The organism is Pseudomonas sp. NFR09 (assembly GCF_900111535.1).
GTDB classification, from domain to species: Bacteria; Pseudomonadota; Gammaproteobacteria; order Pseudomonadales; family Pseudomonadaceae; genus Aquipseudomonas; species Aquipseudomonas extremorientalis.
On record NZ_FOIH01000004.1, the window covers coordinates 1 to 230,686 of the forward strand.

Annotated in this window: 184 protein-coding genes, 2 tRNA genes, 3 pseudogenes and 1 riboswitch (1 of these 190 cut by a window edge); of the genes and pseudogenes, 85 read left to right on the plus strand and 104 right to left on the minus strand. The window is 61.7% G+C overall.

What is annotated here, in order from left to right:
• Window positions 1-5,967: NEL-type E3 ubiquitin ligase domain-containing protein (locus tag BMX59_RS10465; RefSeq protein ID WP_093121263.1), on the plus strand; the 5,967-nt coding region annotated here is incomplete at its 5' end.
• A gap of 23 nt (window positions 5,968-5,990) precedes the next feature.
• Here the strand turns inward: BMX59_RS10465 and BMX59_RS10470 are convergent.
• The gene (locus BMX59_RS10470; RefSeq protein WP_092246658.1) at window positions 5,991-6,917 is read right to left on the minus strand and encodes a DnaJ C-terminal domain-containing protein; all 927 of its coding nucleotides are present in this window, start codon (window positions 6,915-6,917) and stop codon (window positions 5,991-5,993) included.
• Between the two features lie 238 nt (window positions 6,918-7,155).
• Here BMX59_RS10470 and BMX59_RS10475 point away from each other — a divergent pair, with 238 nt between their 5' ends.
• The gene (locus tag BMX59_RS10475; protein ID WP_093121264.1) at window positions 7,156-8,424 is read left to right on the plus strand and encodes an Hsp70 family protein; all 1,269 of its coding nucleotides are present in this window, start codon (window positions 7,156-7,158) and stop codon (window positions 8,422-8,424) included.
• A gap of 124 nt (window positions 8,425-8,548) precedes the next feature.
• Here the strand turns inward: BMX59_RS10475 and BMX59_RS10480 are convergent, their stop codons facing one another.
• The 3 genes from BMX59_RS10480 to BMX59_RS10490 all read right to left on the minus strand — a co-directional run bounded on the left by BMX59_RS10480 (window position 8,549) and on the right by BMX59_RS10490 (window position 10,929).
• On the minus strand, window positions 8,549-9,562 hold the full coding sequence (locus BMX59_RS10480; protein ID WP_027607720.1) for an AI-2E family transporter: 1,014 nt from the start codon (window positions 9,560-9,562) through the stop codon (window positions 8,549-8,551).
• A gap of 207 nt (window positions 9,563-9,769) precedes the next feature.
• The gene (locus BMX59_RS10485; protein WP_003171425.1) at window positions 9,770-10,069 is read right to left on the minus strand and encodes a PsiF family protein; all 300 of its coding nucleotides are present in this window, start codon (window positions 10,067-10,069) and stop codon (window positions 9,770-9,772) included.
• 71 nt (window positions 10,070-10,140) lie between these two features.
• On the minus strand, window positions 10,141-10,929 hold the full coding sequence (locus BMX59_RS10490) for an AraC family transcriptional regulator (RefSeq protein WP_093121927.1): 789 nt from the start codon (window positions 10,927-10,929) through the stop codon (window positions 10,141-10,143).
• Window positions 10,930-11,026: 97 nt separating this feature from the next.
• On the opposite strand from BMX59_RS10490, the gene BMX59_RS10495 reads away from it, so the two are divergent.
• Window positions 11,027-11,896, plus strand: coding sequence for a DMT family transporter (locus tag BMX59_RS10495; RefSeq protein ID WP_071491640.1), 870 nt, complete (start codon window positions 11,027-11,029; stop codon window positions 11,894-11,896).
• Here BMX59_RS10495 and BMX59_RS10500 read toward each other — a convergent pair.
• Window positions 11,893-12,783 (minus strand): esterase/lipase family protein, encoded by an 891-nt coding sequence (locus BMX59_RS10500; RefSeq protein ID WP_071491641.1) that lies wholly within the window; start codon window positions 12,781-12,783, stop codon window positions 11,893-11,895. The two genes, BMX59_RS10495 and BMX59_RS10500, sit on opposite strands and share 4 nt — an antisense overlap.
• Before the next feature lie 171 nt (window positions 12,784-12,954).
• Here BMX59_RS10500 and BMX59_RS10505 point away from each other — a divergent pair, with 171 nt between their 5' ends.
• Window positions 12,955-13,485, plus strand: coding sequence for a ferritin-like domain-containing protein (locus BMX59_RS10505; protein ID WP_028615542.1), 531 nt, complete (start codon window positions 12,955-12,957; stop codon window positions 13,483-13,485).
• 118 nt (window positions 13,486-13,603) lie between these two features.
• Here the strand turns inward: BMX59_RS10505 and BMX59_RS10510 are convergent, their stop codons facing one another.
• Complete coding sequence (locus BMX59_RS10510) at window positions 13,604-15,673, minus strand: AsmA family protein (RefSeq protein ID WP_093121265.1); 2,070 nt, start codon at window positions 15,671-15,673, stop codon at window positions 13,604-13,606.
• 358 nt (window positions 15,674-16,031) lie between these two features.
• Between BMX59_RS10510 and BMX59_RS10515 the strand changes: the two genes are divergently transcribed.
• The gene (locus tag BMX59_RS10515) at window positions 16,032-16,484 is read left to right on the plus strand and encodes a hypothetical protein (RefSeq protein WP_071491643.1); all 453 of its coding nucleotides are present in this window, start codon (window positions 16,032-16,034) and stop codon (window positions 16,482-16,484) included.
• 151 nt (window positions 16,485-16,635) lie between these two features.
• Window positions 16,636-17,268, plus strand: a complete 633-nt coding sequence (locus BMX59_RS10520; protein WP_058423535.1) for a TetR family transcriptional regulator — start codon at window positions 16,636-16,638, stop codon at window positions 17,266-17,268.
• A gap of 5 nt (window positions 17,269-17,273) precedes the next feature.
• On the opposite strand, the gene BMX59_RS10525 is transcribed toward BMX59_RS10520, so the two are convergent.
• Window positions 17,274-17,771 (minus strand): C40 family peptidase, encoded by a 498-nt coding sequence (locus tag BMX59_RS10525; RefSeq protein WP_093121266.1) that lies wholly within the window; start codon window positions 17,769-17,771, stop codon window positions 17,274-17,276.
• A 276-nt stretch (window positions 17,772-18,047) separates the two neighbouring features.
• On the opposite strand from BMX59_RS10525, the gene ureE reads away from it, so the two are divergent.
• From ureE to BMX59_RS10550, 5 genes are all read left to right on the plus strand, one after another.
• Window positions 18,048-18,548 carry an urease accessory protein UreE gene (ureE, locus tag BMX59_RS10530; RefSeq protein ID WP_093121267.1) on the plus strand — a complete coding sequence of 167 codons (501 nt, stop codon included), beginning with the start codon at window positions 18,048-18,050 and terminating at the stop codon, window positions 18,546-18,548.
• Window positions 18,545-19,219 (plus strand): urease accessory protein UreF, encoded by a 675-nt coding sequence (locus BMX59_RS10535; RefSeq protein ID WP_093121268.1) that lies wholly within the window; start codon window positions 18,545-18,547, stop codon window positions 19,217-19,219. Before ureE ends, BMX59_RS10535 begins: the two co-directional genes overlap by 4 nt.
• Before the next feature lie 12 nt (window positions 19,220-19,231).
• Complete coding sequence (ureG, locus tag BMX59_RS10540; RefSeq protein ID WP_071491647.1) at window positions 19,232-19,846, plus strand: urease accessory protein UreG; 615 nt, start codon at window positions 19,232-19,234, stop codon at window positions 19,844-19,846.
• 22 nt (window positions 19,847-19,868) lie between these two features.
• Window positions 19,869-20,441, plus strand: a complete 573-nt coding sequence (locus BMX59_RS10545; RefSeq protein ID WP_093121269.1) for a HupE/UreJ family protein — start codon at window positions 19,869-19,871, stop codon at window positions 20,439-20,441.
• Between the two features lie 147 nt (window positions 20,442-20,588).
• Window positions 20,589-21,707 (plus strand): AGE family epimerase/isomerase, encoded by a 1,119-nt coding sequence (locus BMX59_RS10550; RefSeq protein ID WP_093121270.1) that lies wholly within the window; start codon window positions 20,589-20,591, stop codon window positions 21,705-21,707.
• On the opposite strand, the gene BMX59_RS10555 is transcribed toward BMX59_RS10550, so the two are convergent.
• From BMX59_RS10555 to BMX59_RS10595, 9 genes are all read right to left on the minus strand, one after another.
• Entirely contained in the window at window positions 21,679-22,584 is a 906-nt protein-coding gene (locus BMX59_RS10555; protein ID WP_071491650.1) for a cation diffusion facilitator family transporter, read from the minus strand. The genes BMX59_RS10550 and BMX59_RS10555 overlap by 29 nt on opposite strands.
• A gap of 212 nt (window positions 22,585-22,796) precedes the next feature.
• Window positions 22,797-23,561, minus strand: a complete 765-nt coding sequence (locus tag BMX59_RS10560; RefSeq protein ID WP_058423435.1) for an SDR family oxidoreductase — start codon at window positions 23,559-23,561, stop codon at window positions 22,797-22,799.
• Window positions 23,562-24,363: 802 nt separating this feature from the next.
• Entirely contained in the window at window positions 24,364-25,080 is a 717-nt protein-coding gene (locus BMX59_RS10565) for an ABC transporter ATP-binding protein (RefSeq protein ID WP_071491651.1), read from the minus strand.
• Window positions 25,077-25,952 carry an ABC transporter ATP-binding protein gene (locus BMX59_RS10570; protein ID WP_071491652.1) on the minus strand — a complete coding sequence of 292 codons (876 nt, stop codon included), beginning with the start codon at window positions 25,950-25,952 and terminating at the stop codon, window positions 25,077-25,079. Before BMX59_RS10570 ends, BMX59_RS10565 begins: the two co-directional genes overlap by 4 nt.
• Window positions 25,949-27,226 (minus strand): high-affinity branched-chain amino acid ABC transporter permease LivM, encoded by a 1,278-nt coding sequence (gene livM, locus BMX59_RS10575; protein ID WP_093121271.1) that lies wholly within the window; start codon window positions 27,224-27,226, stop codon window positions 25,949-25,951. The genes BMX59_RS10570 and livM overlap by 4 nt, the downstream gene beginning before the upstream one ends.
• Before the next feature lie 2 nt (window positions 27,227-27,228).
• Window positions 27,229-28,143 carry an ABC transporter permease subunit gene (locus BMX59_RS10580; protein WP_058423439.1) on the minus strand — a complete coding sequence of 305 codons (915 nt, stop codon included), beginning with the start codon at window positions 28,141-28,143 and terminating at the stop codon, window positions 27,229-27,231.
• A gap of 138 nt (window positions 28,144-28,281) precedes the next feature.
• Window positions 28,282-29,418 carry a branched-chain amino acid ABC transporter substrate-binding protein gene (locus BMX59_RS10585; protein ID WP_025999776.1) on the minus strand — a complete coding sequence of 379 codons (1,137 nt, stop codon included), beginning with the start codon at window positions 29,416-29,418 and terminating at the stop codon, window positions 28,282-28,284.
• Window positions 29,419-29,792: 374 nt separating this feature from the next.
• Window positions 29,793-31,076, minus strand: a complete 1,284-nt coding sequence (locus BMX59_RS10590; protein WP_092246640.1) for an L-pipecolate oxidase — start codon at window positions 31,074-31,076, stop codon at window positions 29,793-29,795.
• Window positions 31,077-31,171: 95 nt separating this feature from the next.
• Window positions 31,172-32,662, minus strand: coding sequence for an L-piperidine-6-carboxylate dehydrogenase (locus tag BMX59_RS10595; protein WP_058423442.1), 1,491 nt, complete (start codon window positions 32,660-32,662; stop codon window positions 31,172-31,174).
• A 153-nt stretch (window positions 32,663-32,815) separates the two neighbouring features.
• Here BMX59_RS10595 and BMX59_RS10600 point away from each other — a divergent pair, with 153 nt between their 5' ends.
• The 3 genes from BMX59_RS10600 to nadE all read left to right on the plus strand — a co-directional run bounded on the left by BMX59_RS10600 (window position 32,816) and on the right by nadE (window position 35,973).
• Window positions 32,816-33,706, plus strand: coding sequence for a LysR family transcriptional regulator (locus BMX59_RS10600; RefSeq protein ID WP_071491656.1), 891 nt, complete (start codon window positions 32,816-32,818; stop codon window positions 33,704-33,706).
• Between the two features lie 221 nt (window positions 33,707-33,927).
• Window positions 33,928-35,142 (plus strand): nicotinate phosphoribosyltransferase, encoded by a 1,215-nt coding sequence (gene pncB, locus BMX59_RS10605; RefSeq protein WP_065900159.1) that lies wholly within the window; start codon window positions 33,928-33,930, stop codon window positions 35,140-35,142.
• Window positions 35,143-35,145: 3 nt separating this feature from the next.
• Entirely contained in the window at window positions 35,146-35,973 is an 828-nt protein-coding gene (gene nadE, locus BMX59_RS10610) for an ammonia-dependent NAD(+) synthetase (RefSeq protein ID WP_071491657.1), read from the plus strand.
• A gap of 99 nt (window positions 35,974-36,072) precedes the next feature.
• Here nadE and azu read toward each other — a convergent pair whose 3' ends face one another.
• A complete protein-coding gene (azu, locus tag BMX59_RS10615) occupies window positions 36,073-36,519 on the minus strand; it encodes an azurin (protein WP_010213586.1) in 447 nt (148 codons plus the stop codon).
• 332 nt (window positions 36,520-36,851) lie between these two features.
• Between azu and BMX59_RS10620 the strand changes: the two genes are divergently transcribed.
• Window positions 36,852-37,034 carry a hypothetical protein gene (locus tag BMX59_RS10620; protein ID WP_071491659.1) on the plus strand — a complete coding sequence of 61 codons (183 nt, stop codon included), beginning with the start codon at window positions 36,852-36,854 and terminating at the stop codon, window positions 37,032-37,034.
• Window positions 37,035-37,080: 46 nt separating this feature from the next.
• On the opposite strand, the gene BMX59_RS10625 is transcribed toward BMX59_RS10620, so the two are convergent.
• The 6 genes from BMX59_RS10625 to BMX59_RS10650 all read right to left on the minus strand — a co-directional run bounded on the left by BMX59_RS10625 (window position 37,081) and on the right by BMX59_RS10650 (window position 47,906).
• Window positions 37,081-37,971 carry a transglutaminase family protein gene (locus BMX59_RS10625; protein ID WP_093121272.1) on the minus strand — a complete coding sequence of 297 codons (891 nt, stop codon included), beginning with the start codon at window positions 37,969-37,971 and terminating at the stop codon, window positions 37,081-37,083.
• Complete coding sequence (locus BMX59_RS10630; protein WP_092246634.1) at window positions 37,971-40,457, minus strand: circularly permuted type 2 ATP-grasp protein; 2,487 nt, start codon at window positions 40,455-40,457, stop codon at window positions 37,971-37,973. The genes BMX59_RS10625 and BMX59_RS10630 overlap by 1 nt, the downstream gene beginning before the upstream one ends.
• A 96-nt stretch (window positions 40,458-40,553) precedes the next feature.
• The gene (locus BMX59_RS10635) at window positions 40,554-43,844 is read right to left on the minus strand and encodes a transglutaminase family protein (protein ID WP_093121273.1); all 3,291 of its coding nucleotides are present in this window, start codon (window positions 43,842-43,844) and stop codon (window positions 40,554-40,556) included.
• A 187-nt stretch (window positions 43,845-44,031) separates the two neighbouring features.
• Complete coding sequence (locus BMX59_RS10640) at window positions 44,032-44,481, minus strand: hypothetical protein (RefSeq protein WP_071491663.1); 450 nt, start codon at window positions 44,479-44,481, stop codon at window positions 44,032-44,034.
• Window positions 44,478-45,398, minus strand: coding sequence for an Ssp4 family T6SS effector (locus tag BMX59_RS10645; protein WP_071491664.1), 921 nt, complete (start codon window positions 45,396-45,398; stop codon window positions 44,478-44,480). Before BMX59_RS10645 ends, BMX59_RS10640 begins: the two co-directional genes overlap by 4 nt.
• A gap of 204 nt (window positions 45,399-45,602) precedes the next feature.
• A complete protein-coding gene (locus tag BMX59_RS10650) occupies window positions 45,603-47,906 on the minus strand; it encodes a YgiQ family radical SAM protein (RefSeq protein ID WP_071491665.1) in 2,304 nt (767 codons plus the stop codon).
• A gap of 218 nt (window positions 47,907-48,124) precedes the next feature.
• Between BMX59_RS10650 and BMX59_RS10655 the strand changes: the two genes are divergently transcribed.
• On the plus strand, window positions 48,125-52,081 hold the full coding sequence (locus tag BMX59_RS10655; RefSeq protein ID WP_093121274.1) for a dermonecrotic toxin domain-containing protein: 3,957 nt from the start codon (window positions 48,125-48,127) through the stop codon (window positions 52,079-52,081).
• Window positions 52,082-52,087: 6 nt separating this feature from the next.
• On the opposite strand, the gene dnaB is transcribed toward BMX59_RS10655, so the two are convergent.
• The 7 genes from dnaB to rnr form a co-directional block, all read right to left on the minus strand.
• The gene (gene dnaB / locus BMX59_RS10660) at window positions 52,088-53,485 is read right to left on the minus strand and encodes a replicative DNA helicase (RefSeq protein ID WP_071491667.1); all 1,398 of its coding nucleotides are present in this window, start codon (window positions 53,483-53,485) and stop codon (window positions 52,088-52,090) included.
• A gap of 110 nt (window positions 53,486-53,595) precedes the next feature.
• Window positions 53,596-54,042: a 50S ribosomal protein L9 gene (gene rplI / locus BMX59_RS10665; protein ID WP_003171376.1), complete on the minus strand. Its 447-nt coding sequence runs from the start codon at window positions 54,040-54,042 to the stop codon at window positions 53,596-53,598.
• 18 nt (window positions 54,043-54,060) lie between these two features.
• On the minus strand, window positions 54,061-54,954 hold the full coding sequence (locus BMX59_RS10670) for a YybS family protein (RefSeq protein ID WP_071491668.1): 894 nt from the start codon (window positions 54,952-54,954) through the stop codon (window positions 54,061-54,063).
• A gap of 36 nt (window positions 54,955-54,990) precedes the next feature.
• Window positions 54,991-55,221: a 30S ribosomal protein S18 gene (gene rpsR / locus BMX59_RS10675; RefSeq protein WP_002551829.1), complete on the minus strand. Its 231-nt coding sequence runs from the start codon at window positions 55,219-55,221 to the stop codon at window positions 54,991-54,993.
• A 28-nt stretch (window positions 55,222-55,249) separates the two neighbouring features.
• Window positions 55,250-55,672 carry a 30S ribosomal protein S6 gene (rpsF, locus tag BMX59_RS10680; RefSeq protein WP_003236224.1) on the minus strand — a complete coding sequence of 141 codons (423 nt, stop codon included), beginning with the start codon at window positions 55,670-55,672 and terminating at the stop codon, window positions 55,250-55,252.
• A gap of 290 nt (window positions 55,673-55,962) precedes the next feature.
• Window positions 55,963-56,724 carry a 23S rRNA (guanosine(2251)-2'-O)-methyltransferase RlmB gene (gene rlmB / locus BMX59_RS10685; RefSeq protein WP_092246628.1) on the minus strand — a complete coding sequence of 254 codons (762 nt, stop codon included), beginning with the start codon at window positions 56,722-56,724 and terminating at the stop codon, window positions 55,963-55,965.
• Window positions 56,721-59,348: a ribonuclease R gene (rnr, locus tag BMX59_RS10690; RefSeq protein ID WP_071491670.1), complete on the minus strand. Its 2,628-nt coding sequence runs from the start codon at window positions 59,346-59,348 to the stop codon at window positions 56,721-56,723. Before rnr ends, rlmB begins: the two co-directional genes overlap by 4 nt.
• Before the next feature lie 225 nt (window positions 59,349-59,573).
• On the opposite strand from rnr, the gene BMX59_RS10695 reads away from it, so the two are divergent.
• The 4 genes from BMX59_RS10695 (at window position 59,574) to BMX59_RS10710 (ending at window position 62,629) form a co-directional block, all read left to right on the plus strand.
• Window positions 59,574-59,660, plus strand: a tRNA-Leu gene (locus tag BMX59_RS10695).
• Window positions 59,661-59,812: 152 nt separating this feature from the next.
• Window positions 59,813-59,899: transfer RNA gene (locus BMX59_RS10700), tRNA-Leu, on the plus strand.
• Window positions 59,900-60,044: 145 nt separating this feature from the next.
• Window positions 60,045-61,070 (plus strand): extracellular solute-binding protein, encoded by a 1,026-nt coding sequence (locus BMX59_RS10705; RefSeq protein WP_071491673.1) that lies wholly within the window; start codon window positions 60,045-60,047, stop codon window positions 61,068-61,070.
• Window positions 61,070-62,629 (plus strand): ABC transporter permease, encoded by a 1,560-nt coding sequence (locus BMX59_RS10710; protein ID WP_093121275.1) that lies wholly within the window; start codon window positions 61,070-61,072, stop codon window positions 62,627-62,629. Before BMX59_RS10705 ends, BMX59_RS10710 begins: the two co-directional genes overlap by 1 nt.
• 108 nt (window positions 62,630-62,737) lie before the next feature.
• Here BMX59_RS10710 and BMX59_RS10715 read toward each other — a convergent pair whose 3' ends face one another.
• From BMX59_RS10715 to BMX59_RS10770, 12 genes are all read right to left on the minus strand, one after another.
• Window positions 62,738-64,672, minus strand: a complete 1,935-nt coding sequence (locus tag BMX59_RS10715) for a methyl-accepting chemotaxis protein (protein ID WP_071491675.1) — start codon at window positions 64,670-64,672, stop codon at window positions 62,738-62,740.
• 139 nt (window positions 64,673-64,811) lie between these two features.
• On the minus strand, window positions 64,812-66,101 hold the full coding sequence (locus BMX59_RS10720) for an adenylosuccinate synthase (RefSeq protein ID WP_071491676.1): 1,290 nt from the start codon (window positions 66,099-66,101) through the stop codon (window positions 64,812-64,814).
• Window positions 66,102-66,155: 54 nt separating this feature from the next.
• Window positions 66,156-67,343: an ATP phosphoribosyltransferase regulatory subunit gene (locus BMX59_RS10725; RefSeq protein ID WP_016972601.1), complete on the minus strand. Its 1,188-nt coding sequence runs from the start codon at window positions 67,341-67,343 to the stop codon at window positions 66,156-66,158.
• A 293-nt stretch (window positions 67,344-67,636) separates the two neighbouring features.
• A complete protein-coding gene (hflC, locus tag BMX59_RS10730; RefSeq protein ID WP_025857365.1) occupies window positions 67,637-68,503 on the minus strand; it encodes a protease modulator HflC in 867 nt (288 codons plus the stop codon).
• A complete protein-coding gene (hflK, locus tag BMX59_RS10735; RefSeq protein ID WP_093121276.1) occupies window positions 68,503-69,678 on the minus strand; it encodes an FtsH protease activity modulator HflK in 1,176 nt (391 codons plus the stop codon). The genes hflC and hflK overlap by 1 nt, the downstream gene beginning before the upstream one ends.
• 96 nt (window positions 69,679-69,774) lie before the next feature.
• The gene (hflX, locus tag BMX59_RS10740) at window positions 69,775-71,076 is read right to left on the minus strand and encodes a ribosome rescue GTPase HflX (protein WP_071491677.1); all 1,302 of its coding nucleotides are present in this window, start codon (window positions 71,074-71,076) and stop codon (window positions 69,775-69,777) included.
• 12 nt (window positions 71,077-71,088) lie between these two features.
• Window positions 71,089-71,349, minus strand: coding sequence for an RNA chaperone Hfq (hfq, locus tag BMX59_RS10745; protein WP_058423463.1), 261 nt, complete (start codon window positions 71,347-71,349; stop codon window positions 71,089-71,091).
• Between the two features lie 94 nt (window positions 71,350-71,443).
• Window positions 71,444-72,415, minus strand: coding sequence for a tRNA (adenosine(37)-N6)-dimethylallyltransferase MiaA (gene miaA, locus BMX59_RS10750; RefSeq protein ID WP_093121277.1), 972 nt, complete (start codon window positions 72,413-72,415; stop codon window positions 71,444-71,446).
• Window positions 72,415-74,331 carry a DNA mismatch repair endonuclease MutL gene (mutL, locus tag BMX59_RS10755; RefSeq protein WP_093121278.1) on the minus strand — a complete coding sequence of 639 codons (1,917 nt, stop codon included), beginning with the start codon at window positions 74,329-74,331 and terminating at the stop codon, window positions 72,415-72,417. The genes miaA and mutL overlap by 1 nt, the downstream gene beginning before the upstream one ends.
• Window positions 74,331-75,752 (minus strand): N-acetylmuramoyl-L-alanine amidase, encoded by a 1,422-nt coding sequence (locus tag BMX59_RS10760; protein WP_025857370.1) that lies wholly within the window; start codon window positions 75,750-75,752, stop codon window positions 74,331-74,333. Before BMX59_RS10760 ends, mutL begins: the two co-directional genes overlap by 1 nt.
• A gap of 15 nt (window positions 75,753-75,767) precedes the next feature.
• Window positions 75,768-76,238, minus strand: a complete 471-nt coding sequence (gene tsaE, locus BMX59_RS10765) for a tRNA (adenosine(37)-N6)-threonylcarbamoyltransferase complex ATPase subunit type 1 TsaE (protein WP_071491680.1) — start codon at window positions 76,236-76,238, stop codon at window positions 75,768-75,770.
• Window positions 76,226-77,086 (minus strand): NAD(P)H-hydrate dehydratase, encoded by an 861-nt coding sequence (locus BMX59_RS10770; protein WP_093121279.1) that lies wholly within the window; start codon window positions 77,084-77,086, stop codon window positions 76,226-76,228. Before BMX59_RS10770 ends, tsaE begins: the two co-directional genes overlap by 13 nt.
• Before the next feature lie 63 nt (window positions 77,087-77,149).
• Here BMX59_RS10770 and queG point away from each other — a divergent pair, with 63 nt between their 5' ends.
• The gene (gene queG / locus BMX59_RS10775) at window positions 77,150-78,214 is read left to right on the plus strand and encodes a tRNA epoxyqueuosine(34) reductase QueG (RefSeq protein ID WP_092246613.1); all 1,065 of its coding nucleotides are present in this window, start codon (window positions 77,150-77,152) and stop codon (window positions 78,212-78,214) included.
• Here queG and BMX59_RS10780 read toward each other — a convergent pair.
• Both BMX59_RS10780 and orn read right to left on the minus strand, forming a co-directional pair.
• Window positions 78,211-78,825 carry a trimeric intracellular cation channel family protein gene (locus BMX59_RS10780; protein ID WP_058423469.1) on the minus strand — a complete coding sequence of 205 codons (615 nt, stop codon included), beginning with the start codon at window positions 78,823-78,825 and terminating at the stop codon, window positions 78,211-78,213. The genes queG and BMX59_RS10780 overlap by 4 nt on opposite strands.
• Window positions 78,826-79,004: 179 nt before the next feature.
• Entirely contained in the window at window positions 79,005-79,547 is a 543-nt protein-coding gene (orn, locus tag BMX59_RS10785) for an oligoribonuclease (RefSeq protein ID WP_010213620.1), read from the minus strand.
• 108 nt (window positions 79,548-79,655) lie between these two features.
• Here orn and rsgA point away from each other — a divergent pair, with 108 nt between their 5' ends.
• A complete protein-coding gene (gene rsgA, locus BMX59_RS10790; protein WP_071491684.1) occupies window positions 79,656-80,687 on the plus strand; it encodes a small ribosomal subunit biogenesis GTPase RsgA in 1,032 nt (343 codons plus the stop codon).
• A 396-nt stretch (window positions 80,688-81,083) separates the two neighbouring features.
• On the opposite strand, the gene motB is transcribed toward rsgA, so the two are convergent.
• Both motB and motA read right to left on the minus strand, forming a co-directional pair.
• Window positions 81,084-82,103, minus strand: a complete 1,020-nt coding sequence (motB, locus tag BMX59_RS10800; protein ID WP_071491685.1) for a flagellar motor protein MotB — start codon at window positions 82,101-82,103, stop codon at window positions 81,084-81,086.
• Window positions 82,104-82,106: 3 nt separating this feature from the next.
• Window positions 82,107-82,958, minus strand: coding sequence for a flagellar motor stator protein MotA (gene motA, locus BMX59_RS10805; RefSeq protein ID WP_058423471.1), 852 nt, complete (start codon window positions 82,956-82,958; stop codon window positions 82,107-82,109).
• Between the two features lie 166 nt (window positions 82,959-83,124).
• Between motA and BMX59_RS10810 the strand changes: the two genes are divergently transcribed.
• Genes BMX59_RS10810 through asd form a run of 3 tightly spaced genes read left to right on the plus strand, consistent with a single transcriptional unit; the run spans window position 83,125 to window position 86,409 of the window.
• Complete coding sequence (locus tag BMX59_RS10810) at window positions 83,125-84,660, plus strand: HDOD domain-containing protein (RefSeq protein ID WP_093121280.1); 1,536 nt, start codon at window positions 83,125-83,127, stop codon at window positions 84,658-84,660.
• Between the two features lie 57 nt (window positions 84,661-84,717).
• Window positions 84,718-85,533: a rhodanese-like domain-containing protein gene (locus tag BMX59_RS10815; RefSeq protein WP_071491687.1), complete on the plus strand. Its 816-nt coding sequence runs from the start codon at window positions 84,718-84,720 to the stop codon at window positions 85,531-85,533.
• A 15-nt stretch (window positions 85,534-85,548) separates the two neighbouring features.
• Entirely contained in the window at window positions 85,549-86,409 is an 861-nt protein-coding gene (gene asd / locus BMX59_RS10820) for an archaetidylserine decarboxylase (RefSeq protein WP_093121281.1), read from the plus strand.
• A gap of 80 nt (window positions 86,410-86,489) precedes the next feature.
• Here asd and serB read toward each other — a convergent pair whose 3' ends face one another.
• Window positions 86,490-87,704: a phosphoserine phosphatase SerB gene (serB, locus tag BMX59_RS10825; RefSeq protein ID WP_093121282.1), complete on the minus strand. Its 1,215-nt coding sequence runs from the start codon at window positions 87,702-87,704 to the stop codon at window positions 86,490-86,492.
• A gap of 133 nt (window positions 87,705-87,837) precedes the next feature.
• On the opposite strand from serB, the gene BMX59_RS10830 reads away from it, so the two are divergent.
• A complete protein-coding gene (locus tag BMX59_RS10830) occupies window positions 87,838-89,325 on the plus strand; it encodes an AhpA/YtjB family protein (protein ID WP_071491690.1) in 1,488 nt (495 codons plus the stop codon).
• 184 nt (window positions 89,326-89,509) lie between these two features.
• Here BMX59_RS10830 and BMX59_RS10835 read toward each other — a convergent pair whose 3' ends face one another.
• The 8 genes from BMX59_RS10835 to BMX59_RS10870 form a co-directional block, all read right to left on the minus strand.
• On the minus strand, window positions 89,510-90,220 hold the full coding sequence (locus BMX59_RS10835; RefSeq protein WP_071491691.1) for a PqiC family protein: 711 nt from the start codon (window positions 90,218-90,220) through the stop codon (window positions 89,510-89,512).
• A 176-nt stretch (window positions 90,221-90,396) separates the two neighbouring features.
• Window positions 90,397-92,661, minus strand: coding sequence for a DNA topoisomerase IV subunit A (parC, locus tag BMX59_RS10840; protein ID WP_092246599.1), 2,265 nt, complete (start codon window positions 92,659-92,661; stop codon window positions 90,397-90,399).
• A gap of 73 nt (window positions 92,662-92,734) precedes the next feature.
• Window positions 92,735-93,730 (minus strand): esterase-like activity of phytase family protein, encoded by a 996-nt coding sequence (locus BMX59_RS10845; RefSeq protein WP_093121283.1) that lies wholly within the window; start codon window positions 93,728-93,730, stop codon window positions 92,735-92,737.
• On the minus strand, window positions 93,730-95,637 hold the full coding sequence (gene parE, locus BMX59_RS10850; protein WP_071491693.1) for a DNA topoisomerase IV subunit B: 1,908 nt from the start codon (window positions 95,635-95,637) through the stop codon (window positions 93,730-93,732). The genes BMX59_RS10845 and parE overlap by 1 nt, the downstream gene beginning before the upstream one ends.
• 44 nt (window positions 95,638-95,681) lie before the next feature.
• The gene (locus tag BMX59_RS10855; protein WP_093121284.1) at window positions 95,682-96,290 is read right to left on the minus strand and encodes a YqiA/YcfP family alpha/beta fold hydrolase; all 609 of its coding nucleotides are present in this window, start codon (window positions 96,288-96,290) and stop codon (window positions 95,682-95,684) included.
• A gap of 184 nt (window positions 96,291-96,474) precedes the next feature.
• Entirely contained in the window at window positions 96,475-97,290 is an 816-nt protein-coding gene (gene cpdA, locus BMX59_RS10860) for a 3',5'-cyclic-AMP phosphodiesterase (RefSeq protein ID WP_093121285.1), read from the minus strand.
• Between the two features lie 97 nt (window positions 97,291-97,387).
• A complete protein-coding gene (locus BMX59_RS10865; RefSeq protein WP_012721893.1) occupies window positions 97,388-97,837 on the minus strand; it encodes a DUF1249 domain-containing protein in 450 nt (149 codons plus the stop codon).
• Entirely contained in the window at window positions 97,828-98,445 is a 618-nt protein-coding gene (locus BMX59_RS10870; RefSeq protein ID WP_093121286.1) for an NUDIX domain-containing protein, read from the minus strand. Before BMX59_RS10870 ends, BMX59_RS10865 begins: the two co-directional genes overlap by 10 nt.
• A gap of 193 nt (window positions 98,446-98,638) precedes the next feature.
• On the opposite strand from BMX59_RS10870, the gene BMX59_RS10875 reads away from it, so the two are divergent.
• Window positions 98,639-99,376 (plus strand): RsiV family protein, encoded by a 738-nt coding sequence (locus tag BMX59_RS10875; protein WP_092246590.1) that lies wholly within the window; start codon window positions 98,639-98,641, stop codon window positions 99,374-99,376.
• Here the strand turns inward: BMX59_RS10875 and cytX are convergent.
• A complete protein-coding gene (cytX, locus tag BMX59_RS10880) occupies window positions 99,342-100,634 on the minus strand; it encodes a putative hydroxymethylpyrimidine transporter CytX (protein WP_093121287.1) in 1,293 nt (430 codons plus the stop codon). The two genes, BMX59_RS10875 and cytX, sit on opposite strands and share 35 nt — an antisense overlap.
• Window positions 100,635-100,764: 130 nt before the next feature.
• Window positions 100,765-102,654: a phosphomethylpyrimidine synthase ThiC gene (thiC, locus tag BMX59_RS10885; RefSeq protein ID WP_071492292.1), complete on the minus strand. Its 1,890-nt coding sequence runs from the start codon at window positions 102,652-102,654 to the stop codon at window positions 100,765-100,767.
• Window positions 102,655-102,798: 144 nt separating this feature from the next.
• Window positions 102,799-102,904, minus strand: a riboswitch (TPP riboswitch).
• A 196-nt stretch (window positions 102,905-103,100) separates the two neighbouring features.
• Here thiC and BMX59_RS10890 point away from each other — a divergent pair.
• Window positions 103,101-104,540 carry a TolC family outer membrane protein gene (locus BMX59_RS10890; RefSeq protein WP_071492293.1) on the plus strand — a complete coding sequence of 480 codons (1,440 nt, stop codon included), beginning with the start codon at window positions 103,101-103,103 and terminating at the stop codon, window positions 104,538-104,540.
• A gap of 38 nt (window positions 104,541-104,578) precedes the next feature.
• Here the strand turns inward: BMX59_RS10890 and waaA are convergent, their stop codons facing one another.
• Window positions 104,579-105,856 carry a lipid IV(A) 3-deoxy-D-manno-octulosonic acid transferase gene (gene waaA, locus BMX59_RS10895; RefSeq protein WP_093121288.1) on the minus strand — a complete coding sequence of 426 codons (1,278 nt, stop codon included), beginning with the start codon at window positions 105,854-105,856 and terminating at the stop codon, window positions 104,579-104,581.
• A 23-nt stretch (window positions 105,857-105,879) separates the two neighbouring features.
• A complete protein-coding gene (locus BMX59_RS10900; protein ID WP_071492295.1) occupies window positions 105,880-106,770 on the minus strand; it encodes a LysR family transcriptional regulator in 891 nt (296 codons plus the stop codon).
• A 101-nt stretch (window positions 106,771-106,871) separates the two neighbouring features.
• Between BMX59_RS10900 and BMX59_RS10905 the strand changes: the two genes are divergently transcribed.
• The 4 genes from BMX59_RS10905 to BMX59_RS10920 are packed head-to-tail and all read left to right on the plus strand — an operon-like array spanning window position 106,872 to window position 110,248.
• The gene (locus tag BMX59_RS10905; protein WP_012721885.1) at window positions 106,872-107,207 is read left to right on the plus strand and encodes a DMT family transporter; all 336 of its coding nucleotides are present in this window, start codon (window positions 106,872-106,874) and stop codon (window positions 107,205-107,207) included.
• A 55-nt stretch (window positions 107,208-107,262) separates the two neighbouring features.
• Window positions 107,263-108,438 (plus strand): NAD(P)/FAD-dependent oxidoreductase, encoded by a 1,176-nt coding sequence (locus BMX59_RS10910; RefSeq protein ID WP_093121289.1) that lies wholly within the window; start codon window positions 107,263-107,265, stop codon window positions 108,436-108,438.
• Entirely contained in the window at window positions 108,435-109,247 is an 813-nt protein-coding gene (locus BMX59_RS10915; RefSeq protein WP_071492297.1) for an aldo/keto reductase, read from the plus strand. Before BMX59_RS10910 ends, BMX59_RS10915 begins: the two co-directional genes overlap by 4 nt.
• A 41-nt stretch (window positions 109,248-109,288) precedes the next feature.
• On the plus strand, window positions 109,289-110,248 hold the full coding sequence (locus BMX59_RS10920) for a metal ABC transporter ATPase (protein ID WP_071492298.1): 960 nt from the start codon (window positions 109,289-109,291) through the stop codon (window positions 110,246-110,248).
• Window positions 110,249-110,277: 29 nt separating this feature from the next.
• Here the strand turns inward: BMX59_RS10920 and BMX59_RS10925 are convergent, their stop codons facing one another.
• From BMX59_RS10925 to msbA, 3 genes are all read right to left on the minus strand, one after another.
• Window positions 110,278-111,204, minus strand: coding sequence for an NAD-dependent epimerase/dehydratase family protein (locus BMX59_RS10925; RefSeq protein ID WP_093121290.1), 927 nt, complete (start codon window positions 111,202-111,204; stop codon window positions 110,278-110,280).
• The gene (gene hldE / locus BMX59_RS10930; RefSeq protein WP_092246574.1) at window positions 111,197-112,621 is read right to left on the minus strand and encodes a bifunctional D-glycero-beta-D-manno-heptose-7-phosphate kinase/D-glycero-beta-D-manno-heptose 1-phosphate adenylyltransferase HldE; all 1,425 of its coding nucleotides are present in this window, start codon (window positions 112,619-112,621) and stop codon (window positions 111,197-111,199) included. The genes BMX59_RS10925 and hldE overlap by 8 nt, the downstream gene beginning before the upstream one ends.
• 109 nt (window positions 112,622-112,730) lie before the next feature.
• The gene (msbA, locus tag BMX59_RS10935; RefSeq protein WP_093121291.1) at window positions 112,731-114,536 is read right to left on the minus strand and encodes a lipid A export permease/ATP-binding protein MsbA; all 1,806 of its coding nucleotides are present in this window, start codon (window positions 114,534-114,536) and stop codon (window positions 112,731-112,733) included.
• Between the two features lie 157 nt (window positions 114,537-114,693).
• Here msbA and BMX59_RS10940 point away from each other — a divergent pair, with 157 nt between their 5' ends.
• Complete coding sequence (locus BMX59_RS10940) at window positions 114,694-116,550, plus strand: O-antigen ligase family protein (RefSeq protein WP_093121292.1); 1,857 nt, start codon at window positions 114,694-114,696, stop codon at window positions 116,548-116,550.
• 54 nt (window positions 116,551-116,604) lie between these two features.
• On the opposite strand, the gene BMX59_RS10945 is transcribed toward BMX59_RS10940, so the two are convergent.
• The 6 genes from BMX59_RS10945 to BMX59_RS10970 all read right to left on the minus strand — a co-directional run bounded on the left by BMX59_RS10945 (window position 116,605) and on the right by BMX59_RS10970 (window position 123,241).
• Entirely contained in the window at window positions 116,605-117,486 is an 882-nt protein-coding gene (locus BMX59_RS10945; protein WP_093121293.1) for a glycosyltransferase, read from the minus strand.
• Window positions 117,483-118,631, minus strand: a complete 1,149-nt coding sequence (locus BMX59_RS10950; protein ID WP_093121294.1) for a glycosyltransferase — start codon at window positions 118,629-118,631, stop codon at window positions 117,483-117,485. Before BMX59_RS10950 ends, BMX59_RS10945 begins: the two co-directional genes overlap by 4 nt.
• A 59-nt stretch (window positions 118,632-118,690) precedes the next feature.
• Entirely contained in the window at window positions 118,691-120,091 is a 1,401-nt protein-coding gene (locus BMX59_RS10955) for a PIG-L deacetylase family protein (RefSeq protein WP_093121295.1), read from the minus strand.
• Window positions 120,088-120,984: an antimicrobial resistance protein Mig-14 gene (locus BMX59_RS10960; RefSeq protein WP_093121296.1), complete on the minus strand. Its 897-nt coding sequence runs from the start codon at window positions 120,982-120,984 to the stop codon at window positions 120,088-120,090. The genes BMX59_RS10955 and BMX59_RS10960 overlap by 4 nt, the downstream gene beginning before the upstream one ends.
• Window positions 120,985-122,742 (minus strand): carbamoyltransferase family protein, encoded by a 1,758-nt coding sequence (locus tag BMX59_RS10965; RefSeq protein WP_092246556.1) that lies wholly within the window; start codon window positions 122,740-122,742, stop codon window positions 120,985-120,987. It lies immediately after the preceding gene.
• Window positions 122,743-122,884: 142 nt separating this feature from the next.
• Window positions 122,885-123,241 carry a YceK/YidQ family lipoprotein gene (locus tag BMX59_RS10970; protein ID WP_092246553.1) on the minus strand — a complete coding sequence of 119 codons (357 nt, stop codon included), beginning with the start codon at window positions 123,239-123,241 and terminating at the stop codon, window positions 122,885-122,887.
• Between the two features lie 198 nt (window positions 123,242-123,439).
• Here BMX59_RS10970 and BMX59_RS10975 point away from each other — a divergent pair, with 198 nt between their 5' ends.
• Window positions 123,440-125,524 (plus strand): TonB-dependent receptor family protein, encoded by a 2,085-nt coding sequence (locus tag BMX59_RS10975; RefSeq protein ID WP_093121297.1) that lies wholly within the window; start codon window positions 123,440-123,442, stop codon window positions 125,522-125,524.
• On the opposite strand, the gene BMX59_RS10980 is transcribed toward BMX59_RS10975, so the two are convergent.
• Genes BMX59_RS10980 through glnE form a run of 8 tightly spaced genes read right to left on the minus strand, consistent with a single transcriptional unit; the run spans window position 125,525 to window position 135,468 of the window.
• Window positions 125,525-126,967, minus strand: coding sequence for a lipopolysaccharide kinase InaA family protein (locus BMX59_RS10980; protein ID WP_093121298.1), 1,443 nt, complete (start codon window positions 126,965-126,967; stop codon window positions 125,525-125,527).
• A complete protein-coding gene (locus BMX59_RS10985) occupies window positions 126,967-127,719 on the minus strand; it encodes a lipopolysaccharide kinase InaA family protein (protein WP_093121299.1) in 753 nt (250 codons plus the stop codon). The genes BMX59_RS10980 and BMX59_RS10985 overlap by 1 nt, the downstream gene beginning before the upstream one ends.
• Complete coding sequence (locus tag BMX59_RS10990; protein ID WP_093121300.1) at window positions 127,716-128,450, minus strand: lipopolysaccharide kinase InaA family protein; 735 nt, start codon at window positions 128,448-128,450, stop codon at window positions 127,716-127,718. Before BMX59_RS10990 ends, BMX59_RS10985 begins: the two co-directional genes overlap by 4 nt.
• On the minus strand, window positions 128,450-129,256 hold the full coding sequence (gene rfaP, locus BMX59_RS10995) for a lipopolysaccharide core heptose(I) kinase RfaP (RefSeq protein WP_071492317.1): 807 nt from the start codon (window positions 129,254-129,256) through the stop codon (window positions 128,450-128,452). Before rfaP ends, BMX59_RS10990 begins: the two co-directional genes overlap by 1 nt.
• Window positions 129,253-130,377, minus strand: a complete 1,125-nt coding sequence (locus BMX59_RS11000) for a glycosyltransferase family 4 protein (RefSeq protein ID WP_071492318.1) — start codon at window positions 130,375-130,377, stop codon at window positions 129,253-129,255. Before BMX59_RS11000 ends, rfaP begins: the two co-directional genes overlap by 4 nt.
• Window positions 130,377-131,438: a lipopolysaccharide heptosyltransferase I gene (gene waaC, locus BMX59_RS11005; protein WP_093121301.1), complete on the minus strand. Its 1,062-nt coding sequence runs from the start codon at window positions 131,436-131,438 to the stop codon at window positions 130,377-130,379. Before waaC ends, BMX59_RS11000 begins: the two co-directional genes overlap by 1 nt.
• A gap of 1 nt (window position 131,439) precedes the next feature.
• Window positions 131,440-132,474, minus strand: a complete 1,035-nt coding sequence (gene waaF / locus BMX59_RS11010; RefSeq protein ID WP_071492320.1) for a lipopolysaccharide heptosyltransferase II — start codon at window positions 132,472-132,474, stop codon at window positions 131,440-131,442.
• A gap of 54 nt (window positions 132,475-132,528) precedes the next feature.
• The gene (gene glnE, locus BMX59_RS11015) at window positions 132,529-135,468 is read right to left on the minus strand and encodes a bifunctional [glutamate--ammonia ligase]-adenylyl-L-tyrosine phosphorylase/[glutamate--ammonia-ligase] adenylyltransferase (RefSeq protein WP_093121302.1); all 2,940 of its coding nucleotides are present in this window, start codon (window positions 135,466-135,468) and stop codon (window positions 132,529-132,531) included.
• Between the two features lie 383 nt (window positions 135,469-135,851).
• Here glnE and aceE point away from each other — a divergent pair, with 383 nt between their 5' ends.
• The 4 genes from aceE to msrA all read left to right on the plus strand — a co-directional run bounded on the left by aceE (window position 135,852) and on the right by msrA (window position 143,888).
• Window positions 135,852-138,497, plus strand: a complete 2,646-nt coding sequence (gene aceE / locus BMX59_RS11020) for a pyruvate dehydrogenase (acetyl-transferring), homodimeric type (RefSeq protein ID WP_058423512.1) — start codon at window positions 135,852-135,854, stop codon at window positions 138,495-138,497.
• Window positions 138,498-138,508: 11 nt separating this feature from the next.
• Complete coding sequence (aceF, locus tag BMX59_RS11025; RefSeq protein ID WP_093121303.1) at window positions 138,509-140,158, plus strand: dihydrolipoyllysine-residue acetyltransferase; 1,650 nt, start codon at window positions 138,509-138,511, stop codon at window positions 140,156-140,158.
• A gap of 315 nt (window positions 140,159-140,473) precedes the next feature.
• Entirely contained in the window at window positions 140,474-143,167 is a 2,694-nt protein-coding gene (locus BMX59_RS11030) for a putative bifunctional diguanylate cyclase/phosphodiesterase (protein ID WP_071492324.1), read from the plus strand.
• A 73-nt stretch (window positions 143,168-143,240) separates the two neighbouring features.
• Entirely contained in the window at window positions 143,241-143,888 is a 648-nt protein-coding gene (gene msrA, locus BMX59_RS11035; protein WP_071492325.1) for a peptide-methionine (S)-S-oxide reductase MsrA, read from the plus strand.
• A gap of 66 nt (window positions 143,889-143,954) precedes the next feature.
• Here msrA and BMX59_RS11040 read toward each other — a convergent pair whose 3' ends face one another.
• Entirely contained in the window at window positions 143,955-144,791 is an 837-nt protein-coding gene (locus BMX59_RS11040) for a 23S rRNA (adenine(2030)-N(6))-methyltransferase RlmJ (protein ID WP_093121304.1), read from the minus strand.
• Window positions 144,792-144,965: 174 nt separating this feature from the next.
• Between BMX59_RS11040 and BMX59_RS11045 the strand changes: the two genes are divergently transcribed.
• Entirely contained in the window at window positions 144,966-146,243 is a 1,278-nt protein-coding gene (locus tag BMX59_RS11045; RefSeq protein WP_093121305.1) for an O-acetylhomoserine aminocarboxypropyltransferase/cysteine synthase family protein, read from the plus strand.
• Here BMX59_RS11045 and BMX59_RS11050 read toward each other — a convergent pair.
• The 3 genes from BMX59_RS11050 to putP all read right to left on the minus strand — a co-directional run bounded on the left by BMX59_RS11050 (window position 146,229) and on the right by putP (window position 150,601).
• Window positions 146,229-146,912 carry a DUF4123 domain-containing protein gene (locus BMX59_RS11050; RefSeq protein WP_093121306.1) on the minus strand — a complete coding sequence of 228 codons (684 nt, stop codon included), beginning with the start codon at window positions 146,910-146,912 and terminating at the stop codon, window positions 146,229-146,231. The genes BMX59_RS11045 and BMX59_RS11050 overlap by 15 nt on opposite strands.
• 26 nt (window positions 146,913-146,938) lie before the next feature.
• Window positions 146,939-148,912, minus strand: coding sequence for a type VI secretion system Vgr family protein (locus BMX59_RS11055; protein ID WP_093121307.1), 1,974 nt, complete (start codon window positions 148,910-148,912; stop codon window positions 146,939-146,941).
• A gap of 204 nt (window positions 148,913-149,116) precedes the next feature.
• Window positions 149,117-150,601, minus strand: coding sequence for a sodium/proline symporter PutP (putP, locus tag BMX59_RS11060; RefSeq protein ID WP_071492330.1), 1,485 nt, complete (start codon window positions 150,599-150,601; stop codon window positions 149,117-149,119).
• 459 nt (window positions 150,602-151,060) lie between these two features.
• On the opposite strand from putP, the gene putA reads away from it, so the two are divergent.
• A complete protein-coding gene (gene putA, locus BMX59_RS11070; RefSeq protein ID WP_093121308.1) occupies window positions 151,061-155,014 on the plus strand; it encodes a trifunctional transcriptional regulator/proline dehydrogenase/L-glutamate gamma-semialdehyde dehydrogenase in 3,954 nt (1,317 codons plus the stop codon).
• A 204-nt stretch (window positions 155,015-155,218) separates the two neighbouring features.
• Window positions 155,219-157,021 carry an acyl-CoA dehydrogenase gene (locus BMX59_RS11075; protein ID WP_092246511.1) on the plus strand — a complete coding sequence of 601 codons (1,803 nt, stop codon included), beginning with the start codon at window positions 155,219-155,221 and terminating at the stop codon, window positions 157,019-157,021.
• On the opposite strand, the gene BMX59_RS11080 is transcribed toward BMX59_RS11075, so the two are convergent.
• Window positions 157,018-157,311 (minus strand): cell division protein ZapA, encoded by a 294-nt coding sequence (locus BMX59_RS11080; RefSeq protein WP_071492333.1) that lies wholly within the window; start codon window positions 157,309-157,311, stop codon window positions 157,018-157,020. The genes BMX59_RS11075 and BMX59_RS11080 overlap by 4 nt on opposite strands.
• The gene (locus BMX59_RS11085; RefSeq protein WP_058423524.1) at window positions 157,308-157,538 is read right to left on the minus strand and encodes a hypothetical protein; all 231 of its coding nucleotides are present in this window, start codon (window positions 157,536-157,538) and stop codon (window positions 157,308-157,310) included. The genes BMX59_RS11080 and BMX59_RS11085 overlap by 4 nt, the downstream gene beginning before the upstream one ends.
• A 343-nt stretch (window positions 157,539-157,881) precedes the next feature.
• On the opposite strand from BMX59_RS11085, the pseudogene BMX59_RS31060 reads away from it, so the two are divergent.
• The 5 genes and pseudogenes from BMX59_RS31060 to selO form a co-directional block, all read left to right on the plus strand.
• Window positions 157,882-158,538 (plus strand): annotated as a pseudogene (locus tag BMX59_RS31060) (MCP four helix bundle domain-containing protein); the annotation flags it as partial.
• A gap of 303 nt (window positions 158,539-158,841) precedes the next feature.
• Window positions 158,842-159,441, plus strand: a pseudogene (locus BMX59_RS31065) (methyl-accepting chemotaxis protein); the annotation flags it as partial.
• 234 nt (window positions 159,442-159,675) lie between these two features.
• Window positions 159,676-161,418: a potassium/proton antiporter gene (locus tag BMX59_RS11095; protein WP_058423526.1), complete on the plus strand. Its 1,743-nt coding sequence runs from the start codon at window positions 159,676-159,678 to the stop codon at window positions 161,416-161,418.
• Between the two features lie 50 nt (window positions 161,419-161,468).
• Window positions 161,469-164,807, plus strand: coding sequence for a mechanosensitive channel MscK (mscK, locus tag BMX59_RS11100; protein WP_071492335.1), 3,339 nt, complete (start codon window positions 161,469-161,471; stop codon window positions 164,805-164,807).
• A gap of 48 nt (window positions 164,808-164,855) precedes the next feature.
• Window positions 164,856-166,319, plus strand: a complete 1,464-nt coding sequence (gene selO / locus BMX59_RS11105; protein WP_092246502.1) for a protein adenylyltransferase SelO — start codon at window positions 164,856-164,858, stop codon at window positions 166,317-166,319.
• 5 nt (window positions 166,320-166,324) lie between these two features.
• Here selO and BMX59_RS11110 read toward each other — a convergent pair whose 3' ends face one another.
• Entirely contained in the window at window positions 166,325-166,726 is a 402-nt protein-coding gene (locus BMX59_RS11110) for a helix-turn-helix domain-containing protein (RefSeq protein ID WP_092246499.1), read from the minus strand.
• Window positions 166,723-167,019: a type II toxin-antitoxin system HigB family toxin gene (locus tag BMX59_RS11115; protein WP_092246496.1), complete on the minus strand. Its 297-nt coding sequence runs from the start codon at window positions 167,017-167,019 to the stop codon at window positions 166,723-166,725. The genes BMX59_RS11110 and BMX59_RS11115 overlap by 4 nt, the downstream gene beginning before the upstream one ends.
• 236 nt (window positions 167,020-167,255) lie before the next feature.
• Between BMX59_RS11115 and trxC the strand changes: the two genes are divergently transcribed.
• Window positions 167,256-167,690 (plus strand): thioredoxin TrxC, encoded by a 435-nt coding sequence (gene trxC / locus BMX59_RS11120; RefSeq protein ID WP_093121317.1) that lies wholly within the window; start codon window positions 167,256-167,258, stop codon window positions 167,688-167,690.
• Window positions 167,691-167,747: 57 nt separating this feature from the next.
• On the opposite strand, the gene BMX59_RS11125 is transcribed toward trxC, so the two are convergent.
• Window positions 167,748-168,518 carry a ParA family protein gene (locus BMX59_RS11125; RefSeq protein WP_071492339.1) on the minus strand — a complete coding sequence of 257 codons (771 nt, stop codon included), beginning with the start codon at window positions 168,516-168,518 and terminating at the stop codon, window positions 167,748-167,750.
• 349 nt (window positions 168,519-168,867) lie between these two features.
• Here BMX59_RS11125 and BMX59_RS11130 point away from each other — a divergent pair, with 349 nt between their 5' ends.
• Genes BMX59_RS11130 through BMX59_RS11225 form a run of 20 tightly spaced genes read left to right on the plus strand, consistent with a single transcriptional unit; the run spans window position 168,868 to window position 186,215 of the window.
• Complete coding sequence (locus BMX59_RS11130; RefSeq protein ID WP_093121321.1) at window positions 168,868-169,587, plus strand: beta-ketoacyl synthase chain length factor; 720 nt, start codon at window positions 168,868-168,870, stop codon at window positions 169,585-169,587.
• On the plus strand, window positions 169,563-170,375 hold the full coding sequence (locus BMX59_RS11135) for a lysophospholipid acyltransferase family protein (protein WP_092246487.1): 813 nt from the start codon (window positions 169,563-169,565) through the stop codon (window positions 170,373-170,375). Before BMX59_RS11130 ends, BMX59_RS11135 begins: the two co-directional genes overlap by 25 nt.
• Window positions 170,353-170,622 carry a phosphopantetheine-binding protein gene (locus tag BMX59_RS11140; protein WP_071492342.1) on the plus strand — a complete coding sequence of 90 codons (270 nt, stop codon included), beginning with the start codon at window positions 170,353-170,355 and terminating at the stop codon, window positions 170,620-170,622. The genes BMX59_RS11135 and BMX59_RS11140 overlap by 23 nt, the downstream gene beginning before the upstream one ends.
• 9 nt (window positions 170,623-170,631) lie before the next feature.
• The gene (locus BMX59_RS11145) at window positions 170,632-170,886 is read left to right on the plus strand and encodes an acyl carrier protein (RefSeq protein WP_016979215.1); all 255 of its coding nucleotides are present in this window, start codon (window positions 170,632-170,634) and stop codon (window positions 170,884-170,886) included.
• Window positions 170,883-171,428 (plus strand): COG4648 family protein, encoded by a 546-nt coding sequence (locus BMX59_RS11150; protein ID WP_092246484.1) that lies wholly within the window; start codon window positions 170,883-170,885, stop codon window positions 171,426-171,428. The genes BMX59_RS11145 and BMX59_RS11150 overlap by 4 nt, the downstream gene beginning before the upstream one ends.
• Window positions 171,425-173,095: an acyl-CoA synthetase family protein gene (locus BMX59_RS11155; RefSeq protein ID WP_092246481.1), complete on the plus strand. Its 1,671-nt coding sequence runs from the start codon at window positions 171,425-171,427 to the stop codon at window positions 173,093-173,095. The genes BMX59_RS11150 and BMX59_RS11155 overlap by 4 nt, the downstream gene beginning before the upstream one ends.
• Window positions 173,088-173,822, plus strand: coding sequence for a glycosyltransferase family 2 protein (locus tag BMX59_RS11160; protein WP_093121323.1), 735 nt, complete (start codon window positions 173,088-173,090; stop codon window positions 173,820-173,822). Before BMX59_RS11155 ends, BMX59_RS11160 begins: the two co-directional genes overlap by 8 nt.
• Window positions 173,819-174,754, plus strand: a complete 936-nt coding sequence (locus BMX59_RS11165; RefSeq protein ID WP_092246475.1) for an LpxL/LpxP family acyltransferase — start codon at window positions 173,819-173,821, stop codon at window positions 174,752-174,754. The genes BMX59_RS11160 and BMX59_RS11165 overlap by 4 nt, the downstream gene beginning before the upstream one ends.
• Window positions 174,738-176,279: an HAL/PAL/TAL family ammonia-lyase gene (hutH, locus tag BMX59_RS11170; protein ID WP_093121325.1), complete on the plus strand. Its 1,542-nt coding sequence runs from the start codon at window positions 174,738-174,740 to the stop codon at window positions 176,277-176,279. Before BMX59_RS11165 ends, hutH begins: the two co-directional genes overlap by 17 nt.
• Complete coding sequence (locus BMX59_RS11175) at window positions 176,272-176,697, plus strand: acyl-CoA thioesterase (protein ID WP_092246468.1); 426 nt, start codon at window positions 176,272-176,274, stop codon at window positions 176,695-176,697. Before hutH ends, BMX59_RS11175 begins: the two co-directional genes overlap by 8 nt.
• A 29-nt stretch (window positions 176,698-176,726) precedes the next feature.
• Window positions 176,727-177,380, plus strand: coding sequence for an outer membrane lipoprotein carrier protein LolA (locus BMX59_RS11180; protein WP_093121328.1), 654 nt, complete (start codon window positions 176,727-176,729; stop codon window positions 177,378-177,380).
• Entirely contained in the window at window positions 177,370-179,682 is a 2,313-nt protein-coding gene (locus BMX59_RS11185; RefSeq protein WP_093121331.1) for an MMPL family transporter, read from the plus strand. The genes BMX59_RS11180 and BMX59_RS11185 overlap by 11 nt, the downstream gene beginning before the upstream one ends.
• A gap of 33 nt (window positions 179,683-179,715) precedes the next feature.
• The gene (locus tag BMX59_RS11190; protein ID WP_093121333.1) at window positions 179,716-180,963 is read left to right on the plus strand and encodes an NAD(P)/FAD-dependent oxidoreductase; all 1,248 of its coding nucleotides are present in this window, start codon (window positions 179,716-179,718) and stop codon (window positions 180,961-180,963) included.
• Window positions 180,960-181,694, plus strand: coding sequence for a class I SAM-dependent methyltransferase (locus BMX59_RS11195; RefSeq protein ID WP_093121334.1), 735 nt, complete (start codon window positions 180,960-180,962; stop codon window positions 181,692-181,694). Before BMX59_RS11190 ends, BMX59_RS11195 begins: the two co-directional genes overlap by 4 nt.
• Entirely contained in the window at window positions 181,691-182,173 is a 483-nt protein-coding gene (locus BMX59_RS11200) for a hypothetical protein (protein WP_093121336.1), read from the plus strand. Before BMX59_RS11195 ends, BMX59_RS11200 begins: the two co-directional genes overlap by 4 nt.
• Window positions 182,170-183,336, plus strand: a complete 1,167-nt coding sequence (locus BMX59_RS11205; RefSeq protein WP_093121338.1) for a beta-ketoacyl-[acyl-carrier-protein] synthase family protein — start codon at window positions 182,170-182,172, stop codon at window positions 183,334-183,336. Before BMX59_RS11200 ends, BMX59_RS11205 begins: the two co-directional genes overlap by 4 nt.
• Window positions 183,333-183,794, plus strand: coding sequence for a hotdog family protein (locus tag BMX59_RS11210; RefSeq protein WP_093121341.1), 462 nt, complete (start codon window positions 183,333-183,335; stop codon window positions 183,792-183,794). The genes BMX59_RS11205 and BMX59_RS11210 overlap by 4 nt, the downstream gene beginning before the upstream one ends.
• Window positions 183,791-184,519: a 3-ketoacyl-ACP reductase FabG2 gene (locus BMX59_RS11215; protein WP_092246444.1), complete on the plus strand. Its 729-nt coding sequence runs from the start codon at window positions 183,791-183,793 to the stop codon at window positions 184,517-184,519. The genes BMX59_RS11210 and BMX59_RS11215 overlap by 4 nt, the downstream gene beginning before the upstream one ends.
• Window positions 184,519-185,745 carry a beta-ketoacyl-ACP synthase gene (locus BMX59_RS11220; protein ID WP_093121347.1) on the plus strand — a complete coding sequence of 409 codons (1,227 nt, stop codon included), beginning with the start codon at window positions 184,519-184,521 and terminating at the stop codon, window positions 185,743-185,745. The genes BMX59_RS11215 and BMX59_RS11220 overlap by 1 nt, the downstream gene beginning before the upstream one ends.
• A 26-nt stretch (window positions 185,746-185,771) precedes the next feature.
• A complete protein-coding gene (locus BMX59_RS11225) occupies window positions 185,772-186,215 on the plus strand; it encodes a hypothetical protein (RefSeq protein WP_093121349.1) in 444 nt (147 codons plus the stop codon).
• Between the two features lie 160 nt (window positions 186,216-186,375).
• Here BMX59_RS11225 and BMX59_RS11230 read toward each other — a convergent pair whose 3' ends face one another.
• Window positions 186,376-187,269, minus strand: coding sequence for a LysR family transcriptional regulator (locus BMX59_RS11230; protein ID WP_092246437.1), 894 nt, complete (start codon window positions 187,267-187,269; stop codon window positions 186,376-186,378).
• Between the two features lie 124 nt (window positions 187,270-187,393).
• Between BMX59_RS11230 and BMX59_RS11235 the strand changes: the two genes are divergently transcribed.
• Window positions 187,394-188,668, plus strand: coding sequence for an MFS transporter (locus BMX59_RS11235; RefSeq protein WP_093121350.1), 1,275 nt, complete (start codon window positions 187,394-187,396; stop codon window positions 188,666-188,668).
• Window positions 188,669-188,787: 119 nt separating this feature from the next.
• Here the strand turns inward: BMX59_RS11235 and hemE are convergent, their stop codons facing one another.
• From hemE to BMX59_RS30450, 11 genes and pseudogenes are all read right to left on the minus strand, one after another.
• Window positions 188,788-189,855: a uroporphyrinogen decarboxylase gene (gene hemE, locus BMX59_RS11240; protein WP_093121351.1), complete on the minus strand. Its 1,068-nt coding sequence runs from the start codon at window positions 189,853-189,855 to the stop codon at window positions 188,788-188,790.
• Window positions 189,856-190,096: 241 nt separating this feature from the next.
• Window positions 190,097-191,515, minus strand: coding sequence for an FAD-dependent oxidoreductase (locus tag BMX59_RS11245; RefSeq protein WP_092246428.1), 1,419 nt, complete (start codon window positions 191,513-191,515; stop codon window positions 190,097-190,099).
• Between the two features lie 32 nt (window positions 191,516-191,547).
• Entirely contained in the window at window positions 191,548-195,993 is a 4,446-nt protein-coding gene (gltB, locus tag BMX59_RS11250) for a glutamate synthase large subunit (RefSeq protein WP_093121353.1), read from the minus strand.
• A gap of 351 nt (window positions 195,994-196,344) precedes the next feature.
• Window positions 196,345-197,904 carry an SPOR domain-containing protein gene (locus tag BMX59_RS11260; protein ID WP_093121355.1) on the minus strand — a complete coding sequence of 520 codons (1,560 nt, stop codon included), beginning with the start codon at window positions 197,902-197,904 and terminating at the stop codon, window positions 196,345-196,347.
• A gap of 10 nt (window positions 197,905-197,914) precedes the next feature.
• Window positions 197,915-199,015: a 3-dehydroquinate synthase gene (aroB, locus tag BMX59_RS11265; protein WP_093121358.1), complete on the minus strand. Its 1,101-nt coding sequence runs from the start codon at window positions 199,013-199,015 to the stop codon at window positions 197,915-197,917.
• Between the two features lie 125 nt (window positions 199,016-199,140).
• Complete coding sequence (aroK, locus tag BMX59_RS11270) at window positions 199,141-199,659, minus strand: shikimate kinase AroK (protein ID WP_003171222.1); 519 nt, start codon at window positions 199,657-199,659, stop codon at window positions 199,141-199,143.
• Between the two features lie 4 nt (window positions 199,660-199,663).
• Window positions 199,664-200,920 (minus strand): annotated as a pseudogene (locus BMX59_RS11275) (type IV pilus secretin PilQ); the annotation flags it as partial.
• A gap of 139 nt (window positions 200,921-201,059) precedes the next feature.
• Window positions 201,060-202,025, minus strand: coding sequence for a pilus assembly protein PilP (locus BMX59_RS11280; RefSeq protein ID WP_092246416.1), 966 nt, complete (start codon window positions 202,023-202,025; stop codon window positions 201,060-201,062).
• Window positions 202,022-202,576, minus strand: coding sequence for a PilN domain-containing protein (locus tag BMX59_RS11285; protein ID WP_092246413.1), 555 nt, complete (start codon window positions 202,574-202,576; stop codon window positions 202,022-202,024). The genes BMX59_RS11280 and BMX59_RS11285 overlap by 4 nt, the downstream gene beginning before the upstream one ends.
• A complete protein-coding gene (pilM, locus tag BMX59_RS11290; RefSeq protein ID WP_093121363.1) occupies window positions 202,573-203,226 on the minus strand; it encodes a type IV pilus assembly protein PilM in 654 nt (217 codons plus the stop codon). The genes BMX59_RS11285 and pilM overlap by 4 nt, the downstream gene beginning before the upstream one ends.
• Before the next feature lie 23 nt (window positions 203,227-203,249).
• On the minus strand, window positions 203,250-203,396 hold the full coding sequence (locus tag BMX59_RS30450; RefSeq protein ID WP_156682174.1) for a hypothetical protein: 147 nt from the start codon (window positions 203,394-203,396) through the stop codon (window positions 203,250-203,252).
• A gap of 51 nt (window positions 203,397-203,447) precedes the next feature.
• Here BMX59_RS30450 and BMX59_RS11295 point away from each other — a divergent pair, with 51 nt between their 5' ends.
• Entirely contained in the window at window positions 203,448-205,907 is a 2,460-nt protein-coding gene (locus tag BMX59_RS11295; RefSeq protein ID WP_371914370.1) for a penicillin-binding protein 1A, read from the plus strand.
• Window positions 205,908-206,113: 206 nt separating this feature from the next.
• On the opposite strand, the gene BMX59_RS11300 is transcribed toward BMX59_RS11295, so the two are convergent.
• From BMX59_RS11300 to rpmE, 3 genes are all read right to left on the minus strand, one after another.
• Window positions 206,114-207,382 (minus strand): malic enzyme-like NAD(P)-binding protein, encoded by a 1,269-nt coding sequence (locus tag BMX59_RS11300; protein WP_071492370.1) that lies wholly within the window; start codon window positions 207,380-207,382, stop codon window positions 206,114-206,116.
• 181 nt (window positions 207,383-207,563) lie between these two features.
• Window positions 207,564-208,370: a thermonuclease family protein gene (locus tag BMX59_RS11305; protein WP_093121368.1), complete on the minus strand. Its 807-nt coding sequence runs from the start codon at window positions 208,368-208,370 to the stop codon at window positions 207,564-207,566.
• 14 nt (window positions 208,371-208,384) lie between these two features.
• A complete protein-coding gene (rpmE, locus tag BMX59_RS11310; protein ID WP_005784030.1) occupies window positions 208,385-208,618 on the minus strand; it encodes a 50S ribosomal protein L31 in 234 nt (77 codons plus the stop codon).
• Between the two features lie 215 nt (window positions 208,619-208,833).
• Here rpmE and BMX59_RS11315 point away from each other — a divergent pair, with 215 nt between their 5' ends.
• The 10 genes from BMX59_RS11315 (at window position 208,834) to BMX59_RS11360 (ending at window position 221,510) form a co-directional block, all read left to right on the plus strand.
• Entirely contained in the window at window positions 208,834-211,053 is a 2,220-nt protein-coding gene (locus BMX59_RS11315; protein ID WP_093121370.1) for a primosomal protein N', read from the plus strand.
• 110 nt (window positions 211,054-211,163) lie between these two features.
• A complete protein-coding gene (argS, locus tag BMX59_RS11320; RefSeq protein WP_092246395.1) occupies window positions 211,164-212,900 on the plus strand; it encodes an arginine--tRNA ligase in 1,737 nt (578 codons plus the stop codon).
• Between the two features lies 1 nt (window position 212,901).
• Window positions 212,902-213,603: an SPOR domain-containing protein gene (locus BMX59_RS11325; protein ID WP_025858692.1), complete on the plus strand. Its 702-nt coding sequence runs from the start codon at window positions 212,902-212,904 to the stop codon at window positions 213,601-213,603.
• Between the two features lie 195 nt (window positions 213,604-213,798).
• The gene (gene hslV / locus BMX59_RS11330) at window positions 213,799-214,329 is read left to right on the plus strand and encodes an ATP-dependent protease subunit HslV (RefSeq protein ID WP_010563201.1); all 531 of its coding nucleotides are present in this window, start codon (window positions 213,799-213,801) and stop codon (window positions 214,327-214,329) included.
• A gap of 37 nt (window positions 214,330-214,366) precedes the next feature.
• The gene (hslU, locus tag BMX59_RS11335) at window positions 214,367-215,704 is read left to right on the plus strand and encodes an ATP-dependent protease ATPase subunit HslU (RefSeq protein WP_093121373.1); all 1,338 of its coding nucleotides are present in this window, start codon (window positions 214,367-214,369) and stop codon (window positions 215,702-215,704) included.
• A 148-nt stretch (window positions 215,705-215,852) separates the two neighbouring features.
• The gene (locus BMX59_RS11340) at window positions 215,853-216,230 is read left to right on the plus strand and encodes a gamma-butyrobetaine hydroxylase family protein (protein ID WP_071492374.1); all 378 of its coding nucleotides are present in this window, start codon (window positions 215,853-215,855) and stop codon (window positions 216,228-216,230) included.
• A gap of 249 nt (window positions 216,231-216,479) precedes the next feature.
• The gene (gene phaC / locus BMX59_RS11345; protein ID WP_093121379.1) at window positions 216,480-218,159 is read left to right on the plus strand and encodes a class II poly(R)-hydroxyalkanoic acid synthase; all 1,680 of its coding nucleotides are present in this window, start codon (window positions 216,480-216,482) and stop codon (window positions 218,157-218,159) included.
• 85 nt (window positions 218,160-218,244) lie between these two features.
• On the plus strand, window positions 218,245-219,090 hold the full coding sequence (gene phaZ, locus BMX59_RS11350) for a poly(3-hydroxyalkanoate) depolymerase (RefSeq protein WP_016979176.1): 846 nt from the start codon (window positions 218,245-218,247) through the stop codon (window positions 219,088-219,090).
• Window positions 219,091-219,179: 89 nt separating this feature from the next.
• Entirely contained in the window at window positions 219,180-220,862 is a 1,683-nt protein-coding gene (gene phaC / locus BMX59_RS11355) for a class II poly(R)-hydroxyalkanoic acid synthase (RefSeq protein ID WP_093121380.1), read from the plus strand.
• Between the two features lie 27 nt (window positions 220,863-220,889).
• The gene (locus tag BMX59_RS11360) at window positions 220,890-221,510 is read left to right on the plus strand and encodes a TetR/AcrR family transcriptional regulator (protein ID WP_071492378.1); all 621 of its coding nucleotides are present in this window, start codon (window positions 220,890-220,892) and stop codon (window positions 221,508-221,510) included.
• A gap of 36 nt (window positions 221,511-221,546) precedes the next feature.
• Here the strand turns inward: BMX59_RS11360 and BMX59_RS11365 are convergent, their stop codons facing one another.
• The gene (locus tag BMX59_RS11365; protein ID WP_256572950.1) at window positions 221,547-222,221 is read right to left on the minus strand and encodes a response regulator transcription factor; all 675 of its coding nucleotides are present in this window, start codon (window positions 222,219-222,221) and stop codon (window positions 221,547-221,549) included.
• A gap of 368 nt (window positions 222,222-222,589) precedes the next feature.
• Between BMX59_RS11365 and BMX59_RS11370 the strand changes: the two genes are divergently transcribed.
• From BMX59_RS11370 to BMX59_RS11395, 6 genes are all read left to right on the plus strand, one after another.
• Complete coding sequence (locus BMX59_RS11370; RefSeq protein ID WP_092246382.1) at window positions 222,590-223,171, plus strand: fimbrial protein; 582 nt, start codon at window positions 222,590-222,592, stop codon at window positions 223,169-223,171.
• Window positions 223,172-223,264: 93 nt separating this feature from the next.
• The gene (locus BMX59_RS11375) at window positions 223,265-224,053 is read left to right on the plus strand and encodes a fimbria/pilus periplasmic chaperone (RefSeq protein ID WP_093121381.1); all 789 of its coding nucleotides are present in this window, start codon (window positions 223,265-223,267) and stop codon (window positions 224,051-224,053) included.
• The gene (locus BMX59_RS11380) at window positions 224,050-224,808 is read left to right on the plus strand and encodes a fimbrial biogenesis chaperone (RefSeq protein ID WP_092246375.1); all 759 of its coding nucleotides are present in this window, start codon (window positions 224,050-224,052) and stop codon (window positions 224,806-224,808) included. Before BMX59_RS11375 ends, BMX59_RS11380 begins: the two co-directional genes overlap by 4 nt.
• 143 nt (window positions 224,809-224,951) lie before the next feature.
• Window positions 224,952-227,495: a fimbria/pilus outer membrane usher protein gene (locus BMX59_RS11385; RefSeq protein ID WP_093121386.1), complete on the plus strand. Its 2,544-nt coding sequence runs from the start codon at window positions 224,952-224,954 to the stop codon at window positions 227,493-227,495.
• 56 nt (window positions 227,496-227,551) lie between these two features.
• Window positions 227,552-228,490, plus strand: a complete 939-nt coding sequence (locus BMX59_RS11390; RefSeq protein ID WP_092246369.1) for a fimbrial protein — start codon at window positions 227,552-227,554, stop codon at window positions 228,488-228,490.
• A 21-nt stretch (window positions 228,491-228,511) separates the two neighbouring features.
• Window positions 228,512-229,039 (plus strand): fimbrial protein, encoded by a 528-nt coding sequence (locus BMX59_RS11395; RefSeq protein WP_093121390.1) that lies wholly within the window; start codon window positions 228,512-228,514, stop codon window positions 229,037-229,039.
• 71 nt (window positions 229,040-229,110) lie between these two features.
• On the opposite strand, the gene BMX59_RS11400 is transcribed toward BMX59_RS11395, so the two are convergent.
• The 3 genes from BMX59_RS11400 to BMX59_RS11410 all read right to left on the minus strand — a co-directional run.
• A complete protein-coding gene (locus tag BMX59_RS11400; RefSeq protein WP_092246363.1) occupies window positions 229,111-230,073 on the minus strand; it encodes a phasin family protein in 963 nt (320 codons plus the stop codon).
• Between the two features lie 12 nt (window positions 230,074-230,085).
• Complete coding sequence (locus tag BMX59_RS11405) at window positions 230,086-230,508, minus strand: phasin family protein (RefSeq protein WP_028615406.1); 423 nt, start codon at window positions 230,506-230,508, stop codon at window positions 230,086-230,088.
• Window positions 230,509-230,613: 105 nt separating this feature from the next.
• Window positions 230,614-230,686, minus strand: partial view of a polyhydroxyalkanoic acid system family protein gene (locus BMX59_RS11410; RefSeq protein ID WP_071492386.1) — the 3' portion only. It continues 203 nt past the right edge of the window; the window shows 73 of its 276 coding nt (coding positions 204-276); its start codon lies off the right edge, out of view — the gene reads right to left on this strand; its stop codon occupies window positions 230,614-230,616.

The window sequence follows — 230,686 nt, forward strand, 5'->3', positions numbered from 1 at the left end:
GACACCCCGCCCGCCGAGCGCGAAGGCCCCACCGCTTATCAGCGGTTCTTCAGCCAGTTCGTCAACTACGCCGACCGCGCGGACTATTTCAGCCAGTTCACCGAGAACGCCCCAGAGACCACCTTCGTCCAGGAGCTGGCCCCCTTTGCGCCTCTGCTGGATCAGCTACGCCAAGCAACCGACCCCTTTTACATCTTCAATAAAGTCAACACTCTACCTCCACCCCCCGCGCCCAGGCAGGTGCCCAACCAAGACCCCTTCCTGAACCCGATCGTCACGCCGCCGGTGCACACCGGCCTTTTCTGGCCGGACGACTTCGACCTGTGGAACTACCTCTACGAGCAACACCGCGCCAAGCTGTATGCCGACGCCCGCGCCCACGCCGTGCCCACCGCAGACGTGGATGCAAGCGTACGCTCACGCAAACTGGCCCAGCTGCTCAATATCGGCATGCTGCTGTTGACCGGCGTGTCGATGTTCGTACCCGGGCTGGGCGAGGTCATGATGGGGGTGATGGCCAGCCAACTGCTGTATGAAGCCTTCGAAGGCGTGGTGGAGTGGGAGGAAGGCGATCGCAAGGCAGCCAAGGCCCACTGGTTGGATGTGGTACAGAACGTGGTGCTGCTGGCCGCCATGGTGGGCGCAGGCAAAGGCCTGGCCAAACTGACGGCGGTACCGGCCGAACCGGTGGTCGAGGGGTTGCAACCCGTTACCCTGCCCAATGGAAAAACCCGCTTGTGGAAAGCCGACCTGAAACCCTATGAAACGCCGGTCAAGCTGCCACCCGATGCCAGCCCCGATTCCCAGGGACGCTATGCGGTCAACGGCAAAACCTATATCCGCCAGGACGGTAAACACTACGAAATCAGCCAAGGTACAACACCTGGCGAATGGCGCCTCCAGCACCCCAGCGATCCCGATGCGTATCAGCCTCTGCTACGGCACAACGGGCAAGGGGCCTGGCGCCATACCCTGGAACGTCCACTGGCCTGGGACCGGCTGACCCTGCTGCGCCGGCTGGGCCACGCGACCGAGCAATACTCCGACGAGCAACTGTTGAAGATCGCCGAAGTCAGCGGCGTCAACGATAACACCCTGCGCAAGGCCCACCTGGACAACCAGCCGCCGCCGCCCGAGTTGACGGATGCCATGCGCCTGTTTGAAGCCGACAGGGGCGTCGAAGACGTGATCAGCCAAGTGCAGACCGGCACGGCAGTGGATGAACGTTATCTGTATATCCTGCCGCTGATCACTGAGTTGCCCCGCTGGCCGACGGGTCGTGTGCTGGAGGTTTTTGACGGTCAGGGTCTGACGGGAAAGTCCGTGCAGTACGGTGCCGAGCGCTTGTACACCGGTGTCCGTGCCAGGACGCCCATCCGCATGAGCCGCGCCGAGGTGCTGAGCAGCGAGTTGCCGGCACGTATCCTGGCGGCCCTGGACGAGGACGAGATCACCAGCCTGCTCGGCGGTGAGGCGGCACGGGTGCGGGAGGCCAGGCCGGTGGAGCTCAGAAAACAGATCGCCGACTTTGCGCAGACCCGTCGATCAGCGATTTTCGACAGTCTCTATGAAGGCCCCAAACCCGTTGACCTGCGCATCACGCAATTGCGAAAAGCCTGTCCGGGGTTGAGCAAGCCTGCAGCGCAAGACATTCTTGCCCACGCCAGTGCCGAAGCCCTCGAGCGCCTGGAGAGCACCGGCAAAGTGCCGCTGGCCTTGCTCGAAGAAGGCCGCTGGTATGCACGACAAGGGCGCCAGGCCCGCGCCTATGCCGGACTGTACACGGATCACATAGCGACCACCGACAGCAAGCGCCTGGCCCTGCACGCATTGCAGAAACTGACTGGCTGGTCGGACGCGGTGCGCCTGGAAATCCGCGATGAACACGTGGGTGGCCGACTGATCGACGCCATCGGCAACCAGGACGCGATGCAACGCAAATTCCTGGTCAAGAAAGGTCCGGTCTACCAGGCGTTCGACGAGCATGGCGAAGCCCTCAACAGCCTGCCCAGGTATGGCGACAACTTCTACGCGTCGGTGCTGCATGCCCTGCCCGACGAAGCGCGCCAGGCGTTGGGCGTTCCCCATGTGGGCCAGCAGGCCGAGTTGCAGCACAGCATCATTCGCAGTGCGGTCGAGCACAGCCACCTGGCACCACAGTGGCTGGGCCAGGCCCGTGGCGAGGCGACGCGGTTCAAGCCACCGGTACGTATTCGCGTCAATCAGGCCGGCTACTACGCCAGCGGTCGTGGTGCCGGCATGGACCCGTCCCTGGTGACGCGTGTGCAGGATCTGTACCCCGACTTGAGCGACGAGCAGGCCAACGGCTTTATCCTCCAGCAACGCCGCGCCGGGCAAACCGACGCACAGATCTACGGGCTGCTGCAGGCGCGTGGGCGTGAATGGGAAATCCTGGAGGCAACATTGGCGCAGTGGGTGGCAACGCCGCCGCCCACTTCACCGGAAGCCATGCTGCGCAGTACCACCGCCGAAAACCTCAGGACCAGTTGGCGAAGTGCGCCACTGGCCAATGACGTGCAGACAGCCGCGCGACTTGAACTCACCAGCGACGCCCCATTGCCGCCGTTGACGGCGGATTTTTCCCATGTGCGCGTGTTGGTCACCCACGGCCAACCGCTGGAGCAATTGCCTGGCTTGTTCCCCAGCGTGGAACGCCTGCATATCTTCGTCGCCGGCCCGCGGAGCATCAATCAACTCGAGACATTGACACACTGGTCAAGACTGACGAGGTTGCGGCTCTTTTCACCGCTCTCGGCCGAAAACACCAACACCCTGGGCGAGCTCAGCCAGTTGGAGGAGCTGAGCATTGCCAGCAACAGCGTGTTTCCCCGGCTGGATGTCAGCCGCCTGACGCGGCTACGCCAGTTGGAAATATCCGGCTTCCTGGTGACCGACTGGCCGATTGGCGTGCAGGACCTGCCCCAGCTTGAGCGCCTGAACCTGCGCGGCACGAGCATCGACAGTTTTCCGGCCGAACTGCTGGAAGGCCACGACCGCTTGCTGGCTGGCCTCTCGCTGAACTGGTCGGGACTGTCGCGCGACGGTTTCAGGGCGCTCTATACCCGGCTGAGCAACCGAGCGGATCACCTGATCGACCTTGAGGAAATGGTGCGCAGTTATTGTGTCGGAGAACTGACGCGCCTGACGGCACCGGCAGGGGACTCGCAGGTGTTGATCAACGGTTTTACCGAGCGCTGGGCAGGTCATCGCGCCCGATTCGAAGCAATTGAGGCGTTGAGCGAACAGTACAGTCAAATCGACCGCCGACTGAACGAGTGGTTGCGTTCTCCGCACGAGGTTGAACACGTGAACCAACGGCGGATGGACGGTTACCTGAGGGTGCAATGGAGTCGCGGGGTGCTCAACCTCTACGCGGCGGCTGACCCGCTGCGCGTGCGGCCGAACTCATTTCTGGAGGTAGACCTACGCGGTTTAAGACCCTCGAGCTTGCCCGATCTGCCGGCCAACAGCTTCCCCCAGACCACCGCTTTGCGCCTGATGAACCTGCGTGCACCCATGGAGCAGATCAGTCATTTCATACAGGCGTTCACTCAGGTACGCACTCTCGAACTGAATTATTGCGACCTGGCCGCCGCTCCCTCCGAGCTCCAGGACTTCCCCGCGCTGGAACACCTCTCGCTGCAAGGCAACCCCCTGACAAGGCTAGAAGTCGATCACTTGCCCCGGCTCCGCACCCTGAACCTGCGAGAAACGAACCTGCAGCAGGTGCCGACCGGTATCGAGGACTTGGCGCAACTGACCTCGCTGAACCTGCGCAACACCCGCATTACGGTGTTGCCAGAGGCTATCCTGGCCAGGGACGAGTTGCTGCTCAATACCAACGTGGCCGGAACACCGTTGAGTCAGGCCTCCGAACGCGCGCTGGCCACGGCCCGACAGCGGGTCGAAACCGCCCGGGGCCTGCCCGCCGGAGCCCTGGAACGTTTTGCCTATGAAGAACCGTCCGCCAACGTTTTCCCCGAGGCCGAAAGCGGCGGCTCATTGGCCCGCCACCTGCTCGACCTGCCCGCAGTCGGACCCGACCTGCCGCTGCCGCAACGCCTGCAGCGCTTGCAACCCGCGATGAACGAACAGGCATTGCAGCAATGGCTGGCACGCCTGCGCGCAGGCGGCGCCAGTGACGCGCACTTGCACGCTCTGATCGACGTTTGGAATGAGGCCCTGCACACCCTGACACGCCAGCTCAATGGCTGGCTGTACACGCGGGGCTCCCCTGCCAGCGACGGGACCTTGGCTAGCCGCCGCAACCAGGCCGCGCAACGTATCGTCACGTGCTGGCGCCAGGGCCTGGCGGCAGACGCGGCAGGCCAGACCCTGAGTTTCAACGGCTTGCAACTGGACAACCTGCCGACGGTAATGGCGGACTTTACCCATGTGCAACATTTGGACCTGAGCGGCCTCCTGTTCGCCCAACAAGGCTCCAACGGTTTCCTCGCAGGCTTTTCCAACCTGCGCACATTGCGCCTGACCGGCAATGAGTTGCAGGGCTTGCCCAGGGCACTCGCAGAAATGCCTGAGTTGCGGGAGTTGGATCTGTCATACAACCGAATCGACGATGAGTTGGCGGTCGACCTGGATGACTGGCCACATCTGCAACGGCTGGACTTGAGCGACAACCTGATGGAGTTTTTCAGTCTCGAGCCTGGCTCGCCCCTCGAGGTGTTGAACCTGAACGGTAACCGCCTCACGGATTGGCCGGCCGGTACATTGGAAGCCGGTAATCTGCGCGCACTCGACCTGAGTTCCAATGACATCCGTTCAATCCCGACCGAAGCACTGGATGGCAGCCACGACACCTTGATGCAGGGCACCGATATCTCAGACAACCCCCTGTCCCACGACAGCCTGACGGCGCTTATCGAGTATATGGACCGCACAGGGCACAACTCGGCGCTGGGCCTGTCACGGCGGGACATCCAGACAATGTTGGACGATGGGCTCCCGTCATCACCAGAGCCCGATGAAATCTTCCCTGAACAACCCGACGAAGAGCTCCCAGCGCAACCCGCCCTACCTGAACAACCGGTGCCCTGGATAGACGACCTGCCCCTTCCTGAACAAGGCAGGCTGCGGGAGATCTGGACACAACTGCAGGCTGAACCGGATCACCAGGCGTTTTTTCACTTGCTCGAACGGTTGCAGGACACCACGGAATTCGGCGCGGCTCGCGCCGACCTGTCGCAGCGGGTGCGCAACGTGCTGGAAGCAGCCGCCGATAACACCGAACTGCGCCAGGCGTTGTTCGCCATGTCCCATACCCACGGCACCTGCGTCGATGGCCGCATCCTGACTTTCAGCGGGCTGGAAGTCAGGGTCTACGAGCACAACGCGTTGCTCAACGTCGATGCGGCGCGGCTGGATCTAAGAGGTGCAGCGCTGTTGAACCTGTCCCGGCAGTTGTTCCGGCTGGGCAGAGCCGAAGTCGAGGCCGACAGGGCGCTGGTTCCACACTCGGACGTGGCGGAAGTGCGCTTGTCGTACCGCATCGGCCTGGCCAGGGGGTGGCCGGACCAGTTGGAGCTGCCTGGGCAACCCCGCTACATGCGGTTCAGCCGGCCAATCACTGGCACTGAACTGGCCAACGCGCGCCACAATATTCTCGACGCGGAACGCAGTGAGGTGTTTTACGAGGACTTGATCAGCCGGGACTACTGGGTGGACTACCTCAAGCAGCGGTATGCCGATGAGTTCGCCACCCTCAAACGCAATGCCGACGCACGGCAGAACGCCTTGGAAGATGCACACGAAGACTTTGATGACGCCTACCTCGAGGCCTTGAACCGGCTGGAAATCGAGCAGGCCACCGAACGTAACCTCAAGCTGCTGGAGCTGTCACGCCGGGAGGTGGCCGAGCTGACACCGCACGGCGGCGATCACCAGCAACCCGGCCCCTCACGGGGTGTGACGGGGCGCCGCCCGCAATAACGGCCGCCCTGGCGTTCAGCCCCTCAGAAGTGCTCGCGGGGGTTGAACGCCGCTTTTTGCGCCAGCTCCTGCCACAAGGCCTTGACCGCCTCATCGTCCGACTTGGGCATCACGGCCTTGAGCTGCACGAACAGGTAGCCACGTTGCCCGGCCTTGTTCAGCAGGCCGTGGCCCTTGGCACGCATGCGCTGGCCGTTCTGGCTGTTGGCGGGGACCTTGAGGTTGATCTTGCCGGTCAGCGTCGGCACCGCCACTTCCGTACCCAGCGCCAATTCCCACGGCGCCAGCGGCAGGTTGATGATCAGGTTTTCGCCATCCACTTCAAACCTGGGGTGTGGCGCGAACTTGATGATCAGGTACAGGTCGCCATTGGCCCCGCCGCCAATGCCCGGCGCGCCCTGGCCCTTGAGCCGGATGCGCTCGCCGTCGGTCACGCCGGCGGGAATCTTCACGTTCAGGCTCTTGGTGGTGTTGCTGACATGCCGGCCCGAGGCGTCGTACTGCGGCACCTGGAAGCTGATCTGCTTGGATTCGGTGGACAGCGTCTCCTCGAGGAACACCGACAGCTGCATCTCCACGTCCTGGCCTTTACGCCCGGCAGGACGGCGTTGGCCGCCACCAAAGGCGTCGCCACGGGAGCCGAAGATCGAGCTGAAGAAGTCCGAGAAATCCTCGCCGCCACCACCGCCGCGGCTCTGCCAACCCGGTGGTCCCTGGAACGGTTGGCCATGCTGGCCGTATTTGCGCAGCTCGTCGTATTCGGCGCGCTTGTCGGCACTCTTGAGCGCCTCATAGGCTTCGGACGCGTCCTTGAACTTGGCTTCGGCGTCTTTTTCCTTGCTCACGTCGGGGTGATATTTGCGTGCGAGCTTGCGATAGGCCGCCTTGATTTCCTTATCGTCGGCCGTCGGCTCTACGCCCAATATCTTGTAATAGTCTTTGAAATCCATCGGCGGTTCACCATCCTTAATCGAGATCGCACAGCCCGGGGCACAACGTGCGCTGCATTGCACTTGTTGAGTGATGTGGCCTGGGGATGCGTCAAAGTGTTATCGGCACTTGCCGTATGCATCAGATGTGGGGGCGAATACCCAACTTTCAAGCACGATTTAGCGGATAGTCGGCCTACGCATCCGCCTTCGACTGGCATACACTGCGCGGCCGTTTTTCAACCGGAACCCGATAGACATGAAAAACCCATCCCCAGCCCGTGCCTGCGGCATCGACTTTGGCACGTCCAACTCCACCGTCGGCTGGATCCGCCCCGGCGAGGAGACGCTCATCGCGCTGGAGGACGACAAGATCACGTTGCCGTCGGTGGTGTTCTTCAACTTCGAGGAGCGCCGCCCGGTGTACGGTCGCCTGGCCCTGCACGAATACCTGGAAAACTACGAAGGCCGGCTGATGCGCTCGCTCAAGAGCCTGCTGGGTTCCAAGCTGATCAAGCACGATACCAGCGTGCTCGGCACCGCAATGCCGTTCACCGACCTGCTGGCGCTGTTTATCGGCCAACTCAAGGGCCGCGCCGAAGCCAACGCCGGGCGCGAGTTCGAAGAAGTGGTGCTGGGTCGCCCGGTGTTTTTCGTCGATGACGACCCGATGGCCGACCAGGAAGCCGAGAACACCCTGGTCGACGTGGCACGCAAGATCGGCTTCAAGGACATCTCGTTCCAGTACGAGCCGATTGCGGCGGCGTTTGACTACGAGTCCACCATCGAGAAAGAAGAATTGGTGCTGATCGTCGACATCGGCGGCGGTACGTCCGACTTCTCCCTGGTGCGCCTGTCGCCGGACCGTCGCCACAACGACAACCGCCAGAGCGACATCCTCGCCACCGGCGGCGTGCACATCGGCGGTACCGACTTCGACAAACAGCTCTCGCTGAACGGCATGATGCCGCTGTTCGGCTACGGCAGCCGCATGAAAAGCGGCGCCTACATGCCCACCAGCCACCACATGAACCTGGCCACCTGGCACACCATCAACTCGGTGTACTCGCAAAAATCCCAGCTGGCCCTGGGCAGCATGCGCTACGACATCGAAGACACCGGTGGCATCGACCGCCTGTTCAAGCTGATCGAACAGCGCGCCGGGCACTGGCTGGCCATGGAAGTGGAAGAAACCAAGATCCAGCTGACCCACGACGACAGCCGCCACGTGCTGCTGGACCGGGTTGAGCCAGGGTTGAGCGTGGAGCTGAGCCGGACGCTATTTGAATCGGCCATCGACGGTTTGCTGGAGCGCGTGCGCAACAGCGTCACGCAGTTGCTCAACGATGCGTCGGTGAGCGTGGCACAGGTAGACACAGTGTTCTTTACCGGCGGTTCCAGCGGGATTCCGGCACTGCGCCACAGCATTTCGGCGATGCTGCCGAATGCGCGGCATGTGGAAGGCAATATCTTCGGCAGTATTGGCAGCGGCTTGGCGATTGAGGCCAGCAAGCGCTACGGCAGCTGAGTTTTATCTGAAACGCTGCGTCGCGCCCATCGGGGGCAAGCCCCCTCCCACCTTTGAATGTGTTCACAGATCAAAATGTGGGAGGGGGCTTGCCCCCGATGGGCCAGACCGGCCAATACAAGGCCTAAACCATCCCACCGAGCTTCAGCTCACTCTTCAAATACGCGTAGTAAATCGGCCCTGCGACCACCCCCGGCAAGCCAAACGCGGCCTCAAACACCAGCATCGCCAACAGCAACTCCCACGACTTGGCACTGATCTGCCCGCCCACGATCCGCGCGTTGAGGAAGTACTCGACCTTGTGGATCACGATCAGGTAACCCAACGCCGCCACCGCCACCCAGATCGACAGCGACAGCGCGACGATGGTGATCAGGGTGTTGGACATCAGGTTGCCGATCACCGGCAGCAGGCCGAGCAGGAAGGTCAGCACGATCAGGGTCTTGGTCAGCGGTAGGTGGATGCCACACAGCGGCAGTACCACGGCGAGGAACACGGCGGTGAAGGCGGTGTTGAGCGCGGCGATCTTGATCTGGGCGAAGACAATGTTGCGAAACGCCTGGACCAGCAGGTGCAGGCGGTCGAACAGCGCGGCGGCCAGGGGTTTGCGTTTGGTCAGGTCGGGCACGCGCTGCAGGGCGATGATCGCGCCGAGCACCATGCCGATCAGCAAGGTGACGAACATGTGGGCGGCGTCTTTGCCCACCAGTTGCAGTTCGCTGAGGTGCTTGCTCAGCCAGTCACCGATGGCCACACGGAACTCGGCAGCGCTGGCGGGCAGGTAGGCGTCGAGGAACGGCGGCAACTGGCCGCGCGCGCGGTCGACCACACCCATGAATTTATCGAGGGACGCCCCGGGGTTTTCCGCTTCGTGGAGCAGGAAGCTGATGGCGCCGGCAAAGATCAGCGCCAGCACGCTGACGATCAGGGTGCCCAGCAACGCTACTGCCAGCCAGCGCGCGCGCCGACCTTCGATCAGCCGTTGCAGTTGAGGGGTGAGCATGTTGACCAGTTCATAGACCAACAGGCCGGCCAGCAGGCTGGGCAGCAATTTGAGCGGCAGCACCAGCAGCAACCCGCCAAAAATGATGATGTAGCTGGCCAGCAATAGCACGTGACGCTGAGAAAACGTTGGCATACAGCCTCAAAACGAACGGCGTTAAAGGATGGGCAGTCTGCCAGCCTTGAGGGAATCAAGCGAGTGGGTCGGTTGTGAAGGCGATCAAGTGTGGGAGCCGGGCTTGCCCGCGATGGCCTCGCCGCGGTGTACCAGACAGACCCAGGCGCCTGTATGGCGGGCAAGCCCGGCTCCCACCGTTGATCTGCGGCGTTCGCGAAAGAGCGATCAGCCTTTGAGACAGGTGCTCATAAAGGTTTTACGCGCATCCCCGGCCAGCGCCTTGGTCTTCGCCGACGCATTGCAATCCTTCATCTTCTGCTGCTGCGGTGTCAGGGTCTTGGCATCATTGGCCGCCGGAGCGGACAGGCAGGTCTTCATGAACGCCTTGCGCTCGTCGCCCTTGAGCGTCTTGGTGGTGGCTTCGGCGTTGCAGGTGGTCATTTTGTTTTGCTGGGCGGTGGCGGCAAAGCCTTGGGAACACAACAGCAAGCCCATCATCAACAGCGGAATACGCAGCATCTTCATGGAGTTTTCTCCCTGTTACCGCGCCGACGGGCACGGCCTACCGAGCAGTGTAGTCAAAGCCTGTTACATCTTCACCGACTACGAATATGGGCACGCCGGTACTGCTCGGGGGTACATCCCGCCTGGCGCTGGAACATGGCGATAAACGCCGAGGCGGTGCTGTAGCCCAGGTCAAACGCCACATGTTGCACGCTGCGCTCGCTGTCGAGGGCCTCGATGGCGGCCAGGTAGCGCAGGCGCTGGCGCCATTCGCCGAAGCTCATGCCCAGCTCCCGTATGAACTGACGTGCCAGGGTGCGCTCGCTCACGTGCACCTGTTCGGCCCAGTGCGCCAGCGGCCGGTTGTCGCCGGGATCGGCCTGCATGCCTTCCAGTACGCCGAGCAGCCCTGGGTGACGGGCGTAGGGCAGGAAGCACTCGTGGATCGGCGCCTGCTTGAGTTGGTCCACCAGCACCTGGGCCAGGCGGACGTCGGACTCGGTCTGCGGCATGTTCACGTCGCGCTGGGCGAAGTCACTGAGAATGGCCTTGAGGATATCGCTGATGGCCAGGGTGCACGGCTGCCGGGGCAATTGCTCGCAGAGTTCCGGGGCCAGCCCCACCGAGTGGTAGACAATTGCTTCGGCGTTATAGGAACTGTGCTCGGTATGCGGCGGCACCCACACGGCGTACTGCGGCGGTGACATGAAGCGGCTGCCGGCCACTTCCATGCGCATCACGCCACTGGCAGAGTAATCCAGCGAACCCCAGAAATGCTGGTGCGGCGTGCACTCGGTGTCGGGGGCGAAATCCGAGTAGCGGAAATACACCGGGCTCGGCAGTTGTGGGAAAGTCTGGAGGCGTACGTTGTGCTTGGCCATGTTGTCTGGATACAACGGTGGGTTGTCTGGATCGCAGTATAGGCTTCGATCCAGACAATGGATAATCCTGCCTCATCTATACACCGGGCTCCTTTCGATGCAATACGCTTATCCCTTGCTGGCCATTTTTATCTGGGCCGGCAACACCGTCGTCAACAAACTGGCCGTGGGTTCGATCTTCCCGGCGGAGATTGGCTTCTATCGCTGGCTGCTGGCGGCACTGCTGTTTACGCCATTCATGCTCAAGCCGGTGATTGCCCACTGGGCGCAGATCCGCCCGAACCTGGGCAAAGTGTTCATCCTTGGTGTGCTGGGCATGGCGGTGTACCAGAGCCTGGCCTACTACGCCGCGTCGCTCACCACGGCGACCAACATGGGCATCATCCTCTCCCTGATGCCGTTGATGGCGCTGGCGGCGGCGATCATCAGCCTCGGCCAACGCCTGACCTACGGTGCGCTGACCGGTGCGGTGCTGTCATTCGCCGGCGTGGTCGTGGTGGTGTCCGCCGGCAGCCTCGGCGCACTGCTGCAACATGGGGTCAACCTGGGTGACGGCATGATGCTGGTCGCCACCCTGGCCTATGCGGTCTACAGCACCCTGCTGAAAAAATGGCAACTGCGCCTGCCCCCGCTGGTGCTGCTGTATCTGCAGGTGCTGGTGGCGGTGGTGGTGCTGTTTCCGCTGTTCCTGTTCTCGGCCAAGGCCGGCCTGGGCTGGGCCAACATTCCGCTGGTGTTGTATGCATGCCTGTTGGCTTCGATGCTGGCACCGCTGGCGTGGATGCACTCGGTGAAGACCCTGGGCCCGAGCCGCACCACGTTGTTTTTCAACCTGCTGCCGTTGATCACCGCGCTGATCGCCGCCGTGGTGTTGAAAGAAGAACTGGCGCCGTACCACCTGGTGGGCGGCCTGCTGACCTTGGGCGGGGTGATCTTGTCGGAGCGCTGGACCACGCCGGTGCGTTAAACCCCGGCCGCCTTCAAGCGCCGGGCATGCTCGACAAACAGCCGGATCGGCTCCGCGCCCTTGCCCACCAGGCCCAGGGACTGGTTGACGATATCGAAGTGGTCCAGCGCGTAGTCATCACCGATCACCAACCCCAGGTGTGAGCTATAGCGCCCGACCATGCCGTCGCACTGGCCCTTTTCCCGCACGAAGCTGCGGGCGAACAAACGGCAACTGCGGTTCGTGCCGTCGAACAGGTTGCGGCCACGGTCAGTGATGCCCGGCTGCAAGGTGCCGGACCACGAGTAATAGCGCACGCCGTTGACCTCTTCAGCACCCTGCCCGCCCCAGGTCTGCGGCAACCCCTGCGGGTATTGCTGGTTGAACAACGCCACGCCGGCACTGGTCAGGGAGTGATGGGACGCCTGCAGGTCCGCTTTGAAGCGTGGCCCGCGATAGCCGGTTTCCAGCACGCCCATCACCCAGGCGGCCAGGTGAAACAGCGCGCTCATGATTCGGCCCTTCACGCCGTCAGCGGGGTAATGCAGGTGGATATGGTCCGCCAGCTCCGAGCCATGATTGGGGCCTGCCACGGAGGTCACCGAGGCGACCCACTCAGGGCGCTTGGCCGCCGCATACCGCGCAGTGAGCGAGCCCTGGCTGTGGCCGATCAGGTTGACCTTGTCGGCACCGGTTTCGCGGCGAATGCGTTCGATCTGCAGCAACAGTTGCTCGCCACGCACCTCGCTGGAATCCAGCGGCGCCACCTGCACGGGAAACACCTGCGCCCCGCCCGCCCGCAATGCCGGGACGATGCCGTACCAGTACGGGAACCAGCCCAGGCGCACGAAACCGAGCATACCGGGTACCAACACCAGGGGGTAACGCGTGGCCAACGACTGCGGCATGAACCGGGCATCCTCTCAATCCGATGCATCCAGCCTAGCGCAGCCTCAAGTCGGGCTTGTGACGTTGCCGGTAAATCCAATAAAACTTTTTGCTTCCCCCAGGACTCACAACTTGGAGCGATCACGCCGGCAGAGCGTGGCGCAAAACCGGATTAGCCCCAGGAGATAGAGATGACCGAAGCAAACTTGACTGACGTTGCGACCCTGCGCAGCCGCGCCCGCCAGAACGTCGAAAACGGTGCCGTGACCGAGGGCTATGACGCCGACCGCGAAGAAATCATCCGCCTGCTCAACGCGTCGCTGGCCACCGAGTTGGTCTGCGTGTTGCGCTACAAGCGTCATTACTTCATGGCCAGCGGCATCAAGGCCGCCGTCGCTGCACAAGAGTTTCTCGAACACGCCACCCAGGAAGCCGAACACGCCGACAAACTCGCCGAACGCATCGTGCAGTTGGGCGGCGAGCCGGAGTTCAACCCGGACCTGCTGTCGAAGAACTCCCATGCGCAATATGTAGCGGGCAATAACCTCAAGGAAATGGTCTACGAAGACCTGGTCGCCGAACGGATTGCCGTGGACAGCTACCGCGAAATCATCCAGTACATCGGTGATAAGGACCCAACCACCCGCCGCCTGTTCGAAGAGATCCTCGCGCAGGAAGAAGAGCATGCCGACGACATGGCGGATATTCTCGAAAGCCTGTAACCCAGCAGAACGCAATACCCATGTGGGAGGGGGCTTGCCCCCGATAGCGGTGGATCAGTCAATTGAGATATCGACTGATATGCCGCCATCGGGGGCAAGCCCCCTCCCACATTTGCAATTAGCCTTTCACGGTTTTTGGCGCCTTGCCTTCTTTCATCTGTTGCAGCAGCGGCGCGCACTCGTTCGGTTCCCCGCCACTGGGGGCAACCAGCGCCAGCAACCCGGCAGCCGGTCCGGCGATGACCCCAAGCGCCACCATGCCTGCGCCACGCAGTGCCAACGGAATGGCCTTCACACCCGCATTCGGCTTGATGAACGGCCCGTTCACATACAGCGGTGAACGCAGGGAGAACAGGCGGAAGCCTTTCGATTCCGGCGTAATGGTGAGATCCAATTGCTCCGTAGCCATGTTCGCGGTGCCATCGATGTAGACGATAGCGTTCTCGGTATCGAACACGAACAGACGTGTGGTCGCCAGGCCGGTCTTGATGCCGAAGTCCGCCGCGGCGCAGTTGATCTTCACTTCTTTGTCGCCGAACAGGCGGCCGACCACGTAGTTACCCACGTTGAGCCCGGCGATTTCCATCAGGCCACGGCTGATCGCGCCGTCGTTGATGAGCATCTTCAGGTCACCGTTGGAGGTGCCCAGCAGTGCCGCCACCGAGTTGCCGCGCCCGGAAATATCGGCATCGCCATTGAGTTCACCGAAGCTGGTCTTCATCGGTTCGAAGGTCGGGAACAGTTGTTTGAGCTTGAAGTTGCGCGCGGTGAGTTTGGCGCGACCCTCCATCGGCGTGGTGCGGCCATTCAGGCGAATCTGCGCATCCAGCTTGCCGCCGGCCACGCCAAAACGCAGGGGTTCCAGGCTCAGTTCGCCATCAGTGAGTACCAGGTGGGTATAGAGGTCGGTGAACGGCAGATCGGCACTGTGCACGATGCGTTTGCCGGTGAATTCCACATCGGCATCCATCACGCGCCAGCGCTCGGTGCGGAATTCTTCCACCGGCAGCACTTTGGTCGCCGGTTGTTTGCTGTCGCCGCCACGGGCTTTTTGCTTGGCATTGGAGTCGGCGCCGATCAGGGGCGCGAGGTCGGTCATCAGCAGTTGGTTGGACACCAGCGTGCCACTGAGCTTGGGCCGTGGCTCGCTGGCGATGTAGGCGAGGCTGCCGTGGATGTCGCTGTTGCCGATCTTGCCGTTGAAGTTTTCATAGCTAAACGAGGCACCGGTGGGCTCGTGCAGCTTGGCGATCAGGTGGCCATCGGTGGAATAGGCCGGTGAATCCGGCAGGGTCACGCCGGTCAGCGGATACAGGTTGCCCAGGCTGGAACCGGCGAGTTTCAGGCGCAGGTCGAGGGCGCCCAGATTCAGTGGGTCGGTAAGGGTGCCGGCCAGGGCGATGCTGGTGTCGGCAATCTTGACCTGGGCTTGCAGAGGGAACGGCTTGGCCGCGTCCTGCAAGGCCAGCAGGCCGCCGATCTTGCCGCTGCCGTCGAGTTTCTGGCCGTGGTACTGGCCTTTGACCTTGAGGCCGAACGCGTAATCCTGTGGCGCGGAGCCTTTTTCCAGTGCCTTCCTGGCATCCGCGTCGCCGACGATTTCACCGAAGGGAATGGGCTTGCCCAACGGATCGATGATCACATCCAGTTGAGTCTTGAGGGTCTGGTCGTCAAGGGTCACGTGGCCTTTGTCGAAGCCGATGGCGCCGATATCCACCACCCAGTTGGAGGGCTCGGCGTTGGGGTCCTTGGGGTCGAACGTGAAGGTCCAGTTGGCGCGACCGTCGGCCAGGCGCTGCAATTGCGCGCTGGGCTCAGTGAGGTCGATGCGCGGGATCACTACACGCTGCACCAGCAACGCCAGGGGCGAAATGCGCAGTTCCACCTTCTTGAGGGTGACCATCTGCGGGTTTTTCGACCAGTCGGGGTTGCCCAGGGTCAGGTCTTCGGCAATCACATGGGGCCACGGCACCCAGGCGCGCCAGCCGCCTTCATCGGGTTCGCGCGCCCACACCACCGCCAGGTTGCCATTGATAGCAAACGGTCGATGCAATTCTTCGGAGACCTTGGCATTGAGGGGGGGCTTGATGCGGTTCCAATCAAAGAACACCAGGACCAATACCACTATGGCGATTAACAGAACGAAGCTGGCGCAGCTCCAAGCGGCGATTCTACGCGTGCGCGTCATTGCACAGGACTCCTGAATACGACTGGCCGATAACAGCCTTTAAGGACAGCTTATAGGACTACGACTGGCAAACCGCACCGGGGTTTAACCCAATCGCCGATTTGCCAGGAAAAAGCTCATTTCCTGACCGACTCGACAGATTCCACCTGCGCCACCGCACCATTGTTACCCATGCGCGTGTCGAAAATACCCACACCGGTGCAAAACCGCGTGCTTGAGAGGCCCGTCCTAGAGCCTCTGACCAGAACAATCAATTCTGTTGATTATTACCATTGTGTTTATGAACTTTTATATCGACTTATCGAGAGTAGCATTAGCCCTGTACCCACTTTATCGCCCTCCCAAGGAGCAACCCATCATGAAACGCCAAGTACTCGCTACCGTCCTGTTATCCATCCTGGCTTCCAGTGCCTTTGCCCTGCCAGCCGCCGAACAGGCCACCCCACAAGTCAAAGCCGACGCCGCTCATTTCAGCCAGACCGTCGCTCGCAGCGGTTCGCAAGAAGAAGAGAACCGTGACTACGCCAAAGGCGCCGTTGCTGAGAATGGCTCTGAACAAGCCAACAAACGCGCCTACACCGAAGGCCTGACCGAAAACGGTCGCAACCGCCTGGAACAGAAAGGTCTGGTTGAAGGTGGCGCCGATCGCCTGCTGGAACGCAATGCTGTTGCCGAAGGTGGCCGTGATCGCCTTGAACAGAAAGGCCTGGTTGAAGGTGGTGCTGAACAAGCCAATGAACGTGCCTACACCCAGGGTATTGCCGAAGGCGGTGCTGACCGTCTGCAAGAACTGCATCAAGCACAGAGCTAACCCCGTGGTGGCCGAAAAAAAAGCCCGATCTGTCGATCGGGCTTTTGCTTTCCTGTAGATCGCGTCACGCCCTTCCCCTGCCAAGTTCGACGCCAACAGAACTGTTTTGCTAGAGTGCGTCGCTGTACTTGCCGACAAAGCCCGCTCGCCAATGCTGCCCCGCGCCGAACAGAAGCAACAGACACGCCTCGCCCTGATGGACGCAGCCCGCCATCTGATGGAGTGTGGCCGTGGGTTTGGCAGCCTGAGCCTGCGCGAAGTGGCGAAGACGGCCGGCATCGTGCCCACCGGTTTCTACCGCCATTTTGCCGATATGGACCAGCTTGGGCTCGTCCTGGTCAGCGAAGTGGGCCAGACCTTCCGCGCCACGATCCGCCTGGTGCGCCACAACGAGTTCGTGATGGGCGGCATTATCGATGCCTCCGTGCGGATCTTCCTGGATGTGGTCTCGGCCAACCGTTCGCAATTCCTGTTCCTGGCCCGTGAACAATACGGTGGCTGCCTGGCGGTGCGCCAAGCGATCGGCGCCTTGCGCGAAGACATCACCCGTGACCTGGCAGCCGACCTGACGCTGATGCCCAAGCTGCAGCATCTGGATGCCGAAGGTTTGCACGTGATGGCCGACCTGATCGTTAAAAGTGTATTCGCTACCCTGCCCGATATCATCGACCCGCCGGCCCAGGCCCTGCCTGACCACCTCACGCCCCAGGCAAAAATCACCCAGCAATTGCGCTTTATCTTTATCGGTTTGAAACACTGGCAAGGCCTGGGCAGCACCGAGTAACGCCATCATCCCGCTGAGTGGAAGCGCTTGGCCGTGGTGTAGTTCCTGTTCCAGTAGTTGTTGCTCAACGAATCGATGCGGATGCTCTTGCCGGTACGCGGCGAATGAATAAATTTGCCCTCGCCGATGTAAAGGCCCACATGGCTGACCTGGCCGCGCCCGTTACCCTTGAAAAACACCGCATCGCCGGGCTTGAGGGCATTGCGCTTGATGGTCGGGGCCGTGGAGCGGTGCATCGCGACCGTCGTACGGGGTAGCTGGATATTGGCTCGGGTCTTGAACAGATAGACCAGGAAACTGCTGCAATCGAAGCCCTGGTCCGCCGAGGTGCCGCCCCATTTGTACGGCGTGCCCAGCAGTTCGTGGGCGCGGTCGATCACGTCATCGATGGATGCTTCTTTCAGTGAAGTGGAGAAAGAGGCATTAGGCTGCAGATTGGCGGAGGCCGAAGACAGGATGAAAGTCAGGCTGACTATAAACAGGTAACAAAGTGATTTGAACATGATGAACGTCGCAGTGGATTAAACACGGCGCACAGACTAAAGATCTCGCAGGTAACCTGATGAACGCCATTTCCTTTGACCCTGTAGGGAAAATCTGAAAACACCCATCACAGTGCAACAGGCAATACTTCGCACCATTTTGGCGCAATCCAGCCGAGTTTTTTTCGCCCTATTTAGTGGCGCCACCCACACACCTACAGGCATTTCCTACACCCCAGTGAGGTTGGCAAGCCCCTTGCTCTAGCTGTTGCATCGCTCATAGCTGGAAGCTTCCTGATGCTGGTGATCCACCGCCGAATCGCCCCCCAAGCCCTCTGGGCCGCCGAGTTGCTGCTGAACTTCGAAGCTCGCAGCAAAAGCCGCCTGCGCTGTTTCAGTGCCGACGGTGAAGACGTAGGCCTTTTTCTGGAGCGCGGCCAGCCTCCGTTGCACGATGGCGAATTCCTGCAGGCTGAAGACGGACGCGTCGTACGTGTGCGCGCGCGGCCTGAACAACTCTTACACGTGACCTGCAGCAGTGCATTCGAACTGACCCGTGCGGCCTATCACCTGGGCAATCGCCACGTCGCGTTACAAGTAGGTGACGGCTGGTTGCGCCTGCTCGACGACTACGTGCTCAAGGCCATGCTCGAACAGTTGGGTGCGCAAACGCAAACCATCGAAGCGCCGTTTCAACCGGAGCATGGTGCCTATGGCGGCGGCCATCATCATTCGCGCCATGGCGATGAAGACTTCAATTACCCGCCCAAGCTGCATCAGTTCGGCGTGCGTCTATGAACCCAGCCTGGGCGCTGCTGCGTCTGGCCAGTCCGCAATTGCCGATTGGCGGATACAGCTATTCACAAGGCCTGGAAATGGCCGTCGAGAACGGTCGCGTCAACGATGCGGCCAGTGCACGCTGCTGGATCAGCGACCAGTTGCTGCTCAACCTCGCGCGTTTCGAGGCACCGTTGCTGCTCGCCCATTGCCAGGCCGCCCAGGCGGCGGATTGGTCGCGCCTGGCACAGTTGTGTGAGGAACACCGCGCCAGCCGTGAGACACGCGAGCTGTATCAGGAAAGCCGGCAGATGGGCTACTCCCTGCAACAACTGCTCAATGGCCTGCCCGAGTTGGACGACGCGGCCCGCACCTTTCTTCAACAGTGCACCGAACCTCACCTCGCCCTGGGCTGGGCCCTGGCCGCCCGCGCCTGGCACATCACCCCCGCCGATGCCCTCGCCGCATGGCTGTGGAGCTGGCTGGAAAACCAATTGGCGGTGCTGATGAAAACCCTGCCGCTGGGCCAGCAAGCCGCCCAACGCCTGACCAGCGAACTGCTGCCGCTGTTGCAACAAGCCCAGCAGGACGCCAGCCACATCGACCCTGATCATCTCGGCAGCGCCGCGTTTGGCCTGTCCCTGGCGTGCATGGCCCACGAGCGCCAGTACAGCCGCCTGTTCCGTTCCTAGGAGACAACACACATGAACGCACAACCTCTACGCGTCGGCATCGGCGGCCCGGTGGGCTCCGGCAAGACCGCCCTGACCCTGGCCCTGTGCCTGGCGCTGCGCGATCGCTACAACTTGGCGGTGGTCACCAACGACATCTACACCCGCGAAGACGCCGACTTCCTGGTGCGCAACCAGGCCCTGGCGCCGGAACGCATCATCGGCGTGGAAACCGGCGGCTGCCCGCATACGGCGATCCGCGAAGACGCCTCAATCAACCTGGAAGCCGTGGACCAGCTCAATCGCCGCTTCCCCGGCCTTGACCTGATCCTGGTGGAATCCGGCGGCGACAACCTGTCGGCTACGTTCAGCCCGGAACTGTCGGACCTGACCATCTACGTGATCGACGTGTCCGCCGGCGACAAGCTGCCACGCAAGGGTGGGCCGGGCATCTGCAAGTCCGACCTGCTGGTGATCAACAAGATCGACCTGGCCCCGCTGGTCGGTGCCTCGCTGGAGCTGATGAACAGCGACACCACCCGCATGCGCAACGGTAAACCCTTTGTGTTCAGCAACCAGAAAACCGGCGTCGGCCTGGATGACATCGTCGCCTTCATCGAACGCCAAGGCCTGCTGACCGCCGCCTGATCAACCCATAAGGAACCTGTCCATGAACCTCAAGAAACTGCTGACCGCCGCCGCCCTGCTGCTGGCCCCTGCCCTGGCCTTCGCCCACCCGGGCCACGGCGACAACGGCCTGGTGGCCGGCATCAGCCATCCCCTGAGCGGAATCGATCACTTATTGGCCATGGTCGCCGTCGGCTTGTGGGCCGCCCAACAAAAAGGCGCCGCGCGCTGGGCACTGCCGTGCACTTTCGTGGGCACCATGCTGATTGGCGGCGTGCTGGGTTTTGAAGGCCTGGAGTTGCCGGCGCTGGAAAGCGGGATTGCCGCGTCGGTGCTGGCCCTGGGTCTGGCGGTCGCGCTGGCGGTGCGTCCGCCGCTGTTCGTGGCGGTCGGGGCGACAGCCTTGTTCGCGCTGTTCCATGGCGTGGCCCATGGCTTGGAGCTGCCGGACATGTCCAGCCCCTGGGCGTATGCGGCTGGTTTTGTCGGTGCAACGGCGGTGCTGCATGCTGCCGGTTACGCTGTGGTGCGCTTGCTGCCGGCTGCGGCGGCGCCGCTGGTACGGGTTGCCGGGGCGGCTTCGGCGGCGATCGGGGTCTGGTTGTTGGCAGGCTGATTTGCGGCGTATTTGACGGCCTCATCGGGGGCAAGCCCCCTCCCACCTTTGGGGAGGGGGCCTGCCCCGATAGCGCTAGACCAGACACCACGGAACCCAAGCCTGCTACCATGCGCGCCTACACCCCTGCCGTGACGACGCCAGCCAATGCCCAGCGCTTCCCAACCCTCCTTGAACACCGTGCTCACGCACTTCCACAGCCTGATCGTGCCGCTCTGGCAAGGCCCGGGCTGGAATGCCGAACTGGCATTGCCGTATGAGGCACTGGACGCCGACCACCGGCCATTACCCCCGCAACGCTACCGCGCCATGGCCTGCGCCCGGCAGTTGTACCTGTTCGCCAGCCTGATCGGCGAGCCCGGCGCGGCCTTTGCCGAAGAACGTGCGGCGGCGTTGTTCCGCTCGCTGCAACGGCACTTCCACGACGCCGAACACGGCGGCTGGTTCTACAGCATCGACCCCGCCGGCCGACCGCTGGACAAGCGCAAAGACCTGTACACCCACGCCTTCATCATCTTCGCCTGCGCCCATTACTGGGCCAAGGTGCGCGAGCCGCTGGTGGAATCGGTGCTCAATGCCGCCCTGGCCGTGGCCGCCGAACGGTTTTCCACAGGCGACGGCCTGTACGAAGCGGTGCTGGAGCGCAATTGGGCGTCCCTCAAGTCCGGCCCCCTGCAAAACCCGTTGATGCACCTCGCCGAAGGCTTCCTCGCCACGCTGGCCGTGCGCGAAGATGCCATCACCCAAGACGCGCTGCTGGACCTGGCCAACGCCCTGCAGCAACGCTTCATCGACCGCCACCACGGCGTGATGATGGAAAAACCGCTGGGTGCTGTGGATAACTGGTTTGAGCCGGGGCACCAGTTCGAATGGTTTTTCTTGCTGGAGTCGTCTGAGTTACTGCGCGGTACGCCGTTGCACGCCTCCCTGACACGGGCGTTTGCCTACGCCGAAGAAAAGGGTGTGGATAACGCGAGCGGCGCCGTCAGCGGCATGTTGGCGTTGGATGGCACGGTGCGCGACGGCACCCAACGCATCTGGGCCCAGGCCGAGTACCTGCGGGCACTGACCTTGCGACCGGACAGCGAAGCGCGGTTGCAGCGCCAGTTGCTGGCGCTGCAACAACACTTCCTGCATGCAAAAGGCTGGCATGAATGCCTGGATGCCCAGGGCGCGGTGAGCCGACGGGATATGCCGTCGACCACGCCGTACCACCTGGCGACCTGTTACCAGGGCCTTATGCAATCCACTTGCGATCTCCGGTAAAGCTGATCGTCAGCCAGCGCGCCGCATCCGGCGTGCCAAGCCCTGTGGATATCTCTTCGCGCAGCCCGTCCAGGGTCGCGACGTTATCCACCGGGTAATCCGCCGGCAACACCACATGAATCTCTATAAACCGTGCGCGCCCATGCTTTTGCACGTAGGACACGTAGTCATCGAAACCATGTTTGGCCCGGGCCGCGTCCATGACCTCGCGCACCTTGTCGTCCAGGTGGTCCGGCGCAATCCCCAGCACCTCGCGCAACGCCGGGCGCAAAATCTTGAACGCCGGCGCCAGCATGCTCAGGGCCAGCAGGATCAGGATCAACGGGTCGACATACACCGCCCACTCGCCATAGCCCTGGGACTTGAGCAACAGGGCCGCCAGAAAGCTGATCAGCAGGCCCACCGAGAGCATCGCGTCCACCAGCCAACTGATGTTGTCGAACTGGATCAGCGATGATTTCAGCGTTCGATTGCGGTAGCGCACGTAGAAAAAATAGGCGAACTCGACGACGGTAAACACCGCCGCATAGATGATCACCAGCCCCAGCTCGATCTCACGCCCGCCATTGATAATGCCGAACACACCGTTGAGGAACGCGTAGATGGCGATCAGCAACAGGAAGCTGCCTTCGATCAGCAGCACCATGGGCTCCAGGTGCCAGTAGCCGAACTGGAAACGCTCGTTGCTTTTCTTGGCGATCAGCTTGGCCGTGATCAGCATCAACACCTTGATGGCGGTGGCGATCAGCGAGAAAAAGCCGTCGAACAGAATGGACTGGGCGCCGGATACCACACCCGTGACAATCCCGGCGATCGCTACGGCGAACATCAGGATGGTCGATTGTTTGAGCAGTGCCTGCTCACCTCGGTTACTCACATTGCCTCCCGTCAAAACCTTGAATCCGCAGAGTGCGGAGGGGTTTTCAGGAGGTGAGTGTACCTTATGGCCTGTTTTGGCCGATCTGACGCTATCGGGGGCAAGTCGAATCGTCGCACCGCCCCTCCCACCTTCGACCGCATTCACATGCTGAAACTCGGTCAAGTGTGGGAGGGGGCTTGCCCCCGATGGCAGCGACTCGTTTTTAAGCCTTACTTGGCCCCACGCTCAATCGCAAACCCCGCCCAGGTCTGGCTCACCGGCATCAGCTCCAGGCGGTTGATGTTCACATGCGCCGGTGTGTTCATCACCCAGAAAATCGTGTCAGCAATGTCCTGCGGCTGGATCGGCTCGGCGCCCGCGTAGGTCGCGTCATACCGCGCCTGGTCGCCGCCAAAGCGCACCAGCGAGAACTCGCTCTCGCACAAGCCCGGCTCGATGTTGGTCACGCGCACGCCGGTACCTTGCAGGTCGCAACGCAGGTTCAGCGAGAACTGCTTCACGAACGCCTTGGAGCCGCCGTACACATGGCTGCCCGGGTACGGGTAGCTGCCGGCGATGGAGCCGAGGTTGATGATGCCCGCACCACGGCCATGGGCGATCAGGCGCGGCAGCAGCAGGCTGGTGGTGGTGAGCAGGCCCTTGATGTTGGTGTCGACCATGGTTTCCCAATCGTCGAGATTGCACTTGGGCGCTGGGTCGGTGCCCACGGCCAGGCCAGCGTTGTTGATCAGCCCGCGCAGCGTGGCAAACGACGGCGGCAGGTTGGCGATGGCGTCTTCCATGCCCTTGCGGTCACGCACGTCCACGACCAGGCCATGCACTTCGGTCTGCTTGGAAAGCTCTTCGACCAACGCATTCAGGCGGTCGGCGCGACGGCCGGTGAGCACCAGTTTCCAGCCGGCTTCGGCAAAACGACGAGCACAGGCTTCGCCGAAACCTGAGGTTGCGCCAGTAATAAACAGCGTGTCGGACATGGTGTTCTCCTTGCGGGCATCGGGAAAAAAACAGCCAGCAGAATGCCCGTACGCCGCGATGGCGGCAACTACTGGGCACACAAGTTGACACATGCCTGATCACTTTTTAACCACTGAACGCAAAGCCTTACAGGCCGTGGCTTACAGCCATATGCGCGCAGGTTATCCACAACTGCGCCCACAGTCTTTGGGGGCAAGTGCAAAATGCCTCAGGCCTCTATACACAAGGGTTCCAGGCGCTTTTAGAAAGTTTTTTGCTTGACCTTGGCCGGTGCGTATGTAGGCCCTTTCACGAACGGCAAACCAGAACGATGGCTCCAGGCCAGTCATTCCGGCCTCTGCGGCGGTCTTTCCAGAGTTTAGTCACAGACTTATCCACAGGCTGCCGGGACATATTCCAGTCATATACCTGTGTCTTTAAACAGGTTGACAACGGGCTCGGGCGGCCCTCAAAAACCCGCTGATCAAAAAACAATCACCGCGCTACAGGCCGCGTGTTTGTTGGCTTTCAGCCAGCTACTCCCACGTTACCCACAGCCGGTTCCACAGCGAATGGGGACAAGTCAAAACTGTGACAAAACAGGGATTTGCGGCGGCTATATGTCGCGCTTTGGAGGGGGGCTGGATTTGTTTTCCACAATTTGGTGGCAACCCTCTTCACACCACAAAAAAACATGTGGATCTGCTTAATGTGGGAGGGGGCTTGCCCCCGATGGCGGTATGTCAGTCGACAGATGTACTGCTGATCCACCGCTATCGGGGGCAAGCCCCCTCCCACAGGGGGACCGCGTCGTTATTTAGATCAGTGACCGCCGAGGTAGGCGTTGCGCACTTCCTCGTTCACCAGCAATTCCTTGCCAGTGCCGGTCAGGCGGATCTCGCCATTGACCATCACATACGCCCGGTCCGACAAGCGCAGTGCATGGTTGGCGTTCTGCTCCACCAGGAAGATGGTCATCCCGGTGGCCGCCAGCTCGCGCAGGGTCGAGAAGATCTGCTTCACCACGATCGGCGCCAGGCCCAGGCTCGGCTCGTCCAGCAGCAACAACTTCGGACGGCTCATCAGTGCCCGGGCAATGGCGAGCATCTGCTGCTCGCCACCGGACATGGTCATGGCACGCTGGGTACGCCGTTCCTTGAGCCGTGGGAACAGCTCGAACATGCGCTGCATGTCATCAAAGGCATACTTGTCGCCAATCGGGATGGTGCCCATCAGCAGGTTTTCCTCGACGGTCATGTCGGGGAACACCCGCCGCCCTTCCGGCGACTGCGCAATGCCGTTGGAGGCGATGTAGTGGGACGACTTGTGGGTAATGTCGACGCCGTTGTAGAGGATCTGTCCCGACTCGGCCCGTGGCTGGCCGAAGATCGACATCAGCAGCGTGGACTTGCCCGCGCCGTTGGAGCCGATCAGGCTGACGGTTTCGCCTTCGTTGATGTGCAGCGAGACTTTCTTCAGGGCCTGGATCGGGCCGTAATACACGTCCAGGTCCTTCATTTCGAGGATAGGTGCACTCATACCAGCTCCTCTTCGTCAGCACCCAGGTAGGCGGCAATCACTTTCGGGTCGTTGCGGATCGCGTCCGGCCCGCCCTCGGCGATCACGTTGCCGTGGTCCAGCACCACGATGTGGTCGGAAATACTCATCACCATGCCCATGTCGTGTTCGATCAGCACCACCGTGAGGTCGTGTTCGTCGCGCAACAGGCGAATCATCGCGCTGAGGGCTTCGGTTTCCTGGGGGTTGAGGCCCGCAGCGGGTTCGTCCAGGCAGATGATCTGCGGCCGGGTGCACATGGCGCGGGCGATTTCCAGGCGGCGCTGCTGGCCGTAGGAGAGTTCACCGGCCAGGCGGTTGGCGCAGTCCACCAGGTCCACCACTTCCAGCCAGTAGAAGGCGTGGTCGAGGGCGTCGCTTTCAGCCTTGCGGTAGCCCTTGGTGTTGAGGATACCTGCCAGCATATTGCGGTTGACCCACATGTGCTGGGCCACCAGCAGGTTTTCCAGTACCGACATTTCCTTGAACAGGCGGATGTTCTGGAACGTCCGCGCCAGACCCGCACGGTTCACCAGATGCGTTCCGCCGAACATCTTGTAGTACAGGCGACTGAGGAAGCTTTTCGGTGACACGAAGTCGGTCGGCTGGAACCGTTCGCCGAGCAACTGGATCACATTGGTCTGCTTGCCACGTATGTTCAGTTCGATCTTGCCGCCGCTGGCCTTGTAGAAACCGGTGAGGCAGTTGAACACCGTGGTCTTGCCGGCGCCGTTGGGCCCGATCAGGGCGAAGATCGAATTGCGTTCGACCTTGAGGCTCACATCGCTCAAGGCCTTGATGCCACCGAAGTGCATCATCAAATGCTCCACGCAGAGCACGACTTCCTTGCTCATGGCGCTACCCCCTTGCGTGGTGTCACACCGGTACGGCTGATGCGGATCAGGCCTCGCGGTCGCCAGATCATCATCACCACCATCAACACGCCAAACAGCAGCACGCGGTATTCGGAGAAGCTGCGCAGCAACTCAGGTGCAACGGTCAATACAAAGGCCGCGATCACCACGCCCACCGTCGACCCCATGCCTCCCAACACCACGATGGCCAGGATCAGCGCCGACTCGAAGAAGGTGAACGACGACGGGTTGACGAAGCCTTGGTAGCTGGCAAAGAACACCCCGGCCAAACCGGCCGTCGATGCACCGATAGTGAACGCCGAGAGCTTGACCAGCACATGGTTCAGGCCCATGGAACGGCAGGCGATTTCATCTTCGCGCAGGGCTTCCCAGGCGCGGCCGACCGGCATGCGGGTCAGGCGGTGCTTGATGTACAGCACGGCCAGCACCACCAGGAACAGCACGATGTAGATGAACAGGAATTTGATGTTGGGGTTGTAGTCGATGCCGAAGAACTCATGGAAGGGAACCCCGCCATCCTTCGCGCGCTTGCCGAACTCGAGGCCGAGGAAGGTCGGCGACGGCACCGGCATGCCATTCGGGCCGCCGGTAAACGACAGCCAGTTATTGAGCACCAACCGGATGATTTCACCGAAGCCCAGGGTCACGATGGCCAAATAGTCACCGTGCATTCGCAACACCGGGAACCCGAGTATGCACCCCGCCAACGCCGCGGCGATGGCCGCCAGTGGCAGCACGGTCCAGAAGCCCAGGCCGAGGTATTGATAACCCAATGCCAGGCCATAGGCGCCGATGGCGTAGAACGCCACGTAACCCAGGTCGAGCAGGCCGGCCAGGCCCACCACGATATTGAGGCCGAGGCCCAGCAACACGTAGATCAGCCCGAGGATCACCACGGTCAACAGGTACTTGTTGGCGAAGATCGGGAACACGATGGCGATCACGATCAGCGCCGGGATGATCCAGCGCAGCCGCGATTTGTAGTCCGGTGGCAGCACGTGCACCCCGGAACCACTGCTCTCGAAGCCCTGCAGGATCTTCAGGCCCTTGGGGGTTTGCAGGAACAGGCTCATGGCAAAGCGGCCGACCATCACGATGGCCACCAGCAGGCCCACGCGGGCCGGTTCCAGGTTGAAGCTGTAGCCGTCGAGTACCACGCCGACGATCGGACCGAACACGATCAGCGAAATCAGCCCGGCAAGGATCGTATCGACCACACTTTTCTTGATATCGATTGATTTGGCAGCAGACATGTTTACACCTTCGCCACGAGTGGGCGACCAAGCAGGCCCTGGGGACGGAAAATCAGAATCACCACCAGCAGGGAGAAACTGAACACGTCTTTGTAGTCAGAGTTGATCAACCCCGAGAACAGCGACTCGGAGATGCCGAGGATGATCCCGCCCAGCATCGCCCCAGGCAGGGAGCCGATGCCGCCGAGTACCGCCGCGGTGAACGCCTTGATGCCGATGATGAAGCCGGCATAGAAGTCGAAGGTGCCGTAGTTGAGGGTGATGAGCACGCCGGCCAATGCCGCCATGGCGGCGCCGATGACGAACACGTAGGAGATCACCCGGTCGGTGTTGATGCCGAGGATCGACGCCATCTTGCGGTCTTGCTGGGTGGCGCGGCACATGCGGCCGAGCTTGGTGTACTTGATCACATAGGTGAGCAACGCCATGCCGGCGAACGCCGCCACGAGGATGAAGACCTTGGTGTAGGTGAGCTGGACGAACCCTGTGCCGAAATCGACGCGCCAGGCGCCTGCCAGCAGGGTGGGAATGCCTTGTTGCTTGGCGCCCTGAGCGATCTGCGCATAGTTCTGCAGGATCAGGGAGATGCCGATGGCGCTGATCAGCGGTGCCAGTCGGGTGGAGTTGCGCAGCGGTTTGTAGGCGACACGCTCGATGACCCAACCGTACACGCCAGTGACGACCACGGTGAAGATCAAGGTGCCGAGAATGAGCAGCGGGAAGGATTCGATGCCGAAGTAAGCCAGCAGTGCCAGACTGATCGCCGCGAGGTAAGCGGAAATCATATAAACCTCGCCGTGGGCGAAGTTGATCATGCCAATGATGCCATAGACCATTGTGTAGCCGATGGCGATCAGGCCATAGACCGACCCGAGGGTCAGGCCGTTGACCAGTTGCTGCAGGAAAATACCATCCATAACGCAATCTCACGCGGTGAGCACCTGCACACCGGGAGGTGCGCGGCGCTTCTGGAGGAAAAGACAGATATTGATAACAACACGATCTCCTGTGGGAGGGGGCAAGCCCCCCCCACATTGGAGCTGTGGTGTTCTGGATTACTTCTGTTTTTCCAGCTGGTGGTATTTGCCGTCTTTATCCCACTGGTAAACCACGTAGTCGGAGATTTTCAGGTCGCCCTTGGAGTCCCAGGCTTTTTCGCCCATGACGGTTTTCACCGGGTGAGCCTTGAGCCACTTGGCGGCGTCTTCGCCCTTGTTGGACTTGGCGCCGTTGAAGCCGGCGGCCAGGGCCTGGACCGACGCGTAGGCGTACAGGGTGTAGCCTTCGGGCTCGGTGCCGTTTTTGCGGAACTCTTCCACTACGGCCTTGCTGTCCGGCAGCAGGCGCGGGTCGGCGCCGAAGGTCATGTACACGCCGTCGACATATTGCTTACCGCCCGCGGTAGCAACCAGTTCGTCGGTGACCACGCCGTCATCGGACATGAACTTCACGTCTTTCAGACCCGCTTCACGGATCTGGCGAACCAATGGGCCGGCTTCCGGGTGCAGGCCGCCGAAGTACACGACGTCGGCACCGGTGGAGCGGATCTTGGTGACCAGGGCGCTGAAGTCTTTCTCGCCACGGGTCAGGCCTTCTTCCAGCACCGGCTTGACGCCGCGCTTGGTCAACTGGGCAGCGGTGGCGTCGGCCAGGCCTTTGCCGTAGGTGTCCTTGTCGTTGATGACCGCGACCTTCTTGCCCTTGAGCACATCGACGATGTAGTCGCCGGCCACGATGCCTTGCTGGTCGTCACGCCCGCACATACGGAACATGGCGCCCAGGCCGCGTTCAGTCACCTGTGGGTTGGTGGAGCCAGGGGTGATTGCGATGATGCCCGCTTCGTCGTACACCTCGGACGCCGGGATGGTGTTGGAGGAACAGAAGTGGCCGACCACGCCGATCACCTTGTCCTGGTCCGCCAGGCGGTTGGCCACGGCCACGGCTTGCTTGGGTTCGCAAGCGTCGTCGCCAGCCACCAGCACGATTTTCTCGCCGTTGATGCCACCGGCCTTGTTGATCACATCGGCTGCCGCCTGGGCACCCTTCATGTACTGCTCACCAAAAGCCGCGTTGGCACCCGTCATCGGGCCCGCCACGCCAATCTTCACATCAGCTTGAACAAACGTAGAAACACCCAGCGCCGCTGCAACGGCGAGGGCCAGAAAACCTTTCTTGTAAAACGTCTGGGACATGAGTGGTGCTCCGATATTTTTGATTTTTGGCACGACAACTTGCGTTCAAACTTTTCACTGAAAGCCCAGAGCAAAGCGCGTGCCATTAGGTTTTTATTCTTCAAAAAGACACGGTGTCATTGTTATTGCAGGCGTTTCGGCTCCGTTCGCCAGGACGTGCAACCCTCTAGCGCCCAGAGGTGCAACCGATGGACCGAAAAAGTACAACCTCGACGGGTCGCACCTGCAACCAGAGCTATAAACGACAGTTCCTACAGCTGTAACAACCTGCGTAACGGAACTGCACATTTACAGTGCGTGATTGCTACGACTTGCACCAATACAGATTAGTAGCCTGCTAAGAAAATGCAGGCTTTTGAGCGGTATTTCGCTGATCAGATCACGATCCTGAGGCATTGGCCGGCGTGATACAGCGAAAATCCTGCTTCATACAGACAGCTACGCAGCCCTACCCCGGACAGCGGTTGCATGGGCGCGAAGGGAATCGGTAAAGCCTGGGGATTCTGGTGACACAAGTAGTCGGCAAACGCCTTGCCGACCACGCTGCCGGTGGTCACGCCACGACCGTTATAGCCCGTTACTGCCACAAGGCCCGGAGCGGGCTCGAACAGGCGCATCAAGTGGTCCGGGGTGAAGGCGATGCAGCCGGTCCAGGTGTACTCCCACTGCACCGATTTGAGGTACGGGAAGTAATGCTGCTGCACCCGATCAGCCCACGCCTTGAGGAACCAGGTAGGTTTCTGGTTGCCGTTGCCCAGGCTGCCGAGTAGCAAGCGACCGTCAGCGTCGCGGCGGATGCTGCTCAGCACCTGGCGCGTATCCCAGGAGCCTTGGCCGCCGGGCAAAATCTGTTGGGCGGCTTCGTCTGTCAGCGGGGCTGATGCGACCTGGTAGTAGTAACCGGGGAAAAAGTTGCGCCGCAGCTCGGTCCATTCGCCTTCTGTGTAGGCGTTGGAGGCGATGACCACCTGTGCAGCCTGCACTGAGCCCTGGGCGGTCTGCACCGACCAGTGCGCACCTTGGCGCTCAAGTTGAGTAACCGGTGAATGATCGAACAACTGCCCGCCCAGCCCGACGGCAGCATTGGCAAGGCCGCTGGTGTAAGCCATCGGGTTCAGGGTGCCGGCACGCCGGTCCAGCAAGGCGGCGGCAATCTTTTTGGTACCGGTAGCCTGCTCGCAGGCCTGGCCGGTGAGCAGTTCCACTGGTGCGCCACGACGCTTCCATTGTTCTTCACGACTGCGCAGGTCCGCCTCGCCACGGGCGTTGTGCGCCATGTGCAAGGTGCCTTCACGGCGCAATTGGCAATCGATGTTGTATTTGTCGATCAGGCTGAACACCAGCGAGGGTGCCGCGCCCAGCATGCGGTTGAGCTGGCTGCCCACCGCCTCGCCGAAACCGGCTTCGATCTCGTCCGGCGGGATCCACAACCCGGCGTTGACCAGCCCCACGTTGCGCCCCGAACCGCCATGGCCAGTGCGATGCGCCTCCAGCACGGCCACGCTTTTACCCTGTTCCAGCAAATGAATGGCCGCCGACAGACCGGTAATACCGGCGCCGATCACGCACACATCCACCTTGACCTCGCCGTTGAGCCCAGCGCGATCCGGCCGGCTGGGGGTGAGGTGTTCCCACAAACATGTTTCGCGTAATGGCATTGCCAGACTCCGTGATGAAACCTAACAAACAGCTCGGTCAATGTAGGAGTGGGCTTGCCCCCTCCCACATGTTGATCCCATTCCGGCCAGCAGGATCAGTCAAACGTGATGCCCTGTGCCAGCGGCAACTCCAGCGAGTAGTTCACGGTATTGGTCTGGCGACGCATGTACCCGCGCCACGCGTCCGACCCGGATTCGCGCCCGCCGCCGGTCTCTTTCTCGCCACCGAACGCGCCGCCGATTTCCGCGCCGCTCGGGCCGATGTTGACGTTGGCGATGCCGCAGTCGCTGCCCACCGCCGACATGAACTGCTCGGCTTCACGCACGTCAGTGGTGAAGATGCACGACGACAAGCCTTGCGGCACGGCGTTATTCAGGCGCAGGGCCTCGGCGAAGTCGGTGTAGCCGACCACGTAGAGAATCGGCGCGAAGGTCTCGGTGCACACCACATCGCTTTGCTCGGGCATTTCCACTATCGCCGGTGACACGTAGTAGGCATTCGGGAACTTGTCTTCCAACTGGCGCTTGCCGCCAAACACCTTGCCGCCTTCGCTCAGGGCCTGCTCCAGCGCGTCCTGCATAGCGTCGAAGCCGTGCTTGTCGATCAGCGGGCCGATCAGGTTGCCTTCCAGCGGGTGGCCGATGCGCACCTTGGAATAAGCCGCCTTGAGGCGAGTGACGATTTCTTCCTTGACCGATTCATGGGCGATCAGGCGGCGCAGTGTGGTGCAACGCTGACCGGCGGTACCAACAGCGCTGAACAGGATGGCGCGCACGGCCATGTCCAGGTCGGCGCTCGGGCCGAGGATCATCGCGTTGTTGCCGCCAAGTTCCAGGATGCTGCGGGCGAAGCGCGCGGCGACTTTCGGTGCCACTTCGCGGCCCATGCGCGTGCTGCCGGTGGCGCTGATCAGGGCGACACGCGGGTCGTCCACCAGCGCGGCACCGGCGTCACGGCCACCGATGATTACTTGGCTCAGGTACTGCGGGGCACCATCGAATTTTTTCAGCACGCGCTCGAACAGTGCCTGGCAGGCCAGGGCGGTGAGCGGGGTCTTTTCCGAGGGTTTCCAGATCACCGCGTTGCCGCACACCAGCGCCAGGGCGGTGTTCCACGCCCACACCGCCACCGGGAAGTTGAAGGCACTGATCACGCCGACCACACCCAGCGGGTGCCAGGTTTCACGCATGTGGTGGCCCGGACGCTCGGAGGCGATGGTCAAGCCGTACAACTGGCGCGACAGGCCGACGGCGAAGTCGCAAATGTCGATCATTTCCTGCACTTCGCCCAGGCCTTCCTGGGTGATCTTGCCAGCTTCCCAGGACACCAGCTCGCCCAGGTCGGCCTTGTATTCGCGCAACACATCGCCAAATTGGCGCACCAGTTCGCCACGGCGCGGCGCCGGTACTTTGCGCCAGGCCTCGAATGCATGCTCGGCGCGACTGACCTGCTGCTCCACCTCGGCGGCGCCCTCCCAGTGCACACTGCCGATACGGCTGCCATCGATCGGCGAATGCACAGGTTGTTTACCCGACTGGTACAACGCCGGGTTTACCCCGAGACGATCAAGCAATGCGGCTACCATGGGTCACTCCTTAAATTTCAAACAGAAAATTCGCACCGTCACACACACGGCGATCCAGGCCTTATTTGTAGCTGGCCCAAGACTTGCCAACAAACGACGATTAGGCGAGATATCATTCCGTTTATTCATGCAAAGAATAAAAAGAGGCGTGCCGTGCTGAATAAAAGACATTTGCCCTCGATCACTGCCCTGCAGTGCTTCGAAGCCGCCACCCGCCACCTGAGCTTTACCCGCGCCGCCGAGGAGCTGAACCTCACCCAGAGCGCCGTGAGCAAACAAGTGGCGCAGTTGGAAGAACTGTTGCAACACCTGCTGTTTCGCCGGGTGCGCCGCCGTTTGCAGATGACTCCGGCAGGCGACCTGTACCTGGTGGAAGTGCGCAAGATCCTCACCCAGGTGGAGATGTCCACCCACTACCTGCGCTCCTACGGCGGCGAGACCGAAGTATTGCGCGTGTCCACGCCCTACACCTTCGGCGCGCGCTGGCTGGTGCCGCGCCTCAAGGGTTGGCGCCTGCGTCACCCGCAGATCCACCTGGACCTGTGCAACGAGCAGGAGCCGGACGAACTGCTGCAAGGCAAGGCCGACATGGCCTTCTACTTCGGCCAGGGCTCACGCCCCGGTACCGAGAGCCTGAAATTGTTCAGCGAAGAGCTGGTACCGGTGTGTGCGCCGGAAAGCCTGCCGGCGCAGCCTTTGAGCGACCCCACGCAACTGAGCGGCCTGGTCCTGCTGCAAAACGCCTCGCGGCCCCAGGGCTGGCATGACTGGTTCGCCAGCCAGGGTTACCAGACCGAACACAGCTACCATGGGCCGCGCTTTGACACCTTCTATATGTGCATTCGGGCGGCGCAGGTGGGCTGCGGCGTGGCCTTGCTGCCGCGCTTCCTGGTGGAAGAGGAACTGGCCGACGGCAAGCTGGTGATCCCCTGGCAGCATGCGATGCCGAGCCAGGACGCGTATTACCTGGCCTACCCGGAGCATTCAGCAGAGGTGCCCAAGGTGCGTGATTTTGTGAAGTGGATGATGGAGCAGGTCATTTAGTGCCTGGAATACCGCCATCGAGGGCAAGTCGAATCGTCGCGCCGCCCCTCCCACATCTGAAACGCATTCCAAGTGTGGGAGGGGGCTTGCCCCCGATGAGGCCAGTGGTCCCACTGAAAAAAACACTGGCAAAACCCCACAGGTCTATGCGCCACTAGCCCCCTTCCTTAATTGTGCGTAAAGGTCGGCGCCCATCGCCGTCCCGTCTGGAGATTCCCGTTATGAGCGAGAGTGTGTTTGCCGATCGCATCGTGCAGAACTTGCTCGACACCGACTTCTACAAGCTGACCATGATGCAGGCGGTGCTGCACAACTACCCCAACGTGGAAGTTGAATGGGAGTTCCGTTGCCGTAACAGCGAAGACCTGCGCCCGTACCTGGCCGAGATCCGCTACCAGATCGAACGTCTTGCCGAGCTGAGCCTGAGCCCCGACCAACTGGGTTTCCTGGAGCGCATCAGCTTCATGAAGCCGGATTTTTTGCGCTTTCTCGGGCTGTTCCGCTTCAACCTGCGCTACGTGCAGACCGGCATCGAGAACGGTGAGCTGTTCATCCGCCTGCGCGGGCCGTGGCTGCATGTGATTCTGTTTGAAGTGCCGATGCTGGCTATCGTCAGCGAAGTGCGTAACCGCTACCGCTACCAGACGGTGATCCTAGAACAGGCCCGCGAGCAGTTGTACCGCAAGTTCGACTGGCTGACCGCCAACGCCAGCAGCGACGAGCTGTCCGAGCTGCAAGTGGCCGACTTCGGCACGCGCCGGCGCTTCTCGTACCGGGTGCAGGAAGAAGTGGTCAGTGTGCTCAAGCATGACTTCCCCGGGCGCTTTGTCGGCACCAGCAACGTGCACCTGGCCCGCGAATTCGATATGAAGCCGCTAGGCACCATGGCCCACGAATGGATCATGGCCCACCAGCAACTCGGCCCACGCCTGATCGACAGCCAGATCGCCGCGCTGGACTGCTGGGTCCGCGAATACCGTGGCCTGCTGGGCATCGCCCTGACCGACTGCATCACCACCGACGCGTTCCTCGGCGACTTCGACTTGTACTTCGCCAAGCTGTTCGACGGCCTGCGCCACGACTCCGGCGACCCGGTGCAGTGGGCGGAAAAAGCCATCGCCCACTACCACAAGCTCGGCATCGAGCCGATGAGCAAGACCCTGGTGTTCTCCGACAGTCTGTCACTGCCCAAGGCCCTGGAAATATTCCGCGCACTGCGTGGTCGGATCAATGTGAGCTTTGGCATCGGCACCAACCTGACCTGCGACATCCCGGGTGTCGAGCCGATGAGCATCGTGCTTAAAATGACCGCCTGCAATGGCCAGCCCGTCGCGAAGATCTCCGATGAAGCGGGCAAGACCCACTGCACCGACCCGAATTTCGTCGCCTATTTGCGTCACGTTTTCAAAGTACCTGCCCTATCCAGCAAGGAGTGAATCATGCAAGCCGTACAGCGTGAGATTGCGCAGCAGCTCAAGGTCCAAGCGCCGTTCAACGACCAGGCCGCACTTGAAGCCGAGGTTGCCCGTCGCGTGGGGTTTATCCAGGATTGCCTGCGCAATGCCGGGCTCAAGGCGCTGGTGCTGGGCATCAGCGGTGGTGTCGACTCCCTGACCGCCGGCCTGTTGGCCCAACGCGCGGTGAAAGAGCTGCGTGAAAATACCGGTGATGAGGCCTACCGCTTTATCGCGGTGCGCCTGCCCTACGAAACCCAGTTCGATGAAATCGACGCCACGGCCTCGGTGGACTTTATCGAGCCTGACGAGCGCCACACTGTGAACATCGGCCCGGCGGTCAAAGCCCTGGCCAATGAAGTGGCGGCGTTCGAAGGCAAGGCGGCGGTGTCCCGCGATTTCGTGCTGGGCAACACCAAGGCGCGCATGCGCATGGTGGCGCAGTACACCATCGCGGGCGCGACCGGTGGCCTGGTGATCGGCACCGACCATGCGGCGGAAGCGGTGATGGGCTTTTTCACCAAGTTCGGTGATGGGGCCTGCGATTTGGCACCGCTGAGCGGGCTGGTGAAGAACCAGGTGCGTGCGATTGCGCGGTACTTCGGGGCGCCGGAGTCGTTGGTGGAAAAAGTACCGACTGCGGACCTGGAAGACCTGTCGCCGGGCAAGCCGGACGAAGCGTCACATGGCGTGACCTACGCGGAGATCGATGCGTTCCTGCACGGCGAGCCGGTGCGTGAGGAAGCGTTCAGGATTATCTGCGAGACGTATCGCAAGACGGAGCACAAGCGGGTCATGCCGTTTGCGCCGTGAGGTAGGACGCCATCGGGGGCAAGCCCCCTCCCACACTTTGATTTGTGAACACATCCAAATGTGGGAGGGGGCTTGCCCCCGATGAACGGTGATGCGGTGTTACTTGACGGTCACAGTGCCTTTCATCATCGAGATGTGGCCTGGGAACGAGCAGAAGAACGCGTAGTCAGTCCCGGCGGCCAGCTTCGACACATCGAAGGTCACCGAGTCTTTCTCGCCGGCACCGATGATCTTGGTGTGGGCGATGATGCGGTCATCACCTGGTTTCAGGTAGTCCTTGTCGATACCGGCGGCCATGCCGTCAGTGGCAACCGGCTGCATGTTGGCGGCGCTGGTCAGCACCCAGTTATGGCCCATGACGTTTTTCGGCAGGTTGCCCGAATGAGTCAGCTCGACGGTGAATGTCTTGCAGCTCTTGTCGATTTCGATGGCTTTGGTGTTGAAGGACATTTGGTCGGTGGAGTCGACAGTGACCTTGCACTCTGCAGCAAGCAACTGGCCACTTGCCAGAGTCAGCAGGGAAACAGCAACGAGTTTGGCAAACATGTGAATCTCCAAGGCAGGGTTTAAAAAACGCGTAATGCGACAAGGGTGCCTGAAGCAGGCAGAAATTCTTATGACCTGAATCAACAGATTGTATACAACTTTAGGCTATCAGACTTATCGACACAATCAACCAGCCAAAGTGCCGCGCGCTGATTATGATCGGCCCATCACCCCCTGGAGTCCGAGCCATGCACCTCAATCAACTGTTCAACGGCCTGCTGGCCGCCTACGCCTGCGGTAAGTGAAGGCCAAGCGCACCTTGAAGCTGCTACCATGTCGTCCCAAGGCAGCTGCGCGCCGCCACCCTCACCTTCGACCTTAGAGGATCGCCCATGGCCAAACCTAATTACTCCTTCGCCAAACGTCAGAGAGACTTGGCCAAGGAACAGAAGAAAGAGGAAAAACTGCAACGCAAGAAAGCCGCTGCAGACGAAGAAGCTGGCGCACTGAACCCGGACGCTGATGCTGAAGTAACGAGCGACGAGAGCGAAACACCAAAAGATCCGGCTGAATAATTTCCTTTGTGCTGAGCCGGCTGCTCCGGCTCGGCACAATCAACCATCATTCCAGCGGCATCACCGTCACCCGCACCTCCGGGTCATGGCTCCCTCCCCCCAGAATCACCCCCCGCAACGGCGACACATCGGAAAAGTCCCGGCCCCAGGCCAGGGTGATGTGCTCCAGTGCCGGCTGCACATTGTTCGTCGGATCAAAGTCCACCCAGCCTGAAACCGGGCAATACACCGAGACCCACGCATGGGACGCATCGGCGCCGATCAGCCGTGGCTGGCCGGGCGGTGGCTGGGTGAGCAGATAGCCACTGATGTAACGCGCCGCCAGGCCTCGGGAGCGCAGGCAGGCGAGCATCAGGTGGGCGAAGTCCTGGCACACGCCGCGACGGCGCTCCAGCACTTCCACCAGCGGCGTGGCGACCTGGGTGGCTTCGGCATCGAAGGTGAATTCGCTGAAGATTTTTTCCATCAACGCCTGCGCGCCCAGCAGCAAAGGCGCGCCTGGCGGGAAACAGCTTTCGGAGAACTCGACGAAGGTTTTCTTCAGGTGCACGTAGGGCGATTCGAAACGATAGCGGCAGGCTTCGATCAACTCACCGGACATCGGCTGGCTGCTGTAGGTCAGGCGGTCGCGGGTCTGGTCCCAGGCCGGCGATTGCTGGAAATCCAGCACCGGCCGCGCCAGCACTTCCACGGTCAGCCCGGCATTCACCAGCAGTTCGTCATGGGGGCGCTCGAACGCCAGGCGGGTGATAGGGTTGCCGAACACGTCCAGCTCATCGCGGCGCGACGACGGCTGCGGGCTGATATCCAGTTGCTGCGAGCTGCAACGCTGCCAGGCGCACGGCCGTGGCCACAGGTGCGCCAGCTGCTGGGCCAGGGACACCGGGCTGTCGTAGTGGTAATGGGTATCGTGGAAAATCTGGTAGCGCGCACTCATCACACCGACACCGTTTGCTGGCTGACATCATCCACATGGGCAAAATGGCGCAAGGCCAGGCGATCCGACACTTGCCCGCTCTCATCGGCCACTGCTTGCAGCAGGTCGGCCAGGCCGTCCAGTGCGGCACGCACGCTGGACTCGCCGAACAATGGGTTCTCCAGGCAGCCCAGGTCGAAGCGCGCCAGGCGCTCCACCAACGGGCCGAGGCCGGTTTCACGCGGCACGCCAAAGTCGTCGTTGAGACGGCGCAGGGTGCGGCTCACCAGTTTGAGCTGGAACAGCACCGCATGGGGGTTCTGTTCATCCAGCAGCAACAGATCGAGCACCGGGATCAACTGCGGCACCGCCAGGTAGCGCGAGCGATAGGTGATGCTGCTGTTGCCCAACTCCAACAACCACTCCAAGCCAGCCTGGTCAAACACTGCCACACCGCGCAGGAATGCCGCCAGGCTGCTGCTCAGGAATTGCAGGCGCTCGATGCGCCGGCCCATCATCAAAAAGCGCCAGCCTTCGTCGCGGGTCATGTCGTCCAGGGCGAACCCGGACAGCGCCGCCAGGGACATCACCAGGCGGTTGAGAAAGTCCAGCAATTCGCCAAAATCCGGGGTCTCGCTTTCCAGCTCCTGGGCTTCGCGTTGCAGCTCCACCAGGGCCTGCCAGTTCTCCCGGGACAGCTTGCCGCGCACCTGGGACGCCGCCCATTGCAAGCGTTGCAGGTTGGCGCGCAGGCTCGATGGCCAGTCATCGCCCAAGAGTGCGGCCTGCAAGCGCTCCGGTAACTCGCCCTCTTCCGGCAACAGGCGCAGGTTTTCGCCCAGCTCGACGGCGGCCTGCAAGGCCAGTGGATCGTCGCCGTCCACATAACGTGCCAGCACGATGCGCAGCCAACGCGCACTGTCGTCACAGCGTTCGCAGTAACGGCCGAACCAGAACAGGTTTTCCACTACGCGGGACGGCAGATAAGGGTCGCGTCGTACCAGATCATGGGCGCCGATTGCGCGTTGTGCGCGCCAATGTTCACCACCGGATGCGCGTTCACCGAGCACCCAGGTGTCCTTGCTGGCGCCGCCGCGTTGCATCGACACCACTTCGGCATCGGCTTCAGCGGCGACCCGTGTCAGGCCGCCGGGCAACACGCGATAACCGTCATCGCTGGCCACGGCGTACACGCGCATGCCGATGGCGCGGTGTTGCAAATGATCATCCTCGGTGTGCCACACCGGCGCCTGGGACAGCTGCGCCAACTCCTGGGCGACGTACGCGTAGGGCCGCGCGCGCATGCGCTCGGCCAGGGCTTGGCGCTGTTCTTCATTCAGGTCACGGCCAAATACCGGGGTGAAACTCTGCGACGGAAACGCAGGCTTGATCAGCAGCTCCGGCAGTTTTTCCAGGGCCTCGGCCAGTACCGGCGCTTCACCGCACCACCAGGTGGCGATGGACGGCAGGATCAGTTCTTCGCCAAACAGGAATTCGTTGATTTTCGGCAGGAAACCCAGCAAACCGGGGGACTCCAGCACACCGCTGCCCAAGGCATTGGCCACCAGCACGTTGCCTTGGCGCACCGCATCAAGCAGGCCGGGTACCCCGAGGGCGGAGTCGGTGCGCAGTTCCAGCGGGTCGCAGAAGTCATCATCCAGGCGACGCATGATTGCGTGCACCCGGCGCAGGCCGCTGAGGGTTTTCAGGAACACCGTGCTGTCACGCACGGTGAGGTCGCCGCCTTCCACCAGCGGGTAGCCGAGCTGGCGGGCGAGGTAGAGGTGCTCGAAGTAGCTTTCGTTGAACCGGCCAGGGGTGAGCAGCACGATCAACGGCGGCTGGTCATCGCCGGGCGCCTGGCGGGCCAGGGTTTCCTGCAAGGTGCGGAAGAAACCGGTGAGGTGCTGCACCTGCAAGTCGCGGTAAAGATCCGGAAAGGCGCGGGACACGATAGTGCGGTTTTCCAATGCATAACCGGCGCCCGACGGCGCCTGGGTACGGTCGGCGGTGACCCACCAGCGGCCATCCGGCGTGCGCGCAAGGTCCACGGCGTACAGGTGCAAAAAGGCACCGTCCGGCGGTTGGATACCCTGGCACGGCCACAGGAAGTTGTTATGCCCGAACACCAGCTCGGCCGGCAGCAAGCCTTCCTTGATCAGGCGTTGCGGGCCATACAGGTCGGCAAGCACGGCATTGAGCAGGCGTGCACGCTGGGCGATACCGGCGCACAGGTGCTGCCATTCATCGGCGGCCAGCACATGGGGCAGCAGGTCCAATTCCCAGGGGCGGTCGGCGCCCTTGGGGTCGGCGTAGACATTGTAGGTCACGCCGTTTTCCTGGATCTGCCGGGTCAGCAGCGCCTGGCGCTGGGCCAATTGTGCAGGCGTGCTGCGTTGCAGGTGGTCGAGCAGGCGCTGCCAATGGGCACGCACTGCGCCACTGTCGTCCAGCAGTTCGTGATAAGTGCCCGCGGTCAGCGGGTAACGGTCGAGCAAGTCGGACATGGAACGCTCGGCAGGGACAAGGGGGCTCAGATTAACTCAAATTCACTGCAATCCACTGTGGGAGGGGGCTTGCCCTCTCCCACACTTAAACAGTGTTCAGTCATTTTTATTGGGGAAACGCCGCATATCCAGGGTCAGCGGTAATTCATCGTTGATGGTTACCGTCGGTACGGGGAGCTTGCCGGGGCTATGCCCAAGCCGGAAAAACCGCGCCATCCGCCGGCTCTCCGCCTCATTGGCATTTACCGGCAAGCTGTCGTAATTGCGTCCACCCGGATGGGCGACGTGGTACTGGCAGCCGCCCAACGAGCGCTGCATCCAGGTATCCAGCAGATCGAACACCAAGGGCGCATGCACCGGGATGGTCGGTTGCAGGCAGTTGGCCGGTTGCCAGGCGCGATAACGCACGCCGGCGACAAACTCACCGACACGCCCGGTGGCCTGCAGCGGCACCGGGATGCCGTTGCAGGTCAGCAGGTAGCGTTGCGGTGGCAGCCCGGTCAACTTGACTTGCAGGCGCTCCAGCGACGAATCCACATAGCGAACCGTACCGCCCACCGCGCCCTCCTCGCCCAGTACATGCCAGGGCTCCAGGGCCTGGCGCAGTTCCAGTTCGATACCGCTGACGGCGTAGTCGCCAACCTTGGGAAAACGGAACTCCAGGTGCGCGGCAAACCACTCGGCGCGCAGCGGGTAGCCGGCTGCGTTGAGCTCGACGATCACATCGGCAAAATCCTGCTCGATAAAGTGCGGCAACAGGAAGCGGTCGTGCAACTCGGTGCCCCAGCGCGCCAGCTTCGGCGGTGCATAGGGCTCGCGCCAGAAGCGCGCGACCAAGGCACGCAGCAGCAGTTGTTGGGTCAGGCTCATGCGTGCATGGGGCGGCATCTCGAATGCACGCAGTTCCAGCAGGCCCAGGCGGCCGGTAGCGCCATCCGGTGAGTAGAGTTTGTCGATGCAGAATTCGGCGCGGTGAGTGTTGCCGGTCACGTCGATCAGCAGGTTGCGCAGCAGGCGGTCGACCAGCCAGGGCGGGCATTCTTCGCCGGGAGCAGGCATTTGCGCGAAGGCGATTTCCAGCTCATACAGCGCATCGTTGCGCGCCTCGTCCACCCGAGGCGCCTGGGAGGTCGGGCCGATGAACAGGCCGGAAAACAGGTAGGACAACGAAGGATGGTTGTGCCAGTAGCTGATCAAGCTGCGCAGCAGATCGGGGCGACGCAGGAACGGCGAATCCTTGGGCGTGGCGCCACCGAGCACGAAATGGTTACCGCCACCGGTGCCGGTATGGCGCCCGTCGATCATGAATTTCTCGGTGGTCAGGCGGGTTTGCCGCGCCTCTTCGTAGAGGAACTCGGTGCGCTCCACCAACTCGTCCCAGGAGGCGGACGGCTGCACGTTGACCTCGATCACACCCGGGTCCGGCGTGACGCGAAAGTTGCTCAGGCGCGAATCGGCCGGTGGCTCGTAGCCTTCGAGCAAGACCGGGCAGTGCAGTTCTTCAGCGGTGGCTTCGATGGCCGCCACCAGTTCCAGATAGTCCTCGACGCGCTCCAGCGGCGGCATGAACAGATAGAGCCGCCCTTCCCGCGCTTCGGCGCACAGTGCGGTGCGGGTCAGCCAGTCGGCGGACTCGTCCACCTTGGGTACACGTTCATCACTCGGCGCAGGTTCGCCATGGCTTTGCAGTTGGGCGGTGGACGGCAGCTCGGGCTGATCCTGGTTAGGGTCCGTCGGGTGCACAAACGGATACTCGGCCGCCGTCACCCACGGCTGCGAAGCCAACGGCAGGCGATAGCCCAGGGGAGAATCTCCCGGCACCAAACGGCAGTGGTTATCGCGCAGGTACCAGCGGCCACTCTGCCAACGATCATTGGCAGGCGTACGCGCCAGCGGCAGTACTTGCCCGATGATTTTATCCAGGCCCTGGGCGAACACCTTGCGCAGGCGTTCGCGCTCCAGTTCATCGCCCAGGCGCGGGTCCTGGGCGGTGACGTTCTGCGGCAGCGCACCTTCGCGCCACAGGTAGTAGAAATTGTCTTCGAAGGCCGGGAACACAAAGCGTGCCGGCAGCTTAAGGCGCTCGGCGACGCTGGCCAGGAAACGCCCGGCCATCACGCCGTCCGCACCGTAATCCTCTTGCTCATCGGCGATCAACGCGCTGTTGTGCCAGATCGGCACGCCGTCACGGCGCCAGTAGCAGTTGAGCGACCAGCGCGGCAGTTGCTCGCCGGGGTACCACTTGCCCTGGCCGAAGTGCACCAGCCCTTTGGGCGCGTAGTGCTTGCGCATGCGCTGGAACAGCTCGGCGGACAGGCGGCGTTTGTCCGGGCCGAGGGCGGCGGTGTTCCATTCGGCGCCGTCGGGATCGTCGATGGAGACAAAGGTCGGCTCGCCGCCCATGGTCAGGCGGACATCGTCCTTGAGCAGGTCGCCATCGATCTGCCGTCCCAGTGCCTGAATCGCCAGCCACTGTTCCTCGGTGTAGGGCTTGGTGACCCGTGGGGCCTCCCAAATCCTCTCTACAGACATTTCGTGGGTGAATTCACACTCGCAGGGTTCCACCAGCCCACTGATCGGCGCGGCAGATGAGGGATCGGGACTGCAGGCCAACGGGATATGCCCTTCACCGGCGAACAGCCCGGAGGTGGCATCCAGGCCGATCCAACCGGCGCCGGGCAAATACACTTCGCACCAGGCGTGCAGGTCGGTGAAGTCCACTTCGGTGCCGGACGGGCCGTCGAGGGCTTTGACGTCGGCGGTCAACTGGATCAGATAGCCAGACACAAACCGCGCCGCCAAGCCCAGGTTGCGCAGCAATTGCACCAGCAGCCAGGCCGAATCACGGCAGGAGCCGGAGGCGTTTTCCAGGGTGAATTCCGGCGTCTGCACGCCCGGTTCCATGCGGATCAGGTAGCCGATGTCGGCCGCCAGGCGCTGATTGAGGCCCACCAGGAAATCCACGGCCGGCAACGGCGTACGGTCGATGCCCGCAAGGTACGCGGCGAACTTCGGCGTCAGCGGCAGGGTTTCCAGGTACGGCGCCAGCTCGCGTTGTTCATCGGCGGCATAGCTAAAGGGGATTTTTTCGGCGTAGGGTTCAAGGAAAAAGTCGAACGGGTTGAACACCGCCATCTCGGCAACCAGGTCGACCTCGATGCGCAGCTCATCGGTCTTTTCCGGGAACACCAACCGCGCCAGGTAATTGCCCTGGGGGTCTTGCTGCCAATTGATGAAATGCTGCTCGGGCAGCACTTTCAGCGCGTAGGACAGAATCCGCGTGCGGCTATGGGCGGCCGGACGCAACCGTACAATCTGCGGGCCGAGTTCGACAGCACGGTCGTAGCGGTAATGCGTAACGTGGTGCAACGCGACATGAATCGACACGGCGGCCTCCTGCGAGCCAGGGCATGGACACAAAGCGCGCAAGACTTATGCCAGAGCGGAGGTCATTGCGCTTTATCGTGGGACCCGGTGCAGTACAGCACCAAAACGGCGCCAACGGCGATGCTCTGGTGCAAGTGACGCACATATTTGTGGCGCGGGTGTGAAGGTGGGTGGGGAATCTACCCAATCAGCCGGTTTTGCGCTTGGCGATCACGGCTTGGCGCAGGTGGCGTATTTCAAGCAGCTTCTGGCGCATCTCTCGTTGAACCTTGCTGTTAAGTGTCAATAATCCGAGCAATGGGAATAACAGCGCCAACCCATAAAGAATTTTGTGAGGCTGGAATTGAATCATCGGAACTACAAACAGTAGACAGGCGACGTAGATGCCGACCATCACCCACACCCAGGAGGGGCGGCCCCGCAAAATCATAAAGTTGCTATGGACCGTCAACAGAATGAGCAGCGCCCCGGCAGACATGATCTTGAGCCCCACTTGAGCAATGGGCGCATCACGAAAATAGGTGATGAACGCCAGCGCCACAGCCAACGCCAAAGAAAAACACGCAGCAAATACGCCGCCCATAAACGTCAGAAAATATTGCCTGAAAAAGTCGCGTAGCGTCATTAACTCGTTCATTCGTTTATTTCCTCGTACAACCCAATCGCGATGGTATTGACGTTTCCGGAGTACGCACTCCCGCCAAATCCTACGGTTGCGCCGAGGACGTCTTTGATCTGGGTCGTGGTGCTGTGCTTGAGCTGCGTAGGGGTGAAACGCTTGGTGAGTTCGCCCGACGCCTGCCGCAATTTGAGCATCTTGGCGGTCAAGCTGGGATGGTTGATGCTCAGCAGCTCTTTCGTCAGCTTGGCTCTTTCCTGGCGATTCAAACCGCGAAGCACATCACGCAGGCTCTTGCCCGTCGATGCTTTGGCAGCCCTGACCAGCTTGACCGTCGTCAGGGCCGAACCGCCTACGCCAGCCAGTGAAACGGCGTCCAGCACAACGGATGCATTCTGGTACCAGCCCTCACTGTCGAGCCAATCGTTTACCTCCGGTTTGGCGACCTCAAGCGCTGTTCGAGCAATGCCGTTAAAGCACTGAAGCGTACTCGCGCCGGCGGCCGCATATCCCACCACAACGATGACGGAGCTGGCGCCGGCACTGAAAGGCACCAGAATGGTTCCACTGGCGATCGCAGCCCAACTGATGACCGCCCCCAAGCAGGAGATTCCGGTATTCACGGCTTCGCCAATCAGTCGCGACTCTCGAGGATTGCTCACGACATGTTGAGCAAACTGTGTTGGCGCAATGTACTTCTGCGCTTCACGCAAAATGATGCGCTTGGGCTTGATGCTGCAGATGGGCTTGAATTCGCGCAGGGTAATGACGTTGAAGTCGGCGTCGATGTATACGACGCCTGCGCCAACGATACCTGGATCGGCGTCGATGGCCGCAAACAGGCGCGGAAGGTTGATCTGGCTTTCGATGCGCTGGCGCGCCATGAACTGCGAGCGGTTGGAGTCCATGCCGATGGAGGCCAGGGGGTTAGCCATAAGTGTTCCTCCTTGAGAATGATGGTGACCAGGCGGGCCCCATCGCGGGCAAGCCCACTCCCACATTTGGAATGCATTCGCCTGTGGGAGCCGGGCTTGCCCGCGATGGCTTTCTAATGGGCGCCACCTTAGCAAACAGGTTACCCAACAGCTAGAAAGCAAAACGCCAGCACGAGGCTGGCGTCTGGCATGTTCAGGCTGCGATCAACGCGGCACGACCGGCTTGCGCGCAGGCTTGCCGCCCTTGCCCTTGGCCGCATCGGCACGCTCCTTGGCGGCCTGCTTGTTGCGCGCCTGGGCCGCGGCCTTGGCTTGTTCACGCTTGTCCCACGGGTTGCTGCCGTCACTGCCGCGCGGCGGCAGGCCGGTGTGCTGGGTGAGGATCCTGGTGGTGGTTTCCTTGGCGACCTTGTGGCTACCGGCCGGCGTCGAGTTCTTGCGACGGGCGCTCTGGTAGCTGTCGGTGCTCGGCTGGTGCAACGGGATCAGTTGGTCCTTGCCCGGCCCGATCAGGTCGGCGCGGCCCATGCGGGTCAGTGCCTCACGCAGCATCGGCCAGCCTTTCGGGTCGTGGTAGCGCAGGAACGCCTTGTGCAGGCGGCGCTGCTCTTCGCTCTTGACGATCGTTACCGCGTCGCTCTTGTAGGTGACCTTGCGCAGCGGGTTCTTGCCCGAGTGATACATGGCCGTGGCGGTGGCCATCGGCGACGGGTAGAACGCCTGTACCTGGTCGGCGCGGAAGCCGTTGCCCTTGAGCCACAGGGCCAGGTTCATCATGTCTTCATCGGTGGTACCCGGGTGGGCGGCGATGAAGTACGGAATCAGGTACTGCTCCTTGCCCGCTTCCTTGGTGTACTTCTCGAACATGCGCTTGAACTTGTCATAGCTGCCAATGCCCGGCTTCATCATCTGGTTGAGCGGACCTTCCTCGGTGTGTTCCGGGGCGATCTTGAGGTAGCCGCCGACGTGGTGGGTGACCAGCTCTTTCACGTATTCCGGCGACTCGACGGCCAGGTCGTAGCGCAGGCCGGAGGCGATCAGGATCTTCTTCACACCCGGCAACGCACGGGCGCTGCGGTACAGTTGGATCAACGACGAGTGGTCAGTGTTCAGGTTCGGGCAGATACCGGGGAACACGCACGACGGCTTGCGGCACGCGGATTCGATTTCCGGGCTCTTGCAGGCGATGCGGTACATGTTCGCGGTCGGACCGCCGAGGTCGGAGATCACGCCGGTAAAGCCGGGGACCTTGTCGCGGATCTCTTCGATCTCGCGAATGATCGACTCTTCGGAACGGTTCTGGATGATGCGGCCTTCGTGCTCGGTGATGGAGCAGAAAGTGCAGCCGCCGAAGCAGCCACGCATGATGTTCACCGAGAAGCGGATCATGTCGTAGGCCGGGATTTTTTCCTTGCCGTACGCGGGGTGCGGGACGCGGGCGTACGGCATGCCGAACACGTAGTCCATTTCTTCGGTGGTCATCGGAATGGGTGGCGGGTTGAACCACACGTCCACTTCGCCGTGCTTCTGCACCAGGGCGCGGGCGTTGCCTGGGTTGGTTTCCAGGTGCAGCACGCGGTTGGCGTGGGCGTAGAGCACCGCATCGCCACGGACTTTCTCCACCGATGGCAGGCGGATCACGGTCTTGTCGCGGGTCATCTTCGGGCTGGCCAGGATCTGCACGACCTTGGCTTCTTCCGGATCATCCTGCGGCCCTTTTTCCTGCTCGATGGCGCAGGCCTGGGTGTCCTGGGTGTTGACGTACGGGTTGATGATCTTGTCGATCTTGCCCGGACGGTCGATACGCGTGGAGTCCACTTCATACCAGCCGGCCGGCGTGTCGCGACGGATGAACGCGGTACCGCGCACATCGGTGATGTCTTCGATCTTGTGGCCCCACGACAGGCGCTGGGCGACTTCGACGATGGCGCGCTCGGCGTTGCCGTACAGCAGGATATCGGCGGTGGCGTCGATCAGGATCGAATTGCGCACCCGGTCCTGCCAGTAGTCGTAGTGGGCGATGCGACGCAGGGAGGCTTCGATGCCGCCGAGTACGATCGGCACGTTCTTGTAGGCTTCCTTGCACCGCTGGCTGTACACCAGGCTGGCGCGATCCGGGCGTTTGCCCGCCATGCCGCCTGGGGTGTAGGCGTCGTCGGAGCGGATTTTCTTATCGGCGGTGTAGCGGTTGATCATGGAGTCCATGTTGCCGGCCGCGACGCCGAAGAACAGGTTCGGCTCGCCGAGCTTCATGAAGTCGTCTTTGGACTGCCAGTTCGGCTGGGCAATGATCCCGACGCGGAAGCCCTGGGACTCCAGCAGCCGGCCGATGATCGCCATGCCGAACGACGGATGGTCAACGTAGGCATCACCGGTGACGATGATGATGTCGCAGGAATCCCAGCCAAGCTGATCCATCTCCTCCCTGCTCATCGGCAGGAATGGCGCTGGACCGAAACATTCGGCCCAGTACTTGGGATAGTCAAATAACGGCTTGGCTGTTTGCATGACGGTGACCGGTGTTGAGATGGAAAATCGCGGGCGCGGAATATAGCACAAATTTTGACCAATTCCGACGGTAATGGTCGGCTTTTACCCTGGCATCACTTTTCCCCGGTACTCATAGCCGGATTTGCAGGGGGCAAGGGCCTAATCCGCTAGCCCCATCCCCGGAAACACCCTGGATAGGCTGTCAGGATTCAACTAGCCTTTTCATGGAAACCCAGATGAGCAGTAATCCCGCGCCTCCACTGGTAACACCCGACGCCCACGCCACCTTCATCCAGACCCAACTCCCCACTTGGCTCACCGACTCCCCCGCAGACACCCGCGCAGCCCTGCGCGCCAACCTGCTCAAGAGCAATCAATCCAGGCACAAGATCCAAGAACTCCTCAGGCAACTGCAAAGCCCCGAGGCGTTCGCTTTTCCGCTGTTTGAGCAGGCGCTGCGCCGCGAATACCTGACGCTGCTGAATGCGAAGACTTCGGTCCTGGTGCGCGAATGGAAAAACCATCACCTGTTCGGGCTGCTACGCACCCACGCACGCACCACTGAACAATCCCTTTTGGAGGCGGCCCTGCAGAACTTCGAGGCTTCGGAAGCAGAGGACGGCGGCATGGAGACCGGGACCGAGCTTTTCAACATCACCCAGGACTCACGATTTCCTTCGTTGATTTCCGCGACGCTCTTCGCCGGTTTTTGCCGCAAACTGGACCTGGGCGGGCAATACCTCAAGCATATTCGCACGGTCATCAGCACCAATCTGTCGGTACGCCGGTTCTTTCGCGAGCACGAACAGCAGCGTTTCAACGTTGCCTTGCACCTGGCCTACCTCAAGAAGAAGATGCCGAAAACCCTTTACGAAGAATTGGTCGAGCTCTCCGAGCGCGGACACCACGTGTCCTTCGACTGCTTTCACCTGACGCTTGGTGGAGTGGTGTTGCCTGACGTCCTGGTCATCGTTGACGTCCGGGCAGAAACCGGACCGCTTCTCTACACACCTGAAGACCCGATCGAGGCACTTCGCCAGCACCCCTCGATGGACGACCTGGAAACTCAACTCGTTAAACGCCTGATGCGACCGGACTACCTGGCCTTCTTCAAGCGGCTGGCCCCAGTGCATCAGCGAGAATCGCTGCTGCATGTAAAGCCCATGTGGATTGATTGGCTGCCCATCGGCTCACCCGGGAAAATCAAGCCAGCGCAGCTGGACAAACCGCTGACCCTGACCAAAATCACCGGCAATCTGTTCCACGCCATCATCCTGCGACGGTTTTCCCAGATAGAAAGCGACGCTTGCGAAGTCGCGGTCCCGACGGCACAGGTTGATGCCATCAGCCGACAAAAACGCCTGCAGTTCTATGCCGACCTGGGTAAATCCCTGCTGTTCTTTGCCGCATCCTTCGTGCCAATCGTCGGGGAGGTTCTGCTGGTCGTTACTGCCGCCCAATTGATCGGCACGGTCTATAACGGCTTTGCCGCCTGGAGCCGGGGCGATAGCCAACAGGCGCTCGACGACCTGCTGGACGTGGTGGATAACGTTGCCATGGCCGTAGCGACCGCCGGCGTGATCAAGGCAGGACGCTTTACGGCGGGCCTCGTGAAAGTTCAGGTACGCAATCAGGGCTGGCGCCTCTGGCACTCTGACTTGGAACCCTACCAACACCCCGCGACATTGCCTGAACACGTGGTTGCCGATAAACAAGGTATCTATCAATACCAACAGCAGTCGTATCTAAAACTGGATGATCACCCCCATGCCATTCAGCGCTCACCCGATGGCACACGATGGGAGTTGTCACACCCCAGCGATCCGCACGCTTATTCACCTCCCCTGTTGAACAACGAAGCCGGCGGCTGGCGCCATGTGCACGAAACGCCAGAGGATTGGGACACGCTCAAACTGATCAAGCGCCTGGGCCCAGATGCGGCCAACATAACCCAACCGTCCGTAGAGCCCATCCTGCTGATCAGCGGGCTGGACAGCACCACATTGCGCCAAGCCCATCAAGAGATGGTGCGCCCTGCGCCCTTGCTGTGCGATACGGTTACACACTTCAACCTGGACCAGGAAATCAATGATTTCAACCTGAGCCGTGCCGAGGGCACCTCCGTGACGGCTCACTCGCCGCTGATTCAAGCCCACCTGCTCACCTCGCTGCCCGAATGGCCCGCCACTTACGGGCTGAAGGTGGTCGACCAGCAGCAACAGACCGTGATGCAGTTCGGTCAGGGCAACGTCGAAATCAAGGTCAGCGAAGACCGTTTCAGAAAGGGCGAGTTATTGCATGCCATAGAGGCGCAAATGCCTCAGACCGCGTTCAATAATCTGCTGCCCTCCTCGCCTATCGACTACTTCAGTAAAACCGAAAACCTTGCCCTGAGATTGAGCAAGCAGGCCGCACAGAAAAAACAATGGCTGTTTTCTCAACTCAACGCGGCCAATGAAGCCGCGGTCACACCCACCGAAAAAAGTCTGCGCACACTGATGCCGCAACTGTCCAAACGACATCTTGAAGAGATAGAGCGCACACTCCCAGCAAGCAAACGCCAACGCTTGCAAGCGGGAGACAGCCTGGACCCCGTATCGCTCGAAGAAGCAGACCACTACACAAAGATGGCAAAGGTCGCCCAGCTGCAAGAGAGCATTTTCCTCAATACCTTGCGCAACCGGGAAAGCGTGCAATTGATGCTTTACACACTGGAGCAGATACCCGGTTGGCCTGGGTCGCGCCGGATTGATGTGTATGACGACAGTACCGAGGGGCCGCTTCTGGGGAGTATCGGTAACGCGGATGCCCCTTCGAGCCATACGCTGATCCGCAAAGGCGAGCTATACGCGCTTCACGCCTCACCAGATACCCTCCCCCCCCCACTGACCGATCTGCCTCACGCAATCGAGCAAACACTTTCCCCCTTGGAGCACCGTGCACTGCTGCGCCAATCGGGTGCGGATTCGTTTGAGCAGGCCCTGCACAAATCCGGCAAGTCACTGATGGCCAGCAGCCTTCCGCGTCTGCGCGGCAAGCCCCTTACCCTCGAAACCCGGCCCTCGGCAGGGTTGCCACTCGACCCCTTGTTCGCCGAACCAACCCCTCCGGCCGGACTGACAAGGCTGGCTGACCAGACCTTTCAAGCGCCGCCACTGCCTGACGGAAGTTTTCGCTATTACGTCCAGGACGAGCAGAACTACTACCAGATCAAAAAAGACCCGCAGGGATGGCGACTGGTCGATGCGCGTAGCCGTTTCCGGGCCTATTCGCCCTATCTGCGCAAAAACGCCAACGGGGGTTGGGAAATCGACCCCGCCAAAGGTGGGTTGCCGGGCGGAGGGGGCTCGCCTGCGCCATCACTCGAAAGCGTCGACTCCATTGACGGGTATGGGTCGGCACACTCGTCCAATTCTTACGGATCAGCCGAGGAAGGCACTGTAGACGCGCTCTACACTCCTCAGGAATTGGCCTACATGCGCACCGAGCGCAGCTACCAGCACAGCCAGAACTATCGGCGTATTTATGACCGCGCCAACTGTGGCCGCTACCCACTGCGCGATGAAAATGGTCAGCCCATGCGGATCCGACTCATGCAAGCCCAAGGGAAGTCGTTAACGTCCGGCACGGTATTCAGCAAAGACCAACTGCTGCCCTACATCCGCTGGGAAGGTTATGAAAACGTCGCGCGCCTGTATGAAGACAAGCTTGAGGTTTTACCCTTCACCGCCGCTCATCAAAAATTCCCCCAGGAGGCCGCAATGATCGGCGAAGCCACGGTCATCACGCGGCGCCCGCTGAGCAAGGGCGAAGCGCTGGGCGTGTATGGAGGGGACATCCTGCCGTTTTTCGTGGCGAAGGCGCGCCGAGATCCTTATCTGATGGCCGTCAAGGATGTGAGGCCTGTGTCGCCCCACGCGCTCAACACTCAGCCGGTACTGTCCGGCGACAACGCGTTGTCGAGGATCAATACCATTTTTGAATATGAGGCCGATGTTCCGGTGCGACAGGCCGCCTCGGGCTACAACGTTGAGGCGGCAAAATTCAGGGTCCAGGCCCAGGTCGGCAACCGACAGGATCAAATGATACTCACCGGATTATTTGCCAGCGAATCTATTCCCGCCGGCACTGAGTTGCGCTGGAACTACCAATACGACGAAGCCACCATCCGTGCGCTGTTTGCCCGGCCGTAAGGCGCGTTATTCGTCGTCGTCGAAGTTATAACTGCCCGGCGCGAGGTTTTCGAAGCGTGTGTACTTGCCGATGAACGCCAGGCGGATAAACCCGATCGGGCCGTTCCGCTGCTTGCCGATGATGATCTCGGCAATGCCCTTGTGCTCGGTCTCGGGGTGGTACACCTCGTCGCGGTACACGAACATGATTACGTCGGCGTCCTGCTCGATCGCGCCGGATTCGCGCAAGTCGGAGTTCACCGGGCGCTTGTTGGGGCGTTGCTCCAGGGAACGGTTGAGCTGGGACAGCGCCACCACCGGGCAGTTGAATTCCTTGGCCAGGGCCTTGAGGGACCGGGAGATTTCGGAAATCTCGTTGGTCCGGCTGTCGCCGCTGGAACCGGGGATCTGCATCAACTGCAGGTAGTCGATCATGATCAGGGCGATATCGCCGTGCTCGCGCGCCAGGCGGCGGGTACGCGCACGCATTTCCGAGGGGCTGATACCGGCGGTGTCATCGATGAACAGCTTGCGGTCGTTAAGCAGGTTGACCGCCGAGGTCAGGCGCGGCCAATCGTCGTCTTCCAGTTGGCCGGAACGCACCTTGGTCTGGTCGATACGCCCGAGCGACGAGAGCATCCGCATGATCAGCGATTCGCCTGGCATCTCCAGGGAGTACACCAGCACGGTCTTGTCGCTGCGCAACACCGCGTTTTCCACCAGGTTCATCGCGAAGGTGGTCTTACCCATGGAAGGACGGCCGGCGACGATGATCAAGTCGGAGGGCTGCAGGCCGCTGGTTTTCTCGTCGAGGTCGGTGTAGCCGGTGGAAATACCAGTGATGGCGGCGTCGGTGTTGAACAGGGTGTCGATGCGGTCGATGGCCTTGGTCAACAGCTCGTTGACGCCCACCGGGCCGCCGGTTTTCGGGCGGGCCTCGGCGATCTGGAAGATCTGGCGCTCGGCTTCGTCGAGGATCTCTTCGGCGGTGCGCCCTTCGGGGTTGAAGGCGCTGTCGGCGATCTCGGTGCTGATGCCGATCAGTTGGCGCAACGTGGCGCGCTGGCGAACGATCTGGGCATAGGCCTTGATGTTGGCGACGGACGGCGTGTTTTTCGCCAGTTCGCCCAGGTAGCCCAGGCCGCCGACCTGGGAGGTCTGGCCTTCCTTGTCCAGTTGTTCGGCCAGGGTCACCACGTCGATCGGCGAGTTCTGGTCGGCCAGCTTGGCGATGGCGCGGAAGATCAGGCGGTGGTCATGGCGATAGAAATCACCGTCCGAGACTTGATCCAGCACGCGTTCCCAGGCGTTGTTGTCCAGCATCAGACCACCGAGCACAGCCTGTTCGGCCTCGATGGAATGCGGCGGCACCTTCAGGGCAGCGGTTTGCAGATCGTATTGCTCAGGAGCTGAAATATCGTTCATGGCCACTTGGAATTTGGGGTGTGTAGAAAAACAAAAGGCACGACCTGTAAACAGGATCGTGCCCGATGTTAACCGCCTGGCACGCGAGGTGCCAGCCAGTTAGGTGCGGCTTAAGCTGCTACCACGACAACGCGTACGGTGGCTTCAACTTCGGCGTGCAGGTGCACGGCTACGTCGAATTCGCCTACGTTGCGGATGGTGCCGTTCGGCAGACGAACTTCGCTCTTCTGCACTTCAACGCCGGAGGCGGTCAGTGCATCAGCGATGTCGTGGGTGCCGATCGAACCGAACAGCTTGCCTTCGTCACCGGCGGTGGCAGTGATAGTCACTTCCAGCTCAGCCAGTTGGGCAGCGCGAGTTTCGGCCGAAGCTTTTTTGTCTGCTGCGGCTTTTTCCAGCTCGGCACGACGCTCTTCAAACGCAGCCAGGTTGGCAGCGGTTGCAGCGGTGGCTTTGCCGTATGGCAGCAGGTAGTTACGACCGTAGCCGGCCTTAACGTTCACTTTGTCGCCCAGGTTGCCCAGGTTGGCGACTTTTTCCAGAAGGATCAGTTGCATGTGAAAATCCTCTAACTTTTAACCTTCACCGTTCGCGTTATCGGCGTCTTTCGGCGCCAGACGACCGCGAAAATCAATCAGGCCGTCGACAATGGCCAGAACCACGAGTAACGGATAGATCAGCTGCATGAACAGCACCATTGTTACGTACATCCCCACCAGCCAGAACTTGGCCAGGCGCTTCTGCGCGACCAGCCCGTGAATCAGGGCCAGTCCGGCGAACACCAGCGGTACGCTGCAAAACAGCACCAGCAAGGTGGCTTGTGAACCGAAGTACGGTCCGACCACCATGAGTGCCAGCAGCAACATCGCCGGGCCCACGGGGATTCTGATACTGCGAAATTCGCGACCAAAACCACCCGGGTTGTACAACAACGCCTGCCAATATCGCCCAAGCATCAGGCTCAGCACGCTGACAATCTGCATCATTACCGCCATCAGGCCGATCAGGGCCGGTGCAATCAGTGTCGCAAGACGCGCTCGCTCATCTACCGAAAGCTGCTGGTAGAGTTCCCCGAGGGCCATCGGCAGGACCTTGACGATCTCTTGCGACAGCACCTCGATCTGCGGGCGGAAAGCCGCGTCGATCAACACCGAAAACACCAACCCCACTGCCACGCTGACCAGCAGCGTGCGGGCCCAGGACTCACTTGCGCGCAAAACCAACGCAAGGCTCGACGATCCCAGCAGTACCAGAAGTACCTTGGGTTCGCCCAGTTGCAGCCACCAGATCAAGGCGGCCAGCACTCCCAGGGCCAGGACGCCAAGGGCATCCTGCAAACCGCGCCGCAGCAGCACAAGGCAACCTGCGGCAGCACCCAACCAATACAACAACGGCAATGCTGCACATCCAGCCACTACGAGAGTGGCCTGCACGCGACCGCGCATGATGAACTCAGCTAAGGCGCGCATGCATTCAATCCCTTACTACTTGTCGACTGCCCGGTCTCAGCGGCCGTGGCTGTCGGTGTAGGCCAGCAGGGCCAGGAAGCGGGCGCGCTTGATAGCGGTGGCCAGCTGACGCTGATAACGTGCTTTGGTACCGGTGATACGGCTTGGAACGATTTTGCCGGTCTCGGATACGTAGGCTTTCAGAGTGTTGAGATCTTTGTAATCGATCTCTTTCACGTCTTCAGCGGTGAAGCGGCAGAATTTACGACGACGGAAGAAACGTGCCATTTGATAGGCTCCTTAAAAGGTCCGTGGATTACTCGTCAGCGTTATCGCTGTTGTCGCTGTCATCACTATCAGCGCTATCAGCGCCTTCGTGCTCAGGACGGTCGCGACGCTCACGGCGCTCACTGCGGTTTTCTTCAGCCTTGAGCATCTCGGATTGGCCGGTAACGGCTTCTTCGCGACGGATGACCAGGTTACGGATCACAGCATCGTTGTAGCGGAAGTTGTCTTCCAGCTCGGCCAGGGCCTTGCCAGTGCACTCAACGTTCAGCATCACGTAGTGAGCCTTGTGAACATTGTTGATTGCGTAGGCCAGTTGACGACGGCCCCAATCTTCCAGACGGTGGATTTTGCCGCCGTCTTCTTCGATCAGCTTGGTGTAACGCTCAACCATGCCGCCGACTTGCTCGCTTTGATCCGGGTGGACCAAAAAGATGATTTCGTAATGACGCATGAATGCTCCTTACGGGTTGTAGCCTGCCGCTCAAAAACGGTCAGACAAGGAGTGAATGACACTTATGGATCTTGCCGCAGGGAGGCACCTCGGTGCCCGCCAGGAAGGCAAGGGGCGCAATTGTAGAGAAGGGGGAGGATGCGTGCAAGGTGATTGGTGATTATTTGAACAATCTTCCAGACACCCCAAAAACACTGTGGGAGGGGGCTTGCCCCCGATTACGGAGGATCAGCCACATCATCTGCAACCGACACACCGCTATCGGGAGTAAGCCCCCTCCCACATTTTGATCACTTCTTCGTTTTGGCCTTGGCCTTTGCGCCACGCTGGCGCTGGGCTTCGAACAGGCAGACGCCGGTGGCGACCGACACGTTGAGGCTGCTGACACTACCGGCCATCGGCAGGTGCACCAGGTAATCACAATGCTCGCGGGTCAGGCGGCGCATACCTTTGCCTTCGGCGCCCATGATCAGGATGGTCGGGCCGGTGAGGTCCTGGTCATAAATGCTGACCTCGGCCTCTCCCGCCGTACCCACCACCCACAGGCCGCGCTGCTGGAGCTTCTCCAGGGTGCGCGCCAGGTTGGTCACGGCCACCAGCGGAATCACTTCGGCTGCGCCACACGCGACTTTACGCACCACCGGCGTCAGCGTCGCCGATTTGTCTTTAGGCACGATTACCGCCAGCGCACCGGCAGCGTCCGCCGAGCGCAGGCAGGCGCCGAGGTTGTGCGGGTCGGTCACGCCGTCCAACACCAGCAGCAACGGTGCACCTTCGGTGCGGTCGAGCAGCTCGTCGAGCATCGCCTCGCCCCAGACCTGGCTCGGGCTGACATCCGCCACCACGCCCTGGTGAACACCCTCTACCCACACGTCCATTTCACGACGCTCGGCCTGGCCGATGGCAACCTTGTTTTGCGTGGCCAATTCAACCAGCGCTTGTACGCGCGGCTCGCTGCGCCCTTCCGCCAGCCAGACTTGCTTGACGCGCTTGGGATGGTGACGCAGCAGTGCTTCTACGGCGTGGACGCCGTAGATTTTTTCCAGACTCATGACTTGGCCTTAGGTTTGCGCGACCCGCCGCTCTTCGCGGGAGCCGAACCCGCTTTTGGCGGGCCTTTACGGTGTTTACTGGGCTTGCTCGACGGCTTTTCCGCCCCGTGGGACTTTCCCCCAGACGCCGCTTTACCACCGCTTTTGGCTTCATTGAGCAACTGCTGCTTCAACTCACGGCTCTTGCGCAGTTCGGCGTTTTTCGCCGCTGCATCGCTTGGGCGGTAGGCTTCGGGGGCCTTTTCCTTGGTCGATGAACGACGACCGGCCTTGGCTGGCGCAGGCTCGACGGTCGCTGCTTTGGCAGGCGCGGCCTTACCTTTGCTGGTCGGTTCGCTACCACGCTTTTTACGACTGCCCGGCGATTCGGCTGGCTTATCGGACATGCCGAAGTCGATCTTGCGCTCGTCGAGATCGACACGCATGACCTGCACTTCAACGGTATCGCCAAGGCGGAAGCTGCGACCGGTGCGCTCGCCCGCCAGGCGGTGATGCACAGGGTCGAAGTGGTAGTAGTCGCCCGGCAAGGCGGTGACGTGCACCAGGCCTTCGACGTAGATATCGGTCAGTTCCACAAACAGACCGAAGCCGGTCACGGCGGTGATCACACCCGGGAACGATTCGCCTACGCGATCCTTCATGAACTCGCACTTGAGCCAGTTCACCACGTCGCGGGTGGCTTCGTCGGCGCGGCGTTCGCTCATGGAGCACTGCTCGCCCAGCTGTTCCAGGGCCGCTTCGTCGTACGGATAGATCCGCGCCTTCGGAATGGTCATGGCACCGGCGCGCTTGACGTGCGGGGTGTTCATCTTGGAATGGATCACGCTGCGGATCGCACGGTGCGTGAGCAGGTCCGGGTAACGGCGGATCGGCGAAGTGAAGTGGGTGTACGCCTCGTAGTTCAGGCCGAAGTGGCCCTGGTTATCCGCGCTGTACACCGCCTGGCTCAGGGAGCGCAGCATGACGGTCTGGATCACGTGGTAATCCGGGCGGTCCTTGATGCTGGCCAGCAGAGCCTGGTAATCCTTCGGCGTCGGGCCGTCCTTGCCTTTGTGCAGGGACAGGCCGAGTTCGCCGAGGAACGCGCGCAGCTTTTCCAGACGCTCCGGCGGCGGGCCGTCGTGCACCCGGTACAACGCAGGGATCTCGTGCTTTTTCAGGAACTCAGCGGTGGCCACGTTGGCCGCCAGCATGCATTCCTCGATCAGCTTGTGCGCATCGTTACGGGTGGTCGGGGTGATCGCGGCGATCTTGCGCTCGGAACCGAAGACAATCCGGGTTTCCTGGGTTTCAAAATCGATCGCGCCTCGGGTGTGCCGTGCGCCCAGCAACACCTTGTACAGCGCATAGAGCTGCTTGAGATGCGGCACGACATGGCCGTACTCACCACGCAATGCTTTGGCTTCGCTGGTTTTCGGCTGTTCCAGGATGGTGCTGACCTTGTTGTAGGTCAGGCGCGCCTGGGAGTGGATCACCGCTTCATAGAACTGGTAATCGGTCATTTCGCCGGTTTTCGAGATAGTCATCTCGCACACCATGGCCAAACGGTCGACTTTCGGGTTCAGCGAGCACAGCCCGTTGGACAACTCTTCCGGCAGCATCGGAATCACGCGCTCGGGGAAGTACACCGAGTTGCCACGCACTTGGGCTTCGTTGTCCAGGGCCGAACCGATCTTCACGTAGCTGGAGACGTCGGCAATCGCCACGTACAACTTCCAGCCGCCGGAGAACAGACGCAGCTTGCCCGGCTTGGCTTCGCAGTAGACCGCATCGTCGAAGTCGCGGGCGTCTTCGCCGTCGATGGTGACGAACGGCAGATGGCGCAGGTCGATGCGCTTCTCTTTGTCCTTCTCTTCGACTTCCGGCTTGAGCTTGCGCGCCTCCTTCACGACGGCTTCAGGCCAGACGTGAGGAATATCGTAGGTACGCAGCGCGACATCGATTTCCATGCCCGGCGCCATGTAGTTGCCGACCACTTCAATCACATCACCCTGCGGCTGGAAGCGAGGGGTCGGCCAGTGGGTGATCTTCACCTCGACAAACTGACCAACCTTGGCATTCGCATTGCGGCCCGGGGTGATCAGCACTTCCTGCTGCACCTTGGGGTTATCGGGCACCACAAAACCAATGCCGCCTTCTTCGAAGTAGCGACCGACGATGGTCTCGTGACCACGGGACACCACTTCGACGATCACGCCTTCACGGCGACCGCGACGGTCCAGGCCGGAAACACGCGCCAGGGCACGGTCGCCATCGAACACCAGGCGCATTTGCGCCGGGCTCATGAACAGGTCATCGCTGCCGTCGTCCGGGATCAGGAAGCCGAAGCCGTCACGATGGCCGGCGATGCGGCCGAGGATCAGGTCGAGCTTGTCCACTGGCGCGTAAGTGCCACGGCGGGTGTAGATCAATTGTGCGTCGCGCTCCATGGCGCGCAGGCGGCGGCGCAGGGCTTCGAGCTGGTCTTCGGTGGTCAGACCGAATTCTTCAACCAACTGCTCGCGGCTAGCAGGCGAGCCCCGATCGGCGAGGTGCGCCAGGATCAGTTCGCGGCTAGGAATAGGGTTTTCATATTTTTCCGCTTCACGAGCGGCCTCGGGATCGAGGGACTGCCAATCGGCCATTAGAGAGTTTTCACCTTGTCTATATGCGGGTTAGTTTGGCATACGCGTATTGAAACGGGAAATTTCAGACGTCAACAAGCCTTTTAAAGCCCTTTGCAGCCCGCAACAGGCACCTTGCACGACCACTGGCGAAATTTTCCAGGCTTTTTTCGTGGCGGGGGTTTACAGCTTAAAATCCCCTCCGTATAGTGCGCGCCATCGACGACGGCAACGTTGTTTGATAATGCCCAGGTGGTGAAATTGGTAGACACGCCAGCTTCAGGTGCTGGTGACCTTACGGTCGTGGAAGTTCGAGTCTTCTCCTGGGCACCAAATTCAGATCAAACCCGCGAAAGCGGGTTTTTTCGTTTCAAGGCTCTGATTTTTAACGGAAAACTTGATTTATTTTTTTGAATCAGGGGTTTACAGATCAAAAAGCCCTCCGTATAGTTCGCTCCATCAACAGCGCAAGCGTTGTTGATAATGCCCAGGTGGTGAAATTGGTAGACACGCCAGCTTCAGGTGCTGGTGATCGCAAGGTCGTGGAAGTTCGAGTCTTCTCCTGGGCACCAAATTCAGATCAAACCCGCGAAAGCGGGTTTTTTCGTTTCCGGGGTTTGAAAACTTCCCAGCCGATTTCCGCCTGCGTCCGCACCTGAGAAACTTTATCGTTTATCCTTGCAATGATTTGTTGCACACAAGCGAGGAAAACTTCGGATGACCATCCGCGATACCCGTCTCAAGACATCCCTTCTGCGTGGCCTGACCCTCACCCTGCTCGGCCTGACCTTGCTCTCGCCCACCGCCTATTCCGCCGACAAGGTCTCCCTGACCCTGTACAACGGCCAGCACAAAGAAGTCGGCGATGAACTCGCCAAGGCCTTCGAAGCCAAGACCGGCATCCACGTCAACGTGCGCAAAGGAAGCAGCAACCAGTTGGCCAGCCAAGTCGTCGAAGAAGGCGACCGCTCGCCCGCCGATGTGATCTACACCGAAGAATCGCCTCCGCTGAACAAACTCGGCGAGCAAGGCCTGCTGGCCAGGATCGACGCCAGCACCCTCGACGTATTGCCCAAGGATTATGTTGGCGCCAATGGCGACTGGATGGGCGTGACCGCGCGCACCCGCGTTGTGGCTTTCAACCCGAAGCTGATTGCTGAAAAAGACCTTCCCGAATCGGTACTCGACTTTGCCGGCCCCGAGTGGCAAGGCAAAGTCGGCTTCGTGCCAACCAGCGGCGCGTTCCAGGAACAAGCCGTGGCGATCATCAAGCTGCACGGTCGCGAAGCGGCTGAAGAATGGCTGACCGGCCTGCGCGCCTTCGGCAAGGTGTACAGCAACAACATGGTTGCGCTGAAAGCCGTCGAAAACGGCGAAGTGGCCACTGTTCTGGTGAACAACTACTACTGGTTCGCCCTGAAGAAAGAAAAGACCAATCTGGATTCCCAACTGCACTACTTCACCAATGGCGACGCCGGCGGCTTGATCACCGTGTCTTCCGCCGCCGCGCTGAAATCCAGCAAGCACCCCAAGGAAGCCCAGCAACTGTTGGCGTTCATGGCCAGTGAAGAAGGCCAGCGCGTGATCACCAACACCTCGGCCGAATACCCGCTGCGCAAGGGTATGGAATCCAATCGCGGCCTCAAGCCTTTCAGCGAACTGCAACCGCCGAAAGTCACCCCGGCCGACCTGGGCAACGCCGAAGAAGCCCTGGACCTGGAACGTGACGTTGGCTTGAACTGATGAACCCATCGCTACCCGCCCTGCGCACAGGGCTCAGCCCAAGGCGCAAACGTCCGTCGATCTGGCTGTTGCTGCCGGTGCTGTTTCTGGTTGGCTTGAGCCTGTTGCCGCTGGCGTACGTCGGCACCAAGGCCTGGCAAGCGGGCTGGGCGGAAGCGGTGCATCTGCTGTGGCGACCTTATGTGTTTGGGTTGCTGCGCAACACCCTGGCGCTGATGGTGGGCGTGACGGCGGGCTGCGCAGTGATCGGCCTGTCCCTCGCCTGGCTGCTGGAGCGCAGCAACCTGCCGGGGCGACGTATCTGGGGCGTGATCCTGTGCCTGCCGTTTGCGGTACCGGCGTTTGTCAGCAGCTTTACCTGGGTGTCGCTGAGCGCCAGTTTCGAAGGGCTCGGTGGCGCCATCCTGGTGATGAGCCTGTCCAAATATCCGCTGGTGTTCTTGCCGGTGGCGGCGACGCTGCGCAATCTTGATCCCGCACTGGAAGAGTCGGCCCGCACCCTGGGACTGAATCGCTGGAGCATCTTTTTTCGCGTCACCTTGCCGCTGCTGTGGCCCTCGCTGCTGGCGGGGGCATTGTTGATCGCGCTGCATATGCTGGTGGAGTTCGGTGCGCTGTCGATCATTGGGTTGCAGACCTTCACCACCGCGATCTACCAGCAGTTCGAGCTGGAATTCAGCAATGCGAATGCTGCGATGCTGTCCGCCGTGCTGCTGGTGATGTGCCTGACGCTGCTGTGGCTGGAGCTGCGCGTGCGTGGCAAGGGCCGGCACGTGCGCATTGGCCAGGGCGCAGCGCGACATGCGGAGCTGGTGCGATTGGGTAAGTGGGCGCCATTGGGCCAGGTGTATTGCCTGGCGTTGGCGATCATCGGTAGCGGCATTCCCCTGGGAATGCTCGGTTATTGGCTGGCGGTGGGTTCGTCGGCTGCATTTCCGCTGGCCGAGATCAGTGAGGCGTTGCTGTCCTCCCTGGCACTGTCTCTCGGCGGCGCCGCGCTTTGCTTGGTACTGGCGGTGCCGGTGGGACTTCTGGTAGTGCGCTACAAAGGTCAGCTGGCGATCTGGGCCGAGCGCCTGCCCTACCTGCTGCACGCCTTGCCCGGCCTGGTGATCGCACTGAGCCTGGTGTATTTCGCCCTGCATTACGTGCCGGCGCTGTACCAGACCTCGGCACTGTTGCTGATTGCCTATGCGCTACTGTTTCTGCCACTGGCCCAGGCACCGATTCGCACGGCACTGAACAAGGCGGCGCCACAGCTTGAAGAAGCTGCACGCACGCTGGGCGCTTCGTCGTTCAGTGCATTTTGTCGGGTGACGCTGCCGATTATCTTCCCGGCCCTTGGCGCAGCATTTGCGCTGGTGTTCCTGGATGCGATGAAGGAATTGACGGCGACGCTGCTGCTCAGCCCGACCGGCTTGAATACTTTGGCGACGGCGGTGTGGGCGCACACTTCGAATGTGGAATTTGCGGCGGCGGCGCCTTATGCGGCGTTGTTGATAGTGGTGTCGGGGTTGCCGGTTTATCTGCTCACGACGCGGATGTATCTGAGCCGTTGAGACCGCCATCGGGGGCAAGCCCCCTCTCACAGTTGACCGAGTTCCAGCTATGGAATGCTGACAAATGTGGGAGGGGGCTTGCCCCCGATGAGGCAGGTACAGGCAACACTACGCCCTGAACTGCCCCAGGCTCGCCTTCAACTGCGCCGCCAACCCATCCAGCACCTTGCCACTGGCGGTGGTCTCCACCACCGCCTGCGCGGCACGCTCGGCCTGGGCATGGATTACCTCCACCCGACCACGCACCGCATGGGCGCCCTGGGCCTGATGCTCGGCTGCACGTGTTGCCAAACCAATCGCGGCATGTACCTGCTCCACCGAGGCCTGCACCGTCTGCTGCAAACGCACGCTGTCACGCAGCACCAACAAGCCTTCGTTGGCCTGGCGCCCAGCCTTGCCGATGGTTTCCACCGCCTCCCGCGCGCCCTGCTGCAACGCCACGATATGCGCCTGGATATCGCCGGTGGAGCTTTGGGTCTTGCTCGCCAGTGCGCGCACCTCATCCGCCACCACCGCGAAGCCGCGCCCGGTTTCACCGGCACGTGCCGCCTCAATCGCCGCGTTGAGTGCCAGCAGGTTGGTTTGCTCGGCAATACCGTGAATCACGGTCAGCACCACCTCGATCTGCTCGCTTTGCTGGGCCAGGCGCTCGATAACCGTGGAACCTGCCTGCACCTGCCCCGCCAGTGCCTCGATCAAACTGCCGACTTCAGCCGAGGTGCGCGAGTTCTCGTCCGTGGCCTGACGAATATCCACCACCTGTTGCAACGCCGCCTGCATGGCGTGGCTTTCAGCCTGAGCTTCATCTGCCATCTGCGACAGCGCACGCAGACTTTCAGCCACTTCATCACGCTGCAAGCCCGCGGCCGCATCGGCACCGGCGTTGCGCAAGGTCATGGCGCCGATTTCCACACCCGTTCGCTGGGCTACATCCCCCGCCTCACGCACGATGGGCTGCAACTTATCCACAAAGCGATTGACCGCCGAGGCCATGTCGCCGATTTCGTCCTTGCTGCTGATTTGTACGCGCTTGGTGAGGTCGCCCTCGCCCGCCGCCAGATCATCCATGGCCGCGATCAACAGCTTCAAGCGGTTGACCACGCGACGACCCAGCACAACAGCGATCAACAGCAATACGCCAAGACCGACCAGCGCGAGCCCCATGCCAATGCGCCAGCGCAGGGTGCCGGCAGCGTCCTGGACGGCGCTGGTGGTGTTGGCCGTCATTTGGGTGGCTGTGGCTTGCGCAGATTGCAGACGGGCGCCCATGGCCGCAGCACTGTCGGCCGCTGCGCCCTTGAGGCTGTCGCCGACCAGTTGATCACCACTGGCGATCAGCGCCGCGAAACGCTTGTCGAGCGCTTGCAAGTCAGCTTCAACCGCAGCTGTCGAAACCCCCATGCGCACCTTGCCGATCTCTACACCATTCGGGCTGATGGACGCTTCCACGTAGAACACAGAAGGATCATCCTTGGCCGCATCCAGCACTTTATCCAGGGCACGATCACCCTTGCCCTTTTCCAACAACGCCTGGTTGATCGGGTTTTCACGGTTCAGGTAGCGAGTCAGGTGCTCACCTGCCGCGTCGTCATACACCACAAACAGCACGTTGGGATTGCGCTGGGCGCGTCGGGCGAACTCCGACAACGTCGGCACGTCACTGTCCCACATGGCGCGGGGCGCCACTGAGGCGAGCAGCTGTGCCATGTCATTGGCGGAGTCTTTCAGGTCTTTTTCCAGGGTTGCACGCAGTTGCTTCTGCTCTTCCTGCAGGCGAGCCGAGAGCCCAGCGGTCAGACGTTGGCGAGTGCTTGTCGACAAGCTATCGAGACTGGACGTGACTTCCTTGCCAGCCTGGGCCAATTCGCCGGACAGCTTCTGGCTGTCGACACCCAGGCGATTGCCCAGATCAGCCTCCAGTGCAGTGACCGTGCTTCGCGTCAGGGCGACCGCCACCAGTACTTGCACCAAAAGAGCGATACCTAGGGTAACGAACACCGGCCGCAACAGACGGCTTTGTAACAATGAGAGAACGGCAGACATCGGGAATCCCTCCATCACGGGTGCCATTAATTTGATAGCACCGCGAAAGAAAGAACCAAAGCAAGGGTCGTGCCGCTCGGGCGACAGAAACGACAAAGGGCTCCCGAAGGAACCCTTTGCTTTTTACATCAACAGCTTATTAAGCGAACGGATGACGCAGAACGATGGTTTCGTTGCGGTCCGGCCCCGTCGAAATAATGTCGATCGGCGCGCCAATCAGCGCTTCAACACGCTTGATGTACGCACGGGCATTCGCCGGCAGCTCTTCCAGGGTCTTGGCGCCCACGGTCGATTCGGTCCAGCCCGGCACTTCTTCGTACACAGGCTGCAGGCCTACGTAGCTGTCAGCGTCAGTCGGGGCGACATCTTTACCTTCCGCATCTTTATAACCAGTGCAGATATTGATGGTTTCCAGACCGTCGAGCACATCCAGCTTGGTCAGGCAGATGCCCGAAATGCTGTTCACGTCGATAGCGCGACGCAGGATAACGGCGTCAAACCAGCCGCAACGACGGGCACGGCCGGTGGTCGCACCAAACTCGTGACCTTGCTTGGCCAAGTGAGCGCCGACTTCGTCGAACAGCTCAGTCGGGAACGGACCCGAACCGACACGGGTGGTGTAGGCCTTGGTGATGCCCAGGATGTAGTCCAGGAACATCGGGCCCACGCCCGAACCGGTCGCCACGCCACCTGCGGTGGTATTGGAGCTGGTCACGTACGGGTAGGTGCCGTGGTCGATGTCCAGCAGGGAGCCTTGGGCGCCTTCGAACATGATGTCCTTGCCGGCGCGACGCAGGTCGTGCAGCTCGGCGGTCACGTCGAGCATCAGCGGCTTGAGCAGCTCAGCGTATTCCTTGCACTCGGCCAGGGTCTTTTCGAACTCGATGGCCGGCTCTTTGTAGTAACCGACCAGCATGAAGTTGTGGTAATCCACCAGTTCACGCAACTTGTCTTCGAAGCGTGGCATGTTGAGCAGGTCGCCCACACGCAGGCCACGACGTGCGACCTTGTCTTCGTAGGCCGGGCCGATGCCGCGACCGGTGGTGCCGATCTTCAGCTCGCCACGGGCTTTTTCACGGGCCTGGTCCAGCGCAACGTGGAAGGACAGGATCAGCGGGCAGGACGGGCTGATACGCAGGCGCTCGCGCACCGGTACGCCTTTTTCTTCCAGCTTGGTGATCTCACGCAGCAGGGCATCCGGTGCAACTACTACACCGTTGCCGATCAGGCACTGCACGCCTTCGCGCAATACGCCCGACGGGATCAGGTGCAAGACAGTTTTTTCGCCATCGATGACCAGGGTGTGGCCAGCGTTGTGGCCACCTTGGTAGCGCACTACGGCGGCAGCATGTTCGGTCAGCAGATCAACGATCTTGCCTTTGCCCTCATCACCCCATTGGGTGCCCAGGACTACGACATTCTTACCCATAACACTTGTCCTCATTCGCGCAAACTTGGTGCCGGCGATGGCCGGCAGGAAAACTCAAGAAGCCAGTGGCGATACTTGCCAAAGCCCGTTCTGCAGAATCAATTGCCGGTCGCAGTCCGCTTCACGGGCGGCGGCCAATGGCTGACCAGGCAAGGCCTGGACAACACGCTGACCCTCACTGCGCAACTGGCAAACCTGCTGCCAGAGTGCTGCGTCCGTACTGTCGGGCATCCAGATGCCACCAGACGGCAGCTCGACCTCAGCACGCCCCAGGGTCACCAGGGTTTTCAAATCGGTGGAAAAACCAGTGGCCGGACGCGCACGACCGAAGTCAGCGCCGATATCGTCATAACGACCGCCTTGGGCGATGGCCTGGCCAACGCCCGGTACAAATACGGCGAACACCACACCGGTGTGGTAGTGGTAACCGCGCAACTCACCCAGATCAAAGTACAGCGGCAGCTCCGGGAAACGCGCCGATAGCTGCTCGGCAATTGCCAGCACGTCATCCAGTGCCGCCAGTACCGGCGCCGGCGCATTGGCCAGGCGCTCACGGGCTGCCACCAGCACTTCACGGCCGCCACACAGGTTGACCAGTGCGCGCAGCATGTCGGCCAGATCGGCAGGCACGCCAGCGGTCAAGGCGATGACTTCATCGATAGCCTTGCGTTGCAGGGCATCGAACAGCTGTTGTTCAACTTCACCAGACAAACCGGCCGCACGGGCCAGGCCACGGTAGATACCTACGTGACCCAGGTCCATGTGGACATCCGGTACGTCGGCCAATTGCAGCATGGCCAGCATCAAGCTGATTACTTCAACGTCGCTGCTTGGGCTGGCATCGCCGTACAACTCGGCGCCCAACTGGATCGGGCTGCGGGACGACGACAACGCACGTGGCTGAGCATGCAGCACGCTACCGGCGTAACACAGGCGGCTCGGGCCTTCTCGGCGCAGGGTGTGCGCATCGATGCGCGCCACTTGCGGCGTGATATCGGCACGGAAGCCCATCTGACGGCCCGACTGCGGGTCGATGACCTTGAAGGTGCGCAGATCCAGGTCCTGGCCCGCGCCGGTCAGCAGGGATTCCAGGTACTCGATATGGGGGGTCACGACAAACTCGTAACCCCAGCTCTGGAACAGATCCAACACCTGGCGGCGCGCTACTTCAATGCGCGCAGCTTCTGGTGGCAGTACTTCTTCGATGCCATCTGGCAGCAGCCAGCGGTCTACCGTTGCCATTACGCCATTCCCCTTTGATCCGGGCGGCCAGCCCTCGGCCGAGCCTTGAGTGAAGCAGAAAACACCCGCCCCCTGCATAAACCACGCGCAAGAGCGACGTGACGAACGGCCTGCAATCGGCCTCGTCGGGCACTTTCCTCGAAAAACCTGTCACGCCTGCCGAATCAAACATGCAGACGCAAAAAAGCCGGGAATTTCCCGGCTGCCGCATCATACACCCGTTTTCTGAAAGGATCACCCCGCCTGGCGTTTTAGCCGCCCGACGGAGTGCTTCCTACACAGTGACGAGCTGATTACTTGGCTTTTTCCAGGTAGCGGAAGAAATCGCTACTTGGGTCCAGCACCATGACGTCGGTTTTGTTCGCGAAGCTTTCACGGTAGGCACGCAGGCTACGGTAGAACGCGTAGAACTCCTGGTCCTGACCGTAGGCCTTGGCGTAGATCGCCGCGGCTTGAGCGTCGCCATCACCACGGGCCTCTTCAGACTCGCGATAGGCTTCAGCCAGCAGTACACGACGCTGACGGTCGGCATCCGCACGGATACCCTCGGCCAACTCGTTACCCTTGGCACGGTGCTCACGGGCTTCACGTTCACGCTCGGTGCTCATGCGCTCGAACACGCTGCGGTTCACTTCCTTCGGCAGGTCGATAGCCTTGACCCGGACATCGACCACTTCGATGCCCAGCTCTTTTTCCGCCATGGTGTTCAGCGAACGAGTGATGTCAGCCATCAGCGCGTCACGCTCACCGGATACCACCTCGTGCAGGGTGCGCTTACCAAACTGGTCACGCAGGCCCGATTCCAGACGACGCGACAAGCGCTCGTCGGCAATCTGCTTGAGGCCGGAGGTCGCGGTGTAGAAGCGCTCGGCATCCTTGACGCGCCACTTGGCGTAGGCGTCAACCATCACGGCTTTCTTTTCCAGGGTCAGGAAGCGCTGTGTCGGTGCATCCAGGGTCATCAGGCGGGCGTCGAACTTGCGCACCTGGTTGACGTAGGGGACTTTCACATGCAGGCCCGGCTGGACATCCGCCTGGACCACGCGACCGAATTGCAGCAGCACCGCACGCTCGGTCTGAGCCACGATGTAGAAGCAGTTCCAGGCAGCGATGACCACGACGACACCCACAATCAGGGCGGTCAGCGATTTATTGCTCATCAACGACTCTCCCTGGTACGTGTTTGCTGTTGCAGCAAGTCGGCGGCCGCACGGGCGCTCGCTTCGTTGGCAGCGGCATTGGAACCGGTGGACGGTGCGCTGGTGCTGCTACGACCACCTTCGATCATCTTGTCCAGCGGCAGGTACAGCAGGTTGTTCTGCCCACCCTTGCTGCCGGTCACGAGAACCTTGCTGGTGTTGCTGAAGACTTCCTGCATGGTGTCCAGGTACAGACGCTCACGCGTGACTTCCGGCGCCTTGCGGTACTCGGCAACCAGCTTGGTAAAGCGATCCGCCTCACCCTTGGCGCGGGAGACCACTTCGTCGCGGTAACCGTTGGCATCCTCGAGGATGCTCTGGGCCTGACCACGGGCTTCCGGCACGACGCCGTTGGCGTAGGTTTCAGCCTGGTTGCGCGAACGCTGCTCGTCTTCACGGGCGCGGATCACGTCGTCGAAGGCTTCCTGTACTTCACGCGGTGCGGCTGCGCTCTGTACGTTCACCTGGGTGACGGTGATACCGGTGCGGTAGGTGTCGAGGAACCGTTGCAGGCGCTCCTTGATCTCGCTGGCCATCAATTCACGCCCTTCGGTCAGCACCTGGTCCATCGCGGTCGAACCGACGACGTGGCGCAGGGCACTTTCGGTGGCGTGTTGCAGGCTGATTTCCGGCTGGTCAACGTTCAGCACGAAGTCCTGCAGGTTGCTGATCTTGTACTGCACGGTCAGCGGCACTTCGACGATGTTCTCGTCTTCGGTCAGCATCTGGCCCTGCTTGGTGTAGGCACGCTCACGCGTGACGTTCTCCATGTACTTCTTGTCGATCGGCGGGAAATAGATGTTCAGGCCCGGTCCGACGGTTTCGTAGTACTTGCCGAAGCGCAGCACCACGGCCTGCTCCTGCTCGTCCACCACGTAAACGGCGCTGTACAGCCAAACGGCCGCCAGCACGACAAGACCCAGGCCCAGCAGGCCATAGCCACCGCCCTTGCTTGTGCGACCGCCGTCGTCACCACCACGTTTTTTCCCACCACCGAACAACCCATTCAGGCTTTCCTGCAGCTTTCGGAAGGCCTCGTCGAGATCTGGTGGCCCCTTGCGGTCGCCATTATTGCGGCGTTTACCACCCCAGGGATCCTGATTATTCGAGTTGCCACCCGGCTCATTCCAAGCCATAGCGCTCTCCATCTGATAAAGCAAAGACGCACCCACGGCGCGCCGACCAATGCTACAGAATGCCTGCCACTGCGGCACAACCGCTTTAGGAGGCTTTTATTGCAAAGTGTGTTGTTCGATGAACTCTGTCGGTACCACGCCTTCACGGCTGACCAGCCGATTCAGCTCCGAGCGCGGCAATCGAACGGCCAGCAAGCTGACACCCTCTTCGTCGTGTTCTTCTTTCTGTACCGCGCCCAACTCGAAAAACTGTGCACGCAGTCGAGCAAAACGCTGGGGCAAGCGCAAGGTGCCAACGAACAAATCGCTGCCGAGCAACTCGGCAATGGCTTGTTCAAGCAACTCGAGACCGCTGCCATCACGCGCCGACAGCCAGACCCGCTGGGGCTTGCCGTTCTCATCGCGCTGGATTTGTGGCTCAACGCCCTCAAGCAAATCGAGTTTGTTATAGACCTCGAGGATCGGCAAGTCCTGGGCGCCAATCTCGCCCAGCACCAGCATCACCTGTTCAATCTGCAACATGCGATCCGGTTCCGCCGCATCGATCACGTGCAACAGTAAGTCGGAATTGCTCGACTCTTCGAGCGTAGACCGAAATGCCTCGACCAGCTTGTGCGGCAAGTGACGAATGAAACCCACGGTATCGGCCAGGACAATCGGCCCCAGGTCGTCAAGATCCAGACGGCGCAGGGTCGGGTCGAGGGTGGCGAACAGTTGGTCGGCCGCGTACACGTCCGACTTCGTCACGTTGTTGAACAGTGTGGATTTGCCGGCGTTGGTATAACCCACCAGGGACACGGTCGGGATATCCGCACGGGAACGGCCACGCCGCGATTGCTCGCGCTGGCTGCGCACCTTCTCGAGGCGACCCTTGATCTGGCGCAGGCGAACCCGCAGCAGGCGTCGGTCGGTTTCGAGCTGGGTTTCACCCGGGCCGCGCATACCGATACCGCCACCCTGGCGCTCAAGGTGAGTCCAGCCGCGGACCAGCCGGGTGCTCATGTGGTCAAGCTGGGCCAGTTCGACCTGGAGCTTGCCTTCATGGGTACGGGCGCGCTGGGCGAAAATATCGAGAATCAGACCGGTACGGTCGATCACGCGACACTCGAAGACACGTTCGAGGTTACGTTCCTGACTGGGCGTGAGGATGTGGTTGAAGATCACCAGATCGGCTTCTTCGGCGTGGACCAGGTCGCGCAGTTCCTCGACCTTGCCGCTGCCAATCAGGAATTTGGCGGTTGGCCGATGACGCGGCACGTTAAAAAACGCAACGGTCTCGGCGCCGGCCGAATTTGCCAACTCCTGAAACTCCTGCGGATCTTCGCGCGCCTCAGGGTCCTGTCCATCCAAGTGAACGAGGATCACTCGCTCACCACCACCGTGGCGCTCAAAGAACAAAGGAGACTCCTATCAGGCGTTACCTGCCTCAACGTCACCCTGTTCATCACCCGCTGCGCTAGGCAGACGGATTGGACGAACTGGAACGACTGTCGAGATAGCGTGCTTGTAGACCATCTGGCTGACGGTGTTTTTCAGCAGGATCACGAACTGGTCGAACGACTCGATCGTACCTTGCAGCTTGATACCGTTGACCAGATAGATGGAAACCCCCACTTTCTCTTTACGTAAAGTATTCAAGTAAGGGTCTTGTAGCGAATGCCCTTTTGACATGTGCCGCACTCCTTTAAGGATCAATAATAAAAAATCGGAAAATAGATAGCTTATGGCCGTCACACCCCCAAGGATAGACGGCAATTGCAAGGACTCAGCTCAATATGGAGACCGTTCCCAAGTATTTCAAGGCGCGTGACAGATTGTCGCTGTCCAGGCTGTCCAGCCAGTGCAAATCGCTCCAGCTGCGCAACCAGGTGAACTGGCGTTTCGCCAATTGGCGCGTGGCAATGATGCCGCGTTCCTGCATTTCGGCTGACGTCAGCTTGCCATCCAGATGATCCCAGACTTGGCGGTAGCCTACGGCACGTATCGAAGGCAACCCTGGATGCAGGTCACCTCTGGAACGCAGAGCTACGACCTCGTCCACAAACCCCTGTTCCAACATAATTGTGAATCTTTGTGCAATTCGTTCATGCAGCACCTGGCGATTTGCCGGAGCGATGGCCAGATTCGCCACAGTATAGGGCAATTGTGACTGTCCCGAAGCGCCTGCGTCAGCACTTTGCGCACTTTGTTTGCGCCGGTGTTCAGTCATGGTCTGCCCGCTCGCACGCCAGACTTCCAGGGCGCGGGTGAGGCGCTGGGGGTCATTGGGGTGAATGCGTGCGGCGGAGACCGGGTCGACTGCCGCCAACTGGTCGTGCAGGGCTTGCCAGCCAAGGCGTGCCGCTTCTTCTTCGAGCTCGGCGCGCACCTGGGCGTCGGCCGGGGGCATATCCGCCAGGCCTTCCTGCAAAGCCTTGTAGTAGAGCATCGTCCCCCCCACCAGCAGCGGGATATTGCCCCGTGCGGTGATGTCGGCCATGGCGGCGAGTGCATCGGTACGAAAATCTGCAGCCGAATAGCTCTCGGACGGGTCGATGATGTCGATCAACCGGTGCGGATACTGGGCCAGAAGCTCTTTCGAAGGCTTGGCGGTGCCGATGTCCATGTCCCGGTAAACCAGGGCAGAGTCGACACTGATCAGCTCGCACGGCAACACCTTGGTCAGCTCGATGGCCAGGTCGGTCTTGCCGGCGGCCGTGGGACCCATCAGGAAGATCGCGGGGGGCAAGGCACTCATCAACGGCCGCGCAGGAATAGTTTGTCCAGATCGTCCAGGCCCATCTGGGTCCAGGTCGGTCGGCCATGGTTGCATTGCCCGCTGCGCTCGGTGTTTTCCATGTCGCGCAGCAAGCCGTTCATTTCCGGCAGGGCCAGGCGGCGGTTGGCGCGGATGGCGCCGTGGCAGGCCATGGTGCCGAGCAGCTCGTTGATGTGCGCCTGGATGCGGTCACTGGTGCCGTACTCCATCAGGTCAGCCAGCACGTCAGCCACCAGCCGGTTAGCCTCGGCCTGCTTGAGCAGCGCGGGAATCTGGCGGATGGCCAGGGTTTCCGGGCCAAGGCGTTGCAATTCAAAGCCCAGTTTCTGGAACACGCTGTGGTGCTCTTCGGCGCAGTCGGCCTCACGCTGGCTGACTGCCAGGGATTCCGGCACCAGCAGCGGCTGCCCACTGAGGCCTTCGCTGGCCATGGCAATCTTGAGGCGTTCGTACATGATCCGCTCGTGGGCGGCGTGCATGTCCACCAGCACCAGGCCGTGGGCGTTCTCCGCCAGGATGTAGATGCCCTTGAGCTGCGCCAACGCGTAACCCAGCGGCGGAATATCACCACCGCCCTCCGGCAAGGCGACCGGCGCCCCCGGCTCAGCCCCCGGCAGCGGTGCAAAAAACTCGCGATACGCAGCCTGGGCTTCGGCCACCGGCACCGCCGATTGCGGGCGCGGGGTGTATTGGTACTGATAACCCGAGCCGGAGCCGGCATTCGGCGCGGTATACGAAGGTTGCTGCTGTGGCGATTGCAGCAGGTTTGCCGCCAGGCTCATTTCGCCTTGAGGGCCGAACTCACCGGCTTGCGGGCCACTCGGCCGGACCACTGCCGTCACAATCGGTGCGGACAACTGATCATCCGGACGCACATCCCCCAGGGTGCGGTGCAAGGTGCCATAGAGGAAGTCATGCACCATGCGTCCATCACGGAAGCGCACTTCGTGCTTGGTGGGGTGCACGTTGACGTCCACCACCGACGGGTCGACCTCAAAGAACAGCACAAACGTCGGGTGACGCCCGTTGAACAGCACGTCGCGATACGCCTGGCGCACCGCATGGGCCACCAGCTTGTCGCGCACCGTTCGGCCGTTCACGAAGAAATACTGCAAGTCCGCCTGGCTGCGGGAGAACGTCGGCAACCCGACCCAGCCCCACAACCGCAAGCCATTGCGCTCGATTTCAATCGGCAGCGCCTGCTCCAGGAAACCCGCGCCGCAAATCGCCGACACCCGGCGCGCACGCGCAGCGTCATCGTTGGCTTCATGCAGGCTGAGGATGGTCTTGCCGTTATGGCGCAGGTGGAAAGCCACGTCGAAGCGGGCCAGGGCCAAGCGCTTGATGACTTCCTGCAGGTGATCGAATTCGGTTTTCTCGGCCTTGAGGAATTTGCGTCGCGCCGGGGTGTTGAAGAACAGGTCGCGCACTTCCACCGAGGTGCCGACCGGATGCGCCGCCGGCTGCACCCGAGGTGCCATGTCGCGGCCTTCGGTTTCCACTTGCCAGGCTTGTTCGGCGCCGCGGGTGCGGGAGGTCAGGGTCAGGCGCGCCACGGAACTGATGGACGCCAGGGCCTCGCCGCGAAAGCCCAGGCTCATCACCCGCTCAAGGTCTTCCAGGTCGCGAATCTTGCTGGTGGCGTGACGCGCCAGAGCCAGCGGCAGGTCATCGGCGGAAATGCCGCTGCCATCGTCACGCACGCGCAACAGCTTGACGCCGCCCTGCTCCACATCGACGTCGATGCGCCTGGCGCCAGAGTCGATGCTGTTTTCCAGCAGCTCCTTGATCACCGATGCGGGGCGCTCGACCACCTCGCCTGCCGCAATCTGGTTGGCAAGGCGCGGGCTCAGCAGCTCAATGCGCGATCCGCTGTTCAGGAGTGATTCGCTCATTACTGTGCCGCCAATTCAGTGCCGGGGATAGTCAACACCTGGCCGACTTTCAATTCATCGGTTTTCAGGTTGTTGGCGCTGCGCAAGGTCGCGGCCGATACCTGGAAACGCACCGCCAGCATGGCCAGGGTGTCACCCGGCTGCACGCGATGGTCACGCGGGCCCTGGGCGATTTTCCCCGAGTCACGCAGCCAGGCGATGTAGGTGCCCGGCGGCGGGTTCTGCTGGAAGAACTGGCGGATACCGGCACTGATCGAACGCGCCAGCGCCTGCTGGTGACTGGCGCTTGCCAGCTTCGAGGCTTCGTTGGAGTTGGAGATAAACCCGGTTTCCACCAGGATCGAGGGGATATCCGGCGATTTCAGCACCATGAACCCGGCCTGTTCCACACGCTGCTTGTGCAGCGAAGTGACCCGGCCGATGTTGCTCAGGACCTTCTGGCCCACGTTCAAGCTGGACGTCAGCGAAGCGGTCATCGACAGGTCCAGCAGTACGCCGGCGAGCATTTTGTCTTTGTCATCGAGGGACACGTTGCCGGCGCCGCCGATCAGGTCGGAACGGTTTTCACTGTCGGCCAGCCAACGGGCGGTCTCGGACGTAGCACCTCGATCCGACAGGGCAAACACCGAGGCGCCAAACGCGGCGGCCGAAGGCGCGGCGTCGGCGTGGATCGACACAAACAGGTCGGCGCCTTTCTTGCGGGCGATTTCGGTACGGCCGCGCAGCGGAATGAAGTAGTCGCCGGTACGCGTCAGCTCGGCGCGGTAGCCCTTCATGCCATTGACCTGGCGCTGCAGTTCGCGGGCGATGGCGAGTACCACGTCTTTCTCATGCTGGCCGCGTGAGCCGGAAGCACCCGGGTCTTCCCCCCCGTGACCGGCGTCAATCACCACGATAATGTCACGCTTGCCGGCCGGGGCCGGTGGCGGCGGTGGCAGCTTGACCTGCGGTTGCGACGGGTTCACCGGCACCGCCGGCACCGTTGCCACGCTCGGGGTCGGCGCAGGCGGCGGCGCGGCATCGGCGGCGTTGTCGAACAGATCGACCACCAGCCGGTTGCCGTACTGGGCGTTGGGCGCCAGAGAGAAGCTTTTGGGGGTCACGACCTTTTTCAGGTCGATGACCACGCGCAAATCGGTCGGCGTACGCTGGGCCGAGCGCATGGCGGTAATCGGGGTGTTGGCGGTGGAGACTTTCAACGGCGCGGCCAGGGTCGCCCCGTTGATGTCGATCACCAGACGATCAGGCGCCGTCAGAGTAAAGACGCTGTGCTGGACCGGGCCAGACAGGTCGAACACCAGTCGCGTGTTATCCGGCGCTCGCCACAGGCGAACACTCTTCACCTGTGAAGCAGCCAGAGCATTGACAGTCATTGCCGCAAGCAACACCCCCACGACAGCAACCAACGCGCGAAAGCGCATACCTAACCCCACCAATTATTTGAATTCCAATGCCAAAGCCGCGCACCACGACTGGCCGCGCACGCTCTGGGGCAACAACTTCAACTGACGTCCATGCTCATGCGGCGTAATGGTAATGGTCAGGTCGGGCTTTGGCAAAAAGCCTGTGCCTTTATCTGGCCACTCGATCAGGCACAGCGCATCTTCGTCGAAGTAATCCCGGATACCCATGTATTCCAGTTCTTCGGGATCGACCAGGCGATAGAGGTCGAAATGGAACGCTCGCACGTCGCCGATTTCGTAGGGCTCTACCAGGGTGAACGTCGGGCTTTTTACCGCCCCCGTGTGGCCCAACCCGCGAATGATCCCCCGGGACAGCGTGGTCTTGCCCGCCCCCAGGTCGCCTTCTAGAAAGATCAGCCCCGCTCCCGCCGTGACCTGGGCGATGCGCTGGCCGAAGGCAACCATGGCCTCTTCATCGACCAGGAAAAGAATTACTTCAGACACGGTGACTGCTCCTCCAGCAATTGACGAATGGCAGGGATCAGGTCACTGGCGGCCAACCCGCGACCGAACGTGCCCTGGCGATCTCCCGCCGTTGCGTGCAACCACACGGCCAGGCAGCTTGCCTCATAGGCTGGCATGCCCTGGGCCAGCAGTGCACCCACCAGACCGGCCAACACGTCGCCCAGCCCTGCCGTGGCCATCGCCGGGTGGCCTTGGTCACAGCGTGAAACACGCCCGTCCGGGCTGGCAATCAAACTGCCTGCGCCCTTGAGAATAGCCACTGCGTTGAATTTCTGGCTCAACGCGCGCGCCACCTTAAGGCGATCGGCCTGAACCTCGGCTGTCGACAGACCCAACAACCGCGCCGCCTCCCCGGGATGCGGTGTGATCACGCAGTTGGCCGGCAAGCTGACGCTGCCGGTGGCGAGTTGATTCAAGGCGTCGGCGTCCCACACCTGCGGCTGGCTGGCGTTGGCGGCGACCGAAAGCAGGCTTCTGCCCCAAGACGCGTCACCGAGCCCAGGCCCGATCACAATGACCGAGATCTTTTCCAGCAGGCCCATCAGTTGGTTGGCCGAGGCGACGCCGACGGTCATGACTTCCGGCAGTCGCGCCAGGGCCGCGGGCACATGCTCCAGGCGAGTAGCCAGGGACACCATGCCCGCGCCGCTGCGCAAGGCGCTTTCGACACTCAGCAGCGCTGCGCCGCCAAAGCCGTGGTCACCACCGATGACCAGCAGGTGGCCGAACCGGCCTTTATGGGCGTCCGGGGAACGCGCAGCGAGTTGCGGCAAATGGCCGTGCAGCAGCGGTTGTACGTCGGTTATTGCGTGTTTTGTCTGCGGCATGCGTCTTCAAGCTCCGATGTCTGGCAGAATTATACCTATCTAACCTGCGGTTTCCCTTGTCTCATGCCTGCCATCACCACCGATCTGCCTGCCCTCGCCCAATCGATCAAAGACTGGGGCCGCGAGCTGGGCTTTCAGCAAGTCGGCATCAGCGGCCTGGACCTGGCCGAGCATGAACAGCACCTGCAACGCTGGCTCGACGCGGGTTACCACGGCGAGATGGACTACATGGGCGCCCATGGCAGCAAACGCTCCCATCCGGATGAGCTGGTGCCCGGCACCTTGCGCGTGGTGTCGCTGCGCATGGATTACCTGCCCGGCGACACACAGATGGCGCAACTGCTGGCCAAGCCGGAAAAAGCCTATATCTCGCGCTACGCCCTGGGCCGCGACTACCACAAGCTGATCCGCAAGCGCGTGCAGCAACTGGCCGACCGTATCCAGGCGCAAATCGGCCCCTTCGGCTTCCGTGCCTTCGTCGACAGCGCACCCGTGCTTGAGAAAGCCATCGCCGAAAAAGCCGGGCTGGGCTGGATCGGCAAGAACACCCTGGTGCTCAATCGCAAGGCCGGCAGCTACTTCTTCCTCAGCGAGCTGTTTGTCGACCTGCCACTGCCGATCGACGCACCTCATAGCACTGAACATTGCGGGCGCTGCACCGCCTGCCTGGACATCTGCCCCACCAATGCCTTTGTCGGCCCCTACGTGCTGGACGCCCGGCGCTGCATTTCCTACCTGACCATCGAGCTCAAGAACGCAATCCCCGAAGACCTGCGCCCGTTGATCGGCAACCGCGTGTTCGGTTGTGATGACTGTCAGATCGTTTGCCCGTGGAATCGTTTCGCCCGCGCCACGGCCGAAGGCGACTTCAAGCCACGCCACAACCTGGATAACGCCGAACTGGCCGAGTTGTTTATGTGGGATGAGGATAAATTCCTCAGCAGCACCGAAGGTTCACCCCTGCGCCGCGCCGGCTATGAGCGTTGGTTGCGCAACCTGGCGGTAGGCCTGGGCAACGCACCGTCGAGCATTCCGGTGCTGGAAGCCTTGAAGGCGCGGCGCGAATATCCCTCCGAACTGGTGCGCGAACATGTGGAATGGGCGCTGAACCAGCACGCCAACCGCTAGTGCACGTCGTCGTTGTAGACGAACTTGGGCATTTCCCAGTGGAAACGGATCGCCAGCAAGCGCAGTAGAAAGCCGCTGAACAGCGTCAGCAGGATCGATTGCTCACTGGGCAGTTCCAGATACAGGCACAGCATGTAGAACCAGGCGGCCAGGAACGACACGCTGGCGTACAGCTCACGGCGGAAGATCAGCGGGATATCGTTGCAGAAGATATCCCGCAGGATGCCACCGAAAACCCCGGTGATCACGCCGCTGACCGAGGCCACCAGCATGCCATGGCCCATTTCCAGGGCGGTCATGCAACCGATCAGGGTGAAGGCCACCAGGCCCAGGGCGTCCAATGCCAGGAACAACGAACGCAGGCGGCGCATCAGCGGGGCGATAAAGATCGTCACCAGCGCGGCGACGGAGGTCAGCACCAGGTATTCCGGGTGCTTGACCCAAGTCAGCGGGTAATGCCCCAGCAACACATCGCGCACCGAACCACCACCCAGTGCCGTCACGCAGGCGATCAGCACGACGCCAAACCAGTCCATGCCCCGCCGCCCAGCCGACAGCGCACCGGTCATGGCTTCGGCAGTGATGGCGATGAGGTAGAGCATCAGCAGCATGAGGGCGATCCTTGCAAAACTGTGGCGAGCGGGCTAGCCCCGCGTTGGGCTGCGCAGCAGCCCCAAAGCCGGCAATGATATCTGTTTGGAGAGGTGTGTTGGCAGTATTAGGGCTGCTTCGCAGCCCAACGCGGGGCTAGCCCGCTCGCCACAAAAAACCGGCTCACCCTTGAAGGAATTCAAGCCTTGATGAAATGCTTGCGGTAGTGCTGCAACTCGGCAATCGACTCGCGAATATCATCCAGCGCCAGGTGCGTGCTGCCTTTATGGAAGCTGTCCTTCACTTCCGGCGCCCAGCGCGCCGCCAGCTCTTTAAGCGTGGACACATCCAGGTTGCGGTAGTGGAAGTAGCTTTCCAGCGCTTTCATATGCGTATAAAGGAAGCGGCGATCCTGGCAGATGCTGTTGCCGCAGATCGGCGACTTGCCCTTGGGCACCCATTTTTCCAGGAAGGCGATGGTTTCGGCTTCGGCTTCGGCCATGCTGATGCGGCTGTCACGCACGCGCTGGGTCAGGCCGGAGTTACCGTGGGTGCGGGTGTTCCACTCGTCCATGGTGGCGAGTACGGCATCGCTGTGGTGGATGGCGATCACCGGACCTTCGGCCAAGGTGTTGAGGTTGCTGTCGGTGACAATGGTCGCCATCTCGATGATGACGTCGGTGTCGGGGTTCAGACCGGTCATTTCCAGATCGATCCAAATCAGGTTCTGTGGGTTTTGCATGGGTTGATTCTCTTGGCACCTTGGCGTAGCTGCGCAGTTTAGCAGGCGGGGCCGTGCTAGACTCGCGACCGTTTTACCCAACCTTTGCATTATCGACACGGAACACCAATGGCCAAACGCCAGCTCAACCGTCGCCAAAACTGGCGCATCGAAAAGATTCAGGGCGAACGCGCCGCGCGCGCCGCCAAACGTGAATCCTCCGCCGTGGAAGCGCTCGAGGGCGGCGACCTCGGCCCTGAACAAACAGGCCTGGTGATCGCGCACTTCGGCGTGCAGGTCGAAGTCGAGGCGCTCGAAGGCGAACTCGCCGGCCAGGTGTTCCGCTGCCACTTGCGCGCCAACCTGCCGGCGCTGGTCACTGGTGACCGGGTTGTGTGGCGTGCTGGCAACCAGGGTATCGGCGTAATCGTCGCCCAACTGCCGCGCACCACCGAACTGCGCCGCCCCGATAGCCGCGGCCAGCTCAAGCCGGTGGCGGCCAACGTCGACATGATCGTGATCGTGTTCGCGCCGCTGCCCGAGCCCCATGCCAACCTGATCGACCGCTACCTGGTGGCGGCCGAACACGCCGGCATCCGCCCGCTGTTGCTGCTGAACAAATTCGACCTGATCGACGAGCAGAATGCCCCGGCACTCAACGCCCTGCTGGCGGTCTATCGCACCCTGGGTTACCCGGTGCTGGAGGTTTCGGCGCATCACGGTAATGGCATGGAACAGCTGCAACAGCAGCTGGACGGGCGCATCAGCGTGTTTGTGGGCCAGTCCGGCGTGGGTAAGTCCTCGCTGGTCAACAGCCTGCTGCCGGAAGTCGACACCCGCGTAGGCCCGCTGTCGGAACTGTCCGGCCAGGGCACCCACACCACCACCACCGCGCGGTTATTCCACTTCCCCGGCGGTGGCGAACTGATCGACTCCCCCGGCATCCGCGAATTCGGCCTCGGCCACGTCAGCCGCAGTGATGTGGAAGCGGGCTTCATCGAGTTCAACGACCTGATCGGCACCTGCCGCTTCCGCGACTGCAAACACGACCGCGAACCGGGCTGTGCGTTGCTCAAGGCGCTGGAGGATGGGCGCGTGCAGCAGCAGCGGATGAACAGCTATCGGTCGATTATTGCGAGCTTGCCGGAGAGCAGTTACTAAAACCGCCATGCCTTGATACACATAAAGCACGGCACAGCATGGCCTCGTCCATTGATTTAACGGGGTCTGACATCAAGAATTCAGGACAACTGGACGGCCCACCGACACGAGCCAGCCTGAATTCGGAATTCCTGATGCGCATAATTGCTCCGTCACCAGCGCAAGCTGGCAGGAGTCTGGATCCTCTTCGGGGTTGATCCAGCGGCGCAGAAGGGGCGAAGCAAGCTCCATAGAAAGACGCGAGCCACAGGGCGGGAGTACTTCGTACCGCGCCTGTGCACCGATGACATGCGAGGCGTGATCAAAGGCGTCAAAGCCTACCTCCCGCTATGACTGCAAAAGAAAACGCCCCGATCAGTATCGGGGCGTTTTCATGAGTGAAGCAGCTTCGGCAGCTTAAGAACCCGTCTTGGGCACCGTAGGATCCTTCACCCCACCGTCATCAAACAGGTTCAGCTTCTGGCGCAACTCATGCGCCGGCAACGGCTCCTGCCCTGGCGGAATGGCGTTCGGGTCGGCCGGTACTTCACCCGGTGCGCCGGCCCCCGGAGTAGGTTGCGGCGCTGGCGGCTGGTCACCTTCAATCGCACGCTGGGCCTTTTTGGTCAGCACCACGATGTCGATCCGGCGGTTGACCGGGTTGAACGGGTCTTGATGATCAAACAGCTGCGACGAAGCAAAACCCACCACCCGCGCCACCTGCGCATCCGGATAGCTGCCGGCCACCAGCGCACGGCGTGCGGCGTTGGCGCGGTTGGCCGAGAGTTCCCAGTTGCCGAAATCCCCCTGGCCCGCGTAAGGCTTGGCGTCGGTGTGGCCGCTGATGCTGATCTTGTTGGGTACCGCTTTGATGGTATCGGCCATGGCCAGCAGGATGTCTTCGAAGTACGGCTTCAAACGCGCGCTGCCGGAGTCGAACATCGGCCGGTTGGCGGCGTCGGTGATCTGGATGCGCAGGCCTTCAGGCGTGATTTCGAAGGAGATCTGGTCCTTGAACTTCAGCAGTTGCGGGTTTTCCTCGACCTTGTTCTGCAGCTCCTGCAGCAACAGCTCAAGGCGCTCCTGCTCGACCTGTTCGGCCATCGACTCGACAGTATCGCGCTCGATCGGGATTTTTTCCTGAGGCGCTTCAGTCTTGACTTCGGGGTTGATGGTGCGCTCAGGCGCCAACTGCGGCGAACCGCCCAGGTCGATCACAAAGGGCGTGCCGCTTTCCGAAAAGCCAATCGGGTCCTTGAAGTAACCGGCAATGGCGATCTTCTGTTCGGGCGTGGCGGTGGACATCAGCCACAGCACCAGGAAGAACGCCATCATCGCCGTCGCAAAGTCGGCGAAGGCGATTTTCCAGGCGCCACCATGGTGCCCCGCAGCGAAGCGCTTGACGCGCTTGATGATTATCGGCTGGTTGTTCTCCATGGCTTAGCGACCGCGAACCGCTTGTTCCAGCTCGGCGAAGCTTGGGCGATGCTTGGGGTACAGCACTTTACGACCGAACTCCACCGCCAGCGACGGCGGCATGCCGGAAGCGGAAGCAACCAGGCTGGCCTTGATCGATTCGTACAGGTTCACTTCTTCCTTGGCGTCATGGGCCAGGGAAGTCGCCAGCGGGCCGAAGAAGCCATAGGCCGCCAGAATACCGAAGAAGGTACCGACCAGCGCTGCACCCACGTGCATGCCGATAGCGGCCTGGTCGCCCTCACCCAGGGACGCCATGGTCACCACGATACCGAGTACCGCCGCGACGATACCGAAACCCGGCATACCATCGGCGATGCCGGTCACAGCGTGGGAGGGGTGCTCCAGCTCTTCTTTAAGGCTGAACAACTCCATGTCGAACAGGCCTTCCAGCTCATGGGGGGCCATGTTGCCGGAGGACATGATGCGCAGGTAGTCACAGATGTAGGCGGTCATGCGCTCGTCCTTGAGCACGGCCGGGTACTTGGCGAAAATCGGGCTGGCGGCAGCGTCTTCGATATCGGCCTCGATGGCCATCATGCCTTCGCGACGGCTCTTGTTGAGGATCTCGTAGACCAGGCCCAACACCTCCAGGTAGAAGGTATGGGTAAAGCGTGAACCGAACATGCCCAGCGACTTCTTGATCACGTGCATGGTCATGTAGCCGGGGTTGGCCTGCAGGAATGCACCCAGCGCCGCACCGCCGATGATCATCACCTCGAAAGGCTGGATCAGCGCAGCGATTTTACCGTGGGACAGGACGTACCCGCCGAGCACGCTTGCGAAGACGACGATGATGCCGATAATTTTAGCCATAGGAGATGAGTACTTGCGCCGTCGGGTTCATGGACATATTGGGTGTAGCAGAAAACTCTTGTTCTACTTATCGGCAAAACTGCGCCAGACTATAGCCCGTTAAGGCGAAAAGCCAGTTCGGCCCGCTCCGGGCGTGTAGACCGCAAGTGATGATCGCGCCCCAATCATGGCTAATGAAACGACAGTCCCAACTGCAAAACCCAACTCTCTCGCCGCTTGGATCAAGCGCCTGGACGAAGTGCTGCTGCCCGTTCCCCAGGCCAGTCACGACCGTGTGTGCAAAGGCATCCGCGATAACCGCAGTTCATTGCGGGATATTGCCGAACTGATGCAAAGCAGCCCGGCCCTGGTGCTCAGCGTGATGCGCGAGGCCAACAGCCACACCCATGGCAGCCTGGCGGAACCGGCGGAAAACCTGGAAGTGGCGCTCAACCGCCTGGGCCTCAAGCGCGCCGAAGAACTGCTGGCACGCCTGCCCTCGGTGCCGGCCAACGAGATCCCCGTGGCGTTGCGCCAACTGTTGCTGGTCAGCCAGCACGCCTCGCAGCAGGCCAACGGTTTGTTCGGCAGTCGCCTGGCGCGGCTGTGGCAAGACATCCACTGGGGCAGCCTGTTGTTCCTGTCGCCACTGTGGCCGATGGCGGTGGCCTACCCCAAGCTTCTGGAGGAGTGGGAGCTGCGGGTTATCCACAAGGGCCAATCAGCCCGCACGGTCGAGCAGGAATTGTTCGGCGTACGCCTGCTGGACCTTTGCGTCGGCATGACCGAAGCCTGGCACCTGCCGATCTGGGTGTCCCAGGGCTATAAGTTGCTGATGAGCGAGCAGCGCCTGCTGGTCAAGGCCCTGCATATCGCTCGTGAAGACGACCCGCTGCGCCACCAGCAATTGCTCGACGCTGAACCCAATCTGCGGCGCTGGCTGAACCAGCCGGCCAATACCGTGTTGCTGGCCAACGGCCTGGCGATGTCGGCCCAGGAATCCTGGACCTGCCCGCACACCGAACGCTGGCAGTTGCTCACAGCGCTGTACCTGCAACAACCGTTGGGTGAGGTGCAGCAACTGGTCCACCAACAAGCCGTCACCAGTGCCCGTACCACCCTGATGCCCGACCTCTGGCACCCGGCGCTATCGCTGATCTGGCCGTGGCACGTGGCGAAGATCCATCGCGGCCTGCTGCCGGCGCCACCGCCCACCGCCGAGGCCCTGGCCGTGTGGCGCAAGCGCTGCACTGAACTGTTGGTGGAACCGAGCCGCTTTGCCAACGCGATGCACCTGACCACCTGCGCCAAGGAGGCCTTGGTCGCCAGCGGCATGCAACGGGTCATGCTGTTGATGGCCGATCGCGCCATGAGCACCTTGCGCGTGCACCAGGTCGATGGCCTGCCCAAGGACGCCGCCAACCTGAGCCTGGACGTGGTCAACAGCACCTTGCTGCAACGCCTGCTGGAAAAGTCCGCCCAGGTGCGCCTCAACCCCGAAAACCATGCCCAGTTCTCAGCCTTGCTGCCGCCGATCCTGCGCCGTCTGTTCACCGGCGAACACCTGCTGCTGCGTTCCCTGAGCTGCAATGGCAAGGTGGTGATGCTGATGGTGGCCGACCAGGGTGGGGGGCCGTTCTCGGAAACCACCGTGCAGGCCTTCGGCAAAACCGCCCAATGCATCGAAAAAGCCCTGCACTGCTTTACCAACCGCAGCGCCTGATGCTTGCGCTACAATCGCCCTCTTTTATCGCCAACATTTGTGCCCAGGAGACCTCACATGCCTGACTTCTCTGGCTTGCCGCTGGTGATCGAATCCAGCGACCTGATTGGTCGCCTCGGTGCCGAACACCTGATTCTGGTGGACCTCACCAGCGCTGCCCGCTACGCCGAAGGGCATATCCCCGGCGCGCATTTCGTTGACCCCAAGCGCACCCAACTGGGCCAGCCGCCGGCGCCCGGCCTGCTGCCCAGCAAGGCGGACCTGGAAAAACTGTTCGGCGAACTGGGCCACACCCCGGATGCAACCTACGTGGTCTATGACGACGAAGGCGGCGGCTGGGCCGGGCGTTTTATCTGGATGCTCGACGTGATCGGGCACCAGAAATACCACTACCTGGATGGCGGCCTGCTGGCCTGGCTGGAAGAACACCACCCGGTCTCCACCGACGTGCCCGCGCCTGTCGGTGGCCCGGTCAGCCTCACGCTGCACGAAGGCCCCACCGCCACGCGTGAATACCTGCAAAGCCGGCTGGGTGCTGCCGACCTGGGCATCTGGGATGCTCGCGGGCCGCTGGAATACTCCGGCGAGAAGGTCCTCGCTGCCAAAGGCGGGCATATCCCCGGCGCGGTCAACTTCGAATGGACCGCGGGCATGGACAAGGCACGCAACCTGCGTATCCGCCGTGACATGCCGCAGATTCTCGAAGACCTCGGATTGACCAAAGATAAAGAAATCATCACTCACTGCCAGACTCACCACCGCTCTGGCTTCACCTACCTGGTGGCCAAGGCGCTCGGTTATCCGCGAGTCAAAGGTTATGCCGGTTCCTGGGGCGAATGGGGCAACCACCCCGACACCCCCGTCGAGATTTAAGGTTTAAGGACAGTTATGAAAAAGCAGTTGTTTATCCTCAGCCAATACTTGCTGCCGCACCACTTGCTGTCGCGCCTGGCAGGTTGTATCGCCGAGTGCCGCGTGCGCTGGTTCAAGAATGCCTTCACCGCCTGGTTTGCCAAGCGCTATCAAGTGGACATGTCCCAGGCCCTGGTTGAAGACCTGAGCGCCTATGAGCACTTCAACGCCTTCTTCACCCGCGCCCTGAAAGACGGCGCCCGCCCGCTGGATCAAACCCCAGGCGCGGTGCTGAGCCCTGCCGATGGCGCGGTCAGCCAACTGGGCCCGATCGAACATGGCCGCGTATTCCAGGCCAAGGGCCACAGCTTCAGCGTGCTGGAACTGCTGGGTGGCGATGCGGCCGTAGCTGCACCGTTCATGGGCGGCGACTTCGCCACCATCTACCTCTCGCCGAAGGACTACCACCGCGTGCACATGCCGTTGGCCGGCACGCTGCGCGAGATGGTCTACATTCCTGGACGCATCTTTTCGGTCAACCAGACCACCGCTGAAAACGTACCCGAGTTGTTCGCACGTAACGAGCGCGTTGCCTGCATCTTCGACACCGAACGCGGCCCGATGGCCGTGGTATTGGTGGGCGCGATGATTGTGGCGTCGATTGAAACCGTATGGGCCGGCTTGGTGACACCGCCAAAGCGCGAGCTGAAAACCTTCCGCTACGACGAAGCTGCACGTGCGCCGATCCACCTGGAAAAAGGTGCCGAGCTGGGGCGCTTCAAGCTGGGATCGACGGCGATTGTGCTGTTCGGGCCGGATCAGGTGAAGTGGGCTGAAGAATTGGCGGCGGGTACGCCAGTGCAGATGGGCCAGGGTATTGCACTGCCAAAAGCCTGATTTGAATTCAGTACAGAGCAAATGTGGGAGGGGGCTTGCCCCCTCCCACATTTGCTCTGTATTCCTACTGTGAGATCGAGTTACAGCTGACCGTCGCGATCGCGAAAGCCCAGCAGATACAACACACCGTCCAGCCCCAGCGTCGAAATCGCCTGCCTGGCCGATTGCTTTACCAACGGCTTGGCCCGGAACGCCACACCCAACCCGGCAATCGCCAGCATCGGCAAGTCATTCGCCCCGTCGCCGACTGCAATGGTCTGCTCCAGACGCAACCCTTCCTTGTGAGCCAATTCCTTGAGCAGATCCGCTTTGCGCTGTGCGTCGACAATCGGCTCCACCGCCACGCCGGTCACCTTGCCATCTACCACTTCCAGCTCGTTGGCGAACACATAGTCGATACCCAGCCTGGCCTGCAATTGCTTGGCGAAGTAGGTGAAGCCGCCGGACAGAATGGCGGTCTTGTAGCCCAGGCGCTTGAGTTCGGCGAACAGGGTTTCGGCGCCCTCGGTCAGGCGCAGGGAAGCGCCGATGGAGTCCAGCACGCTCACGTCCAGGCCCTTGAGCAGCGCCAGGCGCTCCTTGAAGCTGGCGCGGAAGTCGAGTTCACCGGCCATGGCGCGCTCGGTGATTTGCGACACCTGCTCGCCAACACCCGCGGCCTTGGCCAGCTCGTCGATGACCTCAGCCTCGATCAGCGTCGAGTCCATGTCGAACACCGCCAGACGGCGGTTGCGGCGGAACAGCGAGTCTTCCTGGAAGGCGATATCGACGTTCAGCTCCTGGGCCACACTGAGGAACTCGGCACGCAGGGCTTGCGGGTCGGCCGGTTCACCGCGCACGGAGAACTCGATGCAGCCCTTGCCCTTGTCGGCCGGCGTGTCCAATGGCATACGACCCGACAAACGGTCGATATGGTCGATATTCAGGCCATATTGCGCGGTGATGGAGCTGACGCGCTGCAGTTGCTCGGCGGTGACCTTGCGGGTCAGCAGCGTCACGATGTGGCGTTTCTTGCCCTGGCCGGCAACCCATTGCCGGTAATCCTCTTCGGACACCGGGGTGAAACGCACCTGTTGGTCCAGCTTGTAGGCCGTAAACAGGATGTCCTTGAGCACCGAAGACGCCTGCTCGGTGCTCGGGATCTCGACCAGGATGCCGAACGACAGGGTGTCGTGGATCACCGCCTGGCCGATGTCGAGAATGTTCACACCACCCTGGGCCAGAACGCCGGTTATGGCTGCGGTCAGACCCGGGCGGTCTTCCCCAGTGATATTAATCAGGACAATTTCGCGCAAGGCGCACCCCCAGGCTGGAAAAAAACCGCATTCTACCCACTTTCAGTGACCATCGGGCACAGCCAGCGCTTTGCCGGTCCTGGGGCTGTCGCTATACTGCGCGTCAACTTCACGGACCAAGAGCCGAGCGCAAGTGAACCGGCCCACGCCAGTAAAAACCGATAACTTCTTCCTGCTGATCTTCCGGGCACTGCGCCACCGCCGTGTACCGATCGCATTACGCATCGCCAGCCATAACGTGATCCTGGTCGCCCTGGCCCTGGTGATCTACGCCTGCGTGATGGGATTGCAGTTCAAGCAGGCCATGCACGAACAAGCCGACGCCCTGGGCGAGAGCCTGACGACCCAGACCGCCACCTCGGCGACTGAGTTGCTGGTGTCCAACGACATCCTCAGCCTCAACGTACTGCTCAACAACCTGACCAAGAACCCGCTGGTGGCCCACGCCGCCATCTACAGCGTGGACAACCGGATCATGGCCGAAGCCGGGCAACGCCCGAAAAACGGCCTGCTGGGTGAAGCCGAAGGCCTGTATTCGAGCAATATTACGTTTCAGGATGTGAAGGCCGGCCAACTGCGCATCAGCCTCGACATGCAGCAATTCCAGCAGCCGATGACCATCAGCCTGCAAAGCATGGGCATTCTCAGCGCGATCCTGCTGGCCCTGGCCCTGGCCCTGAGCCTGCGCCTGGGACGGCATATCTCTACGCCCTTGATGCAACTGCGCATCTGGCTGCGGGACATCGACGAACATACTCCGGCCACTGATCGCCAGGACGAAATAGGCGACCTCGCTCGCCAGCTGCACGCCAGCTTCGCCCCGGAACCGGTGGTGCGCGAGATTGAGCCCGAGCCTGAGTTCGACGATGAGCCTGAGTTTGAAGTGGAAGACGCCCCGGTCGCAGGCCTCAAACCTGCCACTCGCCAGGCGTTCAAAGCCGAAGAGGACGAGCTGGACGACGAAGACCCGTTCGCCGATCTGCGCGACACCTCGGCCAGCGCCCCGGCCGTCGCCGCCAAACCGGCTCCGGTAAAGAGTGCGGAACCCCAGTACAGCGCCGTTCTGGCGGTGCAACTGGGAGCACAGGATCAACTCCGTCGCCTGCCACGCGCACGCCTGACCGAGTTGCTGGAACGCTACCGTGACTGCCTCGACCAGGCCGCTTCGCTGTACCAGAGCGAATTGCACACCCTGAACGATGGCAGCACGCTGATGCTGTTCCACAGTGAAGACAGCGGTGAAGACTACCTGACCAACGCCATCTGCTGCGGCGAGTTGCTGCGTGCCCTGGGTCATGAATTGCAGATCGAAGTGGCGGACAGCGGCATTACCCTGCAACTGCAGCTTGGCCTGACAGTGGGCGACGATCTGTTCGGCATAAGCCAGATCGACCTGCTGCTCACCGAAATCGCCCAGGACGCCCTGGCCCTGTCCCAACACAGCCGCAACCTGCTGCTGGTGGAGCGCAAGATCAGTGAAGACACGCTGATCCGCCAACGCGCGCGTATCCGCCCGATTGCCAGCCCCGAGGGGGCCAGTTGTGTGGAGCGATTGATGGAGCCGTATCCGTCGATGCTGGAGCGGCAGTTGGCGCGGATGCATGAGACCCGCGCCAAATAAAACGGTAGGACTTATGTGGGAGGGGGCTTGCCCCGATAGCCGAGTATCAGTTAACACATCATTAACTGAACTACCGCTATCGGGGGCAAGCCCCCTCCCACATTGGGTCCGCAGCCTGGCTCAAATTGCGCACAAACAAAAGGCCCGCTTAATCAGCGGGCCTTTTGTTTGTGCGCGATTCAGGTCAGAACCTGAACACTTCCATATCCGTACGGATCGGCGTAGCCATCGGCATCTTCGGCTTCTGCGGCTCTGCCGGCCTGGCCTGCGCCGGCGCGCTTTGCTTGCGCGGCGCTTCGGCAATCGGCGGTTGGTTGGCCAATGGCTTGAGCGCCACCGACAACTGCTGCGCCAAATGCTGCAACAACACGCCCTGGGCCTGGACCTGGGACGCAGTGGAACCGGTGTGCTGTTCCTGCAAGTGCACGATACGGTTATCACGCACCTGCCCACGACGGTCGATCAAGCGCCATTGCGCATCGAGGATGGCCGGTTGCGACGTGCCGGAGTCAAGCCGGGTAATGGTCAGCAACACCTGTACATCAGGCGTGAACCCGGAGGGCCCTGGTGCCAGGACCACCCGCTGGCTGTCCAACTGACCTGCCACCTGGCGCAACATCAACTGATTGATATCAGAGGACAAACTCCCCGCCCAACGGCCATCGGTGGAACCTTGCAGGCTTCCATCGTTCTGACGTTGCAGGAGGGTTTCGCGTTGCAGGTAGTCGGCTACGACCACCGGGCCGAGCAGGACGGCCATGCCGGCGGACTGTGCAGGTTGAGCCGGGCTTCCGCTGTCCAGCTGGTACAGCGACACCGGTTGGTGTGTGCTGCAGCCCGCCAGCCCCAAAAGGCCAGCGAGCATGAAAATAAAAGGAAGGCGTGGAGCAGTCATCATCCCATCCAGGTGGCTGCCACAAGGCGAACCACAATGTAATACTAAAAATAACCTAAACACGCTCGGCCACGCCGGCGCTGGAAAGGCCATATCATCCGTGAATATGCGCCATGACTCCAGCGCCAAAGCATCGATCTACGCGTTAAATCGTAGATCGAGAGCTCTAAAACGCGTTAAACCGGCGCTTCTACCAGCAAGGCATCCACTCGCTGGAAGCCTCGAGGCAGTTTGTTACCACGCCGACCACGTTCGCCCTTGTAATGTTCAAGGTCGTCAGGGCGTAGCGACAGCGTACGCTTGCCGGCCTGGAGCACCAGGGTCGCGCCTTCCGGGATCACCGCGATGTCGGTCACGTACTCTTCGCGACTGGCCACCCGCTCGCCGGGAATACCGATGATCTTGTTGCCTTTACCTTTGCCCAACTGCGGCAGGTCGCTGATCTTGAACACCAGCAAACGCCCTTCGGTGGTCACCGACGCCAGCCAGTTGCTCTCACGATCATCCACCGGCCGCGGCAGGATCACCTTGGCGTTGTTGGGCAAGCTCAGCAACGCCTTGCCCGCCTTGTTCTTGGCCTGCAGGTCTTCACCCTTGACCACGAAACCGTAACCCGCGTCGGACGCGATCACATACAGCGCATCGTCGTCCGGCAGCAGCACACATTCGAAATTCGCCCCTGGCGGCGGCGTCAGACGCCCGGTCAACGGCTCGCCCTGTCCCCGTGCGGATGGCAAGGTGTGGGCCGGTACCGAATAACTGCGCCCGGTGGAATCGATAAACACCGCAAACTGGTTGGAACGCCCGGCCGCAGCGGTCTTGAACCCGTCACCGGCCTTGTACGACAGACCAGTGGCGTCAATATCATGCCCCTTGGCGGATCGAACCCAACCCTTTTCCGACAGAACGACAGTAATTTTCTCGTTTGGCAGCAGCTCGGTTTCTGTCAGGGCTTTCGCCTCGGCACGCTGCACAATTGGCGAACGACGCTCGTCACCGTAGGTTTCGGCGTCTTTGATCAGCTCGCTGCGCACCAGTTTCTTCAGCTTGGCCTCACTGCCCAGCAGGGCTTGCAGCTTGGCTTGCTCCTTGAGCAGCGCGTCCTGTTCGTCGCGCAGCTTCATCTCTTCCAGTCGCGCCAATTGACGCAAGCGGGTATCGAGGATGTAGTCAGCCTGGATCTCGCTCAGCTCAAACCGCGCGATCAGCTCGGCTTTCGGGTGCTCGGCGGTACGGATGATATGGATCACTTCATCCAGGTTGAGGTAGGCAATCAGCAAGCCGTCCAACAGGTGCAGGCGGCGCTCGACCTTGTCGAGGCGGAATTGCAGGCGGCGACGCACGGTCTGCACCCGGAACTCCAGCCACTCCACCAGCAGGTTGCGCAGGTTCTTCAACTGCGGCTTGCCGTCCAGGCCGATGATGTTGACGTTGACCCGGTAGCTGGACTCCAGGTCCGTGCTGGCAAACAGATGCTGCATCAACACTTCGTGGTCGACCCGGCTGTTGGTCGGGATGATCACGATGCGGCATGGGTTCTCGTGGTCGGACTCGTCACGCAGGTCGGCCACCTGCGGCAGTTTCGACGGTTTGGCCTGCATCAGCGCGGCGATCTGCTCCAGCACCTTGGCGCCCGACACCTGGTGCGGCAGTGCGGTGACGATAATGTCGCCATCCTCGATGTGGTACACGGCGCGCATGCGCACCGAGCCCTTGCCGGTTTCGTACATTTTCAGCAGGTCGGCGCGCGGTGTGATGATTTCCGCTTCGGTCGGATAGTCCGGGCCCTGGATGTGCTCGCAGAGCTGTTCAACCGTGGCTTTGGGCTCATCCAGCAAACGCACGCAGGCCGTGGCGACCTCACGCAGGTTGTGCGGCGGTACGTCAGTGGCCATACCCACCGCAATACCGGTGGTGCCATTGAGCAGGATATTCGGCAAACGTGCCGGTAACACCAGTGGCTCGTCGAGCGTGCCGTCGAAGTTGGGCCCCCAGTCGGCGGTGCCCTGCCCCAGTTCGCTCAGCAAGACTTCCGAGTAACGCGACAGGCGCGCTTCGGTGTATCGCATGGCAGCGAAGGACTTGGGATCATCCGGCGCACCCCAGTTACCCTGGCCGTCCACCAGCGTGTAGCGATAGCTGAACGGTTGGGCCATCAGCACCATGGCTTCGTAGCACGCCGAGTCGCCGTGGGGATGGAACTTACCGAGTACGTCACCGACGGTACGTGCCGATTTCTTGTGCTTGGAATCAGCGTCCAGGCCCAACTCACTCATGGCGTAGATGATGCGCCGTTGTACGGGCTTCAGGCCGTCGCCGATATGCGGCAAGGCACGGTCCATGATCACGTACATGGAGTAGTTGAGGTAGGCATTTTCGGTGAAGTCAGCCAGCGACCGGCGCTCTACGCCGTCTAAGCTGTCTGCGAGGATGTCACTCATGCGGGCCTCATCATGCTTGGGTATGGCGCAGCGGAAATGCCACGGCACCGGGTCAATTCAAAAAAGTGTTGGCTCATGGCTTGGCGCTCCAGCCACCGACAGGGGCGGCAAAACGATAGACCATGGGGCGTTTTTCACCATCGGCACGTGGGCCGAAATTGTTGTCCAGACCGATCCAGGCGCCATCGGCGTCCACCACCAACGCTTCGGCCAGGCCGTAGGGCTGATCGTATCGGCGTTGCGGCGTGAGCATCTCGGAAGCAAATGACCAGCATTGCTCGACAGCCCCTGTGACGGCATCGCGGCGGCACAGCTGGTATTGGCTGCTTTCGAGCGTGAACAATTTGCCCTGAAACAGCGCCACATCCGAAAAATTCCTGGCGACCGCCTTGGCCTTGGGCACCTGGGCAGGCTGCATCTCGGTGCCCGCCTCACTCAATAACACGCACGGGCCATCGCAGTCCCACAGGCTTTGCGGACGCTTGATGGAAATCAGGCCACGCCGTTCACGCTCAGCCGCCAGCCAGATCTGATTACCTTCAGGATTGATCGCCAGGCCTTCAAACAATGCATTGAAGTGCAGCAACAGGCCGCTGGCCCGGGCCTCACGCACCATGCCCGGTGCGATCCTCAACCAGTCCGGCGCCCCCGTAACCGGCACTTGCAGCACCGCCGCATGGGCTTCGCTGACAATGTAGCGGTTACCGGCGGCATCGCAGGTGATACCTTCAAAATCCAGGTCGCCACCGCGAATGAGCGAGGCTGCCTTGGTGCGCGAACGCAACCCCCAGGGCAAGCCGGACTCGGGCACCGGCGGCACGTCGATCTTCACGGTTTCGGCCTTCCAAGTCGTCTCGCTTGTATCCAGGCGGTAGATCTGGTCGTCGTCACGATCGGAAACCGTCCACAACTCGTTACCGCACAACGCCAGGCCCGACAGGTTGCCGCCGCGCATGCCGTCCACCGGGTGTTCGGACACCAGCTTGAGCTCGGCCGCAGGCGCGGCAGCCACCTGGGCGGCCGCCAAACTGCTCAACATCAGGATCGCCAGGGCGAAACCTGTGCGCATCAGCCCAGAACCTCGGCCAGGTTGCCTTTGGATTCCAGCCAGGACTTGCGGTCCGGCGCGCGTTTCTTCGCCAGCAGCATGTCCATCATTTCCGAGGTGGCGGCGAAATCGTCGCCCAGCGTCAACTGCACCAGGCGCCGGGTGTTCGGGTCCATGGTGGTTTCGCGCAGTTGCGGCGGGTTCATTTCACCCAGGCCTTTGAATCGCGTGACCTGTGGCTTGCCGCGCTTCTTCTCGGCCACCAGGCGGTCGAGGATGCCATCGCGCTCGGCTTCATCCAGGGCGTAGTAAATCTCTTTGCCCAGGTCGATCCGGTACAGCGGCGGCATGGCGACGTAGACGTGGCCGGCATCCACCAGCGGGCGGAAGTGCTGGACGAACAGCGCGCACAACAGCGTGGCGATGTGCAGGCCGTCGGAGTCGGCGTCGGCGAGGATGCAGATCTTGCCGTAGCGCAACTGGCTCATGTCCGCCGCGCCCGGGTCTACCCCAATGGCCACGGCGATGTTGTGCACTTCCTGGCTGGCCAGGACTTCGCTGCCATCGACTTCCCAGGTGTTGAGGATCTTGCCGCGCAACGGCAGGATCGCCTGGAACTCCTTGTCCCGCGCTTGCTTGGCGGAACCGCCGGCGGAGTCACCTTCCACCAGGAACAGCTCGGAGCGCATCGGGTCCTGCCCGGCGCAATCGGCCAGTTTGCCGGGCAATGCCGGGCCCTGGGTGATGCGTTTGCGCTCGACCTTCTTGCTGGCCTTCAAGCGACGGCCGGCGTTGTTGATCGCCAGCTCAGCCAGGGCCAGGCCCAGTTCAGGGTGCTCATTGAGCCACAGGCTGAACGCATCCTTGACCACCCCAGAGACAAACGCCGCCGCTTCACGGGACGACAGGCGCTCTTTGGTCTGGCCGGAAAATTGCGGCTCCTGCATCTTCATCGACAGCACGAACGCAATGCGCTCCCACACGTCTTCCGGCGCCAGCTTCACCCCGCGTGGCAGCAGGCTGCGGTATTCGCAGAATTCGCGCATGGCATCGAGCAGGCCCTGGCGTAAGCCGTTGACGTGGGTGCCGCCCTGGGCCGTGGGGATCAGGTTGACGTAGCTTTCCTGCACGCTATCGCCGCCCTCGGGCAACCACAGCAGCGCCCAGTCCACGGCCTCTTTATTACCGGCCAGGCTGCCGCAGAACGGCTCGTTGGGCAGGCGCTCGAAGTCGCTGACGGAGTCTTCCAGGTACGAACGCAGGCCGTCTTCGTAATGCCACTCGACCTTCTCGCCGGTGCCTTTGTCTTCAAAGGTCACCAGCAGGCCCGGGCACAGCACGGCCTTGGCCTTGAGCACATGCTTGAGGCGGCTGATGGAGAATTTCGGCGAATCGAAGTATTTCGGGTCCGGCGCGAAGTACACGCTGGTGCCGGTGTTGCGCTTGCCAACGGTGCCGATCACTTCCAGGTCGGTGGCTTTGTAGCCATCGGCAAAGGTCATCTGGTACTCGTTGCCGTCGCGCTTGACCTTGACCCGCACCAGCGTGGACAGGGCGTTGACCACGGAAATACCCACACCGTGCAGGCCACCGGAGAACTGGTAGTTCTTGTTGGAGAACTTGCCACCCGCGTGGAGCTTGGTGAGGATCAGCTCGACGCCCGGCACCCCCTCTTCCGGGTGGATGTCCACCGGCATGCCGCGACCATCGTCGGACACTTCCAGGGAGTGGTCAGCGTGGAGAATGACATGCACCGACTTGGCGTGCCCGGCCAAGGCTTCGTCGACGCTGTTGTCGATGACTTCCTGGGCAAGGTGGTTCGGCCGACTGGTGTCGGTGTACATGCCGGGGCGTTTGCGCACCGGGTCGAGGCCCGAGAGGACTTCGATGGCGTCGGCGTTATAAGAGCTAGCGCTGGGAGTGGCCATGGGGTCTCGTCGTGAGTCGTTCGATTAAAAAATGACCTGCGACTTTACAGTGCAGCAAAGTCGAAGGATTGATACTGATCTGCGCCAATACCGGCAAAGCTCAAGATCGCCGGTAATTGCCGGGCGAAACCCTGGTAACCATGGTCGCCGCCGGCCTGGATGCGCAAGGCACAGGCCCGGTAATACTGCTGGGCGAGGCGATAATCCAGGGTTTCATCCCCGGTCTGCAACCACACCTGATACCGCGCGGCGTCCTGGGGCGCCGGCACTTCCAGTTCGGCCAGGGCCGTCACGTGGTCGTGGGTCAGCTCCCAGGTCTCTTCGGTGTAGAGGTTCTTCTGGGTGCCCAGGTAACCGTCGAACATCCGATGGGGGCTGACCGCCGGGTTCACCAGCAATGCCTTGAGGCCATGGCGTTCGGCAAGATGGGTTGCATAGTAGCCGCCGAGTGAGCTGCCGACCAGCAGTGGCCGACCCAGTTCGGCAATCGCGGCTTCCAGTTGAGGAATCGCCTGACGGGGATGGTGATGCAGGGCCGGTACACGCAGTTGCCCGGCGAGGCCAAGGTTGTCCATCACGGTGATCAGCTGGCTGGCCTTGTTGGACGCCGGCGCGCTGTTGAAACCGTGGATATACAGGATCGAAGCGGACATGCCGGGCTCTCCATGACTCAGCCAAAGAGGCGCAGTTTACAGGGATCGAAGCCGTGTGTGATGACCTCAGCCCTCAATACACCGAAGATCCAATGTGGGAGTGGGCTTGCCCCCGATAGCGGAGTGTCAGGCACTGTTAGATGTGACTGATCCACCGCCATCGGGGGCAAGCGCCCTCCCACAGTCAATAGCCGTTGCTGCCGTAGTCCACGGTAAATTCGAAGCCCTGGACACGCTCCACCCCGGTCTCCAACCGTCCGTCGGCGTGCAGGCGCAGCCAGCGGTAGCCCGGTGCCTGTTCACTGACCTTGAAATCCTCGCTGCCCGGCGCGAACTGGATGCAGGTGGACGGCGACGCCAGCAGGCGCACGCCGTTGCGCTCGTGGTCGATTTCCTGGTGCACATGCCCCCACAGTACCGCCCTCACCTGCGGGAAACGGTCGAGCACCGCAAACAGGGCCTCCGGGTTACGCAGGCCAATGGGTTCCATCCAGGCGCAACCGATGGACACCGGATGATGGTGGAAGCACACCAGATGGTGACGGTTCGGCGCTTCGCTCAGGGCCTGGGCGAGCAGTTGCAATTGGCTGTCCTGCAAGTAACCGGGCACAGAGCCGGGTACAGCGGAGTCCAGCAGGGTGACACGCCAATGGCCGATATCGACCACCGGTTCCAGCAAGTCGCTGTGCACGGCGGCGTGGGCCATGATCTGCGGCTCGTCGTGATTGCCAGGAATCCAGCGCGTCGGGGCGCCGATGGGCGCCGTCATATCGCGAAACTGCTGATACGACTCCAGTGTGCCGTCCTGGGAAAGATCCCCGGTGGCTAACACCAGATCAATGCGGGGCTGCTGCGCACGCACCAGCTCGATCACCCTTTGCAGGCTGTCACGGGTGTTCATGCCCAACAGCGTGCCATCGGCCTCGGCAAACAGGTGGCTGTCGGACAGTTGCACCAGCAAGGCCGGTGCATCGGGGCTCGCGGTGGATACGCTCGGCAAGGCGCTCTCCCAAGGCAATCGCAGGAATGGACGTTTGGCGTGATTATGCTGGGGCAGGACACAAAGAGGAAACCCAGGAAGCGGACGCAGTTCACATCTACCGCACGGCTTCGAACTCATGGCCCAGGGCCAGGCAGTGACTCAACCATTCACCGAGGAACACATTCAGTTGTGCTTTCTCGTCGGGCTGGTGCATGAACACGTTGGGGTAAGGATAGATGCTGCGAAAGCGCCGCGCATGTTCGGCGCTGATCACTTCGGCCATGCGTGCGTCGTGGTACACCTGTACTTCCAACTGCGGCACCGGCAGCCAAGGCAGGCTGTGCTCCTGGCGCACGCGCAGGGTGGTGGTGTACGGGCAGTTGACGATCACTTCCAAGGCCAGCACGCCGAGCATCTGGTCGCCATGGGTCACGCCGATACGCCGCGCCTCGGGGGCGTGACGCATGTCGGGGAGCAGGCGCATCAGCCGCGCATAGTTGGCCTCGCAGGCGGCTTGCAGCCCGATCAGGTCGACTCGATAACGTTCCCGTGCCTTTACTGCCATAACCCCCTCACTTCCGCGCGATTAAGCGCAAGCCACTGCAGGGCGATAATGCTGGCTGCGTTGGAAATTTTGCCGTCGCGCACCGCTTGCAGGGCATCTTCGAAGGCCCACACGGTGACGCGGATATCTTCAGCTTCTTCTTCCAATCCATGGACGCCCCCCGCACCCGAGCTGTCGCAACGGCCCAGGTACAAGTGGACAAATTCGGTACTGCCACCGGGCGACGGGAAATATTTGGTGATCGGCCACAGCGCGGAGAATGTCAGCCCAGCTTCCTCCTCGGCTTCGCGGTGTGCAACCTCCTCCGGCTCTTCATCCTTGTCGATCAGGCCGGCGACCATCTCTACCAGCCACGGGTTGTCGGTACGCCCCATGGCGCCGACGCGGAACTGCTCGATCAGCACCACTTCATCATGCTGCGGGTCGTAGGGCAGCACGCACACGGCATCATGACGAACAAAGACTTCACGGTTGATCACCCGGCTCATGCCGCCATCGAACTTCTCGTGGCGCAGTTGCACGCGATCAAGCTTGTAGAAGCCCTGGTAGGCATTGTCGCGCTGAACAATCTCGATTGTGCTCGGCGTCGATTTTGCAAAATCCGTCATATCCCTTCCTCGTTGAGCCTGCGCAATTGGCGCCATCCTAACGCGCTCATGCCTCTGGATGCAGCCCCTTTCCAGTTGCCGGGATAGACGGCGGGCGTCAAACACACTCTAATCAGCTTAGTGGCGAACTGACTGCCGTGCTGGCAGTCGAAGCTCCACAAATTTCGCTCTTATCGATAGACGAAGGACTTACATGTCGCTTTTAAAAATCGCCTCCGTGGCCTGCATCGCATTGACCCTCGGCGCGTGCCAGAGCCTTTTCCAGCCGAGTTACAAAACCCCGGTGGAAGCCACCCGCGACGCCACCGAGCAAAGCAAGCCGGGCTGCGCCAGCGCCGATTGCCCGCTGGTGAATATCGACACCGTGCACTTTGCCAAGGAACCCAAGCTGGACGCATTGATTGAACAGCGCCTGCTGGAAATGACCCAAAGCGATCCCCTGCCGACGAGCCTGGAGACCTATCGCGAGCAATTCCTGAAAACCGCCGCTCCACGCAACAGCATGTACTTGCAGGCCAAGGTACGTGAACAGCATGACGGCTTGGTGATCATCGAATTGTCCAGCTACCTGGACCAGGGCGCCACCCACGGCGAGCCCGGCCGTGCGTTCATCAACTATTCGCGCCAGCGGCAAAAGGCCCTGACCCTGACCGACATGCTGCTGCCCGGCAAGGAAGATGCGTTCTGGAAAGCCGCCCAGGTGGCCCACAACAGCTGGCTGATCAGCACCCGCCTGAGCCTGGAGCCGGAGTATGTGAAGACCTACCCCTTCCAGAAAACCCCGAACGTGGCGCTGACCTATGGGGGCGTGATCCTCAAGTACCCTACCAACACCATCGCGCCGTACGCCCTGGGCCACGTCGAATTGCAGATACCCTATTCACGCCTGGACGGCATCATCCAGCCTGAGCTGGTGCCTGCACGCCGCTGAAGGCTTTAGCCAGAATTAACTGCAACAGCCCTGCCAGCACCAGCGCCGGCAGGGTCGCGCCGATGTCCGGATACAGATTGGCCAACAGGTGATACGTCGCGACGCCGCCCAGCCAAGCCAGCAGCGCCGGCCAACGCAGGTTGGCGACAGCGCCCTGGCCACGACGACGCAGGATAAAGTGATCCACCAGCACCACGCCGAACAGCGGCGCGAACACCGAGCCGATCAGCAACAGGAAGTTCTGGTATTGCGCCAACGGTGCAAAGCAGGCGATAAGCGTGCAGATCACGCCGATGGCCAACGCCAGGTGCTCCACCTTCAAACGCAACAGCAGGCCGCTGGAAACCGCCGCCGAGTGAATATCGGCAAAGGCATTTTCCGACTCATCCAGCAGGATCAGCAGCAGCGGAATCCCCAGGCCAGCCCCGGCCAGCGCCAGCAACAGCGCATTCACCTCACCGCTCGGCGCAAACGCCAGGGTGTAGGCCACGCCCAGGCTCATCAGCCAGAAATTACCGATAAAGAAACCCAGCGCCGTGCCGCCAAACACGTTTTTGGCGCGCTTGCCGAAGCGTGAGTAATCGGCAATCAGCGGCAGCCATGACAGCGGCATGGCAATCGCGATATCAACGCCCACCGCGAACGGCATCGAACTGTCACCGGCGTTGGCCCAGAGTGCGGCGAGGTCGGCTTTGGCGAACAGGTTCCAGGTCAGCCACAGGCAGGCGGCGAGCAGCAGCCAGATACCCCATTTGCGCAGGACCTGACGCACAAACGTCAGTGGACCGCTGACCGCCAGCAAGGTCGCCAGACCGCCGAAGAACAGCGTCCACAGCAATGGGCTGGCCAACAGACTGCCGTCGCTGAATGCTCGCGCGCCCAACAGGCTCGCGGCGTCACGCATCACGATGATTTCGAACGAGCCCCAGCCGATCAGTTGCAGCAGGTTGAGCAACGCCGGCAGTCTGGCACCCTTGGCACCCAGGCTGAGCTTGAGCGCGGCCATGGCGGACAGGCCGGTATCGCTGCCGATGACGCCGACGGCGGCCAGCAGCAGGACGCCGACCAGGGTGCCAAGGGAAATCGCCAGCAACGAACCGGACAAGCCCAGGCCCGGCGCCAGCAAGGCGCCGGTCTGCAGGACCATCAGGCCGATGCCGAGGGAGAACCACAGGGAGAACAGGTCGCGGGCGCCGAAGACTCTTTTGTCGCTCGGCACTGCGATATCGGGGGAGTAAGTACTCGGTTGAATGCTCAAGGGGGTTATCTCTGAGGAACATTTGTTGTTTGTCGGATCGCTATCGGGGGCAAGCCCCCTCCCACAATTTGAGTAATGTGGGAGGGGGCTTGCCCCCGATAAGGCCGGTACAGGCGCCTACGATCTCGAATCAGACCTTTTTGTAGAGCTGACTGCCTTCCTGCTTGAACCGCTCCGCCTGCTCGGCCAGGCCCTTGGCCACATCCACGTCCACCGCTTCAATGCGCTGGTTGGCCGCGTACTCACGCACTTCCTGGGTGATCTTCATCGAGCAGAACTTCGGCCCGCACATCGAGCAGAAGTGCGCGACCTTGGCCGAGTCCTTCGGCAGGGTTTCGTCGTGATAGGAACGCGCGGTGTCGGGGTCAAGGCCAAGGTTGAACTGGTCTTCCCAGCGGAACTCGAAACGCGCCTTGCTCAAGGCGTTATCGCGGATCTGCGCGCCCGGATGACCTTTGGCGAGGTCCGCCGCGTGGGCGGCGATCTTGTAGGTGATGATCCCGGTCTTCACGTCATCCTTGTTCGGCAGGCCCAGGTGTTCCTTGGGCGTGACGTAGCAGAGCATGGCGCAACCGAACCAGCCGATCATCGCCGCGCCGATGCCGGAGGTGATGTGGTCGTAGCCTGGCGCGATGTCGGTGGTCAGCGGGCCGAGGGTGTAGAACGGCGCTTCGTCGCAGCACTCGAGCTGCTTGTCCATGTTCTCCTTGATCAACTGCATCGGCACGTGGCCAGGGCCTTCGATCATGGTTTGCACGTCGTGCTTCCAGGCGGTCTTGGTCAGTTCGCCCAAGGTTTCCAGCTCACCGAATTGCGCGGCGTCGTTGGCGTCGGCAATCGAACCCGGGCGCAGGCCATCGCCGAGGGAGAAGCTGACGTCGTAGGCCTTCATGATTTCGCAGATTTCGTCGAAATGCGTGTAGGTGAAGTTCTCTTTGTGGTGCGCCAGGCACCACTTGGCCATGATCGAGCCGCCACGAGACACGATGCCGGTGACGCGCTTGGCGGTAAGCGGCACGTAGCGCAGCAACACGCCGGCGTGGATGGTGAAGTAGTCGACGCCCTGCTCGGCCTGCTCGATCAGGGTGTCGCGGAACAGCTCCCAGGTCAGGTCCTCGGCGGCGCCGCCGACTTTTTCCAGGGCCTGGTAGATCGGCACGGTGCCGATCGGCACCGGCGAATTGCGGATGATCCATTCGCGGGTTTCATGAATATGTTTGCCGGTGGACAGGTCCATCACCGTGTCCGAGCCCCAGCGAATGCCCCAGGTCAGTTTGGCCACTTCTTCTTCGATGGACGAACCCAGGGCGCTGTTGCCGATGTTGCCGTTGATCTTCACCAGGAAGTTACGGCCGATGATCATCGGTTCCAGTTCGGTGTGGTTGATGTTGGCCGGGATGATCGCGCGGCCGCGGGCGATTTCTTCGCGCACGAATTCGGGGGTGATGATCTTCGGCACGCTGGCGCCAAAGCTGTGGCCGGCGTGCTGCTGGTCGAGCAGGCCACTGGCGCGGGCTTCTTCGAGCTTCATGTTTTCGCGGATGGCGACGTATTCCATCTCGGCGGTGATGATGCCTTTGCGCGCGTAGTGCATCTGGGTGACGTTGGCGCCGGCCTTGGCACGACGCGGGTTCTTCACATGGGCGAAGCGCAACGCGGTCAACTCGGCGTCGCTGAGGCGCTGTTGGCCGAAGTGCGAGCTGAGGCCCGGCAGGCGCTCGGTGTCGCCACGCGCTTCGATCCACGGCGAGCGCACATCGCCCAGGCCTTTGCGCACATCGATGATCACGTTGGGGTCGGTGTAGGGGCCGGAGGTGTCATACACGGTAACCGGCGCGTTGATCTCACCGCCGAAATCGGTGGGGGTGACGTCCAGGCTGATTTGTCGCATCGGTACACGGATGTCCGGGCGAGTGCCTTCTACGTAGATCTTCTGCGAGCGGGTAAAGGGCTGCACGGAGCCGGAGTCGACTTTGGCCGACTCACTCAAATGCACGGTATTTTTTAATTTTGTAGTCATCACGGGCTCCAATATCCAGGCGGTGGATTATTGTCGGAGCGAACCTGTGACGGACGGACGCACTGGAACCAGTGCTGTGCTTGGCGCACGAGGCTGTTCGATTGTCGAACAACATCCCGGACGAAGCACAAGAGGACTCGCCGGGTGACGAGAAATCTTGTTCCCTACGCAGGCGCTAACCTGATCAGGTTCAACGGGATCCGGTATTTACCGATCTCAGCCTTCCAACAAGGCACCCCGACAAGAACGCGGCCAGTCTAGACCATGCCGTGGGCAAATTGCCAATGGCGGTGCATTCAGCGTGATGAATGGCGTGATTGCGGGATTGTTGCGCCGAGTCAGCACCACTACACTCGGTTGCCGCCACAATGCTTGACGCCAGGAATGGCCGGCCTTAGCCTTGGGCGCTAAATTATCATCGTAATATTCAAACTAGGGATCGCCTCATGCTGCGCAAACTTTCACTGGCTTTTGCCGTGTCTTGTGCGACCAACGGAATGGTCTGGGCAGCTGAAGCGCCCTTGTCCGCCAAAACCGACCTGGTCAGCGTCTACCAGGAAGCGGTGGACAACAACGCCGACCTGGCCGCCGCCCGTGCCCAGTACGGCGCGCAAAAGGAAGTGGTGCCCCAGGCCCGCGCCGGCCTGCTGCCGAACCTGACCGGCGGTGCCGATATCAACAACGTGCGCACCCAGATCGACACCCCGGCCGCTACCGCCAACCGCGATGCGCACTCCTGGCGCGCCACCCTGAGCCAGCCGCTGTTCCGTGCCGACCGCTGGTTCCAGCTGCAAGCCGCCGAGGCCACCAATGAGCAGGCGGCATTGCAACTGTCGGCCACCGAACAGAACCTGATCCTGCAAAGCGCCGAAAGCTATTTTGCCGTGCTGCGCGCCCAGGACAACCTGGCCTCGACCAAGGCCGAAGAAAACGCGTTCAAACGCCAGCTGGACCAGTCCAACGAGCGCTTTGACGTGGGCCTGTCGGACAAGACCGACGTGCTGCAATCCCAGGCCAGCTACGACACCGCCCGCGCCAACCGCATCCTGGCCCAGCGCCAGGTCGAGGATGCGTTCGAAGCGCTGATCACCCTGACCAACCGCCAGTACAACTCGATCCAGGGCATCGTCCACACGCTGCCGGTGCTGCCGCCGCTGCCGAACGACGCCAAGGCCTGGGTCGAAACCGCCGGCCGCCAGAACCTGAACCTGCTGGCCAGCAACTACGCGGTCACTGCCGCCGAAGAAACCCTCAAGCAGCGCAAGGCCGGTCACGCGCCAACCCTGGACGCCGTGGCGCAATATGAGAAAGGCGACAATGACGCCCTCGGTTTCAGCAACCCGAACGCCTTCGGCACGCCGTACCGGGGAGATGTGGAACAGCGCACCATTGGCCTGCGCCTGAGCATCCCGATCTACAGCGGCGGGCTGACCAGCTCGCAGGTGCGTGAGTCCTACTCGCGTCTGGGCCAGACCGAGCAGCAGCGCGAAGGCCTGCGCCGCCAGGTGGTGGAAAACACCCGCAACCTGCACCGCGCGGTGAACACCGACGTGGAGCAGGTACAGGCGCGCCGCCAGTCGATCATCTCCAACCAGAGCGCGGTGGAAGCCACGGAAATCGGCTATCAGGTGGGGACGCGCAATATCGTCGACGTGCTCGACTCACAGCGCCAGCTCTACGCGTCGGTGCGCAACTACAACAACAGTCGCTACGACTACATCCTCGACAACCTGCGCCTGAAGCAGGCGGCCGGCACCTTGAACCCGGGAGACCTGCAGGACCTGGCGCGCTACCTCAAGGCTGACTACAACCCGGACCGCGACTTCCTGCCGCCGGACCTGGCCAAGGCTGCCGCCGAGCAGCTCAAGGCCCGCCCCGGCAACTGAATCCACTGCCCCCCTCCCACATTGAGTCAGGTGCTGATTCAGTCAGGCAGCAGTCGACCCAGGCCATCCAGTAAACGCTTCAACGCGCCCTGGTTGGCCTGCATCACCCTGAGCCCCGCCTGTGCCATCTTGCGTGCATCCTGCGGCAGTTCGAACAACTGGCGCACGGCTTCGGCCAACCCTTCTGCGTCGTCCACCGCGCGCAACGCCCCGGCTTCACGCATCATCGCGGTGATTTCGAGGAAGTTGAACACATGTGGCCCCATGATCACCGGCAAGGCCAGCGCCGCCGGTTCCAGTGGGTTGTGCCCACCGGTCGCCACCAGGCTGCCGCCTACGAACGCGCTATCGGCCAAGGCGTAGAGAAACAGCAACTCGCCCATGGTGTCGCCGAGCAGTACCGACGTGTTCGCGGTGACGGGTTCGCCACTGGAGCGACGCACCGTGGCAAAACCCTGCTGCTCGCACAATGCGAACATCGGGCCGAAGCGCTCCTGATGGCGCGGCACCAGAATCAGCAGAGCGTTGGGGTAGCTGTCGAGCAGTCGGCGATGGGCGGCCAGCACCACCTCATCTTCACCTTCATGGGTACTCGCTGCGATCCACACCGGACGCTCGCTGGCACCCCATTGCGCGCGCAACGCGGCGGCGCGCACCGGCAACTGGGGGTCGATGGTCAGGTCGAACTTGATCGAGCCGGTGACTTCGACGGTTTCCGGCCGAGCCCCCAAATCCAGGAAGCGCTGCGCTTCGGCTTGCGTCTGCACAGCGAACAGGCTCATTTCGGCCAACATCGGCGCCGTCAGCCTGGCAAAGCGCCCATAGCCCTTGGCCGAACGCGCCGACAACCGCGCATTGGCCAATGCCACCGGAATCCCGCGCCGGGCGCAGGCGTGGATATGATTGGGCCACAGCTCGGTTTCCATGATCACCGCGAGCTTGGGCTGTACACGATCAAGAAAACGCTTGGCCGCGCACGGCAAGTCATACGGCAAGTAGCAGTGCTGGATTCGCGGTTCATTGGCGAACAACGCCTGGATACGCTCGGAACCGGTCGGCGTCATGCAGGTGACGGTGATCGGCAGCGTCGGATAACGCTCCAGCAACCCGCGCACCATAGGCGCAGCGGCAATGCTTTCGCCCACCGACACGGCGTGCACCCAGATCCCACCCGGCCGCATCACCGGCAAGCCATAGGAGAAGCGCTCGCCGACGCGCTTGGCATAGGCCGGCGCCTTGCGCGCGCGCAGCCACAGACGTAAAGCCACCAAGGGCAGCGCCAGGTAAAACAGACAGCTGTAGAGAGTTCTATTCATGGCGGCGGAGTTTATCGGCTTTTTCAGTCGATCGCCTGCAAGCACTCGGCAAATCGTTTGGCCAGGAAGCGCGCTGCCGGCCCCAGATGTTCGTCGCGCCGCCAGACCAGCTCGACCACCAGGGCCGGCGGCGTCCATTCGCTGTCCAGTTCGACCATCTGTTGCTGGTAGGTCGGGTATTGCACGATATGCCGCGGCAACCAGGCCCAGCCCAGGCCACTCATCAGCCATTCGGCCAGCACGTAGAAACTGTCGGCGCGCCACACCAGCGGGCTGGCGGCTTCGCTGCCGGGGTAGACACTGGTCTGGGTCGACATCAGCAACTGGCGGAACTGCGCCAGGTGCTGGCACGTTACATAGGTTTGCTTGGCCAGCGGGTGATTCACACCGCACACCGTGACCATCTCCACGCTGCCGACCACGCGCCGCTCCAGGGCTTCAGGGATCTGGTCGTGATAGAACAGCAGGCCCAGGTCAGCCTTGCGCTCCACCAGCTTGCGCGCCACATCACCCTGGGCCGCGCTGGACAACTGTACCTCCAACAACGGGTACTGCCCGGCCAGTGCCTCAAGACTATCGAGCACTGGCTGGAACAGCATGGCTTCATCCTGGGCCAGGCGCAGGCAGGCCTCTTCACCACGGGTCAATGACAGTGCCCGGCCATTGAGTCGCTCGCACTGGCGCAGCACTTCGCGCGCTTCTTCCAGCAACACACTGCCGGCTTCGGTCAGCCGGGGCTGGCGGCCGCTGCTACGCTCGAACAGGCTGACGCCCAGGTCCGCCTCCAGCATGGCAATCCCATTGCTGACCGCCGATTGAGCCTTGCGCTGCTGGCGCGCCACCGCCGAAAACGAACGCTGCTCGGCGACGCTGACAAACAAACGCATCCGTTCCAGATCCCACTGTACGCTCATGGCGCAACCCATCTTTTATTCGGATAGGTAATGACTTTACCCCATCTGACATAACTCTAAAATACCAGCCTTAACTGACCGCTTTATCCGAGGACTGCCCCATGAACGCCGCCTACTGCTATCTGGCTATCGCCATCTGCTCGGAAGTGATCGCCACCGTTTCCATGAAAGCCATCAAGGGCTGGAGCACGCCTATCCCACTGCTGCTGGTGATCGTCGGCTACGGCGTGGCGTTCTGGATGCTGACGCTGGTGGTACGCACCGTGCCGGTGGGCGTGGCCTACGCGGTGTGGGCTGGAATGGGCATTGTGATGGTCAGCATCGCGGCGTTGTTCATCTACGGGCAGAAGCTGGATATCCCGGCGATGCTGGGGATGGGCCTGATTGTGCTGGGCGTGGTGGTGATCCAGCTGTTCTCGAAAACCGCCGGGCACTGACCACTCCTCAACAGCCTGTATACTGCACCTCTTGTCTTGAACACTGAGGTCGCCCATGCCATCCGTTATTTCCACCGACGTTCTGATTGTCGGCGCCGGGGTTGCCGGCCTCTGGCTGAATGCGCGCCTGCGCCGCCAGGGGTTTTCCACGGTAGTGGTGGAAAACGCCACCTTGGGTGGCGGGCAGAGCGTGAAGTCCCAGGGGATCATTCACGGTGGTGCGAAGTACGCCCTGCACGGCGCGATCACCGGCGCGTCCGAAGCCATTGCCGACATGCCGCGTCGCTGGCGCGAAGCACTGGCGGGTAGCGGTGAGCTGGACCTGCGCGGCGTACGCTTGTTGTCCGAGGCGCATTACCTGTGGTCCCCCGGCACGCTCGCCGGCAACCTCACCAGTTTTTTCGCCAGCAAGGCCGTGCGTGGCCGTGTTGATCAGGTCAAGGGCGACGATTTACCCCCAGCGCTGCAAGACCGCCGCTTCAAGGGCAAGGTCTACCGCCTTGCCGAGTTGGTCGTCGATGTACCGAGCCTGATCGAACGCCTGGCCCAACTGGCCGGCGATGGTTTGCTCGCCGGCCAACACATCGAACCTTTGTTGGAAGGCGACACGTTGGTGGGCTTGAAGGTGGACAGTCGCGAGATCCGCGCCCAGCGCATCGTGTTGAGTGCCGGCGCAGGTACGGCGGATCTGCTGACCGCGCTGGGCATCAGCCAGCCGGCCATGCAAAAACGCCCATTGCATATGATCATCGCCAAAGGGCCCGGCCTGAAGCCGCTGTATGCCCACTGCCTGGGCGGCGGCACCAAACCGCGCATTACCGTTACCACTCACCCGGCGGCCGATGGCAACTGGGTGTGGTACATGGGCGGCGATATTGCCGAAGCCGATGGTGTGGCGCGCACCCCGCAGGAACAGATTGCTACGGCGCAAAAAGAGCTGGCGCAGTTGCTGCCCTGGATCGACATGAGCCAGACCCAATGGACGACCCTGCGCGTCGACCGCGCGGAGCCCCTGCAATCGGGCCTGACCCGGCCCGACAACGCCTTCATCGCCGAGCAAGGCCGTCTGCTGGTGGGCTGGCCGACCAAATTGGCCCTGGCACCAGACTTCGCCGATCGGGTGATCAACAGCCTGGAGCGTGACGGCATCCGCCCAAGTGTCGGCGAGCCGCTGCCCGACCTGCCAAGACCCGCCATCGGCGTGCCTGCCTGGGAGCAACTGTTGCCATGAGCCTGCCCACCCTGCACGACCTGCACCGCCCCCTGGGCAGCACTGGCCTGCTGGTATCACCCCTGGGCCTGGGCACCGTCAAGCTGGGCCGCGACCAAGGGGTGAAATACCCCAGCGGCTTCCAGATCCCCGGCGACGACGAGGCCCGCATGCTGTTGCGCCAGGCCCGTGAACTGGGCATCAACCTGATCGACACCGCGCCGGCCTATGGCATGAGCGAAGAACGTCTGGGGCCGCTGCTGCGGGGCCAGCGCAAAGACTGGGTGATCGTCAGCAAAGTCGGCGAAGAATTCGAGAATGGCGCGTCCAGCCACGACTTCAGCGCGGCCCACACCCGGATGTCGATCGAGCGCAGCTTGAAACGACTTGAAACCGATTTTATCGACCTGGTGCTGGTGCACTCCGACGGTAACGACCTGCATATCCTCAATGACTGCGAGGTCTACCAGACCCTGGCGGCGCTGAAACAGGAAGGCAAGATCCGTGGTTTCGGCTTTTCCGGCAAGACCGTCGAGGGCGGCGTAAAGGCTCTGGAACAGGGCGATTGCGCGATGGTCACCTACAATCTGAACGAACAGGCCGAGAAAGCCGTCATTGAATATGCGGCGGCCCATGGCAAGGGCATCCTGGTGAAAAAGGCCTTGGCCAGCGGCCACGTGTGCCTGGAGCCGGGAATGGATCCAATTCGCGCCAGTTTCATGTTGTTGTTTGCGCAAACAGGCGTTGCCAGTGCTATTGTCGGGACCATTAATCCGCTGCACCTGGCCCATAACGTGGCGACCGCTGCCCAGGTCATTCGTCAACTCTGATGCCGCCGACGCGGCCGACCCCGTCGCAAGAAGGAGCCGACATGCCGCGAACGCTCATAAGAAAAAACCCCAGCAACTTCAAGACACTGCCGCTGCACGTCGAAGCCACCCCCGAAGGCCTGAGCTACCAGAGCGTCGGCATGCCGCTCAACTTTGCCCAGACCCTGCAACGGCGCAAGCCGGTGGAGGTGGCAGACCCCGAGCGTTTCGCCCTGGAACTGGCCAACCTCGGCGTGTCGGTGCGCCTGACCCTGCATTGGCAAAACAAGGATTACTGGGTGCTGGTGCGCCAGCGCCGCCAGGACCGTGGCGACGTGGTACTCAAGCTGATCTCAGGCTACGTGCCCGCCCATGAGCTGAACCTGCCGCTGCACACCGCCATCCAGGAAATTGCCGAAGAATGCCTGCTGGAGACGCCGGAAGGCTGGCTCGGCGGGCGCTTCAACGACACCTGGCTGCCGGCCCCCTACTCCGCCGCCCTGCATTACCGCGAAGCCCTGCCCTTTCGCCTCAGCCCGCTGTCCGGCGCGGCTCGCCCGGTGCGCTGCGCCACCACCCAGTTGATCGAACGCCCGCGCGCCTATGTGCACCTGCCCACGGCATCGCTGCAATTGATCTACGACCTGCGCCTGGAAGTGCCCAAGGAAGCCAAATCCCTGAGCCTGTTCCATGTGGACGAACGCCTCGAAGGCGACCAACTGGTCGCCCGCCTCGACCGTCAACGCCCGGACCTGTACCTGATGCCATTGAAAGACGGCCAGCCCCAGGCTGAGTTGTACACCGTCAAGAAAGACCAGTTGTACCCGGCGAGCACGCGAGGCTTGTACCTGGCGGAGAGCTTCGCCCAGCAGGAAGGCTGGCTGGTTCGTGAGGAGCGGATTCGCTGGAAGGATTGGCTGCGCCAGCAAGGTCTGGCAGAGCCTGAGAAAGAGTCGAAATTGAAACGCCTGGCCCAGCGGGTGCTGCGCAAGATCGTGCCGAAGAAAAAAACCAAGGCCTGACGCAAGCCAGCTCCCACAGTCGATGGCGTTCAGCCTTTGAGCAAGCGCTCCAGGCCCACCTTCAACGGCGTGGGCTCCGGCAGTGTGAAGCTCGCCAGCAACCGCTGGTTGTTCGCCCGCGAATGCCGGATATCGCCGGAGCGTGCCGGCCCGTAAGTCACCGCCGGCAGCTTGCCGACGATGTCTTCCAAGGCCCGCAGCACATCCTTGAGCGTGGTGGTGCGGTTCCAGCCGACATTGATTGCGCCCAGCGGAGCTTCAGGCGCTTCAACAGCCTGCACCAGCAAATCCACCAGGTCCCCCACGTACATGAAGTCGCGGGTTTGCTCGCCATCGCCAAACACGGCAATCGGCACGCCCTGTTGCACGCGCTCGCTGAAGATACTGATCACGCCGGAATACGGCGATGACGGGTCCTGCCGTGGCCCGAAGATATTGAAGAAACGGAAGATCACCGGCTCCAGGCCATGCTGGCGACGGTAGAAATCGAAGTAGTGCTCGCCGGCCAACTTGTCGGACGCATAGGGCGTGAGCGGCGCCTTGGTGATCTCTTCGTCGATCGAAGCCCCTTCGCCATTGTTGCCATATACCGCAGCGCTGGAGGCATACACCACACGCTTGACGCCGGCCTTGCGCATGGCTTCGCACACATTCAGGGTGCCGACGAAATTGCTCTGGTGCGTGCTGACCGGGTCATCCACCGAGGCCTGCACCGAGGCCACCGCTGCCAGATGCACCACCGCCGCTGCGCCGACAGCGGCACGGGCGACCCACTCGGCATCGGCCACATCACCTTCCAGCAGTTCGACGCGCGGATTGTCCAACGGCAAGTTACTGCGCTTGCCGGTGGAGAGGTTATCCAGTACCCGCACGCCGTAGCCTTTGGCGAGCAGCGCATCGACCAGGTGCGAGCCGATAAACCCCGCGCCGCCGGTGACAAGAACCTGCTTACTCATTGTTGCGGATCTTCTCGACAATGGCGGTGGTCGAGCTGTTCTCGACCAGGCCCAGCACCTTGACCTTGCCACCGTAGGCGCTGACGATGTCCGCTCCCACGACCTGGTCGACAGAGTAGTCGCCGCCCTTGACCAGCACGTCCGGCTTGACCTGGGCCAGCAGGTTTTCCGGGGTCGCTTCAGGGAAGCTGATCACCCAGTCCACCGCGCCCAGCCCCGCCAGCACCGCCATGCGCCGGTCGACACTGTTGATCGGACGGCCAGGGCCTTTCAGGCGGCTGACCGACGCATCGTCATTGACCGCGACAATCAGTCGATCCCCCTGGGCACGCGCCTGTTCCAGGTAGGTCACATGGCCGGCGTGCAGGATGTCGAAACAACCGTTGGTGAACACAATGCTTTCGTTGTGGGCGCGGGCATCGTCAATCGCCAGCAGCAATTGCTCGATGGTCAGCACGCCCCGCTCCGAGCCTTCGGAGCGCTGGATCGCACGGCGCAATTCAGGCGCGCTGATGGCCGCAGTACCCAACTTGCCCACCACGATGCCCGCCGCCAGGTTGGCCAGGGCCACGGCGTGGGGCAGTTCTTCACCGGCGGCAATCGAGGCCGCCAGGGTAGAAATCACGGTGTCGCCGGCGCCGGTGACGTCGAATACTTCACGGGCACGTGCCGGCAAGTGCATTGCCGGGTGGCCGGGGCGCAGCAGGGTCATGCCGTGCTCGCCGCGGGTCACCAGCAAGGCGCCGAGGTCGAGGTCGGCCATCAGCGTCGCGCCCTTGGTCACCAGATCGTGCTCATCGGCGCAACCGCCGACGATGGCTTCGAATTCGCTGAGATTCGGCGTAATCAGGCTGGCTCCGCGATAAATCGAAAAGTCCTTGCCCTTGGGATCGGCCAATACCGGAATGCCCCGGGCCTTGGCGGCCTGGATCAGTTCCTGGTGGTTCTTCAAGGCGCCTTTGCCGTAGTCGGACAACACCAGCACCTTGATGCCTTCCAGCAACTGATCGACCTGACCACTCAAGGCCAGGGCGTCGGTGGCGAAGGGTTCTTCAAAATCGATACGCAGCAATTGCTGGTGACGGCTCATCACCCGCAGCTTGACGATGGTCGGCTGGTGGGCGATGCGCTGGAACAACGCCCGCACGCCGGCACCGCGCAGGCTGTTGGCCAGGCTGTCGGCGGCTTCGTCGTCGCCGGTCACACCGACCAGCGAGGCCGGGGCGCCGAGCGCGGCAATATTGAGGGCAACGTTGGCAGCGCCACCTGGACGGTCTTCGATTTGCTCGACCTTGACGACCGGCACCGGCGCCTCAGGGGAAATCCGTGAGGTACCACCATGCCAGTAACGGTCGAGCATGACATCGCCGACCACCAAGACAGGGGCTTGATCGAATCGCGGCATGGACAACTTCATGGAGCAACCCACATACAAAATGAACAGGGGCGCGATATTAGCACAGGGTTGTGGGAGGTTTGCGGGAGGGTTTTGCAAGGAGCCGGCTTGCCGGCTCCTACAGGGAGGTTCAGGTGATGTCGGCGGAAATCGGCGCATCCAGGCCCATGGCATGCAGGCGGGCGTAATAGCCGTTCTGTGCCAGCAGCTCACTGTGCGTGCCACGCTCGACAATTCGACCGTCGTCCATCACCAGGATCAGGTCGGCCTTCTCGATGGTGGACAAACGGTGAGCAATCACCAAGGTGGTGCGACCTTGCATGACCTTGTCCAGCGCTGCCTGTATGTGGCGCTCGGACTCGGTGTCGAGGGCCGAGGTGGCCTCGTCGAGAATCAGCAGCGGTGCATTCTTCAGGAGGGCGCGGGCAATCGCCAGGCGCTGGCGCTGGCCGCCGGACAGCAACACACCGTTTTCGCCAACCTGGGTGTCGAAGCCCTTGGGCAACTGGTCGATGAAGTCCTTGGCATTGGCGTCCGCCGCGGCCGCTTCAACGTCCGCCCGAGGCGCACCCGCCAGGTCGCCGTAGGCGATGTTGTTGGTAACCGTGTCGCTGAACAAGGTCACATGCTGGGTCACCTGGGCAATGTGTTTGCGCAGGTTGAGCAGCTTGTAGTCTTCGATCTCGACACCATCCAGCAGGATTTCGCCACTTGCGTGGTGGTAGAAGCGCGGGATCAGGCTGGCCAGGGTCGACTTCCCGCTGCCCGAGCGCCCGACCAGGGCGATCATCTGCCCAGGCTCGGCGGTGAAGTTGATGTCCTTGAGCACATGGCGCTCGGTGCCCGGGTAGGTAAAGTTCAGGTTGCGTACGTCGAGACGACCGCTGACCTTGTCGCGCTCGATGGTGCCGTTGTCGACTTCGACCTCTTCGTCCAACTGTTCAAAAATGCTTTCGGCACCCGCTACGCCCTTCTGGATCGTGGAGCTGACTTCCGAGAGCTGGCGAATCGGCTTGGGCAGCAGGCCGGCCAGGGTGATGTAGGCCACCATGTCACCGGCCGATGCGTCACCGCGAAGATAAAGGACCAGGAACATCAGCACCGCCATCGCGGTGTAGATCACCAGTTGCAGTGCCGGTGTGTAGATCGCCCCGGTGCGCGTCATGCGCAGTTGCTTGTTGGTGTTGCTCTGGCTGGCCTTGAGGAAGCGTTTTTCTTCGTAGACCTCCCCCCCGAAGCTGCGCACCACGCGGTAGCCCTGGATGGTTTCGGAGGCCACGTGAGTCACGTCGCCCATCGCCACCTGGATCTTCTTGCTCTGCTTGCGGAATTTCTTGCTGGCCGTGCTCACCATCACGGCGATCAACGGCAGGATGGCAATCATCACCAGCGTCAGGCGCCAGTTCATGTACAGCAGCGAGGCGAACAGAAAGATCACTGTCATGCCTTCACGAATCACCACTTTGATCGCATCGGTCGCCGCCCCCGTGACCATGGTCACGTTGAAGGTGATGCGAGAAATCAGGTGCCCGGAGTTGTGGTTGTCGAAGTAGCGATTGGGCAGCGTCAGCAAGTTGTTGAACAACTGCACGCGCAGGTCATGGACCAGGCCCAGGGACACCTTGGCCAGCAGGTAGTTGCCCAGGAACGAACCCAGGCCCTGCCAGGCGGCGATCAGGATGATCAGCAGCGGCACGGCTTGCAGCAGTTGCAGGTCCCGAAGGTACGGCACGGTAGGGAATAGCACGGCTTCAGGGTTGGAAAGGCCGTCGACGAAGTACTTGAGGATGTACCCCAGCATCGGCTGGGTCGACGCGAAAATCAGAAATCCAACGATACTCAGCGCGAACAAGCCGGCGTAAGGCTTAACGTAACTGAGCAGGCGGAAGTATATTTTCAAGCTCGAAGGGCTTGCGCTCGGACTGGAGTCGGTCATATCACGCGGCGTTTTGAAAAAGGAGGCTGACTTTAGCACAGCTTCTCTGTTGTACTTGCACCCTGCATGACCCTCAAACCGGTTGGCTCCAACCGGCGACATTATATAGCCACTACTTTATGATGGTCGGCTTTCTCAAATGGAATGGCTTTACTGTATGCACTCCAAGCGCCTGATCTATGGCTCAAATCGCGTTTTTGACTTCCTGGTCCTGTGGATCTTGCCCATTGGCTTGTTGCTGTTGCTGAGTTCGCTGTTCTTCGTATCCAACCGCAACGTGCTGCATCGAATCGTCTACATCCTGTTCAGCGTCCCGACGCTCTTCATGTTGTGCATGCGCCCCCGGGAGCTGAAAGAGTTACTGCGCGAGCCCCTGGCGCTCGCCTTTCTGGTCTTCTCCGCATGGGCCTTGACCAGCCTGCTGTGGAGCCCGGAGCCCACCACCGACACCGACCTGTTCAAGCGCCCGCTCAATACCTTCATGTTGTTTGGTGGCTGCGGGCTGTTGCTGCATTACCGCAACGAACTGTTCAAGCCGATCTTCTTCAGTGCGGCGGTAATCGCACTGGTGGTGAGCCTGTGCAACCTGGTGGCGTTCGTCAAAGGCTTCGAACCGGGCATGCGCATGATCGGTGGGCGTGGCGCTCTCGACAATCCGCTGCTCAGTTCTCATCTATTCGGTTTCTTCTGCGTCTACTGGTTGTATGTCTGCATGACCACCCAGCGCCTGAAAGTCCTGTGGTTCAGCGCCCCGGCTCTGGCAGTCATGCTCGCGGCGGTTCTGGCTACAGGCTCGCGTACACCGCTGGTAGCCCTGACACTGACCGTCCTGTGGATGACCTTCGTCAGCCGCAACCGCCGCTCGGCCCTGCTGATAGCAAGCCTGGTCCTGGGGGCTGCTGCATTGCTGCTGCTATACCCGGAATCCATTACCGAACGAGGCAGCTCATTTCGCTTTGAACTGTGGGGCATGTCACTGCAACGCATTGCCGAACATCCATGGATCGGCCACAGCTACGACTCCGAGCTCTACCTGACCCTGTCCGACGGCTATCAGCTGCGCGAGCCGCACAGCTTTGCCCTGGGCGTGTTGTATTACGTCGGCATCATCGGCTTTATCCCGTGGATCTTCATGATCGGCTGGGGGCTGTACAAGGGCCTGAAAGAACGCGTCCAGCCACTCTTCATCCTGGCTTCGTCGCTGCTGACCTATGGCATCGGCGCCGGGCTGACCGAAGGGGGTGGCATCCTGTCACGTCCGAAAGAGCACTGGTTCGTGCTGTGGATCCCGCTGGCGATCATTGCCGGCCTGAGCATCGCCCAGCGCCGCCACAGCCTGTTGCGCATGCCGGTACAAGCGCTCAAGCCCGCAGCTTTCGACCAGTTGTGCAGCAATGCCCACGTGATCGAAGCCGACGGGCTGGGTCCGAAAGTCCTGCGCCTGGCCGACGGCCGCTTCCTGAAGATCTTCCGTGCGCGCCACTGGTACACCTCGGGCAGCTTCAACCCCTACTCCGAGCGGTTTGCCAGCAACGCCGAGCAATTGCGCACCCTGGGCATCCCCACGCCGCAGATTCTAGGCCTCTATAGCCTGCGCGATGCCAGCACTGCCGTCAGCTACGCGCCACTGCCCGGCCTGACTCTGCGCCAGGCCCTGCAAGGCCTGGACAACAGCCTGCGTGAGTCGCTGATCGAACGTTTCGGTCAGTTCATGGCCAAGCTGCATGAGCGCGGTGTGTACTTCCGCTCGCTGCACCTGGGTAACGTGCTGTTGATGGATGACGGTGAGTTCGCCCTGATCGATATCGCCGACCTGCGCATCTTCCCGTCGCCGCTGCGCAACGCGTTGCGCCAGCGCAACCTGCGCCATATGCAGCGCTACCCACAGGACCGCGCCTGGTTGTTCGAGACACACTTCGAACAGTTGGCCAAAGGTTATGCGTCCGTTGCCAGCCAAGGCGCCACGGCGAAGATCCGCGCGCAAGTGCAGGCATTGACCAGCCCCGCCACCTGATAAAAAAGGCGACTATCACTGCTGATAGTCGCCTTTTTCATACCCCCCGCCGCCTCATTTCCTGAGGGGCGCCAGGTACAACCGCACCAAGCCACGCAAAGTCTTGCGCCCCCAGAACTTCAGCGGGATCTGCTTGAGGATCTCCCGCGCCAGTGGCCGGTCACGATCAGCCGTCTTCAGGAACATCGAGTTCAGGAAGTTATAGCGCACCGCGTCATAGGCCGGATGCTCGCTGAAATGGGCATAGGTCTTGAGAATGTTCTGGATCATATAGCGATGGTTCTTGTAGGTGTTGCTTGCGTGCTGCCGATACTGCGCCATCACCACGCCGAGCGCGTCAATGGTGTAGCCCGCGGCGGTGATCTTCAATTGGATCAGCAGGTCTTCCAAAGGGATCAATGGGTCGAAGCCACCGACTTCTTCCAGCACTTCGCGGCGAATCAACATGGTCGGTGCCGGCGGGAAGGGCTTGCGGTCCATGAACATGTCGTCGAAATCCAGGCTGCGAAACGGTACGTCGCGGCGCTGCTTTTTCTCCGGGTGCAGGTTGCCGTCACCATCGATCAACTCGATATTGCCAGCGCACATGCCCACCTTCGGCTTCCCTTCCATGTAGGCCACCTGGGTGGCGATGCGGTCCGGCAACATGATGTCATCGGAGCCGAACGGGGCGATCAGGCTGCCCTTGGCGCGGGCGATGGCTCCGTTGAGCGTGGCGGTCAGGCCCTGGTTCTGCTGCACCTGGAAATCAAAGCCGTGTTCGACCTGCAGGCGCTGGATGCGCTCGACACTGTCATCCTTGGAACCGTCATCCACCACCAGCAGCTCGATGTTAGGGTACGTCTGGCCAAGCACGCTGAGGATGCTCTCCTCGATGTACCGGCCGTGGTTGTAGGACGCGATGATCACCGAGACCAGGGGTTGTTGTGCTGTCATGCTCTACCTACTTCTTTCAAACCGGTTTCGATGAGGTTCAGGTACTTTTGCTGGAACTCGGCAAGGGCGTGGTTTTCTTCCAGATAACGGAACACCTGTTCACCCTTGGCGCGCAATTGCTCGTCGCTCATGGCCAGATAAGTGTCCAGGGCCGCTGTCAGTTGCTCGACATTGCCAGGCTCGTGAGACAAGCCTCCCGCCCCTTCCACCAGCGGCAGCATGGCCGGCCCGTTGGAAGCAATCACCGGCAGGCGTCCACTCATGCCTTCGAGCAGGGCCAGGCCCAGGCCCTCAAGCAAGGAAGGCATGGTCCAAATATCGAAGGCGCGTACATATTTGAGGCCATCCTCGCGAAAGCCCAGCAAGTGCGCACGACCAGTGAGGCCAAGGCGCTCGATGTCCGCACGCAAGTCGGCTTCGGCACGGCCGGAACCAATGATGCCGACTTGAGCGTCAGGGTACTTATCCTTGAGGCGGGCAAACGCTTGCAGCAGGTGCGTATGGCCCTTGATCGGCACCAGTCGCCCCAGTGCGCCGATGATCCGCGCGTCGAGCGGCAGCCCGAGCGCTTGGCGCGCCTGCTCGCGTGGCAACTGCAAGGCTTCGGCCTGGGGAATATCGATGGCATTGGTGACGAAGGTGGTGTTCTCTTGGGTAAAGCCGCAGTTGAGGCCGATCAGGTAATCCCTGACTGCCGCCGATACCCCGACAAAGCGCCAGGCCGGGCTGACCAGGCGGCGCGTCTGGCGCCGGCGATACGCGCGTTCGTACTCGCCGAAACCGTGGGAGATGCCGATGCACAACGGGATCTTCAACCAACGGTTGAGCGACAGCATCATGTTCACCGACTTGAAGCGGTTACAGATGACCACATCGAATTTCTGCTCACGGCAGTACTTGTAGATTTCCCACATGGCGCCCAGGCGGATGCCTTTGAGGGCCTTCTCGGGAAACTCGAAATACTTGGAATGATCCGCCACGCTCAACGGCTGGCCCGGCTGCGGTCGACCGCTCAGGAAGGCGGACGTTACCTCGAATCGCTCCGTCGGCAACGCCTTGACGATCTGCTCGCCGAGATCAGCGAAATCATTGAGCTTGACGTTGTAGTCAGGCTGCAACTGCAAAACCTTGAAACGAGGCTTCATATCACTCCATGAGGCAATCGGGCTACTGCACGCGGGCAGCCCGACGAAAAAAGTCAATTTCAGTCCTGCTTCAGCACCCAAAGCAGCTCGTGGCGGCGCACGGCCTTGCGGAAAAATTCGTTCTCGCCGTAAGGCGATGGACCACGGCCGGCCAGCCATTGCTGCAACAGACGACGCACCCGGCGCTTGAACGGTGCACGGGGCTGCAGATCATGCATCATACCCAGCGCCATGGCCTTGTCCTGCTGCTGGCTCAAGCTGAGCACCCGGCAATAGGGCTCAAGTACCTGGGCGGCATCGAACTGCGGCGGCAAAGCGATGCCGGCGCCTGAATCACCCATGGGCCAACGGTCGTTATCATGCAGATGGTTGGCATAACCAAGCAACGTGGTCGGTTGCCACTCAAGCCCCTGCAGCGCCTGCACCACCGCGGTGTGCGCGCAGATATGGTCAGGGTGGGGGTCGAGCACTGGCGTCGGCAACACAATCACCTCGGGACGCGCCTTGAGCAACACCGCCCGCAGGTCGACTATCAGGTTGTTCCAGGTCGGCGCACCGTCCACATCCCCCGGCAACGCCAAGGCATTGAACTGGCGGAACAGCCGCGTATCGTCCAACTGCGCTTCGCGCGATGCCTGGGGTTGATCGGGGGCGTCACGCATGGCCGACAGTTGCAGGCAGAAATACCCCAACTGCACGCAGTGCGCCTCGGGCACACCGGCCCAGCGCGGCACGGCAATGCTGTCCCAGGCACGCAGGCGCCCTTTGATCCGCGCCGCTTCAGCCTTGGGCAAGCCCATTTGCTGATAGTGCTCGGCCTCGATCTCACCTGCGGTCAGGGTCACGATCCAGCTTTCATCCGCCTGACTGTACAGGCCGAAGGCAGCCAGTTCAGCATCATCGGCATGAGGGGCGATCACCATCACCCGCCGGCGGGCAAGATCGGGCTGGCGAAACACCCACAAGACAGGCTGGCCGATCACGCGACAAAAGTGCCCGCGCAGGTGCAGCTCACCAGCAGCCAAAGCCGCCGCAGAGCCCGTGAGGTTGAGGTAACGCTTGCCGGCCACACCGCGCTCGAATGCCTGGCGATCGTCCAGACACTCAACCACAGGATCGAAGAAACGCCCCCACACGTTGCTTTTGAGCTGCACTTCGACGATCAGCGTTTCATCGCCTGCCAGCTCGAGCGGTGTCTCTGCCAGCAGTCGGCTCCCTTCCAGACGCAGCCCGGCCTGGTGACCACTCGACGCAAAACTGTATTGGTAGTCTTCCTTGGGCGAATAAAACAGGTGGTCGGCAAACCAGGCTTCGTGGGCCACCCACAGCACGACCGCGAGGATCAGCGGCAACCACCAGGCCACCAGCACACCGGCCGCGATCAACAGCAGCAGCCCGATCAGCAGGACGATGCGTTTATTGCGCCGGTGGCGCTTGAGCAATTGCTGTTTGCGGCTCATACGCTGAACACCGGCACCGGGTTGCACCAGCGCTCCTTGTACTCGCGGTCGGCACGCCCGAAGGAAAAACGCAGCGGTTTATCCACGGCCCGCGCCTGTTCCCAGGCACTTTGGGTGTTGAGGAAGCTCAGCACACTGCCGGGGCTGAATGCCCGGGTTTCAGGGTCGACACCGCCATTGACGTACTCGATGCTGATCCACTCCGGCGCCTCGACGCGGTACACCAGTTGTACGGCAATCGGCGCATCGTTGAGAAACAGGACCGAGCCGATCAGGAACTCTTTGAGCAGCTCCAGCACCTCAGCCAGACGCTCGGCGCCTGTGGCGGCAAAGCCCCAGCGGCGCTGGAACAGATCGCAGTAGATCGCCGACAGCTCCACACTGGAAAACTCGCTCACCGCCCGCACCACGCCGCCCGCCTCTTCCAGCAGACGCAGTTCGCGGCGCTGGTTGTAGCGAAACTTCTTCGACAGGTCTTCGGGGGTACGCGCCATAGCCAACTGCTCGGCCTGGGACTTGAGGGTGCTGATGCGGCCCTCGTTCAGCGCTGACAGGTAGCGCCCGCGATGGCGCACCGGCAACTGGGCATCGGCAGTGATCGGCAGGATGATCTCAGCATTGCCCAGGTCAAACAGGCCTTTCTTGCCGCTGCGCTTGAGTACGTCCTTGGACAGGGCCAGGTCGCGCCCCCAGGTGGCAATCGCCCCCCGGAGTTCGCCGTCCTGTTCCCAGCCCAGGTAACGCACCGGAATCTGCGCCAGGCCCGCCAAGCGTTCGACAACCTGCGGATGGGTCGCAACGCTGCCGCCAAACCGCTGCCAGGCCTGGGCGTAAACCTCGGCCTCGACAGGCGCCCAGCCACGCTCACGCCACGCCTGGAAGCGGTTCAGCATTTAGACCACGGCGTCATAAGGGTCCACGCCGTCCTTGACGACCAGAATGTCTTCCATGATCAGGTATTGCAGGTCGGAGCCGAAGAACATGTTCAGCGCGTCGGTCGGCGAGCAGATCATCGCTTCGCCGCGACGGTTGAGCGAGGTGTTCAGGGACACGCCGTTGCCGGTCAGCACTTCGAGCTCTTTCATCATGTCGTAGTAGCGCGGGTTGTACTCGCGCTTGAGCACCTGAGCGCGGGAGGTGCCATCTTCATGGACCACTTCCGGCACGCGGGTCTTCCACTCTTCGGCCACTTCAAAGGTGAAGGTCATGAAGGGTGCCGGATGGTCGACCTTGATCATCTGCGGCGCGACGGTGTCGAGCATCGACGGGCAGAAAGGCCTCCAGCGCTCGCGGAACTTGATCTGGTGGTTGATGCGATCCGCCACCCCGGTGGCGCTCGGGCAACCGATGATCGAACGGCCGCCCAATGCACGCGGGCCAAACTCCATGCGGCCCTGGAACCAGGCCACCGGGTTGCCGTCGACCATGATCCTGGCGATGCGCTGGGGCATGTTCTCGATCTTGCGCCAGTTCGGCTTGCTCTCATGCCTGGCGCACGCGGCGATCACGTCTTCGTTGCTGTAGGACGGGCCGAGGTAGACGTGTTCCATCTTCTCCACCGGCACACCCCGGGCGTGGGACACGTAGGCCGCCGCGCCCACGGCAGTACCGGCATCGCCGGAGGCTGGCTGTACGAACAGCTCCTTGACGTCATCACGGGCGATGATTTTCTGGTTCAGCTTGACGTTCAGCGCGCAGCCGCCGGCGAAGGCCAGCTTGCCGGTGTCCTTGAGGATGTCGCCCAGGTAGTGGTCGATCATCTGCAAGGCCAGCTTCTCGAACAGCGCCTGCATGCTGGCGGCGTAGTGGATGTACGGCTCGTCGGCGATATCGCCTTCGCGCTTGGGACCCAGCCACTCGATCAGTTTTGGCGAGAAGTAGAAACCCTTGCCCTTCTCTTTATAACGGCGCAGGCCGATGACGTTGGCGTAGTCGGTATTGATCACCAGCTCGCCGTTCTCGAAGGAGGCCAGGCGCGAGAAATCGTACTTGCTGGCATCGCCATACGGCGCCATGCCCATGACCTTGAACTCACCGTCGAGCATCTCGAAACCGAGGAACTCGGTGATCGCGCCGTACAGGCCGCCCAGGGAGTCCGGGTCGTAGAATTCCTTGATCTTGTGGATCTTGCCGTTTTCGCCGTAGCCGAAGAACGTGGTGGCGTACTCACCTTTACCGTCGATCCCGAGGATCGCGGTTTTCTCCTGGAAACCGGAGCAGTGGTAGGCGCTGGAAGCGTGGGCCAGGTGGTGTTCAACCGGTTCGATCTTGATTTTCTTCGGATCGAAGCCCAGTTGCTCCAGGCACCAGACGATCTTGTTGCGATAGCGCTTGTAGCGACGGTTGCCCATCAGGATCGCATCAAGGGCGCGGTCCGGGGCGTACCAGTAACGCTTGGCGTAATGCCAGCGCGCCTCACCGAACAGGCTGATCGGGGCGAACGGGATCGCCACCACGTCAACGTCGGAAGGCTTGATACCGGCCTGTTCCAGGCAGAACTTCGCCGACTCGTAGGGCATGCGGTTCTTTGCATGTTTGTCGCGTACGAAGCGTTCTTCTTCGGCGGCAGCGATCAGCTTGCCGTCGATATACAAGGCTGCGGAAGGATCATGGCTAAGGGCGCCGGACAGGCCAAGAATCGTCAATGCCACAGGGGTCTAGCCTCTTTTAGTCTGCATGCAGGCGGGTTGCGCCTGAAAAAAGTGTGCTCCCCGCCTGGGCGGGAAACAGCTAAAGGGCGGGATTATAGCGTAAAAGCGAAAGGAAGCTGTTAGCGGCGAGCGTCAAGAGGGATCAGCGGAAGATCTCGATGCTGCCGTCCCGGCTTTGACGGTAAACGGTGTAGGGCAGCACCAGGGTGTCCAGCACGCCGGAGGCGACAAACTCGACCGCGACAAAGGGTAGCATGCTCCCGTCATGGTCGATCAGGCTCTTGTCCTTCAGGCTCTTGTCGGGCGCCGGCTCCCCATTGAGCGTGCAGAACCCGTAGATCACCCCGCTGTAGATGCGCGGCACGTTTTCGCAGTGACTGCGCGAGTCCTTGAGGTTCTGGCTGGTGACCGCGTCGGGCCGGAAGACCGTATTGATGGTTCCGCAGCCCGTCAACACAAGCGACAGCGCACTGCACAAGACTTTCGACCCCATTCTCATGACCCTCTCCTTATGGCCCGTCCGCCATTGTTATTGCCAAGGCTGACCACGCTACCATCGCCAAGGTGGGTGACCCAAAGCAGCAAAATTGATTTGCAGCGTAGGACGATTCCCAAATGATAAAAATCGCCTGAGCCACTAAACTCGCGCCCCTTTGCGCGTCTACCTCCTATGCGCGCCATGGATTCCGGCTGACTGATGAAAACCCTCGCCCGCTTCACCTTGTTGTTGCCTGGCCTGTTGGCCCTGAGCGATACCGCTCGGGCCGACGACGCTCCGCTGGTCCTCGCCCCCAGCGTGGTCACCGGCTCGCGCAGCGCCAGCCCGACCTTCGACCTGCCGTACTCGGTGGACGGCATCAGCCGCGAACAGATCAGCGACGGCCAATTGGGCATCAACGCCTCCGAGGCCCTGTCCCGCGTGCCTGGCCTGGTGGTGCAGAACCGCCAGAACTATGCCCAGGACCTGCAGATTTCCTCCCGAGGCTTCGGCGCCCGCTCGGCGTTCGGCGTGCGCGGCATCAAGCTGATTGCCGACGGCATCCCCGCCAGTACCCCGGACGGCCAGGGCCAGGCGGCCACCTTCAACCTCGATACCGCCGAACGCATCGAAGTGCTGCGCGGCCCTGCCGCCACCCTGTATGGCAGCAATGCCGGCGGCGTGATCCAGATGTTCTCCCGCGACGGCGAAGGCCCACCGCGCATCGGCGCCGAGACCCTGGTGGGCAGCGACGGCCTGAACAAGAACCACCTGAACGCCGAAGGCGCGACCAACGGCGCCGGTTTCGTGCTCGACGCTTCGCGCATGGACACCAACGGCTACCGCGACCACAGCAGCGCACGCCGCGACCAGACCTTCGCCAAGCTCAATGTCCAGCCGGATGACGACAGCAAGCTGGCGCTGATCTACAGCAGCCTGGAGCAGAACGGCACCCAGGACCCGCTGGGGCAGACCTGGGCAGCGTACAAGGCCGACCCACGCTCGGTGAGCGCCAACGCGCTGACGTACAACACGCGTAAAAGCATCGATCATCAGCAATTGGGAATGAATTACGAGCGGTACTTCGGCGATGCGACACTGCAGGTGAACGGATATACGGGGCGGCGGAGTGTGATTCAGTATTTGTCGATTCCAAAGGGCACACCCGCCAACGAGCGTGGCGGCGGGGTGGTGCAATTCGACCGCAAGTTCTATGGCGGCAGCGTGCGTTGGATACAGCCTATTGAAAGCGCACCGGGCGAGCTAATGATCATCTCCGGCCTGGATTTCGATCAAAGCGAAGACAGTCGCCACGGCTACCAGAACTACAGCGGCAACACCCTCGGCGTAAAAGGCCAACTGCGCCGCGATGAAATCGACACCGCCCGCAGTCTCGACCCCTATATCCAGGCCAACTGGGCCCTCGACCGCTGGACCCTGCAAGCCGGCGTCCGGCACAGCACCATGCAGTTGGACGTTGACGACCAGTTCCTCAGCAACGGCGATTCCAGCGGCAACAAGACCTATCAGAAAAATACGCCGTCAATGAGCGTGATGTATGCGTTCACGCCTGAACTGCATGGTTATGTGAGCGCGGGCAAAGGCTTCGAAACACCAACCCAGGCCGAATTGGCCTATGCGCCGGGCAATGTGGAGGGCTTCAACTTCGGCTTGAAACCGTCAGAGAGCACCCAGTACGAAGTGGGATTAAAGGCCCAAGTGAAAAACACCAGGATCAATGCGGCCGTATTCCAGATAACTACAGAAGATGAGTTAGTGGTCGCTCAATCCAAAGACGGCCGCACCAGTTACCAAAACGCCGGCCGCACCCTGCGCCGCGGCTTCGAACTGGGCATCGAAAGCCAGCTCAGCGAGCACTGGAGCGCCAACCTCGCCTACACCCGCCTGCAAGCCACCTACGACAGTGACTTCGTCAGCGGCAACACCGCCGTCGACAAGGGCAACTACCTGCCGGGAGTCCCTCAAACCACGCTGTTCGCAGAACTGAGCTGGAAACCAAGGGACTGGGTCAGCACCGCCCTCGAAGGGATGTACCGCAGCCAGGTCTACGTCGAAGACACCAACAGCCAACACGCCGCCCCGACCTACAGCGTATTCAACTGGCGCGCCCGCTTTGAGCAGAAAGTCGAACACTGGACCTTCCACCAGACCCTGCGCCTGGACAACCTGCTCGACCGCCAGTACGTCGGCTCGGTGATCGTCGGCGACGGCAATAACCGCTACTACGAAGCGGCGCCTGGACGTTCGTGGTATGCAGGCGCCGGGGCGGAGTATCGGTTCTGATCAGTTGATGTCTCGTGGCAACCGCTGATCAATCAATTGGTACAACGCACTGCTTTCGGGCCAGTTACGCATGAACCGCGCCCGGTCCTTGGCATACGCCGGGGCGAAGCTCGCCTCAGAGCCGTGCTGACACATGGCGTCCAGGTCGATCAGCGACCAGCGGCCCTGGTCCCAGAACAGGTTGTGGCCCTTGAAATCGCCATGGCTGATGCGTTCACGGATCAGCTCGGCGAACAGGTGATCCAGCGCCTGCAGTTCGTTTTCCGGCGCGTCACCATTTTCAACGTACGGCGCGAAGCGCTCGATGATATCTGGGCCGGGCAGGTATTCGGTGACCAAGTAAGCGCGACGGCGCAACCAGAAGAAGCGTTTTTCCAGCACCGCCAGCGGCTTGGGCGTGGCGATACCGAGGAACGCCAGGCGGTTGCCTTCGCGCCAGGAGTGCCAGGCACGGCTCGGACGCCAGAAGCGTTTGAGCCAGTGGGCGAAGCCCTTGATGTTATAGCGCTTGATTACCAGCGGCCGACCGGCCACCTCGACCTTGGCCACGCTGGCGGCGCCGCCGGTCTTGTACAAATGCCCCTGGTCCAGCAGTGCGTCAGCCTGTTCCAGCACCGGCAGCATGGCCGGTTCCTCTTCCCGCCGGATCGCGCGCAAGGCAAAGGCGCCGCGCACCACGCTGAACAGCGTGCATTCACGGCCGACCTTGCTCAGGAAGTCCTTGAGGCGCCAGGCACTGACCTTACGCACCTGTTTCTCCAGGGCTTCCAGCGGCAGGGCGTGCTCGCCGTTGCTCAGCAGGTAGTACACCAGCAGCTCTTCGGTAAACGGCTCGAGATTCTTCGGCAACTGGGCGAAAAACACCCCGAGGTTTTCCAGCACACGGTTGCGTGAGAGCGGTTTACCCGCTTCTTCGACGCGGATCCCGGCGCCATCGATCAGGTACAGCTTGCCGTCCTGGCGCAGCAGGTTGTCCAGGTGCAGGTCTTCCTGCCATAGGCCCCTGGTGTGCATCTGCGCAATGGCGCCCAGCGCTTCGGCCAGCACGGCGGTTTGTTCGTCAGCCAGCGGCGGCAGGTCTTCGACGGCCTGCCAGGCATCGGCCAGGCTTTCGGCGCCCTCGATGAACTCGAACAGCAGCCAGCCGCCCTCGCCTTCCTGCAAACCATCGGCCAGCAGCAACGGCGTGGTCAGGCCTTGCTCGGCGAGCAGGCGCACGCCGCTGAGTTCACGCTGAAAGTGCCGCGCCGCCTTACTGCCCACCAGTAACTTGGCCAAAACCGGACGACCGCGCCAGACCGCCGCCCCCACATAACGCTCGCCCGGCAGCACACGCAACAGGCTCAGCAGTTGCAACTGGCCCGGGCCGGCCGCATCGGCCAGTTCGAGGGTCAGTGGCAGCCCGGGGTTACGGCCGGCGGCTTTAAGCTCGGACAGACGCATCAACGGTTTTCCTTGTGACTACGGCGCGCGGTCAGTTTCTGCAGCCAGCTGGTGACCAGCGCGCTGTCCTTCGATTGATCAAGATAGGCGGCCAACAGTTGGCGCACCTGTTCATCCGACCACTGCGGTGCACGTCGCAACAACGGCTCCAGGTCCTTGACCCGATCGCGCCAGCCGAACAGCAGCGGGCGGGTTTTCTCAAGGTCGATCAACTGCGCGGCATAGCCGTCGCCGGTGGCCTGCATAAAAATATGCTTGGGATAAAAACAGCCATGCACCTGGCCGACGCTGTGCAACCGGCGCGCAAGCTGACCGCAGGCCAGCAGGATCGCGTGGTGCTGGGCGTCGCTCAATTGAGGCCACTGCCCCAGCAGCGAATCCAGGTCATTCCAGCCGTCCAGGGCACGGGTCAGCAGCATGGCGCGATGCTCGCCGCCCACCTTGCGCTCGCCGTAGAAAGCCGCCTGCAAGGCAGGGATGCCGAGCTTGCGGTAACGACTGATATTGCGGAACTCGCGGGAGAAACTCGGCTCGCCAAAGGGACGGTGCAGGCTGCGCGTCAGGTAGTTGCTCTGACGCTTGAGGTAATAACCGTGGCCGTCCAGCTCCAGACGAAACACGCTGCTCCAGCCGCCGCGACTGGTGTTGGGTTCATCCACTGCATCCAGTTGTTTGGCCCACAGGGCGTCGAACGTCGCCAAGCCGTTGCGCTCCAGCAGCGCCCGGTCTTCAGCCGCCAGGAAATCACTCATTCACGTCCCTCGAAAAACTTCACCACGTGGCGAATACGCTGTTTGTCCGCTGCACTCAGGTGTCGGCGCTGACGGTATTGCATGTAGAAACGCAGGCGCTGGGTGGCGGACAAGTGATACTTGGCCACCTTGTCCAGGCAGGCCAGGTCTTTGGTGATGCGGTACTTGAGCCAGAACCCGCGCCAGAAATCGCCGTTGGGGCAGTCGATCAGGTACAGGGTCTGCTGGTCATCGATCAACAGGTTGCGCCACTTCAAGTCGTTATGGGTAAAGCGATGATCGTGCATGGTGCGTGTGTATTCGGCGAGCTGACGGCTCACCGCGTCGACCCACTTGGGGTCGCGCAGGCGCGCATCGTTGCGCTCGGCCAATACCGAGAGGTCTTCGGTCTTCGGCAGCTCGCGGGTGATCATTGCCCCACGATCATAGGCCAGGCCCTTTCGCTCCAGCCCCCAGGCAACCACATCAGCGGTGGGAATACCCCATTTGGCGAAACGCTTGAGGTTCTGCCATTCGGACTTGACCCGCGGCTTGCCCAGGTAGCGCCGCAGCCCTTTGCCGGCACCAATGTAGCGCTTGACGTAATAGTTGACACCGCCACGCTCCACGCGGATCACTTCCGACAGCGGATCGCGGGTCAGGCGCTCGCCTTGCAGGGCGAAGACCGCTTCGAGGTTGCCGAAATCATCCGCCAGGCTGGCGTACGCAGGTTCCAGGTTCCAACCCGCCATCAGATCGCATCCCCATAACGCAGCTTGCGCGCATACAGCTTGTCGGCCTTGCGCTGCATCAGGCTCAGTGACGCCGATTGCTCAGCGAGGATCTGGCGCAGCGGCTGGCGGAAGTAGCCCTTGAGGAAACGCAGCTTGTCGCGACGGGTGAGGCCGATATCCAGCGCCGAGTAGTACAGCGCGGACAGGTCCTTGTCGCGCCAGCGCAGCGGCAGATGGGCACGCAGTTGAGCGCGGTGCAGGTCGATCACCGACAGCTTGATGTTGTTCGCATCGATGGGCCTGGCGGTGTCCAGCAGGAAGTGGCACAGGTAGCAGTCGCGGTGGTTTACGCCACCCCGGTGCATATCGCCAACCATGCGCGCCAGCTCGGCCGTGAGGGCATGACGCAACGCGGGCGCAGGCGGTTCGGCGACCCAATTGATCGTGACGTCTTCGAGGCTGAGGGTCGGCGCCAGCTCTTCGGTGATGATGAACGAATGCTGGTCCGCCGGGTTGCTGCCCTTCTCGCCGAAAGCCACGCCGGTCATGGTCGGCACGCCGAGTGCCTGGAGTCGATGAATCGCCGCCCATTCAAGGCCTGCGCCCAGCACCGGCAGCTTGGCGGTAATCAGGTTCTTGAAGATTTCGCCCCAGCCGATGCCACGGTGGATCTTCACGAAATACGGACGGCCATCCACCACGGTGCGCAGCGTGCGGCGCGCCGCAAGCTCACGGAATACCTGGCCTTGCAGTTTCTCGACTTCGGCAAAGGCATCAAGCCCGGCCCACAATGTCTTGAACGGTTCGGCAAGAATCAACTTCATCGTTTTGGCTCCGCCAGAATCACATCCGCAGCGCGCTGCGGCATGCTGTAAAGGTCGGCCGTCTCAGCGAAGGCCAGGCCATTGCGGCTCCAGGCCGCGCGCTGTGCAGTGTCGGTGAGCATGTGCGTCAGGTACTGGTTGAGCTGCGCTTGTTCAAACGGCTCATCCAGTACCAGGCCACTGTCGGCCTCGGTAATGTAGTGGGCATACCCACATACTGCCGAGACCAGCACCGGCAACCCGGCCACCAGGGCTTCGAGCAAGACGGTGCCGGTGTTTTCGTTGTACGCCGGGTGAATCAACAGGTCGGCGCCCAGCAGGAAACGCGGGATATCGCTGCGGCCCTTGAGGAACTGCACGTTATCGCCCAAGCCCAAGGTGGCGCTTTGCAGTTGGAATACCTTGGGGTCGTCCTGGCCGATCACAAACAGGCGCGTGCGTTTTTTCAATTCAGGCGGCAACGCGGCCACGGCCTTGAGGCTGCGGTCGACGCCCTTGGTCTTGAAGCCCGAGCCGATCTGCACCAGCAGCAACTCGTCGTCGCCGAGGTTGAATTCCTTGCGGAAACCCTCACGGATTTCGGCGGCATTCGGCGGTGCGCGGCGGTCCTGGGCAATGCCCGGTGGCAGCAGGTGGAAGCGCTCCACCGGGGTGTCGTAATGCTTGATGAACAGCGGCTGCTGCACTTCGGAAATCATCAGGACTTCGGTCTTGGCGTCCTTGGCGAACACTGCGCGCTCGTACTCGGCGAAGTGCTTGTAGCGGCCGAAATAGCGGTACAGCGAGTGGCGCAGGTTTTGCGCCTTGTCTTCAAAGCAACCGTCGGCGGCGTAGTACACGTCCAGGTTGGGCATTTTGTTGAAGCCGACCAGGCGGTCAACCGGGCGCTTGGCCAGGTCTGCGGCCATCCAGGCGCTGAGCTTTTCATTGCGCCGATGGTTGAAGAACGCCTTGACCGGCGCCACCAGCACTTCGAAGCCGGGCGGGATGTCGCCTTCCCAGATCAGCGTGTACACACGAATCTGATGACCGCGCTGCTGGCACTCCAGGGCGATGCGCATGAAGTCGCGCTGCAGGCCACCGAAGGGGAAATATTTGTACAGCACAAAAGCCAGTTGCATCAGTGCAGCTCCTCAGCCAATAACAACGTGCTCAGTCGGCTTGCCACACGCTCTGGGTTCAGGCGAGTGAAGCACAGGGGCGACTCGCGCTTGAGGTCGAACCGACGCAGGTCGTCGGCCGTCGGTTGATAGGTACATTGCTTTTGCAGGCACGGCGCGCAGGGGAAGTCGCTGGCCAGATGAATCTGGCGCTTGCCGTAGGCACCGGTGAGGCCGGGGTTGGTCGGGCCGAACAGGGAGATGGTCGGCACATCCAGCGCGGCGGCCAGGTGGCCGAGACCGGTGTCCACCGCCACACAGGCGCGAGCGCCGGCCAATACACGAGCCACACCGGCCAGGTTCAGCTTGGGTAGCACCTCGGCGTTTTGCAGGCCCTGGGCCAGGCGTTCGGCACGGGCTTTTTCGGCGGCGTTACCCCAGGGCAATTTCACGTCGACACCCAGGCGGCCCACGCGCTCGGCCAGCTCGCGCCAGTAGGCTTCGGGCCAGTGCTTGGTGTCCCAGGTGGTGCCGTGCAACAGCAGCACAAAAGGTTTTTTCGGCGGCAGGCCCAGGAGCTTTTCAGTGCTCAGGCCGTAGTCGCCCAGGCCTTTGGGCAGGTCATATCCGAGCGCCACGGCGAATAACTGGCGCAGACGCTCCACCGCGTGTTGCCCTCGCGCAACGGCGAGGCGTCGCGAATAGAAACGCGCGGCCATCGGCTCGCGGGCGGAGTTTCTGTCGAAACCCGCGACGGGCGCACGCACATAACGGGTCAGCCAGGCGCTTTTCAGCAGGCCCTGGGCGTCGATCACCAGATCGTATTTGGTCGACTGGACTTGCTGCTTGAAGCGCCGCCATTCGCCACTCTTGATGGTTTGCCAGATGTTTTTGCGCCAGCGGCGGATCGCCACCGGGATCACCTTGTCGACCGCCGGGTGCCAGGTAGGAATCTCGGCAAAGCCTTCTTCCACTACCCAGTCGAATTGAATGCCGGGGATCGCCCGCGCCGCGTCGGTCAGCGCCGGCAAGGCGTGGATCACGTCGCCCAGGGATGAGGTCTTGATTACCAGTACGCGCAAACTATCGGACCTCGACCGCAGAGCCCTGCAACCGCTGCAAGGCCTCGTTCACCGGCTGCGGCAACAACTGGCGCATGCAATTGTAGTGGCCGAAACGGCAGGTACGGTCAAAACATGGACTGCACTCCAGGCCCAGGCGCACCACTTCGACCTGATCGGCCAAGGGCGGCGTGAAGCCCGGCGAGGTGGAGCCATACACCGCCACCAGCGGGCGGTTCAGCGCAGCGGCCACGTGCATCAGGCCGGAGTCGTTGGACACCACCGAATCGGCGCAGGACAGCAGGTCGATGGCCTCGGCCAGGGACGTGTCGCCACTGAGGTTCACTGCCTCTTCACGCAGGCCGGGGATCAGGCGCTGGCGAATGTCTTCACCTACCGGATGGTCCTTCTTCGAACCGAACAGCCACACCTGCCAGCCTTCGCGGATCTTCGCCTCGGCCACCTTCGCGTAATGCTCCGACGGCCAGCGCTTGGACTCGCCAAACTCGGCGCCGGGGCACAAGGCCAACACCGGCCGGTCCAGGGTCAGGCCGAACTTGGCCAGGGCCGCGTCGCGGCTCAGCGGGTCGATCTGCAGGCTCGGGCGCGGATACGGCTTGGGCAACTCGGCACCCGGCTCATAGGCCAGGGCCATGAAGCGTTCGATCATCAGCGGGTAGCGGGCTTTGTCCAGCGTGCGCACGTCATTGAGCAGCACGTAGCGGAACTCGCCGCGCCAGCCGGTGCGCTTGGGGATACCGGCAAAATACGGCACCAGCGCCGACTTGAGCGAGTTGGGCAGCAGGATCGCCTGGTCGTACTCACCCGCCAGGGACTTGCCGATGCGACGGCGGGTTGCCAGCTCCAGGGCACCGTGGCCGAGCGGGAAGCTCAAGGCCTTGCGCACCTCGGGCATGCGCTCGAGGATCGGCCGGCTCCACTCGGGGGCGAGCACGTCGATCTGGCAGTCCGGGTAACGCACGCGCAGGCACTGGAAGAGTGTCTGCGCCATCACCATGTCACCGACCCAACTGGGCCCAACGATCAGAATATTCATGTAGTTTCCACAAACGATGCGGGGAGGCTTATGCCTCCCCGCCGTAATAGTGTTTCAGCTCAGCCCCAGCGCCTGCCAGATTCGCATTACCTGGCGCCGTTCGTCGGCAAACTGATCCCCGGCCACTGTACCGGCCTCGTTCTGCAAGGCCTGGCGGTGCGCGGCGGATCGGTAGGCCTTATACACCTCACGCAGCAGATGGGCATCGGCGGCGGGCATCAAGCCTACCTGCTCCAGGCCTTCCAGAATGCGGATATTGTCGGTGTAGCGCAGCAACGATGGATGTTGCGCAGACCACGCCAAAGCCGCGTATTGCACCATAAATTCAATATCGACGATACCTCCGGCGTCCTGCTTGAGGTCGAACAGCGCCGTGGCTTCGAAGGCATTGGCGCCGGTGCCGGCCGCCGTGCCCTTGGTGCCCAGGTTGTCACGCATCTTGGCGCGCATCTCGCTGACCTCCTGGCGCAGCTTCGCCAGGTCCCGCTCCTGCCCCAATACCTTAGCCCGTACCCGCTCGAACGCCTGGCCCACATCCTGGCTGCCCACCAGCACCCGCGCACGAATCAGGGCCTGATGCTCCCAGGTCCAGGCTTCATTTTGCTGATAGCGCTCAAACGCCCCCAGCGAACTCACCAACAAACCGGATGCGCCGGAAGGTCGCAGGCGCATGTCCACTTCATACAACTGGCCCGAGTTGGTCTGGGTGGTCAGCAGGTGAATGATGCGCTGGCCCAGGCGCGTGAAGAACTGCGCACCGTCGATGGGCTTGGCGCCATCGGTTTCCGCCTGGGGATCACCGTCGTGGATAAACACCAGGTCCAGGTCCGAACCATGCCCCAGTTCTATACCGCCGACTTTCCCATAACCGACAATGATAAACCCAGGATCGCACAGGGTGCCGTCCAACCGCTGCGGCGAGCCATGGCGCGCCACGGTCTGGCGCCAGGCCAGGGCCAGCACTTGTTCGAGGATGGCCTCGGCGAGCCAGGTCAGGTAGTCGCTGACTTTCATCAGCGGCAGGCTGCCGGCGATCTCCGAGGCCGCCACGCGCAGGCGGTGGGCCAGCTTGAAGTGCCGCAGGGCTTCCATCTGTTGCTCAAGGTCATCTTCGGGGATGCGTGTAAGACGCTCGCGCAGTTCGGCGGCCAGTTCCGGCGCCAGCGGTGGCTTGAACAGGCGGCCTTCGTTGAGCAATTCGTCGAGCAACAGCGGGAAACGGGTGATCTGCTCGGCGATCCACGGGCTGGCGGCGCACAGGGTCAGCAGACGGCGCAGGGCATCGGGGTTTTCCGTGAGCAGCACCAGGTAAGCGGAACGCCGGGCGACGGCTTCCACCAGCGGCAACACGCGCTCCAGCACCAGGTCCGGGTTGGCGTGCTCGACCGCCTGGGCAAGCAGGCGCGGTATAAAAGCATCCAACCGTTCGCGCCCCAAACGCTGCATGGCCCGCAGTTGCGGGCTGTTGCGCAGGCCGGCCAACGCCTTGAGCGCCTTGGCCGCGTCGGTAAAACCACCTTCGGCCAACTGACGGCAGGCCGCCTCTTCATCCTGGGATTCCTCCCAAAGCGGCAACCACTCACCGCCCACCACCAACTCGCTTTCTTCGCCCTCTTCTTCATCCGGATCGGCGATCACCTGGCGGAAGTGCCAGTCCACCCGACCGCGCCAGTACATCAGGCACTCGTGGAAAGCGTCCCAATCGGCAAAGCCCAACATAAAGGCAATGCGCGCCTGGTCTTCGGGGCTGTCCGGAAGCATTTGTGTCTGGCGATCGGCAATCGCCTGGATCGCGTGCTCGGTGTAACGCAGGAATTCGTAGCCATTGCGCAATTCGGCAATCACCGCCGGCGGCAGGTAACCCTGGCCTTCCAGGGTGCCGAGCACCTTGAGCAGCGGGCGCTGTTGCAGGCTCAGGTCGCGGCCGCCGTGGATCAACTGGAACGCCTGGGCGATAAACTCCACTTCGCGGATGCCGCCCGAGCCCAGCTTGATGTTGTCGGCCATGCCTTTGCGCCGTACTTCCTGCTGAATCAACTGCTTCATCGTGCGCAGCGCTTCGATGGCGGAGAAGTCCAGGTAGCGGCGATAGACGAACGGCCGCAGCATGTCGAGCAGTTGTGCACCGGCCACCTGGTCGCCGGCCACGACCCGCGCCTTGATCATGGCGTAGCGTTCCCAGTCACGGCCCTGATCCTGGTAATACTGCTCCAGCGCGTTGAAGCTCAGTACCAGCGCACCGGCCGAGCCGTAGGGACGCAGGCGCATGTCGACGCGAAACACAAAGCCGTCAACGGTGATCGGGTCGAGGGCCTTGATCAGTTTCTGACCAAGGCGGATAAAAAACTCCTGGTTATCCAGGGCGCGTTTCACACCCACCGTCTCGCCACCTTCCGGGTAGGCGAAGATCAAGTCGATATCCGACGACAGGTTCAACTCCACCGCACCGAGCTTGCCCATGCCGAGGATCACCATGTGCTGCGGCTCGCCGCTGCGCCGCCCGGTGGGCGTGCCGAACTGTACGCAGTGACGTTGGTACAGCCACTGGTAGGCCTGGTCGATGCAGGCGTCGGCCATGTCGGAAAGGTCGCGGCAGGTTTGCACCAGGTCGGCCTGGCGGGTCAGGTCGCGCCAGATGATGCGCACTTGCTGGCGCGTGCGCTGGCGACGCAGCACACGGCCGAGTTCATCTTCTGTTTCGACTTGTTGCACGGCGCCAGCAATCTGCCCGCACAGCTCGCCGGGCGCAAAACCCCGGTCCAACTCGCCCCAGGCGGCCAGCTCGAGCAACATCAAAGGGTCACGAACACTCTGTTCAATGACGAAATCACTGGCGGCGCACACGCGGGCGAAGTCGGCCCACCGTTGCGGCGTCCACGCAGAAAGTCCATGATCGTCGTCCAGCGCGGCCACTGCGTCACGAAATGACTGCTCGGCCCGCTGGGCTTTTGGCAAGAGAATGGCCGGTAGTTGGGCCAGTGTTGGAAGGCTCATGGTCTATCCTTGATCGGCGTGTAATTGGCTACGTGTTGTGAACGCAAGGACCACGCTCTATGAAGGACTGTCGAACAAAGGTTAGAAATAGCTGAAATTAATTTCATTTTGGCAGCCAACATCAAGCTTTCACCTTTTCTTGTTCGCAAAAGATCAACAATAACGATTATGCTCACCAGCCAGACCGAGCCATACGCTCAGTCTTGTGTAGTTTTACTACTCGTATATACATTCGAAAGGCTGAAATGGCCGACGATTTGTAGTAAAACTACAGGACGCCGAAGCAACCTTCGGCCATCCAAGAATTTATGTCGTCTGCCCACAAGGCCAGTCGCAAACTTCAGGCAACCGATTCTGGTAGCCTTTCCGCCCTGGAGCAAGCCATGCAAGACCTCGATCCCGTCGAAACCCAGGAATGGCTGGACGCCCTGGAATCGGTTCTCGACAAAGAAGGCGAAGACCGTGCTCACTACCTGATGACCCGTATGGGCGAACTCGCGACCCGCAGCGGCTCGCAACTGCCTTACGCCATCACTACGCCATACCGCAACACCATCCCCGTTACCCACGAAGCACGCATGCCTGGCGACCTGTTCATGGAACGCCGCATTCGCTCGCTGGTACGCTGGAACGCCATGGCGATGGTAATGCGCACGAACTTGAAAGATTCGGACCTGGGCGGTCACATCTCCAGCTTCGCTTCCAGCGCAACCCTGTATGACATCGGCTTCAACTACTTCTTCCAGGCCCCGACCGACGAACACGGCGGCGACCTGATCTACTTCCAGGGCCACACCTCGCCAGGCGTCTACGCCCGTGCGTTCATGGAAGGCCGCATCAGCGAAGAACACATGAACAACTTCCGCCAGGAAGTGGACGGTAACGGCCTGTCGTCGTACCCGCACCCTTGGCTGATGCCTGATTTCTGGCAGTTCCCGACCGTATCCATGGGCCTGGGCCCGATCCAGGCGATCTACCAGGCACGCTTCATGAAGTACCTGGAAGCCCGTGGCTTCATCCCTGAAGGCAAACAGAAGGTCTGGTGCTTCCTGGGCGACGGCGAGTGCGACGAGCCGGAATCCCTGGGCGCCATCTCCCTGGCCGGCCGCGAGAAGCTGGACAACCTGATCTTTGTCATCAACTGCAACCTGCAGCGCCTCGACGGCCCGGTTCGCGGCAACGGCAAGATCATCCAGGAACTCGAAGGCGTGTTCCGCGGCGCCCAGTGGAACGTGACCAAAGTCATCTGGGGTCGTTTCTGGGACCCACTGCTGGCCAAGGACGTCGACGGTATCCTGCAGCGTCGCATGGACGAAGTCATCGACGGCGAGTACCAGAACTACAAGGCCAAGGACGGCGCGTTCGTCCGCGAACACTTCTTCAACACGCCTGAACTCAAGGCGATGGTTGCCGACCTGTCCGACGACGAAATCTGGAAACTCAACCGTGGCGGCCACGACCCGTACAAGGTCTACGCGGCGTACCACGAAGCGGTCAACCACAAAGAACAACCGACCGTCATCCTGGCCAAGACCATCAAGGGTTATGGCACCGGTGCCGGCGAAGCGAAGAACACTGCGCACAACACCAAGAAAGTCGATGTCGACAGCCTGAAGTTGTTCCGTGACCGCTTCGACATCCCGGTCAAGGATGAAGAGCTGGAAAACCTGCCGTTCTTCAAGCCGGAGCCGAACAGCGCCGAAGCCCGCTACCTGGCCGAGCGCCGCGCCGCACTGGGTGGTTTCGTGCCACAACGCCGCGCGCAGAGCTTCAGCGTACCGACGCCGGACCTGAGCACCCTCAAGGCTATCCTTGACGGCTCGGGCGACCGTGAAATCTCCACCACCATGGCCTTCGTGCGGATCCTCGCGCAGTTGGTCAAGGACAAGGACATCGGCCCGCGCATCGTCCCGATCATCCCGGACGAAGCCCGTACCTTCGGTATGGAAGGCATGTTCCGTCAGTTGGGCATCTACTCCTCCGTCGGCCAGCTCTACGAGCCAGTCGATAAAGACCAGGTGATGTTCTACAAGGAAGACAAGAAGGGCCAGATCCTCGAAGAAGGCATCAACGAAGCGGGCGCAATGAGCTCCTTCATCGCTGCCGGTACTTCGTACTCCAGCCACAACCAGCCGATGCTGCCGTTCTACATCTTCTATTCGATGTTCGGCTTCCAGCGTATCGGCGACCTGGCCTGGGCAGCAGGCGACAGCCGTACCCGTGGCTTCCTGATCGGCGGCACCGCCGGTCGTACCACGCTGAACGGCGAAGGCCTGCAACACGAAGACGGTCACAGCCACATCCTGGCTGCCACCATCCCGAACTGCCGCACCTTTGATCCAACCTACGGCTACGAGCTGGCGGTGATCATCCAGGATGGCATGAAGAAGATGACCGAAGAGCAGCAGGACGTTTTCTACTACATCACTGTGATGAACGAGTCCTACCAGCAGCCAGCCATGCCGGCCGGCGTGGAAGAAGGCATCATCAAGGGCATGTACCTGCTCGAAGAAGACACCAAGGAAGCAGCGCACCACGTACAGCTGATGGGCTCCGGCACCATCCTGCGCGAAGTGCGTGAAGCGGCCAAGATCCTGCGTGACGAGTTCAACGTCGGGGCCGACGTATGGAGCGTGACCAGCTTCAACGAACTGCGTCGCGATGGCCTGGCCGTAGAGCGTCACAACCGCCTGCACCCTGGCCAGAAGCCACAGCGCACCTTCGTTGAAGAGTGCCTGACCGGCCGTAAAGGCCCGGTGATCGCTTCGACCGACTACATGAAACTGTTTGCTGAACAAATTCGCCAGTGGGTCCCGTCCAAGGAATTCAAAGTCCTGGGCACCGACGGTTTCGGCCGCAGTGACAGCCGCAAGAAGCTGCGTCACTTCTTCGAAGTTGACCGTCACTTCGTGGTGTTGGCAGCCCTGGAAGCCTTGGCTGACCGTGGTGAGATCGAACCGAAGGTGGTGGCTGACGCTATCGTCAAGTTCGGGATCAACCCGGAAAAACGCAACCCACTGGACTGCTGAGGAGACTTTTTGTGAGCGAACTCATTCGCGTACCTGACATCGGCAGCGGTGAAGGTGAAGTAATCGAGCTGTTTGTGAAGGTCGGCGACACCGTCGAAGCCGACCAGAGCATCCTGACCCTGGAATCGGACAAGGCGAGCATGGAAATCCCTGCTCCCAAGGCCGGCGTGGTCAAGAGCCTGAAAGTGAAGCTGGGCGACCGCCTGAAAGAAGGCGACGAACTGCTGGAGCTGGAAATCGAAGGTGCCGCTGATGCGGCCCCTGCGCCGGCGGCCCCTGCTGCCGCCGCTGCACCTGCGCCTGCTGCTGAAAAACCTGCCGAAGCGCCTGCCGCTGCGGCTGCCGCACCTGCCGCCGCCACTGTCCAGGACATTCACGTCCCGGACATCGGTTCGTCGGGCAAGGCCAAGATCATCGAGCTGCTGGTCAAGGTCGGCGACACCGTCGAAGCCGACCAGTCGCTGATCACCCTGGAGTCCGACAAAGCCTCCATGGAAATCCCTTCGCCGGCTGCCGGCGTGGTGGAAAGCATTGCGGTCAAGCTGGAAGACGAAGTCGGCACCGGTGACTTCATCCTCAAGCTGAAAGTACAAGGCGCAGCGCCTGCCGCCGCCTCAGCCCCGGCCGCTGCTCCAGCCGCCAAGGCTGAAGCCGCACCGGCTGCCGCTGCACCTGCACATGCACCTGCTGCAAAAGTCGAGGCCGCTCCGGCCGCTGCTGCTGCCGCACCTGCGCCAAGCGGTGCCAAGGTTCACGCCGGCCCTGCCGTGCGTCAGTTGGCCCGTGAGTTCGGCGTGGAGCTGAGCGCTGTGTCGGCCACTGGCCCTCACGGTCGCGTGTTGAAGGAAGACGTGCAGGTTTACGTCAAGGCCATGATGCAGAAAGCCAAGGAAGCGCCAGCTGCTGGTGGCGCTACCGGTGGTTCGGGCATTCCGCCGATCCGCACCGTGGACTTCAGCCGCTTCGGCGAAGTCGAAGAAGTGCCGATGACCCGCCTGATGCAAATCGGCGCGGCCGGCCTGCACGCCAGTTGGCTGAACATCCCGCACGTGACGCAGTTCGACCAGGCCGACATCACCGACCTGGAAGCTTTCCGCATTGCGCAGAAAGCCGTGGCCGAAAAAGCCGGCGTGAAACTGACCGTGCTGCCGCTGCTGCTCAAGGCCTGTGCCTACCTGCTCAAGGAGCTGCCGGACTTCAACAGTTCGCTGGCGCCAAGCGGCAAGGCGATCATCCGCAAGAAGTACGTGCACATCGGTTTCGCGGTGGACACCCCGGATGGCCTGCTGGTACCGGTGATCAAGAACGTCGACCAGAAGAGCCTGCTGCAACTCGCAGCCGAAGCCGCCGCGCTGGCTGCCAAGGCCCGCGACAAGAAGCTCACCCCGGACGACATGCAGGGCGCATGCTTCACCATCTCCAGCCTCGGTCACATTGGCGGTACTGGCTTTACGCCAATCGTCAACGCGCCGGAAGTGGCGATCCTGGGTGTGTCCAAGGCGACTATCCAGCCGGTTTGGGACGGTAAAGCGTTCCAGCCGAAGCTGATGCTGCCGCTGTCGCTGTCCTACGATCACCGTGTGATCAACGGCGCCGCCGCTGCGCGCTTCACCCAGCGTCTGGGCCAAGTGCTGAACGATATCCGCACGATCTTGCTGTAAACCGTCACGGCCTCCTCTTCACTGAGGAGGCCTGGCTGTATCGATTTTCGAGCGCCACGCTCGTACCTCAACCCCGCCACTTGGCGGGGCTTTTTTTGCCGGCTTTCAGGCAGGAAACTGGACATACAAGACAGGTTTGTACACCTTCCATCACCTCGATTGCAGAAATCCCTTCCGCAGCCGATAACCCCGTTATAGCACTTAGCCTTCATCCTCTCTTGTCAGCCCGCGCCGCATGATGCAACCTTGCCGCAGGCAACAGAAAAGAGGGCGTGAGCCCGGCGCCGTGCGCGTTATTTCAAGTGAGTCTCCCCCATGAAAAGCCAGCCCGATGTCGCCCGAATGGCGGCCGAGGTAGTGACGCAGTTACCGGTGCCTTCGCGCCTCGGTATGCTGCGTTTCGAGCGGCTTAATGAGGCAAGCTGGGCCCTCCTTTACCTCGACCCCAATTGCGAGCGCCAATTCGGCCTGCCGGCGGTCGAGCTGTGCGCGCTGATCGGCACTCCTTACGCCAGCCTGATGGAGCCCCAGGCGCGCTATCAACTGCACGACATCATCCAGCAGCAACTGAACCAGAGCCCGCACTACCTGGTGCGCTACACCCTGCACACCAGCGACGGCCCGCTGAGCCTGCTGGAAATGGGCGAAGCCTACAAACAACACAATCGCCACCTGCTGCGCGGCTACCTGATGGTGGTCGATGGCCTGTTCAGTGAAATCCCCACTGCCGTGCCCACGGCAGACCTGGAGAACCAGAACAGCCGCCTGCAGATCGCCCTGGAACTCAACCAGCGGGCCCAGCAGGAACAGTTGCAGCACCTTGAGCGGGTGCGCGCCCAACAGGAGTTGATCCTGCTGCTGGCCCGTCAGCGCTACACCACTAACAATTCGCTGCAGGAAGCTGCCGAGCTGATCACCCGCAGCGCCTGCGATATCTACCAGATCGACTGCGCCAGCATCTGGAACCTTGAAGGCCAGCGCCTGGTGCCGATCTCCGCTTACCACCGCGCAGACGGGCAGCATCACTTGCCCGAGCCTATCGACGCCAGTTGCTTCCCGGACTACCTGGAAGCCTTGCACTCCAGCCGGGCCATCGACGCCACCAACGCACTGCGCGACCCGCGCACCCGAGAAATGGCCGACAGCCTGCGCGACAAAGACATCCACGCGATGCTTGACGCGAGCATTCGCGTCGATGGCCATGTGGTGGGCGTGCTGTGCCTGGAGCAAAGCGGCAGCACCCGCGCCTGGCAGGCCGATGAAATTGCCTTTGCCGGCGAGCTGGCCGACCAGTTCGCCCAGGTGATCAACAACCACAACCGCCGCACCGCCACCAGCGCCCTGCACCTGTTCCAGCGTGCCGTGGAACAAAGCGCCAACGCCTTTCTGCTGGTCAACTGCGATGGTGTAGTGGAGTACGTCAACCCAAGCTTTACTGCAATCACCCAGTACAGCGCCGAAGAGGTTCACGGCCACCGCCTGGCCCAATTGCCGGCGCTGGAGAACCTCAGCGAATTGCTGTTCGACGCTCCCTCGAGCCTGGCCAAAAGCAACAGCTGGCAGGGCGAATTCAAGAGCCGGCGCAAGAACCTGGAGCCCTACTGGGGCCAGCTGTCGATTTCCAAGGTGTATGGCGACAACCGTGAGCTGACGCACTACATCGGCATCTACGAAGACATTACCCAGACCAAGCTGGCCCAGCAGCGTATCGAGCGCCTGGCCTACACGGACAACCTGACCAACCTGGGCAATCGCCCGGCGTTCATCCGCAACCTCGATGAACGCTTCGCCCGTGACAGCGACAGCCCGATCAGCCTGCTGCTGGTGGACATCGACAACTTCAAGCGCATCAACGACAGCCTAGGCCACCAGACCGGTGACAAGCTGCTGATCAGCCTGGCCCGGCGCCTGCGCAACAGCCTGAGCACCGGTGGCAGCCTGGCGCGCTTTGCCAGCAACGAGTTTGCGGTGCTGCTCGACGACACCGACCTGGAAAGTGGCCAGTTGGTGGCCAGCCAATTGCTCGCGACCCTCGACAAGCCGATGTTCGTCGACAACCAGTTGATCAGCGTCACCGGCTCCGTGGGCCTGGCCTGCGCGCCACTGCATGGCCGCGACCCGCAGACCCTGATGCGTAACGCCGGCCTGGCCCTGCACAAGGCCAAGGCCAACGGCAAACATCAGGTGCAGATCTTTACCGAAGCGCTGAATGCCGAGGCCAGCTACAAGCTGTTCGTCGAGAACAACCTGCGCCGCGCCCTCACCCAGAACGAACTGGACGTGTTCTACCAGCCCAAGCTGTGCCTGCGCAGTGGCCGTCTGCTGGGCATGGAAGCGCTATTGCGCTGGAACCATCCGGAAAAAGGCATGATCCGCCCTGACCAATTCATCAGCGTGGCTGAAGAAACCGGCCTGATTATCCCCATCGGCAAATGGATCGCGCGCCAGGCCTGTCGCATGAGCCGTCAGTTGACCGCCGCTGGCATGGGCAACTTGCAGGTGGCGATCAACCTGTCACCCAAGCAGTTTTCCGACCCGGACCTGGTGGCCTCGATCGCCACGATCCTCAAGGAAGAAAAACTGCCGGCCAACCTGCTGGAGCTGGAACTGACCGAAGGCCTGCTACTGGAAGCCACCGAAGACACGCGCCTGCAGCTTGATCAATTGAAGAGCTTCGGCCTGACCCTGGCCATGGACGACTTCGGCACCGGTTACTCGTCGTTGAGTTACTTGAAAAAATTCCCCATCGACATCATCAAGATCGACCGCAGCTTCATCCACGAAATCCCGGACAACCAGGACGACATGGAAATCACCTCGGCGGTGATCGCCATGGCCCACAATCTCAAGCTCAAGGTAGTGGCCGAGGGCATCGAGACCGCCGAGCAACTGGCGTTCCTGCGCCGGCACCGTTGCGATGTGGGCCAGGGCTACCTGTTCGACCGACCGATCCCCGGCGCCGAGCTGCTGGCGATGCTGAAACGCTACCCGCGCGGCCCTATCGCCTGACAGCGCTGTAACACTCGGGCACACTGGCGGTCTCAATCTTTATTGCTAACTCAACCTGACGAGAGGACTGATCATGGTCTTGCGCTCGGAAATTCTGGTGAACAAAAACGTGCTGCCTACTCAAGAACAAGCTCTGCCTGGCCGTGAAACCCCGATGGCATTGCCGGAGACGCACTTCGTCAATGGCAACCCGCTGCTCGGACCGTTCCTCGATGACGTCGGCTTTGCAATCTTCGGCCTGGGCTGCTTCTGGGGTGCCGAGCGTCGGTTCTGGCAGCGCGATGGCGTGGTCAGCACTGTGGTCGGTTACGCCGGCGGCTACACGCCCAACCCGACCTATGAAGAAGTCTGCTCGGGCCTGACCGGCCACAGCGAAGTGGTGCTGGTGGTGTATGACCAGGCCAAAGTGAAATACGAAGACTTGTTGAAAATGTTCTGGGAACTGCACAACCCCACCCAGGGCATGCGCCAGGGCAATGACATCGGCAGCCAGTACCGCTCAGTGATTTATGCCACCACGCCGGAACAACTGGCGGCGGCGCAGGCCAGCGCCAAGGCGTATCAAGCCGAACTGACCAAGGCCGGCCTGGGTGCGATTACCACCGAAATCGAAGAGGCACCGACGGTGTACTTCGCCGAGGCGTATCACCAGCAGTACCTGGCGAAAAATCCGCAGGGCTATTGCGGGATTGGTGGCACCGGTGTGACCTGCCCGATCTAAAGTCGACACGGGTAAAATGTGGGAGGGGGCTTGCCCCCTCCCACATGAGGTATTCACAAGGCGTGGTTACTCAGCGATGAGCCAATCCATCTGCCACCCGCCCTGGGTCTGCCCAAGCTTCCTGGACAGCCACGGCAGCAGCTCACGCAGCTCCTCTTCCAGCCCCCACGGCGGGTTGGCGATGGCCAGGCCCGAGCCGGTCAGGGTGTTGGGGGTGTCCAGCGGATGCACCAGTAACTCCACTCGCAGCAACTTCGGCGCGCCGGTGCCGGCCAGGTCCTGGTAGAAACGACGCAACATGCGCTGGTCTTTCACCGGGTACCAGATGGCCGCGACGGTCTGGCGCATACGGCCCACGGCTTCCTTGAGGGAGGCGGCGCAGCGTTGCATCTCGTCGAGCTTTTCGAACGGCGGGTCGATCAGCATCAGCGCGCGCTTTTCCGGCACCGGCAACAGCGCACGCGGTACGTGCCAACCTTCGCCCAGGTGCACTTTGACGCGGCGGTCACCCTTCATGTTGTCCTTGAGCAACACGCCGTCTTCCGGGTGTTTCTCATTGAGCAGCACGCGGTCCTGAGGGCGCGTCAGGCGCCGCGCCAGCTCGGGCGAACCAGGGTAGTAGCGCAACTCGCCATCCGGGTTCATCTCATGCAGCACGCGCATGTAATCGGCGGTCAACGGCGGCAGGTCGCTTGCGCTCCACAGGCGGGCGATGCCTTCCAGGTATTCACCGGTGCGGTTGGCCTGGTCGCCCTGCAGGTCGTACAGACCGATCCCCGCATGGGTGTCGAGGTAGGCGAACGGCTGCTCCTTGCGCGACATCAGGGCGATGAGGCGGGTCAAGGTCAGGTGTTTGAAGACATCGGCGTGGTTGCCGGCGTGAAAGGCGTGACGATAATTCATGGTTGCTCCTGCGCAGGGGGCGAAGTTTACCTTTTACGCAAGCGTTGGTGCAGGGCAACGTGCCGGGCGGTACTTATATCGAAAAGACAGGCTTTCACCTGAAAAAAGTCTAAATATCAATGATGACTCGGACTTATTGTGGCGATCCACACTCCAGGGAGGTCCATCACAATCATGAAAGACGCCACCATCGCACTGCACCACGGCTTCCAGTCGGACCCGACCACCAAGGCTGTTGCTGTGCCGATCTACCAGAATGTTGCCTTCGAATTCGACAACGCCCAGCACGGCGCCGACCTGTTCAACCTGGACGTGCCCGGCAATATCTACACGCGGATCATGAACCCCACCAACGACGTGCTGGAGCAACGCATCGCCGCGCTCGAAGGCGGTATCGCAGGCCTGGCGGTGTCGGCCGGCAGCGCGGCGATCCACTACGCGATCCAGACGCTCACCCGCGCCGGGGACAATATCGTCACCACCCCGCAACTCTACGGCGGCACCTACACCTTGTTCGCGCACTTGCTGCCCAGCTTCGGCGTCGATGTTCGCTTTGCGCGGGATGACTGCGCCGAAGCCATCGCCGAGCTGATCGACGACAACACCAAGCTGGTGTACTGCGAAAGCATTGGCAACCCGGCGGGCAACATCGTCGACCTGGAAGCCCTGGCCAACGTCGCCCACGCGCACGGCGTGCCGCTGGTGGTGGATAACACCGTGGCCACGCCGATCCTGTGCAAACCCATCCGGTTCGGCGCCGATATCGTGGTGCACTCGGTGACCAAGTACATCGGCGGCCACGGCAACTCCCTGGGCGGCGTGATCGTCGACAGCGGCAACTTCCCCTGGACCGACTACCCGCAGAAATTCCCCGGGCTCAACAACCCCGAGCCCGCCTATCACGGCGTGGTCTACACCGAGAAATTCGGCCCGGCCGCCTTCATCGCTCGCGCCCGCACCGTTCCACTGCGCAACACCGGCGCAGCACTGGCCCCGATGAACGCCTTCCTGCTGCTGCAAGGCCTGGAAACCCTGGCCCTGCGCATGGAGCGCCATACTGAAAACGCCCTGAAGGTCGCACAGTTCCTGCAAGGCCATGTCGAGGTAGAGTGGGTCAGCTACGCAGGCCTGCCGGACCACCCGCACCACGAACTGGCGCAGAAGTACTTGCAAGGCAAACCGTCAGCAATCCTTTCATTTGGCTTGAAGGGCGGCTATGAGGCCGGCGTGCGCTTCTATGACGCACTGCGCATCTTCAAGCGCCTGGTGAACATCGGCGATGCCAAATCCCTGGCCTGCCACCCGGCCTCCACCACCCACCGGCAGATGAACGAGCAAGAACAGGCCAAGGCCGGCGTGAAGCCGGAGATGATTCGCCTGTCGGTGGGCATCGAAGCCATTGAAGACCTGATCGAGGATTTGCAGCAGGCGCTGGGCTCAACTCAGCTCTGAGGCCAGGTAATCAGCCAGCGCTTCATGGCTGATACCCGGTCGACGCGCAAAGTAGGCGACCTTGTGCTGCAGGGTCGCCGGCGCAAAAGCGGTGTAGAGGTCGGGTCGCTGCTCTTCGAGCCACTGCAACAGGTTACCGACCAGGGTTTGCGGCGATTGCTCCGCCAAGTGCTCCAGCAAAGGGACCGGCACTCGCCACCATGGGCTGGCTTTGGCGGCAGTGACCGGGCCAGTCGCAACAGTCAGTGATTGGCCATTAATGAGGTATCGCGGGAACACCGGCAACAGCTCTTCACCGCAGCGCTGAATGATCGGCAGAAACTGCGCGCCATCCCAAAAGCGCAAAAATACCTCTTGCCCATCGGCCAGGTACACCTTGGTCAGGCTTTGCAGGTGTGCGACCACCACGTCCAACGGGCAGGACGATACGGCCAGCCAGCCCCAATCCGTGGCGTCTGTGGCGGCGGCCCATTCCAGGAACGCGCTACCTGGATCGACGATGCCTACATAGGGCATCACCTCCTCCCAGCTCGCATAGGCCGTACTGGCCCAAACGGGATGCAAAGGCGCTCCGCCGGCCAGCGTTCGCCACGCATTCAAGGGCTGGGCGTCGCTGGCAGCGCCGAGTACTGCGAAGATCTTTTCACCAGCAAGCAAGGGTTGAAGCATCGACGTAGAGTCCTTCTGGGTGGAGGTCAGGTGAGATTGCACTGGCCGTTCCTGCATCGTTCGCACTCTTCGCAAAACGGTGCACTGCGTTTCAGGCTGGCGACCTGCACACGGGACAGCGGAGCCGGGATCACTGCCAACAGTTTTTCCTTCACCCCCGGCATCAACGGCGCCGCTACTGCAGCGGGCGCCCCGCCAGGCTGGATCGGCACGCTGCTGAAAATGCCACCGGCAGACAGGGTGATCGACTGCCCACCCGCCTGAATCGTGACGGTCGCGCCCGCGCCAATGACGATGCTTTGTCCTGCGCCTATCTGGATGGTCTGCCCGGCCCGGACCTGCTGCGAACCGCCCACCACCAGATGGTCGTCCTGCTTGAGGTCGGTCAGGCGGTTGCCATGATTTATCCGCTGTTCCTCGCCCTGCACTTCATGGTGCGATTCGCCATCCACCGTCACCCGATGGTCATGCAGCACATGCTGCGTCCAATCCCGCTGGGCGCGCAGATAGATTTCCTCGGCCCCCTTGCGATCCTCGATGCGTAGCTCGTTGTAGCCACCCCCCCCAGGGCTGCTCTGGCTGCGCAAGATGCTTCGGGTCTTGTCCGCCGGCAAATCGAGGGGCACCTGTGTTGCCGCATTAGGCAGGCAACCCATCACCAATGGCATATCCGGGTCGCCATTGACGAAGCCCACCAGGACCTCCATACCGACCCGCGGAATCAACACAGAACCGTAACGATCATGGGCCCAACCGCTGGCAACCCTCAGCCAGCAGCTGGACTGATCGTTGCGTTCACCGTTGCGGTCCCAGGCAAACTGCACCTTGACCCGGCCGTACTCGTCACAATGGATTTCACTGTCGGCGGGCCCCGTCACTACTGCGTTCTGGTAACCCGATATGGACGGCCGCGACATCATGAGCGGTGTTCGAAACAGCACGTCCCAGGGCGTTACGACAAATTCATTGCTGTAGCCTTGGGAGGATTCATCGCCATACCCTTCAGGGGCAGATTCCTCAAGCACCTGAGGCTGCCGCCCTGTATGGTGCAACTGAGTGACCAGCCACAAGGCATTCCACTCCTGGCGAGGGTGACCAGCCATCTTCAGGAACTGTCCGGTGACCAACGCCGGTTGATCGCTATGGCCACGGGCCTGGCGGTAATCGCTGCGATGACGCTCCAGCACGCGTTGCGCCAGGTACTTGCCACGCTCACGATCTTCGAAGTGCCCTGGGTAACGCTGGTCGTTCAGAGTCGGTTGCCGATTGCTGGAGACTGCGCTTTCCAACGTCAGGTTCGGCTTTTTGAAGTCGTAGTCCCGCAGATTCACACCGCTGGTGCGGGTCTTCAGCCGCAGAATAAAGCGCTTGATCGCAGGCCCATCGGCCACCATCCCGGAGCCGGGTGAATACGGCGTGACGTGATCCGGCTGCGCGAACACACTCTGGTCGTCGCCAAACACCAACAGGTGGCGCTCGGGGCTGTGCTGGAAGTGATAGTGAATGCCCCATTCGGCACACAAGCGTTGAATAAACTCCAGATCGGTTTCGCCGAACTGAACACAATACTCACACTCGGGGTACTTGCCGCTCAGATGAAACGCGAAGGCATCAGCCTTGATTGCCTGGGCTTCCAATACCTGCGCAATGATCTGGGGCACTGTTTGTTTCTGGAAGATCCGCTGATGCGTGCTGTGCTCCAGATAAGCCAGCTGCGGCATCAGGGTGATCTGATAGCGCGTAAGGCGCCTGCCCGAATCACCTTGTGCGACCCGATACACCAGGCCATGAATGCCATGGCCATTGGCATCAAACCCCAGGAACGCCTGGCTGTGCAGCAGGCTCTCAAGGTCCAGGTCGGGTTGCTCGCTGACCAACTCCAGGTCAAAGCGAAAAGGCAGGCTGATGAACTCAGTCCCCATGAACCCGTGGACCTTGAATTCACTGGGTTCCCCATTGAGGGACAGGGTAAAGGCACTCTGATTGGCAGGAGCTAACATCCGGTGTTTCTCTGCAAGGGGTAAGGGGCCGATTCTGCATCACGGTTGTCCTCTGCCGAGCACGCGCCAGACAAATCAGTAAAACCCTACAAAAACGCGTACGAATCCTCTCTGGGTCGGCGTAAAGCACACGCAAAAAAAGGCCCGCTATCCATAGGAAGCGGGCCTCTCTTTCAACTCATCAGGCGCTTAAGGCCCGGCGAATTACTTGTTGAGGTTGTAGTCTTTTTCCGCCGCATCAAAACGCTCGACCATACCCGCAGTCGGTGCGCCCATCTTGCTCACGACGTAGATCGCGAGGCTGGCGAAGATGAAACCTGGGATGATTTCGTACAGGCCCAGCAGCTCAAAGTGTTTCCACACGATCACGGTGATCGCGCCGACCAGGATACCGGCCAGTGCGCCGTTGCGGGTCATGCCTTTCCAGATCACCGAGATCAGCACCACAGGACCGAACGCGGCGCCGAAACCGGCCCAGGCGTAGCTCACCAGGCCCAGTACGCGGTTGTTCGGGTTGGCGGCCAGGCCGATAGCGACCAGGGCCACCAGCAGCACCATGGCACGACCGACCCACACCAGCTCAACCTGGGAGGCGGTCTTGCGCAGAAAGGTTTTGTAGAAGTCTTCGGTCAGGGCGCTGGAGCACACCAGCAATTGGCAGCTCAGGGTACTCATCACGGCAGCCAGGATGGCCGACAGCAACACACCGGCAATCCATGGGTTGAACAGCAGCTTGGCCAGCTCGATGAATACGCGTTCGTGGTTTTCAGTCACAGGACCGGCCACTTCCGGGTGTGCCGAGAAGTAGGCAATACCGAAGAAGCCCACCGCCACCGTGCCGCCCAGGCACAGGATCATCCAGGTCATGGAGATACGACGCGCCTTGGCAATCGACTTCACCGAATCCGCCGCCATGAAGCGCGCCAGGATATGCGGCTGGCCGAAGTAACCCAGGCCCCAGCCCATCAGCGAAATGATGCCGATGAAGGTGGTGTTTTTCAGCATGTTGAAGTTGTCAGGGTTCTTGGCTTCGATGGCCAGGAAAGTGGTGTCGACGCCACCAGTGGCCAGCAGCACGATGATCGGCGTGAGGATCAGCGCGAAAATCATCAGGGTGGCCTGTACGGTGTCAGTCCAGCTCACGGCCAGGAAACCACCGACGAAGGTGTAGGCAATGGTCGCTGCGGCACCGGCCCAAAGGGCGGTCTCGTAGGACATGCCGAAAGTGCTTTCGAACAAGCGGGCACCGGCCACGATGCCGGAAGCGCAGTAAATGGTGAAGAACACCAGGATCACCACGGCGGAGATGATCCGCAGCAGGCCGCTTTTATCTTCGAAACGGCTGGAGAAATAATCCGGCAGGGTCAGGGCGTCACCGTTGTGCTCGGTCTGGACCCGCAGGCGACCGGCGACGAACAGCCAGTTGAGGTAGGCACCAACGATCAGGCCGATGGCGATCCAGCTTTCCGACAGGCCGGACATGTAGATCGCGCCCGGCAGGCCCATCAACAACCAGCCGCTCATGTCGGAAGCACCGGCCGACAAGGCTGTCACCACGCTACCGAGGCTGCGACCGCCCAAGATGTAGTCGGAAAGGTTGTTGGTGGAGCGATAGGCCATGAAGCCGATCAGCACCATTGCTGCGATGTAGATCACGAACGTGATCAGGGTTGGATTACTAACGCTCATAAGAGTGACGCCCTGGCTTTGTTTTTATGTAGCGGCGGTCTGTCAGACGACCACCCACTGGAAGTAGGTAGACGTAGCTGCGTGCCGCGCATTTATGACTGACGTTTCCCCAGGAAAGCCGCCAGCCGATGAACCAAACCTCAGAGGTGGTTGCACCTTGGGCGCGAATGCTATTCAACAAAGCAAATAAGGTGCAACCAGTTTCGCGAGAATAAGTTGCACCTTGATGTTAAATGCGCAAAACACCTCGTTTTTGCTCCTTTTCGGAGCAAGAACAGCCGATCTCAGAAGCAAACGCACCAAGGCGAAGCGGATTCCGTCGAAGGCCGTTTTTTTCCCGATCACGATCGAAAAAATCATGAAGAAAATGGGTTGCACCCGGTTGCACCTCTGCATGCGCAAAGCTAATCTTGCCGCCAGCTGATGCCACTCGGTAGTGGCACCCATGAGGATAAGAAAATGGCTACGACCACCCTTGGGGTCAAACTTGACGACCCGACCCGCGAGCGCCTCAAGGCCGCCGCGACCTCCATCGATCGCACGCCGCACTGGCTGATCAAGCAGGCGATTTTCAATTACCTGGAGAAACTGGAGGGTGGTGCATCCCTGACCGAACTCAATGGTTTGAGCAGCAAGGACGCGGACGACGCGGGCGAGGTCCAGACCGACCACGCCCACCAGTGCTTCCTCGAATTCGCCGAAAGCATCCTGCCGCAATCCGTGCTGCGTGCGTCGATCACTGCCGCTTACCGTCGCCCCGAGCCGGAAGTGGTGCCGATGCTGATCGAACAGGCCCGCCTGCCGGCGCCGATGGCCGAAGCCACCAACAAGCTCGCCGCCTCGATTGCCGAAAAACTGCGTAACCAGAAGAGCGCCGGCGGCCGTGCCGGGATTGTCCAGGGCCTGCTGCAAGAGTTTTCCCTGTCGTCCCAGGAAGGTGTCGCCCTGATGTGCCTGGCCGAAGCGCTGCTGCGCATCCCGGACAAGGGCACCCGCGACGCGCTGATCCGCGACAAGATCAGCACCGGCAACTGGCAGCCGCATTTGGGCAACAGCCCGTCGCTGTTCGTCAACGCCGCCACCTGGGGCCTGCTGCTGACCGGCAAACTGGTCGCCACCCACAATGAAGCCGGCCTCACCTCGTCCCTGAGCCGCATCATCGGCAAGAGCGGCGAGCCGATGATCCGCAAGGGCGTCGACATGGCCATGCGCCTGATGGGCGAACAGTTCGTCACCGGCGAAACCATCGCCGAAGCCCTGGCCAATGCGAGCAAATTCGAAGCCAAGGGCTTCCGCTATTCCTACGACATGCTCGGTGAAGCCGCGCTCACCGAGCACGATGCCCAGAAGTACCTGGCCTCGTACGAACAAGCCATCCACTCCATCGGCAAAGCCTCCCACGGCCGTGGGATTTATGAAGGCCCGGGCATTTCCATCAAGCTGTCGGCGCTGCACCCGCGCTACAGCCGTGCGCAGTATGAGCGCGTGATGGATGAGCTGTACCCGCGCCTACTGTCCCTGACGCTCCTGGCCAAGCAATACGACATCGGTTTGAACATCGACGCCGAAGAAGCCGACCGCCTGGAGCTGTCCCTGGACCTGCTCGAGCGCCTGTGCTTCGAGCCTCAACTGACTGGCTGGAACGGCATCGGTTTCGTGATCCAGGCCTACCAGAAGCGTTGCCCGTATGTGATCGACTACGTCATCGACCTGGCGCGCCGCAGCCGCCACCGCCTGATGATCCGCCTGGTAAAAGGCGCGTACTGGGACAGCGAAATCAAGCGCGCCCAGGTCGAAGGCCTGGAAGGCTACCCGGTGTACACCCGCAAGGTGTACACCGACGTGTCCTACATCGCCTGCGCACGCAAACTGCTGTCGGTACCGGAAGTCATCTACCCGCAGTTCGCCACGCACAACGCCCACACGCTTTCGGCCATCTACCATATCGCCGGTCAGAACTATTACCCCGGCCAGTACGAGTTCCAGTGCCTGCACGGCATGGGTGAGCCACTGTACGAGCAGGTTGTAGGCAAGGTTGCCGATGGCAAGCTGAACCGTCCGTGCCGCGTGTATGCACCGGTCGGCACCCACGAAACGCTGCTGGCCTACCTGGTCCGTCGCCTGCTGGAAAACGGCGCGAACACTTCGTTCGTCAACCGTATTGCCGACCAATCCATCTCGATCCAGGAGCTGGTGGCCGATCCGGTGACCAGCATCGAGCAAATGGCCACGCTGGAAGGCGGCTTCGGCCTGCCGCACCCGCGCATTCCATTGCCACGTGACCTGTACGGTAGCGACCGCGCCAACTCGGCCGGTATCGACCTGGCCAACGAACATCGCCTGGCATCGCTTTCGTGTGCCCTTCTCGCCACCGCTCACAACAACTGGAAAGCCACGCCGATGCTCGGTTGTACCTCCAGCGAGCAAGCAGCGGCGCCGGTGCTCAACCCGTCCGACCTGCGCGATGTAGTCGGTCATGTACAAGAAGCCACCGTCGAAGACGTCGACAACGCCATCCTGTGCGCAATCAGTGCCGGTCCGATCTGGCAGGCCACCCCGCCCGCCGAACGCGCCGCTATCCTGGAGCGCGCCGCCGACCTGATGGAGGGCGAGATCCAGCCGCTGATGGGCCTGCTGGCCCGCGAAGCCGGCAAGACCTTCGCCAACGCCATCGCCGAAGTGCGTGAAGCCGTGGACTTCCTGCGCTACTACGCGGTGCAGGCACGCAACGACTTCACCAACGACGCCCACCGGCCACTGGGCCCGGTGGTCTGCATCAGCCCGTGGAACTTCCCACTGGCCATCTTCAGCGGCCAAGTCGCCGCCGCATTGGCCGCCGGCAACCCGGTACTGGCCAAGCCGGCCGAACAAACTCCGCTGGTCGCCGCGCAAGCCGTGCGCATCCTGTTGGAAGCCGGTATTCCGGAAGGCGTGCTGCAACTGCTGCCGGGCCAGGGCGAAACCGTGGGTGCCCGCCTGGTGGGGGATGATCGCGTCAAAGGCGTGATGTTCACTGGCTCTACCGAAGTGGCGCGTCTGCTGCAACGTAATGTCGCGGGCCGCCTGGACGCCCAGGGCCGTCCGATCCCGTTGATCGCCGAAACCGGCGGCCAGAACGCGATGATCGTCGACTCCTCGGCGCTGACCGAACAAGTCGTGATCGACGTGGTGTCTTCGGCCTTCGACAGCGCCGGCCAGCGTTGCTCGGCCCTGCGCGTACTGTGCCTGCAGGAAGATTCAGCAGACCGTGTGATCGAAATGCTCAAGGGCGCCATGGCTGAATGCCGCCTGGGCAACCCGGAGCGCCTGTCGGTGGATATCGGCCCGGTGATCGACGCCGAAGCCAAGGCCGGCATCGAGAAACACATCCAGGCCATGCGCGACAAAGGCCGCAACGTATACCAGGTGGCGATTGCCGATGGTGAAGAGATCAAGCGCGGCACCTTCGTGATGCCAACCCTGATCGAACTGGAAAGCTTCGACGAGTTGCAACGCGAGATCTTCGGTCCGGTACTGCACGTGGTGCGCTACAAGCGTAAAGAGATCGACCAGCTCATCGGCCAGATCAACGCTTCCGGCTACGGCCTGACCCTGGGCGTGCACACCCGCATCGACGAGACCATCGCCAAGGTGATCGACAACGTCAATGCCGGTAACGTCTATGTGAACCGCAACATCGTCGGTGCCGTGGTCGGCGTACAACCGTTCGGCGGCGAAGGCCTGTCGGGCACTGGTCCGAAAGCCGGCGGCCCGCTGTACCTGTACCGCCTGCTGTCGACCCGTCCTACGGATGCGATCGAGCAATCCTTCGTACGCGGCGACGCACTGGCCGCACCGGATGTTCGCTTGCGCGACGCCATGAGCCAACCGCTGACGGCCCTCAAAACCTGGGCCGACAGCAACCAGTTCAGCGAACTCAGCGCCCTGTGCAGCCAGTTCGCCGCGCAATCGCAAAGCGGTATCACCCGCCAACTGGCCGGCCCGACCGGCGAGCGCAACAGTTACGCCATCCTGCCCCGCGAGCACGTTCTGTGCCTGGCGGACGTGGAAGGTGATCTGTTGACGCAACTGGCGGCAGTGCTGGCCGTGGGCGGTTCGGCGGTATGGCCGGAATCTGACCTGACCAAGGCCTTGTTCCCACGCCTGCCGAAGGAGATTCAGGCGAAGATCAAGCGCGTGGCCGACTGGACCAAGGACGAAGTGGTGTTCGATGCGGTATTGCACCACGGTGATTCCGACCAGTTGCGCGCGGTGTGCCAGCAAGTGGCACAGCGTGGTGGCGCGATTGTCGGGGTGCATGGTTTATCCCAGGGCGAGACGGCGATTGCGCTGGAGCGTTTGGTGATTGAGCGGGCGTTGAGTGTCAACACCGCTGCGGCGGGTGGTAACGCCAGCCTGATGACCATCGGCTAACTGCCTGACGAAATGCGGTAAAAAATGTGGGAGGGGGCTTGCCCCCGATAGCGGTGGATCAGCCAATGCACTTGGTGACTGACACATCGCCATCGGGGGCAAGCCCCCTCCCACATTTGCCTGTGCATCACCCAAATCAATGTTGCTATCCAGCCTCTATTCGCGCACTTAGACTCAGGCCAATTCCTCCAAAGGTAATCCGCCATGTCCGAGACGCTGCTCAGTTCCCGCAATCTGGCTTTCGAGCTGTACGAAGTCCTCGATGCCGAGGGCCTGACCCAGCGCGAGCGGTTTGCCGAGCACAATCGCGAAACCTTCGACGCGGCCATCAGCACCGCACGCAGCATTGCGGAAAAATACTTTGCGCCCCACAACCGCAAGAACGACGAGAACGAACCGCGCTACGAAGACGGCAAGGCCATTCTGATTCCGGAGGTCAAACCGGCGGTGGATGCGTTCCTTGAAGCCGGTTTCCTCAACACAGCACGCAGTTTCGAAGCCGGTGGCATGCAACTGCCCACCCTGTTGTCACAAGCCTGTTTCGCGCACTTCCAGTCGGCGAACGCCGCGTCCACGTCCTACCCGTTCCTGACCATGGGCGCCGCCAACCTGATCGAAAGCTTCGGCACCGACGATCAGAAACAACGCTTCCTGCAACCGATGATCGACGGCCGTTTCTTCGGCACCATGGCACTGACTGAACCCCATGCAGGTTCGTCACTGTCGGATATTCGCACCCGCGCAGAACCAGCGGCTGACGGCACCTATCGCCTCAAGGGCAACAAGATCTTTATTTCCGGCGGCGATCACCCGCTGTCGGAAAACATCGTGCACATGGTGCTGGCCAAGCTGCCGGACGCGCCCGCCGGGGTGAAGGGCATTTCGCTGTTTATCGTGCCCAAGTTCCTGGTCAACGACGATGGCAGCCTGGGCGAGCGCAACGATGTGTTGCTGGCCGGTCTGTTCCACAAGATGGGCTGGCGCGGTACCACCTCCACGGCGTTGAATTTCGGCGATAACGGCAACTGTGTCGGCTATCTGGTGGGCAAGCCGCACCAAGGTTTAAGCTGCATGTTCCAGATGATGAACGAGGCGCGCATCGGTGTAGGTATGGGCGCGGTAATGCTTGGCTACGCCGGCTATCTCTATTCCCTGGAGTACGCCCGCGAGCGCCCTCAAGGTCGCCTGCCCGACAGCAAGGATCCTACAACCGCACCGGTCTCGATCATCCAGCACGCCGACATCAAGCGCATGCTGCTCACACAAAAATCCTATGTGGAAGGCGCCTTCGACCTGGGCCTCTACGCCGCACGCCTGTTCGACGACACCACCACCCTGGAAACCGAAGACGCGCGCAAACAGGCCCATGAACTGCTGGACCTGCTGACCCCCATCGTCAAATCCTGGCCGTCGGAGTTCTGCCTCAAGGCCAACGAACTGGCGATCCAGATTCTCGGCGGCCACGGCTACACCCGTGAATACCCGGTGGAGCAGTACTACCGTGATAACCGCCTGAACCCGATCCATGAAGGCACCCATGGCATTCAGTCCCTGGATTTGCTGGGGCGCAAGCTGGCGCAGAATGGCGGCGCGGGCTTGAAGCAACTCATCAGGTTGATCGCCGAAACCGGCGCCCGTGCGCAGCAATATCCAAGCCTCACTGCACTGAGGGAACCGCTGGAACAACTGGTGAACCGCCTGCAAGGCGTGACCATCGGCCTGCTGACGGATCTCGCCCAGGGCAAGGTCAACAGCAGCCTGGCGAACTCGGCGCTGTACTTGAAGGTGTTCGGGCATACGGTGATTGGCTGGCGCTGGCTGGAACAGGCAATTCGCGCCGAAGAAGGCTTGGCCAAGGGCAATGCGGCCGATGTGGCCTTCTACAAAGGCAAGCTCCGGGCTGCCCGGTACTTCCTGACCTGGGAAGTACCGGGCTGCCATCATGAACTGGCGATTCTGGAGGCACGCGATGACACGTGCCTCGGTATGCAGGATGAGTGGTTCTAAGGCGTTCCGATCGCCTTGGAAATCACATCGACCGTGGCGCTGACTTGCTCTTGGTAACGGTCGAGTTCCTGCTGGTGAGCCTGCTGCATTTCGATCTGCTCGGCGCACAGGTTCAGCGCCGCCAGCACCAGTAATTTGTCACCGATCAGGGTCGGGTACTTTTTCTTGGTGGTGGCCAGGGAGGCCTTGAGCAGGGTCACGGCGTGCATCAGGGTCTTATCTTCCCCAGGCGGGGCCTTGATCGAGTAATCCTCTCCGAGAATCGAAACGACCTTTATCCCTTCACTCATGCGCTGACAGGCCCTGCACTCACACGCTCAACCAGCGCCTGGATACGGGCGGCGGTGGCGCCGTGCTTCTCTTCCTGTTCCATCAGGCTCAGTTGCAGGCTGTCGTTCTCATCCTTGGCGCGGGCCAGTTCGGCCTTGAGGGATTCATTGCTGCCCAGCAGGTCCTGATTCTGTTGTACGAGGTCGCTGACGAGTTGTTCCAATTGGCTGAGGGATGCTTCTAACATTTTGATTTCTCTGGCTTTTCAAAGGGCGGTGACGATAAAGAAAATTCACCTCGGATGCCAGGGTTATCCCCGGCGCGCGGCCCGTTTTTTAAGGGCCGGGCCGCACTTTCGAGCCTTAGTGACTGCATTTACCGGATCTGGTTCCTGAATCAGTCAAACCCCTCGTCAGGTGCGACAAAACCGCACACGCCCCTTTAGACTTTAGTCGTACGACCGATAGAGAGGCACACCCCGTCTCACGGCCGCACGGATCGCGCTTCTCCCCCAGGATTCCCGCATGTCGCTTCGTAATATGAATATCGCTCCGAGGGCCTTCCTCGGCTTCGCGTTTATTGGTGCGTTGATGTTGTTTCTCGGTGTGTTCGCCCTGAATCAGATGAGCAAGATCCGCGCTGCCACCGAAGACATCACGCTGTCCAGCGTGCCGAGCATTCGCGCCTTGGATGAGTTCACCCAACTGACCCTGCGCCTGCGGGTGCTGTCGTACCGACTGCTGACCAACCGTGAACCGGATGTGCAACAGAAAACCCTGGAAGCCTTCGAGCTGCGCAACCAGCAGATCCGCACCGCCCAGGGCATCTACGAAAAACTGATCGAGAGCAGTGAGGAGCGCTCGACTTATGACGAGTACGTACGCCTGCTCGGCCAGTACCACCAGATTGAAGAGCGCATGAAGAGCCTGTCACGGGCCAATCAAGTGGAAGAACTGCGCAGCCTGCTCAACACCGAATTGCTCAGCAATTCCGAGCAAGTCAACGCCGTGCTCACGCGGCTGCTGGACCTCAACAACACGATGGCCCTGACCACCAATAAGGAAGCCGAGGACCAATACAACATGGCCTTCAACCTGGTGGTAAGCCTGTTGGTGGTCGCCACGCTGCTGACCCTGCTGTTTGCCTGGCTGTTGACCCGCAGCATCACACTGCCCATTTCCCAGGCATTGGAAGCTGCGGAAGAAGTGGCCGAAGGCAACCTGACCCGCCCGATCAAGGTCGACGGCAACGACGAAGCCGGGCGCCTGCTGGCAGCCATGGCCAAGATGCAGGACAAGCTGCGCGACACCCTGCAACGCATCGCCGGTTCCGCCACCCAGTTGGCATCGGCCGCCGAAGAGTTGAACGCGGTCACCGACGAAAGCGCCCGTGGCCTGACCCAGCAAAACAATGAAATCGAACAAGCCGCCACGGCGGTGAATGAAATGACCAGTGCCGTCGAAGAAGTTGCTCGCAATGCGGTGAGCACCTCCGAAGCGTCGCGCAACGCCACCACCTCCGCCGGTGATGGCCGTGATCTGGTGCAGGAAACGGTCAGCGCCATCGAGCGCATGAGCGCCGACGTGCAAGCCACCGCGACCCTGATTGGCGACCTGGCCAATGAGTCCCGCGATATCGGCAAGGTACTCGACGTGATCCGTGGCCTGGCCGACCAGACTAACCTGCTGGCCCTGAACGCGGCGATTGAAGCCGCGCGTGCCGGTGAAGCCGGTCGCGGCTTTGCGGTAGTGGCCGATGAGGTGCGGGCCCTGGCCCATCGCACACAGCAGTCGACCAGCGAAATCGAGCGGATGATCGGCAGTATCCAGGCCGGCACCGAGCACGCGGTGGATTCGATGCGCAACAGCACCGAACGCGCCGAATCGACGCTGAACATCGCCAAAGGTGCCGGGATGTCGCTGGATACCATCAACACCGCAATCGTCGAGATCAACGAGCGCAACCTAGTGATCGCCAGCGCGGCCGAAGAGCAGGCGCAGGTGGCGCGGGAAGTGGACCGCAACCTGGTGAACATCCGTGATTTGTCGGTGCAATCGGCCACTGGTGCCAGCCAGACGAGTGCGGCGAGCAGTGAGCTGTCGCGCCTGGCGGTGGACTTGAACGGGATGGTCAGCCGCTTCCGCCTCTAACTGACACAACTGGGTCGAAATTGTGGGAGGGGGCTTGCCCCCGATGACGGTGTATCAGCCAGCTTATCTGTAGCTGAACCATCGCAATCGGGGGCAAGCCCCCTCCCACATTTAGATCTGTGCCTGTCTTTAAAAGCTTTTTGACAGCGCAGCAATTCAACAGGTTAGAATCGCTGGCACGTAGACTGCATGGTCAGTTTGCGCCCTGTCTTGTTTGCCCGTGGAGTATTGCCTTTGAATGCGACGACCATCAACAGCCTGTTCCTGATCGGCGCGTTGCTGGTAAGTGCGAGCATTCTAGTGAGTTCTCTTTCGTCCCGCCTGGGCATCCCGATCCTGGTGATCATCCTGGCCGTGGGCATGGTCGCCGGCGTCGACGGCGGCGGCATCATCTTCGACAACTACCCGACCGCCTACCTGGTGGGCAACCTCGCCCTGGCCGTGATCCTGCTTGATGGCGGTTTGCGCACGCGGGTGGCGAGTTTCCGCGTGGCACTCTGGCCGGCGTTGTCGCTGGCCACGGTGGGGGTGTTGATTACCACCGGCCTCACCGGCATGGCCGCGGCCTGGCTGTTTGACCTCAATATCATCCAGGGCTTGCTGATTGGTGCGATTGTCGGCTCGACGGACGCCGCAGCCGTGTTCTCGCTGCTCGGCGGCAAAGGCCTGAACGAACGGGTCACCGCCAGCCTGGAGATCGAATCCGGCAGCAACGACCCGATGGCGGTGTTCCTCACGGTCACCCTGATCGACATGCTCGCCAGCGGCCAGACCGGCCTGCACTGGAGCCTGCTGACGCACCTGGTGCGCGAATTCGGCATCGGCGGCATCGTCGGCCTGGGTGGCGGCTGGTTGATGTTGCAGATGGTCAACCGCATCAACCTGGCCACCGGCCTGTACCCGATCCTGGTGATCGCCGGTGGCCTGTTCGTATTTGCCGTGACCAACGCCCTGCACGGCAGCGGCTTCCTCGCCGTGTACCTGTGCGGCCTGGTGATAGGCAACCGCCCGGTGCGCAGCCGTCATGGCATTCTGCATATGCTCGACGGCATGGCCTGGCTGGCGCAGATCGGCATGTTCCTGGTGCTGGGCCTGCTGGTCACGCCCCATGACTTGCTGCCGATTGCGTTGCCGGCCCTGGGCCTGGCGCTGTGGATGATCCTGTTTGCACGGCCGCTGTCGGTGATGGTTGGCCTGCTGCCCTTCAAGGCGTTCCATGGCCGCGAAAAAGCCTTTATCGCCTGGGTCGGGTTGCGCGGCGCGGTGCCGATCATCCTGGCGGTGTTCCCGCTGATGGCCGGCCTGCCCCATGCGCAGCTGTACTTCAACCTGGCGTTCTTTATCGTGCTGGTGTCACTGCTGGTGCAGGGCACGAGCCTGCCGTGGGTGGCCAAGCTGCTCAAGGTCACCGTCCCGCCGGACCCGGCGCCGATTTCCCGCGCGGCGCTGGAAGTGCACGTCACCAGCGAATGGGAGCTGTTCGTCTACCGCCTGGGCGCGGAAAAATGGTGCATCGGCGCCGCCCTGCGCGAGCTGAAAATGCCCGAAGGCACGCGGATTGCCGCGCTGTTCCGTGGCCAGCAACTGCTCCATCCGTCGGGTAGTACCGTGCTGGAAGTCGGCGACCTGCTCTGCGTGATCGGCCACGAACACAACCTGCCAGCCCTGGGCAAACTGTTCAGCCAGGCACCGCAACGCGGGCTGGATCTGCGCTTCTTCGGCGACTTCGTGCTGGAAGGCGACGCCCAGCTGGGCGCGGTGTCGGCCTTGTACGGCCTGAAGCTGGAGGGCATCGACCCGGACATGCCGCTGAGCAGCTTCATCACCCAGAAAGTCGGGGGCGCGCCCATCGTCGGCGACCAGGTGGAGTGGAACAACACCATCTGGACCGTTGCGGTCATGGACGGGAACAAGATCGGCAAAGTGGGCGTCAGATTCCCCGAAGGAAGTCGCCCGGGCCCCGGACTCTTCCTCTAAACTGCGGGGCGACGACGCCCCCGATTCTTCACCTTGCACGACCGGTCTCTATGCCAACCTTGCGCACTCTTCTCGCCACTGCCCTGCTGAGCCTGACCCTGTGTGTCGGCGTTGTCCACGCCGCCGACCCGCCCAGCGCCGAGGCTATCCAGCAAACCCTGGACAAGCTGCCCGACCGCAAACTGCCCGACGCCGACATGAAGGCGCTGCAGACCATTCTGCAGCAGACCCTGACGTACCTGGGCAACAAGCAGGATTACGAGCAGCGCCTGGCCGACCTCAAGCGCCAACTGGAAGACGCCCCGCGCCAGACCACCGAGAACCAGCGCGAACTGACGCGGCTCAAGGCAACCAAAGTCATCCCGGTCGCCCAGCGCTACGCCAGCCTGCCGGTGCCACAGCTTGAACAGTTGCTGGTGCAGCGCAGCACCCAGCAAGGCGACCTGCAAAAAGAACTGGCCGATGCCAACAGCCTGTCCATCGCCGCCCAGACCCGTCCTGAGCGCGCCCAGACCGAAATCAGCAACAGCCAGACACGCATTCTGCAGATCAACTCGACCCTCAAGGCCGGTAAAGACAACGGCAAGACCCTCAGCGCCGACCAGCGCAACCAGCTCAACGCCGAACTTGCGGCCCTCAACGCGCTGATCCCCCTGCGCCGCCAGGAACTGGCTGGCAACAGCCAGCTGCAAGACCTGGGCAACAGCCAGCATGACCTGGTGATGGAAAAGACCGCACGCCTGGAACAAGAGATCCAGGACCTGCAGACCCTGATCAACCAGAAGCGCCTGGCCCAGTCCCAGCAGACCGTGACCCAGCAGTCCATCGAAGCGCAAAAAGCCGGTGGCAGCAGCCTGCTGGCCACGGAAAGCGCGGCCAACCTGAAGCTGTCCGACTACCTGCTCAAAAGTACCGACCGCCTCAACGACCTGACGCAGAAGAACCTGCAGACCAAGCAGCAACTGGACACCGTGACCCAGAGCGACTCGGCCCTGGACGAACAGATCAACGTGCTCAAGGGCAGCCTGCTGCTGTCAAAGATCCTCTACAAGCAAAAGCAGGCCCTGCCGCGTCTCACCGTGGACCGCGACCTGGCGGACGACATCGCCAACATTCGCCTGTACCAGTTCGAGGTCAACCAGCAGCGCGAGCTGATCAGCTCGCCCAGCGCCTATGTGGATAACCTGCTGGCCAACCAGGCGCCGGAAGACGTCACCCCGCAACTGCGCCGCACCTTGCTCGAATTGGCGATCACCCGCAGCGACCTGCTGGAGCGCCTGAGCCGTGAACTGAGCGCGCTGCTCAACGAATCCATCACGTTGCAACTGAACCAGAAACAACTGCTTAGCACCGCCACCACCCTGCGCGCGACGCTGGATGAGCAGATGTTCTGGATTCCCAGCAACAAGCCGCTGGATACCGAATGGCTGGAAACCGTCCCCGCGCACCTGAGCAAGCAAGTCGCCACCCTGCCCTGGGCGTCCAGCGTCAGCGAACTGTATGACGGCCTGACCCAACGCCCGCTGCTGTTCCTGCCCCTGCTGCTGTTGATCGGCGCGTTGCTGTGGCGTCGGAAAAACCTGTACCAGCGCCTGAACAAGGTGCACCTGGACATCGGCCACTTCAAGCGCGACAGCCAGTGGCACACGCCCCAGGCCATCCTGATCAATATCCTGCTGGCAATGCCGGTGTCCCTGGGCTTGGCGTTGTGCGGCTACGCGCTGCAAATCGACGCCCGTGGGCAAAACGCCAACCTCGGTTCAGCCCTGTTGCAGATCGCTCAGGCCTGGCTGGTGTTCTACACCGCCTATCGCATCCTGGCGCCCGGTGGCGTGGCCGAACTGCACTTTCGCTGGGAAAAGCCCCAGGTCGAATTCCTGCAAGGCTGGGTGCGCAAACTCGGGCTGGTGGTATTGGCCCTGGTGGCCGTGGTCGCCATCGCTGAACACCAACCCGCGGCGCTGGCCGACGACGTGCTGGGCATCGGCGTGGTGCTGACCTGCTACGCGCTGATGGCCTGGCTGCTGGGCCGCCTGTTGCTCAACAGCCCTACGCACGAAAAGGCTTCGCTGTTTCGCAAGGCCGTGGGCCTGTTGTTTACCGCGCTGCCCATCGCGCTGTTTATCGCCGTGTGCTTCGGCTACTACTACACCGCACTCAAGCTCAGCGACCGGCTGATCAATACCCTGTACCTGCTGATGTTCTGGCTGGTGATCGAAGCCACTTTCGTCCGTGGCCTGGGCGTTGCCGCCCGGCGCCTGGCCTATGCGCGCGCCCTGGCCAAACGCCAGGCCGCCAAGGAAGCCGGCGACGGCGAAGCGGTGATCGAAGAACCGACCCTGGACATCGAGCAGGTCAACGAGCAGTCCATGCGCCTGATTCGCCTGGCATTGCTCGGCGGTTTTATCGCCGCGCTGTATTGGGTGTGGGCGGACCTGATCTCGGTATTTTCCTACCTGGATAACGTCACGCTGTACGAATACACCAGCGGCACCGGTGCGAATATCAGCATGGTGCCCATCAGCATCGGCGACTTGCTCGGCGCGCTGATCATCATCGGCATTACCTTCGCGCTCGCGCGCAACTTGCCGGGTTTGCTCGAAGTATTGGTGCTGTCCAAACTGGACCTGGCCCAGGGCAGCGCCTACGCGACCACCACGCTGTTGTCCTACGTGATTGCCGGCGTCGGTTTCGTCTCCACCCTGTCGACCCTCGGCGTGAGCTGGGACAAGTTGCAATGGCTGGTGGCGGCGCTGTCGGTGGGCCTGGGCTTTGGCATGCAGGAGATCTTCGCCAACTTCATCTCCGGCATCATGATCCTGTTCGAACGCCCGGTGCGCATCGGCGACACCATCACCATCGGCAACCTGTCGGGCACGGTGAGCAAGATCCGCATCCGCGCCACGACGATCACCGACTTTGACCGCAAGGACATCATTGTCCCGAACAAAACGTTCATTACCGGACAACTGATCAACTGGTCACTGACCGACACCATTACCCGCGTCACCCTCAAGCTCGGCGTGGACTACGGCTCCGACCTGGACCGCGTGAAGGAACTGCTGCTCAAGGCCGCCCGCGAGAACCCGCGGGTACTCAAGGAGCCGGAACCCCATGTGTACTTCCTCAACTTCGGCGAAAGCACCCTCGACCATGAACTGCGCATGCACGTGCGCGACCTGGGCGACCGCAACCCGGTGATCGATGAAGTGAACCGCTTTATCAATCGCGAGTTCAAGAAAGAGCACATCAACATCTCGTTCCGCCAGATGGAGGTCTATCTCAAGAACCTCCACGGCCAGGAATACAAACTGGTGGAAGTCGACACCCCGGCCAAGCCCGCCAATGACGGCGGCGTGCAGGAACCACCACCGAGCAAACTCGACTAACCGCGCTATCCCCAGCAGAATGCTCGGACATTCTGCTGGAGATGGCCGGTGAAAGCCCTCGACGAACTGACCTTCGACAACCGCTTCGCACGCCTGGGCGATGCGTTCTCAACCCATGTATTGCCCGAGCCCCTCGACGCACCGCGCCTGGTCGTGGCGAGCGAGGCCGCCATGGCCCTGCTCGACCTGGACCCCGCCGTTGCCGAAACACCGGTGTTCGCCGAACTGTTCGGCGGGCACAAACTGTGGGCCGAGGCAGAGCCGCGGGCGATGGTCTATTCCGGGCATCAGTTCGGCGGCTACACCCCGCAATTGGGTGACGGCCGTGGGTTGTTGCTGGGCGAGGTGTACAACCAGGCGGGAGAGCATTGGGACCTGCACCTCAAGGGCGCCGGCATGACGCCTTACTCACGCATGGGCGATGGGCGTGCCGTGCTGCGCTCGTCGATCCGCGAATTCCTGGCGTCCGAAGCGCTGCATGCGCTGGGCATCCCCAGCAGCCGCGCGCTGTGCGTGATCGGTTCCGACACCCCGGTGTGGCGCGAAAAACAGGAACGCGGCGCGATGGTATTGCGCATGGCGCACAGCCATATCCGCTTCGGGCATTTCGAATACTTCTACTACACCAAGAAACCCGAGCAGCAGGCGCAACTGGCCGAACACGTGCTCAACCTGCACTACCCCGAATGCCGCGAACAGCCCGAGCCGTACCTGGCGATGTTCCGCGAAATCGTCGAGCGCAATGCCGAGCTGATCGCCAAATGGCAGGCATATGGCTTCTGCCACGGGGTGATGAACACCGACAACATGTCGATCCTCGGTATCACCTTCGACTTCGGGCCGTTTGCATTCCTGGACGACTTTGACGCGCACTTCATCTGCAACCACTCGGATCACGAAGGGCGCTATTCCTTCAGTAATCAGGTGCCGATCGGGCAGTGGAACTTGAGTGCATTGGCGCAGGCGCTGACACCGTTTATCAGCGTCGATGCGTTGAAGGAAGCACTTGGGTTGTATCTGCCGCTTTATCAAGCGAACTACCTGGACCTGATGCGCCGCCGCTTGGGGCTGACCATCGCCGAAGACGATGACCAGCAACTGGTCGAGCGTTTACTGAAGCTGATGCAAAACAGCGGCGTGGATTACACCCTGTTCTTCCGGCGCCTGGGGGATGAATCGGCGGCGTTGGCCGTAGCGCGGCTGCGCGATGACTTTGTCGACCTGGCCGGGTTTGATGCCTGGGCCGAGCAGTACAAGGCGCGCGTTGAGCGGGATGGGGAATTCAGCCAAGAACAACGCCGTGCGCGGATGCATGCGGTGAACCCGCTGTATATCCTGCGCAACTACCTGGCGCAGAACGCCATCGTTGCCGCCGAATCCGGGGATTACAGCGAAGTGCGGCGGTTGCATGCGGTGCTTTCCAAGCCGTTTGAGGAGCAAGCGGGGATGGAGCAGTACGCACAGCGGCCGCCGGATTGGGGGAAGCATTTGGAGATTAGTTGTTCGTCGTAAAGCCTCTAGATGAAGGTTTCTACTGAAACCCCAAAACGCTCAGCCAGCCAACGTATTTGGCGTATGTTGAGCTGGCGTTTACCGCTTAACACCTCAGAGACCACCGACTGGGCCCCCACCCCCGGCAGGTCACTCTGAGTGAGATGGTGTTCACGCATCATGTATCGCAATACTTCAGCACCACTGGCGACCGGCATGGGACGGTGCTCATGATCGTAGGCTTCGATCCAGTCACTGAGGATATCTACCAGACTTATCAACGGGCTGTCTTCATTTTCACCGATCAGAGTCAGCAACTCGTCCAAACCACATACCAGCGCATCGTAGTCTGCTTCGTTCTCTGGTTTGCGCATCACTGGCGAAACGAATTGCCAATGTTCGGCCGCTACTCGCATAAGCGCGCTCATCTGTTTTTTTCCTTCCATTTGTCTTTCTCATAATCGCGATGATCAAGCAGATGCTTGATGTAAACGCGCTGCGCCCGATACTCCACGACCGCAATCAACCTCAGCTTGTTTCCTCCAATATCGAATACGTGAAATTCCCCAACCTTATCCGCGGCGGGAAACATTGCTTTCATCGCTGCGAAATCCTTGGGGAAATTTCGCTTCATTATTCGATACCACTGATCCAATGCCGTCGCTGACTGCGGCCACTTTTCCTTTGCTTCCCAGATCCTTTTCTCACTGATCACTCGCATGCAACATCCTTATCGCATCTTGCTATGAAGGTTAGAGCTGTCGCTTAAATATCGCAATTTGCTATAGCCATAAACAGACCAATGGAGCCAAAACAGAACAGACGCTAACAGCCTAGATAGGCGACCCCGCATCAGCACGAGCGAAACTGTGAGTGGATGAGTCCTCCCCTCTCCGCTTGATAAACCCTAGGCCCGACTCCAAATACAGTCCATTGGCCACATCCAAGGAGACCACCATGCCCGAACCTCTTGTCATCCCCTGCCCCCACTGCAACGGCCTCAACCGCATCCCCGGTGAACGCCTGGGTGATGCGCCCAAATGCGGGCGCTGCAAGCAGCCGGTTTTGTCGAACAAGCCGTTTGAGTTGAAGCAAGGCGACTACGCCAGTCAAATCAAGGGCGATTTGCCGTTGCTGGTGGATGTGTGGGCGGACTGGTGTGGGCCGTGTAAGTCGTTTGCGCCGGTGTTCGAGCAGGCGGCCGGGCAGTTGGCGGGCAAGTGCCGGTTGGCCAAGCTGGACAGCGAGGCCAATCAGCAGTTGTCGGCACAGTTGGGGATTCGCTCGATTCCCAGTTTGATTCTGTTCAAGAACGGCCGCGAAGCGGCGCGCCAGAGTGGGGCGCTTGCGTTGCCGCAATTGATGAGCTGGTTGCGTAGCCAAGGCGTGTAACTCGGCCTTGGAGACCACCCAGCCCCCACCCACAGGGGTTTTGTGTTGTCTTTTGGATCACGCGTTTTCCAGCAGGTTATGCAACTCTACAAACTGCTGCGTCAGCTTGTGCCGTGGGTCCAGATGGATCAGCGGCTTGCTCTCCTGGTGCGACTCACGCATGCGCACGGAGCTGGCCAGGTACACCGGCAGCACCGGCAACCCTTCTGCAATCAACTCATCCAGCATCTGCTGCGGCAGGCTCGCCCGGGCCTGGAACTGATTGACCACGATGCCTTCCACTTCGAGGTCCTCGTTGTGGTCTTCCTTCAACTCTTCGATCTCCGCCAGCAGACCATACAGAGCCTGGCGCGAGAAGCTGTCGCAATCGAAGGGGATCAGCACGCGATCAGCGGCAATCAGCGCTGAAACCGCATAAAAATTCAGTGCTGGAGGCGTATCCAGGTAAATCCGGTCGTAATCTTCGCTCAGCTCATCCAGCAGCTTTCGCAGCTTGTTGATCTTGTGCTTGGCCTCGAGCTTGGGCTGCAGGTCCGCCAGTTCTGCGGTTGCGGTGATCACGTGCAGGTTGTCGAAGGGGGTCTCGTAGATATCCACCCGGTTTTTCTTCGAAAACGGCCCGGAAGACAGGGTTTGCTTGAAGAATTCGGCAATACCCATGGGGATATCGTCGCCGGTCAGCCCAGTGAGGTATTGGGTTGAATTGGCTTGCGCATCGAGGTCCACCAACAGGGTTCGATAACCTTCGCTGGCGCTGACTGCCGCCAGGTTGCAGGCAATGCTGGACTTGCCAACGCCACCTTTTTGATTGAACACCACACGCCGCATGGAAAAACCTCCGTGTATCAATGAATGTCCGAGTGTAGAGGGCAAAAGCGCCTGTTAGCTACCTCGTTCATCCATGCACTGCTGCATCACGATGCCATTGGCACGATAGCTGTCATACACAGCCCACAGATTAAAAAGAACGGTCCGACAATCCATCCAGTCCTTGGGTAAAGGACAATCTGTCAATTCTTTCCACTATTTTGTAATCGACCGTGCACAAATCTTTACCAAAGTTTGCTAGAACCCCACGGCACCGGGATAATGCGCGCCATTCGGCTATTGTTCCCTGTCCCGGTATTCGGGGCCAAAAGTCGCACATGGAAGCCCGCAGGGGCGGGACAACTTCTCAGTGATCACTTTCAACATCGCCCAATGGCGCGCCTGGGCCCCCGGGCTCGATAGCGTGGATGACTGGCGCGCCTGGTGTCAGGCGCCGGCGTTGCTGCCCGCAAGTGATGCAGCCCCTGATGTCTCGTTCCTGCCGGCCATGCAGCGCCGCCGCCTGAGCAGGCTGGCGCGCATGGCGTTCAGCGTGGGTTGGCCACTGGCCGAAGGCCTGCAGGACCTGCCGCTGGTGTTTATCTCCCGGCATGGCGAAACCCCGCGCACCCTCGACATCCTCAGCGACCTGGCCAGCGAACAACCGCTGTCGCCAACCCAGTTCAGCCTGTCGGTGCACAATGCGGTGATTGGCCTTTGGTCGATCCTGCGCAATGAAACCAGCGAAATGACCGCCCTCGCCGCCGCCGGCGATGGCCTGGAACACGGCATGCTCGAAGCCGCCGCGCTGCTCAACGAAGGTGCGACGGCGGTTTTACTGGTGATAACCGAAGAGCAGGCGCCCGAAGCCTATGCCAGCTGGATCGTCGACGTGCCCTTCCCCTACGCCCTCGGTCTGCTGCTGACGCCGGGCGACGAGTGGCAACTGGAACTCGGTACCGGCACTGTCCAACCCACTCAAACCCAGTGGCCCCACGCCCTGAACCTGCTGCGCACCCTGCTCACCGAACAGGTCGCCTGCCAACATGCCTGGAAGAACCGCGTATGGAACTGGCAACGCAAGCTCTGAATGACAAACCACGAGACGCCTATTACTGGCGCCTGTTCGCCACCGCCGCCAGCTTTGCGCTGTTCGGTTTCGGCGGGTTGTGCCTGCGTTTGCTGGTGTTTCCGTTGCTCAGTTGCCTGCCAGGGGACGCGGCAAAGCACCGCAGCCGCGCCCGTCACACGATCAGTTGGCTGTTCTGGTTCTTTATCCGCCTGATGCAACGCGCCGGCGTGCTGACCTACAGCGTCGAAGGCGCCGAAAAGCTGGGTCGCCCGGGCCAGATGATCATCGCCAACCACCCATCGCTGATCGACGTGGTATTCCTGATCGGCCTGGTGCGCCAGGCCAATTGCGTGGTCAAGCAGAGCCTGTGGCAGAACCCGTTCACCCGCGGCCCGGTGCGCGACGCCGGTTATATCAGCAACGACGGCAGTGCCGAGATGCTCGATGCTGCCGCAGACGCCCTGCGCAGCGGCCAGACCCTGATCATCTTTCCCGAGGGCACCCGCACCACACCCGGCGCGGCGCCTGCCTTTCATCGCGGCGGTGCCGCCATTGCACTGCGGGGTGCGACAATCATCACCCCCGTGGTGATCAAGGTCAGCCCGACCACGCTGACCAAGGCCGAACCCTGGTATCGCATCCCTAAATGCCGCGTGCACTTCAGTTTGCGGGTGGGTGCCGATATAGAACCACAGGCGTTCGCAACACTGGGGCCCGCGCCCCAGGCCTCACGCAAGCTCAACGATTACCTGCATCACTATTTTATTAAGGAGCTCGCCGAAGATGAGCGACCAACACCGCCTTGAGCACGACATAAAGGCGCTGATCATCGAGGCCCTGGGCCTGGAAGATATCAGCGTCGACGATATCGGCAGCGATCAGACCCTGTTCGGCGAAGGCCTCGGCCTGGATTCGGTAGATGCCCTGGAACTGGGCCTGGCGATCCAGAAAAAGTACGGCATCAAGATCGATGCCGACGCCAAGGACACCCGCAATCACTTCACCAACGTGGCCAGCCTTGCGGCGTTCGTCACGGCCAGACAGGCAGCTTGAGACCGGACCATGCAAACTCGTGACGATATTTTCAACACCCTGCGCGATGCCTTGGTGGAACTGTTCGAACTGCCGCCGGAACGCGTTACCCTGGACGCCAACCTGTACCAGGACCTGGAAATCGACAGCATCGATGCCGTCGACTTGATCGACCATATCAAGCGCCAGACCGGCAAGAAGATCGCCGCCGAGGAATTCAAGGCTGTGCGCACCGTGAACGACGTGGTTGAGGCGGTGTACCGTCTGGTCACGCCTGCCGCATGAGCCGGTTGATCGGCCTTGGCCTGTTGCTGGCGGGGCTGCTGTACCCCTTTGCGGTGTATTACGGCACCGAACACTTCGCCCCGTGGCAATTCGGTCTGCTGCTCGGCAGTCTGTGGCTGCTGCGCGCGCTGACCGGTGCACGACGCCCGGGCAGCCGCGGGATGGCGCTGGCGGTGATCGTGTTCTGCCTGTTGCTCGCCTGGTTCGACAACCCCCGCCTGCTGCGCTGGTACCCGAGCCTGGTCAGCGCGTTCATGCTGGCGCTGTTCGGCCTGAGCCTCAAATATGGCCCGCCGATGGTCGAGCGCCTGGCGCGCATGACCGACCCGGTGCTGGCGCCGCATGCCATCGTGTACACCCGCCAGGTCACCGTGGTGTGGAGTGTGTTTTTTCTGTGTAATGGCCTGCTCGCCGCCGCCCTCACCCTGTGGGCACCGCTGAGCTGGTGGACGTTGTACAACGGCCTGATCGCCTACGGGCTGATGGGGCTGTTGTTTGCCGTGGAATGGCTGGTACGACAAAGGGTTCGAGGCCGCGTATGAATGGGTTGAAACTTGAGCACGTGCTGCTTGAGCCGCTGGAACAGCGTCCGGTTACCACCGAACCTGCCATGAATCACGCCCAACTGTGGGCATACTCCCTGAGCCTGGCGGCGGGCCTGCAAGCCCGCGGCATCCAGCGACTGGCCGTGTACCTGGAAGATGCCGGCCTGCTGGCGATTGCCCTGCTGGGTGCCTGGCGGGCCGGAGTCAGCGTACTGCTGCCCGCCGACCTGCAACCTCAGACCCGCCAACGCTGGGATGAGGCCGTCGATGCCTGGCTGACCGAAGCGGCTGACCTTGAGTCGCTGTATGCGGCGCCATTGAGCGCTGCCGCACTTGAACTGGACGCTTGCCAACTGAGCCTGTGCACCTCCGGCTCCAGCGGCGAACCCAAGCGCATCGACAAGACCCTGCGTCAACTGGCCAACGAGGTCGAGGCCCTGGAAACCCTGTGGGGCCAGGACCTCAAGGACGCCTGCATCATCGGCAGCGTCGCCACCCAACACATCTACGGTTTGCTGTTCCGCGTCCTGTGGCCGCTGTGCGCCGGCCGTACCTTTGTGCGCAAGCAACTGGCATTCCCTGAAGACATGCAGCGCGCCAGTCGCGAGCATGCGCACTTTGCCTGGGTTGCCAGCCCGGCACTGCTCAAGCGCATGGGCGATAACCTCGACTGGCCGGCACTGAGCAGCGTGTCGCGGGTGTTTTCGTCCGGCGGCGCGTTGCCGGTGGACGCCGCCGGCAGCCTGTATGACCGCTTGCAACAATGGCCGACCGAGATTCTCGGCAGCTCGGAAACCGGCGGCATCGCCTGGCGCCAAGGCGCACAGCCGTGGCAGCCGTTTACCGACGTGCAACTGAGCCAGGATGCCGACGGTGCCCTGCGCATTGCATCGCCTTACCTGCCTGAGGGGCATGTCGAACAGACCGCCGACGCCGCACGCATCCATGCCGATGGCCGTTTCGAGCTGCTCGGCCGCCTGGACCGCATCGTCAAGCTGGAAGAAAAACGCATCTCCCTGCCCATGCTGGAACACGCGTTGATGACCCACCCGTGGGTCGCCGACACCCGCCTGGGCGTAGTCCAGGAAAATCGCGCCTCGCTTGGTGCGCTGGTGGTGTTGAGCGCCGAAGGCCTGCATGCCTTGCGCAATCAAGGCCGCCGGACCGTCACCCAAACCCTGCGCCAACACCTGAGCCAGCACTGCGAAGCCCTGGCCCTGCCGCGTCGTTGGCGATTGCTGAGGCAGCTGCCGCTGAACAGCCAAGGCAAACTGCCTCAGGCCGACATCGAGGCACTGCTGCTGGCACCCCGGCCCAAGGCACCGGAAGTATTGGAGCGCGTCGAAGCCAACGGCGAATGGACCGTGCAACTGAGCGTCCCGCCAGACCTGGCCTATTTCAGCGGCCACTTCCCGGTCACGCCGGTGCTGCCGGGCGTGGTGCAAGTCGAGTGGGCGTTCAACCTGGGCCAACAACTGCTCGATTTGCCACCGAGTTTTGCGGGTATGGAAGTGCTCAAGTTTCAGCAATTAGTGCGCCCAGGCGATGGGATCGAACTGCACCTGCGCTTTGACCCGGAACGCGGCAAATTGTATTTCGCCTATCGCAACGGCGTAGCGGCCTGCTCCAGCGGACGCATTCAGTTGGTGGCATCCAATGCATAACCCCTGCGCCCTGATCCCGGTCTACAACCACGAAGCCGCCGTGCCGGCCGTGGTCCGCAGCCTGCTGGACAGCGGCCTGCCCTGCCTGTTGGTGGATGACGGCAGCAGCCCGGCGTGCGCAGCGGTATTGGCGCAACTGGCAACCCTGGACAACGTCACCCTGCTGACCTTGCCGAACAACCAGGGCAAAGGCGGCGCGGTGATGGCCGGCTTTCGCGAAGCCGCACGCCTGGGTTTCAGCCACGCCCTGCAAGTCGACGCCGACGGCCAGCATGACCTGCGCGAAGTCGAGACCTTTATCGACACCTCGCGCCGGCATCCCGATGCGATTATCTGCGGCTATCCCGAATATGACGACAGCGTGCCCAAAGGCCGCTTGTACGCGCGCTACCTGACCCACATGTGGGTGTGGATCAACACCTTGTCGTTGCAGATCCGCGACTCGATGTGCGGCTTTCGCGTGTACCCGCTGGCACCGGTGCTGGCGCTGATGGACTCGGCCTACATCGGCACGCGCATGGACTTCGACTCCGACATTCTGGTGCGCCTGGCCTGGCGCAACCAACCGATGCGCTGGCTGCCGACCCAGGTGCATTACCCGGCCGATGGCCTGTCGCACTTCCGCCTGTTCCGCGACAACGTACGCATCTCGGCCATGCACACCCGGCTGTTCTTCGGCATGCTGATCCGCGCGCCGATGATCCTGTGGCGGCGGTGGCAGGCATGAGTGACAGCAGCAAACACTGGGCCGACCGCGAGGAGCGCGGCAGCTATTGGCTGATGAAACTCACCGCCTTCGCCGCCAAGGTCCTTGGTCGTCGACTGCTGAGCCCGGTGTTGTACGGCATCGTCCTGTACTTCTTCCTGTTCGGCCGCACCGCCCGACAGAGCGCCTGGCAATACCAGCAGCGCCTGGCCGACTGGAGCGGGCGTGACGAACTGCGCCCTACCCACTGGAAAGTCTTCGGCCAGTTCATGGCCTTTGCCGACTCGTTGCTCGACAAGCTCGACGTGTGGAACGGCAAGTTGCGTCTGGAGCAGATTGAAATCAACGACCCTGCGCAATTGCGCGGGCAACTGCGGGGCGAGCGCGGGCAGATGCTGGTGGGCGCGCACCTGGGCAACCTCGAAGTGTGCCGGGCGCTGGCCGAGATCGGTGAACAGGTCACCATGAACGTGCTGGTGCACACCAAGCACGCCGAACAATTCAACCGTCTGTTGGGCGAGGCCGGGGCGACGCACTTGCGCCTGATCCAGGTCAGCGAGCTGGACCCGGCCACCATGCTGCTGCTCAGCCAGCGCCTGGATGACGGCGAGTGGCTGGCCATCGCCGGCGACCGCGTGCCGCTGCACGGTGGGCGCACGGTGCGTGTGGACTTCCTCGGCCACGACGCCGCCTTCCCCCAAGGCCCGTGGCTGCTGGCCGGCCTGCTCAAATGCCCGGTGAACCTGTTGATGTGCCTCAAGCACGGCAGCCGCTATCGCCTGAGCATCGAGCCGTTTACGCCGCTGATCGAATGGAAACGCACCACCCGCGAGCAGGTCATAGCCCTGTGGACCGCACGCTACGCCGCACGCCTGGGCGAGTTCTGCCTGGAAGCGCCCCGACAATGGTTCAACTTTTACCCTTTCTGGAAGACCGATGACCACGCATCTTGAGCCGGTAACCTTTGGCGAACGCCCTTTGCGCATCGAAGACGTGCTGGCCCTGGCCAACCGTCAGGCGCCTACGCAGTTGCAGGATGACCCCGCGTATCGCCAGCGCATCGCCAAGGGCGCGCAGTTCCTCGACTCGCTGCTGGACAAGGAAGGTGTGATCTACGGCGTGACCACCGGCTACGGCGACTCCTGCGTGGTGGCGGTGCCCTTGCAGCACGTCGAAGCGCTGCCGCGTCATCTGTACACCTTCCACGGTTGCGGCCTGGGCAAGTTGCTCGACGCCCAGGCCACCCGGGCGGTGCTGGCGGCTCGTTTGCAGTCGCTGTGCCACGGCGTATCCGGTGTGCGCGTGGAGCTGCTGGAGCGCCTGCATGCGTTCCTCGAACACGACGTGCTGCCGCTGATCCCGGAAGAAGGCTCGGTGGGCGCCAGCGGTGACCTGACGCCCCTGTCCTACGTGGCCGCAACCCTGTCCGGCGAACGTGAAGTGATGTTCCGTGGCGAACGCCGCCAGGCCGCCGACGTGCACCGCGAACTGGGCTGGGACCCGCTGGTGCTGCGCCCCAAGGAAGCCCTGGCACTGATGAACGGCACCGCCGTGATGACCGGCCTGGCGTGCCTGGCCTTCGCCCGCGCCGACTACCTGTTGCAACTGGCCACGCGCATCACCGCGCTGAACGTGGTGGCGCTGCAAGGCAACCCGGAACACTTCGACGAGCGGCTGTTCGCCGCCAAGCCGCACCCGGGGCAGATGCAAGTCGCCGCCTGGCTGCGCAAGGACCTGTCCATCGATGCGCCGACCGCGCCACTGCACCGCCTGCAGGACCGTTACTCGCTGCGCTGCGCGCCCCACGTCCTCGGCGTGTTGGCCGACAGCCTGAACTGGCTGCGTTCGTTCATCGAGATCGAGCTGAACAGCGCCAACGACAACCCGATCATCGACGCCGAAGAAGAACGCGTGCTGCACGGCGGGCACTTCTACGGCGGGCATATCGCCTTTGCCATGGACAGCCTCAAGACCCTGGTGGCCAACGTCGCCGACCTGCTCGACCGCCAGCTCGCACTGTTGGTGGACGTGCGCTACAACCACGGCCTGCCGAGCAACCTGTCCGGCGCGCCGGCTGACCGCGCCATGATCAACCACGGCTTCAAGGCGGTGCAGATCGGCACCAGCGCCTGGACCGCCGAAGCCCTGAAAAACACCATGCCCGCCAGCGTGTTCTCGCGCTCCACCGAGTGCCACAACCAGGACAAGGTGAGCATGGGCACCATCGCCGCCCGCGATGCGATCCGCGTGCTGGAGCTGACCGAACAGGTCGCCGCCGCAACTTTGCTCGCGGCCAACCAGGGCGTGTGGCTGCGGGCCCAGGCCGAGGATGCGCGGCCGCTGCCACCGGCCTTGGCCGCCATGCACGCGGAACTGGCCAAGGACTTCCCGCCGGTCATCGAAGACCGCGCCCTGGAAGGCGAACTGCGCCTGTGCCTGCAACGCATCGCCGAACAACACTGGAGGCTGCATGCGTAACCCTGGCGTGCTGCATTGCGACACTGAAATCCTCGTGCCGTTTTTTGACGTCGACACCATGAACGTCGTGTGGCACGGGCATTACGTGAAGTACCTGGAGGTGGCGCGTTGCGCGCTGCTGGACAAGCTCGGCCACAACTACGCGGCGATGCTCGAATCGGGCTACGCCTGGCCGGTGATCGACCTGCAACTGCGCTACGTGCGCGGCGCCGTGTTCGGCCAGACCATCAACGTACGCGCCAGCCTGGTGGAGTGGGAGAACCGCTTGAAGGTCAACTACCTGATCACCGACCTGGCCAGCGGCGAGCGTTTGACCCGCGCCAGCACCGTGCAAGTCGCGGTGGAAATCGCCACGCGCGAGATGCAACTGGCCTCCCCCAAAGTCTTCACCGACGCCGTCGAAAGGGCCCTGAAATGAAATCCCATGTGGGAGGGGGCTTACCCCCGATGGACTTCAACGATAACGCGATCCGCCGGACACTACGCAGCGCCCTCAGGCTCATCGCGGGCAAGCCCGCTGCCACATTTTTGATCGGGTTGTTCCTGAGCTTTAGTGCACATGCTTTTGACTTGCAACAACTCAGCGACCAACTGGCCAAACCCTCGGTGATCCACGGCAACTTCACCCAGGAAAAACACCTGCGTGCCCTGCCCCAGCCCTTGGTCAGCAAAGGCACCTTCGTGCTCGCCAAGGACCATGGCCTGCTGTGGCTGCTGAAAACGCCACTGCAACAGGACTACCGCATCAGCGCCCAGGGCATTGCCCGTCGCGACGCCAATGGTTGGCAACTGCTGCCGAACAAGAGCGCCGGTGCCGAACAAAATCGGCTGTTCCTCGCCGTACTGCAGGGCGACAGCAGCGGCCTGCAACGTGACTTCGAATTGAAGCTGCAAGGCGAGGCCAAGCGGTGGAAGTTGACCCTGATCCCGCGCTCGCTGTTGCTCAAGCAAGTCTTCACCCAGATCAACATCGACGGCGGCGACCTGGTGCAAACCATCGAACTGCTGGAAACCCAGGGCGACAGCACCGTGCTGCGCATGCAGGACAGCCATGCCGACCTGCCCCTGAGTGAAGCGGAGCAACACGACTTTGCCCAGTGAGCGCCTGCTGCCGCGCCTGTTCCTGATCCTGCTGGTGGCCGTGCTGGCCCTGGCCGGCTGGCAGTGGCGCCACGGTGCGCCGCTGTCGGCCAACCTGATGGAACTGGTGCCGGGCAACACCCCGGATGCGCTGGAACAGCAAGCCGAACAACGCATGCAGGAGCCGCTGAACCGCGAAATGCTGGTGCTGGTGGGACATGCCGACCGCCAGCAAGCCGTGGCCGTGGCGCAACAGTTGGGCGAGCGCTGGCAGGCCAGCGGGCTATTCGAAAAAGTGCAGTGGAACCTGCAAGCCGACTTGCCGGCGCTGCGCGAGCAATTGCTGCGTGGCCGCCTGGCGATGCTGTCAGCCAAGGACCGCGAGCAACTGATCGAGCATCCCGATGCGTTTATCCAGCAACGCGTACAGGCGCTGTTCGACCCCTTCACCGGATTCAGCCTGGTGCCGAGCCAGGATGACTGGCTGGGCCTGACCGGGCGTATCCAGAACAGCCAGCCGCAACACGGCTCGGTGCAACTGGATATCGGCAGCGGCGCATTGATCGCCGATGCCGACGGCAAAAGCTGGGTGCTGCTGCGGGCACGCACCACCGGCAATGCCTTCGATATGAAACTGCCGTTGCAGGTGGCGGATCTGCTCCAGGCGAGCCGCGAGCAAGCCGGTCGGCAAGGCGCGCAGTTGCTCGCCGCCAGCGGTTTGTTGTACGCCGCCAATGGTCAACAGCAGGCCACGCGGGAGATCACCTGGGTCGGCGGCGGCGCTACCGTTGGCATCCTGTTGTTGCTGTTGCTCGCCTTCCGCCGCTGGCGCGTGCTGCTGGCCTTTGTGCCGGTGCTGGTGGGCATGCTGTTTGGCGCGGTGGCGTGTGTGGCGCTGTTCGGCCATATGCATGTGATGACCTTGGTACTCGGTTCCAGCCTGATCGGCGTGGCGGTGGATTACCCGCTGCACTACCTGTCGAAGAGCTGGAGCCTGCAGCCGTGGCGCAGTTGGCCGGCGTTGCGCATCACCTTGCCCGGTTTGAGCCTGAGCCTGGCCACCAGTTGCATCGGCTACCTGGCGCTGGCCTGGACGCCGTTCCCGGCGCTGACCCAGATTGCGGTGTTCTCCGCGGCGGGACTGGTCGGTGCGTACCTGTCCGCCGTGTGCCTGCTGCCGGCGCTGCTCAAGGGCGTCGAACTGCGCCCGGCGCAATGGCCGCTGCGCGTCGCGCAATGCCTGTGGCTAGCGCGCGAGTCGCTGCTCAAGCGCGTGCCGAGCCCGGCATTGCTGGCGCTGGTGCTGCTGTTTTGCGCCGGTGGCCTGTGGCACTTGAACAGCAAGAACGATATCCGCCAGTGGATCGGCGCGCCGCCGCAGCTGCTGCAAGAAGCCCAGGCCGTGGCGCGGATCACCGGGTTCCAACCCACCAGCCAGTTTTTCCTGGTGCGTGCAGACAACCAGCAACAGCTGTTGGAGCGTCAACACGCGTTGGGCCAACGCCTAGATCAGTTGGTGAACATGGACAAGCTCCAGGGCTACCTGGCGCTCGATCAACTGGTCAGCCTGCCCGCCGAACAGCAACAACTGCGCGACGCACTGAACGCACTGCCGCAACACTGGCAGCCGCTGCTGGACCTCGGCGTGCCCGCCAGTGCCCTGCAAGCCGAAGTCGCACAGTTGCAAGCACTGCCCACCCAAGACATCGACGCCGCGCTGAAAGGCCCGCTGGCCGAGCCTTGGCGCACGCTGTGGCTCGGGCCGGTGGACGGCGGCGTGGCGGCGATGGTCAGCCTGCAAGGCTTGAACAACCCCGCGCTGCTGCGCGTGCAAGCGCTGGATCTGCCCGGCGTGCAGTTGGTCGACCGCCTGGGCGACTTGAACCGGGTGTTTGCCGACACCCAGATCAGCGCCGCTGAATTGAAGTTGATCTCCTGCGTCTTGATCGTCCTGCTGCTGATCCTGCCGTTCGGTCTCGGCGGGGCCTTGCGCATCGTCGCCCTGCCATTGCTGGCGGCGCTGTGCAGCCTGGCCAGCCTCGGTTGGCTGGGCCAGCCGCTGACGCTGTTCAGCCTGTTCGGCCTGCTGCTGGTCACGGCCATCAGCGTGGACTACGCAATCCTGATGCGCGAACAGATAGGTGGTCCTGCGGTCAGTCTTCTCGGCACATTGCTGGCGGCGCTGACGACCTGGTTGTCGTTTGGCCTGCTGGCCGTATCAAGTACGCCAGCGGTGAGCAATTTCGGCTTATCGGTCAGCCTGGGCCTGGCATTCAGCTTGATGCTGGCACCCTGGGCCGGGCGGCAGAAGCACGCCTTATGAATGTAATTATCGCCAATGTGGCAAGGAGCCCTCGTGCCCACAGTTGAAATGGAACGTCGCCAGGTGGTGGTGATCGGTGCCGGTCCATCCGGGGCTATCGCCGCCGCGCTGTTAAAGCGCAAAGGGCATGATGTATTGATCATCGAGCGCCAGCATTTCCCACGGTTTTCGATTGGCGAAAGCCTGCTGTCGCACTGCATCGACTTTATCGAAGAAGCCGGCATGCTCGACGCCGTGCAGGCGGCAGGTTTCCAGGTGAAAACCGGCGCTGCGTTTGCCTGGGGCGAGCGCTACAGCGCGTTTGATTTCGGCGACACCTTCAGCAACGGCAAACCCACTACCTTCCAAGTGCAGCGCGGCGAGTTCGACAAGCTGCTGGCCGATCAGGCAGCCAAGCAAGGTGTGGATATCCGCTACGGCGAAACCATTGTCGGCGTGGACTTCAAGGGCGAGTCGCGCTACCTGCATGTACGCAGGGAGAACGGCAGCGAGTACCACCTCAAGGCCAAGTTCGTGCTCGATGCCAGCGGCTACGGCCGGGTGTTGCCGCGCCTGCTGGAGCTGGATCTGCCGTCGGACTTTCCGGTGCGCCAGGCGGTGTTCACCCACATCGAAGATCGCATCGAACACCCAGGTTTCGAGCGCAGCAAGATCCTGGTGACCACACACCCGACCCAGCGTGATATCTGGTTCTGGACCATTCCGTTCAGCAACGGTCGCTGCTCGGTGGGCGTGGTCGCTGCCAAGCAGCATTTCGACGGTCGTGACAGTGACCTCGACGCCTGCCTGCGCGGCTTCATCGATGAAACCCCGAGCCTGGCCGGTGTGCTGCAAAACGCCGTATGGGATACGCCGGCGCGGACCATCGGCGGCTACGCGGCCAACGTCAAAACCCTGCACGGGCCTGGCTTTGCGCTGCTGGGCAACGCGGCGGAATTTCTCGACCCAGTGTTTTCTTCGGGCGTGACCATCGCCATGCGTTCGGCGAGCATGGCGGCCGGCGTGCTGCATCGTCAGCTCAACGGCGAAACCGTAGACTGGCAGACAGAGTTTGCCGAACCGTTGAAGCGCGGTGTCGATACGTTCCGCTGCTACGTCGAAGGCTGGTACGCCGGGACGTTCCAGGATGTGATCTTCCATCCGGGCAGTTCGCCGGAGATTCGCCGGATGATCGCGTCGATCCTCGCCGGTTATGCGTGGGATGAGCGCAACCCGTTTGTGAGTGAACCCAAGCGACGCTTGCGGATGTTGTCGGAAATTTGCGCAGGGGACGCCGCGTGAGCAGTCAGTATTTGAGTAAGAACTACGTCGAAGAAACCAGGTTCGGCTTCTGGTTCCTGCGCAGCCACACCTGGCAGCACCATGTGTTGCGCGTGGCGATCAACGACCTGCGCAGCCTGTTCACCGAACCACTGCCACAAGCGCCGGTGCTGCTGGACGCCGGTTGCGGCCAGGGCAAATCCTTCAAGCTGTTGCAGCAGGTGTTCGCCCCGAAGCGCCTGATCGGTCTTGACGCGGACCTGCACAGCCTGGAACTGAGCCGTGAAGAAGCGACGCGCCAGGGCCTGGCCATCGAGCTGATCGGCAGTGACTGCGCCACCCTGCAGGTGCCGGACGACAGCGTGGACATCCTGTTCTGCCACCAGACCTTCCACCACTTGGTAGAGCAGCATCGCGCACTCAAGGAGTTCTACCGCGTGCTCAAGCCAGGCGGTCACTTGCTGTTCGCCGAGTCCACCGAAGCCTATATCGACACCTGGGTGATCCGCTGGCTGTTCCGCCACCCGATGCATGTGCAGAAAAGCGCCGAAGAATACCTGGAGATGCTCAGCGAACAGGGCTTTGAGTTCGGCCCGCAAAACGTCTCGTACCCGTACTTGTGGTGGAGCCGCTCCAGCGACTTCGGCCTGCTGGAACGCTGGGGCCTGCGCAAGGCACCGCCGGTGGGCCAACGCGAAGAAACCCTGGTCAACTGCGTGGCACGCAAACCACTGGCGAGTGCCAACCCATGATGCGCTGGCTGTTGATCGGTTGCCTGTTGCTGCTGGGCGCCTGCGCCAGCCAGGCGCCGTTGCCCGAGAAAATCCCGGCCCTGCCCTTGCCGCTGCAACTGCATGTGCAACGCCTGGCTGACGGCCAGAGCCAGGACTGGCTGTTGGTGATCCAGCGCGAAGCCAATGGCATTCGTTGGTCGATGATGGACCCCCTGGGCATTCCCCAGGCCCGGCAAAAGCTGATCGATGGCGAGTGGCAAGCCGATGGCTTGCTGCCGCCCAACCCCCAGGCACGCGAGCTGTTTGCCGCGCTGCTGTTTGCGCTGACCTCGGCGGATGACGTGCGTACGCTGTACCCCAGCGCGCAGGCGATGGATTTGACGCGCACCCTGCCGGGCCATTGGCAGATCGTGTACCAGTCTTCCGAGGTGTTCAGCGTAAACATGACTGGCCACCCCTTGAGCTACCGCATCACACCGCTAGGAGCGGCACGATGACCGCCTACCTGAACGCCCTGGGCGTGATTTGCGCCCTTGGCCGTGGCCAGGCGGAGGTCAGCCGCAGCCTGTTTGCCGGTGACTGCTCCGGCATGCGCGCCGAAAGCGGCTGGGTCCCAGGCCGTGTGCTGCCGGTGGCCGGTGTGCACGGCGAGCTGGCAACCATCCCCGCTGAGCTGGGCCAGCAAAGCAGCCGTAATAACCAGTTGCTGCTGGAAGCGGCGTTGCAGATCGAGGGCGAGATCCGCCAGGCGATCCACACCTACGGCGCCTCACGAGTCGGTATCGTGCTCGGCACCAGCACCTCGGGTATCGATGAAGCCAGTCGCGGTATTGCCCATTACCTGCGCGAACACCAGTTCCCCGGCGATTACGATTACCGGCAGCAGGAACTCAGCGCCCCGGCGAACTTCCTCGCCGACTGGCTGCAACTGAGCGGCCCGGCCTATGTGATCTCCACCGCCTGCACCTCCAGCGCACGCGCATTGATGAGCGCCCAGCGCCTGCTGGACCTGGGCGTGTGCGATGCAGTGATCTGCGGCGGCGTCGACAGCCTGTGCAAGCTCACGCTCAACGGGTTCAGTGCTTTGGAAGCGGTGTCGAACGAACGCTGCAACCCGTTTTCGGTGAACCGTAACGGCATCAACATCGGCGAAGCGGCCGTGCTGTTCCTGATGAGCAAGGTGCCTGCCCCCATCGCCCTACTGGGCAGCGGCGCCAGTTGCGATGCGCACCATATTTCCGCGCCGGAACCCACCGGCAAAGGTGCATTGCAGGCGATGCGCAAGGCCCTGGCCAGCGCGAAATTGCAGCCCGGGCAGATCGGCTATCTGAACCTGCACGGCACCGCCACCCAGCATAACGATGCGATGGAAAGCCTGGCGGTCGCCAGCCTGTTCCCCCACGGCGTGGCCTGCTCGTCGACCAAACCCCTGAGCGGGCATACCCTGGGCGCTGCCGGTGCGCTGGAAGCGGCGTTCTGCTGGTTGAGCCTGGTCCACCACCGGGTGCCGCCGCATGTCTGGGATGGCCAGGCCGACCCGGCACTGCCCGCCTTGCACTGGGCGCAAGCCGCAGAGCCCCTGGAAAAACGCTGCCTGATGAGCAACTCGTTTGCCTTCGGCGGTAACAATGTCAGCCTGATTATTGGAGAGGCCCCATGATCGATTGGCCACTCGCCGAACTGCTGCCCCATGCGGGCGACATGATCCTGATCGACCAGGTGCTGTCGTTCGATGAAGAGCAGGTCCACACCCGCACCACAATCAAGCCAGGCGGCCTGTTCAACCGCGCTGACGGCAGCCTGCCGGCCTGGGTCGGCATCGAGTTGATGGCGCAAAGCGTCGCCGCCTACGCCGGTTGCCACGCGCGCCAGAAAGGTGAAGCGGTGGAACTGGGTTTCCTGCTCGGCACGCGCAAGTTCGAATGCAACGTGGAACACTTTCCGGCAGGCGTCGAGCTGAGCATCCACGGCCTGCGTTCCCTGGAAGACGACAATGGCATGGGTGTGTTCGAATGCCACCTGACCGGTGACGGTATCCAGGCGAGCGCCCGCTTGAATGTATTTCGACCGCCCCAGGCGGCCAATTATTTAGATGAATCGAAGGACGTAACGCCATGACTGAATCCGTACTGGTCACCGGCTCCAGCCGTGGCATCGGTCGCGCTATTGCACTGCGCCTGGCCCAGGCCGGGCATGACCTCGTGCTGCACTGCCGCAGCGGGCGTAGCGACGCCGATGCGGTGCAGGCCGAGGTTGAAGCCCTGGGCCGCAAGGCGCGGGTGCTGCAGTTCGATGTGGCGGATCGTGCGCTGTGCAAGGAAATTCTCGAGGCCGATGTGGAGCAACATGGCGCCTACTACGGCGTGGTGCTCAATGCCGGCCTGACCCGTGACGGCGCATTCCCGGCCCTGTCGGAGGAGGACTGGGACGTGGTGATGCGCACCAACCTGGACGGTTTCTACAACGTGCTGCACCCGGTGATGATGCCGATGATTCGTCGTCGCGCAGCCGGGCGTATCGTGTGCATCACGTCGGTTTCCGGTTTGATCGGCAACCGTGGCCAGGTCAACTACAGCGCGTCCAAAGCCGGCCTGATCGGCGCGGCCAAGGCCCTGGCCATCGAGCTGGGCAAGCGCAAGATCACCGTCAACTGCGTCGCCCCCGGCTTGATCGACACGGCGATGCTGGATGAAAACGTACCGGTGCAAGAGCTGATGAAAATGATCCCGGCGCAGCGCATGGGCACGCCGGAAGAAGTCGCCGGTGCGGTGAACTTCCTGATGTCGGCCGAAGCCGGCTATATCACGCGCCAGGTCCTGGCCGTGAATGGAGGCTTGTGCTGATGAAGCGCGTCGTCGTCACCGGCATGGCCGGCATGACCTCCCTGGGCAGCGATTGGGCGAGCATTTCGGCCAACTTCCGCGCCAACCGCAGTGGCATCCGGCGCATGGACGAGTGGGACCGCTTCACTGAATTGAACACGCGCCTGGCCGGGCCGATCGACAACTTCGTCGTGCCCGCCCATTGGACGCGCAAGCAACTGCGCAGCATGGGCCGCGTCTCGCGTCTGGCGGTGTGGGCGGCGGAGCAGGCGTTGCAGGACGCCGGTTTGCTCGGTGACGAGTCGATCAAGGACGGACGCATGGGCGTGGCTTGCGGCTCGTCCACCGGCAGCACGGACGAGATCAAGGCGTTCGGCAATATGCTGCTGAACTCGGTGGCCGAGGGGCTGAATGCCAACTCCTACGTGCGCATGATGCCGCACACCACGGCGGCGAATATCAGCATCTTCTTTGGCCTGACCGGGCGTCTGATCCCCACGTCCAGCGCATGCACCAGCGGCAGCCAGGGCATCGGCTATGCCTATGAGGCGATCAAGTTCGGCCGCCTGCCCCTGATGCTCGCCGGCGGTGCCGAAGAGCTGTGCCCCACCGAAGCCATGGTGTTCGACGCGCTTTACGCCACCAGCCTGAAAAACGACGCCCCGCAAACCAGTCCACGCCCCTATGACAGTGGCCGCGATGGCCTGGTGATCGGTGAAGGCGGCGGCATGCTGGTGCTCGAAGAACTGGAACATGCGCTGGCGCGCGGTGCGCATATCCATGCCGAGATTGTCGGCTTCGGCAGCAATGCCGACGGTCAGCACACCACCCGCCCGGAGCAGAAAACCATGCGCCGCGCCATGGAGCTGGCCCTGGAAGACGCCGGGCTTGAGCCGTCCGCGATCGGCTACGTGAACGGGCATGGCACGGCCACCGACCAAGGCGACATCGCCGAAACCCTGGCCACCAGCAGCCTGTTCGGCACCCGCATGCCCATCAGTTCGCAGAAGAGTTTCCTCGGCCACACCCTCGGCGCGTGCGGCGCGCTGGAGTCGTGGTTCAGCATCGAGATGATGAACCGCGACCAGTACGTGCACACCTTCAACCTGGACACCGTCGACCCGCAATGCGGCGAGCTGGATTACCTGCAGGGTGACTTCCGCGAGATGCACCACGACTACGTGATGAACAACAACTTTGCCTTTGGCGGCGTCAACACCTCGCTGATTTTCCGCCGCTGGGCCTGACTCTTTAATCGATTGGAGAAAACGGAATGTCTTCCTTGCTACGCGTTACCTTGATCACCCTGGCCCTGCTGGTCAGCGCCGGCTGCACCAGCAAACCGATCCTCAATACCCAGCACGACCTGCCGGCCAACGCCCAGGTCAGCGAAGAAAAAATGAAAACGGTGATCGTCAACGCCCTGCAAAAGCGCGAATGGACGGTACAACGCCTCAGCCCGCAACTGGTGCAGGCCGAAATCACTGTGCGTAACCAGTACTACGCCGCCATCGACATCCGCTACACCCGCAACAGCTACGCCATCACCTACCGCGACAGCCGCGACCTGGGCTACAAGGACGGCAAGATCCATCGCAACTACAACCGTTGGGTGAACAATCTGGACAGCGACATCATGGCGGGGTTGCGCAGCAATGGCGTGAATGAGGCGGGGACGGCGGCGCAGTTGTTTGAGCAGACGGGGACGTCGAAGTAAGACCAGCGTCAGGCACACCCCCTCCGTGGTGAGCGGGCTATTGTGGTGAGCGAGCTTGCTCGCGCTGGGCTGCGTAGCGACCCCAAAGATCTTGGGAGCGCTTCGCACTCCAGCGCGGGGCAAGCCCGCTCACCACAACAAGCGCGCTCACCACAAAGCGTTATTGGGCAGCCTTGCGCGTCAACAACTCCACAAACGCCTCTGCCATGGGCGTCTGCGCGCCCTTGCGTTGCACCAGCCACACCGCCGTCATCGCCTCCTGATCCAGCAGCGTGCGATACACCACACCATCGATCCGAATGCGCTGGTAGGACGCCGGCAGTACCGACACGCCCAAGCCCGCCGCCACCAGGCCGATGATGGTCATCGCCTCCCCGGCCTCCTGGGCAAAGTGCGGGCTGAAGCCGGCATCACGCGCCAGGTTGAGCAACTGGGCATAGAGGCCGCTGCCGTAAGTGCGCGGGAAAAACACAAACGGCTCCTGTGCCAATTGCGCCAGGTGCAAACCACGCTCGCTGCCCGCCACCAACGGGTGACCAGCATTCAGCACCGCCACCAGCGGCTCACGCATCAACTCGACCACACTCAGCGAATCCGGCAATGGCAGCGGCCGCATCAGGCCCACTTGGATAGACTCATCCACCAGCGACTCGGCCACTTCGGTACTGCTCATCTCCTGCAGGTTCAGATGCACCGCCGGGAATGCCTGGCGAAACGCGAAAATTGCCTGGGGAATACTGGAGTTGAACGGTGCCGACGAGGTGAAACCAATCTTCAATTCACCCAGCTCGCCCAACTGCGCCCGACGCGCCACATCCGCCGCCTTGTCGACCTGCGCCAGCACCAGCCGTGCCTCTTGCAAGAACAGCCGCCCGGCCTCGCTCAGCTCGACCCGACGATTGGTCCGCTCAAACAAACGTGCGCCCACCTCTTGCTCCAGCGCCTGAATCTGCTGGCTCAACGGCGGCTGCGAAATGCCCAGCACCTGCGCGGCCCGGCCGAAATGCAGTTCTTCGGCGACGGCGATGAAGTACCGCAAGTGACGCAATTCCATGCAAACCTCATTAGGTCGTTAAAGCTATCAAACAGGTCGAACAATATATTGGAAAGAATCATTAGGGAGCTATATTCTTTTTTGCATTGCCGGTCCTGGCACGCTCTTCCTCCCCGAGGTCCCCGTGAAAGCTGCTGTCGCTCCACTCGCTCAAGAAGTCCCGCCCACTGCCCTGGATGAGGTGGTGGCCCAGCTCAATGACGAGTACATCGAAAAAGGCACGCCGATGTTCATGCGTACGGTGCTGGCACTGTTCTCCGGCGGTTTCGCCACTTTTGCGCTGCTGTATTGCGTGCAGCCGATGATGCCGGCGCTGTCCCACGAATTTTCCATCAATGCGGCACAAAGCAGCCTGATCCTGTCGGTGGCCACGGCGATGCTCGCATGTGGTTTGTTGATCACCGGGCCGATTTCCGACCGCCTGGGGCGCAAGCCGGTGATGGTCTCCGCGTTGTTCTGCGCCGCGCTGGCGACCATCGCCAGCGGCCTTATGCCGACCTGGGAAGGCATCCTGCTGATGCGTGCACTGGTGGGTCTGTCGCTCAGCGGCCTGGCCGCCGTAGCCATGACCTACCTGAGCGAAGAAATCCACCCGCAGCACATCGGCCTGGCCATGGGCTTGTACATCGGCGGTAACGCAATTGGCGGCATGAGCGGGCGGCTGATCATCGGCGTGTTGATCGACTTCGTCAGTTGGCACACCGCGATGCTGATCATTGGCGGTCTGGCGCTGATCGTCGCCACGGTGTTCTGGAAGATCCTCCCCGAATCACGCAACTTCCGCGCTACCAGTCTCAAGCCGCGCAGCCTGGTGGATGGCTTTGTCATGCATTTCAAGGACGCCGGCCTGCCGTGGCTGTTCCTCGAAGCGTTCCTGTTGATGGGCGCTTTCGTGACGATGTTCAACTACATCGGCTATCGCCTGCTGGCCGATCCTTATGACCTGAGCCAAGCCGTGGTCGGCCTGCTGTCGCTGGTGTACCTCTCGGGCATCTACAGCTCGGCGAAAATCGGCTCCCTGGCTGACCGCCTCGGCCGCCGTCGCGTGCTGTGGGGCACCATCGTGCTGATGCTGGCCGGCATGGCCCTGACCTTGTTCACCCCCCTGTGGCTGGTGGTGCCGGGCATGCTGATCTTCACCTTCGGCTTCTTCGGCGCCCACTCGGTGGCCAGCAGCTGGATCGGCCGCCGCGCGGTGAGGGCCAAGGGGCAAGCGTCGTCGCTGTACCTGTTCTGCTACTACGTGGGGTCGAGTATTGCCGGGACGGCAGGCGGGTTCTTCTGGCACTTCGCCGGGTGGAACGGGATCGGCGCGTTTATCGTGGCGCTGTTGATCGGGGCGTTGCTGGTGGCGTTGAAGTTGGCAAAGTTGCCGCCGTTGGGGCAAGCGAAGGCCTGAGTTTCTCTGGCTTTTAATGTGGGAGGGGGCTACACCCCGATGAGGGTAGATCAGTCATAGTTGTACTGACTGGTACACCGCCATCGGGGGCAAGCCCCCTCCCACATTCGTTTTGCGTGTTATTCGTGATACTGCGCCGACAGCTCATGCACCGCGCGCAGGAACGCACCCGCATGCTCCGGATTCACTTCCGGGGTGATGCCATGGCCGAGGTTGAACACGTGCCCGGTGCCTTTGCCGTAGCTGGCCAGGATGCGGCCAACTTCGGTGCGGATGGCTTCCGGCTTGGCGTACAGCACGGTCGGGTCCATGTTGCCTTGCAGCGCGACCTGGCCACCAACGCGACGGCGAGCCTCGCCAATGTCGCAGGTCCAGTCCAGGCCCAATGCATCGGCACCAGCGCCGGCAATGCTTTCCAGCCACAGGCCGCCACCTTTGGTGAACAGGATCACTGGCACCTTGCGCCCTTCGTGTTCGCGGATCAGGCCGCTGACGATCTTGCGCATGTAGGCCAGGGAGAACTCCTGGTACGCCGCCGCCGAGAGGTTGCCACCCCAGGTGTCGAAGATCTGCACCGCCTGGGCGCCGGCCATGATCTGGCCGTTGAGGTAGGAGGTGACCGACTGTGCCAGCTTATCCAGCAGCAGGTGCATGGCTTGCGGGTTGTCGTAGAGCATGGCCTTGGTCTTGCGGAAGTCTTTCGACGAGCCGCCTTCGACCATGTAGGTGGCCAGGGTCCAGGGGCTGCCGGAGAAGCCGATCAACGGCACGCGGCCGTTAAGCTCGCGGCGGATGGTGCTGACGGCGTCCATCACGTAACCGAGGTCTTTGTGGGGGTCTGGAATCGGCAGGGCTTCGATATCGGCCAGGGTGCTGACGACTTTCTTGAAACGCGGGCCTTCGCCGGTCTCGAAGTACAGGCCCTGGCCCATGGCGTCAGGGATGGTGAGGATGTCGGAAAAAAGGATGGCCGCGTCCAATTGTGGATAGCGGTCCAGCGGCTGCATCGTGACTTCGCAGGCGAACTCCGGGTTCATGCACAGGCTCATGAAATCGCCGGCGTTGGCACGACTGGCGCGGTATTCCGGCAGGTAGCGACCGGCCTGGCGCATCATCCACACAGGGGTGACGTCCACGGGTTGCTTGAGCAGGGCACGAAGGAAACGGTCGTTCTTGAGGGCAGTCATGTCGGCATCCGCAAAAAAAGTGCGGGCATTTTCTCAGAGCCAGACGCAAAAGGCACGGTATGAGCCGTGCCTTTTGTCTATCGGGTCAATTTGTCGCGGACATGAAAGCGCTACAAAAATAAACGTGGGAGGGGGCTTGCCCCCGATTGCAGTGTGTCAGTCCCAGTATCTGTAACTGAACCACCGCTATCGGGGGCAAGCCCCCTCTCACATTTTTGACCGCATTTCAGCCTGAACGAGATTAGACGTTCAGGTAATCCAGGATCCCTTCGGCGGCATTGCGGCCTTCGAAGATCGCGGTTACCACCAGGTCAGAACCGCGCACCATGTCGCCACCGGCGAAGATCTTCGGGTTGCTGGTCTGGTGCTTGTACTGGCCTTGTTCCGGGGCTACGACGCGGCCCTGGCTGTCGGTCTGGATCTGGAATTGCTCGAACCACGGCGCCGGGCTTGGGCGGAAGCCGAAGGCGATGACCACGGCGTCGGCCGGGATGATCTCTTCGGAACCCGGGATCGGCTCGGGGCTGCGACGGCCACGGGCGTCCGGCTCTCCGAGGCGGGTCTCGACCACCTTCACGCCTTCGACGCGGTCTTCACCGACGATTGCAATCGGCTGGCGGTTGTAGAGGAATTTCACACCTTCTTCTTTGGCGTTCTTCACCTCTTTGCGCGAGCCGGGCATGTTGGCTTCGTCACGGCGATAGGCACAAGTCACCGACTTGGCGCCCTGGCGGATCGAGGTGCGGTTGCAGTCCATCGCGGTGTCACCACCGCCGAGCACCACGACCTTCTTGCCTTTCATGTCGACGAAGTCTTCCGGCGACTTTTCAAAGCCCAGGTTGCGGTTGACGTTGGCGATCAGGAAGTCGAGCGCGTCATAAACGCCCGGCAGGTCCTCACCGGCAAAACCGCCCTTCATGTAGGTGTAGGTGCCCATGCCCATGAACACGGCATCGTATTCTTCGAGCAGTTGCTCCATGGTGATGTCCTTGCCGACTTCGGTATTGAGGCGGAACTCGATACCCATGCCGGTGAACACTTCACGACGGTTACTCAGGACGGTTTTTTCCAGCTTGAACTCGGGGATGCCGAAGGTCAGCAAGCCGCCGATTTCCGGGTTCTTGTCGAACACCACCGGGGTCACGCCGCCACGCACCAGCACGTCGGCACAGCCCAGGCCCGCCGGGCCCGCGCCGATGATCGCGACGCGCTTGCCGGTCGGCTTGACCTTGGACATATCCGGGCGCCAGCCCATGGCGAACGCGGTGTCGGTGATGTACTTCTCCACCGAACCGATGGTCACCGCGCCGAAGCCGTCGTTGAGGGTGCAGGCACCCTCGCACAGACGGTCCTGCGGGCACACCCGGCCGCACACTTCCGGCAGGGTGTTGGTCTGGTGCGACAGCTCGGCGGCAGCGAGGATATTGCCCTCGGCCACCAGCTTCAGCCAGTTCGGAATGAAGTTGTGCACCGGGCACTTCCATTCGCAATACGGGTTACCGCACCCCAGGCAGCGGTGGGCCTGGTCGGCCGAGTGCTGGGGTTTGAAGGGTTCGTAGATCTCCACGAACTCTTTCTTGCGTTGACGCAACAGTTTCTTCTTCGGATCTTTGCGCCCGACATCGATGAACTGGAAGTCGTTATTCAGACGTTCAGCCATGTTAAAACCTCATCAAACTCTTCAGGCGCATATCACTGCGGGTTGGCACGGATGCTGGAAAGCAACGATTTCAGGTTGGCAGCCTTGGGCTTGACCAGCCAGAAACGACGCAGGTAATCATCGAGGTTTTCAGCGAGGTTACGGCCCCATTCGCTGCCGGTCTCCTCGACGTACTCGTCCAGCACGTGCTGCAAGTGGTTCCGGTAGGACTCCATGGCTTCGCCGCTGATCCGCTGGATCTCGACCAACTCGTGGTTGACCTTGTCGACGAAGGTGTTGTCCTGGTCGAGCACGTAGGCGAAACCGCCGGTCATGCCCGAACCGAAGTTGTAACCGGTCTTGCCCAGTACCGCGACAAAGCCCCCGGTCATGTACTCGCAGCAGTGATCGCCAGTGCCTTCCACCACGGTGTGGGCACCGGAGTTACGCACGGCGAAACGCTCACCGGCAGTACCGGCAGCGAACAGCTTGCCACCGGTGGCGCCGTACAAGCAGGTGTTGCCGATGATGGCACTGTCCTGGGTCTTGTACACGCTGCCTTTAGGCGGAACGATCACCAGCTTGCCGCCGGTCATGCCCTTGCCCACGTAGTCGTTGGCGTCGCCTTCCAGGTACATGTGCAGGCCGCCGGCGTTCCACACGCCGAAGCTCTGGCCCGCGGTGCCCTTGAAGCGGAAGGTGATCGGCGCTTTCGCCATGCCCTGGTTGCCGTGCTTGCGCGCGATTTCGCCGGAGATGCGTGCGCCGATGGAACGGTCGCAGTTGCAGATATCCAGGGCGAATTCGCCACCGCTGGCGTCGTTGATCGAGGAACCGGCCATGTCGACCATCTTCTCGGCCAACAGGCCTTTGTCGAACGGCGGATTACGGTCCACGCCGCAGAACTGCGGTTTGTCGGCCGGGATATGATCGCTGCCCAACAGCGGCGTCAGGTCCAGGTGGTTCTGCTTGGCGGTCTGGCCTTCGAGGACTTCCAGCAGATCGGTACGGCCGATCAGCTCTTCCAGCGAACGCACGCCCAGCCTGGCCAGCCACTCACGGGTCTCTTCGGCGACGTAGGTGAAGAAATTCACCACCATGTCGACGGTGCCGATGTAGTGATCCTTGCGCAGCTTCTCGTTCTGAGTGGCGACACCGGTGGCGCAGTTGTTCAGGTGGCAGATGCGCAGGTACTTGCAGCCCAGGGCGATCATCGGCGCAGTGCCAAAGCCAAAGCTCTCCGCACCGAGGATCGCGGCCTTGATCACGTCGAGGCCGGTTTTCAGGCCGCCGTCGGTCTGCACGCGCACCTTGCCACGCAGGTCGTTGCCGCGCAGGGTCTGGTGGGTTTCGGCCAGGCCGAGTTCCCACGGCGCGCCGGCGTACTTGATGGAAGTCAGCGGCGAAGCGCCGGTGCCGCCGTCGTAGCCAGAGATGGTGATCAGGTCGGCATAGGCCTTGGCCACGCCAGCGGCGATAGTGCCCACGCCGGCTTCCGCCACCAGCTTCACCGAGACCAGCGCCTGCGGGTTGACTTGTTTCAAGTCGAAAATCAGCTGCGACAAGTCTTCGATCGAATAGATGTCGTGGTGCGGCGGCGGCGAGATCAGGGTCACGCCCGGCACTGCATAACGCAGCTTGGCGATCAGACCGTTGACCTTGCCGCCTGGCAGTTGGCCGCCCTCACCCGGCTTGGCGCCCTGGGCAACTTTAATCTGCAGCACTTCGGCGTTGACCAGGTATTCCGGGGTTACACCGAAACGGCCGGTCGCGACCTGCTTGATTTTCGAGCTCTTGATGGTGCCGTAGCGCGCCGGGTCTTCACCGCCTTCGCCGGAGTTGGAACGCGCCCCCAGGCGGTTCATGGCTTCGGCCAGGGCTTCGTGAGCCTCGGGCGACAACGCGCCCAGGGAGATACCGGCGGAGTCGAAGCGCTTGAGGATCGATTCCAGCGGCTCGACTTCGGCGATGTCCATCGGCGTGTCCAGGGTCTTCACCTTGAACAGGTCACGGATCATCGACACCGGGCGGTTGTCCACCAGGCTCGTGTATTCCTTGAACTTGGCGTAGTCGCCCTGCTGCACGGCGGCTTGCAGGGTGTTGACCACGTCCGGGTTGTACGCGTGGTACTCGCCACCGTGCACGAACTTGAGCAGGCCGCCTTGCTGGATCGGCTTGCGCGCGCTCCAGGCTTCGGCCGCCAGGGCTTTCTGTTCAGCTTCGATATCGACGAAGCGCGCACCCTTGATACGGCTTGGCACGCCACGGAAGCTCAACTCGCAGACTTCTTCGGACAGGCCGATGGCTTCGAACAGTTGCGCACCGCGATAAGACGTAACGGTGGAGATGCCCATCTTCGACAGGATCTTCAGCAGGCCTTTGGTGATGCCCTTGCGGTAGTTCTTGAACACCTCATAGAGGTCGCCCAGCACTTCACCGGTACGGATCAGGTCACCCAGCACTTCGTACGCAAGGAACGGGTACACCGCCGAGGCGCCGAAACCGATCAGCACCGCAAAGTGATGCGGGTCGCGGGCGGTGGCGGTTTCGACAAGGATGTTGGAGTCGCAACGCAGGCCTTTCTCGGTCAGGCGGTGGTGCACCGCGCCAGTCGCCAGCGAGGCGTGGATCGGCAGCTTGCCCGGCGCGATGTGGCGGTCGGTCAGTACGATCTGGGTACGACCGGCACGCACGGCTTCTTCGGCCTGGTCGGCGACGTTGCGCACCGCGGCTTCAAGGCCGAGGTTCTCGTCGTAGTTCAGGTCGATGATCTGGCGGTCAAAGCCTGGGCGCTCCAGGGTCATCAGCGAGCGCCACTTGGCCGGAGACACGACCGGCGAGCTGAGGATCACGCGGGAGGCGTGCTCAGGCGACTCCTGGAAGATGTTGCGCTCGGCACCGAGGCACACCTCCAGGGACATCACGATAGCTTCGCGCAGCGGGTCGATAGGCGGGTTGGTCACCTGGGCGAACTGCTGGCGGAAATAGTCGTACGGCGTACGCACGCGCTGGGACAGCACGGCCATCGGCGTGTCATCGCCCATGGAGCCAACCGCCTCGTAGCCTTGCTCACCGAGCGGACGCAGCACCTGGTCGCGCTCTTCGAACGTGACCTGGTACATCTTCATGTATTGCTTGAGTTGGTCCACGTCGTAGAACGCCGAACCATGGTCGTTGTCTTCCATGGTCGCCTGGATGCGCAGGGCGTTCTTGCGCAGCCATTGCTTGTACGGGTGACGGGACTTCAAGCGGTTGTCGATGGCGTCGGTGTCGAGGATCTGCCCGGTTTCGGTGTCCACGGCCAGGATCTGGCCCGGCCCCACGCGGCCTTTGGCGATGACGTCTTCGGGCTTGTAGTCCCACACGCCTATTTCCGAAGCCAGGGTGATGAAACCGTTGGTGGTGGTGACCCAACGCGCCGGGCGCAGACCGTTACGGTCGAGCAGGCATACCGCGTACCGACCGTCGGTCATGACCACGCCGGCCGGGCCGTCCCACGGCTCCATGTGCATCGAGTTGTACTCGTAGAATGCACGCAGGTCCGGGTCCATGGTCTCGACGTTCTGCCACGCTGGCGGAATGATCATGCGCACGCCACGGAACAGGTCGATGCCGCCGGTGACCATCAGTTCGAGCATGTTGTCCATGCTGGAGGAGTCGGAACCCACGCGGTTGACCAGCGGGCCGAGCTCTTCCAGGTCCATCAAATCGTTGGCGAACTTTGTGCGACGGGCCACGGCCCAGTTGCGGTTGCCGGTGATGGTGTTGATCTCGCCGTTGTGGGCGAGGAAGCGGAATGGCTGGGCCAGCGGCCATTTCGGCAGGGTGTTGGTGGAGAAGCGCTGGTGGAACACGCAGATTGCGGTTTGCAGGCGCTCATCGCTCAGGTCTGGATAGAAGGCGGTGAGGTCCGCCGGCATCATCAGGCCTTTATAAATGATGGTCTTGTGGGAAAAGCTGCAGATGTAGTGGTCGGTGTCGGCGGCGTTGGCCACGGACGAGCGGCGACGCGACGTGAACAGCTTGATCGCCATGTCCTGGTCGCTCAGGCCATCCCCGGCGATGAACACTTGCTCGATCTGCGGCAGGCGCTCGAGGGCCAGGCGGCCGAGCACACGGGTGTCGATCGGCACTTTGCGCCAGCCGACGAGTTGCAGGCCGGCAGCCAGGATCTCGCGGTTCATGTTCTCGCGAGCGGCTTCGGCTTTGACCGGGTCCTGGTTGAAAAACACCATGCCCACGGCGTACTGCTTGGGCAGGTCGACCGCAAATTGCTCTTTTGCGACAGCGCGCAGGAACAGGTCGGGCTTTTGAATCAGCAAGCCACAGCCGTCACCGGTCTTGCCGTCGGCGTTGATCCCACCGCGGTGGGTCATGCAGGTCAGGGCCTCGATGGCCGTTTGCAAAAGGGTATGACTGGGCTCGCCCTGCATATGGGCTATCAGGCCGAAACCGCAGTTATCCTTGAATTCATCGGGTTGGTACAGACCTGCTTTCATAGACACTTTCTCACCAGGCTGCCTCTTATTCCGAGGCAAATTTCTTTTCAATTCAACCGGTTACCTTCCACGCCGAACGTACGCCGGCTTAGCGGGGGCAAAAGGGAGGTCATTGTACACACCGACACAGACGCTCACAAATTTAGCGACGAAATGTCGCAAATCTATGTCGCATTTATGAAAGGTTTAAAGCGATATGCTGTGCTAGTCAAAACTTTTTTAATTCTGACCGCTACGACTCAAAAGCCACTGTGACGCAGACACCACAAAGCGCGCGGTCTCTAGAGACAGCACGCACTTGCGGTTTTTTTGAGGTGCCGGGAGGGCGGCCTGGGTAAGGCCGCCGGATCTTCAGCGAGTTGTTGCGAGTTCTTGTTGAACGCTGGCAACAGTGCGAGGCCAAGGTTTACCAGCCTGAACCTTCGCTGGCAAGGCCTTGATGGCAGAATCAGCCGCTGCACGGCTGGAGAAACTGCCATAGGTGATCACGTAGAGAGGCTTGCCGTTGAGCACTTTCTTGAAATAACGGTACTCGCCGCCCTGCTCTTTCACGAACGCCTGGGCGTTGGCTTCGGAGCTGGTGCCGAGGATCTGCACCACGAAGTTGCCGGAAGGCTGGCTGCCATACCAGCCGCTACCTGCAGCACCGGCCTTGGCAACGGTGGCGGCTGGTTTTTCAGCAGGCTTGGCAGCCGGGGCCGGAGCGGGCTTGGCGGCTGGCGCAGGCGCAACCGGTTTGGTCACAGGCGCAGGCTTGGCGGTTGCAACAGTCGGTGCCGGCGTTGGTTTTGCCGCTGGCTGACCGGCTGGCACGCCCGCAGGGGGTGCAGTGGTCGTGACGGTCGGCGGTGTTGCGCTGGAACCTTCCACCGGCACGCCGTCATCACCTTCGGAGATACCACCGGCTTCTTCGGCGAGCGGGCCGCGCATGACGGGTTGGCCAACCATCGGCAGGTTGGTCGGTTGCCCGGAATTGGCGAACTCGACGTTTGGCGTGGGTTTGCCCAGTGGCAACTGCGCCTGTTCGGTTGGCGCGCCGGCCGTGGTCGGTGCCTTGCTGCGGCCTGGAATCAACCAGGCGGCGGCGACAGCGACCACGACAACGGCGGAAATAGCCAATACGTGTTTCTTAGGCATAGAGAACCCCATCTTTGGACGCTTGACCGCTGTGCGGCTGGCAATCATGGCTTCGATCATGGCATCGCGGGCAACCTGGTTGATGGTGCCAGGCCAGCCGTCGGAGCTTTCGTGAATATCAGAGATCTGTTGAGCGGAGAAAAGTTCGATACCCGCGCCCGCGCCTTCCAGGCGTTGAGCCAGGTATTCGCGGGTTTCTTCCTCTTCGTACGGCTGCAGTTCGATGACGTGGAACAGCTCCTGATCACCGCTGATCTGCTCCAGCTCGGCAATCAGCGACGACTCACCAAACAGGAACACGTGGGGGCGACCTTCCGGCGTACCGGCCGCCAACGCCAGCAGCGCTTCGAGGGCGGATTCGTCGAGCTGCTCGGCGTCATCCACCAGCAGGTAGACTTCCTGGCCGGTCAGGCCCAGTTGCACCACTTGCTTGAGGATTGCGTTCGGTTCGGCAGTCGCCACGTCCAGCGCCTGGGCGACTTGGCGCAACACGCCCGCCGCATCACCGGCACCACGGGCCGACACCACCACGCTCTGCACCGACTGCTTGTTAGTGCTGGCCACCAGGGCCTGGCGCAGCAAGGTCTTGCCGCTGCCCAAAGGGCCAGTCACGACCAGCAGCAATTGGCTGTAGCGCGCGAGGTGATGCAACTGGCCGAGCACTGGTTTGCGCTGGGCCGGGAAAAATTTGAAACCAGGCACCCGTGGAGCAAAAGGGTCGTGGCTTAACTGGTAATGGCCGAGGAACGCCTCGTCGGCATGCAAACTAGTCATCGGGATCTTATTAACCTTTAAGCTGGGCCAGGGCGCGGTAATTCGCTCCCAGCGTGGCCTGTAAAATCTCTTTCGGATAATCGTCGGTCACCACCGCTTCGCCCATGTGGCGCAGCAGCACCAGTCGCAGTCGACCGTCGATCACTTTCTTGTCTATTGCCATATGTTCGAGGAAATCTGCCTCGGTCATCTCTTCAGGCGGAATCACCGGCAAACCGGCGCGCTGGAACAGGCGGATGCCACGGTCACGCTCCTGGGCACTGATCCAGCCCAGGCGCTGCGACATCTCCAGTGCCATCACTGTGCCAGCCGCCACGGCCTCTCCATGCAACCACACACCATAGCCCATGTGGGTTTCGATCGCATGGCCGAAGGTGTGACCCAGGTTCAAGGTGGCCCGTACGCCGGACTCCCGTTCGTCGGCATTCACCACGAGTGCCTTGGCGGCACAGGAGCGGGAAATGGCTTCGGTGAGGGCCGCCTGGTCGAGATTGCGCAAGGCGTCGACGTGCTCTTCCAGCCAGGTCAGGAACGGTTCGTCGCAGATCAGCCCGTACTTGATGACTTCCGCCAGACCCGCCGACAGCTCACGCGGCGGCAAGGTGTTGAGAGTCGCGGTATCGATCAGCACGGCTTGGGGCTGGTAGAACGCGCCGACCATGTTCTTGCCCAGCGGATGGTTGATGCCGGTCTTGCCGCCCACCGACGAATCCACCTGGGACAACAGGGTGGTCGGCACCTGGATAAAGTCCACGCCACGCTGGTAGCAGGCCGCTGCAAAGCCGGCCATGTCGCCGATGACACCGCCGCCCAGGGCGATCACGGTGGTGCGGCGGTCATGACGTGCAGTCAGCAGGCCATCAAAGATCAGTTGCAGGGTTTCCCAGTTCTTATGGGCCTCGCCGTCGGGCAGGATCACAGAAATAACGGAGTACGCTGCGAGGCTGCGGCTCAGACGCTCAAGATACAGCGGCGCGACCGTTTCATTGGAGATGATCGCCACTTGCCGCCCGGCAATATGCGGTGCGAGCAACTCGGGCTGGTCCAACAGACCTTCGCCAATATGGATCGGGTAGCTGCGCTCGCCTAGATCGACCTTAAGTGTCTGCATGTGTCCCCGCGTTGAAGATGTATTGACGACCGGTAACGTCAAACGCTGACGCTGCCTGATGGCTCTACGCCACACCTTGGGAGGTGTTGGCGCGCCGCCGAGAATAGCGCATTTCGGGCCTGGCTTTAACGGGGTGGCAGCCGTTGCAGGCGCTCAAGAATGTCGAGGACCACCATCCGGGGTGGCCGCTCATCGGTTTCTACCACCAGATCGGCAATTTCCCGATACAGCGGATCGCGCAGCGCCAGCAAATCCCGCAGGGTTTTCTCCGGGTTGGCCGTGCGCAGCAACGGGCGATTGCGATCACGGGCGGTACGGCCCACTTGCTGCTCGACCGACGCATGCAGGTAGACCACCCTGCCACCGGCATGCAGCGCGCGGCGGTTCTCGTCACGCATCACCGCGCCCCCACCCGTCGCCAATACCACGCCATCGCAGCCGCACAGCTCGGCAATCATCGCCTGCTCGCGGTCACGAAAGCCCAGTTCGCCTTCCTTATCGAAGATCCATGGGATATTGGCACCCGTGCGCAATTCAATTTCCTTGTCGGAATCTTTGAACGGCAGGCGCAGCTCTTTGGCCAGCAAACGGCCGATGGTGCTTTTTCCAGCGCCCATCGGTCCTACAAGAATCAAATTTCGCACAGAATCAACGACTCACAGCAATCGCCTGGTTATTCATAATACGCGGAGTCAGGAATACCAGCAGCTCGGATTTTTTCTCCGCCAGCACATCGCGCCGGAAAAGGCGGCCAAGATACGGCACATCGCCCAAAAATGGCACTTTATCTACCACTTTGCTTTGGGTATTGGAGAAAACCCCGCCGATGACGATTGTCTCGCCATCCTTGACCAGCACCTTGGCATTGACCTCGTTTTTCTTGATCGGCGGCACGTCGTTGAGTTTATTGAGATAGTCGGGCTCATCCTTGGTGACTTTCACCTCCATGATCACGCGGTCGTCAGGAGTGATTTGCGGGGTGACCTCCAGCGACAGCGAGGCTTCCTTGAACGACACCGAGGTCGCGCCGCTGGAGCTGGATTCCTGATAGGGAATCTCGGTGCCCTTGAGGATGCGTGCGGTTTCCTTGTCGGACGTGACCACCTTGGGTTGCGAGACGATTTCGCCGTTACCGGTTTTCTCCATGGCGGTGAGCTCCAGGTCCAGCAGCAGGTTGTCGGTGATAAAGGCGATGCCCAAGCCCGAGGTGCCGTTGAGTGTTCCCAAGTCCACGAAAGGTGAACTGGGTGGGTTTTCCGGCGGCTCCGCGCCTTCAGGCAGAGGTTTGGGAATGCCACCCGCGCTCCAGTTGCCGCGAGCGAGCCGCCCACCCCAGCGCGCGCCCAGGCTTTTGTCATAATCGACATTCGCCTCGACAATCCGCGCCTCGATCATGACCTGGCGCACCGGCACATCCAGCTGCGCCACGATCCTGCGCAGTTCCTCCAGCCGCTCGCCAGTCTGATAGGCGATGATGTTGTTGGTGCGATCATCCACCGCCACCGAGCCACGCTCATCGGTGACGCCCTCAAGGCCCGTGAATGACTGAAACAACTTGGCCAGGTCCGCCGCCTTGGCGTAATTGACCTGCAACAGCTCCCGACGCAACGGCGCCAGTTCGGCCATTTGCTTGCGCGACTCCAGCGTCAGCAGCTCACGCGCGGCCAACTCCTCGGCGGGCGCGACCAGCAACACACCGGCCTTTACCCGCTTATCCAGGCCCTTGGCTTGCAGCACCAGGTCCAACGCCTGATCCCAAGGTACATCCTTTAGACGCAGGGTGATCGAGCCCTGCACATCGTCGCTGGCAACCAGATTGAGGCCCGCCACATCGGCAATCTGCTGCAGCGCGGTGCGCAACTCGATGCTCTGGAAGTTGAGGTTCAGCTTGTCGCCGGTGTAAGCGCTCGACGTGGCGCTGCCAGGCGGTGGCAACTGGATCAGGTCTACACGATTGGGCACAGCAACAGCCATCGGCGCCGTGAACGCTATCCATAGCGCCACACCGAAGGACAAGAAAATCCTTTTCATTGATTCGATTCCGTTATGAGTTGACGTTCAACACCAGGGTTCGCGGGCGCTCCAGCCATGCACCCTGACCATCGGGAAACAGCTCGACCAGCTCTATGTGACGCTCATGGATGGCCGTGACCCGGCCATGGTCCGGCCCCAGATAGTCACCGACCGCCAGGCGATGCACCGTGGAGGCCGCACGCAGCAAGGCGAAAACCTGCGACCCGCGAGACAGCGTGCCGACCATTTCGAACTGGTCCAGCGCAAGGCTTTCCAGGGCTGCACGTGGCCGGGCGAGATCTGGCGCACGGGCTGGCCGCCCAGGTAGATGATCGACCTGAACGGCAAGCCGCTGAAAAGGGTCGCGCAGCCCAGAAGCCTCGTAGACAAAGGGCTGCCCTTGGCGGGCCTGACCGCCTCCCCCGCCGCCCGGCTGCCAGTAGCTCTTGACCAGCAGATCAAGGCGCAGCAGCTTGCCATCCCGCCGCAGGACCACATCATGCACCGTCGCGATTCGCGCCAGACCACCCAAGCTACTCAGGAACGTCGCCAGGTCGTGGTAAGCCCCTGTCACGCCGACCTGTACCGGCTGCTCGTGATAGTACTGCTGAGACTGTTCGTCCAATGGCGTGACGCTCTCGACCACCAGACCATTGGCCAATGCCAAGTGCGCGATGTCTTCCAGCAAGCCGGGCATTTCGGATTCGCCCGGCAACGCCCGGAAAAGCTCATCGGCTTTCACCTGCATCACTTGGAGCTGCTGCGTGCGCGCCTCAAGGGGGGCAGCCATGGCCGTCTTTTGAGCGACTTGCTGTTGCAGGGCCACTTCCCGCACCTCGACCTGGCTTAGCCGCTGACGCGACGGGCTCAGGTACACAAGGTCACCCACCACAAATATCAGGCTCGCCAGCGCACAGCCCAACAGGGCCTTGCCAGGCAGGGGCCATTTTGCAGCGTTGTGAGTGAGTGCAGAAAGATTGAGCCTCAACGGGCTCAAGGTTGTGCCTCGGAAGGCTCGCCCTGTCGCACCATCAGCTGGAATTCATTGTTGCCACGCGCGCCCTCGGTTCGCACCTGTTGCAACCGCGTAGAGTGGGCGCCTTGCGCGGCCTCCAGGCGACGCATCAGTTGGGCGATATCCTGGCTCGACTCGGCACTGCCGCTGATACTCACCGTATCGCCCTTCGCCACCACTTCATGCAGATGGACACCGTCGGGTACTGCGCGCGCCAACTGATCCAACAATTGCGCACCGGACGAGCGGGAGTCGTGCAGGTCCTGCACAACCTTCATGCGCTGCGCCAACTGCTGGCTTTGCTCCTGCAGGTCGTCGATGGTCTTGATGCGCGAATCCAGGCCGGTGATTTGCTTGCCCAGATGGTCATTACGGGTCACTTGCCGGTCAATGGCCTGGTCGATCACCTGGTCCGCCAGCCACACGGCTGCGAGCGCCGCGCAGGCGAACGCCAGCAGGCACGCCAGCAGGTACTTGCGTCGCCGCTCCGCCAGCGCCTGGCGCCAAGGCAAAAGGTTGATTCGTGTCTTCAAGCGAAACTCCTCAGGGCCAACCCGCAAGCAATTCCCATCCCGTGGGCGTCCACGGCCCATTGTGCACCATCGACTCGATGGCCCGGCGTGAAGCTGGCGAAATCCTGACTGCATGCGCGCGCCAATGCAAACGCTTCGACATCGACCACCCTCGGCACCAGCCCGGCCAGCGCCAGAACCGCCTCCCGTGCCTCGACGTGTTCCTTCAGGCACGCCGCCAGCAGCACCTCGACACGACCTGGGTCCAGGGCGGTCGGCCCGCGCACTTGAAAGTCGATGGCCACGTCATCCAATGGATAAGGAATGTACTGGTCTGCCTCCATCTGGATCATCCAGGCCATCTCATCGTCGGTGAGCCCAGCCTCCATCTCGATTATGCGCGTGATCACCGAGGGCCCGGATACCGCAGCGGCAGCACCACGGACCGACGTTGCCATTCGCGACAACGCACTGCGCAAGGTGCGTCCCACGCCTTCGAGATCCAGAAATGTGCCGTCGACCACCGAGCGTACCGGCAATGCCTGGGTGACATAGGCCCGAATGTGGTAACCCGTGATTGAACGGCCCAGCTCCACCAGCCGGATTGCCGTGTCATTGATGTCGACGCCCAGCAGGGTATCGAGTTTTCCCGTGAAAAATCCTTTTCCCATAAAACTCCCTAAAGCTTTGCCTGTCATACCGCCTGATTGCCGCCGGGCGCCATGCATTCGGTCGACTTGTTGAGCAGGTGCGAATGACGCCCCAAGTCGAAAAATGCTTTAATGCCCAGCGTTTTTTGCCGCTTTTTATCTGCAGCTCGGGTCGATCCATCGATTGCCATGCAAGCCCCGACGCCTAACCCATTCTTTTCTCTGGAAATCCAAAAGCCTTGATTCGTCTGCTGAAGTTTTTCGGGTACTCCATTGTCGCCATCGTTTGCGGGCTGCTGCTCGTGCTCAGCGGGGCCTACCTCTACCTTAGTCCGGGTTTGCCCTCCGTAGAGGCTCTCAGAAGTATCCAGTTGCAGATTCCTTTGCGGGTCTACAGCAGCGATGAAAAACTGATCGCGGAGTTCGGCGAAATGCGCCGCACACCGATCCGTTTTGCCGATATTCCACCCAATTTCATCAGCGCCCTGCTCTCGGCTGAGGACGATAATTTTGCCAACCACTATGGCGTCGACCCCAGCAGCCTGGTGCGTGCGGCCACGCAATTGGTAAAAAGCGGACACATTCAATCCGGCGGCAGCACCATCACCATGCAGGTGGCGAAGAACTTCTTCCTGACCAGCGAGCGCAGCTTTTCGCGCAAGGCCACCGAGATCCTCCTGGCACTGCAAATCGAACGCCAGTTGACCAAGGATGAGATCCTTGAGCTGTACGTGAACAAGATCTACCTGGGCAACCGCGCCTACGGGATCGAGGCGGCCTCGCAGGTCTACTATGGCAAGTCCATCCGTGACGCCAGCCTGGCGCAGATGGCCATGATCGCCGGCCTGCCCAAGGCGCCTTCACGCTTCAACCCACTGGCCAACCCGGCGCGCAGCAAAGAGCGCCGCGACTGGATCCTGGGGCGCATGTACAAGCTGGGCAAGATCGACCAGGCCGCTTACGAAAGCGCCATCGCCGAGCCGTTGAATGCCAGCTACCACGTGCCGACGCCGGAAGTGAACGCCCCTTACATCGCCGAAATGGCGCGCGCCGAGATGGTCGGCCGCTACGGCAGCGAGGCGTATACCGAAGGTTTCCGCGTGACCACCACCGTGCCGAGCGACTTGCAGGATATCGCCAATAATTCGGTGCATTCCGGCCTGATCACCTATGACCAGCGTCACGGCTACCGTGGCCCCGAATCACGCCTGCCGGGCAAGACCCTGAGCGCGTGGACCACCGAGTTGGGCAAACAACGTGCGATCAGCGGCCTGGAGCCGGCCATCGTCACCCAGGTGAAAAAAGATGGCGTGCAGGTCCTGACCCGCACCGGCGAAGCCCATGTGGCATGGGACAGCATGAAGTGGGCGCGCCCGTTCCTGAACACCAACAGCATGGGCCCGATGCCCAAGCAACCGTCGGACGTGGCGCAGGTGGGCGATTTGATCCGCGTACAACGCCAGAAGGACGACAGCCTCAAGTTCAGCCAGGTGCCGCTGGCCCAGGGCGCACTGGTGTCGCTGGACCCGCAGAACGGTGCAATCCGTGCCCTGGTCGGTGGCTTCGCGTTCGAGCAGAGCAACTACAACCGCGCGACCCAGGCCAAACGCCAACCGGGCTCGAGCTTCAAGCCGTTCATCTACAGCGCCGCGCTGGACAACGGCTACACCGCCGCCAGCCTGGTCAACGATGCACCCATCGTGTTTGTCGACGAGTACCTGGACAAGGTCTGGCGCCCGAAGAACGACACCAACACCTTCCTGGGCCCGATCCGCATCCGCGAAGCGCTGTACAAGTCGCGTAACCTGGTGTCGATCCGCTTGCTGCAGGCAATGGGCGTGGGCAAGACCATCGATTACATGACGCGCTTCGGTTTCGCCAAGTCAGACCTGCCGCCCAACCTGTCCCTCGCCCTGGGCACCGCGACCCTCACACCGATGGAAATCGCCACCGGCTGGAGCACCTTTGCCAACGGCGGCTACAAGATCACACCGTACCTGATCGACAAGATCGAAAGCCGCAACGGCGAAACCCTGTTCACCGCCAACCCACCACGCGTGCCCGGTGACGTGGTCAACGGCGTGGCAGCGACGGATGGCCTGGCAGCGCCAAGCAATGGGGGCATCACCATCGAGCCAACCCCAGGCACGACGCAGGCCGCCAACGGTACCCCGGCGGAGCCACAGGCGCCGGCAGTTGCCGAGCGTATTGTCGACGGCCGTACCACTTATATTCTCAACAGCATCCTGGAAGATGTGATCAAGAAGGGGACCGGCCGCCGCGCCCTGGCGCTGAACCGGCCGGACATCGCCGGCAAGACCGGTACCACCAACGAATCCAAGGACGCCTGGTTCTCCGGCTACAACGCCGACTACGTGACCACCGTGTGGACCGGCTATGACCAGCCGGAAAGCCTGGGTCGCCGCGAGTTCGGTGGCACCGTCGCGCTGCCGATCTGGATGAGCTACATGGGCGCAGCCTTGAAGGACAAGCCGCCGCACACCCAGCCGGAGCCGGAAGGCATCCTCAGCCTGCGCATCGACCCGATCAGTGGCCGTGCAGCTTCGCCAAGCACTCCGAACGCGTACTTCGAACTGTTCAAGAGCGAAGACACGCCGCCGTCGGTCAACGAGCTGGGCAATGGCGTTGCACCGGGTAGCCCGCTGCCGGCGGATGAGGCGGCGCCGATCGATCTGTTCTAGTGAGATTTATGGCCTGAAACAGATTCAATGTGGGAGCGGGCTTGCTCGCGATTGCGGTGTGTCAGGCGCCACATGAGCTGATTGATCCATCGCTATCGCGGGCAAGCCCGCTCCCACACTTGGGTCTCCACAAGGCCCAAGTGAATCGCCACAAAAAAGCCCCGACTCGCAAGAGCCGGGGCTTTCTGTTGGTGCGCTACAACGGCTTAGCCGTTGAACACATCATCCACGCTTTTCAGCGGGTAGTGCTTCGGATACGGCAGGGTGGCCACGCCGGTCTCGATGGCGGCCTTGGCCACGGCATCGGAGATCAGGGTGATCAGGCGCTTGTCCATTGGTTTCGGGATGATGTACTCACGACCGAATTCCAGCTTGGCGCCACCGTAGGCGTCGCACACGTCCTGAGGCACCGGCAGCTTGGCCAGTTCACGCAGGGCATTGGCGGCAGCCACTTTCATCTCTTCGTTGATGCGCTTGGCGCGAACATCCAGGGCGCCACGGAAGATGAACGGGAAGCCCAGTACGTTGTTGACCTGGTTCGGGTAGTCCGAACGGCCGGTGGCCATGATCACGTCGCTGCGGGTGGCGTGAGCCAGTTCCGGCGAGATCTCCGGGTCCGGGTTGGAGCAGGCGAACACGATCGGGTTGGCCGCCATGGACTTGAGGCCTTCGGCGCTCAGCAGGTTCGGGCCGGACAGGCCGACGAACACGTCTGCACCGTCGAGGGCGTCAGCCAGGGTACGCTTGTCGGTGGCGTGGGCAAACATCGCCTTGTACTGGTTCAGGTCGGTACGCTCGGACTGGACCACGCCCTTGCTGTCGACCATGAAGATGTTTTCCAGCTTGGCGCCCATGCTCACCAGCAACTTCATGCAGGAGATGGCCGCAGCGCCGGCGCCCAGGCAGACGATCTGCGCGTCAGCAAGGGTCTTGCCGGCGATTTCCAGGGCGTTGATCATGCCGGCCGCGGTTACGATCGCGGTGCCGTGCTGGTCATCGTGGAATACCGGAATGTCGCACTGTTCGATCAGGGCCTTTTCGATCTCGAAGCACTCAGGTGCCTTGATGTCTTCCAGGTTGATGCCACCGAAGGTGATGGAAATGCGCTTGACCGTGTCGATGAAAGCCTGCGGGCTTTCGGAGTCGACTTCGATGTCGAAAACGTCGATGCCGGCAAAGCGCTTGAACAGCACGCCCTTGCCTTCCATGACTGGCTTGGAGGCCAGTGGACCGAGGTTGCCCAGGCCGAGAATCGCGGTGCCATCGGAAATCACTGCAACCAGGTTGCCTTTGCCGGTGTACTTGTACGCCAGTTCGGGGTCGCGGGCGATTTCACGTACGGGCTCGGCAACACCAGGGCTGTAGGCCAGCGACAGGTCGCGGGCGGTGGCAGTGGCCTTGGTGAGCTCTACACTCAGCTTTCCTGGACGAGGATGGGCATGATATTCGAGAGCGGCAGTTTTCAAATCAGACATATCGGCATTCCGCTTTTACTGTTGGTCGACGGACCGCCGAGGATACGCGTGTCGCAAAGTCCCTACAAGACTGGGTAGTCACAGGTGTCAAGGCCCCAAAGCGCCGTACTTTGGTCTAAGGCCACGGGATACAAGGGGTTAACTGTTCACAATCGAATAAAAAAATGTCTACAATTTTTTATTAATCAGCCAATTTGAGCATGCTGGGGTCGGTCAGCGGCAGCAACCAACGTGCCTGGCCGTTTTTCCGGCCACCCCATCTGGATCGATCCTGCACCCAGCCACGGGCCTCGACTGCCCTGCCTTGCAGACCACTGAGCAATACGGAGTCGAACCGGCGGGCGAGTTCGGGTGCAATGCGTAATACCAGTGAACCCTGCAACTCGATCCAGATTCCACCACGATTGCGTTCGACCTTGCTCACTCGGCCGCTGACCAGGGCGAAGCCGGACTGCTTGAGTTGCGCCACGCTTTGCACGGGTGACTGCTGCCATACGCCCAAACGCGCGTCACGGGCGCTGTCCTGCGCAGCTGTCTGGCAAGCGACAAGATCGACATTGGGCGCGACCCCCACCTGAAACCCCAGGCCTTCGGCCAGCAGTTGCGCCTCAAGATTCTTTCCATCAGCGCTGTAGAGGTGGGCCAAGGTACGGCCGTAGCGGTCCTTGCTCTCGCGCCCCGGCACCAAGCCAACCCGGCCGCCACTGGCCTCAACCAACACCTGCAAACGCTGGCGGGCCGCAACGGCGTAGGGCTCGTCGGAGCGGCCTTGCTTGCCGGTTTCCGGGGCATTGAGACCGATCATCCGCACACTGCGGCCATCCTTGAGGCGCACGGTGTCGCCATCCACCACGCGTTGCACCTCCACCCGGGCCAAGGCGGACGGCGCGGGGCAAAACACGTCGGCCTGGGCGACTGAAAGCCAAATCCCAGGCACAAAAAAGGCGCCCACACGGGACGCCTTTTTCAACAGCTGGCAAAAGCCCATAAGGCTTTTGAGCCTTACTCTGCTGGAGTAGCAGCAGGCTTCTTGCCGAAAGCACCAAAGCGATCTGCGAAGCGCTGTACACGGCCGCCGGTGTCCAGAGTTTTCTGCTTACCGGTGTAGAACGGGTGGCACTCGTTGCATACGTCAGTACCCAGTGGCTTGCACAGGTTCGAACGGGTTTCGAACTTGTTGCCGCAGCTGCAGGTGACTTCGATGGTTTCGTACGCTGGATGGATATCGGCTTTCATGGCACTTCCTCGGGCTAGCGTGCCGCCACTCGACACTATTGTCGAATACCGCACGTAATTAGGCCGCGGATTCTACCAGACCTTTTCAATCACGCAAGCTGCACATCTGGCTGAAAACCTCCTTTCATCAGAAAACCGTGGCATACCCAAGCCCTCCCGGCTCTGCTAGGCTCCCGCCCCTGCGCCACCGCCTGCCTTTATATGAGACTCCTCGCGTGCCCGACGCCATTCTGCGCCTCGCCCTGCCTTCGCCCCTGCGCCGCCTGTTCGATTACCGGGCGCCGGCCGGCGTACTGCGGGCGCAGTTGCAACCGGGCATGCGTGTGCGTGTGCCGTTCGGGCGGCGTGAGATGATCGGCATTCTGGTTGAAGTCACCGACCACAGCGAAGTGCCGGCCGAAAAACTCAAGCCCGCGCTGGCCATCCTCGACACCACCCCTCCACTGCCACCCGCGCTGTTCAAGCTGTGCCTGTGGACCGCTCAGTATTACCAGCACAGCCTGGGCGATACGTTGAGCTGGGCCTTGCCGGTGCTGCTGCGCCAGGGCGAACTGGCCGAAGCGCGTCAGGAGCGCTTCTGGTCGATGGTGCCCGGCGCGCGCCTCGACGACCCGCGCATCGCCCGTGCCCCACGCCAACGTGAAGCACTGGCCACGCTGGCGCAGCATCCCCATGGCGTGGCTCATCAACTGCTGAGCAAGCTGATGCTGAGCAAAGACAGCCTCGACCTGCTGCTTGCCAAAGGCCTGGTACAGGTGGAAATCCGCAAGCACGCCCCTGACGCCCGCCACGAACACTGGCTGGCCCAGCCGGAATTGCCGCTGAACCCCGAGCAGCGCGCCGCCTACGAAGCGATCCGCGCAGGCTTCGACAGCTTCCACGCTTTCCTGCTGGCCGGCGTCACGGGCAGCGGCAAGACCGAAGTCTATTTGCAGTTGATCCGCGAAACCCTGCAAGCCGGCAAACAGGCGCTGGTGCTGATCCCCGAGATCAACCTCGGCCCGCAGACCCTGGCGCGCTTCGAGCAGCGTTTCAACGCGCGTATCGCGCTGGTGCATTCGGCGGTCAACGACCGCGAGCGCCTGGAGTCCTGGCTGGCAGCGCGGGATGGCGAGGCCGACATTATTATCGGCACCCGTTCGGCGCTGTTCACCCCGATGAAAAACCCCGGGCTGATTATCATCGACGAGGAACACGACGGCTCCTATAAACAGCAGGAAGGCCTGCGCTACCACGCCCGCGACCTGGCGCTGGTGCGCGCTCGCCAGGAAGACTTCCCGATTGTGCTGGGCTCGGCCACGCCGTCCCTGGAAAGCCTGCACAACGCCTACACCGGCCGTTACGGCCTCTTGCGCCTCAACGAACGGGCGGGCGGCGCCAAGCAACCACGTTTCCTGCGCCTGGACGTCAAAAGCCGCCCGCTGGACAGCGGTATTTCCGGGCCAATGCAACAAGCCATCGGCCAGACCCTCGCCGCTGGTCAGCAGGTGCTGGTGTTCCTCAATAGGCGCGGCTTTGCGCCGACGCTGCTGTGCCATGACTGCGGCTGGATGTCCGAGTGCGAGCGCTGCGACGCGCGCATGACGGTGCACCAGCGCCACGGCGAACTGCGCTGCCACCACTGCGGCCATGTGGAGCGGGTGCCGCGCCATTGCCCGCAGTGCGGCAAAGTCGACCTGCGACCGGTCGGCGCAGGCACCGAGCGCGCCGAGGAACGCCTGGGCATCCTGTTCCCGGATTACCCGGTGCTGCGGGTCGACCGTGACAGCACCTCGCGCAAAGACGCGATGAACCAGCTGTTCGCCACCATCCAGAAAGGCCAGCCGTGCATCCTCATCGGCACGCAAATGCTTGCCAAGGGGCATCACTTTCCACGGGTGACCCTGGTGTCGATCCTGGATGCGGACGGTGGGCTGTTCTCCGGGGATTTCCGTGCCAGCGAGCGCATGGCGCAGTTGATCGTGCAGGTTGCGGGTCGCGCAGGGCGTGCCGAGGAGCCAGGCCGGGTGATTATCCAGACGCACCTGGCCGACCATCCGCTGCTGATCCAGCTCACCGAGCAAGGCTACTTCGCCTTCGCCGAACAGGCCCTGAGCGAACGTCGCGCCGCCGGCCTGCCGCCGTTTTCCCACCTGGCACTGCTACGCGCCGAAGCGCACAAGCCGGGGCAGGCCGAGGGTTTCCTGGATGAAGCGTGCAGCGCGGCCGAACGTTTGCTTGGCGAACTGGGTCTGAGCGGCATCGAACTGCTCGGCCCGGTGCCTGCGCCCATGGAGCGCCGCGCCGGGCGCTATCGCGCTCAGCTACTCTTGCAGGCAACCTCCCGCGCACCGCTGCATCGGCTATTAAGTAGCTGGTTGCTTGCCCTGGAGCAAATGCCCAGCGGCCGGCAAGTGCGATGGTCGTTGGACGTAGACCCGGTAGATTTGTATTAACCCTGGCCACAGGTCCCGCGAAGGTTGGCAAGCCCGCCCTCGCCACGGATAATGCCCAGTTTTTCCACCTGCGCATCGCGCGCCGCCGCTTGCGGTCGAAAGAGAACACCATGAAAGACACCATTCGCCAGCTGATCCAACAAGCCCTCACCCAACTCGTCAACGAAGGTGTGTTGCCTGAAGGCCTGTCGCCGGCGATCCAGGTGGAAAACACCCGCGACAAGACCCACGGTGACTTCGCCAGCAACATTGCGATGATGCTGTCCAAGCCGGCCGGCATGAAACCGCGCGACCTGGCGGAAAAAATCATCGCCGCGCTGCCGGCCGACGAAAGCGTCACCAAGGCCGAAATCGCCGGCCCCGGTTTTATCAACTTCTTCCAGAATACCCAGGCCCTGGCTTCGCGCCTGGATGCAGCCCTGGCCGACGCCAGGATCGGCGTGCTCAAGGCCGGCCCGCTGCAGCGCGTGGTCATCGACCTGTCGGCACCGAACCTGGCCAAAGAGATGCACGTGGGCCACCTGCGCTCCACCATCATCGGCGATGGCGTGGCGCGGGTGCTGGAGTTCCTCGGCGACAGCGTGATCCGTCAGAACCACGTGGGCGACTGGGGCACCCAGTTCGGCATGCTGATGGCTTACCTGCAAGAAAACCCGATCACCAGCAACGAGCTGTCGGACCTGGAAAACTTCTACCGCGCCGCCAAGAAGCGCTTCGACGAATCCGAAGAGTTCGCCGACCGCGCCCGTGGCCTGGTGGTCAAACTGCAAGCCGGTGACGAGGAATGCCTGGCGCTGTGGAACCGTTTCCGTGAGATCTCGCTGTCGCACTGCCAGGAAATCTACGATCTGCTCAACGTCAAGCTGACCATGGCCGACGTGATGGGCGAAAGCGCCTACAACGACGACCTGATCAACGTGGTCAACGACCTCAAGGCCCAGGGCCTGCTGGTGGAGAGCAACGGCGCGCAATGCGTGTTCCTCGAAGAATTCAAGACCGCCGACGGCGAGCCGCTGCCGGTGATCATCGTCAAGGCCGATGGCGGCTACCTGTATGCCACCACCGACCTGGCGGCCGTGCGCTACCGCAGTGGGGTGCTCAAGGCCGACCGTGCGCTGTATTTCGTCGACCAGCGCCAGGCCCTGCACTTCCAGCAGGTGTTCGAAGTGGCACGCCGCGCGGGCTTCGTCACCCACCCGATGCACATGGAACACATGGGCTTCGGCACCATGAACGGCGCCGATGGCCGCCCGTTCAAGACCCGTGACGGCGGCACCGTGAAGCTGATCGACCTGCTGACCGAAGCCCAGGAACGTGCCTACAACCTGGTGAAGGAAAAGAACCCGGAACTGGCCGAGGCCGACCTGCGCAACATCGCCCGCGTGGTAGGCATTGGTGCGGTGAAATACGCCGACCTGTCCAAGCACCGCACCAGCGACTACAGCTTCAACTTCGAGCTGATGCTCAACTTCGAAGGCAACACCGCACCGTACCTGCTTTACGCCTACACCCGCGTGGCCGGCGTGTTCCGCAAGCTGGGCAAGGACTTCAGCGAAGTTGAAGGGCACATCGTGCTGGACGCCCCGCACGAGCAGGAACTGGCCGCCAAGCTGGCGCAATTCGGCGAAGTGCTGAACAGCGTCGGCGAAAAAGGCACGCCGCACATCCTGTGCACCTACCTGTACGAAGTCGCCGGCCTGTTCTCCAGCTTCTACGAGAACTGCCCGATCCTGACTGCCGACGACGAAGCCCAGAAGCAAAGCCGCCTGCGCCTCGCCGCCCTGGCTGGACGGACCCTCAAGCAAGGCCTGGAACTGTTGGGCCTGGAAACACTGGAGCGTATGTAAGTTGGCTGCCAAGAAAAAACCTGCACCCAAGCGCGGCGCCAGCCGCTATCAGGCCCCGGCGAAGAAGCCGATCCCGGGCTGGTTGTGGATGGCGATCGGCCTCACCGTCGGCGCGTTTATCGTATTCCTGATGAAACTGGATCCGGGCAAGGGCGATGACGTCAAACGGGTCAAGCAGGAGCAACAGAAGGCCACGAAAATGGCCGAAGCCAACAAGACTGCGCCGAGCCCGACCGCTCCGGTAAAGCCGAAGTACGACTTCTACACGCTGTTGCCCGAATCGGAAGTGATCGTGCCGCCGGACGCCGTGCCGGAGAAAACCCTGCCGACGCCGCAAGTGCCGACCACCCCGGTCACCCCGGCGGAAGCCGCTAAAATCGACACAGCGCGCGCCCAGGCCGCATTGGCCGGGATCACCCCGCCGCCAGCACCGCCGGTGGCCGAGACCAAGGCTGCGCCAGTGACCAAGTTCTTCCTGCAAGCGGGCTCGTTCCCCAAACAGGCGGATGCGGACCGCGTGCGGGCGCAAATCATTCTGCTGGGCCAGTCGGTGACGGTGGAGTCCGGCACTGTGAAGGATGCGACCTGGTATCGCGTACTGGTAGGACCGTTCAGCAACCGTGAACAGCTGACCGTGGCGCAAAAGCAATTGGCCGGCGCGGGTTTTAGCAACCTGTTGTTACAACAACGCCAGAGCCGCTGACCTTCAGCCAACCTGGATCAAATGTGGGACGGGGCCTGTCCCCTCCCACATTTGGTTTTGCAGCGCTGTGGAATGTGTGTCAGACCCTTGAGCACCACTCGTCCGCCATAACCCCCTATGGTTGAAATCCCCTCCGCCACCCCCATATGAGTTTGCATCAGGGCATTTTCGCCCCGCTGCGTGGAGACTCTCCCCTTGACCACCATCGTTTCAGTACGTCGCCACGGCAAAGTCGTCATGGGCGGCGACGGCCAGGTTTCCCTGGGCAATACCGTGATGAAAGGCAACGCCAAGAAAGTGCGTCGCCTGTACCACGGCCAGGTTCTCGCGGGCTTTGCCGGCGCTACCGCCGACGCCTTCACCCTTTTCGAACGTTTCGAAGGCCAATTGGAAAAACACCAGGGCCACCTCGTGCGCGCCGCAGTCGAACTCGCCAAAGAATGGCGCACCGACCGCTCCCTCAGCCGCCTGGAAGCCATGCTGGCCGTCGCCAACAAAGACGCGTCCCTGATCATCACCGGCAACGGCGATGTGGTTGAGCCCGAACATGGCCTGATCGCCATGGGTTCCGGCGGTGGCTACGCCCAGGCGGCAGCCAGCGCACTGTTGAAGAAAACCGACCTGTCGGCCCGCGAAATCGTCGAGACTGCCCTGGGCATCGCCGGCGATATCTGCGTGTTCACCAACCACAACTTCACCATTGAGGAGCAGGACCTCGCCGAGTAAGCCGTAGGCTTATTCCCGCTTGAGGCCGCCAAACATTATGTCCATGACTCCCCGCGAAATCGTCCATGAACTCAACCGCCATATCATCGGCCAGGACGATGCCAAGCGCGCCGTAGCCATCGCGCTGCGTAACCGCTGGCGCCGGATGCAACTGCCCGAAGAACTGCGCGTTGAAGTAACGCCAAAGAACATCCTGATGATCGGCCCGACCGGCGTCGGCAAAACCGAGATCGCACGTCGCCTGGCCAAACTGGCCAACGCGCCGTTCATCAAGGTAGAAGCCACCAAGTTCACCGAAGTAGGCTATGTGGGCCGTGACGTCGAGTCGATCATTCGTGACCTGGCAGACGCAGCCCTGAAAATGCTGCGCGAACAGGAAATGACCAAGGTCAGCCATCGCGCCGAAGACGCCGCCGAAGAACGCATCCTCGACGCCTTGCTGCCACCGGCACGCATGGGCTTCAACGAAGACGCCGCACCGGCCTCGGACTCCAACACCCGCCAGCTGTTCCGCAAGCGCCTGCGTGAAGGCCAGCTGGACGACAAGGAAATCGAGATCGAAGTCGCCGAAGTGTCCGGCGTCGACATCTCTGCCCCGCCTGGCATGGAAGAGATGACCAGCCAGTTGCAGAACCTGTTCGCCAACATGGGCAAGGGCAAGAAGAAAAGCCGCAAGCTCAAGGTGAAGGAAGCGCTGAAACTGGTGCGCGACGAAGAAGCCGGGCGCCTGGTGAATGAGGAAGAACTCAAGGCCAAGGCCCTGGAGGCGGTCGAGCAGCATGGCATCGTGTTTATCGACGAGATCGACAAGGTGGCCAAGCGCGGTAACTCCGGCGGCGTCGATGTGTCCCGTGAAGGCGTACAGCGCGACCTGCTGCCGCTGATCGAAGGTTGCACCGTGAACACCAAGCTGGGCATGGTCAAGACCGACCACATCCTGTTTATCGCCTCCGGTGCGTTCCACCTGAGCAAGCCAAGCGACCTGGTGCCGGAGCTGCAAGGCCGCCTGCCGATTCGCGTGGAGTTGAAGGCGCTGACCCCGGGCGACTTCGAACGCATCCTCAGCGAGCCGCACGCCTCGCTCACCGAGCAGTACCGTGAACTGCTGAAAACCGAAGGCTTGGGCATCGAGTTCCAGCCAGACGGCATCAAGCGCCTGGCGGAGATCGCCTGGCAGGTCAACGAGAAGACCGAGAACATCGGTGCCCGTCGCCTGCACACCTTGCTGGAGCGGCTGCTGGAGGAAGTGTCTTTCAGTGCCGGCGACCTGGCCGGTGCGCAGAATGGCGAAGTGATCAAGATCGACACGGCTTACGTCAACAGCCACTTGGGCGAATTGGCGCAAAACGAAGACTTGTCGCGCTATATTCTGTAAGCCTCACACAGAATCGCTTCGCTTCAATGTGGGAGGGGGCTTGCCCCCGATAGCGGTCTATCAGACAGATATATGCTGACTGACACACTGCCATCGGGGGCAAGCCCCCTCCCACATTTTGAGGCCGGTTCCATCAGGATTATTGCCAATGTCGAAGTTTCCCACTGCTGTAAACCTGCACAAAACCTCCAACACCCTCGGCCTCACCTACGGGCCCGACGAGGTGTACCAACTTCCTGCCGAACTATTGCGCACCCACTCGCCTTCCGCCGAGGTCCAGGGCCACGGCAAACCTATCCTGCAATTCGGCAAGCTCAACGTGAAGTTGATCAAGATCGAACCGGCCGGCCAGTACGCACTGAAATTGACCTTTGACGACGGGCATGACAGTGGACTGTTCACCTGGGACTACCTCTATCAGTTGGCCGTGCGTCAGGACGCGCTGTGGGCCGACTATCTTGCCGAACTCAAAGCCGCTGGCAAAACCCGCGACCCGAGCGAGTCGGTCGTACGGCTGATGCTCTAGCTCAGGCGTCTTGCTCTTTAGAGCGCATTTTCTAATTTCATCTGCTTGAATGCCCTGTCGCGTGGCCAACGATTGGCCCGCTTGCGAAAAAAATTAAACTCGGGTAACCAATGGAACTGGCAAGTTCCCTGCATTTGACGATGTGGTATCAACGGTCACCCGAGTCGCAGTACCAGGCTTGTGTTGTGTATCGAAACTGGGTGCGCAGCGGTCCCCGGTACTCGTCTTTCGGACAATGGAGCGTCGTAGATGAGTAACAAGAACAACGATGACTTGAAACGCCAGGCCTCGGAAAACACTCTGGGGCTCAACCCGATCATCGCGTTACGTAAAAAGGATTTACTCGCCTCGGCGAAGATGGTGCTGACCCAAGCCATCAAGCAACCGTTGCACAGCGTCAAGCACGTCGCCCATTTTGGCGTCGAGCTGAAGAATGTGATGTTTGGCAAATCCGCGCTGGTGCCGGAAAGCGATGACCGTCGTTTCACCGACCCGGCCTGGAGCCAGAACCCACTCTACAAGCGCTACCTGCAAACCTACCTGGCGTGGCGCAAGGAACTGCACGACTGGATCGGCGACAGCAACCTGTCGGAACAGGACATCAGCCGTGGCCACTTCGTGATCAACCTGATGACCGAAGCCATGGCCCCCACCAACAGCGCAGCCAACCCGGCGGCGGTCAAGCGTTTCTTTGAAACCGGCGGCAAGAGCCTGCTCGACGGCCTGTCCCACCTGGCCAAGGACATGGTGCACAACGGCGGCATGCCCAGCCAGGTCAACATGGGCGCCTTTGAAGTGGGCAAGACCCTGGGCACCACCGAAGGCGCGGTGGTGTTTCGCAATGACGTGCTGGAGTTGATCCAGTACAAGCCGATCACCGAACAGGTGCACGAACGCCCGCTGCTGGTGGTGCCGCCGCAGATCAACAAATTCTATGTATTCGACCTGAGCCCGGAGAAGAGCCTGGCGCGCTTTTGCCTGCGCAACGGCCAGCAGACGTTCATCGTCAGCTGGCGCAACCCGACCAAGGCGCAGCGCGAGTGGGGCCTGTCGACCTATATCGAAGCGCTGAAAGAAGCCGTCGATGTGGTCAACGCGATCACCGGCAGCAAAGACGTGAATATGCTCGGCGCCTGCTCCGGCGGCATCACCTGCACCGCCCTCTTGGGCCACTACGCGGCGCTGGGGGAGAAGAAGGTCAACGCCCTGACCCTGCTGGTGAGCGTGCTGGACACCACGCTGGACACCCAGGTGGCGCTGTTCGTCGACGAGCAGACCCTGGAGGCGGCCAAGCGCCATTCCTACCAGGCCGGCGTGCTCGAAGGCCGCGACATGGCCAAGGTGTTCGCCTGGATGCGCCCCAATGACCTGATCTGGAACTACTGGGTGAACAACTACCTGCTGGGCAACGAGCCGCCGGTGTTCGACATCCTGTTCTGGAACAATGACACCACGCGCTTGCCGGCGGCGTTCCACGGCGATCTGATCGAACTGTTCAAGAACAACCCACTGGTGCGCGCCAACGCACTGGAAGTGTGCGGCACGCCCATCGACCTGAAGCAGGTCACTGCCGATATCTATTCATTGGCGGGCACCAACGATCACATTACGCCGTGGCAATCCTGCTACAAGTCGGCGCAGCTGTTTGGTGGCAAGGTCGAGTTCGTGCTGTCGAGCAGCGGGCATATCCAGAGCATCCTCAACCCGCCGGGCAACCCCAAGGCGCGCTACCAGACCAGCGATGGCCTGGCGGGCAAGCCGCTTGAGTGGCAGGAGAATGCGACCAAGCATACGGATTCGTGGTGGCTGCATTGGCAGGCATGGCAGGCGGAGCGAGCGGGCAAGTTGAAGAAGGCGCCGACGAGTTTGGGTAACAAAACCTACGCCGCAGCAGAGGCGGCGCCCGGCACCTACGTACACGAACGCTAAATTGAAATGCCTTCAAATGTGGGAAGGGGCTTGCCCCCTCCCACATTGACCGCATTCCGGCTGTAACACTTCACAGGGTTTGAGCATGCCGCAACCGTTCATCTTCCGTACCATCGACCTGGATGGCCAGACCATCCGCACGGCGGTACGCCCGGGCAAGCCTCACTTGACGCCGCTGCTGATCTTCAATGGCATCGGCGCCAACCTTGAGTTGGTGTTTCCGTTCGTCCAGGCGCTGGACCCGGACCTGGAAGTGATCGCCTTCGATGTGCCCGGCGTGGGCGGCTCGTCGACACCCAATCGACCGTACCGCTTTCCCGGTTTGGCCAAACTCACCGCGCGTATGCTCGATTACCTGGACTATGGCCAGGTGAATGCGGTTGGCGTGTCCTGGGGCGGCGCGCTGGCGCAGCAGTTTGCCTATGACTACCCGGAGCGGTGCAAAAAGTTGATCCTCGCAGCCACGGCGGCGGGTGCAGTGATGGTGCCGGGCAAGCCAAAAGTGCTGTGGCTGATGGCCAGCCCGCGCCGCTACATCCAGCCGTCCCACGTGGTGCGCATCGCGCCGATGATCTACGGCGGTTCGTTCCGCCGCGATTCGAAACTGGCCGCCGAACACGCCAGCAAAGTGCGCTCGGCCGGCAAGCTCGGCTACTACTGGCAACTGTTCGCCGGGTTGGGCTGGACCAGCATCCACTGGCTGCACAAGATCCGCCAGCCCACCCTGGTGCTGGCGGGGGACGATGACCCGCTGATCCCGCTGATCAACATGCGCATGCTCGCCTGGCGCATTCCCAATGCACAGTTGCACATCATCGATGACGGCCACCTGTTCCTGATCACCCGGGCCGAAGCCGTGGCGCCGATCATCATGAAGTTTCTTGAAGAGGAGCGCATGCGCGCGGTGATTCATCCGCGACCGGCTGTGTAAGGACCACACCGCCGCGCAACTTGCCAGGAACCGACTATGGTTCTGAATTGGCGTGCCTGTTTGATGGCTTGACGAAGGAGTGTTGGCTCATGCGAGAAAGACCCGTGACGAACCCGGCGCCCACCCCCGCCGCGTTCATCAACGCGCAAAATGCGATCACCGGCCTGCGCGGCCGGGATTTGCTGTCGACGCTGCGCAGCGTGGCTGCCCATGGCCTGCGCAACCCGGTGCATACCGTTCGGCATGCCTGGGCGCTGAGCGGGCAACTGGGCCGCGTACTGCTCGGTGAAACCGTGCACGAACCCAACCCCAACGACAGCCGCTTCAACGACCCCACCTGGAAGCTAAACCCCCTGTACCGCCGCAGCCTGCAGGCCTATCTGAGCTGGCAGAAGCAGACCCGTCACTGGATCGATGACAGCGCCCTCAGCGACGATGACCGGGCCCGTGCGCACTTTGCCTTCTCATTGCTCAACGATGCGGTCTCGCCCTCCAACACCCTGCTCAATCCGTTGGCGATCAAGGAGCTGCTCAACTCCGGCGGCAACAGCGTGGTGCGTGGGGTGACCAACCTGGTCGAAGACCTGCTGCACAACAATGGCCTGCCGCGCCAGGTGAGCAAGCACGCCTTCGAAGTGGGCAAGACGGTCGCCACCACCCCCGGTTCGGTGGTGTTTCGCAATGAGCTGCTGGAGCTGATCCAGTACAAGCCCATGAGCGAAAAACAGTACGCCAAGCCGCTGCTGGTCGTGCCGCCGCAAATCAACAAGTTCTACATTTTCGACCTGAGCCCGGCCAACAGCTTTGTGCAGTACGCCCTGAAAAACGGCCTGCAGACCTTCATGGTCAGCTGGCGCAATCCGGATGTGCGGCATCGCGAATGGGGCCTTTCCACCTATGTCGCCGCGCTGGAGGAAGCACTCAACGTCTGTCGCGCGATCAGCGGCGCCCGCGAGGTCAACCTGATGGGCGCCTGCGCCGGCGGCCTGACCATCGCCGCGCTGCAAGGCCACCTACAGGCCAAGCGCCAGCTGCGCCGCATCTCCAGCGCAAGTTACCTGGTGAGCCTGCTGGACAGCCAGATCGACAGCCCCGCCACCCTGTTCGCCGACGAGCAGACCCTGGAAGCCGCCAAGCGTCGCTCCTACCAGCAAGGCGTGCTCGACGGCCGCGACATGGCCAAGGTGTTTGCCTGGATGCGCCCCAATGACCTGATCTGGAACTACTGGATCAACAATTACCTGCTGGGCAAGGAACCACCGGCCTTCGACATCCTGTACTGGAACAACGACAACACGCGCCTGCCCGCAGCCTTGCACGGCGACCTGCTGGACTTCTTCAAGCACAACCCACTGAGCCATCCCGGCGGCCTGGAAGTGTGTGGCACGCCCATCGATTTGCAGAAGGTCACGGTGGACAGTTTCAGCGTGGCCGGCATCAACGACCACATCACGCCGTGGGATGCGGTGTATCGCTCCACTCAGTTGCTGGGCGGCGAGCGGCGCTTCGTGCTGTCCAACAGCGGGCATATCCAGAGCATTCTCAACCCGCCGGGCAACCCCAAGGCCAACTACGTCGAAAACCTCAAGCTGAGCAGCGACCCACGCGCCTGGTATTACGACGCCAACCCCATCGAAGGCAGCTGGTGGCCGCGTTGGCTGGAGTGGATCCAACAGCGTTCCGGCGTACAACGCGAAACCCTCACCGCCCTGGGCAACCAGAATTACCCACCGATGGAAGCGGCACCGGGCACTTACGTGCGCGTGCGCTGAGCTCAACGATCACCTTAAGAAGACTGGATGAAGACCCGCGACCGTATCCTTGAATGCGCCCTGCAACTGTTCAACCAGAAGGGCGAACCCAACGTGTCGACCATGGAGGTGGCCAATGAAATGGGGATCAGCCCCGGCAACCTCTACTACCACTTCCATGGCAAGGAGCCGCTGGTCCTGGGGCTGTTCGAGCGTTTCCAGAATGAGCTGGCGCCCCTGCTGGACCCACCGCCAGACGCGCAATTGGAAGCCGAGGATTACTGGCTGTTCTTGCACTTGATTGTCGAGCGCATGGCGCATTATCGGTTTCTGTTTCAGGACCTGTCGAATCTGGCAGGGCGCCTGCCGAAGCTGGCCAAGGGCATTCGCAACCTGCTGACGGCGCTGAAGCGGACCCTGGCGTCATTGCTGGCGCGGTTGAAGACGGCAGGACAACTGGTCAGTAGCACCCAGGCCCTTGGGCAACTGGTGGAGCAGATCACCATGACCTTGCTGTTCTCCCTGGATTACCAACGGATTCTCGATCGTGAAGGCGAAGTACAGGTGGTGGTTTACCAGATCATGATGCTGGTGGCGCCCCATCTGCTATCGCCGGCACGCCAGACAACTGAGCAATTGGCCCTGCGTTATCTGGACAGGCCGATTTAAATACTCGCGCAAGTCAAACATTCAAACCACGCGGCGCTAATCAGGACGACCAAACTGCTTGGTAAACATAAAAAGCTCACTGTCGGTCCTGATACCCAACTTCCGATACGCCGACTGTTTTTGTGTACTGATAGTACTCGCGCTACGCGAAAACTTTGCCGCAATTGAATTCACGGACATTCCGTCCAGAAAACAACGCAGGACTTCCTGTTCCTTGGGGGTCAAGGCGCCGCTCAATCGTACCGGCAGTGAATGTTCAAGTGTCGACTTGATATTCTCCCGTGCCAGAACAGACTCTCCCTCCTGCAGCACCGACAACATGCAACGCTGCAGGTAAATCCGCCCCTGGGCGACAGTCCGAATAGCCACGATCAATTCCGTGAGGTGTTCGGTCTTGCCCAGCACTCCAAAGCTTCCGGCCTTCAACGCCAGTATCACCGTTGCACGCGTGCAGCGGGATGACACAACGAGCACCTTGCAACGTTTGAAACGCCTGCCCAGCATCTGGATCAGGCCGAGGCCATCGATGTCTGACGGCCCCAGTGTAAAGTCCATCACCACCACATCCGCAGGTTGTTGGCCGAGCGCATCAAGCAACTCCCTGGATGTACCGAAGGAGCCGATGACCTCCAGGTCGGGCTCTTTGCGCAGGCCCAGTTCAATTCCCTGCCGAACCATTTCATGGTTATCCAGCAACATGATGGTGTGCATTTCAGACACCCGGAAGTTCGCTCAAGTAAGTACAAATTAGTACACATATGCTCGTTGCACGAACAGTGTATAGCGCAGCCTTTTTCGTGAATCAATCCATCAAAAACAGCCAACATGCTCCTGACAAGTTATTCCTACATACATGTCTTACATTGAAACCCTACAGACACCACCCCATACAATTGTTTTAATTAAAATTTTAGACTTCGAATATTTACGAGATAAATCTCGTGACCTGTCGATAGGCAAAAATAACGTTCCCAGCCAAATTACTGCCACCTGCCATTCGGTAAAAAAACGAAACAAATTACCGATGCAACACTTCAATGTGTGGCGGGTTACTCAGATAACTCACGATTGGGAACACTATGAAAGTCCACGTTTTCTCCACCCTCGCCGTAGTACTCGCCTTAGCCGCAGCGGTTTCGCAGCCGGCACAGGCTGCGAACGACGGAACCATCAACTTCACCGGGTTGGTGAGCGATACGACCTGCACCATTGAAGGCGCAGCGCCAGGCACCGGCGCCGTGGTCAAAGACGTCAACCTTGGTGGCGTGTCCGCCGCACGCCTGCAGAAACCGGGTGATCGCGCCAACCTGACCGGCTTCACCATCCGCATTGGCGCACCTGGCGAAGGTGGCTGCACCAACGGACGCACCGCAATGGTTGCTTTCGACCCTACCAGCCCGGCGATTGATGTGGCGACCGGGCGCTTGAACATCGACGGCTACGATGACCCATCCGACACCACCAACGCCAAGAACGTACAGGTTGAGGTGACTAACCGTAATGGCACTCCGATCAACGTTTACACGGAAAAATCCGAAGGTGTGGTCATCGCCGACAACCAGGCTGTCATTCCATTGGCCGCACAGATGTACGCCAGTGGTGTCGCGACTGAAGGTACTGTCAAGACCCGCGTCGGCTTCATGGTCGTGTACGCCGATTGATAGAAAAGCGGGCCCGCTCTGGCGGGCCTTGCACGCAACGGGCCTGCCGCCGCCAGGCAGGCCCACTCGCTTGATTCGAAGAGAGCTTTGAGCATGAAAAAGCTGGCCTGCCTCGTGCTTTACACCTGTGGTGTTGCGGGGTTATTGCTGCAAGCAGTTCCCGCCCGGGCCTGGGTCATTATGCATGGCACCCGCGTGATCTATCCCGCTGACCAGCAGGAAGTGGTGGTACGCCTGGAGAACAAAGGTGACCGTCCAGCGCTGGTACAAGCCTGGCTGGACACGGGCGATATCCGCTCGACGCCGGCGACGGTACGCACGCCGTTTACCCTTTCGCCACCGATTTTCCGCGTTGAGCCCCACCAGCAGCAGGCGCTGCGGCTGCGCTATACCGGAGCGGCCGCAGCCCCCGATCGCGAAAGCCTCTACTGGCTGAATGTGCTGGAAGTACCACCGCTTACCGCCGGTACCGAACAAGGCAACCAGATCGAACTGGCATTTCGGACCCGCTTGCGTGTGTTCCTGCGACCGCAGGCATTGCCCTACTCCGTAGCCAGCGCTGCGTCAAAGCTGCAATGGAAACTGGTCGCCCATGAGCATGGCTACGCCCTGCAAGCCACCAACCCCACGCCATATCATGTTTCCCTGAGTTCGGTGGATTTGCTGAGCGAAGGAAAACGATTCACTAAAGCACCAAACAAAGAGGCCAACGACAGCCTGATGATGCCGTGCGGCGACGTGAAGCTGTTTGCACTGCCATTGTTGCGCGAATACCCCACCGGCGCGCTGAACGTCGAATTCACCGCCGTCAGCGACTTCGGTGCCCGCGTGCGCCACTCGGCAAGCGTCACACCACCAGACGCCAGGCGATCGAAACCATGAATGCCATTTTCACTTCACACTGGGTGGCCCGTCTCATTGCATTGACACTTGCGCTTTCCGGTGCCGCCGTCGGGCACGCCAGTGTGGTCATTGGCACCACTCGGATCATCTACCCGCAGCGCGACAAGGAGGTGACGGTCAGGCTCGAAAGCAAGAACCAGGCACCCGTGCTGGTCCAAGTCTGGCTGGACAGCGGTGACGAACACTCGACCCCGGATAGGGCCACGGTGCCGTTTATCGCCACGCCGCCGATCTTTCGCATGGATCCAGGCAAGCAGCAGGTCGTACGCCTGGCGTACACGGGCGACAGCTTGCCCACGGAACAGGAAAGTCTGTTCTGGCTCAACCTGTTGGAGGTGCCCGCGCACTCCCAGGAGGCCAATCAGTTGCAACTGGCCTTCCGCTCGCGGATCAAGCTGTTTTTCCGACCGTCGAACCTGCCTTCCGGGGTCGACGCGGCACCGGGAAAACTGCAATGGCGGCGTGAATCGACCGCGCAAGGCCAGGTACTGGAGGTCTATAACCCCACGCCTTACTACGTAACCTTCGAACAGGTCGAGTTGCTGGAGTCCCGGCAGCGCCATCCGCGCAAGGCTGCGTCTTCAGGTGCTGGAAACATGGTGGCGCCGGGTGATCGCACGCGCTTTGAACTGCCCAGCCTCAACACCCCGCCAGGCAGCGCCGCCACCGTGGAGTTCCAGACACTCGACGACTACGGAGTGCGCAATACCCACAGTGCCCGGGTCTCGACATGACCCCGAGAGCTGCCTAGCGCCGTATTGGCCCGCCTCTCCCCGCTACTGACCTCACTGCACACGTTGGTTTGATGCCCGGTTTTCAGGGAAGGGCTTCCCATTGCCCAAATTCGGACAGCCCCTATTTTTTGGAAGTGGTACACATGAGTTTTAACACCCGCGCCAGTTTAAGAAACTGGCCTTTTGCGCGTCATCAATTGATGCTTGCGACGCGCTGCCTTTTACTGATGAGCAGCGCCTATGCTGTGGGCGCCCAAGGTGCCGAGAATGTCAGGTTCAACCCGGCCTTCTTCCCGGATGGGGTTGGCGGCCAACAAGTCGACATAGGCAAATTCAGCCAGGGTAACGTCGTGCTGCCCGGCAGCTACCGCACCGACGTTTATCTCAATGGCCAATGGATTGGGCGCGAAAGCCTCACGTTTGTCGCGGTAAAGGGCCGAGATTCCGCACAGATGTGCCTGGAGCGAGATGTCGTGCTCAGGTTTGGCATCGACTTGGACGCGGCACAAGCTCAACCCAGCGAAGCCAGACAAACGCCCACTCCCGCGTTTGCACCCTGCGAAGACATCTCAACCTACCTGCCGGGAAGCACCGGTCAATTCGACCCGGGCGAAAACCGCCTGACCCTGCAGGTTCCTCAGATCTACCTGGCACGTAAAGCACGCGGTTATGTCGACCCCAGGCACTGGGACGGCGGGGTCGACGCGGCTTTCGTGCGCTACAACGCCAACACCTTTGAGACCCGCACAAATGGCCGCTCCGTCGACTCTCATTACCTGGGCCTGAATACGGGGCTCAATCTGGGAGACTGGCACTGGCGCCACAGCGGCAGCTTCAGCCAGACCGATACCTCCTCGGGCTATCAGCGCAGCAGCACCTATGTGCAGCGCGAGTTGAGCCCGCTGCGATCACAGATGATGCTCGGCGAAATCTATACCCCAGGCGAACTGTTCGACAGCGTGCGCCTGCGTGGTGCCAGCCTGTTCAGCGATGATCGGATGCTGCCGGACTCTCAGACCGGGTTCGCCCCGGTCGTGCGCGGCATCGCCGAGACCAATGCACGGGTCACCGTGCGCCAACGGGGCGTGTTGTTGGATGAAGTGTCGGTCGCTCCTGGCCCGTTCGTGCTCAACGATTTGTTTCCTACCGGTTATGGCGGCGACTTGACCGTCACGGTGACCGAGGCAGATGGCCGTCGACGCGAATTCATAGTGCCATTCGCCGCCAACGCCAATCTGCTGCGCACTGGCCACAGCCGCTATTCCCTTAGCGTCGGCAGGATGGATGAAATCGGCCTGCGCCATCCCCCAAGGCTGGTACAAGCCACTTACCAGCACGGCCTCAGTAACCTGGTGACCGGCTACACCGGGACGGTGGCGGGTGACGACTACTTGTCGCAATTGCTGGGCGCGGCATTCAATACCCCGTATGGCGCGCTCTCCCTTGACCTGACCCACTCAGATGCAACATTACCGGGCCACGGTTCACGCCAGGGGCAAAGCGTGCAGCTGCGCTACAGCAAGAACTTCACCGACACCGGCACCCACTTCGCCCTCGGCGCCTACCGATACTCCACGCAAGGCTTTCTGAGCATCGCCGACGCCGCACGGGTGCGCGACCTCGCCATCGGCGGGCACAACTTGGATAACGTATCGCGTCTGCGCGACAGGATGGACATCAGCCTCAATCAAAGCTTGAGCAACGGCACGGTCTACCTGACCGGATCCTCGCAAAACTACTGGAACCGCACCAGCGGCAACCTGACCTTTACCACCGGTTACAGCGGCAACTGGAAGGGCCTGCGCTACACCCTCAGCGCCCAGCGCACCAAGGATCTGCTGAGCGAGCGGGTCGACAAGCAAGTGGAACTGACCCTGAGCCTGCCCTTAGGCAGCGACGCTCGCTCCCCCACCCTGACCACCACTGTCTATCGCGGCGATCAAAGCAGCGGTGAACGGATGAACCTCGGCGGCACCCTGGGCGAGCGCGGCCAATTCAGCTACGGAGTGGGGGGTAGCCGTACGCAGGGCCGCAGTAATTCGGTCTCTGCCGACATGAAATACCAGACCAGCCACGGCGTGCTGTCGGCAGGGTTCGGCCAGAGCAACGCCTACCGCGCAACGTCCCTGGGCATGACCGGCGGCATCGTCGCTCACGCAGGTGGTGTGATTTTCGCACCGGAACTGGGCGAAACCATTGGCATTGTCCAGGCCCCAGGCGCACAAGGTGCGCGGATCAATGGCAATCACGGCGCCCAGGTCGGCAAGGGCGGGTATGCCGTGGTGCCGTACCTCACACCTTATCGCCAGAACGTGGTCGAGTTGGACCCCAAGGATCTGTCTGTAGATGTGGAACTCAAGAGCGCCGCGCAAAACGTCGCCCCCCGTGCAGGCTCGGTGGTGAAACTGCACTTCGACACCGTCAGCGGCCAAGCCTTATTGATCTCTGCATTACGCAAGGATGGCAGCCTGCTGCCCTTCGGTTCCGATGTGTTCGACGAGAATGGCGACAGCGTCGGCGTGGTCGGCCAGGGTGGCAAAGCCTTTGTGCGCGTACCGCGCTCCCAGGGGGTACTGGCGGTGAAGTGGGGGTCCGAGGGAAACGCTTCCTGCCGGCTTCGTTACGACGTCAGTGGACAACAGGGTGCCAACCGCTTGCTTCAGGTGGACGCAGGTGCATGCCAATGACTGCGGCCGGCCGTTCATCCCGTGTTTACACAGCCACTTTTCACGATGGAGTGAAGATGAAACATCACCTCCCCCTCCTGGCGGCACTACTGGCCCTGGGCACATCGATCACTGCACAGGCGGCCTGTGACAGGTACCCGGATGCAACGCTGACCCTCAATACGGCCACGACAATCAGCGTGCCGGACAGCATTCCTGTCGGCGGCGTGATCCTGCGACAGGCGTTCAACGGCACATCGCCCGGCTTCACAACCCATTGCTGGGGGCAGACGCTGAGGACGATTACCGGGCGCTACGCACGCGATCTGTACCCCGGCACACTCATCTATCGCACTGAGGTGCCCGGTATCGGTATCACGGTGTCGATGACATGGGCCGATGGCGGGCCGGCAAACTTCGGGCTCTTCAGTCAGCACACCGTTATGTACCCCGGGAAAGTCCAAAGCTTCACCTCGGCGCAAGTCACTTTCTACAGGATGGGCACAGTGGCAGACGGGACCATACCCAGTGGGAGCCTCTGGGAGGACAGGTGGCATAACGTCCCGGAAAGTTTTCGATTGGTGTTCGGCAACGCCATACGTTTCATCCGGGCTCCAGCCACTTGTGACCTGGCCGCCGGGGACGTCAACCGCCTGATCACACTTGCCCCGATCAATGTCGGCGATTTGAACGACGCAGCGTACGCCGGCGTTCAGAACTTCGATCTCACCGCCAATTGCACCGATGCCGGCAGCGTCACCTTTCGTTTTACCGGGACGCCCGCGCCAGACAACACCGCACTGTTCGCCAATACGGGCACTGCCCAAGGCATAGGGCTGTGGCTCTACTCACGCATCAACGGCGTGCCTCAGACCATCAGCGTCAATGACCAGCGCACGGTGACGGTGTCCGGTGATCGGGCAGTCTTGCCGCTCAGCGCCGCGTACCACAAAAACGGCAGGGTCAGCCCAGGCACTCTGGCTAGTACCGCCACCGTCAGCATTACCTACAACTAACTGAAACCCGAGGAAAACCCGATGTACCTTCGAAGCATTCCCCTGCTGATGACCATGATTGGCGGACTCGTCAGCCTCACCGCCCACGCCGCGACTACCGGCACTTTGAGTTTCGCCGGACAAGTCAACGCCGGCACCTGCAACCTGGCAGCGGGCGACGAAAATCGGAACATTACGTTGCCAACGATCAAGATTTCCGACCTGGACGCGAGCCCATCCGCCGGCCAGCTCGACTTCGAGGTTACCGCCGACTGCGAATCGGATATCCGTAACGTGATCTTCCTATTTGCCGGAACACCCGCCGTGGGTAACGGCGAGTTATTTGCCAATACCGGCGGCTCAAAAGGCACTGCGCTGTGGCTGACACATCGCGCGCCCACCCTTTCGACCATCCCCGCCAATGGCACCCCTGAGCAGCGCAGCCGAACTGTGACGACGAACGGCAACAAGGCTGTACTTCCCCTCGCGGCGGCTTACCATAAGACTGGTGAAGCCATCACCCAGGGCAGCCTGCTCAGCGCGGTCACCGTTTCCATCACTTACAACTGACGAAACGGTCTTAAGGGGTAAAAAAATGCCCGACCTTCGTAGGCCGGGCATTTTTCGTCTCCTGGAAAAAATCAGGACTGACTGGATGGCGTCGGGGTTACCGGCGTTGCAGTCGGGGTCGCAGCAGCAGGGGTCGGCGCGGACACCGAGTTGGCTGTGGAGGCGGTTGGCGCAGTAGCAGGCTTGGCAACAGCTGGCTTCGGTGCTGCTGGTTTTTTCGCTACCGCAGGCTTCTTCGCGGCGGCTGGTTTTGCCGCTGGCTTGGCAGCCGGTTTCGCGGCGGCCGACTTGGCGGCTGGCTTGGCCGCTGCGGTTTTGGTCGCTGGCTTGGCGGCAGGTTTTGCTGCTGGTTTTGCAGCAGCCTTGGCTGCGGGTTTAGCAGCAGCCAAGGCTGCGGGTTTAGCCGCTGGTTTAGCGGCTGGCTTGGCAGCAGCTTTCGCAGCGACAGGCTTGGCAGCGGGTTTGGCTGCAGCAGTTTTGGCGGCTGGCTTCGCAGCAGCCTTGGCCGCTGGTTTGGCGGCCGGCTTGGCGGCGGCTTTTACCAGAGGCTTGGCGGCAGTTTTGGCAGCCGGTTTGGCCGCTGCTGTTTTAGCGGCAGGCTTGGCAGCAGGTTTGGCGGCTGCGGTTTTCGCCGGAGCCACTTTGGCGCCGGTGAGTTTTTCAATTTGCCTGGTCAGGGTATCGACCTTGCTGTGCAGCGTTTTGAGTTCAGCTTTACTCGGCACGCCCAGTCGCGAAACGGCACTGGCGAGGCGCTTGTCGAAAGTCTGTTCCAACTTCTCCCAAGTGTCAGCAATGCTGGATTTGGCAGAGCCGGCAGTTGCCTTGGCCGCTTCAACTTTTTTTCCAACCGTGGTTTTGGTCAACTTCTCGGCCTTCTCGCCGTCCTTGACCAAAGTCTCGAAGTATTTGCCGCCGTCACTGCTAACCTTCGAGTACACGCCTAAACCAGCAAGCCAGATCTTACGGGAATATTTTTCAACTTCCCCGACCCACGAGCTGCCTTCTTTCTGAGTAGTCTTTTTAACAGCCATCCCGATGTCTCCTTAGTGTTTACGCGCGACACGTTCTAGCAATGTCGTCAGCTCTTCGAGCTTAGCAGAGAGTGTCTCAACGTCATGTTTAGACGCAATGCCGATTCGATTCAAGGCACTGGCAACGCGAGTATCAAAAGCTTTTTCAACTTTATCCAGCTGAACTTCTACCAGACCTTTGACTGCGGAGACATTACTCTTTACTTGGTCAATCTGACTGTTGGCGGCCTCAAGTTGTTCAACTGCAACTTTTTTGCCTTTGCTTTCAACATGTTGCCCAGTTTTAACCAGCTCTTTGAAGTACTCGCCGCCCTCGCTTCCGACCTTGGCGTAAGCCCCCAGACCCGCCAACCAAATCTTGCGGGCGTAGGACTTGACCTCGCTCAGGGTGGTGGTCTGGGCGTCGATTTTTTTCTTCAGGATAACTTTGGCCATGGTGCACCTCACGCAGAATAGGGGGGAGGAACGGCCCACAGGAGTTGAGGGCTTGGGCACAAAGTAGGCGGGAAAATTAGAATCGGCACCCTAAGAACAATGGGATCACGCCAGCGCCTTATCCAGGGCCTTTTCGATTTCGGACTTGATGGTGCCACTCATGGCCGACATCAACAGC

Excerpts from the sequence above, each read along its gene's own strand:
- BMX59_RS10470 (WP_092246658.1), bottom strand. The coding sequence starts at position 6,917 with ATGGATTTCAAAGACTATTACAAGATATTGGGCGTAGAGCCGACGGCC.
- BMX59_RS10475 (WP_093121264.1), top strand. The coding sequence starts at position 7,156 with ATGAAAAACCCATCCCCAGCCCGTGCCTGCGGCATCGACTTTGGCACG.
- BMX59_RS10480 (WP_027607720.1), bottom strand. The coding sequence starts at position 9,562 with ATGCCAACGTTTTCTCAGCGTCACGTGCTATTGCTGGCCAGCTACATC.
- BMX59_RS10485 (WP_003171425.1), bottom strand. The coding sequence starts at position 10,069 with ATGAAGATGCTGCGTATTCCGCTGTTGATGATGGGCTTGCTGTTGTGT.
- BMX59_RS10490 (WP_093121927.1), bottom strand. The coding sequence starts at position 10,929 with ATGGCCAAGCACAACGTACGCCTCCAGACTTTCCCACAACTGCCGAGC.
- BMX59_RS10495 (WP_071491640.1), top strand. The coding sequence starts at position 11,027 with ATGCAATACGCTTATCCCTTGCTGGCCATTTTTATCTGGGCCGGCAAC.
- BMX59_RS10500 (WP_071491641.1), bottom strand. The coding sequence starts at position 12,783 with ATGCCGCAGTCGTTGGCCACGCGTTACCCCCTGGTGTTGGTACCCGGT.
- BMX59_RS10505 (WP_028615542.1), top strand. The coding sequence starts at position 12,955 with ATGACCGAAGCAAACTTGACTGACGTTGCGACCCTGCGCAGCCGCGCC.
- BMX59_RS10510 (WP_093121265.1), bottom strand. The coding sequence starts at position 15,673 with ATGACGCGCACGCGTAGAATCGCCGCTTGGAGCTGCGCCAGCTTCGTT.
- BMX59_RS10515 (WP_071491643.1), top strand. The coding sequence starts at position 16,032 with ATGAAACGCCAAGTACTCGCTACCGTCCTGTTATCCATCCTGGCTTCC.
- BMX59_RS10520 (WP_058423535.1), top strand. The coding sequence starts at position 16,636 with ATGCTGCCCCGCGCCGAACAGAAGCAACAGACACGCCTCGCCCTGATG.
- BMX59_RS10525 (WP_093121266.1), bottom strand. The coding sequence starts at position 17,771 with ATGTTCAAATCACTTTGTTACCTGTTTATAGTCAGCCTGACTTTCATC.
- ureE (WP_093121267.1), top strand. The coding sequence starts at position 18,048 with ATGCTGGTGATCCACCGCCGAATCGCCCCCCAAGCCCTCTGGGCCGCC.
- BMX59_RS10535 (WP_093121268.1), top strand. The coding sequence starts at position 18,545 with ATGAACCCAGCCTGGGCGCTGCTGCGTCTGGCCAGTCCGCAATTGCCG.
- ureG (WP_071491647.1), top strand. The coding sequence starts at position 19,232 with ATGAACGCACAACCTCTACGCGTCGGCATCGGCGGCCCGGTGGGCTCC.
- BMX59_RS10545 (WP_093121269.1), top strand. The coding sequence starts at position 19,869 with ATGAACCTCAAGAAACTGCTGACCGCCGCCGCCCTGCTGCTGGCCCCT.
- BMX59_RS10550 (WP_093121270.1), top strand. The coding sequence starts at position 20,589 with ATGCCCAGCGCTTCCCAACCCTCCTTGAACACCGTGCTCACGCACTTC.
- BMX59_RS10560 (WP_058423435.1), bottom strand. The coding sequence starts at position 23,561 with ATGTCCGACACGCTGTTTATTACTGGCGCAACCTCAGGTTTCGGCGAA.
- BMX59_RS10565 (WP_071491651.1), bottom strand. The coding sequence starts at position 25,080 with ATGAGTGCACCTATCCTCGAAATGAAGGACCTGGACGTGTATTACGGC.
- BMX59_RS10570 (WP_071491652.1), bottom strand. The coding sequence starts at position 25,952 with ATGAGCAAGGAAGTCGTGCTCTGCGTGGAGCATTTGATGATGCACTTC.
- livM (WP_093121271.1), bottom strand. The coding sequence starts at position 27,226 with ATGTCTGCTGCCAAATCAATCGATATCAAGAAAAGTGTGGTCGATACG.
- BMX59_RS10580 (WP_058423439.1), bottom strand. The coding sequence starts at position 28,143 with ATGGATGGTATTTTCCTGCAGCAACTGGTCAACGGCCTGACCCTCGGG.
- BMX59_RS10585 (WP_025999776.1), bottom strand. The coding sequence starts at position 29,418 with ATGTCCCAGACGTTTTACAAGAAAGGTTTTCTGGCCCTCGCCGTTGCA.
- BMX59_RS10590 (WP_092246640.1), bottom strand. The coding sequence starts at position 31,076 with ATGCCATTACGCGAAACATGTTTGTGGGAACACCTCACCCCCAGCCGG.
- BMX59_RS10595 (WP_058423442.1), bottom strand. The coding sequence starts at position 32,662 with ATGGTAGCCGCATTGCTTGATCGTCTCGGGGTAAACCCGGCGTTGTAC.
- pncB (WP_065900159.1), top strand. The coding sequence starts at position 33,928 with ATGAGCGAGAGTGTGTTTGCCGATCGCATCGTGCAGAACTTGCTCGAC.
- nadE (WP_071491657.1), top strand. The coding sequence starts at position 35,146 with ATGCAAGCCGTACAGCGTGAGATTGCGCAGCAGCTCAAGGTCCAAGCG.
- azu (WP_010213586.1), bottom strand. The coding sequence starts at position 36,519 with ATGTTTGCCAAACTCGTTGCTGTTTCCCTGCTGACTCTGGCAAGTGGC.
- BMX59_RS10620 (WP_071491659.1), top strand. The coding sequence starts at position 36,852 with ATGGCCAAACCTAATTACTCCTTCGCCAAACGTCAGAGAGACTTGGCC.
- BMX59_RS10625 (WP_093121272.1), bottom strand. The coding sequence starts at position 37,971 with ATGAGTGCGCGCTACCAGATTTTCCACGATACCCATTACCACTACGAC.
- BMX59_RS10630 (WP_092246634.1), bottom strand. The coding sequence starts at position 40,457 with ATGTCCGACTTGCTCGACCGTTACCCGCTGACCGCGGGCACTTATCAC.
- BMX59_RS10640 (WP_071491663.1), bottom strand. The coding sequence starts at position 44,481 with ATGAACGAGTTAATGACGCTACGCGACTTTTTCAGGCAATATTTTCTG.
- BMX59_RS10645 (WP_071491664.1), bottom strand. The coding sequence starts at position 45,398 with ATGGCTAACCCCCTGGCCTCCATCGGCATGGACTCCAACCGCTCGCAG.
- BMX59_RS10650 (WP_071491665.1), bottom strand. The coding sequence starts at position 47,906 with ATGCAAACAGCCAAGCCGTTATTTGACTATCCCAAGTACTGGGCCGAA.
- BMX59_RS10655 (WP_093121274.1), top strand. The coding sequence starts at position 48,125 with ATGAGCAGTAATCCCGCGCCTCCACTGGTAACACCCGACGCCCACGCC.
- dnaB (WP_071491667.1), bottom strand. The coding sequence starts at position 53,485 with ATGAACGATATTTCAGCTCCTGAGCAATACGATCTGCAAACCGCTGCC.
- rplI (WP_003171376.1), bottom strand. The coding sequence starts at position 54,042 with ATGCAACTGATCCTTCTGGAAAAAGTCGCCAACCTGGGCAACCTGGGC.
- BMX59_RS10670 (WP_071491668.1), bottom strand. The coding sequence starts at position 54,954 with ATGCGCGCCTTAGCTGAGTTCATCATGCGCGGTCGCGTGCAGGCCACT.
- rpsR (WP_002551829.1), bottom strand. The coding sequence starts at position 55,221 with ATGGCACGTTTCTTCCGTCGTCGTAAATTCTGCCGCTTCACCGCTGAA.
- rpsF (WP_003236224.1), bottom strand. The coding sequence starts at position 55,672 with ATGCGTCATTACGAAATCATCTTTTTGGTCCACCCGGATCAAAGCGAG.
- rlmB (WP_092246628.1), bottom strand. The coding sequence starts at position 56,724 with ATGAGTCTGGAAAAAATCTACGGCGTCCACGCCGTAGAAGCACTGCTG.
- rnr (WP_071491670.1), bottom strand. The coding sequence starts at position 59,348 with ATGGCCGATTGGCAGTCCCTCGATCCCGAGGCCGCTCGTGAAGCGGAA.
- BMX59_RS10705 (WP_071491673.1), top strand. The coding sequence starts at position 60,045 with ATGACCATCCGCGATACCCGTCTCAAGACATCCCTTCTGCGTGGCCTG.
- BMX59_RS10710 (WP_093121275.1), top strand. The coding sequence starts at position 61,070 with ATGAACCCATCGCTACCCGCCCTGCGCACAGGGCTCAGCCCAAGGCGC.
- BMX59_RS10715 (WP_071491675.1), bottom strand. The coding sequence starts at position 64,672 with ATGTCTGCCGTTCTCTCATTGTTACAAAGCCGTCTGTTGCGGCCGGTG.
- BMX59_RS10720 (WP_071491676.1), bottom strand. The coding sequence starts at position 66,101 with ATGGGTAAGAATGTCGTAGTCCTGGGCACCCAATGGGGTGATGAGGGC.
- BMX59_RS10725 (WP_016972601.1), bottom strand. The coding sequence starts at position 67,343 with ATGGCAACGGTAGACCGCTGGCTGCTGCCAGATGGCATCGAAGAAGTA.
- hflC (WP_025857365.1), bottom strand. The coding sequence starts at position 68,503 with ATGAGCAATAAATCGCTGACCGCCCTGATTGTGGGTGTCGTCGTGGTC.
- hflK (WP_093121276.1), bottom strand. The coding sequence starts at position 69,678 with ATGGCTTGGAATGAGCCGGGTGGCAACTCGAATAATCAGGATCCCTGG.
- hfq (WP_058423463.1), bottom strand. The coding sequence starts at position 71,349 with ATGTCAAAAGGGCATTCGCTACAAGACCCTTACTTGAATACTTTACGT.
- miaA (WP_093121277.1), bottom strand. The coding sequence starts at position 72,415 with ATGAGTGCCTTGCCCCCCGCGATCTTCCTGATGGGTCCCACGGCCGCC.
- mutL (WP_093121278.1), bottom strand. The coding sequence starts at position 74,331 with ATGAGCGAATCACTCCTGAACAGCGGATCGCGCATTGAGCTGCTGAGC.
- BMX59_RS10760 (WP_025857370.1), bottom strand. The coding sequence starts at position 75,752 with ATGCGCTTTCGCGCGTTGGTTGCTGTCGTGGGGGTGTTGCTTGCGGCA.
- BMX59_RS10770 (WP_093121279.1), bottom strand. The coding sequence starts at position 77,086 with ATGCCGCAGACAAAACACGCAATAACCGACGTACAACCGCTGCTGCAC.
- queG (WP_092246613.1), top strand. The coding sequence starts at position 77,150 with ATGCCTGCCATCACCACCGATCTGCCTGCCCTCGCCCAATCGATCAAA.
- BMX59_RS10780 (WP_058423469.1), bottom strand. The coding sequence starts at position 78,825 with ATGCTGCTGATGCTCTACCTCATCGCCATCACTGCCGAAGCCATGACC.
- orn (WP_010213620.1), bottom strand. The coding sequence starts at position 79,547 with ATGCAAAACCCACAGAACCTGATTTGGATCGATCTGGAAATGACCGGT.
- rsgA (WP_071491684.1), top strand. The coding sequence starts at position 79,656 with ATGGCCAAACGCCAGCTCAACCGTCGCCAAAACTGGCGCATCGAAAAG.
- motB (WP_071491685.1), bottom strand. The coding sequence starts at position 82,103 with ATGGAGAACAACCAGCCGATAATCATCAAGCGCGTCAAGCGCTTCGCT.
- motA (WP_058423471.1), bottom strand. The coding sequence starts at position 82,958 with ATGGCTAAAATTATCGGCATCATCGTCGTCTTCGCAAGCGTGCTCGGC.
- BMX59_RS10810 (WP_093121280.1), top strand. The coding sequence starts at position 83,125 with ATGGCTAATGAAACGACAGTCCCAACTGCAAAACCCAACTCTCTCGCC.
- BMX59_RS10815 (WP_071491687.1), top strand. The coding sequence starts at position 84,718 with ATGCCTGACTTCTCTGGCTTGCCGCTGGTGATCGAATCCAGCGACCTG.
- asd (WP_093121281.1), top strand. The coding sequence starts at position 85,549 with ATGAAAAAGCAGTTGTTTATCCTCAGCCAATACTTGCTGCCGCACCAC.
- BMX59_RS10835 (WP_071491691.1), bottom strand. The coding sequence starts at position 90,220 with ATGACTGCTCCACGCCTTCCTTTTATTTTCATGCTCGCTGGCCTTTTG.
- parC (WP_092246599.1), bottom strand. The coding sequence starts at position 92,661 with ATGAGTGACATCCTCGCAGACAGCTTAGACGGCGTAGAGCGCCGGTCG.
- BMX59_RS10845 (WP_093121283.1), bottom strand. The coding sequence starts at position 93,730 with ATGCGCACAGGTTTCGCCCTGGCGATCCTGATGTTGAGCAGTTTGGCG.
- parE (WP_071491693.1), bottom strand. The coding sequence starts at position 95,637 with ATGGCCACTCCCAGCGCTAGCTCTTATAACGCCGACGCCATCGAAGTC.
- BMX59_RS10855 (WP_093121284.1), bottom strand. The coding sequence starts at position 96,290 with ATGTCCGCTTCGATCCTGTATATCCACGGTTTCAACAGCGCGCCGGCG.
- BMX59_RS10865 (WP_012721893.1), bottom strand. The coding sequence starts at position 97,837 with ATGGCAGTAAAGGCACGGGAACGTTATCGAGTCGACCTGATCGGGCTG.
- BMX59_RS10870 (WP_093121286.1), bottom strand. The coding sequence starts at position 98,445 with ATGACGGATTTTGCAAAATCGACGCCGAGCACAATCGAGATTGTTCAG.
- BMX59_RS10875 (WP_092246590.1), top strand. The coding sequence starts at position 98,639 with ATGTCGCTTTTAAAAATCGCCTCCGTGGCCTGCATCGCATTGACCCTC.
- thiC (WP_071492292.1), bottom strand. The coding sequence starts at position 102,654 with ATGACTACAAAATTAAAAAATACCGTGCATTTGAGTGAGTCGGCCAAA.
- BMX59_RS10890 (WP_071492293.1), top strand. The coding sequence starts at position 103,101 with ATGCTGCGCAAACTTTCACTGGCTTTTGCCGTGTCTTGTGCGACCAAC.
- waaA (WP_093121288.1), bottom strand. The coding sequence starts at position 105,856 with ATGAATAGAACTCTCTACAGCTGTCTGTTTTACCTGGCGCTGCCCTTG.
- BMX59_RS10900 (WP_071492295.1), bottom strand. The coding sequence starts at position 106,770 with ATGAGCGTACAGTGGGATCTGGAACGGATGCGTTTGTTTGTCAGCGTC.
- BMX59_RS10905 (WP_012721885.1), top strand. The coding sequence starts at position 106,872 with ATGAACGCCGCCTACTGCTATCTGGCTATCGCCATCTGCTCGGAAGTG.
- BMX59_RS10910 (WP_093121289.1), top strand. The coding sequence starts at position 107,263 with ATGCCATCCGTTATTTCCACCGACGTTCTGATTGTCGGCGCCGGGGTT.
- BMX59_RS10915 (WP_071492297.1), top strand. The coding sequence starts at position 108,435 with ATGAGCCTGCCCACCCTGCACGACCTGCACCGCCCCCTGGGCAGCACT.
- BMX59_RS10920 (WP_071492298.1), top strand. The coding sequence starts at position 109,289 with ATGCCGCGAACGCTCATAAGAAAAAACCCCAGCAACTTCAAGACACTG.
- BMX59_RS10925 (WP_093121290.1), bottom strand. The coding sequence starts at position 111,204 with ATGAGTAAGCAGGTTCTTGTCACCGGCGGCGCGGGGTTTATCGGCTCG.
- hldE (WP_092246574.1), bottom strand. The coding sequence starts at position 112,621 with ATGAAGTTGTCCATGCCGCGATTCGATCAAGCCCCTGTCTTGGTGGTC.
- msbA (WP_093121291.1), bottom strand. The coding sequence starts at position 114,536 with ATGACCGACTCCAGTCCGAGCGCAAGCCCTTCGAGCTTGAAAATATAC.
- BMX59_RS10940 (WP_093121292.1), top strand. The coding sequence starts at position 114,694 with ATGCACTCCAAGCGCCTGATCTATGGCTCAAATCGCGTTTTTGACTTC.
- BMX59_RS10945 (WP_093121293.1), bottom strand. The coding sequence starts at position 117,486 with ATGACAGCACAACAACCCCTGGTCTCGGTGATCATCGCGTCCTACAAC.
- BMX59_RS10950 (WP_093121294.1), bottom strand. The coding sequence starts at position 118,631 with ATGAAGCCTCGTTTCAAGGTTTTGCAGTTGCAGCCTGACTACAACGTC.
- BMX59_RS10955 (WP_093121295.1), bottom strand. The coding sequence starts at position 120,091 with ATGAGCCGCAAACAGCAATTGCTCAAGCGCCACCGGCGCAATAAACGC.
- BMX59_RS10960 (WP_093121296.1), bottom strand. The coding sequence starts at position 120,984 with ATGCTGAACCGCTTCCAGGCGTGGCGTGAGCGTGGCTGGGCGCCTGTC.
- BMX59_RS10970 (WP_092246553.1), bottom strand. The coding sequence starts at position 123,241 with ATGAGAATGGGGTCGAAAGTCTTGTGCAGTGCGCTGTCGCTTGTGTTG.
- BMX59_RS10975 (WP_093121297.1), top strand. The coding sequence starts at position 123,440 with ATGAAAACCCTCGCCCGCTTCACCTTGTTGTTGCCTGGCCTGTTGGCC.
- BMX59_RS10980 (WP_093121298.1), bottom strand. The coding sequence starts at position 126,967 with ATGCGTCTGTCCGAGCTTAAAGCCGCCGGCCGTAACCCCGGGCTGCCA.
- BMX59_RS10985 (WP_093121299.1), bottom strand. The coding sequence starts at position 127,719 with ATGAGTGATTTCCTGGCGGCTGAAGACCGGGCGCTGCTGGAGCGCAAC.
- BMX59_RS10990 (WP_093121300.1), bottom strand. The coding sequence starts at position 128,450 with ATGGCGGGTTGGAACCTGGAACCTGCGTACGCCAGCCTGGCGGATGAT.
- rfaP (WP_071492317.1), bottom strand. The coding sequence starts at position 129,256 with ATGAAGTTGATTCTTGCCGAACCGTTCAAGACATTGTGGGCCGGGCTT.
- BMX59_RS11000 (WP_071492318.1), bottom strand. The coding sequence starts at position 130,377 with ATGCAACTGGCTTTTGTGCTGTACAAATATTTCCCCTTCGGTGGCCTG.
- waaF (WP_071492320.1), bottom strand. The coding sequence starts at position 132,474 with ATGAATATTCTGATCGTTGGGCCCAGTTGGGTCGGTGACATGGTGATG.
- glnE (WP_093121302.1), bottom strand. The coding sequence starts at position 135,468 with ATGAGCCTTCCAACACTGGCCCAACTACCGGCCATTCTCTTGCCAAAA.
- aceE (WP_058423512.1), top strand. The coding sequence starts at position 135,852 with ATGCAAGACCTCGATCCCGTCGAAACCCAGGAATGGCTGGACGCCCTG.
- BMX59_RS11030 (WP_071492324.1), top strand. The coding sequence starts at position 140,474 with ATGAAAAGCCAGCCCGATGTCGCCCGAATGGCGGCCGAGGTAGTGACG.
- msrA (WP_071492325.1), top strand. The coding sequence starts at position 143,241 with ATGGTCTTGCGCTCGGAAATTCTGGTGAACAAAAACGTGCTGCCTACT.
- BMX59_RS11040 (WP_093121304.1), bottom strand. The coding sequence starts at position 144,791 with ATGAATTATCGTCACGCCTTTCACGCCGGCAACCACGCCGATGTCTTC.
- BMX59_RS11045 (WP_093121305.1), top strand. The coding sequence starts at position 144,966 with ATGAAAGACGCCACCATCGCACTGCACCACGGCTTCCAGTCGGACCCG.
- BMX59_RS11050 (WP_093121306.1), bottom strand. The coding sequence starts at position 146,912 with ATGCTTCAACCCTTGCTTGCTGGTGAAAAGATCTTCGCAGTACTCGGC.
- BMX59_RS11055 (WP_093121307.1), bottom strand. The coding sequence starts at position 148,912 with ATGTTAGCTCCTGCCAATCAGAGTGCCTTTACCCTGTCCCTCAATGGG.
- putP (WP_071492330.1), bottom strand. The coding sequence starts at position 150,601 with ATGAGCGTTAGTAATCCAACCCTGATCACGTTCGTGATCTACATCGCA.
- putA (WP_093121308.1), top strand. The coding sequence starts at position 151,061 with ATGGCTACGACCACCCTTGGGGTCAAACTTGACGACCCGACCCGCGAG.
- BMX59_RS11075 (WP_092246511.1), top strand. The coding sequence starts at position 155,219 with ATGTCCGAGACGCTGCTCAGTTCCCGCAATCTGGCTTTCGAGCTGTAC.
- BMX59_RS11080 (WP_071492333.1), bottom strand. The coding sequence starts at position 157,311 with ATGAGTGAAGGGATAAAGGTCGTTTCGATTCTCGGAGAGGATTACTCG.
- BMX59_RS11085 (WP_058423524.1), bottom strand. The coding sequence starts at position 157,538 with ATGTTAGAAGCATCCCTCAGCCAATTGGAACAACTCGTCAGCGACCTC.
- mscK (WP_071492335.1), top strand. The coding sequence starts at position 161,469 with ATGCCAACCTTGCGCACTCTTCTCGCCACTGCCCTGCTGAGCCTGACC.
- BMX59_RS11110 (WP_092246499.1), bottom strand. The coding sequence starts at position 166,726 with ATGAGCGCGCTTATGCGAGTAGCGGCCGAACATTGGCAATTCGTTTCG.
- BMX59_RS11115 (WP_092246496.1), bottom strand. The coding sequence starts at position 167,019 with ATGCGAGTGATCAGTGAGAAAAGGATCTGGGAAGCAAAGGAAAAGTGG.
- trxC (WP_093121317.1), top strand. The coding sequence starts at position 167,256 with ATGCCCGAACCTCTTGTCATCCCCTGCCCCCACTGCAACGGCCTCAAC.
- BMX59_RS11125 (WP_071492339.1), bottom strand. The coding sequence starts at position 168,518 with ATGCGGCGTGTGGTGTTCAATCAAAAAGGTGGCGTTGGCAAGTCCAGC.
- BMX59_RS11135 (WP_092246487.1), top strand. The coding sequence starts at position 169,563 with ATGGAACTGGCAACGCAAGCTCTGAATGACAAACCACGAGACGCCTAT.
- BMX59_RS11140 (WP_071492342.1), top strand. The coding sequence starts at position 170,353 with ATGAGCGACCAACACCGCCTTGAGCACGACATAAAGGCGCTGATCATC.
- BMX59_RS11145 (WP_016979215.1), top strand. The coding sequence starts at position 170,632 with ATGCAAACTCGTGACGATATTTTCAACACCCTGCGCGATGCCTTGGTG.
- BMX59_RS11150 (WP_092246484.1), top strand. The coding sequence starts at position 170,883 with ATGAGCCGGTTGATCGGCCTTGGCCTGTTGCTGGCGGGGCTGCTGTAC.
- BMX59_RS11155 (WP_092246481.1), top strand. The coding sequence starts at position 171,425 with ATGAATGGGTTGAAACTTGAGCACGTGCTGCTTGAGCCGCTGGAACAG.
- BMX59_RS11160 (WP_093121323.1), top strand. The coding sequence starts at position 173,088 with ATGCATAACCCCTGCGCCCTGATCCCGGTCTACAACCACGAAGCCGCC.
- BMX59_RS11165 (WP_092246475.1), top strand. The coding sequence starts at position 173,819 with ATGAGTGACAGCAGCAAACACTGGGCCGACCGCGAGGAGCGCGGCAGC.
- hutH (WP_093121325.1), top strand. The coding sequence starts at position 174,738 with ATGACCACGCATCTTGAGCCGGTAACCTTTGGCGAACGCCCTTTGCGC.
- BMX59_RS11175 (WP_092246468.1), top strand. The coding sequence starts at position 176,272 with ATGCGTAACCCTGGCGTGCTGCATTGCGACACTGAAATCCTCGTGCCG.
- BMX59_RS11180 (WP_093121328.1), top strand. The coding sequence starts at position 176,727 with ATGGACTTCAACGATAACGCGATCCGCCGGACACTACGCAGCGCCCTC.
- BMX59_RS11200 (WP_093121336.1), top strand. The coding sequence starts at position 181,691 with ATGATGCGCTGGCTGTTGATCGGTTGCCTGTTGCTGCTGGGCGCCTGC.
- BMX59_RS11205 (WP_093121338.1), top strand. The coding sequence starts at position 182,170 with ATGACCGCCTACCTGAACGCCCTGGGCGTGATTTGCGCCCTTGGCCGT.
- BMX59_RS11210 (WP_093121341.1), top strand. The coding sequence starts at position 183,333 with ATGATCGATTGGCCACTCGCCGAACTGCTGCCCCATGCGGGCGACATG.
- BMX59_RS11215 (WP_092246444.1), top strand. The coding sequence starts at position 183,791 with ATGACTGAATCCGTACTGGTCACCGGCTCCAGCCGTGGCATCGGTCGC.
- BMX59_RS11220 (WP_093121347.1), top strand. The coding sequence starts at position 184,519 with ATGAAGCGCGTCGTCGTCACCGGCATGGCCGGCATGACCTCCCTGGGC.
- BMX59_RS11225 (WP_093121349.1), top strand. The coding sequence starts at position 185,772 with ATGTCTTCCTTGCTACGCGTTACCTTGATCACCCTGGCCCTGCTGGTC.
- BMX59_RS11230 (WP_092246437.1), bottom strand. The coding sequence starts at position 187,269 with ATGGAATTGCGTCACTTGCGGTACTTCATCGCCGTCGCCGAAGAACTG.
- hemE (WP_093121351.1), bottom strand. The coding sequence starts at position 189,855 with ATGACTGCCCTCAAGAACGACCGTTTCCTTCGTGCCCTGCTCAAGCAA.
- BMX59_RS11245 (WP_092246428.1), bottom strand. The coding sequence starts at position 191,515 with ATGGCTGAACGTCTGAATAACGACTTCCAGTTCATCGATGTCGGGCGC.
- gltB (WP_093121353.1), bottom strand. The coding sequence starts at position 195,993 with ATGAAAGCAGGTCTGTACCAACCCGATGAATTCAAGGATAACTGCGGT.
- BMX59_RS11260 (WP_093121355.1), bottom strand. The coding sequence starts at position 197,904 with ATGACTAGTTTGCATGCCGACGAGGCGTTCCTCGGCCATTACCAGTTA.
- aroB (WP_093121358.1), bottom strand. The coding sequence starts at position 199,015 with ATGCAGACACTTAAGGTCGATCTAGGCGAGCGCAGCTACCCGATCCAT.
- pilM (WP_093121363.1), bottom strand. The coding sequence starts at position 203,226 with ATGGGAAAAGGATTTTTCACGGGAAAACTCGATACCCTGCTGGGCGTC.
- BMX59_RS30450 (WP_156682174.1), bottom strand. The coding sequence starts at position 203,396 with ATGGCAATCGATGGATCGACCCGAGCTGCAGATAAAAAGCGGCAAAAA.
- BMX59_RS11300 (WP_071492370.1), bottom strand. The coding sequence starts at position 207,382 with ATGTCTGATTTGAAAACTGCCGCTCTCGAATATCATGCCCATCCTCGT.
- BMX59_RS11305 (WP_093121368.1), bottom strand. The coding sequence starts at position 208,370 with ATGGGCTTTTGCCAGCTGTTGAAAAAGGCGTCCCGTGTGGGCGCCTTT.
- rpmE (WP_005784030.1), bottom strand. The coding sequence starts at position 208,618 with ATGAAAGCCGATATCCATCCAGCGTACGAAACCATCGAAGTCACCTGC.
- argS (WP_092246395.1), top strand. The coding sequence starts at position 211,164 with ATGAAAGACACCATTCGCCAGCTGATCCAACAAGCCCTCACCCAACTC.
- hslU (WP_093121373.1), top strand. The coding sequence starts at position 214,367 with ATGTCCATGACTCCCCGCGAAATCGTCCATGAACTCAACCGCCATATC.
- BMX59_RS11340 (WP_071492374.1), top strand. The coding sequence starts at position 215,853 with ATGTCGAAGTTTCCCACTGCTGTAAACCTGCACAAAACCTCCAACACC.
- phaC (WP_093121379.1), top strand. The coding sequence starts at position 216,480 with ATGAGTAACAAGAACAACGATGACTTGAAACGCCAGGCCTCGGAAAAC.
- phaZ (WP_016979176.1), top strand. The coding sequence starts at position 218,245 with ATGCCGCAACCGTTCATCTTCCGTACCATCGACCTGGATGGCCAGACC.
- phaC (WP_093121380.1), top strand. The coding sequence starts at position 219,180 with ATGCGAGAAAGACCCGTGACGAACCCGGCGCCCACCCCCGCCGCGTTC.
- BMX59_RS11360 (WP_071492378.1), top strand. The coding sequence starts at position 220,890 with ATGAAGACCCGCGACCGTATCCTTGAATGCGCCCTGCAACTGTTCAAC.
- BMX59_RS11365 (WP_256572950.1), bottom strand. The coding sequence starts at position 222,221 with ATGCACACCATCATGTTGCTGGATAACCATGAAATGGTTCGGCAGGGA.
- BMX59_RS11370 (WP_092246382.1), top strand. The coding sequence starts at position 222,590 with ATGAAAGTCCACGTTTTCTCCACCCTCGCCGTAGTACTCGCCTTAGCC.
- BMX59_RS11375 (WP_093121381.1), top strand. The coding sequence starts at position 223,265 with ATGAAAAAGCTGGCCTGCCTCGTGCTTTACACCTGTGGTGTTGCGGGG.
- BMX59_RS11380 (WP_092246375.1), top strand. The coding sequence starts at position 224,050 with ATGAATGCCATTTTCACTTCACACTGGGTGGCCCGTCTCATTGCATTG.
- BMX59_RS11385 (WP_093121386.1), top strand. The coding sequence starts at position 224,952 with ATGAGTTTTAACACCCGCGCCAGTTTAAGAAACTGGCCTTTTGCGCGT.
- BMX59_RS11390 (WP_092246369.1), top strand. The coding sequence starts at position 227,552 with ATGAAACATCACCTCCCCCTCCTGGCGGCACTACTGGCCCTGGGCACA.
- BMX59_RS11395 (WP_093121390.1), top strand. The coding sequence starts at position 228,512 with ATGTACCTTCGAAGCATTCCCCTGCTGATGACCATGATTGGCGGACTC.
- BMX59_RS11400 (WP_092246363.1), bottom strand. The coding sequence starts at position 230,073 with ATGGCTGTTAAAAAGACTACTCAGAAAGAAGGCAGCTCGTGGGTCGGG.
- BMX59_RS11405 (WP_028615406.1), bottom strand. The coding sequence starts at position 230,508 with ATGGCCAAAGTTATCCTGAAGAAAAAAATCGACGCCCAGACCACCACC.